This window comes from Flagellimonas iocasae, assembly GCF_042682725.1.
Taxonomy (GTDB): Bacteria; Bacteroidota; Bacteroidia; order Flavobacteriales; family Flavobacteriaceae; genus Flagellimonas; species Flagellimonas iocasae.
The window spans coordinates 1-230,686 of record NZ_JBHUHU010000003.1; the positions used below are offsets into that span (position 1 = coordinate 1).

The window sequence follows — 230,686 nt, forward strand, 5'->3', positions numbered from 1 at the left end:
AATTGGCCTCGTCGACCAAATCACTCCCTGAAAACGCCCTGCCTTATCAGCTAAGCGGGTGCAAATATAAGAAGGTTATTTCTTCTCCGCAAAATGTTTTGGCTTATTTTTTTCGAAAAAAATGCAGAAAATTATAAGTGACTGTTTATCAAGTACAATTTAATTCCTCCTATGAAAAGAAATTCCAAACCAGCCCAAAACGAATCACAAAATCCCTGTAAGGATAGTTAGGTGCCGAATAATAATTCGGTTCCATAAAAATAGAATTTAGATGTTCCGCCTTCAAATAAATCCGTGTTTGCCTAACCTTGGCATTGATAAAAAGATCAAGCAACGGATAGCCTCCCAATTCTTCATTGTTTTGAATGTAGAATTCACCCAACAAAGGATTATAGGCATTCATATTATAGGAGGTGAAATATTTAAAAGTAACCCCTGTCTGCAAGAACATGGCTTTTTTAAACACATCACTTGAAAAATACAAGGTATTCCTAGTTACCACCTGTGGCAGATTCAACACTTGGTTGTCTTGGGTAACATCTTGGTAAAGGACCGTGTTCATCAATGCCCATTTACGCCATTTGAACTCCTTTGTATATTTTGCCCTTAAATGGTTGATGGTATTTGCTTCTTGGAACGGTTTCACAAAAGCGGTTTCCTGGGCAGCATCAATCTGCTCTTGGGTGGCCGTGGATGCAAAATAGGTATAATTGTCCAAGGCACTATACTCCGCCTCTATCCGTCCGAGCCATTTTGAATCGAGCCCAAATTTTATGGTCTGGGTCTGCTGCTTTTCAAAAGTATCCAGATTGTACCAGTTAAAATTGCGATAGTCACTTTGATACAGCAGGTAATTGAAATCTGGCATACGGGATGAGATGTGGATTCCTCCCAACACGGAAATGTTGTCATTTATGCGATAGTTGGCCGTAGCATTCAACACATTCCCGGTCAGGTCACCTGAAATGGTATAGTTGATATTGCCTTTTAAGGACAAGCGCCCAAAATTGTTGGAACACTCCCCTCCCACCGTAATCTCTTCGCCTTCCAATTTATTTGGAATGGTGCCCTCATCCGTTATAAGAATACTGTTGAAAAAATAATTATAGGTATAGAGGCCAACACTTCCCGTCACCTTTCCCAAGGTTCTATTTGAAAATTGAACACTTCCCTTGTTGAACATCGTCTTTAATCTCGCCCTATCTTCAATGGGCACCAAAAAGGGTTCATCCCCAAAGGCATTATTCTGTCTGGTTTGCGTAAAATCATAGAACTTGGTCTCATAGCTGAACTCATGACCTATCGCCAGTGAGGTTGGATTCAAATCTGTTGAGTCCCTTTTATGGTTGACCAGTTTATAGAGGTGGTCCAAATAGTAGCGTTTGCCCAATATTCTATTGTTGGCATCAGTATATCGAACATCAATCTTGGAGCGATCTTGAAAATCTGGCAAGTCCCCTTCAAATTGCTCACGGTCCAATAGCCCCCCATTTTCTTGCCCTTCTATATCCTGCGCCGCAATATGGCCCCTAAGACTATACCTTCCATTTTCCGTGCTATAATTCATGGTGGTACTGAAGATACCCGACTGCGCTTGCTCAAACCGATATTTCCCCAATGACCTAAAACCATTATAGGCCACCGACACATTGAATCGCTTTGATAGATTGAATGTCAACAAGGCATCCAAAAATTGTCCTTGCTCCATAGAGGTCTTGAACATCAACTCCGTGATGGGAGTGGGCACATTATAATATTTGATGTCCTCCACCTCAAAATACCTGGGATGCTTCGCAGTGGCACCGATTCGAGGATAATAGGAGTTTTTTGAAAATGTTTTTCCCAACTCATTGTATGGCTGTCCCATGTTCGCAAAGGGCATCAGCTCAAAATCATCTTTACGGAGATAATTGTATTTGTATTCCTTAAAAATGGTGAGGGTGGTATCTAAAAAAGTGGTGTCCCTTGCATAGGAGACAATTTTATAGTCTTCAATGAAAACAGAATCTACAACCTCTACTTTTTTTTGGCTTCTAATAAATCTCTTGTCGGCTTTTGGGATAGTATCTTGGGAAAGGGAGTCCTTTTGCATGGTCTGCACGGAATCCTTTTTTACAACATTTAAGGAGTCCTTTTGTTTGATTCTCACGGAATCCAAGGTCTCCACCTTCATTGAATCCACTTCTTTCTGGGGAGGCAAAGAGTCTTGTTGTGCAAATAAAAATTGACCCAGCAAAAACAGCAGGGTAAACAGTATCAATCTCATTCCATGGTATTGCTGGGGCAAAGGTATACGTTTTGTTTTTAAACAAATGTGAAAACTTTCCCATCAAAAAACCTACCAAATCTTGAAAACCTTGGCACATATTTGGCCTTCAAAAGAGCAGGTCTTATCTTTCAGTCCATCTAGGACAATATGCTTAAGGACCTTTACAAATATCCAAATGAGGCTGGGACCGATGAAGCCGGAAGGGGCTGCTTGGCGGGACCTGTTACCGCCGCGGCCATCATTCTTCCGGAGGGTTTCACCAATGGCATATTGAACGATTCCAAACAATTGTCCGAATTAAAACGAGAAGGCCTTCGGCCCATCTTGGAGAAAGAGGCCGTCTGCTTTTCCGTATGCCATGTCTTTCAGGATGAAATTGACGAGATCAACATTTTAAACGCCTCTTTTTTGGCCATGCACCGCGCATTGGATGCCATGGAAAAAGTTCCGAGTTTTATTTTGGTGGATGGAAACCGTTTTAAGCCTTACCCGTCCATTGCTCATGAATGTATTATTAAAGGTGATGGCAAGTATATGAGCATTGCAGCCGCTTCAATATTGGCAAAGACCTATCGGGATGAATACATGGCGAAAATACATGAGGAATTCCCCATGTATAACTGGAAAAAAAACAAAGGATACCCCACCAAGGAGCACAGGGAAGCCATTAAGGAGTTCGGTCTTACCAAATACCACCGAAAAAGCTTCAGACAGCTACCGGAACAGTTAACGTTGGATATTTAAAAACCCTAACTTTGTGTCAAACTTCAACCATGAGATATAAGGTACTGTTCTGCTTGCTTGCACTTTTTATCCTTTCCTGTGAAACTGAGGTCAAAACCAAAGACTCCCTGTTGGAGCACCTCCCACCCAATCCGGCACTGGTGATTAAAATTACCAACCTGCCTAATTTTAAGAGCGAGCTCAAAAACAATGCTTTCTTGACAAAGACAAAAGGCTTTCCAGTTTATAAAGAGGTCTTGGACAAGTTGGATGACTTGAGTTATCTTTCTACCGACGCCACCTGTGTTTTGGGACTTTATGAAGTGGGCAAGGGAAACTATGATTTTATCCTTGTCGCCAAAAAAAAACCGGAAATCTTTAACGTGGAAGAGGTCAGCAATAAGACGGTAGAAACGCTTCAATACGAAGACGCTACTATCACCAAATATACTTTGGATGGCAATGAGGTTTTTCAAATGCCGGGCGAGAAGGAAATCATTTTGACCTCCTCTAGATTGTTGATGGAAAATATGGTTCGAACCAAAGAAAGCACTGCGGTGGACCCCACTTTGGAGAAACTGTACGAGACCACAGCGGCCAATAAATCGGGTACTGTCTTCATGAATTTGGGCAGCAATGCATCCTTGCTCTCCTTAAAGGAGGAAACCGATACGGACAAACCATTCTCCGAATGGATTTCCTTGGATTTTACCGCTAATTCTGATGAAGTAAGTCTCAATGGAATTGCCATAGCCTCGGATTCCACCAAAAATTTTGTCAATCTTTTCAAAGGGACATCACCCTTGACCAACAAAACACCTGCACTTGCCCCACTGAATGCACAAGCGGTGATTTCTTATACTTTTGATGATTACCAAGTCTTTGCAAAGAATCAAAATACCTATTTTGACCGCATAAAACCGGTAGACTCCCTTTTCAATACCATTGAGGAAGTGGGTGTCATCTACCTGAACAATCAAAAGGTAGTTTTGCTCAATTCCTACGGGACCGATAGTCTCTTTGATTTTCTAGACAGTAGCAAGGCTTCTTCGGAGAGCTATCAGGGCAGCGAAATAATGGAGTTACAGAACAAGAATTTCCTAAATGAAGGGTTTGCTCCATTGATTTCGGGATTTGAATCGAACTTTTGTGTGATCTTGGAAAACAGCTTTGTCTTTTCGGAGGATAAAGAGTCGCTTCAGACCATCATAAGTAATCATAACGGTACTTCTTCGTTCAGCAACAGTCCCCTTTACCAAACGGCTAAAGCTCCTTTGGCCAGTGAATCCAGTATGCTATTTGTGGCAAATGATACAGGGATTGACCTTTTCGCCGAAAAGGAATTGGCCCCAGACCTCTTTGAATCCATCAAAGATGCCGATTTGGAGGATTATACTTTTGCAGGTCAACTGGTGGGCGACACCGATTTTGCACACCTTAATCTATTGGTCTCCAAAATTGGAAAAACGGTAGAGAACAACACAGTAACTCCATTGTTCACTTTGGAACTGGACACCGATTTGGCGATAGACCCGCTGTTTGTCAAAAATCACAGGACCAACAAACAAGAAATTGTAGTCCAGGACAAGAACAATGTGCTTTATCTTATCTCAACAGAAGGCAAGGTTTTATGGACAAAACAGTTGGAAGGTCGCATACAAGCCCCTATTCAACAAGTGGATATTTATAGGAATGGCCGACTTCAATTGGCGTTTTGTACCAACAATCAATTTATGATTGTGGACCGCAACGGTGATGATGTCCCCCCATTTAAAATTGATTTTGAGGGTGGGAACCTTAACCCATTGGCCGTATTTGACTATGATGGCAACAAGGATTATCGATTTGTGATCACCCAAGGTAAGAAAGTCTTTATGTACAACAACAAGGCTAAAATTGTCAGCGGGTTCAAATTTACCGAAGCATCAAGTCCTATTCTGGGCATTCCCCAACACTTTAGAGTGGGGAATCGGGATTATTTGGTGTTTCGATTGGAAGACAATACCATTAAAATTTTACATCGGGTAGGAAATGACCGAATTAAGGTTGCTGAAAAAATAGATTTCTCTTCCAATGAGGCATTCCTGTACAAAAACAAGATTACGGTGACTAACAAAACAGGGGTATTACATCAGATTGATACCAACGGAAAGCTCACGGCCACCAATTTCAACCTGAACAAAGACCACGGTATGTATGCCACAAGCAATACCTTGGTATTGATGGACGACAATGTGCTGAGCATTAAAGGAAAGAAAGTGGAGCTGGATTTGGGCGTTTATACCAAGCCTAAAATATTTTATATCTACGATAAGATCTATGTAAGCGTCACGGATATCCAAAACCAGAAGATTTATCTGTACGACAGTCAGGCTGAGCCCATTTCCAATTTCCCCGTTTATGGAAGTTCCTTAATTGACCTCACGGACATGGACAACGATAAGAAACTGGAGTTGGTGGCCAAGGATCAAGATAATTCTATTATTGTCTACAAGATAAATTAAAGCTTCCTCTTTGCGGCTTATACAATGGTTTAAACGAGTTACACATTTTTAAGTGTGCTTAGGAAGGTTTTTGGGTAATTTAGATAGAATTGCTTTTAAAAACCTAAACTATAGAACACTATAATGAAAACCTCAAGTAAGACCTTCATCAGTTTTATCATTGCACTTATGGTCGGTTCCACGATGAATGCACAATTCTTGAAAAAGTTGGCCAAAAAGGCCGAAAGAGCTGCAGAGCGAACTGTTGAAAGAAGGGTGGAGAACGAAACCAGCAAAAAAACAGACCAAGCCCTGGATAGTATTTTGGAACCCGGTTCCGGTGGTAACCAATCGCCAAACACGGGAAATCCCGGAGATGACAACCCGAACAACACAAGCGCCAATTCTGGAGGAAACTCAAATTCAAATACTCCAAGTGCTTCCGCAGAAAAAACCATAACCGTTTACAGTAAGTTCGACTACGTTCCTGGCGATAAACTTCTATTCTTTGATGATTTTGCCAACGATTTTATCGGTGATTTCCCCTCTAAATGGAACACCAATGGTAGTGGAGAGGTAGTTACCATAGACAATTCGCCCCAACGCTGGATGGAGTTGATTCCCGGTTACGGGATACATTATGTTCCCAACATGCCAGATTTGCCCGAGGAATATACTATAGAGTTCGACCTGTTCGCCTATGGTGTGGATAAACAGACTTCATCAACAGCCGGAATCGAGGTTATGCTTTCCGATGACAAAAACTTTGATGATGGCGACCATTATGCCAAAAGTTGGATTCCTGTTGGGCAATATGCCGTGTTCAGCATACACAATAGAAACTATGCTCGCGGAGAAGGATCAACCATTAACAGTGGCGTTAAGGCGGATATCCGAAATGCAGTCCTTAATCAACCACATATTTCCATTGCCGTGAACAAGACAAGGTTCCGGCTTTGGGTAAACGAGGAAAAATATGTGGACATTCCACAGATGGTTCCTGCAGGCAAACTGAGCACCCTTAAGTTCAATGTAAATGGTTTAAAGGACGGCAAGGAAAAAATATTCATATCTAACCTTAAAGTGGCCGAAGGCGGTGTTGATTTGCGGAGAAAGTTACTTGCCGAAGGAAAAGTGTCCACTAACGGGATTCTTTTTGATGTAGGTTCAGCCAATCTTCAACCACAATCCATGGGTGTTATTCTTCAAATTTCACAAGTATTGGCCCAAGAACCTTCCATGAAACTCAAAATTGTTGGCCATACCGATGCCGATGGTTCTGATGAAAACAATCTAAAACTATCTAAAAGTCGTGCGGAATCCGTTAAAAATGCACTTGTGTCTGTATATGGAGTTTCCGCCGATAGATTATCATCGGAAGGAAAGGGTGAAAGTGAACCTGTAGCCGACAACGGAACGCCTGATGGCAAGGCACAAAACCGACGCGTAGAATTCATAAAACAATAATAACATAACCATTTTTAATCAATCTCATGAAATACTATTTTCTTTTACTTATAATACTATTTTTTTCAGTCAATACCGCTAAGGCACAGACCAGTTGTAGCCAATATTATACTATGGTGGAAGGTGCCAGCTTTCAATACACCAACTATAACAAAAAAGGAAAGGAAGACGGCAAACTGACCTATAAAGTGACCAATGTTAATGGTTCCGGCGATAACATTTCTGCCACAATGGTCATGGATATGGAAGACCAAAAAGGCAATACCTATTCTTCTGAATATGATGTAGCTTGTGATGGCAATGTGGTCAAGGTAGATTTTAAATCCTTGATGAACGAACAGATGTTGGCTCAAATGGGTGATGTTGAAATGGATATTTCTGGAACGGATGTAGAATGGCCCAATGATTTGAATGTAGGCCAGGAACTCCCCGATGGAAATGTAAACGTCAAAATGAAAATGAGCGGTGTAATGAATATGAACATGAACGTGGAGACCATCAACCGAAAAGTGGAAAAAAAAGAAAGTGTGACCACCCCTGCCGGAACGTTTGACTGCTTTGTGATCTATAGCGAAACCAAGAGCAAAATGATGATGGCCAACCAGACCTTTCCGTCGCGCGTATGGTTAGCCGAGGGAATAGGTATGGTAAAACAGGAATCCTATAACAAAAGAGGAGATTTAACGAACAGTTCCGTATTGACCGCGTTCAGTAAATAAAAAAAGGTTTTACATTCGTTCCACTACTTCTTTTCCTAGGATAGAAGAAGATGTTATCAACTCTTTATATAGGGCACTTCCATTGTCACCATTGGTAAAAATAACTATGCCACTTTCTGACTTGGGAAACAGAATAATAATAGTATGTATGCCCGGATTACTCCCTGTATGTATCTGGGCATATTCATCATTATCCAAGTCTTTTATAAGCAACCATCCCAACCCAAATTCATTTTTATTCTCAAAACGATATTGAGGTTTTACCATTTCTTCGGCTATATCACTTTTTAATCCGAAGGAGTGCAGCACTCCAATAGCGAACCGACAATAATCTGTTATGGTAGTAAGCACCAAATTGGATGCATTGGCAGCATTCCATGTTTCCAATGGATAAGGTGCTCCATCTTCTTTATGCCTATTGGCATACAGTTTTGAATTCATGTTTTCATCCCAATAAAACCGTGTATCGTTCATCTGCAAAGGTTCAAAGAGAAGACTGTCGGCCAATTGTTCGATAGGTTGTTTAAATTTGTGCTCCAAAGCTTCTCTGAGATATTCAAAACCTTCGCCTGAATATTTCCATTGAGTTCCCGGTTCAAAGGCAAATGTCAATTTACCCTCTGGTTCATGCCCCCTCCAATTGGGCAATCCTGTGGTATGATCAAGCACAATCCTTGTGGTAAGCTTTTTATGATAGGGGCTTGACACCACATCTGGATCTACCCAGTATGGGTATAATGGGCTGTCAAGATTCCATACACCATTGCTTACGAGTTGCAACGTAAGTTGCGTAACCAACGGCTTGGTGAGCGATGCAATATTAAAAAGTGTATGTATCGATGCTTCTGAATTGTCATCCATAGTTCCATACACATTCGCCGACTGTATCTCTCCTTCCTCTATAATTCCAATCCCAACCGTTGGAACATGATATTTTTTCATCAAGGCCTTTACTGTATTCTCATCTGGAATGCTAATTTGTTGAGCAAAAGTGATGTATAAACACATTACTGCCAGTGCGAAGGAGAATGTAACTTTTCTGTTCATTCTTAGCTTTTTATCAAAGAGAGGAGCAAAATAAAATTGTTACACTGAGAAGGTATAAATGGAATAGCTTGAGATTGGTAAATATTCAAAACCCTTCCAAACCATCCATGCCTATTTCCCAAATGGAGGTTCTGTACCACTGATTTTTATAGTACAATCCAATAATGGAGCTCTCGCTGACAAGACTTTCATCTCCCTCGTCTGATAAATGGTCATGAATTGTTTCATTGTACATCAAAACTTCAAGTTGACCATCGCCATTAAAATCCAAGCCAATACAATAACGTGTACCTGACATATCCTCCGAACCAGAAACTACGGTTTCTCTATGCACTTTAGCTTCATTAAGGTCGATGTGATTCATGAAAGTTGATGACACCAGCAGCACAGGAGAATGTTCATCAAACTCATTTTCTTGTTGAAAAATGATGGGAACGCCGTGCTTGTCTGGAACATCCAATTCCCCATGAGGATAATAAGTGGCGTATTGCACCCCAACCAAGGTGTCTATCGAAAATTGCTCCAATTTACCCCCTTTGATGGCCAAAAAAGTCAAGGATTTGCTTAAAGTCAATGTTTGGACTTGCTTTCCAAATCGGTTTTCCCAATGTTCGGGTTTTGAAATGGGTCCAGTCTTGGTTTTGATTTTGATTCCATCCAGTTCCATAAAATAGTTCAATTCATTCCGATTGAGGATAATTTTATCAGTGCCCTGGGTAGATTTTGGAAGTACATGTTCCCACAGGCCATCACTAAGACAGGAAATGGAGGTTGCACCAAAGTCCCAACGTTCAATGGTGCTTTGGTCGAGGACCTCTAACTTGAGTCGTTTTTCAAAACTATCCTCTTGTGCCATTGTGCTTAAAATACCACATAGCACCATCAACCCTGTACATACACTTTTCATAATTTTTCATTAAGGTATGGGATGAAGGTAGCAGAGCTGTCACCAAAAAAACTGGGTCAATTGATCTATGGGTGGTTTAGATTGATGGATAGTCATCTTTATTTTTATTGTAGCAGGTTTTCTATCCTGTGGTAAAAACAATATCCTTTAAGTCATCGGTCTGAAAAAACATCCCTCTTTCTCCGTCCCTAAACGCAATTGAACTTCTAGCGGAGGTTACAAAGCCATTGATTTGATAAAGAAGTTCTATTTCCTCCGACATTTTTTTGGGATAACATTCGGTTTGGCTCCAATGGGGGTACCCGAACAATTTATCTTCAGAGCTACAGTGCTTATTTTCAATTTTTTCCAATACCTCCAAATTCTCCCACAGAAAATCCAATGCATCTTCACCAATATAAGCAGTCAAGTATTCCATTTTTGCATTAACATCAACAAGGCTGGGATAATCATCAAAAGGTTGCCATCCCACAATTTTATGTTCTAGGGATATCTTTTTAAGCATTAGCTTGGAAAACGAATCTTCCACGCTAAAGAGTGAACTAAAATCTACGGGGACTTGAATCGGTGGTACAGTGATTTTTACTTTTCTGACCAAAGAACTGTTGTTTTTGGGATAACCCAACTCGCATGTGGAACCGGCCAAATCTCTAGTGACGCACTCAAAATACTGAATTAGGGCATTTTCTGGCCTTATACTTGGGATTTCCGATAGGTTAAGCTGAAAAACCAGCGGCATTAAATTGCCGCACATAGTGCATAATGGCCAATCAGTTGGACTTTGCAGATAGGGATATCCATTGTATTTTGAATGTATGGAGAAGCGGGGTCGACAATCCATTTTGTCAAGTATTGGCCTATAGGCCATTTTTTTTAACGACCCCCATACGCGTTGAATTTCAACTTCCTCCACTTTTTAGATAATAATGGTATAATTTTTCAGCGTTTAATTCTGCCTATACATTCCTGACACTGTTGAATGGACAGAACCGCTATGCGAGATTAACTTTTTTTGAAATAATAAATCCAGGTCAATTGATCTATGGGTGGTTTAGATTGATGGATGGAGTTAAATATGTAGGAGGTTGGGGTGTTACACGTATCGTTATAAGATATGAATCGGTTTTAATGATTTATATCGCCCGATACTGAAACAAGTTCAGCACAGATACCTGCCTATCGGCAGACAGGCATGAAGTTAGAATTTTTCAAGGGAAAAATCCAGCCAGAATTGATGGGTTCCTATTAAGGATTGATGAATGGAAAAAATTTAAACTTCGGTCTTCTCCCGAACCAACTCGGCTTCAAAAAGTACTTGAAAATGCTTGAGCAGTTTCGCTTTCACCTCTTCTACATCCACCTGTTTTTGGCCCAGTTCCACATTCAATGAGGTAACGGCTTTGTCCTTGATACCACAGGGAATCATCAGGTCAAAATAGCCCAAATCAGTGTTTACGTTCAGGGCAAAACCATGCATGGTCACCCAACGGCTGGCACGTACACCCATGGCACAGATTTTTCGGGCAAAGGGTGTGCCCACATCCAACCAAACGCCGGTTTCTCCTTCGGAGCGTTCGCCTTTTAAGCCATATTCGGCCAACGTGCGAATCACCATTTCTTCCAAAAAACGAAGGTATTTATGGATATCGGTAAAGAAGTTGTCCAAATCCAAAATGGGATAGCCCACCACCTGTCCAGGGCCGTGGTAGGTAATGTCGCCCCCGCGATTGATTTTATAAAAAGTCGCTCCCTTTTGTTCGAGAGCCTTGTCATCCACCAATAAATTATTGATGTCCCCGCTTTTTCCCAAGGTGTAGACATGGGGGTGTTCCACAAACAAAAAGTGATTGGAGGTTTCAGTGTGGGTCCCTTCCCTCCTGTTCTTGATTTTGGTGTCAATGATTTCTTGGAACAACAATTCCTGGTAATCCCAAGTTTCCTTGAAATGTTTGTGTCCCAAATCCTGTAGATCAACCTTTTTGTTCATGCTACAAAGATACGAAGCTTGCGGCTCACAAACTATTCTTCCAATTCCACCTCAATATCCAAAAGTTTGGGGTCTTTCATCATTTCCAAAAAGGAGACCTCATAAATCATGGTTTTTCCATCTGCACTAAAAGTGGCTTCTTCGACGGTGGTGGATTTCACTTTTCTCGGAAAATGATATTTTAAGGTGTACGTGGACCCGGAAAGAAACATTTCGGTTCCCTGAAGACTATCTATATTTTGTTGGAATAATTCCTGGTCTACGATTTTGGCCGTCCTTGAAAAGGTATTTTTGCTGAAGGCATAGGTAACCTCCGTGGATTGCTCGGACATGGGCACGGGTGTAGCTTGTTCGGGCTGACTTTTTGGGCCCATCAGGCTTGCTTCCCTGAAGGTGTTGAAGGCATCGTTTACCTCATTCACATCCTTGAATTCGCTGAACAGGTCAAACTTCATCACCTTGTCCTCGGGATTCATGATCATATGCAAATAGAACGGCTCCAATTTTTTCAATTTTGCCTGTTCTTCGGGTGAAAGCTCCGCGATACTATCGTGTTTTTCTTCCAACAACTTCTTAAAAGAAATGATGGAATCAATCGGTTTTTCGTTTTCCTTCATCATTTGATCCCCGGCCATTTCCATCAGTTCAGAACCATCAAAATTTATGGAGAGCTTCCCGGAACCATCTTCCTGTAAATGAATCTCTTCCGTAAAATTGCAGGAATAGGTAAACACAGCTATAAGTGCTAGGGCTAAGATTTGGATTTTTTTCATAAAAACAGTTTTAGATTGATTGCACCCGCATTTAGCGGGTAATTGCAAAGCGCTAAAAATACCATAATGCGCAAACAACCACAACTTTTGCCAAAATTTAGTAACGCTAATCCCGGGTTTTCTCTTTAGAGAATCATTCGTTGAACGAAAACCGGCCGCTGATTACCATAAAAACCCCTTGGTTCCGTTATATTTAATGCTTTAAGAACCTCAAAATCAATAGCACCCCATGAAAACCTCAAAATTTTTATTCTGCCTTTTCACCCTATTTATACTCTCCTGTAGTTCCGATGATGATGCGGGTCCAGACCTTACTCCCTTGGAACTATTGATGGGAAAATGGTACTTGACCGCAGGAACAAATAATGGTTCAGAGGTAAATTTAGAGGATTGCCAAAGTGATTCTTTTCTAGAGTTCCTGACCTCGGATGATCTACAGTTGGAATGGTATGAAAGCAATTGCACCACCGATGGGTTGGCCACCAGAACATACACTTTTATTGAAGCAACGGCCACCACTTCAGCTGGTCTACAAGTTGGCGGTGATGGGATTTTGGGAATTGGTAGTTTTGAAATTGGAAAACTTACCCAAACCGAGCTCATTTTAATGTATTCAAGCGGCTCCACCAGTGGCTCAATAATCTGGGAAAAAGAATAATCTGGCCTAATTTGGATTGTTGAGGATAACCAGAGCGGCGATTACGCCTGGCACCCATCCACAAAAAGTCAGCAATAACACAATAAGAAAAGACCCACAACCCTTTCCGATTACGGAGAGGGGAGGGAAAATAATAGCCAAAAGGACTCTCCAAAAACTCATGGTACTAATTTTGATTGATGATACTTATTAGTACCTTAATCCACGTTTTTGTTACACCAGACCCGTATTTTCAAAACAAAATGATTTTATGATGCGGTTTTTTGTCCTTTTTTCGCTTTTACTGACCCATGCCGGGCTTTTTGCGCAATATCATTTTTCGGGTGAGGTATCGGAAATCAATTCAGGCAACACCATTTACCTTTCTTTGGTTGAGGATTATCGCAAATCTTCAAGAATTTATCTGGATCAGATTGTGAAGAAAACCCAAGTGGATTCTTTGGGCCATTTTCAGTTTGAAGGAAACAATCTCCCGTTGCAAAACCGAATCTACCGCATTCATTTGGATGGTTGCTCCGATACTTCCGAAGCAAACCACTTTTTAGGCCAGTGCAACAACAGCAAAAGCGTTTTGTTTATTGCCAACAATACGGACACCGTTGATTTTCCCACCTCTTTTGAAGACCAATCGCTCTGCTCCATTGCTTCCACCAACGCAAAATCGGACGCGCTCTTGCAAGTTGAATTCTTAAAAGACGAAATGGCCTACGATTTTATGGAATTCCCCAGTGAGGCCAGTAGAAAACTCAATACCAAAAAATGGTTTTCCACTTTGCAGGATTTTGGAAAAGCTTCTAAAGAACCTTTGGTGGAACTTTATATTTATGATTTCCTATCGGATAAACGGAACGAGACCTATTCCTATTACCTTCAAGATGTCTCGAACAATTCCTATTACGATGAGCTCTTTCATCGTTTGAATGAGGCCTACGCCAACGCAAGTTTCACCCAAGAATACAACGCCGAAATTGCCACCGATAAGGAGCTGGCCTCCTTTCATTCCCCAAAAACGAGCTACTTCAACTATTTCTTGATTGGCCTTTTGATCATTTCCTTACTGGTCAACATGTATTTGGTGGCTTCCCGCAAAATGAACGTCAGGCTTCGGGCCAAATCGTTGTGGTCCAAACTCACTCCGCAAGAACAAAAAATAGTTGACCATATCCTTCAGGAAAAGAGCAACAAAGAAATCGCAACGGAACTTTTTGTAAGCCTCAGCACGGTGAAAACCCATATCAATAATCTCTACAAAAAATTGGAAGTTTCCTCTCGCGAAGAGATTGTGGTGCTCTTTAAAAAGTAAAAATCAACCGGGGGTCTAGTCCCCATTTCCATCCCTAAACTTTGTTTCCACGCCCCATTTTTAGTGAATTTTCGGTTCAAATCTTAAAATCGAAAAATCATGAAACACCTATGTACAATTCTATTGGTGCTTTGCACGGCACTGGTCTTTTCCCAAGAATTCAACCAAGAAATTGTTCAAGAAGATGGCCGAAAATTCATGGTGGGCAAAATCAATTTGGATGGCCTCCATACTGAACCTTACCAGCAGTGGTTTCATCAGGGAATGAAAACCTACGCTGTGGATAAAACACTTGTGGAGTTATTCAAAAAAGACTTGGCTCAATACAACATCAAGTTGTTTTTAGGCACTTGGTGCGGCGACAGCAAACGGGAAACACCTCGGTTCATCAAAATCTTGGAAGCTGCCGATTATCCCATGGAACAACTGGAAATCATCGCACTGGACCGCAGAGCAGCGCAGTACAAAAAAAGTCCAACTGGCGAAGAAAAAGGATTGAACATCATTAAAGTTCCAACCATGATTTTCTATAAAAATGGAAAGGAAGTCAACCGAATTGTGGAACGTCCTATTGCATCTTTGGAGGAAGACATCGCCCAAATAGTGCAAAACCGACCTTACAAACCCAATTACGCACAATAAAACCGACTGGGGAAGGGAATTAAAGCGCAAAAGTGTAATTTTGCGCTTTAATTTTTTTACAGCTATGCAACTATCGGAACAAGAGATCGTTCGAAGAGAAAAATTGACCAAATTAAGGGAAATGGGCATTGACCCCTATCCGGCTGCTTTGTACCCCGTTGACGCTACTTCCAAGAGCATCAAGGGCAATTTTGAAGAAGGAAAGAAGGTGGTCATTTCCGGTAGATTGATGTCGCGCCGAATCCAAGGAAAAGCTTCCTTTGCTGAGTTGCAGGACAGTGAAGGTAAAATACAGGTGTATTTTAATCGGGATGAAATCTGTACTGGTGAAGACAAAACCCTGTACAACGAAGTCTACAAAAAGTTGTTGGACATCGGGGATATTATCGGTATTGAAGGGGAATTGTTCAAAACGCAAGTAGGGGAAATGACCGTGATGGTCAAGAACTTCTCGCTTTTAAGCAAAGCATTAAGACCCCTTCCCCTACCTAAGGTAGATGACGAAGGAAAAGTGTACGATGCCTTTAACGACCCAGAATTGCGCTACCGTCAGCGGTACGTGGATTTGGTGGTAAACCCACAGGTGAAGGAAACCTTCATCAAACGGACAAAAATCACCAATAGCATCCGTGAGTTTTACAATGAGCGTGGTTATCTGGAAGTAGAAACTCCCATTTTACAGCCAATCCCGGGAGGAGCGGCTGCACGTCCCTTTTTGACCCATCACAATGCCTTGAACATTCCGTTGTATTTGCGGATTGCAAATGAGCTTTACCTAAAACGATTAATCGTTGGCGGTTTTGATGGTGTATATGAATTCTCGAAGGATTTCCGTAACGAAGGAATGGACCGCACCCACAACCCAGAGTTTACCGTAATGGAATTGTATGTGGCGTACAAGGACTACAATTGGATGATGGAAACCACCGAAAAACTATTGGAAAAAGTTGCGGTTGATGCTACTGGAAGTTCCAAAGTAAAAGTAGGCAACCATGAGATTGAGTTCAAAGCGCCTTACCCTAGGGTTCCCATTTTGGAGGCCATCAAGATTCATACAGGCTATGATGTGGCCGATATGGATGAGGACCAACTCCGGGAAACCGCCCAAAAGCTGAACATTGAAGTGGATGAAACCATGGGTGTCGGTAAATTGATTGATGAGATTTTTGGTGAAAAATGTGAGCACCATTACATCCAGCCCACATTCATTACGGATTATCCCAAAGAAATGAGTCCATTGACCAAGGAACATCGTTCCAATCCAAAACTTACCGAACGTTTTGAGTTGATGGTGAACGGAAAAGAGTTGGCCAATGCCTATTCGGAGTTGAACGACCCTATTGATCAGCGGGAACGTTTTGAAGAGCAATTAAAGCTTTCAGAAAAAGGAGACGATGAGGCCATGTTCATTGACCAAGACTTTTTGCGAGCTTTGGAATACGGAATGCCTCCCACCTCAGGAATTGGTATTGGAATAGACCGTTTGGTGATGCTGATGACGAACAATTCATCCATTCAAGAAGTGTTGTTCTTCCCGCAAATGCGTCCTGAAAAGAAAAAAGTGGAGCTTACCGAAGAGGAAAAAGCCATTGTTGATATCCTAAAACCCGCAGGAGAAATGTCCCTGTCAGATTTAAAGGAAAAAGCAGGCCTCAGCGGTAAAAAATGGGACAAAAGCACCAAAAGTCTATCCAAACATGGACTTTTAAAAGTGGAAAAAACCGAGGATGCACTCTTGGCCAAATACACGGGCTGAGACAAACCTATTTTCATTTAAATAAGTACAGACCCCTGTTTTTCAATTGAAAAGCAGGGGTTTTCGTTTTTAAAAAAAGTCCTATCTTGCCCCAACCCCTTTTTTATAAAAAGGGAAAATTCCAGCAGCATACCCCCCTAATCTTACTTAAACCTATTTATATGAAAAGAATGAAACTAACATTCCTTTTTGTGCTGTTGGTATGTTTTGCTGCCGTGGCACAAGAGGTAACCGGAACCGTTTATGATGACCAAAATGTGCCGTTGCCTGGAGCATCTGTCTTGGTAAAAGGAACCACAACGGGCGTCATCACCGATTTTGATGGCAATTACAGCATCCAAGCCAATACAGGAGATATTTTGGTGTTTTCCTATGTGGGCTTCAATTCCCAAGAAGCCACCGTAACCGGAAATACTCTTGACGTTACCCTACAAGCGGGACTAGCACTCGAAAATGTGGTGGTCGTGGGCTCCAGAAATGCCAACCGTACAGCAACGGACACGCCGGTACCCGTTGATGTGCTGGATGTTGCCGAGTTGGTGCAATCCGCGCCGCAGGTAACCGTTACCGAGATCCTGAACTATGCCGCACCCTCTTTCACATCGAACCCACAGACTATTTCTGATGGTACGGACCACATCGCCCCCCGCTTCATTGCGAGGTCTGGGGCCAGACCAAGTTTTGGTGCTCATCAATGGAAAACGGAGGCACAAAACCGGATTGGTCAATGTAAATGGAACTTTTGGCCGTGGTAGCGTGGGTACGGATATGACTACTATCCCATCCAACTCCATTTCCAGAATTGAAATTTTAAGGGACGGTGCAGCAGCGCAATATGGTTCCGATGCCATCGCAGGGGTCATCAACATTGTTCTGAAAAAGAACGTTAACGAACTCCAAGTGGACATTAATTCTGGGGCCAATTTTACCAGTGAACACAGTCCCACCAGAAAAGTGGATGGAGAAAAAGTGAGTTTGGGCTTAAACTACGGTCTACCTATTGGAAAAGATGGTGGGTTTATCAACTTTACGGGGAATTTCAATTTCCGTGGATGGACCAATCGTATGCAAGCCTGGGAAGGAGAGATTTTTCATGCTGCCAATGCCATAGAGCGCGTCGCGAATGCTTCAGGTTATGATATATCAAAGCTGTTGGATAGCGATATTTCTGATGTGCAGCAGTATGCTGCTCAGGTAGATTACTTTAGCCAAGAGACCTAAATGCAATAAACAATGCCACAACATTCGAGGAAATCTTTGGAATAAACGATGGGATTAATTCCCAAGCTGGAATATTATCATCACTAACTTTCAATAGTGATAACGAAGTGATAGGGATTGCCGGAAATGATGTAACCCAACAAGAACTTTTGGCCAGAGGATTGAAGCGAAGCGATTTCAACATGCGTGTGGGCCAATCGGAATTAAGAGGCGCTCAGTTTTTTGCCAATCTTTCCATTCCACTGGATGAAAACTTGGAACTTTATGGCTTTGGAGGGTTGAGTTTTAAAAACGGAAATGCCGCAGGTTTCTATCGTTTGCCCAATCAATCTAGAAGCTATACCCCAGCCTACCTGAATGGTTTTTTACCTGAAATCAATTCCAATATTGTTGACAAATCAGCGGCATTTGGCATTAAGGGAATGCTCGGGGATTGGAATGTGGATTTTAGCAATTCCTACGGAAAAAACGAATTCTTGTACCATGTTACCAATTCCAACAATGCCTCTTTGGTCAATTCTACCCCATTTGAAGCCAATTCTGGTGGTTTTAATTACAGCGAAAACACCTCCAATTTTGATTTGAATCGCTTTTTTGAAGATACCATGGCTGGGCTGAATATTGCCTTTGGTGCGGAGTATCGGGTAGAAAACTATGCCATTGTGGCGGGAGAAGAAGCCTCCTACACCCAATACAACACTTTGGGCAATCCGCATGATCCCACAGATATGAATTCGACGGTACCTACCGACTTTTTTGGCAATTCAAGGCCAGGTGGTATTCAGGTTTTTCCTGGATTTAAGCCGGATAACGAAGTGAATGCTTTCAGAAATACCGTTGCAGGTTATGTTGATGTAGAAGCAGATTTCACGGAATCTATTCTGGTGAGCGGTGCCGCTCGGTACGAGAATTTCTCTGATTTTGGGGGAACCTTGAACTTTAAAGTAGCCACTCGTTTAAAAATTTCAGAAAACTTCAACCTTCGCGGTGGTGGGCAAACCGGGTTTAGGGCACCTTCACTCCATCAAATCCATTACAGTTCAACATCCACCCTTTTTGTGGATGGAATTCCCAATGAGGTTGGAATTTTCCCGAATACCTCTAGAGTAGCAAGACTTTTGGGTATTGAACCGCTGAAGGAAGAAACTTCCATTGGTGCAACCGCTGGATTTACCACAAGAGTACCCAGTGCCAATCTTAAATTCACGCTGGATGGGTATCTCATCAATATTGATGACCGTGTAATTCTCACTGGTCAGTTTGATGATAATGGAAATGCTGAATTGGCCAATCTGTTTCAGCAAGCCAATGCCACCCAAGCGGCCTTTTTTGCCAATTCCGTGGATACACAAACCAAAGGTTTGGATTTTGTGGTAGATCATAAGGCCCATATTTCGGACAAGGTTTCTTTGACCAATACCTTGGCATTCACCCTGTCTGAAACCACGGTTGAAAAAGTGAAAGTTCCACAGGCTATTGCCAATGCTGGCCTAAGCGACACTTATTTTGACCCCACAAGCCGGATTTATTTGGAATCCGCGGTTCCCACAACCAAGGGAAATCTCTCACATAATTTAAAAATTGGTGACCATTTGAACTTCTTTGTACGTAACGGTTACTTTGGGGAAGTGCAAGAGGCCACTAACGAAGACGACCCCACTATCGACTATACATTTGGTGCCAAAATCATCACTGATTTTACCGTTGGATACAGTTTTTCGGATAATGTTACCCTAACTGTGGGTGCAAACAATCTTTTGGATGTGTATCCGGATGAGAACGATCCCGCTTTTAGGTCCGATGGTCGATTCATCTATTCCAGAAGGTCGGTTCAATTTGGCCAAAATGGACGTTATGTTTTTGGTAGATTGACATTTAAGATAAAATAATCGACATTTTTCTTGATTATTTGATGGTGGAGCCCCGTGATGGGGCTTCATTATTTTTGTTATTTCATAAAAAAGCATAGCTTAGGATCTCAAATGGAACTAAGCAAAAAAATCGGGCTGATTCTTGGGCCCATCGCCTTTCTTATTCTTGTAAATTTACCTTTTGAACTGGTTTCCGAAAAAGGGGATCCTGTGATTTCTGTTGCAGTTTGGATGTTGATTTGGTGGATTACCGAAGCGGTATCTATCTCAGTGACCGCACTTTTACCCCTTTTATTACTGCCAATCCTTAAGATTTTGCCCATTGCTGAAGTGGGAGCCAATTACGGAAGTCCCATTGTATTTCTGTTCTTCGGAGGCTTTGTAATGGCCCTAGCTTTGGAAAAAGTAAATCTACACAGGAGAATAGCGCTGAACATCATCAGGTTAACAGGAACCACACCCAACAAAGTGATTTTGGGATTTATGATTGCCACAGCTTCGTTGAGCATGTGGATCAGCAATACAGCAACTACGGTGGTAATGCTGCCCATTGCCCTATCAGTAATCGGTCTTTTGGTCAATGATGAGGATGGTTTCACCAAGGACGACCAAAATTTTGCCTTGAGCGTAATGTTGGGAATTGCCTTCTCCGCCAATGCCGGAGGTATTGCCACAGTAATCGGTACACCTCCCAACTCGGTCTTGATCGGACTTTTGGAAAACGAGTATAATACAGAAATTTCCTTTTTAAAATGGATGACATTGGGACTGCCTTTTTCCATCATCATGATTGCGATTTGTTATTGGGTGTTGGTAAAATGGATGTTCCCCAACCGGAATTTGAAGTTCAATGCTTCAAAAGAGGTGATTCAGTCGGAACTGGAAAAACTCGGACCCACTTCTGGAAAGGAAAAAATGGTCCTTGCCATTTTTGGAGTTACGGTATTCCTTTGGATTTTCAGAACATTGATCAATGCCGTATTCCCGTCGTTGGGGCTTACGGATACCATGATCAGTATTTTTGCAGCTATTGCCTTATTCTCCATTCCATACAATATGAAAACAGGTGATTTCATTATTGAGTGGAAGGATACCTCCAAACTGGCTTGGGGTATATTGATTTTATTCGGCGGTGGTTTGGCCCTGGCCGAAGGAATGTCTACCAGTGGTATCGTGGATATGGTGGCTGATGCCATCGCCCAAAGTGAAATCAGCATCTTGTTTACAGCTACGTTATTGATTTTCTTGATGCTTTTTATGACCGAATTGATGAGCAATGTGGCCTTGGTTGCCGTCTTGGCCCCAGTGGTGGCAGGTATTGCCCTTGGGTTGGACATCCCCATCCTCTATTTGCTCATCCCTGTGACCATTGCCAGTAGCTGTGCTTTTATGCTCCCTATGGCAACGCCACCCAATGCCATTGTCTTTGCCAGTGGGTATGTGAAAATTGCCCAGATGGCACGAGTAGGTATAATTTTAAACCTAATTGCCGTTGTTTTGCTGGTCTTGGTTTTTCAGTTTGTGATACCATTATTGTTCTAAAAAATGAATGGCGCCTCCAATTGGAGGCGCCATTGACAAACTAACTAACTCAAAAAAATAGTAAGAAACTAACTCAACTCTATTCTTATATGCTTTTATACCACAAAGGTATGACCCTTTACAGTGAAGATTTTCACAATTAGATTTTTGTTAACGAACGACTTAGCATCGCCAAACCCAAACTTTTCAGTACTTTTTCAGATTCAGTGCAAAACTGATAACACTTACTTCCAAAACCTGTAAGATTGCTAGCGTTAATCAAATTTCTTTGCTTTTACGCCAAGTGGCTTTTCAGTGTTATTTTTTTGTTAACCAACACCTTACACTATTATCTAACGCAGAAAAATTGAGTTTCATATAAAAAACCCTCCAAAGGAGGGCTTTTCTAACTAACTAACTCAAAAATTTGTAAAATGAAAACTAAAACATCCTACTAGTATGACCTCGCGTAGGGGTCAAAACCTTCTGGGAGATACTTGGAAGTATCAAAACCCAACTCTATTTCTTCGTCTTCCATGTAGTTGATGGAAGTCACTTCAATTACATCGGTGTAAGGATCAAAACCTTCTGGCAACTCATAAGTGCTGTTCAGACCGAGTTTCAATTCCACTTCATCCTCAATATATTGAATGGCGTCTAGATCTACATAAACTTCATAGGGTGAGAATCCTTCTGGAAGGTAATCTTGGGTATTGAATCCCAAATCCATGTCCTCATCTTCCATGTAATTGATGCCATGTACATCCACCACTTGGGTGTAAGGATCAAAACCTTCTGGCAAATAGGGCTCGGTGTTAAATCCAAGCTCTTGTTCAACTTCGCTTTTGAGGTATATGATGGAATTCAAATCAAAATAGGTTTTATAAGGATCAAAATCCTCGGGAAGATAATCTGCGGTATCAAAACCAAGATCTACATCATCTTCTTCAATAAAAACTATTTCATCCAAATTCAGTTCATAAAAACCTTCACGATTTCCATCGGAGAAATTTGTTTCACTCCACTCAGCATTGATGTTCAACGCTGTAAATTGATTTTCTAAAGTACTTGTGGTCTCTGTTTCTGTGTCGGTAACCAGATTCCTTTGTTGGTCACTTGCTATGGCGGAACTACTTAAAAGTACACAACCATAAATTAATAATAACTTGTTCATTTTTTGATTGAATTTTGTGATTGATGATATGCTTATAAGACTAGCATGAATCTAAAATGTTACACTCTTTTAGATTTTTTTACGAAAATTGGATTCCCCTGAACCCCCATAAAACATAGCCTTACAGCGGAAAGTATCAATAAAACACAGGACTGCCGAAGTTTTGACCATTTTGTAAAAAAAGTTGTCTTTGGGAATTATTTAACAATCTGTTTTCATGATTTTTAGCCCAGAATGAAACCGTTAACCCTCAAACTTTACCCCAAAGAGCAGAACAATTGCAGAAATGAAGTTTTATATTTCGTGTTTGAAAAAGGGCAAAATCATTACCCACCCCTTCTACGGCAAAATATTCCTATACCATTGTAGGAAATTAATACCAGATTTGGTTTCACACTGTTAAACCTTACCGTTTATCGATTATACCATACATTTCGTCCTATTCACATCGAATTAGGAGCGTTTCGCAACATATCGTGCAGATTAATAGGGGGTTTGACTATTTTAGTAGTACCAAATCTCAAAAATCATGACCTACAAAGCAAAAAGCCTCATCTATTTTTCCTGTTTTGTACTTGCATCCCTCATCTATTATGGTGTGGAACAACAGGATGACTTCCAAGAACACATCAGTTCGGAAACAGTTGTTGAAACTCAATTTCACAACACCGAAGACCCGGAAAAGCCCCAAACCGATTTCCAGGAAGAACAACAATAAGTTCTTCGCTCCCCCGCTGTTAAAAGCTTCATAAATGTTGACTTAATGATTAAACTATTGGATTCTATTGATGTCCAAATACTAAATCATTAAAGTTTAAACATATGAAACGATTAGTAGTTGCAATGGCACTTTTGGTCTCCTTGGGTGCCCTAGCGCAAGAACAACAGGGTCATAGAATGCGAAAAGGTCCTAAAATGGACATGACCGCGGAACAGATGGCCACATTGCAGACCAAACAAATGACCTTGGCTCTGGATTTGACCAAAGCACAACAACAAAAGGTCATGACCATAAATTTGGATGTTGCACAGCAAAGAAAGGCCAAGTGGGAAGAAATGAAGGCCATGAGAGAAAGTGGCGAATGGAAAAGACCCACACCTGAAGAGCGATTTGATATGGAGAATGCACGATTGGATCATCAAATTGCACATCAAGAAAAAATGAAAGAGGTATTGAATGATGAGCAATACCAAACTTGGAAAAAACTACGATTCGCTAAAGCGCATCATGGCAAAAAGAAAATGCAGGAGAGCGGAAGAAGAGGATAGTGTTTTTTGTTGATTTTTTAGATGCCGCGCCTGCCATGGGCGCGGCTTCTTTTTTTGTGCTAGGAAAAGAATATCACATTAAATTATCTGCTTTTTTACAGATATTTGTATATATCTGCTTTTTTACAGATATTTGTATATATCTGCTGATTAACGGATATTTTTAATACGAATACATGGTTGCCATACTTACGGGAGACATCAAAAACTCATCAGCTCATAAAACCACCAAATGGTTGCCCCTATTAAAAGAGGCCTTGGGTAAATATGGGAAAGAACCCAAATCTTGGGAAATTTACCGAGGTGATAGTTTTCAATTGGAGACACATCCAGAAGATGCTTTGGAAGCTGCCGTATATATAAAAGCAGCTCTCAAGCAGATTCGTAATTTGGATGTACGGATAGCCATCGGAATTGGCGAGAAAACGTATGATGGCGAAAAAATAACGGAGTCCAATGGACCTGCTTTTGTATATTCAGGGGAATGTTTCGAAAATCTCAAAAAGCAACATCTGGGCCTAAAAACGGCTAACTCAGATTTTGACACAAACATTACCCTGATGTTGGAACTAGCCCTTCTTACCATGGACGATTGGACACCCGCCATTTCCAAAACGGTGAAAAGCGCTATTGAACATCCAAAAATGAACCAAAAACAACTGGCTGCCGAACTCCATAAATCCCAAGGGAATATCAGTGAGGAGTTGAACAAGGCTGGCTTTGATGAAGTCCAAAAAATGATTCAATTCTACAAATCGCAACTCACCCAATTATGATACTGGCCCTTAAACTTATCTTGGCACACTTTATAGGTGATTTTGTCCTGCAGCCCGGTCATTGGGTAGAGGATAAACTTCAAAACAAGTGGAAATCCAAATTTCTCTATTGGCATATTGGCGTACATCTGCTGACCCTACTGCTCATCTTGCAGTTTCAATATTTGGGTGCGGTAGCCATCATTGTGATTTCCCATTTCCTCATTGATATAGGTAAACTCAGCCTTACCAACGAGAAAAATTACCGCTGGCTTTTCGTGGTGGACCAAATCCTACATATTCTCGTCATCGCGGCCATGATCTACTGGATTTCACCTTTTGAAATTGATTTCACCGCCTTATTCGGCGAGAAGACGCTGCTGTTGGTTACTTTTTTGGTCTTTGTCACATACGTCTGCGGCATTTTTATGCGCATGCTGTTGGCTCCCTATATTGATGAAATTGCGAAGGATGATGAATCCACCGAAGGGGGTTCCCTAAAAAATGCCGGCACCTACATTGGTATGTTGGAACGCCTTTTTGTCTTCGGATTTATCTTGATTCAACAATGGGCCGCCATTGGATTATTGATTGCCGCCAAATCCGTCTTCCGGTTTGGAGACCTCAACAAAGGCAAAAACCGAAAACTTACCGAATACGTCCTTATTGGAACCCTTCTGAGTTTCGGATTTGCTATTCTATCGGGAGTAGCCTACAGTTATTTGACCTCACTCCTCTAAATAAAAACAGGCCCAAAGGGCCTGCTTCTTATTCAACTCGGTTATGAACTATACCTCAACCTCCTGATTCCAAATTCCGGTTGCAGCAGTTTCAGTAGCATATTCCGAAAAATCCTTGGGCTTTCTACCCAATACTTTTTCAATATCATGGGTGATGACCTCATTGGCCTTGTTCCCAAGCACTTCAGAAAATAGATAATTGATCAACCAAACATAATCTGCCGGCACACCGAAGTCCTCCATCATTTTGGTGTAGGCAGGAAGCGAAATAGGTGTAAATGCAATATCTCGTCCAGTTGCTTGCGCAATCTCATTCACAACTTGCTGAAAAGTCAAAAAGCGAGGACCTGTCAACTCATAGATTTCCCCATTATGTGCATCATTCATCAAGGCTTCCACCACCACATCCGCAATGTCATTCGTGTCCACATAGGGTACCTTGGCCTCGGCCTGGGGCAAGGCAACATGCCCGGCCAAAATGGGATCCAAAAAGAAACTTTCGCTAAAATTCTGATTAAACCAGCTTGCTCTTACAATGGTATGATCAATGCCTGAATTGATGATCACTTGCTCACACAGTTCGGCCTCCCGCTCTCCTTTTCCTGACAATAGCACCACTTTTTTGATTTGTTTCTGCTTTGCGATTTTGATAAATCCTTCAATGGCTTCCAAAGCGCCGGGAACCGCTAAATCGGGTTGAAAAGTAATGTACACCCTATCCATTCCTTCCAAAGCGTTGGCCCACGTTTCTGGATTTTCCCAATCAAAAGAGGGAGTTTCACTACGTGAACCGATACGTAAGTTTTGATTCAATTGTCTCAATCGCTCCACAACTTTACGTCCTGTTTTTCCTTTTCCACCAAGTACTAAATAATTTGCTTTCATGATTTTCTTGTTCTTGTTATTAGACTATTTATTTTGAATTGATTGTTTTCTGATTGCTTTGCTTTACTCTGAAATTCCAGAACAGCAGTGTGGTCAACACAAACTCCGCAGCGATTAACCAAAAGCTAGGCGCTGAAAAAAAACTATAATGGGTTTCTCCAAAAGGAGCCATTAGATAAGGGACCGTAATAAGTGCATCCATCAGTGCACTGGTAAGGAACAGCACGAATCCGACCAGTAGTCCATGGGTTGTAGTGTCATTCGTATAGTAGAACCATGAACCCATCCAAACCAGAGGAATCACGACTAGTGAGAGTACTAGATTAGCCTGAAAATCCAAATCGTCCATAACCGGCATAAAATAGGAGAGCAGAAAAATGCTAACTCCGAAAATCCAGATGATAAGTCCGATAAATATTGCTCTAAAGAATTTCATTTGATTTTTGCTTTAAGATTACAGGGCAAAATTGCGTCAAACGCGCTGGGTCTATTTGTTTGAAAAGCAGTAAGATTTGTTTGAAAAGGATAACTTTGGAAAATGTCCTTGGTTTTCATCAACAACCGCAGATGGCGGATAATCCGGTTTTATTGTATCGGTTGGACCCTTGCCTTTGTGTTCCTGAGCATTGTTCGTGGTGTGGGCACCACCGAGATGGGCAGCCTTAAATTTGATTTACTTTCCAGCCTACTGATTTCCATCACTCTGGGCCCCATTATGGGATTGATTTCTGGCTTTGCCCAAATTCTTACTGAAGAACGCATCCAAAAACACCGTTCCTTGCTCAGACTGCTTTTTTTCCGGTTAGTCTATGGTATTCTATTCCTGATTTTATTGATTTTGGGAGCCTACGGTGTGTACCAGTTCTATTTTGGCACGTCCATGGGCATTGTGGATTTTGCCATTGATGAGAGAAGCGCCGCCATATATTTCTATGTGCTGTCAGTAGATGGTTTTTTGACGCTGCTGAGGCAAATCAATCTAATGCTGGGGGAAGGGAATCTTAGAAAGCTCATTCAAGGAAAGTTTTACACCCCGCGGGAAGAAGAACGCATTTTTATGTTTTTGGACCTTCACTCCTCCACCCAACTTGCAGAACAATTGGGCCATGTAAACTATAGCTTGTTGATTCAGGATTGTTTTAACGACCTTGGAAATGCCATTGCCAACAACCGTGCTGAAGTTTACCAATATGTGGGTGATGAAGCTGTTCTTACTTGGACTTTGAAGAATGGTCTAAAAAATGAAAACTGCCTCAAGGCTTTCTACAATTTTAAATTGACCTTGGAGAAAAGGCGAAATTATTATGAGAAAAAATATGGAGTGCTTCCTTTCTTTAAGGCTGGAATGCATTCAGGCTTGGTCACCGTGACCGAAGTGGGAAAATACAAAAAGGAAATTGCCTACCACGGGGACACGCTTAACACCACTGCCCGAATCCAAGGACAGTGCAACATATTGAATAGTGAATTGCTGGTTTCTAAGACAATCGCCGATTATTTTGATTCAAGTAGTTATGCATTTAGCGCTTTGGGCAGCATTTCCCTAAAGGGAAAGGAAGAAAAAGTACCCCTTTATGCGGTCACTCAACTCTAAAATGGGCTATTGCCGAATCTCACTAGGGCGAAACCCAAACTTTTTTGCGAAGGCATTGGAAAAGGAACTCAAGCTATCGTACCCCACTTGCCAAGCAGCCTCTTGAACCGTAGCTTCATGATTTCGGAGCAGTTCGTGAGCCTTTTCCATCCGTTGGTTTTGAAGGTATTTGAACACCGGAACGCCGAAAACTTCCTTAAAATTCTTTTTCAATTTAAAACTGTTGAGCCCTATTTGCCGGGATAGTTCTGTTAGCGATGGGGGGTTGTCCAATTGCGCCGAAAGGATCTCTTTGGCCTGAACTAATTTTTCCCGTTCCGAGGCCTTGATGGCGGATTTATCCATGGAGGCCAATTGTCCAAAAAAGTGGGAGAGCAAGGTTGTCATCTGACTCCGAAAAAACATCATTTTCGTTTTTCCTTCATACGAATTATGAAACACCTGGTCCACCACGGATTGCATCTCCGGGGTCATAAAAAATTGAGGCCCTTCCACAAAGTGGTCGTTTGGATTCACGAGTTGATTGAGCATTTCAGCGAACAGTTCCCCTTCCGCATTGGGCAATTTTTCCAAATTTCGGGGAGAAGTGGCAATTACAATACATTCTAATGGCCTATTCGAGGCTACGGTATGCTCAAATACCACCTTTTCATCAGCATAAAAAGAGAGCGCCAAACCTTTGGTGTATTGAAAATTCTTTTGGGTCTCCCCATATTTTACCGCAAGGTCCACATTGCCTGAACCGTAGAACGCCACCGCAATCACAGGTTCATCGAACAAGCAGGCGTCTTGTGTTGGCACATCGGCCTGAGCCTCCTCCACCAAAACAGTGAAATCATTAATGTCGATGATATCCCGGGTCATACATTGAAATTATCCAAATTTAGCCAGAATAATCAACTTGAATGGGAAACAAAAAAGCCACCCTTACAGGTGGCCCAAGCGATTTTGACAACATTCCAATCACTCAAAAAAATTATGCTCCTGTAAAACCTTCATACTCAACAGTACATTACTCACGGCCAAGGTCATCGACTTTGCAGAGATTGTGGCTCCAGAAATCGCATCAATATCTTCGCCGTAGGCCAAACTTTCCCCAGATTTTTTACCAATGAACTGTTTAAGCCAGCGTTGACTTCCCACTTGGCGACCATAATCTTCACGGTAAATCAGAATTTTGGATTTTTTAATGCTCATATCTGGATTGAAAAGCACTACATAATCAAATACTTTTTTCATGCTGGGGGCCTCACCCAAGTATAGGTATCCCAAGGATTTGCCTTCCTTGACAATGTTGAACAGGTTTTCTCCACCTAGTTCCACTTGGGTTTTTTCATTCAATGTGACATCTAACGCAAGCCGCTCCAAGGTGAATTCCTCCACCTCAAAAGTCGTTTCAACGGCATTATCTATTTTCTCCTGAAGTTGGGGAGATATCTTTTGTGGCCTGAAACCAAAGAGGGAAAGGGCCGCCAAAAAGACGGCCAAACTTTGTACCTTAAACTTACTTTCCCTCAACATTTTTAATGGATTTTTTGTCGGTGATAAAGGTGTTGATCAATTCTGATATCTTGTCTTGGGTGGCATTGGCCTCTTCCAAGTTGTAGAAATGCATGAACAGCGGCGAGTTGTCCACTTGTTTAAGTAGGGTCAAATCGGTGCTTCTATCATAAACTTGGTCCCAAGAAGCTCTGGCTTTGGCCCAGAAATCCTTATGCTTGGTCCACCAGTCTTGGGCTATTTTGCAGTTGTCGTCAGCCACTTTGGTATAAATGTTCATTCCTTTTTCTTCGGCCAACAGTACATCAGGTGTATCGTCTTTACGGATAATCTTGTCATTGTCCTGCTCATGAACCCAGCCATACGAGGTGATTTCTTGGCGGTTGCCCCGTTTCATGACGTTGTAATCGCTTCGCTTGGAATATTCCCTTCGGGGCAGTGGGGAATCCGTCTCATTTTCCCAGTAATGTTTCCCATCATAATGTACCCAAGTGGCCGAACCCGAATAGCGGGGGCTGTCATCCACTTGGTACACCTTTTGGGTCCACTGTCCTTTCACAGCATCGGCGGGAAGCTTTTGGAAGGTCCAGTTGTTGTCCTTGTCGTAATAGAAAACATCCTGGTTTTCGTAGAGCCAATCCTGACGCCAATGCTTAATAACTACGGTATCATGGACCACCAACAAATGCTGTAGCGAAATTTTGTTCTCTTCATCCACAATGGGTAGGGCCAACTCCAAAGCTTTTGCGGTGTAATCCAGCTTTTTTTCATAGTCGATTTCAGGCGCGAAGGTCTCCGTGTACTGAAAGGTGATCTCAAAACAACCGCACATATCCTTTATGGCTCTACGGTCCAATTCTTTCTTTTCCTGGGCGTGCATTACCAATGCGATTCCAAGGGCAAGTGTTGTAATAATGATTGATTTCTTCATAATGGTATCTAGTTAGACTGCTCAAAAATTGATTTGATAAAAATATTAATATTATTTAGACTGAATTAAAATAACCTATATATTTGCGACAAATCTAACTAGAATGAGTCTAAATAAAAATAAGTTTTCCATTTATTTTTCATTTTTTTTCTGCGTCGTAGCAATGGCGCAAGAAGCTGAACCCGTGGAAAAAGACTCAATGGCCATGCAAAACTTGGAAGAGGTCGTACTCACAGGCCAAATCAATAAACAAAGCGTTGACAAGTCCGTTTTTGAAGTAAAGGTGATTCCTCGGGAGACTTTGGACCGACTTGCAGGAAATACACTGGCCGACGTACTCAACCAATCCTTAAACATCAGCATACAACCCAACCCATCTACCGGAAAGAGCAGTGTGGAGCTCTTCGGGTTGGATGGTCAATACTTCAAAATTCTGGTGGACAATATTCCCTTAATCAATGATGAAGGGTTTGGAAACAATGCCGACCTCACCCAAATCAATCTGGATGATATTGAGCAAGTGGAGCTGGTGGAAGGCTCCATGGGTGTACAGTACGGTTCCAACGCGGTTTCCGGCATCATTAATATCATCACGCGAAAAGATTCGAACTACGAATGGGAAATCACTCCTTACGTGCAGGAAGAAACCATTGGAAATGAATATGGCTTTTTTGATCAAGGAAGACATATTCAGTCCCTCACTTTGGGGCATCGCATCTCAGAAAAGTGGTACATCAATGGTAACGTAACCCATAACGACTTTACAGGGCACCTTAACAATCGTGAAGGCGAATACCATCCACTAAATGACGGCCGCAGAGGATACGAATGGCTCCCTAAAGTGCAATACTCGGGTAAGGGTTTGGTGAACTATTCTGGAAAAAACTTTAGGTCATTCTATAGAATGGAATATTTTAATGAACAGGTGCAGCGATACGACTCCGTGGTTCGGGAAAACTACAATCCTTCCACCCAAACCAGTAATCCTACGGCTACCGATTCTGAATTCACATCACACCGATTCTACAACCACCTGAATGTGGCGGGAATATTCCTGAAGGCCATCAACTACGATATTTCAACGTCCTATCAGCAGCAAAAAAGGGATGTTGAGCAGTACAGTTATCGTATTAACGCACGGGAAAAATTTGACGTGGATGCCCAAGAATATGAATCCAGAAAAGGTATTTACTCCCGAGGAACCTTCAACGATTTCTTTCAATCTGAAAAAGTTGGACTACAATTGGGCTACGAGTTGAGCAACATTTCAGGCTACTCCTCCCCTTTGGCAGGTACGTTTAGTGGTAACAGCATAGACCGCAGACTGGAGGCTTATGATGCGTTTGCAACAGCGGAAATTGAACTGGGCAAACGATTTTCATTTCGGCCAGGGACCCGCGCCATGTTCTCATCCCAATTTAAAACACAAATGGCCCATTCCTTGAGTGCCAAATATGCTTTTGACAACGGCTATCAGTTACGGGCGGTTTTGGGAACATCACCCCGAAATCCAAATTTTGATGAACTGTTCACCTATTTTGTGGATGTCAACCATGATGTTCGGGGAAATACCAATCTCAGTCCAGAACGTGGTATCTCTTCCTTTTTTCACCTTAAAAAGAACTTTTTCCCTGAAGACCTTTCATGGCAATTGAGCTCTAAAATCTCTGCATGGTACCTCAATGTGGATGACCGCATTGAACTCACCATTGTCAATGAAAGTCCGTTGGCTTTCCAATACAACAACATAGATGTGTACCGCAATTGGGGCGCTTCCTTTACCAACAAAGTCGTTTATGGTAATCTTCAGTTTGACCTTGGCCTATCCTTCTCTGGGGAGAGTAAAGTGTTGAACAGCGAAGAATCCTTCAATGATGACTATCTCTATGCCCTTCAGGTGAGTTCCAATGTGGGGTATCAAATTCCGAAGATAAATGCCATGGTCTCGCTGTTCTTTAAATACAACGGTCCTGAATATCAATTTGTGCTGGATACCAATCAGGATGACCCCAGCTTTATTCGGTCCAAACGCGAAGGCTACGGATGGATGGATGGCTCCATTAAAAAGTCCTTTATGAACAACAAACTGCACCTCACGTTGGGGGCCAGAAACCTATTGGACATTACCCGGATAAACACGTCAACGGTATCCAGCGGTGGAGTGCATTCTTCGCCCAACAATGGACTGCTATTGGGCTACGGCAGGTCCTTTTTTGTAAAGCTATTATATAACCTAAATATTTAATCTTAAAACCAATTTCATGAAAAATTACACACTATATGTACTATCCTTGACCTTTCTGTTGATGGGGGCCAGTTGCAGTGACGACGACGGTGGGAGCACTCCACAACAAGAATTTGTCGTTGCTTTTGAAAATCCTTCGCTGAGTTTTGATACGGTTGATACCGAAAAAGAGGTCAGCTTGGTATTTTCAACCACTGCACCAGAGGATGGTTCCGTAACGCTGACCTATACCACGGATAACGCCGAGTACGATACCGATTTCACCACGGACCCTGCAGGAGCTTCGGGTGAATTGACCGTAAATTTTTCGGGAGGGTCCACTGGAACATCGTTTACCTTCACTAAGCTTCAGGATGCGATTGAAGGCACTACCAAAGCCGTTAATTTCACCATTTCAGCCGTTAGTGTTGTCGATGCCACCATTCAAGGGAACACTCAATTGGCGGTTAGCTTTACTGAAACCGCTGCACCTTCGGGTAGTGTGGCTCCAGAAGTAGGTGGCCCCAATGAGGACAATCAAGTGTATGTGGATTTAAGCTCCCTTACCGAAACCACAGCCCTTCGTGATAGCTGGGACCTTGCGTTCTATAGTGGTGATGCCTTTAGGGTAAAAATCAACGGTTCCATTTTTATGGCGGCGACCGCTTTGGAGAGCACCGATATTGATGCCGTTACCCCTGCTGATGTGGAAACCCTGCAACCCCAAGTGGCCGTTGCCACATACGATCCTGCCAACATGGCGTATGTGGATGATGTAACGGGAAGCATTGATGGTACTGCCATCGCTGCTATTTCAGAAACTGATGGCGACAATCCCGTATATTTGGTAAACTTGGGTCTTGCCGTAGGAACCAATGAGCCTGAAGTAGGAGCCGAAGCCATTCGTGGTGAGGCCCGTGGATGGAAAAAGATTCGTATCCTTCGTGATGGGGATGACTACGTGTTGCAATACGCCGATTTGGATGCCACTACCCATGAAGAAGTGACCATTTCCAAAACATCGGGATATCATTTTACTTTTTTCAGTTTTGAAACAGAAGAAACCGTGGACGTTCAACCGGCTGCAGACCGTTGGGATATCAACTTTACGGCTTTCACCAACGAAATTGAAGGTTTTGGTTCATACGGCTATGCCGATTTTATCACCACCAATATTTTAAGCGGTGCGGCTGCCTATATGTTGGAAACCTCACCCATTGCTTATGCTGACTTCACTTTGGCCGATGTGGATGAGGAATTGTTCTTGGACGGCCAGCGCGGCATCGGAAGCAGTTGGAGAAATGGTGGAGGCCCAGGCACGCTTCCCTCCTTAAAATCAGATGTCTTCTTTGTCCTTCGGGATACTGACGGCAACCTCTATAAAATCAGGTTTACAGCTTTAACGGATGAAAGCGGGGTGCGAGGCTATCCTGCGTTTGAATTCGCTTTGCTGTAAGACGAAGATTCATTATTCGGAAGCTCACTACGATACCTTTTGTTATCAATTTTGGGGTAAGTTTTGAGTTAGTTTGTGTGAAAACCGGGGCATTTGCTCCGGTTTTTTTGCTAAAAAGCACCCTAAACGCTTTTACGACAGCAAATAAACGGATAGCGTCAACCCAAACGCAGTCCCTAGGGTATCTTTATGAAAAACAATAATTTGATGGATGACATGGGAGTAATCGCAACAGATAAACGGGAATTGAAGTTCTATTACAGTTCTGCTTCCTCCATAGGCAAGCAGACGTTGGGCTATGTAAAAGCTTCCGAAAAGAAAGTTTTGGAAATTGATGTGACCAAGACCAAGGTCACCGCCACGCAATGGTCTGAATTGGCCGATTTGCTGAACATTCCCATCAAGGAATTGATCAATACTGAGCATCCAGAATTTGTGTCAAAATATGGCGAAAATCCAGATATCAGTGATGAAAACGATTGGTTCAAGATTTTGGAAAAAAGTCCACAGGTTTTTCAAAACCCTATTGTGGTCAATGGAGATAAGGCCTTTCAGATTGAAACCCCATCAGATATAGCCCCAATGCTGGACGGGGAAGAAAACGAATCGTAAAACAATCTATGGTACATCGCAGAACGGTTAGAAAAAGAACTGTGGCCCTTTGGGCCATTTTTATCTTGGTGGTGCTTGGGGTCACGGCCCAACTGCTGTTTACCAACAAGGTGAAGTATGCCCTTGCCAAAAATGTACCGCCGCACCTGAATCTGGAATACGGTTCGCTGAGCACCAATATCCTATTGGGCAGCATCACTTTGGAAGACATCAGTCTGGATCACAACGCGCAATTGTTCAATCTTCAGGCGAGGCAAATTAAAGTTTCTGGTTTGGGCTATTGGGCCTTGTTGACCAAAGGAGATATTTCAGTTTCGGATTTTAGTTTGAATGAGCCCGTGATGGTCCTTCAGAAAACAAAGACCGACTCCACCAAAACGCCATCAAACGGCTCAAAAAAGAGTGATTCAACCCGTATTGCCATTGGAAATTTCAGCATCAACAATGGACAATTGGAGGTGGTTGAAAATCCATCGGATAGCACCCAACTGTCCATCCAAGACATTAATTTTTCCGTAAGCGATATTCATTTCGACCCGGAAACGGCCCAAAACAAAATTCCATTTACCTACGGTAACTATGAACTGCACACCCAAAAACTGTACTATGATATGGGGCCTTACGAATTTTTGCAGCTTGATGCATTGCAATTCACTCCCGAGGAAAGCCACATCACCAATTTCGTGCTTCAGTCCAAATACAGTCGGGACGAATTGTCCAAAAAATTGCGGGTAGAGCACGATCATTACGACCTTGCCATCAACGCCATGAGCCTAAAACAGTTTCAATTTGGGTTTGAGACGGAAGAACCACAACTCCACATCCAAGAAATTACCCTGCAAGAACCCCATTTTCAGGTGTATCGGGATAAACTCCTCCCTGACGACACCTCGCATAAAAAATTGTACAATCAAGCCCTACGGGATTTACCGCTAGACCTTCAGGTGGACACCATCGCCATTCAAAAAGGTACGCTCAGCTATGAGGAACGCTTGGAGCTGGATGTGGACCCCAACAGCCTCCGGTTTACAGAACTTACGGCCACCATCAATAACCTACACAGCAAAAAAGAAGGTAAAGTGCAGGTGAATGCCGAAGCACAATTGATGGGTGATGGTTTCCTCTCCCTCGACTGGTCGTTTGACCCCCAAAGCAAGTCCAATGATTTTTTGGCTTCGGGAACGCTATCCGATTTCAAGACCGAATCCATCAACCCATTTTTAAAGACAAATTTAAGGGCCGAGGTATCCGGAGATGTAAACCAGATGTACTTTACCATCAGTGGAAATGAGGTGAAATCCACCGGGGAAATGAAAATGAACTATGACGAATTTGAGTTTGTGGTGCTGAAAAAGGATCGCTTGGGTGTGAACAAACTGCTCACCGCCGTGGTGAACATTTTCGCCCGAAAAAACTCCGACACCGACCCCGAAGGCTATCGCTACGGCTATTTTGATGTGGAGCGAAACACGGACAAGTCCTTCTTCAATTATTTGTGGATCAACCTAAAAGCCGGACTGTTGGACACGGTGACCGGCAAGGGTAAAAAGAAAACTGACTGAGTATGGCCGCACAACGCAAACGCATGTACAAGAGAAAACGATTCCTGGTTCCGGCCATCATCATCGTGTTGTTGGTGGCATTTCGGTTGGTGCTGCCCTATATCGTAAAAAATTATGTGAACAAGGTCCTGGCCGATATTCCCGGGTATTACGGTCAGGTGGAGGATATTGACCTTTCCCTGATCACCGGGGCCTATACCATAGACCAACTGTATTTGAACAAGGTGAATGCCGATACGGAGATTCCCTTTCTCAATTTTGAACGGACGAACATTTCCATTGAGTGGTCTTCACTTTTTAAGGGTAAGATTGTGAGCGAAATCAACATGACCCGCCCTTCGCTGATTTATGTGTTCGAGGACCAACAAAAGGAAACCCCGGAAGATGCCGATATTGACGATTGGACCAAGGCGTTGACGGATTTGGTGCCCATAGACATCAACAAATTGGAAATCCATGACGGAAAAGTGGCTTTTGTACAGCTCACCGCCGACCCCAATATTGATTTGCACCTCAACCAGATTGAGCTCTACGCCACCAACCTGCGCAATGTGGAACGCACCGGGGAGCGACTCCCCTCCGACCTCGTGGCCGATGCCGTCTCCATTGGTGAGGGAAACCTGCATTTGGAAGGCAAAATGGACTTGGTAAAACAAATTCCCGATATGGATTTGGCCCTCTCGTTGGAAAACGCCAACGTTACCGCCCTCAATGATTTTACGGACCACTACGCGGGCATTGATTTTGACAAAGGCGAGTTTAATTTCTATGGCGAAATGGCCATTGCCGATGGCTATCTGCAAGGTTCCCTAAAACCCATTATAAAAGATGCCAAGCTCATTGGCAAGGACGATGCCTTTTTGGAAACGCTGTGGGAAGGATTTGTGGGCTTCTTTAAATTTATTTTGAAGAACCACAAAGAGAACACCCTCGCCACCAAAGTACCCATTGAAGGTGACCTTAACGATGTACGCACCAAAACATGGCCCACCGTCACCAACATTTTTAGGAATGCTTGGATCAAGGCGTTTAAGGGAATCATAGATGACGACATTGACTTTACCGATGTGCAAAAAACGGCCAAAGAAAAGGAGTCGAAGAATAAAAAGAAAGACAAGGACTAGCCTTTCAGACTTCAGATATCAGACCTCTAAACCACTGACTTCTGACCACTGACTTCTGACTTCTGACTTCTGACTTCTGACTTCTGACTTCTGACTTCTGAAATTTATTGTTCATTGTTCACTGTAAATTGTACAAAACCCCCAGTTTTTTTATGGTTTTTACACAATGCTAATTAACTGAATTTCGGTACTTTAACAGCTCAAAACTCCCCTCCCTCAAGTCTTAGTGGAACATTCTTTATGTAAATAAAGAGGACTGATTGTATCGGGTATGTCCTCTATTTAGGTGTATAGATATTTATTCTGTATTAGAATCAAAGAAGTTGAGCATAATTTGAACTAATGATTGAAGTTCACATTTTACATTTAGTTTTAGGAGTAATTCTATTCTTTTTAATCAATTGGATTGGAAGACATTCATATTCAGTTGGCTATATGCAAATTTCTATGTTTCTGAAAGTTGAAGAGGCTCCTGCATTTAACTTTCTTTTCCGAATAATTGGTCCAATTGTATATCTTTTTATTGTTTCGGCGATTCTTTATAAAATTAGGTTAGACAAATTTGTAATTAACATTTACTTTATCTCAATTTACTATGTCTTATTTAGATTATTATTTAACCTAGTCACAAATCGTGGACTTCTAATGAATTGGTATCGTCAAATTCTTTATTGGATATCTATAATTTCGATTTCATATTTTGCATATTCAGAAATTATTTTCAGGAAAGAAAATATACTTCCTGATTTCGAAACTATTTCAAATGAATTGTGGATAATTATTTTAATCTTTTTATTTCAAACTTTCAATCAGATTAGAGTTTCTTCAGATAAAACCATAAAAAGAAAAGAAAACTATTTAGAGAGTAGATATAAGAATTTCCATGAGAAGTATGGAAAATTCATAAATGAAAATATCAAAAACAACAAATTAAAATCCATTGTATATGCTTTAATGATCTATGAAGATTTTAATAGACCAAAAATTACACGAATTGCTGAAAACATAAGCTTTATATTGACAAAACAGAAGCATTCTCTTGGTTTAATGCAAGTTCAAACAGACAATCTCATCACTGATTTTGAAAGTGTCAAATTAGGAATTGATAAGGTGAAAACTGCTTATGAAAGAGCTTTAAAAGATAGAGGGCTAGAAAATATAAATAAAGAAGACTTTAATAATCGTGGAGTCCATCATTATGAATGGGATCTTAAACGTAGCATTATAAAAGATTATAATCCAGATGGACCATATATCTACGAAGTTTCTGAATTAAGTAATAATATATTCGACAAGTTTTTTTCCGAAAACAAGGACTATCTAACACCCTATTATAATGAATAGTAAATATTTGTAACAATTCACAAATCGAAGAAAAATAAAAATTATGCCCAGCTACCATGACCATAATAATGACTATGACCTTTGTTAAGAATCGATATTTATGATCAAGCAAAACCCTTTTTCCGTTTACGATTTTTTGGGCTATTTAATCCCAGGTTCTCTAGTAATATATGCCTACCTTATAGTGGATTATCTCAAGATAAATGAGTCTTTTGTCCCTTTAGACTTTATAAAAAACTTTTCGAACATTGAACTCGAAGGTTTTTTCTTTTTTGTAATAATATCATATACAATTGGGCACTTAATCAGTTTTTCTTCTTCTATAACAATAGAGAAATATGCTAATTGGAGATATAGCTACCCTTCAAAGTATTTACTTAACATGGAGCATAAAGGGTATTGGAAATCATGTGGTAATTGGAAGGATGTAGTGTGGAGAATTGTTATGATAATTGTTTTGTTTCCATGTGTGTTTTTTGACTGGATTTTTGGACAATTACTGGGATTTAAAAGATTCTATAAAAAATCATTGGATGAATTCTTACAAGAAATGATTGTGTCCAAAGCCAATAGGCTAATACATCAACTGGGCCTTGATAAATTAGAAAACCCAGAGAAATATGATAACGGAAAAGGAAATGATTTTGATTTTCATAGAATAATTACCCATTATGCTTATGAAAATAGTAAGCAACATCAAGCGAAAATGAGTAATTATGTCGCTCTGTATGGCTTCTTGAGAACATTGAGTCTCATTTTCAACATACTTGCAACTTACTTTTTTATTAGAGTTATTTGTTTCCTTGAGTTTAATCTAAAAAACGGATTAATCTTGTTCACATTGACTGGAATTTCATATTTGTCTTTTATGGCATTTATGAAATTTTATAGACGATATACTTTGGAGGGTTTAATGATTATAGCAATTGACAAAGAAATTTAAAACCAGTTTTCAATAATTGTTATAAGTAATTGTTTGCTCCCCAATCTATACTACCCAAAATATCCAATAAGTCTGAGTAACACTTTTCCGCTATTTGGAACAATGGCTCTCCCAAATAGGTAACAGGGTACTGAGCAGCTTTATCCAAATAACTGCCATAGATTTCTGTAAAGTTTTCCATGTGTTCAGGTGATACTTCCATCAATTGAGCCACAAGCGATATTAAATCCAAACTATACAATCCACCATCATCCAACCCTAAATTCCGTAGAGCTTCGGTGAGTTGGCTGTGTTTTAAATCTTGTTGTATCAGATGAATGATTTGGGACTTTTCAATCATATTGATTACTATTTTTTGATATTCAAATGTAAAACAAAATTACATTAATGCAAATTAAATATGCATTTCAAAATGTCATTTATGAAATGAAGATATTCATAAGTGTAAAACATACTTGCATTTTGTACATTTGGCTTAATGAGTGAGAAGTTCAATAGAATCAAAGAAATCTTGGTCAGGCAAGGTGTTAGTCAAAAAGACTTGGCACTACAACTTGATAAAAATGAGCACACAGTCTCAAACTGGTGCATCAACAAATCCCAGCCTCATTTGAAGGATTTATTTAAAATCGCTGAGATCTTAGAAGTGGATGTTTGTGAGTTGCTTGTATCTACCAAAAACTAACCCCTTTTAATCCCATGAAAAAAATAATAACAACCATCGTATTGGTATGGGCTACTTTTTTTGTTGCTCAAGCCCAAAATCTAGTTGTAGATCAGTTAAGTATTGAAGTACTAAAAACCAAGGGAGTTTCCCGAAAGTTCAACGTAAGGTCCTTAAATACCTCGGATTCCAAAAATCTTTCCAAAGCGCTCACAAGATGTAAAATAGAATCATTGGACCAAAGCCCCGTGGATGTAAATGCTTTTTCCTTATTGGATACAGTAAACAAAATCCGGTATAAAATAGGGGATTTTAAAGCATATCGTGCTGTGGGTGCCCAATCAAAAATGTTCTTGAACGAAGAAATTCTTAATGAAGACGGTGAGCCTTTCAAGGATTTACCAGAATTTGACCCAAATCATCAAGATAGTTTTTATACTTACATCTTTGAAGGTTATTCCAACATGGCGGTCCCAATCGATTTTGGCACAGGCTCTGGAATATTTTCAAAAAACAAAAAGTCAAGAATCCTTTTTGTACACTATGATTATGTCGACTACAATAAATTCACAGCCGAAATTTATTTTTACCTGTTCAAAAATCTGCCAAAACAGCCCTATTTTGAGCTTTATTATGGTAAAAGTTTGGTGAGTCAGATAGAATTTTAATCTCGCAAACACACGAGATTCGTGCCATAGTTTTAAAACACCTTCCCCTTTTTTCTGACCAAAAAATTACAGGTAGCTATCATGCTTCACCAAAGCATGGTTTTGTCGAAAAACCTTACATTATACAGACAAATTACAATGGTCTGCCCTACTTTTCGTTATTTTATGGCATAACCCAATCAAACCCCATTTTGCAAAACCATAACCTACCCAAATTTTCAATCCAAACTAGCATAGTAACATGGTTTGTGGTCCTGTTGTTTGGTTTGCCAAATTCCACTTTGGCCCAATCTTTTCAAAGATTAAATACCCAAAATTTTAAAGGAGGGTATCAGGGTTTCAGTTCTTTTGTGGATTACAATGGAGACGGGCATCTGGATATTTTTGTGACCGGGGTTGACTTTGACAATGGATTTAACCATGCCGTTTTTTACCAGAGCCATGGGGATATGAGCTTTTCCGAAAGTCCCATAAATACTATTCCCAGGGTAATTTACGGCGATCATGCTTGGGGGGATTTTGACAATAACGGCTCACCCGACCTACTCTACTCGGGTACCACCAGTGGTTTTTCTGAATATGGTATCACCAAAGTTTTCAGAAATTCAAACAATGGCTGTGAGTTTGTGGAATTGCCTTTGGCATTGCCAGGAATATCCAAAGGGTCCAGTGATTGGGTGGACATTGACAATGATGGCTTGCTCGATATTTTTTTGGCCGGTATGGACATCAACGATGAAATGTTGATCACAGCCTTTAAAAATGAAGGCGGAGACGTGTTTACAGAACAGACCTTGAACACCATTGACAATATTCCCGGTGGACGGGGCAATGGTACCATGTCAAGTGCCGAATGGGAAGATCTGGACGGGGATGGATTGCCCGATTTGGTACTGGCACTTTCCACCGATCAAGATTTTACCTTCGAAATCTATAAAAATCTCGGAGGCTTTCAGTTTGCCAAACAAACTACCGTATTGCCCAAATTGTCCTATGTGGCCATGGATATTGGTGATGTTAACAACGATAGCCTTCCTGATATTGTTTTTACTGGAAGTCCTAACTTGAATAACAATACTGGAGATGGAACCGGTGATTTTTATGTGTATACCAACAATGGAAACATGAACTTCACCAATACATTTAGAATTGCAGACGAGGGTGTTTTATTCAATGATATTGAGTTGGGCGACTTGGATAATGACGGGGACCTCGATGCCATTAATTACGGTACCGGTCCTTGGGGAACCTACCCAGAAAACACGAAAATTTATAGGAATAACGGGAATGGTGCCTTTTCCAATTTTTCGCATTCCTTGCCCCAATGTATGTTTGGAGGTGTTGAGCTTGGTGATTTTGATAATGATAATGATTTGGACATTCTTTATTTTGGAAGGAAAACAAACCCCACTGATGATGAAATCACCTATATCTATGAGAACAAACTGCTTAATGAAGAGGTGCCCACAGCAATATTGGCAAACCAAACCTGCGATTGTGACAACACCCTAAATTTTTCATTGAACAATGATTTTGATTCGGTTGATTGGAATTTTGGAGACCCCGTTACAGTAGGCCTGAACGTTTCCACGGAAAGAAAACCCGCCCACCTATTTTCAAATGAAGGCACTTATACGGTTTCCGCGACATTTACCCAAGGTGCCATTACCAATACATTGACCAAAGTTGTGACCATAAGTGGGCTCCCCGCCATTGCACAACCCGCCGATTTGGCTTCTTGCTCCAACAGCAATAATGTGGAATATGATTTTAATCAATTAAAAGATACCGAAATACTGAATGGAGCCTCTCCGAATGATTTTACGATCTTCTATTATACTTCGGTGGAAAATGCCGAAGCGGACAATTATAGGTTATCCATGCCCTACGCAGGTCAAGGGCTAGATGAAACTATTTATGCAAGGGTCCAAAGCACGGTTAATTCCAATTGCTACCTCATTACCGATTTTAAGATTATCAGTACTCCTGCCCCTATTGCTAATCCTCTCGACGATATTCTGATGTGTGATGAGGATTACGATGGTTATGCTGAATTTGATTTGACACCCTTGGAAATTATCATTATTGGAAGTCAATCCGGCATGACAGTTGAATTTTATGATCGTAACGGAGACCTAATCCCTACGGGTTCCCTAAGCGCCTATCAAAATACCCGTATGGACTCGGAAACCATCACCGTAAGGATTGTAGACACCCTTTCCAATTGCTATTCGGAAACTACCACAGATTTGATTGTAAATCCAATTCCAATGGTGGAGACTTCGTATGAACTGTTTGGTTGCGATGATACTAATGATGGTTTTTCAGAATACTTTGACACCTCCAACATATCCGAAACAATTATCGGAAACCAAACTAATATGGAATTGGTGTACACAGACCGTAATGGAGTCGAGTATATGGATTTACCCAACCCCTACACCAACACTGTCGCCTTCCAAGAAACAATGATTGTCACGATCACAAATATCTTAACGGGTTGTTCCACAGAAACCGATTTGATTTTTACCACCTCCAGTAAACCAGAACTGAACCAAATCGAAGACATTTTGGAATGTGGTGATAATGATGGATTTGCGTTTTTTGACACCTCGAACATAGAAACCCTACTTATAGGGAATCAAGCTGGCTTACGATTATCTTATTTTGATGAGGATGGTGCTCCGTTGATTGATTTTGTTTCGGACTCCTATAGAAATTCAACTCCTTTTGAACAAGAAATAGTAGTTAGAGCTGAATATGAATCAAACCCCACCTGTTATGCTGAAACTTCCTTTACCATAATTGTAAATACAATCCCAGAAGTCAATTTGCAGGAATCCTATTCGCTTTGTGACCTAGAGCCTTCTTTGGAGTTGGAAGTACCTGCAATATTTGATTCCTATGCATGGGTTTTTGAAGATGGAACGGTTTTATCAACCACATATAGCGTATCCATTACAACCGAAGGGAATTATTCGCTTGTAGTGGACAAGGCCGAAAATGGAATTGTTTGTGAAAATTCATATACCTTCTCGATGGTTCGGTCTGAGCTGCCCCACATTGCACAGGTAAATTTTCAAGAGTTGTCAGGGCAGAACTATATAGAGATCATAGCCTCTGGTGATGGGGATTTTGAATATTCCATTGATGGCATCAACTTTTTTGATGATGCTACCTTTAACGGAGTCATAGGTGGCGAATACACCGTCTATGTGAGAGATAAAAAAGGATGTGGTGAAGACTCTGAATCAGTAACCATAATAGACTACCCCAAGTTTTTTACACCCAATGGGGATAATGTCAATGATTATTGGCAGATTTTAGGAGCATCCGAATATCCCAACTCAGTAATAACCATATACGACAGGTACGGAAAACTTATTACTAATTTCTCCTCCTTGGACAATGGATGGGATGGAACTTTTTTAGGTAATCAAATGATTTCAAATGATTATTGGTTCAGTGCTGATCTTGGAAATGGCAGAGTTTTTAAGGGACATTTTACATTAAAAAGATAAAACTCGTGATTATTTCAGCAGATATGATCATGTTAAAACACCTTCCCCACTGCTTCAATCGTCCTATCCAAATCGGTATAGCTTAACGCATCATTTAAAAAGTAGCTTTCAAAGGCAGAGGGGGGTAAATACACCCCATTGTCCAACATGCCATGGAAATATTTTTTAAAGGTATCGTTGTTGCCCTTGGCCGAGGAGGCGAAATCCACCACCGGTTCGTCCGTAAAATACACGGAGATCATACTGCCATAGCGGTTAATCTGGTGGGTCACTCCTTTTTCGGTCAACACTTGGGCAATGCCATTGTGCAGGTATTCGGTTTTCTCGGAGAGACTCTTAAAAATTTCTGGACGGTTGTTCAGTTCGGTGAGCATGGCGAGTCCGGCACTCATGGCCAATGGGTTTCCGCTTAAGGTTCCCGCTTGGTACACCGGCCCCTCCGGGGCTAAATGGGCCATAATTTCGGCTCGGGCCGCAAAAGCACCCACGGGCAGTCCACCTCCGATCACTTTTCCAAACATCACCATATCGGCATCCACTCCCAAAGCTTCCTGTGCACCACCTTTCCCCAATCGGAAGCCGGTCATCACCTCATCAAAGAGCAATAGAATTCCTTCTTCGGTGCAGAGTTTGCGTAAACCATAGATAAATTCATCCGTGGGAATAATACACCCCATATTACCCGCCACAGGTTCCAAAATAATGGCTGCGATTTCGTCTTTATTGGCTTCCACCAGAGCTTTCACCCCTTCCAAATCGTTGTAATCCGCCAACAGGGTGTCCTTGGCAGTGCCCTGCGTCACCCCAGGACTATTGGGACTCCCAAAAGTCACGGCACCACTCCCCGCTTGTATCAAAAACGAGTCGGAATGACCATGGTAACAGCCTGCAAATTTGATGATCTTGTCCTTGCCCGTGTACCCGCGCGCGAGGCGCACCGCACTCATACAGGCTTCGGTACCACTGTTCACAAAGCGTATTTTGTCAATATTCGGCACCATGGAAACCGCCAATTGGGCCAGTTCGGTCTCAATTTCGGTGGGCATGCCAAACGAAGTGCCTTTTTTGGCCTTTTCAATCACGGCATTGATCACGGGTTCATACGCGTGACCCAAAATCAGTGGACCCCAAGAGGCAATGTAATCGATGAGTTGGTTGCCATCCACATCATAGAGGTAGGCACCCTTGGCCTCCTTTACAAAAATGGGGTCGCCCCCTACCGCTTTAAACGCCCGCACCGGGGAATTTACCCCTCCGGGGATGTATTTTTTCGCCTCAGCAAAGAGGGCACTGCTTCGTTGGTAGATCATATACTTTATGTCATTCCCGCGAAGGCGGGAATCTATATTTTATTTGTTCAGGTAATTCAAAATCTGTCATTGCGAGAAATACCCTTCGACTACGCTCAGGGTACAGTCCTTCTGAGATCCTTCGACTGCGCTCAGGATGAAAGTTGCAGCAAAGGTACATATCCTGCAACTTTCTTGGAAACGGAAATTGGTGGTTCAACACGGACAAAGTCCTAAATGTCACATCGAGCGCAGTCGAGATGTCATCTCGGAGAAAGTCGTTCTCGACTGCGCTCGAACTGACAGCTTTAGCCGTCATACTGAATTTCCTGCCCGTCCGGCAGGCGGGAGTTCAGGTTGACGATTGGTTTATTTTTATTTCGCTTTTTCTTTTCGGATGTTCAGTACCTGCCCTATAGAAATGTTGGTCCCGTTTAAATTGTTGAGCCGTTGAATCTCGTCCACCGAGATTTCGTATTTGCGGGAAATGGCATAAAGGGTATCGCCCTTTTCCACCACGTGGGTAAATACTTCATATTGCTTAGGCTCACGAACCGTGGATAAACCACCTTCAACAACAGCTTCATCGTATTGGTGCAAGTCGTACCGCTCAATTAAAGCAATCAACTTTTGTGGATAGTGTCGGTCCGTGGCATAACCCGCTTGTCGAAGACCGTGTGCCCATTTTTTGTAATCGTCCCGCCTGTAATTGAACAAAAAGGCATAGCGGGAACGTGAGGACAAAAAGATACTGTGATCCCGAAACGAGAACATGGGGTGGTTATACTTTCTAAAGCATTCTCCCTTAGCATCATCATCGTGATAATCGAATTCGCCCTGCCAACCCGTATGGCATTTAATACCAAAATGGTTGTTGGTCTTTAAGGTAAGTTCGCCTCGACCAGAGCCACTTTCCAAAATACCCTGTGCCAACGTTATACTGGCCGGAATGCCAAAGGCACGCATTTCGTACTGGGCCACTTCGGCAAAGGTCTTGATATATTCCTCGGTATCGGAAATAGGGAAACGCTCAAACCGCCCCGGGTCTGCTGGCATGGGATAAAGGTCCTTGGCCACCTCGGTTTCTGTGTCGGTAGTGGACTTGGTGGTAGGTTCCTCGTGTTTTATCACCACGGGAGCCCCATTTCTATGGGTCGTCCTTCTTTTTTTAGCACCACAACTGGTCAGCAAAAATGCAACCAACAGCACATATCCTATTCGCCTGATCATACGTCCAATAACGGTAATTTTTTTTGTTCCAACACCTGGTTCATGCCTTTTATACCTTGTATTCCCCCCGTGTGGATGGCCAAAATTTGGGTTCCCTTTGGGAAAAAATCCTGTTTTATGAGTTCAAAAATACCAAAAACCAACTTTCCCGTGTAAATGGGGTCCAAAGGAATTCCCGTTCCCTTTTTAAAATCATTGATGAATTGCACCAACTCCAGGGTCACTTTGGCATAGCCTCCAAAATGATAATCGGTAAGCAACTGCCAACGATCATTTTGCGCAAATGTACGGATATCCGCCTTCAAAAAATCACCCTTCAATGCGGGGAATCCCAAAACGGTCTGATGTGGTTGGGATGAATTGATAAGTCCCGCCACCGTGCCACCTGTACCCACACTGCAGCAGATATAATCGAAAGTGGAATCGTCTTCGGTCAGGATTTCGGCACAACCTTTCACGGCGAGTTCGTTTGTGCCGCCTTCGGGAAGGAGGTAAAATTCACCGAATGTATCTTCTACTTGTTGAATGAAATTGGATTCGGTCTTATTTCGGTAGGCACTTCGCGATACAAAATGAAACTGCATTCCATGATCATTTGCCAATTTCAACGTGGGATTATCTTCCCAATTCCCCTCCAATTCTTCACCGCGAATCACCCCAATGGTTTTGAATCCCTGTTCATGTCCGGCACAGGCCACCGATGCAATATGGTTGGAAAAGGCCCCACCAAAGGTGAGCAAGGTATCTTGATCCTGATTCTGGGCTTCCAACAGATTGTATTTGAGCTTGCGGTACTTGTTTCCCGAAATCAGGGGATGAATGGTATCTTCCCGTTTAATGTGAAGGGTCACCTCTTTTTCATCAAGAAAGGGCGACTCTATTTTTTGATTATGTGTTTTCAAATGAAATCCTTAACGCGTCAGGTAATTGACAAAGCCAAAGGCTTTTCGCTTGGAAAGATAGTCCATGTCCTTCTCATTGGCATAGGCCTCACGCTCAAAACTGATGTTTTGGTAGGCACGATAGCTATTCAAATAGAGTAATGTACGTAGCAACCATTCAGAAATATAAAGGATATAAAATGGCAAAATGAGCAGTTCGCGTTGTTGCTTCAGGTGGATGCGTTCATGGTTGATGAGCACCCCATCCATTTTGAGCGACCCTTCCTTTAGGAAGATGAAAGGCCACACCGATAGTCCGACGTAATTTTTGTAGAAAAAGTGTTTGAATACCAATATCACTTGAAAACTATCATGGTTTCCTACAAATATAACAGCAAAATGCAGTGCAAATTGGATGCAATCGATAATACCATTAACAATATCGGTGAACAACCCTGTTTTGGAAATCTTAAAACCCTAGGGGCTTTCCCGTGAAAATCGTAACTTTATGTAGCGAATTTGCGTTGTACGTATGAAGGAATACATTCCCTTGGAGGAGGGCGATTTTTACTTTTCGGAAGAGGGATACCGGGTATTCACGGAACAATATCTATTAAAAAGAGGATATTGTTGCGAAAGTGGATGCCGACATTGTCCGTATGGGTACAGTTCAAAAACAAACATGAGACGCTAAAATCGCATTCGGCATAATATTTGTGACGTATTTAGTAATCTCAACGAATTCAAAAACAGTACTATGAAAAATGTAAAATTCTTCACTTTGGCTGCGCTTGCACTTATTGTATTGGCTTCTTGCACCTCTGTCAGAGTGGTTTCCGACTACGATCAAAAGGCGGATTTCAACACCTATAAAAGCTACGCCTTTTACAAAACTGGTATCGATAAAGCCCAAATTTCCGATTTGGACAAAAAACGTATTCTTAGAGCCATTGAAACCGAACTGGGTTCACGAGGCTTCGTAAAATCTGAAAATCCTGATGTGCTTATCAGCATTTTTACCAAGGAACGCGAGCGCGTTGACGTCTATAACAACAACTTTGGTTGGGGTTATGGTGGGTTCTATAACCCCTGGGTCTGGGGTCCCGGTTGGGGCTGGGGTTGGGGCAACAACGTTAGCACCAGTACAGAAGGTTCCCTTTATATTGATGTCATCGATGCCAATAAAAAAGAATTGGTTTGGCAGGGTCGCGGCGTAGGCACCTTGAACAACACCAAAAATATTGAAAAGAAAGAGGAGCGCATCCGAGAGTTTGTCTCCCAAATTCTAGAGGAGTATCCGCCCAATGCCGCGGTTGCCTCCAACTAAAATTACAAGCCGCCCTTTGGGCGGTTTTTTATTTCCATTAAGCTGATGCCCAAGGTAGACCCATTTCGATTTTGTACCTTTAAGCAACCGAAAAAACGTTTATGAGCTACGAATCGAATCCCATATTGGACAAGTTGCCCAAACACCTCAAACAGTTTATAAAACCACAGCATTACGAGGCATATTCGCCTATTGACCAAGCGGTTTGGCGGTATGTGATGCGCAAAAATGTGGATTATCTGAGTCGGGTGGCACACAGTTCGTATGTGGATGGATTAAAGAAAACAGGGATTTCCATCGACCATATTCCGAACATGTACGGCATGAACCGCATTTTGAAGGAAATCGGGTGGGCCGCTGTTGCTGTGGATGGATTTATTCCGCCTTCGGCCTTTATGGAATTTCAGGCGTACAATGTTTTGGTGATTGCGTCGGATATTCGCCAACTGGAGAATATTGAATACACCCCGGCCCCGGATATCATCCATGAAGGGGCGGGCCACGCACCCATCATTGCCAATCCCGAGTATGCGGAATATTTACGTCGGTTTGGGGAAATTGGCTGCAAAGCGATTTCCAGTGCGAAAGATTACGAGCTATACCATGCGGTGCGGCATTTGTCCATCATCAAAGAGGCAGCCGGTACACCACAGGAAGAAATTGATGAAGCTGAAAAGCAGATAGAACACCTTCAAAATAATATGGGCACGCCCAGTGAAATGGCCCTCATCCGAAATTTACATTGGTGGACCGTGGAATATGGACTTATCGGCACGGTGGACAACCCAAAAATTTATGGGGCAGGTTTATTGTCTTCCATTGGTGAAAGTGCGTGGTGCATGACGGACCAAGTAAAAAAGATTCCCTATTCAATTGAAGCGGCCCATACCGAGTTTGACATCACCAAACCGCAACCACAACTCTTCGTTACGCCAGATTTTGCGTTTTTGAGTCAGGTTTTGGAAGATTTTGCCAATACCATGGCTTTGCGCAAAGGTGGACTTTCGGGGGTTCAAAAACTGATTGATTCCAAAGAATTGGGCACCATTGAGCTCAGTACTGGATTGCAGATATCCGGGAATTTTGATAAAGTGATGGAGCATGAAGGAAAACCCATCTACATCCAAACCAAAGGAGCAACCGCCTTAGCCTATCGCGAAAAAGAACTGGTAGGCCATAGCATAGCCCAACATGCGGATGGTTTTGGAACGCCCATCGGTAAATTGAAAGGCATCAACATTGCCATTGAAGATATGGGGCCACGGGATTTAAAGGCCTATAAAATTTATGAAGGGGAACAAGTCACTCTGGAATTTGAAGGTGGAGTCACCGTAAAAGGGAATATCATTACCGGAACCCGTAATCTTCGGGGTAAAATTATATTGATTACGTTCGAGGATTGCACCGTAACCTACAACGGGGAAGTACTTTTTCAACCCGATTGGGGACTTTACAACATGGCGGTAGGGCAAGATGTGGTCTCTGCCTTTAACGGTCCTGCGGATTTAGCCAGTTTTGACCTTATCACGCATGAGATTACCGAGACGACTATCAAACACCAAAAAAGTGCTGAACGCGTGCAGTTGGAACAGTACTATTTGCAGATTCGAGAGTTTCGCGAAGGAAAAAACACTACCACTTCCCGAAACAAGGTCTTCAAGGCACTAAAAGAAAATTATCCAACCGATTGGTTGCTGTCCGTGGAATTGTACGAATTAGCCGTGAAGGGCAACGATGAATCCTTTCAGCAAGAAATTTTGGATCATTTGGAAACCATCAAACAAAACAATCCCAAAGTTGGGCATTTAATTGATGATGGAATTCAGTTAATCGACCACAGTTTTTCCCAAGTCAAGTAGTTCCTCCGTAGAATTGATGGGTTCTTCTCCATAGACCAATGTCCAACCCAAGGAATTGGTCAAAATGTAAATGCGGGACAGTTCGCTGAGCAGTCGGTTTTCTGCATTGGACACCAACGTTGAGGCTTCAATCTTTTTTAGCAATGACTGATTTACATTTTTTTTAATCAGATTGTAATCCTCCGCTTTGAATGGGTTCAAGTAATCCGCGGTAACATCATAATATTCAAAATCCGGGTTGATTTTCACCTCGGGTTCAGGAATCTGGGTAATGGTAAGGGTCTTGTTGGCCTCATCCAGGTCATAAGAAATTTTGGAAAGATCATAGGCTATGGTGACTTCGGCATTCGCCACCACCAACGCTTTTTTATCTGCTGTGACCAAAGAACCGAACAACTCCCGCGAGTCTTTATAATTGTAGACTTCCACAAAATGACCTTCGGTCACGATGAGTTTGGAAACGTTTTTCAATTCCTGTTGAATGAGCATGGAACTTTCCTGCAATACAGTCTTGCGTTCGTGCTCATCGGCACAGGATTTATAAATCAATACAGAGGCCAACGCAATGATGGCCCCGACCAGTACTTTCTTCATTTTTTTAGAATTTCATGAAAGGATACCTCTCTTGAAGATACGTAATTTTTGAGCGGAGAGACGTTTCAAACTTTTGATGCGCCTCGGAATCTGGGTTAAAAGGTCGGTGCAAAAGCCCTTTTTGAATACCATCTACCTCATCCATAATTGAGTAACAGTCTTCATCAATCCAAACCGATTTTAACTTTTCCCAAATATAATCCACCGCCAATTCGTTGGGATGCACCATATCCTTTCCGTAAAAACGGTAATCCCGGAGTTCATCCATCATGATTTCATAGGCTGGAAAATAAGAGACATTGTGTCCTTTCACCACTTTATGAACTGCTGCAATAAGATGGGCCTTGCTCTGTTGATTTTCCACAAAACCATCTTTAAGGTGGCGCACCGGGGAAATTGTGAAAATTAACTGAGCCTCCGGATTTACCTCAGCAATCCTGTTGACCATGTTTTCCAGACTAGCTATGATAGCATCAATGGGCAACAATTCCTTGGAAAATTCCTTTTGCGGAACTTTATGGCAATTGGCCACCATTTTATGAGTCGTTTTATGTCGATATACCCAAGCTGTCCCTAAAGTAATAACGATATGGGAGGCATTCCGCAATCCCAATCGGGTTTCATGTAATTGTTGGTTGAGACGTTGGAGCAACGCCCGTTGGGAATTGGCCCGCACTTCAGAATGGGCATCAAAACAACACCAAATACCATCCTGCTCAAAGACCTCTGTCTCTTTATAACACCATTCCTCCAATGCACGTTGCACCAAATTTTCAATGGCCAGCGGATGAAAAAGGATTCCAAAAGGATTTTGCAATTGCTGAAACTTGAAATAGTCCAGCTTGTTTCCCATATTTTCAACAAAGCAGGAACCCATCAACAGTAATCTGCTCTGGTAATCAATAGGTTTGGTCGCTTTTTCTAATGGAACTATGGTTTGAAGCTTCATGGAAAGTAAGATACGTTATTTACAGTCATTGATGCTTGCGAGCAAATCCCTGTACTGTTCCTGCAGTTGATCCTCGAGTTGCTTCATTATTTCAAGCGTGCGCACCAAATCCTGCATGGACCTATTCCGCAAGGCTTCTGTGGCGTTGTTCAGTTCAATTTTGACCAAGTCTTGGGTGTTGTACAACTTCTGAAGATCATACAGGCAATCATACCCAAACTCATGGAAAATCCCAGTGGATTTAGACACTTCCCACGCAATGCTACTCAGGTCCGTAATCTCAAGGTTAATGAAGGTATCCAAACTATACTTGTAAAGCCCATTGCCGGCATCGGAAGAATCCACTTTTCTGACATAAGCGTCATACGTTTTGGTGAAAACCCGCATCTCTTCTGGAGTGGTTATAAGCGCACCTTCCTCATTTTTTAACCGATTGATTTCAGTAAAAAAAGAAGGTATTTTTTGATTAAGGACACTATTCGCCACCAACTCATCCAAATTGGCCTTGATTTCACCCTCAATTTTTTCGAGAGCGATTTCTTTATCCTTCTGAATGGTTTTGGAAGCATTCCAATCATTGAACCAAATGGCCAGATTGATGCCCACAAACAAAAGGAATATCTCCCCGAAGATATATTTCCAGTTGAACTCTTTTATATTGAAGAATCTCATCTTAGGTTGTTGCCAGAACAATCTCCTTGGCGTTGGCCAAGGCTGCTGGAATGCCATCAGGGTTTTTACCTCCAGCGGTCGCGAAGAACGGTTGTCCACCTCCACCACCTTGAATGTGCTTGCCCAGTTCCCGAACAATGTTTCCAGCGTTCAATCCTTTGTTGGACGCCAATTCTTTGGAAATGTAACAAGACAGCACTGCTTTTCCTTCATTTTCTGCAGCAAGCAACAAGAACAAATTGGTTACTTGTCCTCCCATTTCAAAAGCCAAATCCTTGATTCCACCTGCATCCAAATCCACTTTTTTAGCCAAAAATCGAATACCATTGATTTCTTCCAACTCGGCAATCAAATCATTTTTGAGACCTTTGGCTTTGTCTTTCAACAATTGCTCCACCTGCTTTTTTAGGGCATTGTTTTCTTCTTGCAAACTGGCCACCGCTTTCACAGGATCTTGGGAAGTATTTAATAGGCCTTTTATTTCAAACAACATTTGATTGTTCTTGAAGAAAAATTCCTTGGCCGCTTCCGAGGTGATTGCTTCAATCCTACGGATTCCCGCAGCCACAGCCCCTTCGGACACAATCTTAAAATGCCAAATATCCGCAGTATTCTTCACATGCGTTCCTCCGCAAAGTTCAATGGATTGACCAAAACGTACCGTGCGCACCGTATCTCCATATTTCTCACCAAAAAGCGCCATAGCTCCTTGCTCCATCGCTTGATTTATAGGAATATTTCGATGCTCCTCAAAAGGCAATTGGCCTTCAATTCGGGCATTGACAAAATTTTCCACTGCACTCAATTCCTCTGAAGTCATTTTGGAGAAATGGGAAAAGTCAAACCGTAAATGCTTGGCATGCACTGAGGACCCTTTTTGCTCCACATGAGTCCCCAAAATTTCCCGAAGCGCCTGATGCAATAAGTGCGTTGCCGTATGGTTGCATGCCGTATAAAAACGTTCCTCTTTGTCCACCACCGCTTTGAAAGTTTCCGAAACATCCTTAGGAAGTTCTTCGGCAAAATGTACAATCTCGTTGTTTTCTTTTTTGGTATCTACGATATACACCACATCGCCATTTGGGGCCTCCAAATAGCCTTTGTCGCCCACCTGACCACCACCTTCAGCATAAAAAGGCGTCAAATTAAAGACCAATTGATACTGGTCACCCTCCTTTTTACTGGTCACTTTGCGGTATTTCACCAATTTTACCTTGGCTTCCAAAGTATCATACCCCACAAATTCCTGCTCGGAATCTTGTTGTAACACGGTCCAGTCGTCTTTTGATACTTCCGACGCGGCTCTGGAACGGTCCTTTTGTGCTTTTAATGCTTTTTCAAACCCCTCAACATCCAGTTGATATCCTTTTTCTTCCAAAATGAGCGAAGTAAGGTCAATGGGAAACCCGAAAGTGTCATACAGTTCGAAGGCTTTTTCGCCAGCAATGGTTTTACTTTTTGATGATGCAATCACAGAATCCAACAACACCAATCCTTGTTCCAAGGTGCTCAAAAAAGAGTTTTCTTCTTCTTTGATGACATTCTCAATCAATTGATGGTTCTTGGGCAATTCGGGAAAGGCTTTTCCCATGCTTTCACTCAACACCTTGACCAACCGATAAATGAACGGCTGTTTGGTGTCCAAAAAGGTAAATCCATACCGAATAGCACGGCGCAATATCCTACGGATAACATACCCCGCCCCGGTGTTGCTCGGTAGTTGCCCGTCCGCAATGGCAAAAGATACCGCCCGGATATGGTCAGCAACCACCCGAATGGCAATATCAGTTTCCTCGTTTTTTCCGTATTTTTTTCCGGTGATGGTTTCCACCTCACGAATCAATGGCGTAAAAACATCGGTATCGTAATTGGATTTAACCCCTTGCAACGCCATACACAAACGCTCAAAGCCCATCCCGGTATCAATATGCTTTTCAGGAAGGTCTTCCAAGGAACCATTGGCTTTTCGGTTGTATTGGATAAATACCAAATTCCAGATTTCCACCACCAAAGGGTCATCTTGGTTGACCAATGATGCTCCGGGCACTTTGGCCTTCTCTTCTTTGGAACGAAGGTCTACATGGATTTCCGAACAGGGGCCACAGGGACCTTGATCGCCCATTTCCCAGAAATTGTCCTTCTTATTCCCCATGATGATGCGGTCCTCAGGAACAATGGCTTTCCATAGATCATACGCCTCTTGGTCCATTTCCAACTTATCATCATCACTACCTTCAAAGACGGAGACATACAGAATGTCCTTATCTATTTTATATACTTCAGTGAGTAATTCCCATGCCCACTGAATGGCTTCTTTTTTAAAGTAATCCCCAAAACTCCAGTTGCCCAGCATCTCAAACATGGTATGATGGTAGGTATCCTTGCCCACTTCTTCCAAATCGTTGTGCTTACCACTTACCCGGAGACATTTTTGGGTATCGGTCACCCGTTTGGACTTTGGAACCGAATTTCCCAAGAAAAACTCCTTAAACTGATTCATTCCCGCATTGGTAAACATCAATGTGGGGTCGTCCCGCATCACCATTGGCGCTGATGGGACTATGGTATGGTTCTTCTCTTTGAAAAAGTTTAAAAATTGGGTTCTAACTTCTTGGGATGTCATTGAATTCCTAGGGTTTTCTTAAATTTAACACTTTAAGCAAAACAATTTTTATATTTGCTTGTTTTGATTAAAAGAGCCTGTCTGCTGGCAGACAGGTGAGCAAAAATAGGATAAAATCCATTCATGTCTAAAGTTAAGTACTATTACGACCCGGATACACTTTCCTATCGGAAGATAGAGCCGAAGAAATCCAAAAAATATAGGAATCTCTTCCTGTTTTTGGTGGGATCGGCGTTGTTCGGTTTTCTTGGCCTAATCATTTTGCTGAATACACGATGGGTAAATACGCCCAAGGAGCTTTCCTTGGAACGTGAGGTTCGAAACTACGAACTCCAATATGATATCTTGAACCGCAAGATGGAGCAAATGGAGCAGGTGTTGGGCAATATTGAAGAACGCGACAATAATATCTACCGGTTATATTTTGAGGCAAATCCTATTCCAGAGGAACAGCGCAAAGCAGGTTTTGGTGGAGTGAACCGATACAAATCTTTGGAAGGCTTCAACAATTCCGAAATCATCATCAATGCCACAAAGCGACTGGATATCATTCAAAAGCAAATGGTGATTCAATCAAAATCCTTGGATGAGATTGCCAAATTGGCTGAGGAAAAAGAGAAGCTATTGGCTTCCATTCCGGCCATTCAACCCATAAGCAATGAAGACCTTACCCGAATGGCATCTGGATACGGATGGCGTTCCGACCCTTTTACCAAAGCGCGTAAAATGCACTGGGGAATGGACTTTACCGCCCCAAGAGGTACTCCTATTTATGCCTCTGGCGATGGAAAAGTGGTACGGGCGGACAATAGATCTTCCGGTTATGGAAAACACGTTCGTATAGATCATGACTACGGTTATATTTCACTTTATGGACACATGAGCAAATACAATGTTACGGTGGGCCAAAAAGTGAAACGCGGTGACCTTATCGGTTTTGTAGGAAGTACAGGGCGCTCCGAAGCTCCGCACTTGCACTATGAAATCTTTAAGGACGGTGAGCGCATCAACCCAATTAACTTCTATTATGGAAGTTTAACGGCAGAAGAGTTTGAAAACATGCTCAAATTTGCCAACCAAGAGAACCAATCACTGGATTAATGTACGTAGAGCTTCCCGAAAAACGGTATTATGGTATTGGCGAAGTGGCCAAGGCCTTTGGGGTGAACACTTCCCTGATTCGTTTTTGGGAGAAGGAGTTTGATGTGCTTCAGCCTAAAAAGAATGCAAAAGGCAACCGGAAATTTACCCCTCAGGACATCCAAAACCTGCAGTTGATTTACCATTTGGTGAAAGAACGCGGGTTTACGCTGGAAGGTGCCAAAACCCATCTGAAAGAAGAAAAACAAAAGACACTTTCCACCTTTGAGGTTGTCCAAAAGCTCCAAAAGGTACGGGCCGAACTGTTAAAAATCAAAGAACAACTATAACCATTTAATACCAAGAAAATGAAAAAAGGCATTATCGCCCTTATTGTACTCGTTGTACTGGGCGTATTGATTGGTGGCTGGTATATTAGAACCAACAACAGTCTTGTGAACATGAAAGGACAGGCCACAAAACAATGGGCCAACGTGGAGAGCTCCTATCAGCGTAGAAGTGATCTTATTGGGAATTTGGTGAAAACCGTTCAAGGCGCTGCCGATTTTGAACGTGAGACCCTCACCGAAGTTATTGAAGCCCGTGCAAAGGCAACATCTACAACGGTTGATGCAAACAACCTTACGGCAGAGCAATTGGCCGAATTCCAACAGGCACAAACTGGACTTTCTTCAGCCTTATCCAGACTTTTAGTGACCGTGGAACGCTATCCCGAACTTAAGGCCAACCAAAACTTTCTGGAACTGCAATCTCAATTGGAGGGCACCGAAAACCGCATCAATGTAGAGCGAAACCGATTCAACGACCTTGCTGGTGAATACAATATCAAAATCCAACAGATTCCAACAAATATTGTAGCCAGTCTTGGCAATTTTGATGCATTGGCATTGTTCGCATCCAACCCCGGTGCCGAAAACGCCCCTGATGTAAACTTTGAGTTCGATTAGGCATGTCGCACGTAGAGGAATTTTTAACGGCCGATGAAGAACAAGAAATCATCAATGCCATACTGGAGGCTGAAAAAAACACTTCCGGCGAAATCCGTGTCCACATTGAAGGAACTGCGAAAATAGACCATTTTAGCAGGGCCCAGCAGTTGTTCCATTTTTTAAAGATGGACAACACCAAGGAAGGCAACGGTGTGTTGATCTATGTTGCCGTGGATGACAAAAAATTTGTAATCTATGGCGATACGGGTATTGACCGCGTTGTTCCCAAGGGATTTTGGGATACCACCAAAGATGTAATGGCCTCCCATTTTAAGAAAGGACACTTTAAACAAGGTATTGTAGAAGGTATTTTAATGGCTGGAAAGGAACTGGAATCCCATTTTCCATGGGACCATAATGACACCAATGAATTGAGCGATGCAATATCCAAAGGCTAGCCTTTTTTTACTTACTTTTTTTTGCATTTCCATCGGTTGGGGACAGTTCACCATACCCGAAAAGCCCCAAAAGCAGACCAGCGTCTATGACTATGTAAATCTGCTCTCCGCCTCACAAGGCAACGCCCTGGAACAGAAACTGATTCGGTATTCTGACAGCACTTCAACCCAAATTGTAGTGGCTATCATAAGCTCCACCGAAGGTGAGAACATAAATTATTTGGGAGCGCAATGGGGTCAGAAATGGGGCATTGGACAAGCAGATAAAGACAACGGCGTTTTGGTTCTTCTGGCGAGGGACGACAGACGGATAGCCATTAATACCGGATATGGTGTGGAAGGTTCCTTGACCGATTTTATGTCCAAACGCATTATAGAATCCGTGATTATTCCCGAGTTTAAAAAAGGGGATTACTATGCCGGGCTGGACAAAGGTGCCGATGCCATATTTCAAGTTTTGAATGGGGAGTTTGCAGAAGACCGCACCTTTGGAAACGGGCAAGGATTCCCGCTAAAAGCTTTGCTTCCCTTTATTATTTTTATTGTCATTATGATCATTCTTTGGAGTAGAAAAAACAAAGGTGGTGGTAAAGGCGGTGGACGCAGGGGAAGAGGTTTGGATATTTGGGACATGATCATCTTGAGCAACATGGGCCGAAGCTCTGGCTCTTCCGGCGGATTTGGTGGAGGAGGCTTCAGCGGAGGTGGATTTGGCGGCGGCTTCGGCGGAGGGGGCTTTGGAGGAGGCGGTGCTTCTGGCGGCTGGTGATTCCCGGTCTATTTGCCTGAAAAGCAACCTTTTCACAAATTTCTATCTGGGTTTAAAAACGCTGCCATGACCCGAACCTTGCTGTATTTATTCCTCCTTTGCTGTATTATTTCCTGTGATTCCAAAAAGGAAATCGATTGTTCAGCTGTGCTTTGCGATGTTGCGAATAACAGTGTTTATATTCAATTCATTGATAGCGAAACAGATGAAAATCTGTTGGACAATGAGACCATCCTTGAAGAAACCATCGATGTAAAGGACATGGGTAATACAGAAGTGCCCTTTATTACTGCCGACCATCCCGATTATGGGAAAATCCTCCTGTTTTCTTTATCCCCAACGCCATATGGAAATAAATCATTCACCATCACTTTTGAAGGTGGCAGTCCATTTACCATAAGTTTTGCAACCTCTTATATTGAGGGCGGGTGCTGCGGTCCATTCACGGCAATAGATGATATAGAAATCAGCACCTATACCCATGAATATTCAGAAAGGGGATACCTCCCCCTGGAGGTGACCATTTTAGTGGATTGATTAAAATCTAATAAATCTTGGTCCTCCCCTACCTCCTTGGTTTGGCGCACCTTTTCCACCAAAAGAATCAAATTTGATGGTAAGGCTGCCCATAAAATAGCGTTTGAGCGCGGTTCCTTGAAAGTCTTGTACAAAATCCTGTCCTGTGGTTCTTCGTGTATTGATGTTTTGGTTGAGTAAATCGTAAGCTAACAACTTTAAGGTGGCTTTCTTCTTGAATAGTTGCACCCCAAGGCTCATGTTCCAAAAAATGGCATCCTTATCAAACCCAGCACCTAAATTTCCGTTATAGGAATAGGTGATATCGTTACCAAAAACTACGTTCTCCGGCCAGTAGGTTGTTGTTCTAAAGGACAAATTATGGGTGGTGAAATTAATATCCTCAACATTATCCAAATTATACCGCGTACTATTTATACCGTAGGTATATCTTGGTTCCAACTCAATTTTTTCCTTGTAATTAAAAAGAAAGTTTATTCTTGGGTACAGCGATAAATTTTTGGCTTCCAGCCTGCTTCCGTTGGTAAATCCAACCTGCTTACTGATATTGGCACTGGAACCGAAACCAAACTTGAACGTATACAGACTGTCCCTTTTAATTTGCTTGGAGTAGTCAAAACCCATCCAACCGCTGTAATTGCCATCTACATTCTGGTAAGTGGTGGTTCGGATAAAGTTCTCATCTGTAGTGGTGATGGTCGTAATTTGGTCTTTTTGGAAATTCATATTGGTGTATATGAACAACCCTGTCCGTTCCTGCCAATTGTAATTATTATAATTAACACTTACGCGATGCGAAATTTCCGGACTCAAATTCGGGTTCCCCACAATGATGTTCAACGGATTGTTCACATTGGGAACAGGCTGCAACTGGTTTACTGAAGGAACATCAAGATTGGTGTTATAATAAAGTCCTAAATTCTTGTTCTTCCCCAAAGAATAATTGACCCGGGAATTGAACAACAGTTTGGAAAAATCATTGGAGAAGGAAGTATCCTGAATAAAATCCTGATTATCCAACCCCACCTGCTCATAACGAGCACTTAGGTTGAACCTCAATTTTTGCCCATTAGAACCAATGGCCATTTCAGGAATATGCTTCTGGGTGTCAAAATCAAACTCGGAGCTCAAGGTTGAATTGAAAACGTATTCCCCTGAAACTTCATCAAAATCGGTTACCGTACGTTGGTTTTGCTGTTTATTGTTGGAATAACTATATCTGAAATCCAAATACAGGCCCTTATTCACTGGCTGACGATAAGAAGCCCCCAATTCATAAGAGTCATTTTTGTTGTCGATACTGGTTCGTTGGTCCAGCACCTGGGTGTTGGGATTATCGCCATAAACGTTCCGTTCAGAGTTTAATGTGGATTCGGTGGTGTTCAATCTATTGTTATTGTCGAAATAGACACGCACATATTTTCCAAGGGTATCCAACTTCTTCATGATTTCTACCCTGTTATCAAAATTTCGTTGCATGCCATCACTGGTGTTGATGGATGTATTTTCGTTGATAAGATTCCCGTCTTCATCGGTAGAAACCGTGTACTCCGCATCCGATGAATTGGTCCGGTTTACCGTAATATTGGGCCGTACCGTTATTCGAGTGGTCTTGTCCACATCAAACTCCAAATTACTTCGTCCTTGGTTGGAATTGGTGGTCCCCACAAAACTACTCTCCGTATCCGTGAAAAAGCTTCCAGTGGGCAAAATATTTTCCCTGGAAGTCCTTTCATCATTATAAGAATCACTGTACGAATAAAAATAGTTTCCATCTATCCGATATTTATCCTTTTCCTGATCCGCGTAGCTAATCCCCACCGTTGAAGATGTGGTGATTCCTTGACCAAATCCAAAAGAAAGGTTACCAATGGAAAATGACCCATTTCTACCAAAACTTCCACCTCCTCCTCTGGCATTTCCTACCATTTCATAAATCTCGTCATAAGAGAATCCTGAGTTGTTGATGTTGTTGCTACTACCCAAAACACTGATTCGTTTGGTGTCGTTAAAATAATTTAGGAGTCCATTGGCCTGATACCGGTCATCCGTACCATACCCTCCAGCTAAACGACCCATATACCCTCTATTCTTGTCCTCCTTGAGGGTTAAATTGATGGTTTTGGTCTCCCCGTTCCCCTGTTCACCGGTAAATTCCTGTTCACGGGTCTTGGTATCGGTAATTTGAATTTTGCTGATCAAATCTTTGGATAAGGTTTTTGTGGCCACAGTGGGGTCGGTGCTAAAAAATACTTGTCCGTTCACCAACACTTGATTCACCTCTTTTCCATTCACTGTAATGGTTCCGTCTGTATCCACCTCTACTCCGGGCAACTGTTTAAGGACGTCTTCCACGGTGGCATCGGGTCGAGTCTTGAAGGAATCAGAATTGAATTCCAAGGTATCCTGCTTAATGGTGATGGGCACACGTTCAGCAACCACATCAACCCCACTGAGCTGTTGCACTTGCTCCTCCATGATGACATTGTTGAGATTCACGGAAGGTTTGAGTTCTACCTCTACTGATTTGGATTTAAATCCGTTATACGAAAAATTGACCCGAGCCTTTTTTAAGGAGGTTCTTCCTTCTAGGGTAAAGTCCCCGTTCTGGTCGGTGATGGTATAGGTGATCAAAGTGCTATCCTGAACGGATTCTGCATAAATTGTAGCACCTTCCAAGGGACTGGCGTTTGCATCATCAACCACTTTTCCTTTTACTAAAAAGTCTTGTGCGGTTAAAGAAATTGTTGAAATGATGATTAGAATGAGAGTGGTGTAAAGTTCTTTCAAATGGCAGTTTGTTTTTTGAATGGATGTAAAATTCACACTTAAAGTATAGTATAAATCAAATGGTCGTTTCCAGTTTAACGTAACTTTGAGATAATTTGCCTTTAAATCATAAAGCTTTCCCAACGTTTAGGCCATTTCATGAACTTCATTCGTAAATCCTAACGTACCATCCGTAAAACAAAAAGCCCCTCCTACCTAATTTTAGCTATCTTGGCTTTGGCTAAGTTTATTGTGTAATTAATTCCCTTTTTAGCATGTCAAGGCTTTTTAAATTTTCCTTTGTTTTACTATTGATTTTTACTGTTTCCTGCAAGAAGAAGACAGATTCAAGCGCCACTGACAATCTCTTCAAATTCAAGGATTACATCAGTTACCACACCCATGGAAACCAGAGTATCTCTACACCTATAAAAATTGTTCTGGCCCAACAATTGACCCAATATGAATTGAGCCAAGAACTTCCTTCAGAGTACCTAAAAATTTCACCCAGTATTGAGGGGAAGCTCATCATAGAGAACGGTCGGGAACTCACCTTTCAACCCTCAGAATACTTAAAACCGGATACGGAGTATGTGGTCACCCTTTCGCTTAACAAACTTATGGAGGACATCGACAGTGATTTTAAAAAATACACCTTCAGTTTTAAGACCATCACCCCCAATTTTAAGATCAACTTGGGTAACCTTCAATCCTATAGCAAAGAGTGGCAGTATTTGACTGGTACGCTGGACGCCTCCGACATTTTGGATGCTTCCAAGATAAATTCTATCCTCTCCGTACAGCAGGGCACTAAAAAGATTCCCGTTAAGTGGGACAACACCAGTGAAAATGCCCAATATTTTAGCTTTAAGATTGACAGCATTGCCCGTGCCACAGATGATGGCGAGCTCACCATTAATTGGTCCGGAAAAGATTTAGGCATAGACAATGATGGTTCAGAAACCTATACCATCCCAGGACTGAATAAATTTGTGATTGTGGATGCCAAGACCACATCGGCACCCAACGCTGTTTTGACGCTGAATTTTTCGGAACCCTTAAAACAAGATCAAAACCTAAACGGACTCGTCACTGTTGAAAACGCAGAAAGCCTTCGCTATGAAATTGATGGAAACGTGTTAAAAGTGTACCCCTCCAACCGAATTTTGGGTGAAGTACGAGTCAATGCTTACGAGGGTATCAAAAGTGAGTATGGTTTCACGTTGAGCAAAACGTTTTCAGAACTGGTTTCCTTTGAGCAATTAAAGCCCAGTGTTCGGTTGGTTTCCAAAGGAACCATTTTACCCAATTCCGCATCCACCCCCATTTATTTTGAAACAGTGAATTTATCCGCTGTGGAAGTCCGGGTGATTCAGGTTTTTGAGAATAATATGCTGCAATACCTGCAGAACAATAATCTTACTGAAAACTACGACCCCGATTTGAGGCCCGTGGGACGCAGAGTGGCCTATAAAGTCATTCCACTATCTGAAGGTGAAGATGAAAACTCCAGCTATTGGAAAGCCCATGCACTGGACCTCTCCGAATTGATTAAAATTCATCCCGGGTCATTGTATCGGGTGGAGTTTAGCTTCAAAAAAGAACACACTACCTACGATTGTACCGGAATCCAAAATTCGGATGAAACATCCATCGACTACGCCTCTCAAAATTCCAATGATGAGGCTTTGGAAGAACGGTATTGGGACAACGAAATCTATTATTGGAGAAATTACGACTACAACTGGGAAGAGCGCGACAATCCTTGTCACAATGCCTATTACAATTATGATCGGGTTGCATCAACCAATTTATTGGGCAGTGATTTGGGTCTTATCGTTAAAAAAGGTAACAATCGTTCCTACCATTTTACAACGACCAATTTATTGACCACAAAACCAGAGGCCAATACCAAAATCAAACTCTATAATTATCAACAACAACAATTGGGTGAAGCCACCACTGACGCTTCTGGATTTGCAGTATTTGATAGTGATAAAACAATTGCCTTCGCAGTTGCGGAAAAGGACAACAACTTTGCCTATGCCAAATTGATGGACGGAAACGCCCTTTCCTTAAGCCAGTTTGATGTTTCTGGCGAGGAATTGCAAAGTGGTCTTCAAGGTTTTATGTATACCGAAAGAGGAGTGCATCGCCCTGGGGATGTGGCCCACCTAACTTTCGTTCTGGACGACTCGGCCAATCCATTACCTAAAGGTCATCCCGTTGCGTTGGAGGTCACAGATGCCCGCGGAAAACTGGTGCAACGCAATGTACTTACTGAAGGTACCATCCCTGTATCTGATGGTTTATACGCCAAAAGGGAAGAAAAATTCTATTATTTCCCCATTCCAACCCAACCCGATGCGCCAACAGGAAATTGGAATGCCAAAATTGTGGTGGGTGGGGCCCAATTCAACAAAAGTTTAAAGATAGCTACGGTAAAACCCAACCGGTTGAAGGTGGATTTTTCATTTGATGATGAAGTCTTGACCGCCAACTCCAATAACCGAGGCAAAGCTACTGTGCAATGGTTGCACGGCGCACCGGCCCGCAATCTTAAAATTGATATCAACGCCACGCTCAAACAAACATCCACCGCATTTCCAAAATTTAAGGACTACGTCTTTCAGGACCCTGCCCGTAGTTTCAACGAGACTGAATTGCAATGGATTTCGACCAAATTGGACGGAAATGGTGTTTTGGACATCAATAATAAAATCGATGTCAATGGCAATGCCCCTGGCATGTTACAGGCAACATTTACCACAAAAGTGTTTGAAGGTGGTGGTGACTTCTCCATTGATGTATTCTCGAAGAATCTGGCTCCATTTTCCCATTTTGTGGGATTAAAATCGCCAGAAGCCAAGCTATATGGTTCCTTTTTAACCGATGAAAAAACCACCTTTGATGTGGCAACCGTGGATGCCCAAGGAAATCCATCCGGTAACCGAAAGTTGAAAGTACAAGTGTTTAAAATTGAATGGCGTTGGTGGTGGAACCGAGGTTATGACAACCTTTCCCGGTACGAAAATGCCACAGTGCATCGCCCATTTAAGGAAATGAACATTACCACAGGTGCAGACGGAAAAGCCAACTTCAGCATCAATGTCCCTGATGAGGATGGAGGCCGATTCTTGATTCGGGTTATTGACGAAGCTTCAGGTCATGCTACGGGTCGTACTGCCTATTTTTATCGAAACTGGTGGAGAAGACCTGCTTTCAACGATGCTGAAAGTTCCAAAATCCTCATTTTTTCAGCCGATAAGGAAAAATACAAACTGGGAGAGCAAGCGAACATCACTTTCCCTTCAGACCGAGGAGGGCGTGCCCTTATCAGTATCGAAAATGGTACCGAAGTTTTATCACAACAATGGATTGAGACCTCGGCTAAAGAAACCAAAGCAGCTATTCCAATAACGGCTGAAATGGCGCCGAATGCCTACATTAATATTTCTTTGTTGCAGCCACATGGACAAGTAGCCAACGATTTGCCTATCCGTCTGTATGGAGTGGTGCCTCTTTTGGTGGAAGACCCTGCCACATTCTTGGAACCTCAACTCTCCATACCAGACGTTCTGGAGCCTGAAAAATCCTTTAAGGTCACCGTTTCCGAAGCCAACAAAAAACCCATGACCTATTCTTTGGCTGTGGTTGATGAGGGATTATTGGATTTGACCCGTTTTCAAACCCCGGACATCCACAGCTCCTTTTATGCAAGACAGGCTCTTGGGGTAAAAACCTTCGATATTTTTGATGATGTCATGGGCGCTTATTCCATTAGTGTGGATAACATTTACGCGATTGGTGGTGGTGGCATAGGGGCTGGTGCCAAAAATAGGAAAGCACAACGGTTTAAGCCTGTGGTTAGCTACTTGGGTCCATTCACACTAAAACCAGGTGAAAAAGCTTCGCATACTATAAATATGCCCAATTATGTGGGCTCAGTCCGTACTATGGTTGTGGCCGGAAACCTAAACAGTGCCTACGGCAATACCGAAAAAACCACGCCAGTACGCAAACCATTGATGGTGTTGACCTCCATTCCGAGGAAACTTTCACCCGGCGAAACCGTGACCATTCCCGTGACCGTTTTTGCCATGGAGCCGAAGGTGAAAAATGTCAAGGTGTCCATCAATGCCGGAAAAGCTTTGGAACCCATCGGAGAAACTTCTAAAAATATTACGTTCAATGCGGTTGGGGAGCAGATTGTGAATTTTGATTTCAAAGTCAATCCCGCAGCAGCATTTCAAACCATAAAAGTAACGGCTTCTGGAGCTGGTGAAAGTGCGAGTAGCGAAACTGAAATTGATGTCGAAAACCCGAATCCAATTACCACACGGAGTGAACTGTACACCATTGATGCCAACGGTTCACAGACCATACCGTTTGAAACGTTTGGCACTTCGGGAACCAATGAAGCTTTCATTGAATTTTCTACGCTGCCCCCAATGGATTTTTCAAAACGGATGGATTACCTGCTCCGCTATCCTCACGGATGTGTGGAACAGACCACCTCAGCAGCATTTCCACAATTGTTCTTGGCGGATGTACTTGACATCACTTTTGAACGAAAAAAAGACATCGAGAAAAATGTCAAAGCTGCTATCAATAGATTGGGTGATTTCCAAGCGCCAAGCGGTGGACTCACCTATTGGCCCGGTTATGGCAGTGCAGATGACTGGGGTACTTCCTACGTAGGTCATTTTATGTTGGAAGCCAAACAACAGGGCTATCAATTACCATTGACGTTCTTGAGCAACTGGCTGCGATATCAGAAAAATGCAGCCCGCCAATGGAGCAATGCGGCCACGAGTTACAACAATGATATTGCACAGGCATATCGTTTATACACCTTGGCACTGGCCCAACAACCCGAGCTAGCGGCCATGAACCGACTTCGGGAATCGAAAAACTTGAGCAATGAGGCTAAATGGCGTTTGGCAGCAGCCTATGCCCTCACTGGCAAGAAAGAAGTAGCCCAAGCTATTGCACAAAAAGCGAACATTAACTTTACCCCCAATAATTATGATTACCGAACCTATGGTTCCGTATTCCGAAACAGGGCCATGGCATTAGAAACCATGGTCATTTTGGGAGACAACCAGCAGCGGGAATTGGCAGTTTCGTTAGCGAAAAATCTATCATCGCAACGTTGGTACAGCACCCAAGAAACCGCCTTTGCCCTGCTGTCCATGGCTAAAATGGTGCAAAAAAATGGAGGTAAATCCATCGATTTGACCTTTACCAACAATGGCAAGGAAGTTTCTGTGAAAACAGATAGGGCGATTGCGCAACGTGGGATTACCATTTCATCGTTTAAGGAGGAAATTCAAGTCAAAAACAAACAAGGAAACACCATTTATGCCACCCTAACGCAGACTGGGAAATTACCTGTAGGCGAAGAATTGGCGCAGCAGCAGAATTTGAACCTTTCTGTAGCCTATTTGGATGCTATCGGGAATTCTATCAATGTGAATGAATTACGACAAGGCACCGAGTTACAAGCCCAAATTACGGTCTTCAATAGTTCCGAAGATTATGTGGACAACTTGGCCCTCACCCACATTGTTCCCAGTGGATGGGAGATAGTGGACACTTCCTTCGCCGATGGAGACAACCCCAACGCAGCTAAGGCTGATTATGTGGATACGCGTGATGACCGCACCCATCTTTATTTTGACCTTGGAGCCAGAAAATCCAAAACCTTTACCATCAAACTGAATGCTTCATTCTTGGGCGATTACTATCTGCCCGGAGCTCAGGTTGAAGCCATGTACGACAACAACTACCAAGCGCGGAATAAAGGAAATTGGATCAAAGTGGTGCAATGATGTGATAAGGTGTGAATGAAGGATTTTTGGTCGCCAGTAAAAAAGAAAGCAGCAAAACACAAAATCAAGCTGGGTGTATTGGGCATCCTCTTGGTTTTGTGGTTGTTCTGCCTGCCCAAAAATCTGTTCGGAGACCCTACCTCCACCGTAGTAAACGCTTCTGACGGCAGCTTGATTGGTGCTCGGATTGCCGATGACGGGCAGTGGCGGTTTCCCCAATTGGATTCCGTCCCCAACCGATTTGAGCAATGTATTTTGATGTTTGAGGATGAGTATTTTTACAAGCATCCCGGTTTCAACCCCATTTCCATCATCAAGGCCATTGGACATAATCTCACCAAAGAAACCCGAAGGGGTGGCAGTACCCTCACCCAACAGGTTATTCGCCTCAGTAGAAAAAACCAAAGTCGCACCTATTGGGAGAAATGTATTGAGATTTTCATGGCCACCCGACTGGAATTGCGCTACTCCAAAGAAAAGATTCTAAACCTTTACGCTTCCCATACGCCGTATGGTGGGAACGTGGTGGGATTGGAAACCGCCGCTTGGCGGTATTTTGGGATTCCGGCTCATGAACTCAGTTGGGGACAATCGGCAGCGCTTGCCGTATTGCCAAACGCACCCGCCTTGATTTTCCCTGGACGAAATGAACAAGAATTCCTCGAAAAGCGAAACCGACTATTGGAAAAGTTGCGGGAAAAAGGCATCATCGACCAAACGACATACGAGCTGGCGGTGGCCGAACCACTCCCTCAAAAACCTTTCCCGTTGCCTGATGTCGCTCCGCACCTCACCGAACGTATTCGGATTGAACATCCGGGCGAGCGGATAACCACTTCCATTCAAAGGCCATTGCAGCAACAACTCAATTTGTTGGCGGAACGGCATTATCAGCAGTTGAAAAGTAATGAAATCCACAACATGGCTATCTTGGTTTTGGATGTGGAATCCCGAAAAGTGCTTGGTTATGTGGGAAATTCCCCTTCGGGGAAAGCGCATGGGAATTATGTGGATATCATTACCAAGAATCGGAGTACAGGGAGCACGTTAAAGCCCTTTTTATTTGCCTCCTTGTTGGATGAAGGTGAGGTATTGCCCCATAGTTTGGTGGAGGATGTCCCCACTGTCATTAACGGTTATAATCCGCAAAATTTTGATAGAAAACATGTGGGTGCTGTACCTGTGAGTCGGGCACTCTCCCGCTCACTGAATGTTCCTGCGGTTCGATTGCTTCGTGAATATGGACTCCAAAAATTCTACAACAAGCTCCACAAAATGCAGTTGAAATCCTTGGATAGACCATCTTCTTATTACGGTCTCTCCTTGATTCTTGGCGGGGCGGAAAGTTCCCTTTGGGAAGTCACCCAGACCTATGCCGGAATGGCATCGACCTTGAACCATTTTGTGAGCAATAGTAGCACGTATTTTCCAAATGAATTTGTCGAACCCACCTATTTGGTACATGAATCCATTGGGTTTGGTTCGCAACAGTTTGACCCTCCTATTTTGGGAGCCGGAGCTATTTACAGCACGTTTCAATCCATGTATGAGGTCAATCGCCCCGAAGGAGATGAGAATTGGCACTTTTTTGATTCTTCCCAGCCCATTGCGTGGAAAACAGGTACCAGTTTTGGGTTCAAAGATGCTTGGGCCGTTGGGGTCACTCCAAAATATGCCATTGGCGTCTGGGCCGGAAATGCGGATGGTGAAGGAAGACCTGGGCTAACGGGAATCACTGCAGCGGCACCTCTCCTTTTTGATGTGTTGGATGCCTTGCCCCAAAGTGGTTGGTTCCAAGAACCTTTTGATGATTTGGTGGAAGTGGAGGTTTGTGCCGAAAGTGGGAATCGGGCTTCTGTGTATTGCGATACAACCAAAAAAGAATTCGTCCCCACACATGGCACCCGAAGTGGGCCTTGCCCCTATCATCAGCAATTGTTTTTGGATGCTTCGGAGCAGTTTCGGGTGAATTCTGATTGCTATCCACTGGAGAATATGGTGGCTAAAAACTGGTTTGTGCTGCCTCCGGTTTTGGAATACTATTATGCTTCCTCCAATCCTAATTACAAACCCTTACCACCGTATTTACAAGGATGTTCCTCGTTGGACAACCAGCGGATGGAATTCATCTATCCAAAGAAAAATGAAGCGGTGCTTCTTCCCAAGGATTTAGGTACTACCATTTCAGATGTGATTCTAAAACTGGCCCACCAACAATCTGATGCTACTGTCTATTGGTATTTGGATGAAACCTATGTGGGTAAAACCGAGAATTTTCATGAACTTCTTTTAGACATTCAACCCGGGGAATACACTTTGACGGTAGTGGACAGTGAAGGAAACCGTATGCAACAACAAATAGAAGTTCGACGGGCCTCTGAAAATTAACTGCTACTTCTTCCGCATAAAAATAGTAATGGGCACCCCGGTAAAATCAAAATGTTCCCGGAGTTTGTTCTCCAAAAAGCGCTTGTAGGGGTCACGAACATATTGCGGCAAATTGCAGAAAAAAGCAAACTGCGGATAGGGTGTCGGTAGTTGTGTACAAAACTTGATTTTCACATATTTTCCCTTGTAGGCCGGAGGTGGGGTATGCTCAATAATGGGAAGCATGATATCGTTCAGTTTTCGGGTTACGATTTTCTTTGAACGGTTTTTATAGACCTCCACTGCGGTTTCAATGGCCTTGAAAATACGTTGTTTGTTCAACACCGAAATAAAAAGAATGGGAACATCCTCAAAAGGCGAAATGGCCTCTTTGATCTTAGCGGTGTACTCCTTTACGGAATTGGTTTCCTTCTCCACCAAATCCCATTTATTGACCAGAATCACAATACCTTTATTGTTACGCTGGGCGAGCCAAAAAATGTTTTCCACTTGTCCGTCAAAACCACGGGTGGCATCCAACATCAAAATACAGACATCGCAATGCTCAATCGCCCTCACGGAACGCATTACGGAGTAAAATTCCAAATCTTCCTTCACCTTGGATTTCCGTCGGATACCTGCGGTATCCACCAAGTTGAACTCAAACCCAAACTGATTGTACTTGGTATCGATACTATCCCGCGTCGTACCTGCAATATCGGTCACAATGTATCTATCTTTCCCAATCAAGGCATTGATAAAGGACGATTTTCCAGCGTTGGGTCGCCCCACCACCGCAAAACGTGGGAGTTCACTCTCTTCTTCTGGCTTTTCAGGAAGTACTTTGACCAAATCATCCAACAAATCTCCCGTTCCACTTCCGTTAATGCTGGACAGGGTATAGTATTCCCCCAATCCCAAGGCATAAAACTCAACGGCATCCGCCATTCTTTGGGCATTGTCCACTTTATTGATGGCCAAGAAAACGGGTTTATCCACTTTTCGCAAAAGCTTGGCCACATCTTCATCCATTCCGGTGACTCCAGATTCCACATCCACCATAAAGATGATGGCATCGGCCTCATCTATGGCGAGCTCTACCTGCTTATCGATTTCCTTTTCAAAAACATCATCGCTCCCCAAAACATAGCCTCCAGTATCGATCAAGGAAAATTCCTTGCCGTTCCAGTCGCTTTTTCCATAGTGACGATCACGGGTAACACCGCTCACGGCATCCACGATGGCCTCACGGCGCTGAATCAATCGATTAAAAAATGTAGACTTTCCTACATTGGGTCTCCCCACAATGGCCACAATAGCTCCCATCTGCCTTAATTTTTGGCAAAAGTACCATTTATTATGAAGAAAAAATGATACCTTTTTTCATCTATTTCAATATGTTATGAGCGATTTCACCAACGAAATTGTATTACGGCCCCGATTTCAGGTCGCCTTAAAAACCGATATTGACCAAATAAAGGCTGCTTTTGACCAATCGGATGAAGAATCTTTTGTGGTCAAACGGTTGGATGAGCATATCTATATTAAGTTTAGGAACTCAGAAATTACATTTTGGTCGCCCCAGCTGCATTTGGAACTTACTTCGTTTGAAGAGGGAATCAGTGAAATCCATGGGGTTTTTGGTCCCAATCCAACGCTCTGGACGTTTTTTATGTTTCTGCATTTCGGCGTGGGCACCCTTTTTATCATCTTGGGTATTTTTGCCTACTCCAATCATTCGTTGGGAAAGGATGTCACCTTTTGGATGGTGGGCATGCTCTTTTTAGTAGTGATTTGGTTCGCGCTCTATGCTTTTGGTCGCATGGGAAGAGCCAAAGGGAAACCTCAAACAGAACAGTTAAAAACGTTTATCCGACAAAAAATTTCAGGGTTTCAGCGGAAATAGCAGGCTAACCGTTGTAGCCAAATCGACGAAGTTGTTGGGAATTGCTGCGCCAGTTTTTGTTGACTTTCACGTAGAGTTCGATGTGTACTTGTTTGTCAAAGAATTTTTCCAAATCCTTGCGTGCTTCAACCCCTACCCTTTTTAAAGCACTTCCTTTATGGCCGATGATGATTCCCTTTTGGGTATCGCGCTCCACCATGATCACTGACCGAATTCGGATAATGTCGTCATCTTCCAGAAATTCTTCGGTCTCCACCTCAACGGAATATGGAATTTCCTTTTTGTAGTGCAGTAAGATTTTCTCGCGGATGGTCTCATTTACAAAAAAACGCTCGGGTTTATCTGTCAACTGGTCTTTGGGATAGTAGGGAGGTGCTTCGGGCAATAATTCCAAAATACGATTGAACACCTCTTTTACACTAAAGTTCTCGAGTGCTGAAATGGGATGGATTTCGGCGTTGGGCAACAATGATTGCCAATGCTCCATTTGTGTTTCCAATGTTTCTTGGTCCGAAGTATCAATCTTATTCAATAGTAATAAAACCGGAATCTTACTATTCTGAATTTTTTTGAAAAACGCTTCGTCCTTGAGAGCCTTTTCTCCTATTTCCACCATGTAGAGCAGCACATCTGCATCCTCAAAAGCAGATTTCACAAAATCCATCATGGAGGTTTGAAGCTCATAGGCGGGTTTTATGATTCCAGGTGTATCGGAAAGAATTACCTGAAAATCATCCCCGTTGACAATTCCCAAAATGCGGTGACGGGTGGTCTGCGCCTTGGAGGTGATAATGGACAGTTTTTCGCCCACAAAAGCGTTCATCAAGGTAGATTTACCCACGTTGGGATTTCCAATAATATTTACAAAACCTGCTTTATGTGCCACCTTGTTTCAATTTTTGAAGGTATTTTTTTGAAGCTTCATTCACTTTGGGTGAAAGATACAGCACTGCAATCATGTTGGGAATAACCATAAGCGCGTACGAAAGGTCAATCAGATTCTTTACCAATTGCAGCGAAGCCACGGCTGCAAAAATAATCATGATTACGAAGAAAACATTGTACCATTTGCCAATTTTTGGGGTGGTCAAGAAAGAAAGACTCTTTACCCCATAATACGAATACGTAAATAGGGTGGAGAGTGCAAAAGCGGTAACAATGACCATCAACAGGGTATCGCCAAAGCCAAACAAGGTCTTCTCGAAAGCGGACATGGTCATGGTGATACCACTACCGTCCTCAAGATAGGCCCCGCTCAAAATAATGACCACTGCGGTAAATGTACAGACCATTATGGTATCGATAAAAGGTCCCAACATGGCCACCAATCCTTCCTTGGTGGGTTCATCATTTCTGGATTGACCGTGGTACATCGGTGCACTGCCCAGACCCGCTTCGTTGGAAAACATGGCCCTTCGTACCCCAATGATGACCAAGCCCCAAAATCCACCGGTAACAATAGTGTTAAAATTCCACGCTTCCACTAATATCATTTTTAGGGCAGGAAGCACTTCGGATGCGTTGTTGACCATCACAAATAAAACCGCGATGAGATAAACCCCTACCATAAACGGCACAATTGCGGATGCCACCTTCGCTATTTTTGAAAGTCCACCGAAAATCACAACAGAGGTAACGATGGCCAAAAAGAAACCGATGCCCAATTTCCAGTTATATTCGCTGGTTACAAACAAGGTTTCGTGCGGTTCCACAACACCCATAAAAGCTTCGGTGAATTGATTGGCGGTAAAGACACCCAAAAACCCAAAAAGTCCACAAATACTAAAAAATATGGCCATAGGTTTGGCCCATTTTCCCATTCCTTGGGTGATGTAAAACATGGGGCCTCCTTGAAGTTTACCATCTGAGTCCGTTGTGCGAAACATTATAGCCAAACTCCCGGAATAAAATTTTATCCCCATTCCCAATAGTGCTGTCATCCAAATCCAAAATACCACCCCTGGTCCCCCATCATGGATGGCAATGGCCACCCCAGAAATATTTCCCAATCCCACCGTTGCAGCAACCGCTGCGGAAAGGGCCTGGAAAGAACTTACATCACCTTTAGCATTCTTGTCGTCATATTTACCCGAAACCACGGCAATGGCATGGCCAAAATACCGAAAGGGCACAAATTTGGAGTAAAATGCAAGAAAAAGTCCCCCGCCAATGAGCAATATGAACATGGGCCACTCGGTGTAGGGTAGCATGGAGGATATGAATTCGTTAATGGCTTCCATAGGGTCAAAAAGCCGAATTTATGGATTTTAGGCTGGATTGGAACAACTGATTTTAGGAATATTGAATTTAGTTTGGAAATGACCCGAAAAGAGTTGTATATTTGCCGTCCACATCGCGGGATAGAGCAGTAGGTAGCTCGTCGGGCTCATAACCCGAAGGTCACTGGTTCGAGTCCAGTTCCCGCTACAAGGGCCCAAAGGCTAAGAATCAACGGATTGTGTACCAGCAATCCGTTTTTTTATGCCCAATGTTTCGCTATTTTTACAGACAGTACACGGTACCGTACACGTTTTTGACATGAAACGCGTCCTGACGATTCTGTTACTAATGAACCATTCCTATGGTTTTGAATCCGATTTTTTCCCCATGGCAAAAGAGGAGAAGATTGAAAAGCCCTTTGAGCCCGAACGGGTCAAGCTTAGGATCAATAGGCCCCCGATCCTATCTGACGGGGATGCCCTTGACTATCTGCTCAAAAATGTTTTTGGTTCCAAGGGAAACCAAAATAATCCAAAAGGGTTTTCATCACACAACCTGGACGTACTCTATCGTTTATTTAAACTTTGGTCTCAATTGTTGTGATGATGCCTTTCTTTATGTTGTCTCAATAAGTCTTTACCATAATCATTGCCGTTTGGGGTTCTTACCACCGTATGAATGTGGTTTCTTGATGGCTTCCCATCATCGGCATTGGGTACACCAACGACTCTTTGATGATCAAATTCAATCAATACCACCGGACTATGGATTCGATAGTAAAAAACGGCATTCTCAGAGATGTCTCCGACCCAAGAAAACCATGTGCCATCAATATGTTCCAGCACTTCCCTCATTTTTACCTTATCATGGCCCTCTCGAATATTACTGATGTACAAATAAATTAAGTCTATAAGTTTTTGCCTTTGTTCATCTGAAAACTTTGAGACTGGAATACCTTCATAATTGAGGGTTAAATTATCTTTATTGGCTTCAGCCAAATTGTTGTTGCCAGTTTTGAACTTTGTAATAGTGGCTTCTTTCTGGTGTTCTGGCTCTAAGGACTGCATCAGTGCCAATCCCATATTCTGTTCATCCTGAAAAATGGTATTTCCTTTGTACTTACCTGAAGTGGTAATTATGGGTTCACCACCCATAAATACAGGTGACATTACAACTTGGTCTCCTAATATAAAGTAGTTGATAACTAAATGGTGTCCATCCAATTGCCATCCCCAAGGCTCAGTACTTGAAGGTTTTCCCATTATGGTCAAGAAATATAATTCTTCATCAAAATCCAATGAACCATTATTGAGCTCTTTAAGTGTCTGGTCGGTCTTCATTATGTCCTTACTCAGTTGTAGCCCCTTTGCGCTTAAAGATTCCTGTATTAAACTTAAAGCATTTTTTTTCTGATTGTCCGTTAATTCCTTTAGGCTTACTCCTTGCCTGTCATAAATCCCATTGTCCACGTTGCACCATTTCCTCCATTCCTCATCATCAATAGTAAATGTGGTACGTTCTACTTGTGAAGCGGACAGGTTTTTTAAAAATATCTCAGCGGCTTGTTGAATCGGTAAAGTCGAAATCCCAGTGGGACGAATTTGAAATAATTTGGTCGAATCGCCTTTTTCGGTAAAAATACCAGAATACTGTTCTTTCAAGGCCTCTGCTTCCATTTTGGCGAAACGTTCTTTTACAGGATTTTCTTCCTCAAGACGTTCTGTGGTATTGTCATTTTCGTTTAAAATCCCTTTTTGCTTGCAACTGGACACAGTCAACAGTAGAAGTATTAAGAGTAAGTTTTTCATCATTTTTTACTTACTATGAATAAGTTATATCCACGTAAAATACAACTAAATATCGCCTATTCACAATAAAATTGATGCATTTGAAAATCTATTACGGCAATTGTTTAAACGGACTATTTTCCTTGACTTACCAAAACATCGATTGACCAAATAAGTCTTCTGCCATTTTTTGAATAGTCCAATGTTCAAGCCCAAAAAATTCATCATAAGATCCTTTAGTAAAATTTTTTTAACTTATTGGTATTCAATGATTATTGGATTCAACACCCGAAATGGTCTGCAGGGATAACATCTTCTTGCCCCAAGATATCCAATCGATTGAATCAAAAGGGCCTTTTATGAATAGGTCCTTACCTCAACAAAATATTATTTTATGGACTTGTATAAACTTCATGCCTCCAACCCCCATATTTTTCAGCAGTTTTCCGTTAAGGATATTCTCTTTTTGTATTACAAGTGTCCTCAAAAGGAAAAAATTCTTCAGCTGTACTCCTCATACAACCAGTTCGTATTTTCATTGAAGGGAGGCAAGATATTCCATCAGGGTGATAGGAGGTACAAAGTGGACAAGGATTCCAGCTATCTTTTTAGAAGGGCCGGTTTCCTTCAAGAAATGAGTGATGATACCCAAGGCTGGGAGCTACTGGCATTTTATCTAAAGGACGATTATCTCAAAAAGATATTCGATGATTTTAGAAGGCATTTACCCTTGAACGAACTGCCTGTCACTCCAAAAGAAATGATGGTCCGGATAAGTATCAATGACCGCATACGTGAATGTTACCTGAGCATCATACCCTATTTTAACCAAAGAGAGTCACTTCCAGAAGAAATAATTGAAATCAAACTAAAGGAATTGTTGTATAACATTTTTGTAAATCCTGAAAATCGAAATATCCTTTCCTATATCAATAGTCTGGCAGATGGTTACCAAACCCCCGTTTGGCAGGTAATGGAGTCCAATTACATGTACAATCTAAAATTATCGGAATATGCGCATCTTGCCAACAGGAGTTTGTCTGCCTTTAAACGGGACTTCATGGAATATTATGGTGTCACCCCGGGCAGATGGCTTGCATCGAAAAGATTGAAACGTGCCAAAACATTGATAGAAACCACACAAAAGACCATAGGTGAAATTGCCTTCGAAAATGGTTTTAGCAACCTTTCCCACTTCTGTAGGGTATTCAAGGATAAATATGGAATCACACCCACTGAATGCCGTAATTGATTGAAGCATGGTACTTTGCATCAACCGTACAGCAAAAGGATTGAACGTTTTAGAAAAACCATGGATGTGCGTAACATCTAAATTTGAGGACAATCAAATAAAAACCTCTAAACGTTTAATCATGAAAATTACATTATTAGTCTTTTCCTTAATCCTTTTCTGTATGTCCACTTCCTTTGCCCAAATGGGTCATAATGAAGATGGAAGTGGGTCGGTCTTGGTCGATAACGAGAAAGTTGAGGTGGTCGAGTATGTGGGCGAACCCAATAAGGATGTATGTGGTATAGGCAACCACCATCATGACGCCCACCTAACCGTGGCATTAACGGATGCAAAGGTTTTGATCACTCCCGAAGAGGGCGAACAAACTTCAGCTGAAATTCCAGCGGGAGCTGCCATTTGGTTCAAAGAAGGTACCCATTCAGCCACAAATGACGGGGACAAACCCACTAAATTTTTACTGGTCTATTTAAAGAATCAATAGGTTAGGTCCCTTGTTGATTTTGCATCCAAAGCGGTCAACAAATGTATCCTACTTAATGGTACCGCTGTTCCCTAAGGGCCAATAATAGGTATCCTTGAATAAACGGTATCATCAAGGCCTTTTTGAGCAAATCACTGGATTCCATTCGGTCTGTGCATTGGTTTTCCAATTGCTAACATCGACCGAAACTGGTTGGTTGAATCCGATAAACCAATCTAAATAGTTGATAATGTGCAATATAAGTTGTAATTTATAAGGACTTGACTTTTCCCTGTTATACCTATTGGCAATGTAGGGACAAAGTCATAGATGTAGAATCAAAAGTTTATGTAATGGAAAAACTACTGACTTTATGTTCAATTTTTTTGCTGGGTTTGAACCTTTATCCGCAAGATAAACCAAAGGAACAGCTGCCGATTATAGATATGCACATGCACACGGGCCTTCCCCATGAAATGCCCGTTGGGACTATGTCGTTATGCCGACCTGCTCCTTGTATGGGAGATAGCAAATCGGTAAATCCCTCGGAACTAAAAGAACAGACACTCAGGGCCATGGAACGCCATAATATCGTCAAGGCCTTTCTCAGCGGTGTTGACCTATCCGCAGTGCTACAATGGTCAAATGATGCACCGGGACGTTTCATTGCTTCACCGTTCATTATGGAACCCACAGAAGCAAATTTCAAAGAATTGGAGCAAAGATATATGGATAGGAAGTTTAAGGGCATGGGGGAAATCGGGACCCAATTGAATGGCATACCTCCAAATGACTCACGTCTGGAACCTTATTTTCAGCTTGCGGAGGAATTGGACCTTCCCGTGCTCATCCACACCTTGGGGATTGGTCCATATATGCCCAATTTCAGGACCGCCGCTGGCAGCCCCTTACTTCTGGAAGAAGTGCTTCTGAAGCATCCAAAGCTTCGTCTTTTTGTCGAAAATGCCGGGTTTCCCTTTAAAGATGACATGATTGCGATGATGTATCAATACCCCCAACTCTATGCGGATTTATCCACAATAACCTGGGTGATACCTCGCAGCGCATTTTATGATTACCTTGAAACACTTATAAATGCCGGTCTGGGGAAACGATTGATGTTCGGTTCTGACCAAATGGTATGGCCTGACAAGATAGGGGAAGCGGTGGAAGCGATCAAGAATGCTCCTTTTTTGACCCAAGAACAAAAGAGGGATATTTTATATAACAATGCTGCACGTTTTCTTCGGCTTAAGGATTCTTAAGGAGGATAGGTATTGATGTTGAGCCTCCACGCCAATTAAGCAAAAAACATTAAAAATTTAGATTGTTTATTGGAACTTTTGAAGATGCCAATTATTCATTTAATTTAATCAATCTGAGACTCAATCGATTTAATTATATCAGCTATTTTGGATCTCAGGGGCAAATAAAAAGACCGCTTTAAATGTTCTGATGCCACAATGAATAAATAGAGTTGGCTTTCAAATTCTTCATTTTCAAGGAATTTAAAGTCATTGTCTTTAAAACGACTTGGTTTGGCATCCAGTAAGGGGTCGTTGATGATATTGAGGTGCCTTCTGAAATTCCCCTCCTTTAAAAAGAATTCATGCCCCAAATCCCTTCTTTCCACTACATAGTCTTCTTGCCTTTTGACACTTTCCAATGTAGATTGCCAATCTGATAAGGCTTTGCGCAATTTTGCATCCGACAATACAGAGAGTTTACCTGAATTGATGATTTCCATCACTGTGCCTTGTGAGGGCGTAAATCTGGGTTCAATTTTAAAGATGCCCACCATTAATTCAGAGAGTTCCTTTTCATTGAAATCTGGGAGTGAAGGCCCGGTATATCTGCCTAAACTAACACTGCTTTTTATATTGGAATCATTGAACTTTATAACCTGGTCCAAGTTGACCAAATTGGTTTCGAATTCTATTAGCAATGCCTTGAGAAGCTGTTGTTCAAGCAGATTGTTCTTACGGTTTTCGTTCCAATTATTAATCTGAAGGGCTATCAAAATCCCGATAACAACAAGAATTATCTCTCCTATAGCATATTTCAAATACTTTCCCGTTTTGCCTTCTGAAAGCAAGTTTTGACGGATTTTTCGAAAGAACTTGAGCATTGGAGGTTGGTTTCTCTAAAGATATGGTTTTTATACAATTAGGTTAACACTTTGAACAGTTATGTTGATGTGATTTGCAATCTTTTATTTGAATTTTATGACAATAATTGCAACTACCAAAATGACAACAAAAATTGCCGCCGCGATATAACTGGCTTCAGTATCACTTCGGAAAAACTCTGCTATTAATTCCAGTAAATGTTCCAACATCGTTTATTTTAACTGGTTCATCAATCCTTTTTAGTTAAATAACTCTTCCAATTTTGCATCGAGTCTTTCTCCTCGAATATTACGTTCTATTATGATACCGTTTTGGTCTATCAAGAAATTGTCTGGGATAAAACTTATCCCATAAATCAAACAAGCGGAATTATCCCTACCCTTTAAATCGCTGACCTGTGTCCATGGCAATTGGTCATCTTCAATGGCCTTTAACCAACTTTTACGTTTTGTGTCCTGCGATACGGCAAAAATCTCAAATCCTTTGGGCTTATATTTTTCATAGGTTTTGACCAAATTTGGATTTTCCTGTCTGCAGGGGAGACAACCGGAAGCCCAAAACTCCAATAAGACCAATTTGCCATCAAAATCGGATAACTTTCTTTGTTTACCTTCTGGGTCCTCCATTTCAAAGTCGACATAACTTTCCCCGACACTGGGATTCTTGTTCAGCTCAATATAGCTCGCAATACTTTTTCCATAATCCGTATTCTTGTTTTCTTGGGAAAAACCATTAAATAGTTCTTGGGACTTTTCCTTTCCCCAGGTCGATGAATATACCGAGAGCACATACGCACTATGAATACTATTGGGATGGTCCTTTACAAACTGCTGCTCCATTTTTGTTCTTTCATCTCTGGAAAGTGACTCGCTTTCACGACTAAGTCCTTGGCTTAAAATTTCTTCGGATGAGCCCGTTACATCAGCTGACATAAAATCACCCTGGGTTGCATCAAAGGTCATAGAGTTATCTTCCAACCATAAAAATCTGTAGTTTGTAAAATCCTTTGTTCTTAAAATGACCTGCAAGGGTGATTCTGAAAGTTTTGTTTTAAAATTGAAACTATCGTTATCCACAATTGCAGAATCTATAACTGTCTCAGACTTGGTATCCTCAAGATAAAGAACCGTGCCGTTTTCAACACCCTGTGTTTTTCCAGCCATCGAGAACTCCTCCTTTGCTTTTGGGCCACAGGAGAAGACCAATGTGACTATGATTGCGAATACAAGATTTTGTGAGAAGAGAGTTTTCATGGCGCCAATTTGCTTAAGGACTTTAAATTAAGAATTTTCTTGCTATTCAAAGAAAGTAACACCTGAGAGCACAAAGCCATTTGGAATTCATCCACTAGGTAAAATTATAGGAGATCATCCAATATTGATATGATATTGCTCCTTTGAAGTTCCACGTAAAATAGTACCATACAGAATAGGTATCTTTAAAACTTATGGAGAATCTCATTCAAATTGATGCGGCTTTTATTGAGCAAAACACCCATTTCCCTGATTTGATCAACGCTTTGGAAGTCGCTTTTGCACAGAAAGCAGCTTTGGTTCCAATGCGCCATCACCACGATTTCCCGAACCCTCCCGTTGGCAAAGAATCCACTTTATTGTTGATGCCCGCATGGAATCCAGGAAAAGAGGCAGGGGTTAAGATAGCAACGGTTAGTCCTGCAAATGGACAGTTCAATTTGCCAGCAATTCAGGGAATATATATTTATTTGGATGCGTTAAAGGGCAGTATCAATGCGCTGTTGGAAGCCAAAAGTTTGACTGTGAAACGAACCGCCGCGGCCTCCGCACTTGCATCCAAGTTTTTAAGTCGGGCCAATTCCAAAACCATGCTCATGATTGGCACTGGTGCCTTGTCCCCAAATTTAATCCGGGCCCATGCCAGCATTCGGCCCATTGAACAAGTTTATGTCTGGGGTAGGGATTTTAAGAAGGCAGAGCGCATTTGTTCCATTTTAAAAGATGAGAAATTCTCCATTACACCAATTAAGCAGATTGAAGACAAAATTGGCCAAGTCGATGTGATTTCTTCAGCTACGCTATCCAGCACTTCGCTTGTATTGGGTAAATATCTAAAACCTGGACAACATTTGGACCTGGTCGGAGCCTATAGAACGGATATGCGCGAGGCGGATGATGAGGCAATTTTGAAATCGGAAGTGTTTGTAGATACGTTTGAAGGGGGCCTTAAAGAAGGTGGTGATATCGTTATTCCCCTGAAAAATGGGGTAATTCAGAAAGCAGATGTAAAGTCCGATTTGTTTGAAATGACTGCTAAAAAACACATCGGTAGGGAAAATGATGATCAAATCACATTTTTTAAATCCGTGGGTCACGCGCTCGAAGATTTAACCGCCGCCACCTATTATTACAATTTATTCAAGAATAAGGGACAATAATAAGGCCTACCAATTAGGTACAAAGAGATTCTTTTCTCTTTTTGCGTTTCTCTGCTTTTTGAGCGTATAAAATAGCGATTCCAATACAAGCACCAGTAAAAGCCAAAATGGCCCCAACCACACTTGCATAGGTTACTGGAAGTCCAACAATCATGGGCAGACCTCCCAAATAAGCCCCTGATGCATTTGCCATGTTAAAGGCACTTTGATTCATGGAGGAACCTAACTTTTCAGCTCCTTTTGCGGCTTTGATAATCGATATTTGAATTGGGGCAGCCAAGGAAAAAGTAATAACACCAACAATAAAACTCACTATAAAAACAGCAATGTTATTACTGGCTAAAAGTGAATTCACCAAAAGAATGGTAGTCATGCTCAATAAACTAATGACAATGGATTTTTGAGCTGAAAACAGTTCCACCATCCGAGCTCCTAAAAAATTTCCGAAGAACATTCCCAATCCTGCAACAATCATAACGTAACCTACATAGGCTTCGGGTAATTGGGTAACATTAATGACCAACGGTGCTATGTAGCTGTACCACGCGAAGAAACCTCCTGTTCCAATGGTGGTCAAGGCAATTAAAGCCCATAGTTTTTTACTTCGTATTCCAGAAGGAGCTTCACCCCCTTCATTGGTTTCGGAATCTGATTCTTCCAGCGACTGTTTTGGCATCCAATAGTAAAGACTGGCCAAGGTGGCAATCCCTGCAATTCCCACCAAAATAAAAGAAAAACTCCAGTGCCACTCTTGTCCAATATAGGTTCCAAGAGGTACGCCGACTACGTTGGCCACCGTAAGTCCAGAAAACATGATGGCCATGGCTTGGGCAGCCTTTCCGGGTTTGGCCAAATAGCCAGATACCACGGCCCCTATACCAAAAAATGCACCATGGGGCATTCCTGATAAAAATCGGAACAGCAGCATGACCCAATAGTTGCCAGAAAATGCGGAAAGTGTGTTGAAAACCGTGAACCATATCATCAAAAACAACAAGGATTTTTTGGGCGATAGTTTTCCGGTCAGCTTGGCCATAAAAGGGGCTCCTATCACTACACCGAGGGCGTAGATTGCGATAAAATGTCCAGCTTTAGGTATGGAAATGCCCATAGAATCCGCAATATTGGGTAAGATTCCCATGATCACGAATTCGGTTAGACCAATCCCAAAACCTCCAACGGCAAGGGACAATAAGGCTTTTGTATTTGTTGAATTTGAAGTTTGACTCAAGTGTGCGTCTTTAATTTCTAAAATTATTATGGGACAAAGGTACGTGGTAATGCGTGATGTGGTTGCAAGTATTTTTACATAATTCTATTTGTATTTATCCATCGTTGGATATCCAAACAAATCATTGCACCAAAACACTTGTTCCTAGGATTTGATAAAAAGAAGAAGTGGTTGCCACCCCTGACAACCACTTAATATAATATAGGGAATAATCATCCACCCCATCCCCTATTCAACTGCTCACATGATAAAAACAGTACTGTTCATCTCGGCAGGCGTTATTAAAGTGGCCTCCGTCCCGAAATAATATTATATAAAACAGCAATAATTGCGATGACTAAAAGTATATGTATTAGGCTGCTTGTTCCAATTCCGGCTACAATGCCAAAAAATCCCAAAACCCATACAATAATGCAAATCACTGCTATAAGCCAAAGTATTCCTCTCATAATTTCTAGGTTTTTCAATTATATAGGATAAAAGTACATTACCTAAATCCAGCAGATTGATTGGATACATGTAATTATTAACTCAAAAAGGCAAGGTTGCTCAGCCTTGCCTTTTTAGTTTTTTATGCAAATTCAAAGATTAATAGTCAAACCGCTTTCTTCGCAACAAGACTTTAGCGTAGTTCCGCGCCATCTTTTCATCATAATCTTGATAGGAACGTTGCGCCCATTCCAAAGCAAGGTCCGTGTTCCCCAATACCTCATGGGCCACGGCGATGTTGTAAGCGGCCCTTCCAGCTGATTTGCTGGATGGATTATTGGCAATCTCAGTCCAGATATCGATTGCCTCTTTCCAATTGGCCACCTCGGTTCTTCTCCAGCCCGCATCAAAAAGGCGTTTATCTCGACCTTTACCTTTCTTGTACATATCACGTCTTACCCGATAAAAACTTGGGAAGAATCGACTGGAGTATTGAAGTCCGGCATCATAGGCCGTTTCGGGCAGTGCCGTAAAAGGAAGCGTTCCATTCATCAAATCATAATCCATAAGATGGGTTTGCTGAAACTGGTCAATAATCGTTTTGCTTGCTGGATCGTAAAGTCTCCAATAACTTCTGACATTGACTCGGGCCCGTCTTGGAATTCGTCCACTGGCCTTTCCCGTTTGAAGCACGGAAGACACCTGCTCCATTGCAGTATTGAATACAAAGTCCGAATTGGAATCGAAAGTTTCCAGCACTAAAAGGACATCGGCTTCGGATTCATCACAGATGACATTTACGGTGTCCCAGTCCAAAATTTCAGGGGTAAGTCTAGTACCTGTACCATACAATCTGGTTTCGGACGGAATCACCACTCTGTAATGACCCCTGTTCTGTATCCCATCAAAAATCCCTTTAATGGCTTCATCTGATGCCAATTTATCCGAACCGGCAATTTCACCCGTGGCTATGGATTCCAACGTTTTATTGGATGCATCTTCTTCCTTGGTCAATGAACGGTTGACCACGGCAATGTCATCAATATCTTCAGGTAAAATCAATTGGGGATCTTGGGGATAGTCCAAATAAACATATCCAGAACTGGCGCATGAAGCCATTCCAATGCAAAGCAACAAATATGCGAAGTGTAGAGGTTTTTTCATAATAGTAAGAATTTGAGAATGAGTGTAAAACAACAAACATGCCAAAAAACATGTTTTCCCATCTCCCATACTCTTGAACGTTTATGAAAGCCTTTTATTTTTAAGGGGTTACGTGAGATTTAAAACAGTGCGTCTCTTTCGCCCAATTATGGATTCTTAAATTGCAACCGAGCAAAAACAGGTAAGTGATCCGACGGATACCTACACTCTTTTGAATCGCTTAAAATAGCACTCTTTTGGACCTCAATGGTGTTTGGGGAAACAAAGATGTAGTCGATTCTCCCCTTCACTGGTTTATTGAATTCAAATCCGTTGAAAGTTCCATCAGGGCCAAAAGCATTTTTTCCTGCAGCGATATGGGCATCTTCCATTTCGGTTAGGATAACCTGCACTCCAGGACTGTCGCTTTCCAGGTTAAAATCGCCCGTTACCACAACCGGAAGCCCGTCCGTGTTCCATTCCTTTATTTTTTGAAGAATCAATTTGGAGCTTTCTTCCCTGGCCTTTACCCCAACATGGTCAAAATGGGTGTTAAAGACCATAAATTTGTTGCCGTCTTGCCTATTTTCAAAAATTCCATAGGTACAAATACGGGGTAAAGCTGCATCCCATCCTTTGGATGGAACCTCTGGCGTTTCGGACAGCCAAAATGTATTCTGTTCCAAAACATTGAACTTTTCTGTATTGTAGAAAATAGCCGTAAACTCACCACGGTCATCACCATGGTCACGTCCAATTCCAAAATAGGTATAATTGGCCAAGCCCTCATCAATAGCTTTTAACTGATGCACGAGCCCTTCTTGGGTCCCAAAAACATCTGGAGTATAAAAATTGAGCTGTCCAATGAGAAAATCTTTCCGACTGTCCCAGTCATTAGGTTTGTCATTGGGATTATCATAGCGAATGTTATACGAAATTACATCAATGGTTTGCCCATGAGCAACCAACATTGCACCTATAAGGCATAAAATCAGCGTGATTTTTTTCATTGTTTGGTATTGGTATTTCTATTTTTTCCAATGGTTGAAGGACCACAAAATCGTTTGATAAAAGGCCTGCAAGCTATTCAAATTTTGGCGCGGCAACGTTATCATATCTTTATTTTCCTGATGGATTGCCGCATTTTCAATTAAAAGTCAAAATAGCCAACATTTCCCAAATAAATTGTATTTTTCCAGCTGTAAAATACCTAAACGCCCTTAGGTATTTTATTCCAGAGCAACGATATAAAGGGCTATGCGAATAAGAATTTATAATTCTTACAAACAATGTATGCACGTTACTCTGAGACCTATTTTTCTTTATTTACAATTTTTACCCTTCTATTCTTAGCCGGATGTACTTCCGAAAAAACCGAAAATCCACATAACACTTGGACCCATTACGGTGGCTCTCCCGGTCAATCCAGATATTTTGAAGCTTCCCAAATCACCAAAGAAAATGTTGGCGAGTTGGAAGTTGCCTGGGTCTATCCCACAGGAGAGGATTTTAACTTCTTCAGCCCTATTGTAGCTGATTCCACGATGTATGTGCTTGGAAAAAACAGTTCCCTGATTGCCTTAAATGCCAGAACTGGCGAGGAAATCTGGATTCATGCCAATCTTAAGGGAATCACCCGAAGAGGAATTAATTATTGGGAAAGTGAGGATAAAAAAGACAAACGGTTGATCTTCACCTTAAACAGTTCCCTTCAGGCCATAGATGCCACGACCGGAAAATCCATTATGGATTTTGGAACCGACGGTTATGTAGATCTGAGGGCAGATTTAGGTCGAGACCCATCAACCATCGTGCGGATTCAGTCCATGATGCCCGGCGTACTTTACGAAGATCTGCTCATTTTAGGGTCCTCCACTGGGGAAACCTATTTTTCCCCTCCTGGACATATCAGGGCGTACAATGTGGTGACCGGAGCGTTGGAATGGACTTTTCATACCATTCCACAACCTGGGGAATTTGGATATGATACGTGGCCCAAAGATGCCTATAAATATGTTGGGGGCACCAATGCATGGAGTGAAATATCGGTGGATGCGGAGCGAGGTATCGCCTTTTTACCCCTTGGTTCGCCTACCTACGATTATTATGGTGCCGACCGATTGGGGAGCAATCTTTTTGCAAACTCATTGGTTGCCTTGGATGCACGGACCGGAGAACGTCTTTGGCATTTTCAAACCATTCATCACGATCTATGGGATTATGATCTTGCCAGTGCGCCTCAATTGATCACAGTGCAACGGGATGGCAAGTCCATTGACGCCGTATCCATCGCTACGAAACATGGCTTTGTGTTTGTATTTGATCGCGTAACCGGGGAACCCGTCTTCCCCATCGAAGAAAAACCGTTCCCACCAAGCAACATGCCGGGTGAACAAGCATGGCCAACGCAACCCATATCATCGCTACCCGATTTTACCAGACATGAGGTTAATTTGGAGAATCTTAATCCTTACTTTCCGGATAGCATCAAACAAGCTTGGGTAAAACGACTGGATTCCACAAAGTCGCAACTGTATCTACCTCCATCCGACCAATATGAGATAGTAGCGATGCCAGGGGCACTTGGCGGGGTTAATTTTGGAAATACCGCCAGTAACCCTTCCAAAGGAATCATGTACATCATGACCCAAGAGTATGCTTCAACCTACCGATTGAACAAGGTTGAACCCCCTAAAGAGGATTTGTCCCAAAATGATGTGGAGCGCGTTAAAAATCTATACAGTTCTACATGCATTGCTTGCCACGGACAAAATATGGAGGGCGGTGCCGGACCGTCGTTATTGAATATTGGACACCACATGCCTTATGATGATTTTAAAGAAATCGTTACCAACGGTCGTGGGCAAATGCCCGGTCTGGTCCATGTAGATGAAGAATCCCTGAAAGCGCTGTTCAAGTTTTTAGGTGGTGAGCCGGTCAGTAATCCATTCAGAAGAGGAAATACAGAAGAAACCATACCCGAAGGGCCTGTAGTGGCTTCGGGTGGAGCTCCTATAAAACCCGATGCACAACGAGGGGCTCCCATGAGAACTTATCCCGAAGGGACAGAACACCCCGATGTGCAGTACACCACAGATTATGGATTGGATTGGCCTGCACTGATTGACCCACCTTGGTCGTCCGTCATTGCATATGACCTCAATGAGGGTACCATTAAATGGCGTAGACCGGTTGGAATTGATTCCCTTTATGCCAAAGGCGACCCGAGCAAAGGTGCTCCACAAGGAACCCAGCGAAAAGGGTTGGTCGTAACTTCAACTGGATTGGTCTTTGCAACCGCCAAAGGCGCCAAATTATATGCTTTTGACCAAGAAACCGGAGAAACACTTTGGGAGACCACCATGAACCACGAATCCAATGCGCAACCTAGTATGTATACCTTAAATGGCAAACAATACTTAGTGGTGAATGCAAATTCCAATTTTTTCCGTGGCACCTACGATCAATCGAAAAAGCCTGGCGCTTTGCCAAGAGGGTATGTCGTTTATGCTTTACCAGAAAAATAGCCCAGGATTCAACCAAAAACAATCAAGCAACAATACATCTTTAATAGTAAACCAAAATAGTTCAACATCATGAGAGCACTAATTGCCATCATTTTAATCATAGTCACAGGCGGTCTTTCGGCACAATCGATACAGGGCCGTATCATCCACAACGATCCAGCAACCTATAGAGACTTGACTTCGGTACATGCCGGGGCGGGGAGTATGGGTTTCACCCAACTTATTGGTCGAGATGACCTTTCCTCCAATTTTCTATATCTACATACTGGTACGATAGCTGGAAAATCAGGAATTGGCCATCATTTTCACCACGATATTGAAGAAATGTATGTGCTTCTTTCTGGGGAAGCAGAATTTACCATCAATGGAAGAACCTCAACCATCAAAGCTCCTGCCCTTGTTCCATGCAAAATGGGTGATTCACATGCCATTTATAATGATACGGACCAACCTGTACAATGGCTCAATTTTGCGGTAAGTACAGTCAAAGGACGTGGCGGTGCTTTTGATTTGGGCGATGACCGAGTGGGAGCCACCCAAGATCCAATACCTGCTTTTGTTTCAGGGAAATTGGATAAAGCATTGCTAAAAACAGAACGAACGCCTTACACTGGAAAAGGGGTATCCTATAGAAGAATACTAGGGCCTGACGTTTTCTCCACAAATTGGAACGCTGTGGACCATTTGACCATCCCCACGGGCACCAAAACCGACCCTTTGCAGCTTGAAGGTAAGGAAGCCGTTTATTATGTCATCAATGGCTCCGGAACGGTAACCGCAGATGGCAAATCAGGTTCATTTGGAAAGGACGATGCTTTCTTTGGAAGGGTTGGTGAGCACATCACCCTAAACAACACCGGTACAGAAACAGTGGAATTGCTGATCATAGAAATCTCCACTTCAAAGAAATGGGACATTAAAAAGCCTTTAAAAGAACCTAAGGCCATGGTTTTGGAAATGGACTTTGTGGTCGACAAGAAAAATGCCCAAGCCTTTGAAGAAATGTACTATTCCATTTATGTTCCTGCCATGATTGTTCAAGATGGGTATTTAAGCTCAAAATTGCTACGCCTGTACTCCGTAGATCAAGCTAAAGAGATTGAAGCGGAACCCACCACCTTCAATTATCAAATCCTTATCTCATTTGAGACAGAGGAAAAACGACGTAAATGGGTAGCGAGTGACCAGCATCAAATTGCGTGGCCCGCTGCAACCGCCTTGGCCAAGGAGTTCAAGTGGCGCGGCTATCATGTCATGGGTGATGATGACCAATAACCGCGCTTTAAAATTAAGGTATAGGATATGCCCAATATGGGTAGCTTATAAATAGTTCACAAAGCCTTGCATATTGGTACGTATTTGATATACTTTATCATAACTCACCATGTAAAGGGTCTTCATATCCTCACCACCAAAACAAAGGCTGACAGGAAAACTGGGCAGGTTAATCATCCCTAGGTAATTTCCTTCGGAATTAAAGATTTGCACTCCGTAGTACGTGGCCACATAAATATTACCCATGGTATCGATGGCCATTCCGTCTGCGCTTGATGATTTCCCTTTGCGTTCCAAAACGGGTGCGGTAAGGAACAATTGGGCAAATTTGCGTCCATTGGCAATGGTACCATCCTCATTTACATCGTAGGCCCAGATAAAATTCTCCTTTTCGCTATTCACAGGATACCACTCCTCGTCATCATAACAATTGTTGATATAAAGCGTTTTTCCATCAGGGGATAACAAGATGCCATTGGGCATGGCAAATTCATTGGGTTCCACCAATCGTTTTACCTCCCCTTTTGGAGTGATGTAATACACCGCTCTTCCCGGCTGAAACTTCTCGGCTTCCATGGTAAATTGTGGGTCCGTGAAATAAATTCCACCCTTGGCATCGGTGATAATGTCATTAGGGCCATCAATGGGCTTCCCATCATACGAATCCGCAATAACACGAACCACTTTACCTTCTGTGGTCATTTCCACTACACGATGCCCCATCATATCGCAAACCACCAAATTTCCATTTTTGTAGGGGTACAATCCATTGGCCTGCATCTTGCCTTCGGTAATATTGCGATAGGAACCATCGGGGTCCAACTCCACAATGGAGCTTTGTGCGGGGTCACCATTCCAATTTTGGTCAAAATACATATTGGAAAAATATACTTTGCCGTTCAACCATTTTGGACCCTCACTGAAAGTAAGGTGCGGTTCTGTCTTGGAGCCATCCACCAACAATTCGGGCTTGGCATCTTCTGGAATGATTTTGTGATACGCCTCCAAGGAAGCCTTGTTCTTTTCCAAATAATCGGTACGTGCCGGCCAGAAAATATCCAAAACATCAGAGCCAAGCTGCCCTACCGAAGCACTGTGCACCATATTGCCCGGTACTAGAAGGGCATCCATGACATCCATCGCAACAGGGGTGTCCATAGCTTTTTCCGACAGGTTTCCGCGTAGCACATAAGTAATTTGTTCCTGTGGATGAATATGGGCAGGAGAACCTCCAAGAGGGTCCATACTTACAAAACTGAGTTGCATGTTCCTTCCGGAAATGATACGGGCATGTGCTCCTTCCCCAATTTTTGTGAATTGGATATCATAAAAATCATACACCTGCCCGGTTGAGATATTGGGCGGATACATTTCATTTAAATCCTCCATGGCTGAAGGTAAATTTTCAACACCTACTTTTTCAAGGTAATCCAAGCGATAGGGACTATACACCTCCATGATTTTGGCTCCATCCGCCCCAGCTTTAATTGCATTTGAGGTTCCTTTTTCCAGATACACAAAATCTGTTCTAGCCGTACCGCTATGAGTACCATCTGGGTCTTCCCTCTTTCTTGAAATCATGGTAACGAACTCCCCGTTGACCAGTTGCTCAATGGATCCATCCAACACAAAAAGAAAACGGTCTGCAGGCAATTCTTCCTCTTCTACAACCGCATTGGCCTCAAGGTCCAAAACACTTGTCAGGGTTCCTTCCGACCAAAAAATCTTGCCACTGACACCAGGTTGAATTTCAATCAGGTCTAGACTGTTAAGGTTGACCGCTTCTCCAACTTTAAGATTGGGAGCAATGCCATTTTCTGGTAAATCTGTTAAAGTTTTGACTTCCAACTGATGTTGCGAAATCAATTCCTGATTTTTTTCGAACCACTCAGGGGTATTCGAATTTTTGCACGCTGAAAGTAATGTCAGCGCAGTCACGGGCACCAACAAAGCATGCAAATTCTTTGCAAATAAGCTTTTCATTGTATTCTGATTTTGATTTTGATTTTAACTATGCTTGTGAAATTAAGCATTTTATCAGAACTCTGAAGCACCTATTCCAACTCTCGGATTTTTGATTTTGGAAACGGTTTAACTTAAAAAACACCTTGTCGGATGAGCGTATGGTTCAGATTGATGTAAAGGCCTATTTTTAGTGGGTTTAGCCTGAACTTTATCGAATTTTAGCACACTTTGTCGCCTGAGGTTTAGTTTATTATCCAATACATATACTATATTATCCTCAAAATTGCACGTATGGAAAAATGTTAGTACTTTTTTACAAAGTAATTGCAAAAATCCTCCAGACATGAAAATTCTACCCTTCAAAATTCCAAAACCAGAACAAGAAGCCCTGGTCTATCAGGAAGATTCTGGCATCCTTTTTTACGACAAACTTCATCAGCATGAAGAAATTCAGATAAGCTATATTGTTTCTGGCGAAGGATCCATTGTGGTAGGTGACACCATAAGTGATTTTAAAGCCAACGATATTCTTGTTATCGGAGAAAATGTCCCTCATGTCTTTAGAAGTGACTCCCAGAATTCCACCAAATCCGTGATGTATACCTTATTCTTTACCAAGGAATCTTTTGGGAAGGAATTTTTTGCACTTTCTGATATGACAAGACTGCAGAAATTCTTTGAAGAATCTGGATATGGTATGAAAATATTGTCCGAGAACGAACGACTTACCCATCTTTTTGAGAATTTAAAAAATCAAAGTCGTATTCAACGTATTGCTACTCTTTTGAATATGTTGGACATCATGATTTCTTCGGACAAACAACCACTGTCCACCTTCGTATATCGTAAAAAATATACTGAGGATGAAGGTAACCGCATGAACAATGTCATCGATTATGCCTTGAGTAATTTCCACGAGCCGTTTTCTTTGGAAGAGGTAGCCGAGAAGGCCAACATGAGCAAGAATGCCTTTTGTCGTTATTTTAAAAAGAGAACCAACAAGACCTTTTTCCAATTTTTGATTGAAATTAGGATTGAGCATGCATGCCGTTTGCTATTTAAAGACAACGACCTGCCCATTTCAGAAGTTTCCGAACAGTGCGGTTTCTTGAACATTGCCAATTTTAATCGAAAATTCAAGGAGCTCAAAGGTGTTACCCCTACCCAATACCGAAAGTTTACGATAGAAAAATGGAGGGATAAATATTCCAAGTCTGCCTAGGAACAAATCCATTTTTTCCAAAAATTCTCCCTGACGCACCAGCGGAGCCGATATTTTTATATTGTTACACCACAACTTTTCGGACAATATTTGCTCAATAGAAGCCATAAAAAAAGTACCTACATTGCTGTAGATACTTTATGGATAACACTTAATTATAGAAACTAAACTCTCTTTTTTCTTACTTAAAAACCGTTTTGCTCACCTTCAATAACAGGTTTGGCAATGTTGAGGCCATTGTGTTTGTACTCGGCGGCTTCTCCATCTGCTGGAATGGCATCCTTTATAAATTCTCTAAGGTCCTCATTTGAAGTGACCAGATCCTCGCTGCGCAAGTACATCATGTGACCGCTTCGGTAGCCTCTCCAGCGCATGCGATCCATAAGCTTTCCCGTTTTATCAATCTGCCACATATTGTATTTTGCATTGAAGTAATCGCAGGCACCATCATAATACCCTGACTGCACCATTACATGCAAGTATGGGTTCTCGGACATGGCTCTTCCCAAATCTTCTCCGGTGTGATCATCACTCCGGTCCCAAGGTCTGGTTTGCCCTGCGATATAATACGTTAAATCCGTATTGTAGTTCAAATAATTTTTGAGGTAGTAGTTGATGGCCGGAGTAAAGGTGTGTTGCCAAGAGGTATTCTCTGGGGAGTAATCTGGGCGTTCTCCCGCGTCTTGTGTATCTATTCCCAAATAACGGGAATCCAATCTTCCTACGGTATATCCTTCCTCCCGCAACAATTCCTTCCAAAAAAATCTTGTGGGAATCCTGAGGTTATGCTCCATGATCACTTTTTCTGATATTCCAGAATAGCGTGCCATCTGTGCGGCTATATTCTTCTTTTCCGCGAGAGGTAGAAGTCCACCTTTGGTCAAAGCAGGAATCAATTCATTGATGGTGAAGGTCTCCACCTCTGGAAGCATTTCCGTTAAATCCTTTTGCTGTAAATCAGAAGGTTGCTGTTTATGAAACCATGCCGTAGCCGCATAGTATGGCAACATACTGGCATCATCCACTGGTCCGTCCCTGCGAATTCCCAATGTTGTGGGGGAAACAAGAACCACACCATTTAGATACATCCATTGCCGCTCTTGCAATTCTCTGGCCAAACCAGATACACGGGTTGTACCGTAACTTTCCCCAACCAAGAATTTTGGAGAAGGCCAACGATCTTGTCTAGTTACGAAACCACTGATCCATCGAGCCAAATATTTTACATCTGCATTTACACCAAAGAATGTTTTTGCCACGTCTTCTTTACTCATTCCATCCACAGGACGAGACAATCCAGTATTTACGGGTTCTACGAACACGATGTCCGCTACGTCCAAAATGGAATTGTGGTTTTCTTCAACCCCATAAGGCTGCACTGGATATCCTTCTTCACTGATTTTAATCCGCTGTGGACCGGTGTATCCTAAATGCATCCAAACGGAAGCAGCACCTGGTCCTCCATTAAAAGAGAACACCAATGGCCTTTTGGAGGTGTCCTTAATGTCCGACCTTTTGTAGAATACGTAAAAAAGTCCGGCAATGGCGTTGCCATCTTCATCCCAAACCGGCATTTTACCGGCTGTTGCAGTATAGGGCACCTGTTTTCCCTTAATGGTAACCGACCCTTTTGTGGTTACCGCAGAATCAATGTTCACTGGAATCTTTTGGGCGTCCAAAACCCCTATCGCAAGGCTACAAACCATGCAAAACGTAAGTAACTTTCTCATTGTTGAATTGCGTTAATGTATATTCTTGACAAGTGTTCTGGGGGAACAGAACACGGTGTGACTATTCCCCCAGACAACTGTTAGTCATAAAATTTCCATTGGGTCTTAAAATCCTTGTTCAATTTTTGGCCTGTAATGATGGCTCGCACCATTTCCATAGGCATGGCATTCAACCTGATGGCCTTATCATGGAATTCCTTTATTCCCATTTTTCCACTGTCCACCATTTCCTTTTTCAAGGCGTAGAATTGACGACCTCCGGTCAAGTAACCCACTTGATACAACGGATTACTATTACTGGACAAAGGTCCACGAATTTCACTTTCAGCATTTTTGTACTCATGACCTACTTTTTCCACTAAAAAGTCTATACACTCTTGTGGTGTCCATTCCCCCATATGGAAATTGAAGGAGAAAATAATTCGAGCACAACGGTGCATATGCCAGAAAAGCATTCCTATTTTTTCTTCTGGTGTGGTTGGAAAATCCATGTCCCATAACAAAAGCTCCCAGTACAATGCCCATCCTTCCATCCAAAATGGCGTTCCGAAATTACGATAGGTTCGGTAACGTGCATTCATGAAATACTGCATGTTATGTCCGGGAATCAACTCATGGTGTACGGTAGCAAATGAGAAGTTTGGGTTGTTCCCGCGCATACTCATCATCTTGAACTCATGGTCCATAGTGTTCGTAGGGTACGAAATGGTAATATTGGTTCCTCCTGTAAAAAACGCATTGGTGCGTTGTCTCTCAGGTGACATCATATACATTCCCCAAACCTCTTCTTCCAAAGGTGGAATGGTAACTAAATCATTCTTTTTCAAGAACGCCACGGATTTTTCATATAAATCCAGAATGGCCTCGGGCTGCTTACCAGGGGGCACATACGTTTCCTTCACATGCTCCAGGGCAGCTTTCCAATCGTTACCATATCCCAATTCTTGGGATGCCTTCAGCATTTCCTTTTCACACCACGCAAACTCCTCGTTGGCTATTTTGGTAAGCTCCTCTGGCGTGTAGGGAACCATTTGATATTGAAGCAGACCAATCAATTCCTCGCGACCTACAGGTTTACGTGAAACAATACCGTTTTTGTCCGGTGTCTGCTTTTTCTTGAACAACTCAGTGTACTCCTTCAGGGAAGCATCCAAATCCTCATAGGTTTTTGATGTCCACCACGTGAACATGGGATCATACCCATTGTAGAAGCCATGAACGTCGGCCAAGGCTTGTTGCAAGCCATTACCAACATCGGTTGCTTTTCTGATGACCAATACACTTAGGTCATCTGATTCCTTTAGAATCGTTTTTAGTGAATCAACCTGATCGAAGATTCCGGACCATTCCTTTGCCACTTGTTGTGCATCGGGCTGAATTCCTCTTCTTCTCAATTTGAACAAGTCATATACCGTTTTGGTAAAAGGGAACCATTTGGCCACACTATCCAACTCGCGTCGCTCCACTTGGGATTGTCGCAAGTTTTCATTTAAATCTCTTTTAAAAAGGATATAATCCACCTGACATTCTTGGGACAATCCATCAAAGTCCAGAGCACTCAGCTTGTCCAAATATTGTTTGTACAAGCGGTCCATGCGGTCCAATTTTTCTGGGTATGATGCTGATGGACCCCTTCTTCCGAAGCCGTAGAACGACCCTGTGGAAGGGCTATAAAAATTATCCAATACTCTGGAATCTGCCTGAAAATTTTCCATGAGATAGGGCATCTCCTGGCAGGGAACAAAATCTGCTTCTTGGGCAAAGCCCGTAGCTATAGTTACAAGACCTAAAAGTCCTCCAATAAAAGTGTTTCGCATTTTTATTGTTTTGGTGGATCGTAGAATTTCCATTTGGCCTTGTAGTTTTTGCTAATTTTCTGATCGGTCATAATGGCCTTAATCATCTCAACTGGCATTGCATTCATGGTAATGATCCTATCATGGAATTCCTTGTTGGTCATTTTACCGCTATCCACAAGCTCTTTGTGCAAAGCGTAGAACTGACGACCTCCTGTTAAGTAGGCCAATTGATACAATGGAGGGTAGTTACCTACAAAAGAACGTCTTACCTCACCCTCGGCATTGGCTCGCTCGTGACCTACACGATCAACCAAAAAGTCGATACATTCCTGAGGTGTCCATTTGCCCAAATGATAGTTCAAAGAGAAAATGATACGGGCGCAACGGTGCATGTGCCAGAACAACATACCGATTCGGTCTTCTGGCCCTTGTGGGAAACCTTTGTCCCACAATAAAAGCTCCCAGTACAACGCCCATCCTTCGGTCCAGAATGGTGTACCAAAGTTACGGTAAGTACGGTGTCGACTGTTCATGAATCCTTGCAGGTTGTGCCCCGCAATCAATTCATGGTGTACTGTGGCCATGGAGAAATGAGGGTTGTTACCTCTCATACTCATCATACGTTGTTCATACGTCATGGCATCAGTGGGGTAGGAAATGCTGATCGAGGAGCCTCCGGTAAAGAATGGATTTACCAATTGACGCTCAGGTGACATCATGCCCATACCCCAAACTTCTTCAGCCAATGGGGGAACTGTAATTAAATCGTTCTTTTTAAGGAAATCAACGGCCTCGTTGTAGAGACGCAATATCAACTCTGGTTGTTTTCCAGGCTCTACATAAGCGTTCTTTACTTTTTCTTGGGCTGCTTTCCAATCATTGCCAAATCCCATTTCTTGGGATGCCTTTAATAGTTCAGCATCACACCAAGCGAATTCTTCATTGGCTAATTTTATCAATTCTTCGGGAGTATAGTCAATCATTTCATACTCCAATTGCTTCATTAATTCTTCTCTACCTACAGGGTTTCCTACAATACCGCTTTCATCAACAGGCTTTCCTTTGGCAACCTTATTTTTGAACGCTTCTGAGTAGGCATCAAAACCTTTGCCCATCTCTTCATAAATGGTAGGCATCCACCAAGTGACCATTGGGTCGTACCCATTGTAGAATGAGTATACATTTTCAGCAGAGTTTTTAAGGTCGGTAATGACACGCAGTGCTTCTTCAACTTCATCCTTACCCAAGGTTGTAGTACCTTCAAGCTCTTTCTTTAGCGTGGACATTTGCTCTACAACATCGTTCCATTCTTTTGCCATTTTGGTGGCATCAGGTTGGTGGCCTCTTCTTCGTAATTCTAGATAAGAGTAGATGTTATCGGAAAACGGAAACCACTTTTTAATGTTTTGATACACTGCCTCTTGCTCTTTAGCTTCAGCATTTTCCTTTTCTAAATCCCTTTTGAACAACACATAGTCTGCCTTACATTCTTGTGGAAGTGAATTGAAGTCCAATGCTGCCAATTTTGCCAAATAGTCGTTTCTCAATTTGGTCATTCTGGTCCTTCGCTCTGGAGAACCTCCTGGGTCATTTGTTCTTCCCCAAAAACCGCGGGCACCTGGCGCGTAAAAACGAACCAACGAGCTGTAATCCGCGTTGTATTTGGTCATTAAATCTGGCATTTCCTCGCATGGCACATACAAAGCTTCTTGTTTTGCCTGTGCATTCAAGGACATTGAAATTGACCCCATCATAAGAATAGAGGAGGCAATCCATAAAATTCTTTTATTTCTCATTTAGATAGTTAGTTTGATTTGAAAATTATGCAACACCATGTAAAGATGACCTCTTCCCTACCATTGGATTGAGGCCTTTTTTGGGCATTGTGGATAACTTACATTGAATTAAAACACTTTAAAGGTATTGTACATTTAGGCCGACCCATAATAGCATATTAACTGTAATTGATATTATGTTCTCTAATGTGGGGTATTAGGGCATATATTTGGGATTGAACGGTTTAGACAAGGTTTGTGGGATTTATGCCAAAAGTTTTGGAACCTGTATAAAAATCCTAGGGCCATCAAAAATCTGATGGCCCTAGGACACTAACTCAAACAACTAAAAACAAATTCTATTTATCGTAAAACTTCCAAGAAGTTTTATAATTTTTACTCAAGGGTTGATTTGTAAGAATAGCTCTTACCATTTCAACAGGCATGCTGTTTTCTCTCAATACGGCATCGTGGAATTCTTTGTAGGTCATTTTTCCAGAATCCACCAATTCTTTTTTCAGGGCATAGAACTGCATTCCTCCGGTCATGTATGCTAACTGATATAAAGGCCCGTACCTTGCTGTAAATGAACGTCTTACCTCGCCTTCGGCATTAGCTCTTTCATGTCCGACCCTATCCACTAGATAATCGATACACTCTTGAGGGGTCCATTTACCTAAATGATAATTGAGGGAGAATATAATCCGTGCACAACGGTGCATTCTCCAGAACAACATTCCAATACGGTCTTCGGGAGATCTTGGAAAATCCATATCCCATAGGATAAGTTCCCAGTACAACGCCCATCCTTCGGTCCAGAATGGAGTCCTAAAACTTCTATAGGTCTTGTACCTTCTATTCATAAAGCCTTGTAAATGGTGACCCGCAATCAATTCATGGTGCACAGTGGCTCTTGAGAAGTGTGGGTTATTGCCCCGCATACTCATCATTTTATCATCATGATCCATGGTGTTGGTTGGGTATGAGATCATCAAGGTCTCACCGCCAAGGAAGAAGGGTGCTATTTTTTGTCTTTCTGGACTCATCATGCGCATTCTCCAGGTTTCCTCGGCCACAGGAGGAATGGACAACAAGTCATTTTTCTTAAGAAAATCGATAGATTGATTGTAAAGGTCCAACATCGCTTCGGGCTGTTGACCTTCTGGCACGTAGGATTGCTTTACTTTTTCTTGGGCGGCTTTCCAATTATCGCCGAATCCCATTTCGCGGGATGCTTTCAATAATTCTTTATCACACCAAGCAAATTCCTTGTTGGCAATCTCCACTAATTCTTCTGCAGAGTAGGGGATAAAGGCATCTTCCAATAGATTTTTTAGTTCTTTGGCACCTACTGGGCTACCGATAATGCCACTTCCGTCGTCTTTGGGAAGGGTGCTTTGATCTACCTTGGTCATGATGAGCTCTCCGTAGGTCTTTAGCTCTTCCATCAATTTTGCGTATGGTTTTTCCATCCACCATGTAAAGTCTGGATCATAGCCATTGTAGAATTCATAAATGCTTTCAAGTGCGGTTTGATGGCCTTTGACAACGTCCTTTCCTCTTTCTGCCAGACTACGATCAAATGAAGGTGGTTCTTTTGTAAGTTCCGCTGACAAGGTTTTGAGTACTCCGCTAATTTCGTTCAATTGGGCAGCGACTTTGGATGATTCCAAATGAATGCCCCTTCTGCGTAATTTTTCAGTTTCGTATATAGGACCGGCATAGGATACCCATTTTTCAATTTGGGCGTATTCCTCACCTTCAGCCTCTAGATTTCTTAAGCTTCTATTAATGTCACTTTTTACCAAAAGGTAGTCTACCCTGCCATTTACCGACAATTGATTAAATGTGAATTCTTCCAATCGGGATAGGTAGCTTTCATAGAATTCTTTGAAGCGCTCCCTTCTTTCTGGGGAACTCTCCACAATATAAAATCTACTAAGGCTTCCATAATCGGCAGACATCTCATTCATCAACTGATACAGTTCACTTACAGGAGCTGTTTCGCCACCATTTTGGGCAAAGCCGGACACTGCCACAAACAATGTCAGAAAAAGTGAGGCCGCATATTTTTTAATTTGTATTCTCATTGTTGTTCTCAAAAAATTACATCAGAACTAATTATTACTATGGTTTTGATAAAAAGACGGGGCCATTTAATATGACCCCGCTTTAAATCTATTCTTACTACTTATTATCCCAAGTAGTACCCTTGGCGAACCAGTCTGGTTGACCAACGGCTGCAACATTTGGGTTTCTTTCCACTTCGTTGAGTGGGTAAGGGAACCTTCTTGGGAAGGTTTCCGTATTAAATACGTTCAACAACATATAATCGAAATCGAACTCAGGATATCCAGTTCTCACGAAATCAAAATAAGACTCATGGGTTCTAAATACGTTTGCAATGTACTTTTGATCAATAATCAAGTTTTGCGCATCTTCAATGTTGGTTGGCATAGTCAAAGACGCCTGAGCCAAATAGGCATCAATTTCCGTCTGCTCCACTCCAACGAACTGCATGTCTGCCTCAATACCATCTTTCATGGCTTGTTCTGCAAGTGCCCATTGACCATTGAATGCATAAGCTTCAGCTCTAAGGAATTCAGATTCAGCATACATCATGATCTGTGCCGGATAAGACATGGTAATGTATGAATATCTCCAGTGGCTAGGGGTTTGTCCTGGCTGAACTACAGCACCAGACTGCAAGCCTACAAATCCATCAGGAAACTCTTCTGAATAGGTGAACATGATCGGTCTTCTAGGATCGTTATACGAATTCATAAGATCAATTAAGAAGTTACCGGGGGTCAATCCAAGACCACCAGAATACGCTCTGTTCATGTAGGTGAACAATGGGTTGGCGTTGTTCAATTCATCCAAGTGTCTCCACATTACATTATCTTCATTTGAATTCATACCATCTTCAAGATAGGTCAAAGCCAAACTTGCTTGCGCTGCTGGAGTAGTTCCAGGAGCATAAGACAAACGTAGTGCTTGTCTTGCTTTCATTGAGTAAGCAAATCTGATCCATTTGTCGGTATCTCCATCTAGAAGGTAATCATCGTTTCCAGGAACGCGTTCTCCTTGATTTGCAGCCCCAAGAAGTGCAATGGCTTCATCCAACAATCCGTTGGCATGCGCATACAATTCTGCTTGGGTGGCCAAGGTAGGTTGCAGTGCATCAAGACCTTGCATAGCATCTTCCAAAGGTGCTTGATCGTAAACATCAGCAATGTAGAACCAATGAAAGGCAGCAATTATCCCGGCTATACCTTGATAATGCGTGTTTCCATTCTCTTCGGCCTTATCATAAAGCTCAACGGCATGTTTCAAAGAGTTTGAATATGAATTCCAAACTTCGTTACCGTAACCGGCATTGATATCCATTGATCTAGAGGTTGAACCTTCAATGGAGTGATAAGACAACCATTGGGCAAAACCACCCCATGTATCCAACTGGTTGGTAGCCAACGCTGCCCATTCAGATTCAATACCGATCAACATTACATCCTCAGTAATTAGTGGACCATCCTCAATAGTATTGGGGTTCCTGTCCACGTCTATCCAGCTATCACAACCTATCAACAGGGTCACCATTGCAACCAAAATAGCGTAGTGTTTTATATGTATTCTTTTCATAGTCATCGTATTAAAATTTGGCGGTTAAGGTAAGTGTATATGTCTTGGTAGCAGGCATGCTATAACCCAAGTATGCATTACCATTGGTAATACCATCGGTATTAACTTCAGGATCCGCACCTTCAAAACCATCCTTGAATTTTCTCCAAAGGTTTCTTCCAGAAAGAGAGACATCAAGAGCGGTCAATCCAATGTTCGACAACAAATTTTGAGGAACTTGGTAAGAAAGGTTTACTTCTCTCAATTTAATGTAGTCTCTTGGCATAATGTTATCCTCCCAAACACCTTGGGCAACAGTTTGCCAGTACAAATCGTAACGGGTAGGCTCAGGAGTCTCGCTGGTCACAACTACTTCTCCATTCTCAACGTGACCCATTACACCATCAAAGGTGATCATGTTATCCTCTGGTCTATTTTCTTGGTGCTTGGCCATACCATAATACGTAAGGTAGTGGTCGTTCAAGCTGTATAGATATCCTCCAACGCTTACATCCAACAAACCTGACAGGGTTAGGTTTTTGTATTTGAAGGTTGTTCTAAAACTTCCCATCCAATCTGGAACGGTTTGGCCCAAGATTTGGTTTGTGGAGTTATCAGCCAATGGACGTCCATATCCGCTTCCGGCAGCATCGCTCAATACCAATCTACCTTGGTCATCTCTTAAGAAACCAGGACCATAAATTACTGGGTAAGGTTGACCTACAACGGCCGATCCATAAGAACCAACACCGATTGGTTCATCATTGGTTCCCAAATTATCCACAGTAGGATTATCCTTAGAGAAGTTAATGTTTACATCCCAGCTAAAGTCGTTGGTTTGAATTGGTGTAGCATATACCGCAAGTTCCACCCCTTTGTGGGTAATACCTCCAATGTTTACGTTACCAAAGGTATATCCTGTAGAAGCTAAGAACTGCTCACTCAAAATCTGGTTTTCACTCCAGTTATGGTAGTAGGAGAAATCTATTCCCAAACGGTTTTGGAAGAATTTCAATTCAGTACCCAATTCCACTTCGCTCTTGAACTCATTGCTCAACCCTACGTTAGGCAACTGTGTGTTGGATAAGAAACTTCCCTGACCATTAAAAGGCCATTGTACACCATCACTAGCAGGATTTCCCAAAACAACATTACGGGCATACGCATTTGCAGGAGAACCTACTTTTGCATAACTGGCCCTTAATTTACCGTAATTGAACACATCAGATTTTGGCAACAACTCACTGAATACGAAACCTAAACTATGGCTAGGATAGAAAAAGCTTTCAGCCACACTGGATGCCCAGTCATTTCTTCCTGTTACCGTATAGTACAACCAGTTCTTGTATCCAACCATGGCCTGTGCGAAGTAAGAATATGATCTGAAAAGGGTTCTGGTCTCATACGCATTGAAGCCACTTACGTTCGCGGTATTATAGATGCCAGGCAATACCAATCCAGTACCTTCAAAGGCATTAAAACGAGTTCTGCTTTCTGAAATGTTATGTCCAACCAAAGCCATTAAGCTGATATCTCCAAAATCATTGTCATAGGTCAACGTTTCTGTGGACTCTATGTTTCGATCAAATTGTTCTGAAGTATCATAACTTCCTTGTACGGATGCATATCCGCCTTTGTTATAATGAGAGTCTCTATGCTGACTAGAAGTACTGATACCTGTTATAGACCTAAAGCTCAGTTTTGGTACAATCTGGTATTCTATGGTAACGGTACTGTTAAAACGATCTCTTTCGTTATTGTTCCCAACATTGTCCAACAACCAAGTGTAAGGGTCTCTGGAACCACCCCGGTAAGATCGTAAACGACCAGTCTCATCATAAACAGGATAAGGGTTCCAAGTATTTGGAGCCGCTACAACAGTATTCATGAACGCACTGTTAGAGCTGTTCTCATCCAAACGTGAGTTCTTTTGAGTTGAATAGAAAATGGAAGAAGAAACTGTAAGTTTTGGTGTAAACTTAAACGTAGTGTTTGCGTTGATAGAGTTTCTTCTAAACTTCAACGGCTCTAGGATACCATCGTTCATCAAGTTACTGTAGCTCACAAAGTAAGATGCCTTTGAAGTACCTCCCATAGCACTAATGGTGCTTTCATTGGTAACAGCTGTCTTAAATACATCCCATCTGTCATAGTACTGTGCACCCGGCACATCAGAAATTCTTGGCCCCCAGCTAGTAGATGTAAAAGCTGTTTCACCATCAACATAGCTCCAATCTGTACCATCATAGAATCCTTGTGACCATTTTTTCTGCAATGGAATTTCATAAATTCTGTCAAAGCTGGTAGAGTTAGAGATCGTGATGACCGGTTTGGATTCGAATTCTCCAGATTTAGTGGTAATCAATAGTACACCATTTGCAGCTCTACTACCATAAAGGGCAGCGGCCGAGGCTCCTTTAAGAACACTTAAGCTCTCAATGGCATTTGGGTCAATATCCCCAAGACCTGATGATGTACTGGAGTTGGCTGCATCGAAGGGAACGCCGTTAACTACAATCAAAGGTTGGTTGTTTCCAGTAATGGAAGAACCACCCCTAATTACAATACGGGTACCACTACCAGGCTGGCTAGAAGTACTTGAAATCTGTACCCCAGCAACCTTACCGCTCAAGGAGTTCACAAAGTTGTTGGTTGCTTTAACCCCACTAATGTCGTCTCCTCCAACTTGGGCAGTAGCGTATCCCAGTGCTCTTTTGTCACTCTTAATACCCAAAGCGGTCACCACAACCTCCTGAAGTGCTTGCGCATTCTCTTCAAGGGTCACTGATAGACTGGTTTGTCCATTTACAGCGATTTGTTTGGTAACATATCCAATGTAAGAAATCTCCAAAGTGGCACTTGCACTAGAGAGTTGGATTGAGAAATTACCATCAAAATCGGTTTGGGTACCATTCATGGTACCACTTTCTACAACACTGGCTCCTGGGAGCGGCGTACCGTTTACGTCTACAACAGTACCGCTTACCGTTAACTGCGGAGCATTGCTGTTGTCTGTGTTGAATTCTTCAGCAAGAAATTCGGTCTCCGTTTCTTTTTCCCCAAGAAATGGGAACTCGTCCACCAACATATTGGTTTCAGCAGCCCATGAGGAACAATAAAACACCCATATGCTAATCATCAATAGTTTGTTTAGCATACTAACGGGCAACTTTATCAATTTTTTCATAATTCTAAGTTAGTTGTAATAGTTTCTGGTTTCTTTTTATCTTATACTATCCATACCATACTGATAGTTGGTTATTTAAATTTCGGGGGTTCACTTCATTCTCTCTTTTTTATTGATTAAACGTTTTTGCTATCTGAAATCCGATTACTTTTCGAGTAGTAAATCCGATTTTAAGTCTCTCCATGGTCGTGTTAAAAAACAGCAAACCGTGTGTGTCAAATTCTGTTATCAGTATTGTCCATTTTTTAATCTTCAGTAGATTCAACAATACCATAATTTTTATCCAACCAAAACCTCAATTCCTTGCTATAATTTCAAAGGAATTAACGTTTTGATTACCGAAACTTAAAAAAAGAATTTAGGAGATAAATCGTGTGGGATAATATAATACTGGTAAAAGCTAATATGTTACACATCTTGGGATTTTTTGGAATAATCCCCCTACTTATTAGGCTATTTTTGATCGGGAAATCAACTTGTTAGTACCCTGTAATACCCCGCTTGAAGCAACTGATTTTTAACAAAAACACAGGTTAAAAATCACCTTTAAAGTGTATAAATCAATTCCAAAAGATGTTGGAATCTTTGCAGAAACTTAAGCACAAAGTTAAGGTTCATTTTTGACTCAAAAAATCATTTTATTGACCCAATTCACGAACTTCAAAAATTGTCAGTTCTTGATTTTCAAAACGGGCCGTAATTTCAATAGGATTACAGCACACTTCGCAATCTTCAACATAGGTTTGGTCGTAGACGGAACTGTCCAAAAGAAACGATATCTCTTCCCAACAATAAGGGCATTGAAAAAAATGTTCGTACATATCTGATTTTTAAATCGTTAAAAATCCACATTGAGCAGTTGCCCACTGATCTGCAACATTTGCAATTCGGCCAGCTTGGCATTGTACTTCGCCTGACTTTTCGCCAATTCAGCATTTAACAAATTCAACTGGGCCTGTCTGAACTCAATGGAGGTCACCTGACCCAATTGGTAACGCTCATCCGTCCGGTTAAAGTTATTTTGGTTGGTCTGAAGGTTCTTTTCCTGTACTTCCAGTACATAAAGGGCATTATTGTAGCTATCCCAAGCATTGCGGATATCACGTTCCACCTCCAATGCTATCTGCTTTTTGAACAGTTCTTGATTTTCATAGGTAATCTTGGCATTCTTAATACCTGTTATCGACCTGCCGCCATCAAATAGGTTCCAAGTTAGATTTATGGCCCCTGTAACACCTGTCGAAGTATTTTGAAGCGAGAATGCCAGTGGACTATTGTTGTTGGATTCATTCCAGCCATAGGTTCCCGTGAGTCCAATTGTGGGCAGAAAATTGCTTCGAGCCACTTTTACATTATAATTGCTGATGGTAATGTCCTTTTCAACAATTTGAAGCCGAACATTGTTTATTTTGGCCTCATTGTGCATACTTTCCATCTCCAAACCTGGTACAAAATTAACCGTGGTGTCAATGGCAAATCCGGTTGAAAGCTCACGGTTTAGAATCAAATTTAAATCCCGCATGGTATTTCTTAACTGCTGTCTAGAGTTCAGCAGGTTAATACTATCCGTATTGATGTCCACCTCAGCGTTCAGCACATCCAAACCAGTATTTTGGCCATATTCAAACTGATAGCGCGCCCTCGTAAGCCTGTCTTTTGAAATTTCCAAGGCCTGCTCCAAATTATTGGTATTTTCGGTTAATCGGGCCACCTCATAATACACCGTAAAAAGCTGTAAAATGGTAGTTTCAATGGTTTGCTTTACTTCCAATTCCGATTGTTGGGAGCGCTCCTTGAAGCTTTTGTAGTTGTAATAGCGCCCCAGACCATCAAACAAGGTGTAGTTCACATTTAAGGCAGCGTTGTACCTTCGGGTTTCAGCCCCTTCGGCCTTACGAGTCTCTCCATTGGCCAATACCCCTTCAGTGTTTTGCCGGTCTATCGTACCCCCACCATTTGCAGTTACAGTGGGTAAATATCCCGAGTTAAGGATACTTGCATTATTATCATCAATTCTTTTGGTATTTCGGGCCACCTGAATCCCCAAGTTGTTCTCCAATACCAAATCTATGGCCTCTTCTTTGGAAAGCGTTTCCTCTTGAGCGTGTGCTGCGTAACCAAAAAACAATAAAATAAAGGGTAGCGTATAAAAAATGCTTCTCATTATGTCGTTTCTTCTAAAACTTTTGAAGTTTTTTCTTGTGACCCATCATCATTTGAGTCTTCATTCTGGCTGTTTCCACCTTCTTCAATCATTAAATCTTCTTCTTGTTGCTCCCTAATGGCACGTTCCACCTCTTCTTGCGATACTTTTTCCCCAGTCCACAAGCGCTTGGACCACACTTTTATAGTATTTCCGAAGGAAAGGAACAACGGTAACATTAAGAGAGTAAGAATGGTGGCAAACGCAATACCATAAGCAATTGAAATGGCCATCGGTTTTAAAAATTGTGCCTGTCTACTTTTTTCAAGTAAGAGAGGCGCCAAACCGGCAATGGTAGTTACCGATGTTAAAAATATGGCCCTAAAACGAGAGCGCCCAGCTTCGTAAAGTGCCTCATCAAACTTTAACCCATTGCGTAAATTGATATTGAATTTGCCAATTAATACAAGTCCATCGTTCACCATGATACCAATGAGTGCAATAATCCCTAGCATGGACAGAATGTTTATGGGGAATCCGTGAATCCAATGTCCCCATGCCACGGCCGTTAAACTAAAGGGCACCAAAAGAAGCAACAACAAGGGTTGACTAAAGCTTCTAAACGTAAAAGCTATGGTAATATAGATAAGAAATAACACGACCAACCCTACGAACCGCAACGAGTTGACAAATTTATTGGCTTCCCGGTTCTGACCTTCATAAGAAGGGGTAATGGTGGGATATTTTGATACAATATCCGGCATCACTTCAGTACGAATCCAACTCATGGCATCGGTTCCACTGGTGGTCTCGGGGTTGCTCAAATCTGCCGATACCTGAATTTCACGCTGACCATCCAAGTGATTAATGGCCACATCCCCTCGTTCAATGGTGTATGAAGCTATTTCTTTAAGTGGAATCCGTTCGCCGTTGGGAGCCAAAATCCGCATTTCATCCAAATCGGTGATGGAAGACCTGTCTGCACGATCGTAGCGCACCCAAACCCTAATTTCATCTTGTCCTCTTTGAAAACGCTGTGCTTGGGCCCCAAAAAAACCGGCACGTACCTGGTTCATCACGGAACGAAGGTCCAATCCCAATAAATAGGCATTTTGTTTTAATTGCAATCGAATTTCCTTGATTCCCGCTGGGTCGTTATCGGTGACATCTTTAAGGTTTCCATTGTTGAGCATGGCGCTTTTCAACTCCTCCTTGGCGGCTTTGAGCTCCGTAATATTGTTTCCCAGAAGGGATACGGATACAGGAGAACCTCCAAAATTACCTCCAGAACCATAAATCAGACTTTCCACGCCTATTACCGGACCAACCAATTCCCTGAGTCGTGAAGTGACCATATCGGCCCTGATTTCATCTGGGCGCTCTTCTCCTGGCAGTAGATTGATTTCCAAAGTAGCCGCGGAAGAACCAGGACCCACATTTTTTATCATGTTCACAAAAAGATCTTGGCCAGTGCCTTTCAGATATTGGTCTGTAAGTTCCTCGTCAACAATATGTGCTTTTTCTTGAATGAGACTGATGATGGAATCCGTGACCTTCTCATTGGTTCCGTTGGGCATTCGTAATTGAATGGAAATCTGGTCACTCGCAATCATTGGGAAGAAAGCTGTTCTGATGACCCCTCCTCCAATGGATCCAAACGTCAACACCAACGCCATAAAAAATATGGCAAAGGTCAAAAATTTGTAGTCCAGTGCAAACTTCAATGCGGGGCTGTACAATTTATCACGCATCCAGGCCATCATGCTGTCCCCAATCTTATTGATAACCCTCAACTTGGCAAAGACCTTGGCGATACCGGTTTTGGGACCTTCTTTCTGGGGATGGAGTGCTTTTGAATGGGCCAAGTGAGCGGGTAGAATGATCAAAGCCTCGATAAGTGAAATGATCAATGTTAAAATAACAATGACCGAAACCTCACCAAAAAACTCACCGATTCGGCCGTCCAAAAACAGGATGACGGAAAATGCCAATACCGTTGTGATAATTGCTGAAATAATCGGGGGAAGCACTTCCATGGTTCCATCAACTGCAGCGCGTACAGGAGGTTTTCCTTTTTCATAATGTTGATAGATGTTCTCGGCGATTACAATACCGTCATCCACCAAAATACCTATGACGATGATCATCCCAAAAAGGGACAGTACATTAATGGTAACGTTTAGCAATGGTGCAAAAACGAACATTCCCAAAAAGGCAATGGGTAATCCGAAGGCTACCCAGAATGCCAAACGTGTGTTCAAGAAGAGGGAAAGGAAAATCAACACCAAAATCATTCCCACAACTGCATTTTCGGTAAGCAATTGTGTACGTTGCGTCAATATCTTTGAGCGATCGTCAATGACCTGCAATTGTACATTGTCGTGCGTAGCATTATACTTCTTTATGTATTCCTTGATTTTCTCGGCAGAGCCAATCAAATCTTCAGTATTGGTACTGGTAACGGTAATGTTTACTGCCAAATTTTCATTAAAATAGGATGCATTGGGCGTTTCGGAAAAACGATCCCGGATTATGGCCACATCCTTTAAACGAACGGTATGACCAGCTGCATCGGAACGAACAACAATATTTGAAAGCTCATCTCCGTAGTAGGAACGATTTTTGGCCCTGATCAAATATTCTTCTGTTACGGTCTTGATATTACCCCCTGTCACCAAAATATTGGCATTGGCCACGGCTTCGGCCACTTCAGTAAAGGAAAGGTTGTAGGCCAAAAGACTGTTCTCGTTGACGGCAATCTCAATTTCCTCATCGGGATATCCTGAAGGTTCAATCTGGGAAATACCATCTATGGCCCTAAGATCATTTTCAATTTGACGCCCAATTTGTTTTAAAGTGGCCAATGGAACACCATTACCATTTACGGCAAAACTTATGGTTGGGCGAACGGGCTCTTGCTTGGAAACAATTAAAGGTTCCATTCCTCCTGGAAAGGTGGGAACGCGATCTACAGCATTCTTAACTTCCAACAGCATGAAATCGATATCACGTCCTTTTTCAATTTCAACATTGATGGACCCACTATTTTCGCTAGACGTGGAGGTAACACGTTCTACCCCCTGCAATCCTTTTAGGTTGTCCTCTATTTTTAGGGTAATCCCCTCCTCTATTTCTTGTGGAGAGGCACCGGGATACGTAATATTGATCATGATGTTCCTAGACTCCGAAAGTGGAAAAAAAGAGGATTTTAAGGTAAGCATCCCCACTATCCCGAAAACCAAAAATGCTACAACAATAACATTTACGGCGACGTGGTACCTAATAAAATAAGAGATTAAATTCCTCACAGTCCTGCACTTTTGGATTCATTCTCGTTAAACACCTTCACCAACATTCCGGCATAGGCACCAGATAAAGGTTTGGCCACAATGACCTCACCATTGGGAATATTTTTTAGCACTACTTTCTTATCGGTAAAGTAAACTGGATTTACGTCAATCAAATCTAAAATGGAGTCCCTGACCACAAAGATTTGGTTGTTCTCCAACAACAGGGAACGGTTGATCTCTATGGCATCGGTTTCTTCCTTGGCCTCTAAATTGGCTTCAAGATATTGGCCTTCTTTGAGGTTGTCGCCGCTTACTTCAATAAAAACGGTTATCGTCTGCGAGTTTTGGTCAACCCTACCATTAACGCGGGTAACCTCACCTTCGTAAGATTGGGTTTTATCCAAATTGGAAAGCTCAACTTTTCTTCCAACCCGAAGGAAATCACCATAGGTCTTTCCTACTGAAACTTCCAATTCATAAATGCCTGTATTGATGAACTCGCCCAACTTTTGGCCTGATCTAATTAGTGTTCCCTCGGTGACCAAAGCTTCGGTCAATACGCCACTGAATGGAGCGGTAATTGTATATTTTGACAACCGTTGCTCCATGTTCTTTACATTGTAGTAATTGGAAATTATACCTCTTCCAGTAATGAAGAACTTTTCTTTTTCTGTGGACAACTCGGGTAATTCAGGAGTGGTTTTTGTTAAATCGAAACCATTTAAATATTGCTGCCACTTTGGATATATTTCGGGGTAGTCCAACCGAAGGTCCGGCATAATTGAGGTAAGCAAATTGTACAGGTTGCTCTTGGCCGATTGCACGCTGGCGTAGTACTCATTGGCATCAATGCGAATCAAAGTTTGCCCAGCACTGTATTCCTGACCCGTTCTGAACAATTTACTTCCTTGCCTGAAAACGCCTTGGACTTCTGAATAAAGTTCAACTCTTTTTTTGGCCCTAAGGTTACCATTGGCAGGAACCATAATGGGGACGGTGACATTTTTTACGGTATCTACAAAAACCGTTTTGGCCATTTTGGGCGATTCTGGCCTTCCAGTATCCTTACTATTGGCAATAAGTCCTGCAAAATACAGCGACCCAAATATGATGATACCGCCTACAATGGCGGAAATAATCAGTTTTCGCATGCGTAGAGTTTGAATTAGTCGCTACAAAACTATTCCCTAGACCTTTGTTGAAGGGTTAAATATTTCATAATTATTGATAAAAAAAGGGGATACACGCCTGTATCCCCAAACCAAACAAACTAAAGTATTAACTAACTACTCGTTTTCGTTCTCGTCTTCGAATTTTGTATCCGCCATTCGGGTGCGTTCAAAATGAATTTCATTGAATCGCGGTGCTAGGTCTTTATTATCTGAATCAAATACCAAAAATTGTTTGGCATCCATGGCTTGAAGTCCTGTATATGAATCAAATCTGTTGTTCTGAAGTTGAAGAATCTGTAAGCTTGTCAATTGCCCAAATTCTGCAGGGATTTCCCCACCTAATTGGTTGTTGGCCAATACCAATTCCTTAAGATTTCCAAGATTCCCAATCTCCTGCGGAATAGTGCCTTCAAGATTGTTCTCAAAGAGTCCCAATGTTTCCAATTGGGTCAAGTTGCCAATAGCTTTGGGTATGATTCCCTTTAAATTATTGCTGGATAAGTTGAGTTCTTTTAAGTTTTTGAGTTCCCCGAAAGATTCAGGTATAGGCCCGGTCAAAAAGTTATTGAACATGGAAAAAACTTCCAGTTCGCTAAGTCTTCCAATACCTTCAGGAAGCGAACCCTTAATTCGGTTCATTTCTAATCGTATTTCTTTGAGATTTTCAAGCTTCACAATATCCTTGGGCAATACCCCGGTAATACTATTAAAAGCCAAATTGAGATTAGTAAGGTATTTTAATCTCCCTATACTTTCTGGAAGTGTCCCATCCAAGTTGTTCATAAACAACTTGATTCCTACAACGTGTCCATCCTTAACCTCCACTCCTTTCCAAGTCTGGACAGGTGCCTCCAAATCCCAAGAGGTGCTCCATTGGCTCCCATTGGTGCTGTTATACAAATCAATAAGAGCATCTTTCTCCTTCTCGGAAACTTCCGCATTGGCAGAAACTTGACCTAGGGGGGACATCAAGAATATGAAAAAAATGGCCAATCGAATCATTGAATACTTATTTATGGCAAAGAATTTACCTACAAAGTACGGAGAATACGTAAAACCCTACAAATATAATCGGCGAAATGACAGTAATTTGTTGTGTATGAGCGTAAAAATGTGGTGATAATTACCGACTTGGTGTCAATCCAACAATTCCAGTTCGTGGGAAAGTTGCTCCCAATCTGACATAAGGGTTTCCAGGTTTTTCTTTTTCTTTTGATAGTTATCAAAAAAGTTGGGCTTGGATATGGTTTTGTCGTAATCCATCAGCAGCTCATGGTCTATTTTGCCAATCTCCTTTTCCAACTCAGAAATTCGCTTTTCTACCCCGCTAAGCCGGTTTTTCAGGGATTTTAGCTTTTTCTGGGTGTGATAATCGGTTTCCTTGTCTTCAACCTCAACCTTTTGCACAACCTTTTTATCGCCTTTCTCAATTTTTCTGAAATCATCTGCTTTACGCTGTTCCAGGTAAAAATCGATATCCCCCAAATACTCCTTGATGCCCCCTTCCTTGAATTCATACACACGATCTGTAAGTCCTTGTAGGAAATCCCGATCGTGGGAAACCAAGATTAAGGTTCCCTCAAAATTTTGAAGTGCCTGTTTCAACACATTCTTGGATTTAATGTCCAAGTGGTTGGTAGGCTCATCCATGATCAACACATTGAACGGCTGCAATAACATCTTGGCTAAGGCCAAACGGTTCCGTTCACCTCCTGAAAGCACCTTTACATACTTTTCCACCTCATCCCCACGGAACAAAAAGGAGCCGAGAATATCCCGTACCTTGCTTCGGTTGCCTTCGTTGGCGGCATCGGTCATGGTATCTAAAATGGTCTTCTTTCTATCCAAGTATTCAGCTTGATTCTGGGCAAAATAACCCAGTTGCACATTGTGACCGATTTTCACATCTCCGGTATGGTCCAACTCACCTACTATGATTTTGGCTAAGGTGGTTTTTCCTTGTCCATTCTGACCTACAAAAGCGGTCTTACTGCCACGCTCCACCAGCAAATCAATATCACGGAGCACTTCTTTTTTGCCGTAGCTTTTTGAAAGATTTTCCAGTTCGACCACTACTTTCCCTGGATTGACGGAGACCGGGAAGCGGACATTCATGACGCTGTTGTCCTCTTCATCGACCTCAATACGCTCCATTTTGTCCAACTTTTTAATCAGCGATTGCGCCATACTGGCCTTGCTGGACTTTGCCCGGAACTTTTCAATCAGTCTTTCGGTTTGTGCGATCTGTTTTTCCTGATTTTTCTGGGCACTGAGCTGTTGCTCCTTCATCTCCTTTCGCAATTCCAAGAACTTGGTATACGGTTTTGGGTAGTCATAGATTCGACCCAAGGAAATTTCAATGGTGCGGTTCGTGACATTGTCCAGAAACATTTTATCGTGGGAAACGATTACCACCGCTCCAGAATAGCTTTTCAGGAATTGCTCCAACCAAATTATGGATTCAATATCCAAGTGGTTGGTCGGCTCATCCAGTAGCAATACATCATTATTTTGGAGTAAAAGCTTGGCCAACTCAATCCGCATACGCCAGCCGCCTGAAAACGTATCGGTCAACTTGTCGAAATCAGCACGTTTAAAACCAAGTCCCAACAATACTTTTTCGGTATCCCCTTGGTAATTGTATCCGCCTAAAATTTCATAATGGTGGGTGACATCATTCAAATCTACCATCAATTGGTGGTAGGAATCACTTTCATAATCGGTCCGTTCTGCCAGTGCGGTGTTGATTTCCTCCAACTTGGCCTCCAAGGATTTGATTTCAGCAAAAGCCTGGTAGGATTCCTCCAAAACAGTTCTACCTTGCTCAAAATCAATATCTTGCTTTAAAAATCCAATCTTTACATCCTTTTCCATGGCGATGGTGCCTTCATCCGGAGCCATTTCCTTGGACAATAATTTGAGAAGCGTGGATTTTCCGGCCCCGTTTTTTCCGATAAGACCAACCCGGTCCCCTCCGTTTAAACGAAACGCGATTTCCTCAAAAAGATATTCGCCCCCAAAGGCTACTGAAAGATTGTGAATATTTAGCATTTATTGTGACTTGAATTACATAGCAAAACTCGGTGAATCCGTATTTTTGCATCAAAATCGGTGCAAATGTTAAAAAAAGGAACCAAACTCTACAGTATTTTAACAGGAAGTTGTCCCAAATGCCATGAGGAGAGCATGTATGAAAACACCAACCCTTATGCGCTTTCCCAAATATTCAAGATGCACGAACGCTGTTCGCACTGTGGTACAAAGTACAAGATTGAGCCTTCGTTCTTTTACGGTTCCATGTATGTGAGCTATGGGGTGGGAATTGCTTTTGCAGTGGCCGCTTTTGTGATTTCGTATTTGTTTTTGGGAACATCCTTGAAGACCGCCTTTATTGCCATTGTAGGCACCATGGTGGTATTTATGCCGGTGATTGTGCGATTATCACGAAATATTTGGATCAATTTCTTCATCAAATATGATCCCAACGCGGTTAATCATCATCAGCCGGTAAAAGGTTAATTGCCGAAATATTTTTTGGTGAATCGTTGAATATCAATTTCGGAATCCAGCGATTCATGGTTTTCAATGTAATTGAATAGCTGCGCAGAAGCGTAAGGAGCTATGAGCACCCCTCTTGAACCAAATCCGTTGAGTACATACACGTTTTTGTGTTCTGGATGCTGCCCAACCAAAGGTCTTCGGTCCGAAACAGTGGGACGAATGCCGGCCACATGGTCCACGACCTTAAAATCGCACTTTAGAAAGGTTTTCAATTTTTCCAGCAATTCGTTTTTGGACTCCTCGGTAGGTTCATTGGTCTTGTCTTTCCATTTGTAGGTGGCCCCGATTCGGTATAGGTCATTGCCCAACGGAATGCTGAACACGGAGGATTTAATGACACTATCCTCTTTGTAATCAGGTGCTTTTATGGTCAGTAGTTCTCCTTTGGTGCCATTGAGGGGCAGATAGTTGAAAAATGGGTTGTTTTTAAGCCCATAACCGCATGAAAACACAATTTGCTTGGCTTGTATGGATTTGTATGAAATATGCTCTGAATGGCACTCAAAATTTGAAAAATCAAAGGTTTCCGTTATCAGAAGGTCTCTTTCGCTTAAATAAGCTGCGTAGGATTCCACCAAAGTGGCCGTATCTATCCGTCCGGTGTATTTTACTTCGCCAAAACCGAAAGGGGCATCAATACTATTGTTTTTATTTTGAATTATCGTAGTGGATAGAAAATAATCAAGACCGGGTTTGTCGGAAGCCTCAAACCACACATTTTGCTCTTCAATGGAAGCAAATCTGCGAAGTACGGGAACTTTGTAGTCCAACTTCCTCCCTAATTTTTGCTCCAAATGGGCATAGAAGGGTTGAGCCAGTTCCATCTGTTCCTTGGCCTTCCACGCCAAAGTGAAACGTTTTAAAATGACGGGGTTGTAGAGCCCTCCGGCCACTTGCGAGGCCTGTTGGGAATCATCTGTAACCACGGTAAAGGTTTTGCCTTCTTTTTCCAGCACCTCGCAGAAGGAGATTCCCGCCAAACCCAAGCCTACTACCAAATAATCATACATGGTGCAAAAGTAGGCATCTTGGATAGATGTTGAATGTAGTATGTTGGTCTATTTACGGGTTGACACGAAGTACACCCATTGTCGCGAGTGTTGGGTTGAAGGTGATGGGTTATGGGTGAAAGGTGTAGGTGCTTTTGTTGGGTTGCCGCATCGCTTTTTTGATGCTAAAATGTGCTAAGAAAAAGGGGGTGGCACATATCGGTTTGGCTATGCGCAGTGCCCGGCAGGGCATTGCGTATAGGTGTTGTTGTGGGCAGTTTTTTATTTTTCTGCGGCTGTTTTCAAATCCATTAGATTTTGATTTACACCATTATCTAAATTTTTTTGGAAGTATCCCTTGAACATCCTGGGGAAAACACCTTGCAGACTCTCTTCAACGCGAACTATAGTCTTATCGTCATCATCTGAGAAGAACCAATTATGAATTGCACTTGCTCCAAAAGTTTTTCCTGTCCAGCCAAATTTCTTTTTTGAGTCCATTGTATGGATTTGAGATGTAAAAGATAATCCACCAGCCTTCCATTTAAACTCAACCCCTTCTGATACGACTTCTTTCAAAGTAGATTCAGTAACTTCTTTTTGCCATGCAGGCCAGTCGTTGATGTTTGTCAATATTTGCCAAACCTTTTCTATTGGTGCATCTATGATAATTTCAGATTGTGATATCACGGGTGCATCTTTATTAATTGGAATATTCATTTCGTCAGGCGTATTTATATTTTGAGAGGATGTATAGTTTTTGAACTGATTGCTTTCATGAATGAAAAAAACTGTTGTTAAAACAACAATGAGAAGCAGGATATAAAAAATCATCTTTTTCATTCTGTCATAATTTGATTTTCAAATTGCACACAACGTTAAAAGATATGAATCCTTTTTAATAATTTATATCGACCGATACCTGCCTGTCGGCAGACAGGCGTGAAGTTAGGATTTTTAACCTAAAAATCCAGCCAGAATTGCCGGATCACTGTTGAAGATAGCTGTCAAATTTTATTTTGATTTCTCGCTTTGTCTTCGACTCCGCTCATACTGACAGCTCGGAATGAGAATTTGTTAAATAAAAAAACGCCGCACTTTCGTGCGGCGTAATTTGTATTGAATTGGAAATTGTTTGTGGTTTAATATGCCCACATATCTTGCTCTCTGTCCCTGATATGCTCTTTGATTCGTTGAGCTTCCAAGAGCTGGAACAAGGCATTGTCAAAAATGTAATCGTCTATTTCACGGTCTTCGTGAACATTTTCCTCTTTGTAGATCACCCCGTTGAAACGACGTGCGTTCAACAACATGTCAAAAGAAATGGGTCTTGCCGAATTCTGCTGATTGTACACTTTGGCTTCATGCAGAATTTGCCGTGCTGCAGGATACCATACCCAGAACAATTCAACTTTGTTCTGGCCTGGGTCAACAGATTCATCATCGATGAAGTTAACGTCAGGTGCAACAGGTGCAATTCCCAATAAACGATACTTAAGCTCTCCTTGGCGCTTATCGAAATACCAGATTCCTTTAATTCGGTACTCTTCAATATCTGCGGCGGTAAGATCTCTTTTGTTAATGAACTCAGGAGAAATTTGCTCGCCGGCATTGTATTGCTCGTACCCTAGGTCTGTGGTATCGATTTTACTCAAGGTTGCCGATAGGTCTGATAATTTTCTCTTTTCAGTAAAGTAAGAGTCGGTATAGACCTCGGTCAATTTTCCATTTTTGATGTTTTTCATCAAAACATGGTAGAGCGACCTTCTATCTTTTCCAATACCAATGGTATCGGTAGGATAATAGAGTGGAAAGTTTACTCTCTCGTCAAGATCGATGATTTCCCAAACGGTTTTGGACCAAAGGATATCCCTGTCATCCACATAACCATATGCTAGGGGTTCATCGGCATCCTGCTCTATTTGAGCCTGGGTTTTTTTACCAATATCTTCGGGCATTTTGGCATTCAAAATGTTTGCCTGTCCCATCATTGATACGGGCAAAATACCCAACAATCCGATTACTAATGCATTTTTCCAATTCATGATCACTTGTATACTTTTATACTTTATTAGTTTGTAAGCTCAACCACTACAGGAGATACTTTCTTCAACTTGTAGCTCTTGTTGTTGGTGATGTAAGCTTGGATATCGAAAATCTGAACGGCATCACCTCTACCAGCTCTTCTAAGAGCAGATTTGGCCTGTGCATTCAATTTGTTTCCGCTAACCACTACGGTAGGTTGACCAGGAACTTTGAACTTGAACTCGCTAACAGCAAGGTTCAAATCGAAATCGAAGTCTTCCAACATAGCGCTTACTGTTGAAATTTCAAGGTTGTTCCTTGGCATTTTGATGCTACCAGCTTCACCACGAACGGTACCGCTAGGTCTTGGAATATCCTTGATACGGAACTCAGACTTGGTGGAGATACCTTTACCATCAGGCAACGTACCTGAAGCAGTAATGGTTACACTTCTACCAGTACCTGGATTCATAACGTAGTTGCTACCACTTCTTCTGCTCAAACCAGCAGCAGACGCAGTTACTTTGTTATCAGGAATACCAGGGATGGAGATGGTCATTGGGTTGGCCACACCACGGTACACTACGTTCATTTTATCTGCAGAAATTACAGCAGCATTAGGCATAGAAATGGTTGCGAAAGTGTTGTTCACTTCAACAGGTACTTCTTTACCATCTTGCATAAAGACCATAGTTCCTTTGATTGTGTGGTCTCCAGGAGTACCAGCACCGATCAACATTTTGATCCCACCAGCTTCCAACTCGTAATCTTTACCTTCGGCCAACTGTCTGCCGTCCAAAGTCAACTCAGCTTTCACTGGAGTGGAAGTTTTATCGGTTTTACTTACAATGATTTTACCATCGTATTTTTCACCAGAGTAGTATGCTGTTTTAGGAGCAGACAAAGAACTGGCAAAATTGGTCAAGGAAACAGCAGCGGTCAAGTTACCTTCCAAAAGGTTTTTCAACACTTCTTGCTCGGTAGTCTTGATGTCTGCCTGCAATTGGGTCAACTTGGTCAAAGAGGCCACCAATGGGAACCCTTCGTAGTGATAGTTGATCCAATCTTGACGTGTACCGTCTCTTTTCGTTACTTTACCATCTTCATCACCAGTTGCAAAACGGGTCTTAACCGCTTCTTTCACTGAAGTGAATTTACCTTCTGGCAACGTATTGATAACGCCTTCACGATACTCATTGATTTGTTTCATGAACTCTTTTCCTTCTGGACCCAAGTTATCTCCTTGGAAGAATTTTTGGTCCAAATAGTCAGACTTGTCCATTACTACATAATCCTTAGGATCCTCAAGATCCGCAGTCATTTCCTTTTTCAATCCTTCCAAATAGGCATAATAACTATCTGAAAGTTCTTTGATTTTCTGTGCATCTTGGTAAAGTTCACCGTATTCTTCTTCGTTTTCAGAAGCTTTGGTTTCTAAATTTCCCAAGAAAGCCAGGTTGTTTTCTGTTGTTTTAGCATTGGAAGTTTCCAACTTTTCGTTCATTAGTCCGAAAGCTGCAAGTACTTCCTTGCTCATATTAAGGGCCAACATCGCGATGAAGATCAAGTACATAAGGTTGATCATCTTCTGACGTGGTGTTTGTTTTCCTCCTGCCATGTTTTTCTAATTAGATTTAAATATTAATTTGATCTGGGTTTGGTTGTACTAATCTGTTTCTAATTAGTTTTTGCTACCCATGGCGGAAAGCATACCACCGTAAACTCCGTTCAAAGAAGAAAGGTTGGTTGCCAAAGATTCCATTTGATCTTTCAAAGCACCGGCGTTCTGTACAACTTCCTCGTTGATAGAGGCTTGACGACTAGCACTTTCCAATTGAACTTTGTACAAGCTGTTCAAAGATTCCATTTGGGCAGCGGCATGAGACAACTCCTCAGAGTATTTTTTGGTGTGCTGGATTGCATCTGTAGTAGGAGCAATATTTTTGGCAGCACCTTCAAAACTCTTGATACTTTCACCCAAGCTTGAGAAAAGCTCAGAATCAATGTTTGCCTCTTTAAGAAGTTCATCCAATTTTCTGGAAAGGATTCCTTCAGCTTCCTTAGCGTCTTTAGCATCTTGCTTTTTGGAAGCAGATTGTTGACCACCGGCCAATTCTGGGTAAACCAAAGACCAATCGTACTCGTCGTCTACTGGTTCAAATGCGCTGATCGCAAAGATCAATGCTTCGGTAATAAGACCAACCGCAAGAAGAAGTCCACCTGTAAGTGGTCCAAACTCCCAGTGAAGGATCTTGAACAATGCACCAATAATTACTACTGATGCTCCAAGCCCGTAGGCCATGTTAAACAATTTTTTTGTTGATTTTGACTGTGCCATAATTCTAGTTTTAATTAAGTTATATAAATAAGTATTTGGTTACTGGTTTATTTATATAGTGTTCTGTTCTTTTATTATAATCCGCTTCGTGCTCCGTTGGTAGAGTCTTCCTCTCCCATATAATCCTGTACGGTTCTGAACCCGATATAGCTTCTTGCTGAATCTTGGTATTCATAATCACGGGTACTTACCTGAAGGAAGTAGGCCACGTCTTTCCAAGATCCACCGCGGATCACTTTTCGCTTGTTGTTCTGCGAACCAATGTTAGGGTTCATAGTGGACAAGTATTCGTAAGCCCCTGCATCAAAGCTTGAGTTGGTCCATTCCGATACGTTACCGGCCATGTTGTACAAGTTGTAATCGTTGGGTTCAAAAGACTTGGCTTCCACGGTATAAAGCGCAGCATCGGCTGCATAATCACCACGTTGCGGCTTAAAGTTGGCCATAAAGCATCCCGTATCACTGATTACGTACGGTCCACCCCATGGGTATGTTCCTCCTTCAATTCCACCTCTAGCGGCGTATTCCCATTCGGCTTCGGTAGGCAATCTAAATTGGTTCACGAATTGCTTTCCTCTGCTTTTTTGGTCATCGTTCTTAAACTTGGTTCTCCAGTTACAAAATGCCTTGGCCTGCATCCAGTTAACACCCACTACAGGGTAATCGCTGTATGCATCATGCCAAAAATAGTCATTGTGCATGGGTTCATTATAGGAATACTCAAAATCCCTGATCCATACCGTAGTATCTGGATAGATTCCCAATTCTTCTTGTTTGATGAAGTCTTTTCTGCTTCCGGTTCGAGCGCGGGCTGCGGCCTCAATGTCCATCCAGCTATACTTGTACTTCAATTTTGTTACGTCTATGGATCTTAGCCCATTGTAGCTTTCTTCTTCAGGAAGGTAAATGGAATCCATAACCTCAGCATAGTACTCATCAGGATAATCTGAAGTATCCCATACCAAGTCAACATCCATGTTCAATGCTCTTCCTTCATATCCTGTCTCTCCAAGACCGGCATAATTATCGAGCATGTACTTGTCATAAACGGAAAGTTCGGTGGTATCGGTATCTTTAAAAGCATACTCCCCAATACCTTCATCTTCTGGGCTTATACCCAATTCATCGGCCAAGATGGCCAATCTGGTTCTAACAATGGAATCTTTTACCCACTCTACAAACTGACGGTACTCACTGTTGGTGATTTCCGTATCATCCATGTAAAAAGAACGTACGGTAACCGTTCTTGTAGGGGCGTTCAAAACTTTTGCTTGGTCCTCATCGGCTTTTCCCATTACGAAGGCGCCTCGAGGAATCAGTTCCATTCCATACGGTTTCTCTGGATGCCATTGTTTTCCAGGGGCCCCAACTAACTCACCTTTTGACCTTGATTTTGACCCACAACTCGTAAGTAAAAAAACAAGTGCTATAGATGATAAGAATAGCTTTCTCATACTTTAGGTTAAATTATTCGATTCAAGATTATAAACTGCTCTACACAAATTCATTACTCTCAAAACTACTTTTTGAATGAATTATTGTGTAAAACCAATTAATGCTCAAAAATTAATTTGTTTAGTTAAAGCCCTTTCTGTAGGCCTTGAACCACCTTTCTGGAATGTTTTGGTTGCAAGCATCCAAATAGTCCCCTTCGGTGCAAGGTAATAACGCAACCGAATTTGTTTTAGTATGTTCAGGTAAAATTGATGGGACTTCTACCCACCAGCGTTCGGTGACGTGGCTTTTGTAGAACACCAGTTCCTCAGTATCTGTGGGAACGGTGAATTTGGTAAAGTCCTCGCTTTTAGAGGTTGGGGTTTCTTTGACCCTAAAACTCAAGCCTTCTATGAAGTACCAAATGATCTGTGCTATCATTTGAAAAGCTTGATGGGAATTCTCCCCTTCGTAGATACCAAACAAGGATACACGGTCACTAATTCCAGCATATCTTGCAATGGTGCATATTTCCCTACCGGTAAAACCGTTGGGGGAAAAGTTTTTGGACAGTCCCATTTCGCAAGCGCGAATGGCACGTAGATCTAAACTGACGATGTCGGTGCTTCGGAGCACTGGTTCAGTCAATTCGAGATTGGCTGCGATATCTCCCAAACGATAGGCATCAAAAAAAAGACGCTCCATTAGATCGATTTCTTCCTGGGCATTAAAATAGCTCTGGTAGCCAATATTGGAAAAATTGAAAAGATTGTTGGGTTTATCGGTTATGATCCTACTCATATAGGAATGCGAGGAAATCAACTCATCATCCTCACCAAAGTCGAATCGGCTATCAATGGAAACCAGATTGACCATTTCCTTGATCTTGTCAAAAGCGCGATAGGTAGGAAATGTAATGTCTTGGGTGCATCCTATTATAATAGGAATGATGTTTTCCTCCAGAAGTCCGGCCACAATTTCCTTCACCACAAAATAAGTGTCCTCCACCGTATCCCCTTCTTCCACATCCCCTATATCGATGATGGTGGAGTTCCAGTTGCCCATCATAAGGCGATAAAGTTGAATACGGATTTCATCCACATCCAACAATTCGGTCTTTTTTTCAAATGCATTTCTGGATTCCAACACGCCAAAAATGGCTACATCGGCGTGGGCAAAGACAGGTAGACCGTCCTTTTCGGTGTGTACATAGATGTTCTTGCCTATTGATTGCTGTGGCAAAAACTCTGAAAATGCCAACACTTTGTCCTTCACAGGAACCAAAAAATCGAATGCCATATTATTTTTTCGCTTTTGACGTGGCTTTTTTCTTGGGTGTCTTTTTTTCCAAAAGGGCTTTGGCCTCTTCCAAAGAAACCTTGCTAGCATCCACATCTTTGGACAATTCCACTTTTACCCTACCTTTTATTATGGTATGACGGCCCCATCTGGCTTTTTCAATGCGTATTTTCTCTTCGGGCCATTCCTGCACTACCTTTTCAGCTTCCTTTTTCTTTTTGTCCTCGATGAGCTCCTCGATATCAGACTGGGAAAGGTTATCAAAATCGTATTTTTTATTCACATTGATGAACATTCCATCCCACTTGATGAACGGTCCAAATCGACCTTTGCCTTTAGTGACTTCTTTGCCTTCATAGCTGGCGATGGGCGCATCGGCCTTTTCCTTTTCCTTGATCAATTCAATGGCCCTGTCCAAATCTACATCAAAAGCACTTTCATCGTTCCCCAAGGAAATGAATTTTTTCCCAAATCGCACATAAGGACCATACCTACCTACATTGGCTTCCACTTCCTCTCCTTTATATACGCCAAGCTTTCTGGGCAGTTGGAAAAGCTCCATGGCTTCCTCAAAAGTGATGGTATTGATGGACTGATCGGGCAATAAACTGGCAAACTGGGGCTTTTCCTCTTCATCCACGGTTCCAATTTGGACCATCGGCCCAAATCGACCCAATCTAGCAGCCACTTGACGACCTGATTTTGGATCTACACCCAAAACGCGTTCACCGCTGGCACGCTCCGCATTTTCTTCAACCTCAATTACATTCGGATGAAACTCCTTGTAAAAGGACTTCATCATGTGTTGCCAATCTTCATCGCCGGAAGCGATTTCATCAAAATCCTCCTCAACCTGGGCGGTGAAATTATAATCCAAAATTTTCGTGAAGTGACTCACCAAAAAGTCGTTCACGATCATTCCGATATCTGTAGGAACCAACTTTCCTTTGTCGGACCCCACCATTTCGGATAGTTTCTTCTCCGCAAGTTTGCCTTCCTCCAAAATCAATTGAAGGTAATTGCGCTCCGTACCTTCCACACTGCCTTTTTCCACATACCCTCTATTTTGGATGGTGGAAATGGTCGGTGCGTAGGTAGATGGTCTCCCTATGCCCAATTCTTCCAATTTTTTCACCAAAGATGCTTCCGTATATCGATACGGAGGTCGTGTAAAGCGCTCGGTAGCGGAAATGTAGACATTTTGCAATGCCTCACCCACTTTCATGGCGGGAAGCATTCCTTCTTGTTCCTCCGCATTGTCCTCATCATCGGTGCCTTCCAAATACACTTTTAGGAAACCATCAAACTTGACCACTTCTCCATTGGCGGTAAACTCTTCGTCATGGGTATTGGCCATGATCTTCACATTGGCACGCTCTAATTCAGCATCACTCATTTGTGAAGCAAGGGTACGTTTCCAGATGAGTTCGTATAGTTTGGACTGGTCCCGCTCCAAGGAAGGAGACTGTAATTTCATATCGGTTGGGCGAATGGCTTCGTGGGCCTCTTGCGCTCCCTTGGTTTTTCCGGTAAAATTCCGCATCTGACTGTAATCATCCCCATAATTTTCCAAGATGGCTTCTTTGGCCGCGGCCAATGCTTCGTTGGACAGGTTTACACTATCCGTCCTCATATAGGTAATGAGACCCGCCTCGTACAAACGCTGGGCCACTTGCATGGTGCGGCTCACCGAAAAATACAATTTACGGGAAGCCTCTTGTTGCAAGGTGGAGGTGGTAAATGGTGGTGCAGGTGATTTCTTGGCCGGCTTTTTGTCCAAATTGGCCACTGAGAAATCAGCACCTATATTTTGTTTCAGGAAAACTTCTGCAGTTTCTTTGCTTGGAAAAGTCTTATTGAGTTTTGCTGAAAAAACACTGCCTTCCTCTGTTCTAAAATCAGCCTTGATTCGGAATGAGGCCTCTGGAGTGAATGCATCAATCTCCCGTTCGCGCTCCACAATCAATCGTACGGCCACGGATTGTACCCTACCTGCCGAAAGTCCTGGTTTTATTTTTTTCCAAAGTACGGGTGAGAGTTCATACCCCACCAAACGGTCCAACACTCTTCGCGCCTGTTGGGCGTTCACCAAGTTATAGTTGATTTCCCTTGGGTTTTCTATCGCCTTTTGAATCGCGGATTTGGTAATGGAGTTGAACACAATACGTTTCACCTTGCTCTTGTCCAACTTTAGCTCTTCGGCCAAGTGCCAAGAAATGGCTTCTCCCTCTCGGTCCTCATCACTGGCCAACCAGATGGTATCGGCCTTTTGGGCGAGGTCCTTAAGTTTTTTTACCAAGGCTTTTTTCTCCTTGTCTACCGTATATTTTGGCTTAAAATCGTTTTCTACATCAACCCCAAGTTCTTTGGACGGAAGGTCCACAATATGTCCAAAACTGGATTCAACTTGGTACTCTTTTCCTAGAAATCGTTCTATGGTCTTTGCCTTTGCGGGGGACTCAACAATAACTAAATTCTTTGGCATGCACTAGGTTTTGTGGTAACAAAAGTATATCAAAAATTCGATTTTCGATTTTTTACAAAACCCTCATCAAAAAAATATCCCGCTAAAAACGGGATATTTACGATTGATGTTGCGCTTTTTAGTTGAGTCCAATCTGGCTGATGAGCCTAATATCATTGTCCAAATACTCATATTGATAGAGCACGCCATCACCCACCATGATCAAATTATTTTCCAACGGAATTACATCAAACGTAACAATATTTTCAAAGTGGTTTAACTCTACTAAGTCATTGATATCCGTTTTATCATAGACTTTTAACCCCGATTCCCCGTCGCAGACAAACAGCTTTTCGTCCTTGATACCCAGACCATAAGGCCCATCCATGGGGTATTGGGCGGCCAATTCCGGGTTTTCAATCATTGAAATATCCACAATGAAAAGTCCACTTTCCGTGGCCCCACAGAAGTTCCCACCCCGTAGGGTAACATAGGCATAATCTCCATCAACCACAACGGGATCACAGGCAGTTCCGTGTTCAAATTCCGAAATCAAGGAAGGTGCAGCCGGGTCGGTGATATCATAAATGTACATCCCGCGCATACTGCCCAAGAAAAGATACGTGCCGTTGTAGAAAATAGTCTCTATATCGAATCCGGCGTAAACATCATCCAGATTCTGCGGATTTTCCAAATCGGAAATATTGAACACGTTAATATTATGACTGTCCACCGCGTAGAGATAATCGTTCACAATCTTAAAACGTGCCAAAGAACCACCTTGCCCAGTACCGCCCGAAGCATCATTGGCAAGCGCAAAGTCTTCCATAAAAACACCTCCGCCATTTCGTCCCTCGACTTCAGATTTAAGTCGACGTTCAGTGGTGGTTTCCCAACCAATGATCATTTCAGCATCGTAATCAACCCCTTCGGTATCCACCAAATCGGCTTCAAAAGGAAAGAAAATATTGGTGTAGAGCACATTCTCCAATCGGTTCACCAAGGATATGTCGCTGATATTGGAAATATCTAGCACCACCAAATCCATCAAACTATCCGCATATAAATAATTGTCCTTTACCGAAATGTCCACGTTTCCGGGAATGGTGATGAAAGCAATTTTTACAGGCTGGGCCGGATTACTGTTATCAATCACATGGATACCTTGGTACATATCATTGATGAAAATATAATCTTGATAGGTGTAGACCTTTCCAGACTGATGAATAGGTCGGGGTGCAATGATATCGACGCTTGTTGCAAATTCTGCCTTACTGATCACCAGCGGTCTCGCCACAAGGTAATCTGCATATTCGCCATTGGAATCATCGTTGTCGCAGGAGACAAAGAAAAGTGTGGTCAAGGAAAGTAGAAATAGGATTTTCGTTTTCATGTGCGTTTGTTTTTTCTGATTGAAACTGTGGTTATTAGATATTTTGAAGCTAAAAAAGTTGCGTTGCATTTTGGTTAAATTTTAACTGCCAAATTGTCACTAAAATGGAATAAGCACTATCTTTGCAGCCCATTGCACGAATATGATCAAGGACGAAAGCGTAGAAAAAATAATAGACGAAAGCCAACAAGGGAGCCCTTTGGCATTGGAGAATAACGATAAGAACACCCGTAAACTCTATATCGAAAGTTATGGGTGCCAGATGAATTTTTCCGATAGTGAAATCGTTGCCTCTATTTTGGCCAACGAAGGATTCAACACCACCCAAATATTGGAGGAAGCCGATTTGGTCCTGGTGAACACTTGTTCCATCCGTGAAAAGGCAGAGCAGACCGTTCGGAAGCGTTTGGAAAAATTCAATGCAGTCAAAAAAACCAATCCCGGCATGAAGGTGGGGGTGTTGGGCTGTATGGCAGAGCGGTTGAAAAGCAAATTCTTAGAAGAGGAAAAAATTGTGGACATGGTCGTGGGGCCCGATGCCTATAAAGACCTGCCCAACCTTATCCAAGAAATTGATGAAGGTCGCAATGCCGTAAACGTCATCCTTTCCAAAGACGAAACGTATGGTGATGTGGCTCCAGTGCGATTGAATTCCAATGGCATAACGGCATTTGTGTCCATCACCCGTGGTTGTGACAACATGTGTACCTTCTGTGTCGTTCCGTTTACCCGCGGTCGGGAGCGTAGTCGTGACCCGCAATCCATTTTGGAGGAAGTGAACGACCTTTGGGAACGGGGCTTTAAGGAAGTGACTCTTTTGGGGCAAAATGTGGACAGTTACCTTTGGTATGGCGGCGGATTGAAGAAGGATTTTGAAAAAGCTTCGGACATGCAAAAAGCCACTTCGGTAAACTTTGCCAAATTGTTGGAACTGGTGGCCGAGGCCCAACCCAAAATGCGCATCCGTTTTTCCACTTCCAATCCCCAAGACATGACCTTGGATGTCATCGAATCCATGGCCAAGTATGAAAATATTTGCAACTACATCCATTTGCCCGTGCAAAGTGGAAGCAATCGCATTTTAAAGGCCATGAACCGCCTGCATACCCGTGAGGAATATTTTGAGCTGATTGATAACATAAAAAAAATAATTCCCGATTGTGCCATCAGTCAGGATATGATTTCTGGTTTCCCAACCGAGACTGAGGAAGACCATCAAGACACCTTAAGTTTGATGGAATACGTGAAGTACGACTTCGGTTTCATGTTTGCCTATTCCGAGCGGCCTGGAACTTTGGCCGAACGAAAAATGGACGATGACATTCCTGACGAAACCAAAAAGAGACGTTTGCAGGAAATCATCGAACTACAACAAAAACACAGTCTTTATCGTACCCAACAACATGTCGGAAAAACGGAAGAAGTCCTCATTGAAGGAACTTCCAAAAAATCCGATACGCATTGGATGGGGCGCAATTCGCAAAACACCGTAGTAGTATTTCCCAAAGAACACTACAAAGTAGGCGATTTTGTAAATGTAAAGATCAATGAATGTACCTCTGCCACTTTGCTAGGCGAGGCCATTGCATATTCAAAGAACAACTAATTTATGGAGAGTATTCAATCCATTAAACAACGGTTTGAGCTAATCGGCAACGACGTTAAGCTCAATCGTGCCATAGAAAAGGCCATGCAAGTGGCCCCAACGGACATATCGGTTTTGGTGACAGGGGAAAGTGGGGTCGGTAAGGAGGCCATTCCCAAGATTATCCATTCCCTGTCTCATCGCAAACACGCCAAATATATTGCGGTTAACTGTGGTGCCATTCCCGAAGGAACCATTGACAGTGAATTGTTCGGTCACGAAAAAGGGGCTTTTACAGGAGCTACCCAGACCCGCAGTGGCTATTTTGAAGTGGCCGATGGCGGGACCATTTTTTTGGACGAAGTCGGGGAACTTCCCTTAACGACCCAAGTGCGATTGCTTCGGGTTTTGGAAAATGGTGAATTTTTAAAAGTGGGATCTTCCCAAGTACAAAAGACCAATGTTCGTATTGTAGCGGCCACCAATATCAATATGTTCGAAGCCATTAAAAACGAAAAGTTTCGGGAAGATCTGTACTACCGATTGAGCACGGTGGAAATCAATATTCCCCCACTGCGTGACCGCCAGGAAGACATTCACCTGCTGTTCCGAAAGTTTGCTTCGGATTTTGGTCAGAAATACAAAATGCCCACCATTCGGTTGGAAGATGATGCGGTTGGATTATTGACGCGTTATCGTTGGCCCGGAAACATCAGACAACTTCGGAACATTGCCGAGCAGATTTCGGTGCTTGAGGAAAACAGAACCATTTCGGCCAGCACTTTAAACAGCTACCTGCCCAATGCCAGCACCTCCAATTTACCAGCAGTGGTCGGTCAAACCAAAAAAGAAAGTGATTTTAGCAACGAAAGGGAGATTTTGTACAAGGTCCTTTTTGATATGAAAAGCGACCTCAACGATTTAAAAAAGCTCACTTTGGAATTGTTAAAACATGATAATTCGGAAAAGGTTCAGGAGGAAAATGAAACCCTGATCCGAAAAATTTACGGAAACAAAGAGGAAGAGGACATAGAAGAAGAAACTACTATGACCGAAGTCTTGCATTTGCCGGAGCCTGTGATTGAAAAACCCATGAACGTGGCACAGCCTCAAGAAGATCGTTATCACTTTGCTGAGGAGATTGAAGAGGAAGAAACCCTATCTTTACAGGAAAAGGAAATTGAATTGATTAAAAAATCACTGGAGCGTAACCGTGGCAAACGAAAGGCTGCCGCTGCCGAACTGGGAATTTCAGAACGGACCCTCTACAGAAAAATAAAACAGTACGATTTGTAAATTACCAACTTTACGACACGAAATGATAATGAAGAGAAAAAATGGTTTTAAGGTTGGACTGCTTGCACTGGTTCTAAGTTTTTACAGTTGCGGAGTGTATAATTTTTCTGGTGCGGATATTGGAACAGCCACAACGTTTCAGGTGAATTTCTTTCAGAATTATGCGGATCAAACACCTGGTTCCACCATTGTCCCTGGTTTGGATAGAGATTTTACGCTGGCTTTGCAGGATATGATTAATAACCTTACAAGTCTTTCACTAACGGGAAGCAATGGAGATTTGGTCTACGAAGGTGAAATTGTGGAATACAAAGTGGTCCCCATGACGGCCACCGCCGACCAGCGAACAGCACAAAACCGGCTTACCATGGCCGTGAATGTGCGGTTTTTCAATACCACGAAAGAAGATGCGGACTTTGAGCGTCGCTTTTCCTTCTTTTATGATTTTGATGCAGCAGCTTCCCTGACATCGATTCAGGCTGTAGCGCACGAAGAAATTTTTGAACGGCTCACCCAAGACATTTTTAATGCCTCTTTGGGAAATTGGTAGTTATGAACGTATCGGATTTTATACAGATTCTACAAAACTCAAATACCATCCTGTCCCCAAAACAGACTCGGGAACTGGAAGATATCATTGAGGAATACCCCTATTTTCAGGCTGCACGTGCTTTACATTTGAAGGGGCTGAAAAATCTCGATAGCTACAAATACAACAACGCCTTAAAAATTACTGCGGCCCATACCGCGGACAGGGATGTGCTTTTTGATTACATCACCTCACAGGAATTTGTTCAAAACAACATTGCGGATACCATCGCAGGTCGACGATCAAAATTGGAGGACCAAAATGCCATTTCCGAAGAGATTGAACCCAGCGAAAATGTGAATGCCATGTTGGTGGACGCCGAAGAAGTGGCACTCCCCCAAAACATTCAGGATGCGGAACAGATTTTGAACCCTGCCTTGTTCAAATCCAAAAGTCCCGAAAAATCCAAAGAAGAAAAGCAGGTCAAAATCGAAGAACCTACCAAGACCGAAGAAAAATCCACTGCTGACACCGACTTACAACTTGGCAAACCCATTCCCTTCACCAAAAAGGAAAAACACTCTTTTACCGAATGGTTGCAATTGACTTCCAAAACTTCAGAGCAAGAACCCGAAGCGGATGTCATGGAGGAATTGGAGAAGAAGAAAAAATTCGACCTTCTGGATAAGTTCATCGAAAACAATCCCAAGATTGTTCCACAGGAAAACACCAATCCCAAAGTCGACATTAAATCATCTACAAAGTTCGACAAAAACGAACTGATGACGGAGACATTGGCCAAGGTGTATCTCGAACAAAAAAAGTACAAAAAGGCCATTCAAGCCTTTAAAATATTGAGTTTGAAATATCCAGAAAAAAGTGGTTTCTTTGCAGACCAAATTCGGGCGGTGAAGACACTGCAGAAAGAAAAAGAATAAAATAAGAAATGAGCACGTTTACAATTTTTTTGATTTTGATCATTATCGTGTGCCTTTTGTTGGTCTTGGTCATTATGGTCCAAAACCCTAAAGGTGGTGGGTTGTCCTCGTCTTTTGGAGGCGGTGGAAACCAAGTTGTGGGAGGTGTAAAAAAGACCGGTGACTTTTTGGATAAAAGTACTTGGACCCTTGCCACATTATTAATTGTATTGATTCTTTTGTCCAATGTTTCCCTAAAAGGAAACTACAGCCAAGCGGATTCAAAATTGTTGCAGGGCGATGATACGGAGACCACTGTTCCAGAAACAGTGCCTGAAGAAGTACCTGAACAACTTCCAACTGGCAGTACCGACCCAACGGACACCATCAATTAACAGTGACAACACATACAAAAATGCCAGCTTGAGTGACAAGCTGGCATTTTTGTTTTCCATAATGTCAGTTTTTGAGCATTGGCATAATTTCTGCCCCAATGTTTCGAGAATTTTTAAAACAAATACCTAAAAATTAAAAATATGGCTAAAGTTAATATCAAACCATTGGCAGACCGTGTTCTGATCGAGCCGCTACAGGCCGAGACCAAAACTGCCTCCGGTATCATCATCCCGGACAACGCTAAGGAAAAACCTCAAAAAGGCAACGTAGTTGCTGTTGGCCCTGGAACCAAAGATGAAAAAATGACCGTTAAAGTAGGTGATACCGTATTATATGGAAAATATGCCGGCACCGAGCTCAAATTGGAAGGTACCGACTATTTGATGATGCGCGAGAGCGATATTTTGGCAATAGTGTAACCAATATGTCATTCCCGCAAAAGCGGGAATCCATCTAAAAACTAAAACGTATAACCCAAAGATTCCTGCCTTCGCAGGAATGACAAAATAAAGTATAAAATGGCAAAAGATATTAAGTTTGAGATAGATGCACGTGACGGCCTTAAAAGAGGTGTTGACAAATTGGCCGAAGCTGTAAAAGTAACCTTGGGACCCAAGGGAAGAAACGTGATCATCAGCAAATCCTTTGGTGCCCCTCAGGTAACCAAGGATGGTGTCTCTGTAGCAAAAGAAATTGAATTGGAAGACCCACTAGAGGATATGGGTGCTCAAATGGTGAAGGAAGTTGCTTCCAAAACCAATGACCAGGCCGGTGACGGTACCACTACCGCAACCGTATTGGCACAGGCCATCGTAAAAGAAGGTCTTAAAAACGTTGCCGCGGGTGCCAACCCAATGGACTTGAAAAGAGGTATCGACAAAGCGGTTGAGGCTTTGGTGGTAGACTTGGAAAAACAAGCCAAAAAAGTAGGTAACGATTCAGATAAAATCAAGCAAGTTGCTTCCATCTCCGCTAATAATGATGAAGCTATTGGTGATCTTATCGCAAAAGCATTTGGTAAGGTTGGTAAAGAAGGTGTAATCACTGTTGAAGAAGCCAAAGGTACCGATACTTACGTTGATGTTGTTGAAGGTATGCAGTTTGACAGAGGATACCTTTCCCCTTACTTTGTAACGGATACCGATAAGATGGTTGCCGATTTGGACAATCCTTATATCCTTCTTTTCGATAAGAAAATCTCCAATCTACAGGAAATCCTTCCAATCCTTGAGCCCGTTGCACAATCTGGAAGACCTCTTTTGATCATTTCTGAAGATGTTGAAGGTCAAGCTTTGGCTACTTTGGTCGTGAACAAATTGAGAGGTGGTCTTAAAATTGCCGCTGTAAAAGCTCCTGGATTCGGAGATAGAAGAAAAGCTATGTTGGAAGACATCGCCATCTTGACTGGTGGTACTGTGATCTCCGAAGAAAGAGGTTTCTCTTTGGAAAATGCTTCTTTGGATATGTTGGGTACTGCTGAGACCGTAACTATCGACAAAGACAACACTACAATCGTGAACGGTTCTGGTAAAGCCTCTGACATTAAAGCCAGAGTAAACCAAATCAAATCTCAGATTGAAACCACTACTTCTGATTACGACAAGGAAAAATTGCAAGAACGTTTGGCCAAATTGGCTGGCGGGGTTGCCGTTTTGTATGTAGGTGCCGCTTCAGAAGTTGAAATGAAAGAGAAAAAAGACCGTGTGGATGATGCCTTGCACGCTACCCGTGCCGCTGTTGAAGAAGGTATCGTTGCCGGTGGTGGTGTAGCTTTGGTTCGAGCCAAAAAAGTGCTTGAAAAATTGACTACTGATTCTTTGGATGAAACTACAGGGGTTCAAATCGTGGCTAAGGCCATTGAGTCTCCTTTGCGTACCATTGTTGAAAACGCTGGTGGTGAAGGTTCCGTAGTAATCTCCAAAGTTCTTGAAGGCAAGAAAGACTTCGGATATGATGCAAAATCTGACAAGTATGTAGATATGCTTCAAGCAGGCATCATCGATCCTAAAAAAGTAACCCGTATCGCTTTGGAAAATGCCGCTTCTGTAGCCGGTATGATCCTAACCACGGAGTGTGCCTTGACAGACATCAAAGAAGATGCTCCGGCTGGACCTCCAATGGGTGGTGGTATGCCAGGAATGATGTAAGATCATCCCCTTCGGATTATAAAATAGGAACGCCCCGATTTGCATCGGGGCGTTTTCTTTTTTTATCTCGTTGTGGAGCTCCCCACGGGAACCCAATAACCCAATTACTTCTTCTTACCAGAAGCTTGGGTAGTCTTCTTTGCAGCAGGCTTAACAGCTTTTGCAGGAGATGACTTTCCAGTTGACTTTGCTTGTTTCATCAGTCAAAAAATTTAAAACTGAAATAAATGTATGCCAGATTTGAATTAAAAATATTTTATTGGCTAAATATTAACTAAAGCATCGTTGAACCGTATTCGAATCATCATTTTTGTTGTCGGTATTACTGAAACTGTTCTTGGTCTAAAACTTTCTGATTTTCTAAGTCCATTGAATTATCTTCTGAAAATCAAAACAATATGAAATGAAACATCTTCGTTCCGCCATTCTTTTGCTTCTGTATGGATTGATTACCGCTTTTGCGGTTCTTACCAAGCATCCAGATGCCAAAGAACCCTCGATGGCGGTAATGGCCTATTATGTACCAGAGAAAGATTATAAACCCGAGGAACTTCCGTTACACCAATTGACCCACATCATTTTTTCCTTTACCCATATCATTGATGGAAAAATGCAGTTCAGGAATGAAGAAGACGGAAAAAAATTGGAACAATTGGTGGAACAGCGAAAAAATCATCCCAACCTTAAAGTGATGATTGCTTGCGGCGGATGGGGTGCCGACGGTTTTTCGGATATGTCCCATACTGCTGAAAACCGGCAACAATTTGTGGAAAGTGTGGTGGAGTTCAATCAAAAATATCAACTGGATGGGTTGGACATTGATTGGGAATACCCAGCCATTCCAGCAGCAGGAACAGGAGCACGCCCCGAAGACAAAGAGAATTTCACCCTGTTGATGAAAGAATTACGGGAAGCTCTCGATACACTGGAACGGAAACAGACCTTAACTTTTGCTTCAGCAGGTTGGAAGCCTTACTACGACAATATTGAACTGGAAAAAGTGATGGGCTATGTGGACTATATGAACATCATGACCTATGATCAAGTTGGAGGCAATTCCCCCTACACCGGCCATCATACCCCTCTGGGTTATATTAAAGAACAGGACCTTGAAGGTACTCCGGCAGCAGAATTCATAGCTAATTGGAAAAAAGAACGTGGGGATGACCGTGATTACGGGCCAAGGTCAGCTGAAAAAATAGTGGAATACTGTCTGGAACAAGGTGTTAAACCCGAACAAATGGTCATTGGTTCCGCTTTTTACGGGAGAGCTTGGAAAGGTGTTCCCCTTGAAAATAATGGACTTTACCAATCCAACTCTGGGCCATATATTGGATGGGCAGCCTACTATAATATTCGAAGTGAATTTGAAAAAAATCCTGATTATAAACGCTATTGGGATTCCATTGCCAAGGCTCCATACCTATACAACGCCAAGGACAGTATTTTTATCAGCTATGATGATACGGTTTCTGTCCGCATGAAAAGTGAATATGCACTGAAAAAGAAATTGGGCGGCATCATGTTCTGGCAATTGGGCAACGACACCAAAGAAAAGAACAGTCTGTTAAAGTCCATGTTCGATGGGGCCACCCAAAACTAAATAAGCAAACTTACCACGTATGCACAATGCTCCCACAGGTAAGCATGTCTTCGCCATAATACGGATTTTTGATTTCCTTTTCAGCACTTAACCAATTGGCTCCTTTCTCGTTATTGGCCATTGGGCAATGCTGCACATAGAGTTTTTGGTCCAATCCTTTCATTTGATTGGCAACCAGAATCATATTCTCAGACAAAAACACAAAATGGCTACGCTGTTCTTCAATGGATTTTTCTCCTGAGATATTGGAAAGGTATTCTTCAATTTTTTTTATATGGGTCATCCCCATATCATCCATTTCCATGGTTTTTAGGTGCTGTACTTTTTGTGATGCTTCGCGGGCCCACTTTTTTGCCTCATTGGTATTGGAATCCACCAAAGCATTCTTTAGCTTAAGATAAGAGTCAATGACCGCATTAAATCCACTTTCAAAATCTTCAGAAAATGTCATCTTCATTCCATGCCCTTCATGCCCGGTCATAGTTGCCCCACCACTTTTATTCATCATGGATTTTTTACCTTGTAATTGAGCGGCGGCATCCACGGTAAAGGTTCCTTTGGCCACAACTTCTTCCCCGGATTCAAGACCTGAAATCACCGCGTAGCTTCCATTACTTAGATTTCCCAGAGCCACTTCGCGCATCTCAAAAACAGCTTCAGATAGGTTTGGCTGCACATATACAACCGAACGTTCTCCTGTCCATAACACCGCACTTTCTGGAATGGTCAAAACAGTCTCCGAAGACTTTGTGTCCATCTTAATTTCACCCACTACAAACATTCCCGGTTTCAACAGCCCTTTTTTGTTGTCCAAATCCGCTCGAACTTCCAAAGTCCTGGTCGAGTTGTTCAGCAAGGGGTCCACAAATGAAATGGTGGCCTGAAACGTTTCATTGGGATAGGACTTCGTAGATACCTCCAGCGTTTGTCCTTTTTTGAACAGCGCCAACTGGTTTTCATAGGCATCAAAAATGGCCCAAACTGAATTCAAATTAGCCACTTTCACCAAAGGTGAACCGGTTTTCACATAATCACCTTCCTCCACCATAATGGAAGAAACCACTCCGGAAACATTGGCGTACACCGGAAAATTTTCAACAACTTTCCCCGAGGTCTCAATTTGATTGATTTGGCTCTCAGACAACTTCCACAGTTTCAATTTGTTCCGCACTGCGGTGTACAAAGCTGGTTGGGTGGATTTTAGTTTCAGTGCCGTAATCAATTCTTGTTGTGCCGATACCAATTCAGGGGAATAAATAGTAGCCAATTGCTGCCCTCTTTTCACCTCTTCGCCCTCATAATTGATGTTCAAGCGTTCTATTCTCCCATTAAAATAGGCGGATTGAACAGCATCTGATTCTTGGTTGACGGCAACCTTTCCTGAAAGTTTTACATTCCCCGCATCGGTGTTTCCAACACCAACAGTTACCGTCTCCACACCAGCCAAAGTCAAAGCATTTGGCGTCATACTAATCTGAGAATACGCCAATCCCTCCCCTGTAGCATCAGCTGGAATTAAATCCATACCACAAATGGGGCAAGATCCCGGTTCTGGCTGCATAATCTGTGGATGCATTGAACAGGTCCACATTTCGCCTGAAGCCATCTCCGTACTGTGGTCATGTTCTTGCTCTTTCATTGCAGTGTCGGAGCTACCTCCAAAAATGAGGTATCCGGCCAGTAGGCCCACTATAACTGCGATACCGATATAAATGATATTTTCCTTTTTCATGCTATTATTTTTTTCGTTTTACAACTTTCCGCATCGTTGGCGATGAGGTAAACCAGAGCAAAAATCCGCTCAATACAGTAATCAATCCCATAAGGGAAAAGGCACGAAGAACGGTGGTATTAAAATCGTCCCTGCTTTCATAATCCATCGTATGGGTCATCCACAGAAAATCGAACCAACGCCAATTCCGGTGTCGAACGGTTTGAAAAGAACCATCCTCCACCGAAACATAGGCCTTGATGTCTTCAGGGGACTCATATGAAATCACATAAGCTGGCAATTTCCGCTCCCGATACTCGTGGTGCTTGTCCGTTTCTTGAATCACCACAACCTCCTTCACCTTTAACTCAGGTGACATCTGTTTCTGGGCAACCGCCAGTGCTTCCTGTTCCGAAATACCATTTTTCAGACTTCCGTCCCTAGCATCGACCAAAAATTCATTATTAATCCAATAGTAAGGTTTCCCTCCTATTTCCTTTAAGCGCAACGAACTTATTTTAGCGGGTAGATTGATTTGTGAAAGTCCAATGAGACCATCAAAAGCCTCAGGTTCATAATCCATATTCCTGAAATGATCCCCATGGATTTCATCAATGTCGGTCCAACTGAAATAGAGGCCGCTGGCCGTCCACATGATGAATTGAATCCCCAAAAACAGCCCCAAATATCGGTGGGCCTTTCTAATCTTAACCGCTGTTGTTCGTTTTACCATTTTAGTTTTAGTCGATTGATTTAGTTCGTAGTCGCAATGCATTGGCTATCACCGATACTGAACTGAAGCTCATGGCCAAGGCAGCAATCATGGGTGAGAGCAAAATCCCAAAGAAGGGATAGAGCACCCCTGCCGCCACCGGCACACCGACGGTGTTATAGATCAATGCAAAAAATAGGTTTTGTTTTATGTTTTTCATGACGGCCTCACTAAGATTCCGTGCTTTGACAATGCCATGAAGGTCTCCTTTTACCAAAGTGATCATAGCACTTTCAATAGCTACATCCGTTCCAGTGCCCATGGCAATGCCCAAATCGCTCTTGGCCAGTGCTGGAGCATCGTTGATGCCATCCCCGGCCATGGCCACTACCTTTCCTTCGTTTTGCAAGCGCTCCACCTCTTTCATCTTATCTTCGGGTAAGGTTTCGGCCTTAAAATCATCCAAATGTAATTCACTGGCAACCGCTTTTGCCGTGTTGGCATTATCCCCGGTGAGCATAATCACAGAAATTCCCTTCTCCTGAATAGCCTTGATCGCTTTGGCACTGGTTTCTTTTATTTTGTCTCCAATGGCCACATAGCCATGACACTTTCCATTTATGGCCAAATAAGAAACGGTTTTCCCTTTTTCTTGTGCTTTTTTGACCTTTTCCTTCATGTCTTCGGAAATTTCCACCTCAGCTTTCTCCATCAATTTGAGGTTGCCCAAATGGATTTTAGCATCTTTTATCTTCCCTTCAACCCCCATTCCCGTGACGGCATTGAAGGACTCCATTTTTAGAGTCTTGACATCTTTTTCCTTACCATAATTTACGGTAGCCTGCGCCAAAGGGTGTTCACTATTGGCATTTACCGAGACAACGTATTGCAACAAATCTCTATCTGAATAGTCATCTGAAAAGGCTTCCAAATGGTCAAACGTGGGTTTACCTTCGGTAATGGTTCCCGTTTTATCTATGATCAAGGTGTCAACATCAGCCATTTTCTCCAAGGCTTCTGCATTTTTAATAAGCACCCCATTTTGGGCGCCCTTACCCACACCGACCATCACCGACATTGGTGTTGCGAGCCCCAAAGCACAAGGACAGGCGATGATTAAAACAGCAATTGCATTGATCAATGCGTAAACATAGGCAGGTTGAGGCCCCCAAATGGCCCAAACTGCAAATGTGATGATGGAAATAATCACCACTGTGGGAACAAAATATGCTGATACCTTATCCGCCAAATTCTGAATGGGTGCCCGGCTTCGACTGGCTTGATTTACCATATCAATGATTTGTGAGAGCAATGTATCGCTACCCACTTTTTCAGCTTTCATCAAAAAAGATTGATTTCCATTAATGGTGCCGCTGCTGACCTTGTCATCGACTCCTTTTTCAACGGGAATGGGTTCCCCTGTGATCATGGATTCATCCACAGAAGTTTCCCCTTCAGTGATAATGCCATCTACAGGAATTTTTTCTCCCGGTTTTACCCGGAGGATATCCCCTTTTTCAATGTCATCGATACTGACCTCAACCTCCTCGCCATCCACAATTTTGACGGCTTTGTTGGGGGCCAATTTCAACAATTCCTTTACAGCATTATTGGTTTTGCTGTGCGCTCTGGCTTCCAACAATTGACCTAAAAGCACCAGCGTAAGGATAACAGTTGCTGCTTCAAAATATACATGAACCGCCCCAGATTCGGTCTTGAATTGGTCTGGGAAAAACCCGGGAAACAACAGTCCCAATATACTGAACACAAATGCCACACCGGCACCGATTCCAATTAAGGTGAACATGTTCAGGTTCCATGTTTTGATACTTCGGTAGGCTCTCTCAAAAAACATCCAAGTAGCGTAAAAGACCACGGGGATTGATAGCCCAAACTGTACCCAGTTCCAATACCTGGGTGTCATTAGTTTGTACAATGGGTTGTTGGGTATCATCTCACTCATGGCTATCAGGAAAATAGGAAGCGTAAACCCTACCGCAATCCAAAACTTTTTGAGCAGTTTTTTATAGGTTTTCTCCTCTGCACTAGCTTCTGGTTTCATCGGAACCAAATCCATTCCGCAAATGGGGCAGGAACCAGGGCCATCTTCCACCACTTCGGGGTGCATGGGGCAGGTCCATTGTTGTTTGGAACTTGTAGCCGTGTTCTGTTCCTCTACTAAATCCATACCACATACCGGGCAGTCTCCTGGTTCGTCGTAGGTTTTGTCCCCTTCGCATCGCATGGGGCAATAAAAGGTGCCATTCCCGTTTGAAACCGTTTTTTTTTCTTCTCTCTTTGGTGGATGATGGTGGTGACCACGCGCATGAATAGTATATCCGCCTCCATCGTTCTTCAGTGCTTCCTCGAAGGTTTCAATGGGAATATGTTCCTTCATTTCGATTGAGGCCTCAGCCTTCTCCAAACTGACTTCAACCCCGGTAACCCCATCAACTTTTGATAGGGTTTCTTGTACATGGTTTCTACAACCATTACAGCTCATTCCGTGTATGTGATAGGTATGTTTCATGTGCTTGTTTTTATTGTTTTTCAATGGTCACATGTAACCTTAGATGACCTAAATAATCATTGTTTGCCGTATTTAAAGATTATTTAGATCATATCGGTTTCATCTTTTTTGTTTTTTATTCAAAACTAGCTGAATACCAGTCGGAAGGTTTTTACAATTCTGGGTTTCTTTTATACAATTTGGTCCAACGGCCTCCTGTTCCACTCTTGCACCTTTTTATAGTCACTCATCGACATCCCAGTTACTGATTTAAACTGTTTGGCCAAGTGACTACTGCTCTTGTAGTTTAAATCGTAGGCTATTTCTGAGAATGTTTTGGTTCCCATTTGAACCTCTTCTTTTACCTTCTCCATTTTGAGCAGGATAAAATACTTTTCAATGGTCAACCCCTCTTTCGCACTAAACATTTTACTGAGTGCCGAATAGTCTCTATTCAGTTTTTTGGCCAAGTATTCTGAGAGATTTTGGTCGGAACGGTTCTCCAAAGCATTGATCAAGTGTTTCTTGATATCCACGATGTACGTCTGATTCACATCCTCAATCAATTCAAAACCATTCTTGGTCAAAATCTCCCGAATACGCTCTATTTGGCCGATAGCCGAATCCTTGAATTCAACTTCGCCCAAGTCAATTTGTACCACTTCAATGCCACTATGCCGAAATTCGTTCTTCAGGACACCTTTGCATCTTTCGCACACCATATTTTTGACTTTAATACGCATAGTGGTACAATTTGAACGTTGCAATTCTACTTAATTATGGGTATGACCGTCTGCCGTGTGTTCCTCATTCAACACATAAGCCATACCACAAACAGGACATTTTCCCTCTTCATCACTTCCACTGCCCTCACAATGCATTACGCAAACATATTTTGAGGTGTACTCCTTACCTTCCATTTTAGCAGTCTCCATACCCTCCATATCATGGCCTTTATGATTCATGTTATCCATGTCGTGACCTTCATGTTCCATGGTCGCCTCCGTGGATGTTTCCTTGGCTTCCTCTGTTTTTCCTTTGCAGGATACAATAAGTACCAAGGCTGATGCAAATGCAATTCCGATAATTGTTCTGATGTTTGTTCTCATTTTTAATAAAATTAAATTACTTGTTGATTAAATAATTGATGATGGCAGATTGCAAATAATACAACTGCACAGATTGTATTTGATTGGTCTGAAATTTTAATTGTAGCTCTTGAATATCCAATACATCGTTGAAATTGATGGTGCCCGTCTCATAATTCTTGATCAAGATTTCTTCGGCGTCCTTCGCCTGATTTAGGTTTTTTGCTTGGGTTTGATGGGCGATACGTGCCTGATTCCGTTGAGAAATAGCATTGGCATAAGCATTCTCCAAAACATTCAATCGCTCCTCTTTTTGAAATTCAATTTCCTTTTGACGAAGCTCGTTCTGTTTGGTGACCGACTTGAATTTGTTATTGAAAACGGGAATGGAAAACGTGACCATGGGCATCACAATATCCTTACCATTATCACTGAACACCATATCCTCCCGTTCCGAAACAGGAATGTAGTCCAACCCAATCCCAAAGCTTGGGGCATTCTCCTTTTGATTCAGCAATTCTGATTGGGCAACCGACTCATACAATTGGTCGTATTTGAGCAACTCTGGATTTAAGCTTAAATCGTCCTTGTTCAGCATGGGGTCGTCCTCCGGAATTTCCATTTCCTCCACAATCTCCACAGCAATGCTTTCTTCACGATTCAGCAAATTGTTGAAAACAGCCTGTTCTGCCAAGTAGGATTGTTCCAATACCTCCTTCTGCTGTTGCAATTCGTTTTGGCGAATTTGAAGTTTTAAAATATCTACCGCCGAAGCTTTTCCCACCTCAACTGAAGTCAGCGCCAAGGTTTCATAAGTTTTGAGCAGTTCTATATTTTCCTGAAGCACCTTTTGCTTGGCCTGAATCCCATAGAGATTATAATAGGATTGCGCCAATGACAACGCCAGTTTTCGCTTGGCGATAACAATTTCGGCATATTCCGTCTCCGCCATGGAACTGGCATAATTCTCCCGTGCCGTGATGGTTCCAAACCAAGGCAACATTTGCGATACCGAAAATCTAGCCCGTTGTGCCCCGGTTCTGGTCTCTGGTTCACTCACAAAATATCCAGCAGCAACGGTGGTGTTGGGCAAGGTGTTCATTTCATTCACCTTTTCTTTGGCAATGTTGTAGCGTAGCTCCAAAGCTTGGATCATGGGACTGTTCTGCGCTGCTTCCTGAAGATAGAACTCCAACGATTGGGCATTTACCCCAAAGGCTGCGAGCGTAAAAACTATATATAGGATTCTCTTTTTCATCGGTTTTGCATTTTAAGTTGCAATTCACTTTTCCAACTGAATAATACAGGCACTACAAATAAGGTAATCAGGGCAATCAACATTCCTCCAAAGCTTGGAATGGCCATCGGAATCATGATATCACTTCCTCTTCCAGTACTAGTAAGGACAGGTAAAAGTGCCAAAATAGTGGTCGCTGTGGTCATCAAACATGGACGGATTCGTTTTTCTCCCGCTTCCAATACCGAAGCTCGAATTTGTTTCAAGTTGTCCGGTTTGTTCTTGTCAAAAGTTTGGGTGAGATAGGTAGCCATCACCACCCCATCATCCGTTGCGATTCCGAAAAGGGCAATAAATCCAACCCACACCGCCACACTCAAGTTAATGGTGTGCATTTGAAAAAGGTCGCGGAGGTTCTCGCCCATAAAACTGAAATTGAGGAACCAATCCTGACCGTAGAACCAAATCATTAAAAAGCCCCCTGCAAAGGCCACCAAAATCCCAGAAAATACCATAAAGGAGGTCGCTACAGACCTGAATTGGAAGTACAGAATCAAGAAGATGATCAATAACGCCAGTGGAACCACCACGGATAAGGTTTTCTTGGCCCGCAGCTGGTTCTCATAAGTACCTGTGAATCGGTAGCTAATACCTTTGGGCACCACCAATTCCCCGCTATCAATCTGTTCTTGAATCTTGGCTTGGGCATTTTCCACCACGTCCACTTCGGCATAGCCATCAAGCTTATCAAAAAGTACATAACCCACTAAAAAGGTATCCTCGCTCTTTATGGCCTGGGGTCCTTGTTCGTAACGAATAGTCACCAATTCACTTAAGGGAATAGGGCTTCCTTTTTGTACAGGAACATATATGTTTTCCAAATCGGAGGGGTTTTCCCGAAGTTCCCTGGGGTAGCGCACCCGGATTCCATAACGTTCTCTACCCTCCACAGTTTGGGTCAGCGTCATCCCCCCAATGGCCACTTCCAATACTTGCTGTACATCTTCGATTACTAAACCATAGCGAACCAGTTTTTCACGGTCAATATCGATAAGGAGATAAGGCTTACCCACGATTCGGTCTGCAAAAACCGCTTCATCCTTGACCCCGGTCGCTTCTTTCAAAATGGGCTCCAATTGTAGGCCAAAATTTTCGATTTCTTTCAAATCCTGACCTTTAACTTTAATCCCCATGGGTGCCCGCATCCCAGTTTGAAGCATCACCAAACGCGTCTCGATGGGCTGTAGTTTAGGTGCCGAAGTGACTCCAGGCAATTTAGAGACTTTCACTATTTCGTTCCAGATGTCATCTGGACTTTGGATTTCGGGACGCCAGTTTCGGAAATATTCCCCGTCACTATCAGGAATCAACAAATTCCTATCGATACGTAACGGCTCACTAACATGATTTTGAGCATACTTTTCTTCATTGCTCACCTCCAAATTTGGATTGGCCAACACTTTTCCGTTGCGCAATTCAAAATAACCATCAGAATTCACCTTGAACCGTTGCGGACTCCCTGCTTCATTTTTTTGGTACTCGGACCGATATTGAATGATGTTCTCGTACATGGAAAGTGGGGCAGGGTCCAAAGCAGATTCCGTTCTTCCGGCCTTACCTACGACTGTTTGAATCTCGGGAATGGTGGCAACGGCCATATCCAATTGCTGAACCACCCTTTTGTTCTCTTCAACCCCAGCATGTGGCAATGAAGTCGGCATCAATAGAAATGAGCCTTCATTCAGGGATGGCATAAATTCCTGACCCGTATTCCGCATGATCAAAAATCCAAATACAACGATTACGGTAGGGATGGAAAGAAACATCAATTTATGTTCCAAAGCCCATTTTAGAATTCGGCTATAGTATTGTCTGAACAAGTAAAACACTCCCAACAATACACTGCAAATCAATCCTACAAAAATCAGGTTGATGGCAATGCTACGATCAAACCCAAGTGGTCTCCAATAGGTTGCCAATAAGAAGGCAATAGTGCCCACGCAGATACCCACATTGAGCATACTGGCTTGTTTTCCGTCCAGCGTTTGACGTACTCCTAGGATACCGGAAACACCAAAGGCGATTAAGGCCAAGCCCAACCAATATCCGAAAGCGATGGCCACCAATCCTAGGGCAATCAAAATACCATTCCAAACATAAGCGAAGATGGGCGTTCGATTTTTCTTTTTAAATATGATGGCCGCAAATGGCGGAATGAGAAACAGCGCCACAATAATGGATGCCGTTAATGCCATGGTTTTTGTAAAAGCGAGCGGCCTAAAAAGTTTTCCTTCAGCGCCCACCATGGTGAAAACTGGAATAAAGCTGATAATCGTAGTCAACACAGCGGTTAATATGGCACCCGAAACCTCAGCTGTGGCATTATACACCACCTCATTGATGGATAAGTTTTGGTCATTTACATCCATGTGCCGGATGATGTTCTCGGAGAGAATCACCCCTACGTCTACCATGGTTCCAATGGCAATGGCGATACCTGAAAGCGCCACAATGTTGGCATCCACACCAAATAGTTTCATAGAGATGAACACCATGAGCACAGCAACCGGCAAGAGTCCCGAAATCAAAATGGAGGCTCTAAGATTAAACACCATGACCACAATCACCAAAATGGTGATAAGAATTTCGAGCGTCAACGCCTCATTCAAAGTACCCAAAGTTTCTTGGATAAGTTCCGTTCTGTCATAAAAGGGAACGATGGTGAGTTGCGAAGTGGTTCCATCTTTCAGTTGTTTGGATGGAAGTCCGGCACTAAGTTCTCCTATCTTTTCCTTTACATTGTTTATGACCTCCAAGGGGTTTGCGCCATATCGGGCCACAACTACCCCACCGACCACTTCGGCACCTTCTTTGTCCAAAATACCACGACGCACAGCCGGGCCCAAGGAGACATGGGCCACATCCTTAATTCTTATGGCGGTGTAATCAGTTGATGAGACTACGGCATTTTTAATGTCATCCAAGGATTTGATATAGCCCAAGCCACGCACCAAATATTCCGCTTTGTTGATTTCCAACGTTTGTGCTCCAATATCCCTATTACTTTGCTTTACTGCTTTTACCACTTGGTCCAAGCCCACATTGTACTGCTTCATCAGCTCAGGGTCTACATCCACCTGGTATTCCTGCACAAAGCCGCCAATAGAGGCCACTTCGGAAACTCCAGATGCAGACGAAAGGGCATACTTTACGTAGTAATCCTGTACGCTTCGCAGTTCTTGCAAATCCCAACCACCAGTTACATTTCCATCTTTATCACGGCCTTCCAAGGTATACCAGAAAATCTGCCCTAAAGCAGTGGCATCAGGCCCTAAAGCTGGGTTCACACCATCGGGCAATAAATTGTTGGGTAGGGAATTGAGTTTTTCCAGAATCCGGCTTCGGCTCCAGTAAAATTCCACATCCTCTTCAAAAATGATATAGATGCTCGAGAAACCGAACATGGAGGAACTCCGAATGGTTTTCACCCCGGGTATGCCCAACAAAGAGGTCGTTAATGGATATGTAATTTGGTCCTCGATATCTTGAGGGGACCGTCCGGGCCATTTGGTGAAAACAATCTGTTGGTTTTCCCCGATATCTGGGATGGCATCCACCGCAACCGGATTACTCGGCAGAAAACCAGTGTCCCAATTAAAGGGTGTGCTGACCGTACCCCAGCCTATAAAAAATAGCAGGAGGAGGATGGCCACCAACTTGTTATCTATTAAAAATTTAATGCTTTTGTTCAGCATATGGGTTTGATTTAGACATTAGATTGATACAAAAACACGTGTAAACACGTTAGCCCAACCTATTCGGTCGGGTTCATTCAATCTATGCTAAATCAAATAAGGAAGGTCTGGTCCAGAACCTGCACGTCCCGTATCAATGGGGGCGGGTTATATTCATTGAATAAGTTGGACTCCTCGGAATCAATTTCAAAAAGTTGAAAATAGGTTTGGACAAAGCTTACCAGAAAGACCTGTTGGTCCAAACTGAAATCATCAAAAGTCACTTTAAGGTTATCTTGACCTTTAATGGTGAAGGATTCATCATCACAACAAGATTTTTCCATGTCTTGTGACATGCCGCAATCATCCGCATGTGAGAAAAGGGAAATATCCATCACCCGGCCCATGCAAAGGTGCTTGTCTACCGTCCAGGAAACGGTAGAAGCCAAGACCAAAAGAGCCATTACTGTGGATACTATTTGATGAAAAATCTGCTTCATTTGACTACAAAACTACAAAATATATCAATTTATTGCTTTGTTTAACAGAAGATTAAACCTTGGACACTTGTAAGTTTCAGTTTGTATGTCGTACAAAATCACGATTCAATACATTTGCAAAAAAAAATTATGTTCACCTCTCTTCAACCTAAAATACTATCCATTGTTTCCGATAAGTCCAAATCCGTGGACACGCGCTTAGGTGAAATCTGCGAGCTTTTAAAAAATAATATTCCTCATTATGATTGGGTAGGATTCTATTTTAAAAATGGTGACAAACCCGAACTGAAATTAGGCCCTTATGCCGGAGCGCCCACTGACCACACCATTATCCCCTTTGGAAAAGGTATCTGCGGTCAGGTTGCCGTGAGCAATCAAAATTTTGTGGTCCCCGATGTTGCAGCCCAAGACAATTATATTGCTTGCAGCATTACCGTGAAGGCTGAAATTGTGGTTCCCCTATTTGTGAATGGGGAAAATGTAGGTCAAATCGATATTGATTCCAACACTCCTGACCCTTTTACGGAGGAAGATGAACGTTTTTTGGAATTCATCAACCAAGAAGTGGCCAAAATTCTGTAAAACTATTGCCATTTTGTTGATAAACCGTTTCACTTTTTAGGTTCAAAAGGGGTAATTTTGTGCGCTTATAAAATTGATTTCCAAAACCTAGAAGATGACTGCCAAAAAAGCCTCTGCTGCACTAATTTCTGTATTTCATAAAGATGGTCTGGAACCCATCGTAAAAAAATTGGACGAACTCGGCGTAACCCTTTATTCCACAGGAGGAACCGAAAAATTTATCCGCGATTTGGGCATCAATGTGGTACCCGTTGAAGATGTGACCAGTTACCCCTCAATTTTAGGAGGTCGTGTTAAGACCTTACACCCCAAGGTTTTTGGCGGTATTTTAAACCGTCAGGATAATGAAAGTGATGTGGCTCAAATGCAGGAATTTGACATTCCGCAGTTGGATATCGTCATCGTGGATTTGTATCCTTTTGAAAAAACGGTTGCCAGCGGTGCATCGGAACAAGATATTATTGAAAAAATTGATATTGGTGGTATTTCCCTGATCAGGGCTGCTGCCAAAAACTTCAAGGATGTGCTTTGCGTTTCATCCATGGAGGATTACGCCGACTTTTTGAACGTGATTACCGAAGGAAATGGCACGACTTCTTTGGAAGACCGCAAACGTTTTGCGACCAAAGCGTTCAATGTTTCATCTCATTACGATACGGCAATTTTTAACTACTTCAACCAAAATGGGGAAGAAACCGTGTTGAAAATTAGCGAGACTCAAGGTCAAGTATTGCGTTATGGAGAAAACCCCCACCAAAAAGGTTATTTCTTTGGTGATTTTGATGCCATGTTCACCAAATTGCACGGCAAGGAGCTATCCTACAACAACTTATTGGATGTGGATGCTGCAGTAAACTTAATGCAGGAATTCAAAAATGATGACCCCACCTTTGCCATCTTAAAACATAACAATGCCTGTGGATTGGCCACTCGAAGCTCAATCAAACAAGCGTATGTGGATGCACTGGCCGGGGACCCGGTTTCCGCTTTTGGTGGCATTTTGATATCGAACAAGGAAATTGATGCTCCAACTGCTGAGGAAATTCACAATTTGTTCTGCGAGGTGGTCATCGCTCCAAGTTACTCTGATGAGGCTTTGGAAATCTTGAAAGGCAAAAAGAACCGAATCATTCTGATTCAAAATGAAATTGAATTACCGGAAACTTTGGTTCGAACTTGTTTGAATGGTGTTCTGGTTCAGGATAAAGATTCCAAGACCGATTCAAAAGAAGATTTGAACCCAGTTACTGAAAAACAACCAACCCCATCCGAAATTGAAGACTTGATTTTCGCTTCCAAATTGTGCAAGCATACGAAGAGCAACACCATTGTTTTGGCCAAAAACAAGCAATTATGTGCGAGTGGTACAGGGCAGACCTCACGTGTGGATGCTTTGAATCAGGCCATCCACAAAGCGCAGTCCTTCAATTTTAATTTGGAAGGTGCAGTAATGGCCAGCGATGCCTTTTTCCCATTTCCCGATTGTGTGGAGATTGCGGACAATGCCGGAATTAAAAGTGTGATTCAACCTGGAGGGTCCATCAAAGACCAATTGAGCATTGATTATTGCAATGAAAATGGAATGGCGATGGTGATGACCGGCACACGGCATTTTAAACATTAATTTTAGTACATTAGCCGATAATTTTTACCGTTAATCCGAAAATAGACGCTTTTTATGGGATTTTTTGATTTCATGACCGAGGAAATTGCCATTGACCTTGGTACTGCAAATACCCTGATCATCCACTTGGACAAAGTGGTGGTTGACAGTCCTTCCATTGTAGCGCGGGACCGCGTTTCAGGAAAAATAATCGCGGTGGGGCGCGAGGCCAACATGATGCAGGGGAAAACCCATGAAAACATCAAAACCATACGACCGTTAAAGGATGGGGTAATCGCAGACTTTGATGCTTCGGAAAAGATGATCAATATGTTCATCAAGAATATTCCAGCATTAAAGAAAAAATGGTTTCCACCCGCTTTGCGAATGGTTATTTGTATCCCATCGGGAATTACGGAAGTTGAAATGCGCGCGGTACGCGAATCCGCGGAACGTGTAAACGGTAAAGAAGTGTATCTGATCCACGAACCTATGGCGGCTGCCATTGGTATTGGGTTGGACATTATGCAGCCCAAAGGAAACATGATTGTGGACATCGGTGGGGGTACCACTGAGATTGCCGTGATTGCCTTGGGTGGCATTGTGTGTGACAAATCAGTGAAAATTGCGGGTGACGTGTTCACCAACGATATCATTTATTATATGCGAACCCAGCATAACCTGTACGTGGGTGAAAGCACTGCTGAGGCCATTAAAATTGAAATTGGTTCTGCGACTGAGGATTTAAAGTCTCCACCGGATGACAAATCTATCCAAGGGCGTGATCTTTTGACCGGAAAACCAAAACAGGTGCAGGTCTCTTATCGTGAAATTGCAAAGGCGCTTGACAAAAGTATTCTTCGGGTTGAGGATGCGGTAATGGAAACCTTGTCGCAAACCCCACCCGAACTTGCTGCCGATATTTACAATACTGGAATTTATTTGGCCGGGGGTGGCTCTATGTTGAGGGGATTGGATAGAAGATTGTCCCAAAAGACCGATTTGCCAGTTTATATTGCGGAGGATCCCTTAAGAGCGGTTGTGCGCGGAACAGGGATTGCGCTTAAAAATTTGGAACGTTACAAGAGCATCTTGATCAAGTAAAATTGGAACTTTGTTCCTTTCCCGCTTGAAGCGTTCAAACCTTCTTAACGATACGATTGCATGCAACGGATCATCAACTTTATCCTTCGTAATAGAAATGCGTTCCTCTACTGCTTTCTTGCGCTCATTTCGTTGGTGATTACGGTTCGGTCACATTCCTATCATCAGTCCAGATTTTTTAATTCTTCCAAATGGCTCACCGGCAATGTGTATGGCACCGCTTCGGATGTATCCTCTTATTTCAACTTACGTGAAGAAAATACCCGATTGGTAGAAGAAAATGAACGGTTGCGAAGAATGCTTTTCAATGCAGAAAATGCCGTAATTGAACCTTTGGATTCATCCTTAGTGGAATATGAAGTTCTAAGCGCCCGATTGGTGAAGAACAGTTTTACATCACCCCGAAACTATATCACTATAGACAAAGGCAAGAATCAAGGTGTTAAACAAGATATGGGTGTGATTACCACCAAGGGAATTTTAGGTATTGTTGAGAACGTTTCCAATAATTTTGCCACGGTGCAGAGTGTGTTGAACACCAAATCCAACATCAATGCAAAAATCAAGCATTCCAATTATTTTGGTTCTTTGGTTTGGGATGCAAAGGATTACACCACGGCACAGTTGGTGGACATTCCCAGATTGGTGCCCTTGGTTGTGGGCGATACCATTGTTACAGGAGGAATGTCCAGCATTTTTCCGGAGGAAATTCCAGTTGGGGTCATTAAAAAGTATGATCTCAATGATTCCAAAAGCTTTTACAATATTGATGTTGAACTGTTCAACGACATGGTCAATATTAAGAACGTATACCTAATTGAAAACAAGAACCGAGAGGAAATAAAGGCCCTGGAGTCGACCACAGCAAATGAATAATTCCGTATTCCTAAATACCGTTCGTTTTGTGCTATTGGTGCTTACCCAAGTGTTGATTTTCAACAATCTTCACTTTATGGGATACATAAACCCTATGGTCTACGTGATATTTTTCTATTGGTATCCCATAAAAGCGAACCGAGCGCTCTTCATGGTCATTTCCTTTTTTCTGGGATTTATGATCGATATCTTTTCGGATACACTGGCACTCCACTCCATTGCCTCATTGACGGTGGCCTATGCAAGACCAGTGGTCATGCGTTTTTGCTTCGGTGTGAACTACGAATTTCAAAATTTCACTTTCAAGAATACCACAAAAGTGCAGCGGGTCACTTTTTTGGCCTTACTTATTTTGATTCATCAAATGGTATTCTTTTCGCTAGAAATTTTAAGTTTTTCCCACATCCTATTAATTTTGAAAAAGGTTTTAACCACAGGTGTTGTAACTTTGATACTCTGTACACTCTTTAGTTCACTTTTTAGTCCTAAAAACGAATAAAACAACCATTGTTACGTTGGAATACTGGAGGACTTCAGGTTTACACAAAGGTCTTATATGAAAAAGCTGCTCTTATCTTCCATAATTGTTATCATAGGGTTCACCTTTATTGGTAGACTTTCCTATTTGCAGTTGTTTCGTTTTTCTCCCGATCAAATTCTGGAAGACCCGGCCATCAAAAAAATATATGACTATCCCGAACGTGGTTATATCTACGATCGCGATGGAAAATTAATGGTAGGAAATCAGCCTGCTTATGATGTCATGGTGATTCCGCGGGAAGTGCAACCCCTAGATACGTTGGAATTCTGCGGACTTTTGGGAATCGATAAGGCCACTTTCATTTCCAAAATGGAAAAGGCCCGAATCTATTCTCCACGGCTTCCTTCGGTTTTGGTACCTCAGCTCTCCAAAGAAGATTATGCCACACTTCAGGAAAAAATGCGTCACTATGTTGGGTTCTATATCCAAAAAAGGTCGCTCCGTTATTACACCACCAATAGTGCCGCCAACGTGTTGGGCTATATCAGTGAGGTAAATGAGTGGGACCTACAGAACAATCCATATTATGTGGCGGGTGAACTAAAAGGTCGTACCGGAATCGAGAAGCAGTATGAAGAAGTTCTTAGAGGCCGAAAAGGGGTGAAGCATATTCAAAAAGACCGTTTCAATAGGGATATAGGCCCCTATAAAGAGGGTAAGTTGGACACACTTCCCAAACAGGGCACCGAAATCCATATCACTTTGGATAAGGAACTCCAAGAGTATGGTGAAAAACTGATGCACGGTAAAAGAGGCGGTATTGTAGCCATTGAACCCAAATCAGGTGAAATTTTAGCCATGATCTCTGGGCCTACTTACGACCCGGCACTATTAGTGGGCAGGGAACGTTCCAAAAATTACAGTAAACTTCATTACGATACCATTGCCAAACCAACGTGGGACCGCTCTATTTTGGCGCAGCCTTCACCCGGCTCTCCTTTCAAGACACTCAATGCCCTGATTGCTTTGCAAGAAGGGGTGGTCACTCCAGAAACCACGTTCAGGTGCTATCATGGTTTTTATGTGGGAAATACACTGAGAGGATGCCATTGTGGAGGTGGAGTACGTGACATGAACTCAGGAATTTACCAATCGTGCAATGCCTATTTTGCAGGGGTATTCCGAAAAATCTATGACAAATACCCAACAACAGACGAAGGAATGGATGCTTGGGAAAAGCACATGAAAAGTTTTGGCCTAGGCGGGTATTTGGGAACCGACCTTCCCACTGGGGCCCCCGGCAGGATTCCGAACAAAGCGTATTATGATAAATGGTATGGGGATGGTAGATGGGCCGCTTCCACTATCATTTCAAACTCCATAGGACAAGGAGAAGTTGCCGCTACACCGCTACAATTAGCCAATATGACCGCCGCGATTGCCAACAGAGGCTACTTTTATACGCCACATGTTATAAAAAGTATGGGTAGTTCAGGGGCGATTGACCCTCTTTATACCGAACCCCATTACACCACCATTGATCGAAAATATTTTGATCCCGTAATTAAAGGAATGGCCAATGTGTATAAGTACGGAACGGCAAGATGGGTTCAGATTCCCGATATTGAAATAGCCGGTAAAACGGGTACGGTGGAAAACTATGTGCGGGTTGATGGTGAACGGATGCAGCTTACCGACCACTCTGTGTTTGTGGCCTTTGCCCCTGTTGAAAATCCGCAGATTGCCATAGCTGTTTATATTGAAAATGGATATTTCGGTTCACGCTATGCAGGGCATATTGCCTCTCTTCTCATTGAAAAATATATTAAGGGCGAAATCACCCGAAAGGATTTGGAGAAACGCATGTTGGAGAAAACTTTGGAGCACGAATATGCCAAACCTTATAGCGGTGAACCTTTCAAGATAAATGAATATGTCTGGTAGAGGGCTTTTTGGAAGGATAGACTGGATTACTATTTTTCTCTATGCCCTTTTGGTCTTCATTGGATGGCTCAATATTTATTCTACCTCATTGGTAGACCCCAGCACTTCAATTTTCGACTTTTCCACCCTCTACGGAAAGCAGCTCTTTTTTATTGGACTTGCAATCTTGGGTGTTATTTTGGTTCTTTTTGTTGAATCGAATTTCTTTGAACGCTTTGCCTCTATTTTTTATGTCGTATCCATTGTTTTATTGCTCGGGCTTTTTGTGTTTGGGAAAACCATTGCAGGAGCAACCTCATGGTATAACCTTGGGTTTTTTAATCTTCAACCATCAGAGCTGGCAAAGGTGGCTACGGCACTTGCGCTAGCCAAGTTTTTAAGTGACATCCAAACCGATATTAAAACAGGTAGGCACCAAATGTATGCCTTGGCCATTATTCTGCTGCCAGCGATTTTAATTTTGCCACAGCCAGACCCTGGAAGTGCCTTGATTTACTTTTCTTTCTTTTTTGTGTTGTTTCGTGAAGGATTTCCCTTGTATTATCTTGGCATTCTATTGTTCATGGTGATATTATTTGCCACCACCTTGATGTTTGGCACCGTATGGATTGCCATCGGACTGGTAATTTTAACCATCTTGATCTATACCTTTAAAAGAGCTTCGTTAAAAATTCCTTTTCTTCCGGTTGCTGGGGTCATTGTGCTTTCCATTTTGTTTTCCATGTCTGTGGACTTTGTGTATCAAAATGTATTTGAACAGCGGCATCGCGATAGGATTGCCTTATGGCTGAGTCTGGAGAAGGATGAAAAAAAGTTGGAGGAAATCCGAAAGACCATCGGTTACAACACCTATCAGTCTGAAAAGGCCATTGAATCCGGAGGCTTTTTTGGTAAAGGATTTTTGGAAGGCACGCGAACCAAAGGAGATTTTGTTCCCGAGCAGCACACGGATTACATTTTTAGCTCTGTGGGTGAGGAATGGGGTTTCATGGGCACGGTTACAGTAATCTTGCTGTTCTCGGTTTTCTTTTTACGATTGATCCATATCGCGGAGCGGCAAAAAAGTGATTTTAGTAGAATGTACGGTTACGGGGTCATTTCCATTTTAGTGGTCCACTACTTCATCAATATTGGAATGGTAATCGGGTTATTGCCCACTATTGGGGTTCCGCTTCCGTTTTTTAGTTATGGCGGTTCGGGGCTTATCTTTTTTACGATGCTGCTCTTTATTTTCCTAAAACTGGATTCCAACCGATTAAAGGACGGTATTTAAAATTTCCAACCAGAAACATCTACTCTGCTTTCCACTTCCTGCTGCCATTCGGTGGTCTGTCGTTGAAAAAAGTCTATCCCAGTTAGCTCTTCAATGGAATCGATGGGGACCAAAAATTTACTCAACGGTTCTTGACTTTCGGTATTGGGCATTAAAAAGGCCACCGCCTTATTGCTGCTTTTCTGAAGAACAATCTTGTAAAAAGTCTTCGGAACATCCACATCTTCATCTCCAATTTCCTCCAAACCTTCTTCAAGAACTCCTCCGGTAATCACAATCAAATCCCCATAGGTTTTGCACCAACGACGCACTTGCTGTTCCAATCGGTTCCAAATCCCGGCATTAAAATCCCTATCCTGTGGACTGATGTTGCTCGTGTAAAATGTCTCGCTATAGGCGTACTCAGAAAACCGGCGGTCCCCAGCAGGGCAAAGGTGGCCACGGTCATACCCCGAACCTCGATAATTTCGCCAATCCGCGGATTTAGTCCTCACCTCTGGGTCCTCGATAAAGTAAGGTCGTTTTCTATCGTCATAGGTAAGATGGCTTTTTTTGAGCTCATAGAAAACCCACTCGGCCTGCTCAAAAGGTTCGCTGTACGAAAGCATGTAATGCTCATGCCGAACAATATCCCCGGTAGTGGAACTGGGTAAAAAAACTTCGGAAACAGAAGCTTCATTTGAACTTTCAGGGTTGGAATAGGTATCGGGAGTATAAAAGTTTCGGATAATCCAAAAGCCTATCAAACAAAGGGCAAAAAGGATACTGTAAATGGTTTTGTTCTTCAACCCTTCTAATTCATTTTAATCCTAACAAAACTAAGGAACTTTATAAAATAAAAAACCGACCTTTTGGGTCGGTTTCATTTTTATTGTTGTTTCTAATATTAGTCTTTATTGGAACTAGCCAATTTTCGTTCCGTGCTTTTGATATTGTTCATCTGCAAATCTTTAAGCACGTTAACGGCTTCTTCGACATAAATGTCTTTTGCCAAATCTTTGTGCCATCTATCTCTTTTCTCCCGAAGTACAGAATCTTGGGTGAACAATTCAGTTTCATATTGTAGCGATCCAAAGGTCAGTTTGGAATCATAATCCCGTAGGCTTTTGAACTTGTCAGACAGTTTTTTTGCCTCAGTTTCCTTTGTCACAAATTTGTCGTAGTTAAGGGATACAACCGTTTCATCTTGCTGTTCCTTGATCCATCTGGCATTTTCCTCAATCAATTTGATTTGCGGATTGTTCGCCATACGTTTTTTACTGTTTTCAACGGTTGCTTCAAGATCAATATATCCATCCCAAACTTTGTAATCGGCAGGGGTTATTTTATCCCAACCCAATGGATTCTCTTGATCGCGCTCTCCCAAATCGATGTAACTATATCGGTCTGGAACCACGATGTCACTTTTAACGCCTTCCAATTGAGTAGAACCTCCATTGATGCGGTAAAACTTTTGGGTAGTCAATTTAATAGCTCCCAAATCACCGTGCTCATTGCTTCGAACAATGTTATCCAAAGGAATCACATTTTGAACCGTTCCCTTACCGAAGGTTTGCTTACTACCAATAATCACAGCTCGTTTATAGTCCTGCATGGCAGCTGCCAAAATTTCGGAAGCTGAAGCTGAAAGCTCATTCACCATGATCACTAATGGTCCATCCCATTGAATACGCTCGTCTTTATCTTCGTGGACTTCTTTACGCTGTCCAGAAGAACGAACTTGAACTATAGGGCCATCCTTGATGAAAAGACCGGCCATTTCAACAACGGTTTTTAAGGAACCACCTCCATTATCCCTAAGGTCAAGGATGATACCTTCAACACCATCTTCTTTAAGACGATCCACTTCTTTAGCGACATCCGTTGCTGCATTTCTTTCGGTATAATCTTCAAAATCCACATAGAATTTAGGAAGATTGATAATTCCATATTCGTGGTCATCACTTTTTATAGTGGCTGATTTTGCATAGGATTCTTCCAACTCGACCACATCACGGGTGATGGATACCTTTTCAACAGTCCCATCCACTTTTCTAACGGTAAGGTCCACGATGGTCCCTTTGGGTCCTTTAATGAGTTTAATAGCATCATCCAAACGCATTCCAACAATATCGATGGGTTCCTCGCCTTCTTGACCAACTTTTAGAATTTCATCACCAACTTCCAAGGTTTGGTCTCTCCAAACGGGGCCTCCGGAAATAATTTCCACGATTTTGGCTCCTTCGGGTCTTTTTTGCAAACGGGCTCCGATACCTTCAAACTTACCGGACATGCCAATATCAAATCGTTCTTTCTCCTCTGGAGCAAAATAGAACGTATGGGGATCAAACTCATCCACAATGGTGTTGATGTATTGCACAAACCAATCCTTGCGTTCCAAATCATCCACAAAATCAAAATACTCGTCCAAATTCTCCTTCACATTCCCGCGAGCTTCTTCCTCCGTAACCGTTTTGTCCACGGAACTTGGAAAATCATTAAAGGCAATGACCGCATCAGCTGATACCTCACCATCCCCATTTTGAATCATTTCAGAAATTCTGTTATCCACTTTGTTCTCAAAAATGGATAGCGCATTATATTTTAATTGTTTTCTCCAACGCTCTCGAAGTTGTTTCTTGTTGGCCGCAAATTCTTGCTCACTGTAGTCAATGTCAATACTTTCATCCAACGTAAAGTCAAAAGGCTCGGCAAGTACTTCTTTGTAAATTTCCTTGGCTTCGTTCATCCGAACCATCAATCGTTGGTAAACGATATTGAAAAATGTGATATCTGTATTCTTGATCTCATCATCGATCATGAATCGATATTTTTCAAACTCCCGAACATCACTTTCCAAGAAATAGCGTTTGGTGGGATCTAAAATATCGATGAAATCGTCAAAAACACTTGAACTGAAGCTGTCGTCCAAATTTTTAGGCTCGTAGTGTCCTCTTTCCAGCACGTAGGTAATCAAATCCAGTAGCAGCTTATCCTTGTCATCGTTATCAAAAGACTTGTTTGTGAAACTGCAGGAGGCTACTGCAACAAGAATTACCAGAAGTGCCAAAATAAAATTCTTCTTCATAAATCTATTTTTTTCGGAGTGTTGGAATCTGATTTTTCCACCACTTCATCCGTCATTTCTACTCGTATGAATTATCTAAGATACTGAAAAAACCATGCCAGTTTGGGCATTGCCATTTAATTTTTTGTTAAACAGCAACGACTTCATATCCTTATGAAAAACGTATTTTTATGCCATTAATTATCCAAAATGAAAAAACCACTGATACTGGTCACCAATGATGATGGAATTACGGCTCCTGGTTTACGGGCGTTGATACGGACCATGAAGCAATTGGGTGATGTGGTGGTTGTGGCCCCAGACAGCCCCCAGTCGGGCATGGGACATGCCATTACGGTAGATAGCACGCTGTTTTCTAAAAAGGTGGTGGTGGACCATGAAGAAGGGGCTCCAAACGAATATAGCTGCAGTGGAACACCTGCCGATTGTGTAAAATTGGCCCTTCGGGTTTTGTTGGACCGCACACCGGATATTTGTGTGAGTGGCATTAATCATGGCTCCAATTCCTCTATTAATGTGATTTATTCCGGAACCATGAGCGCTGCCATTGAGGCAGGTATCGAGGGTATCCCTGCCATCGGTTTTTCGTTGTGCGACTATTCTTGGAATGCCAATTTTGAGCCTGCATTGGAATCCATCAAAAATATTGTTGCGGAAGCTTTGACCAATGGAATACCCAAAGGTACCGTCCTTAATGTGAACATTCCCAAAACAGAAAATGCCCCAAAAGGGATTAAAGTTTGTCGGCAGGCCCGGGGGAACTGGAAAGAAAAGTTTGATGCAAGAACAAGCCCTTCGGGCAAAGATTATTATTGGCTCACCGGGGAATTTGAACTTTTGGACAAAGGAGAAGACACGGATGAATGGGCCCTGTCCCAAGGGTACATCTCCGTGGTACCTACGCAATTCGACCTGACGGCACATCATGCCATACCTCAAATAAACAACTGGAATTTAAATGAACATAAATAAGGAAATTATAATCGGTTTTGCCGTAGGAATCATTGCCAACGTGTTTGGCACACTGCTCTATATTTTGATGTTTTCCGACCTGGGCATAGTGGATACCTTTAACGCCGCCATGGATCAAGGACATATGGGAAGCTTGTTGGCCTTAGGCGCCATTTTAAACTTAGTGGCTTTTTTCGGGTTCCTTCGGATAAAAAGAGATCTTAGGGCCAGGGGGGTAATGATCGCCACACTGGTCACCGCAATAATTATCTTGTTTTATAAAGTGTTTGTTTAAAAAAGGTACAGGTTCAAACTTAAAATGAAACTTGAACTTGTTCTTGAACTTGAACTTTACTCATGAAATACTACATCATCGCCGGCGAAGCCTCTGGAGACCTACATGGCTCCAACCTCATAAAGGGCCTTAAAAAAGAGGATCCCTCGGCTGAAATACGTTGTTGGGGAGGGGATTTGATGCAGCAGGCTGGTGGTCAATTGGTCAAGCATTACAAGGATATGGCCTTTATGGGTTTTTTAGAGGTGCTCATGAACATTCCCACTATCTTCAAGAATATTTCATTTTGCAAGGAGGATATCAAAAAGTTTAATCCTGATGTCGTTATTTTTATTGATTTTTCGGGGTTCAACCTCCGGATTGCCAAGTGGGCCAAGGAAAACGGATTCAAGACCAATTACTACATTTCCCCACAGATTTGGGCGTCGCGGGAAGGTCGGATTGAAAAAATAAAACGGGATATTGATACGATGTTCGTTATCCTTCCCTTTGAAAAGGAGTTTTACGAGAAAAAACACGGTTTTCCGGTTCACTTTGTGGGACATCCACTTATTGACGCTATTGAAAACACACCTATTGTTGACGATATTACCTTCCGAAAAGAAAACAATTTAGACCCTGAAAAACCTATCATTGCCTTGCTCCCCGGAAGCCGTAGACAAGAAGTGCAAAAAATGTTGGATGTGATGCTTTCCATAAAAGGGGATTTTCCAGACTATCAATTTGTCATTGCAGGTGCTCCAAGTCTTCCCGATGAATTTTACACCCCTTTTTTAAAAGGGGATAAAGTGGGATACGTTTCGAACAAAACCTATTCACTTTTAAAACATTCCCACGCTGCATTGGTCACCAGCGGAACGGCCACTTTGGAGACAGCCCTGTTTGAAATCCCTCAAGTGGTCTGCTACAAAGGCAATTGGATATCCTATCAAATTGCGAAGCGAATTATTACGCTGGATTTTATTTCCCTTGTCAACCTTATCATGAAAAGAGAGGTTGTTAAAGAATTGATTCAGAATGAATTGACATCAAAAAACCTTAAAAAAGAGCTCTCCAAAATTGTTTCTGGGGCTGAACGTGAACGCATCTTGGAAGACTACAAAATCCTTAAAGAAAAATTGGGTGGAAAAGGTGCCAGTCAATTGGCCGCCCGATTAATCGTTGAAAATGCTTAGATTTAGCGTCCAAGAAAGTAATAGTATTTCTTGGATGTTACGTAAAACCATAATCTTACTGCTTTTTTTTGCCGTGGTAGCCTGCGGTCCAGGCAAGAGAAAGCGAACCTACAGCAAGACCCGAACCGTTACGGTAGAGGGGTCAACCGAAGACACTATCCCCAAGGAAACCAGAAAAGAAGAACGGACCAATGTCAAGGCAGAGGCCATTATTTCCACCGCTATGGGCTTTTCTGGAACACGATACAAGTATGGGGGCACCACCGAAAAAGGCATGGATTGTTCTGGATTGGTCTATGTTTCCCTTCGGGAAAATGACATTCTTTTTCCAAGGGTTTCTTATCAAATGGCCGAGGAAGGACAACGCATTCGAGTGGATGATGTACAAAAAGGAGATCTCCTTTATTTTAAGACCAGCAAAAGTGGAAAACGCATCAACCATGTAGGCTTGGTGGTGGAAGTAGATGGTGACGACATTAAATTTATACATGCCACTACTTCCAGGGGCGTTTTGGTATCCTCATTACGGGAAGGATATTGGAACTACGCCTTTGTGAAGGCCATGCGTATCCTTTAGTGCGTTTGTTCAACTTTGTGTCCGTCAAGCTTTGTTTGTGCTTGATTACGGGCATTATTTTGGGTTTCTATTTTGGGGTCGCTCCGCTTTTCCCGTTGCTGGCGATGCTCATCTTTTTTCCACTGCTGTTTTGGTTTCACAAAAAACAGTCCCGAGAAGGATTTCCTTTTTTTGAAGTTTCAATGGTTCTCACCACCATTTTATTGGGAATGTTTGTGGTTGCCATGGCGATGGGCAACACTCTGGAAAATCATTATTCTAACCGTGATTTAAACAAAGAAAAGGTGTGGCACCTTAAGGTGAGGGAGGCACTAAAACCGAATCCCTATTCCCAACGATATGTTGCTCAAGTTATTACATTGGATGAAGAGGCATCCACAGGAAAAATCCTATTGAGCCTCCCAGTTGATTCCATTGACTCAAAGTTAAAAGTGGATGATGAAATTTTTGTGTTTTCCTCGGTAGAAGCTATTCGACCTCCGCTAAATCCACATCAATTTAATTATAAGGATTATTTACGGAAGCAGGCAATCTATCACCAGATTCGTGTTTCGAACGATGCTTTTTCAATAGATAAAAATCAGTCAACAACACTTCTGGGATTGGCTGCAAAAGCACGCGAACACATTATCTCAAAATTGAAAAAGGAACGATTCGGACCAGAGGAACTCAGTGTGATTCAGGCTTTATTGCTGGGACAACGGGATGATATTTCCGAAAGCACCTATAATGACTACAAAAATGCGGGAGCGGTGCATATTTTGGCGGTATCTGGACTTCATGTGGGCATTCTGTTGCTCTTACTTCAGTTTCTGTTGTCTCCCTTGGAGCGCTTCTCAAAGGGAAAAACTGTAAAACTTCTGATGGTGGTACTCCTACTTTGGGGGTACGCTTTTGTAGCCGGATTATCCCCGTCCATTGTCCGAGCCGTGACCATGTTTACGTTTTTGGCCTATGCCATGTATTTGAATCGACCCACCAATTCGTTCAACATCATTGCACTATCCATGTTATTTATCCTTTTGATAAAGCCATTGTTCTTGTTTCAGGTTGGGTTTCAAATGAGTTATGCAGCGGTTTTTGCCATTGTTTGGATCTACCCGAAACTCCAAAAGTTCTGGTTTCCCAACAATATCATCGTTCGAAAAACTTGGCAATTGTTATCCGTCAGCATTGCGGCACAGTTGGGTGTTTTGCCTATTAGTTTGTTTTATTTTCATCAATTTCCCGCCCTGTTTTTTATCTCCAATCTTTTGATCATTCCATTTTTGGGATTGATTTTAGGAATAGGCATCTTAATTATCGTTTTATCCCTCATAAATCAACTTCCCATATTCCTTGTTGATAGCTATGATTGGGTCATTGGAGTTATGAATGCAGTGGTAAGTTGGGTGGCGCGGCAAGAAGGGTTTATTATCAAAGACATTCCTTTTGATTCCGTTCAACTGGTTTTAGGATACTTCACCATTATTTTAATTGTGGGGTTCCTATCCCGACCCAAACGGAAAACCGCTTTGGTATTATTTGCTGGAATTGTTGCGCTACAAGGCTGGGCCATTTGGAAGCAGTTTCAACTCAAAAACAAGGAAAGCCTAATCTTAGCCCACAAGTCCAGAAACACCATACTATTGCATCAAACAGGAAATGTATTGAACGTGTTTGCACAAGACACTTCCAATGTGGACAGAATCGCGAATGATTATTCAGTTGCCGAACATGTCAAAGCACTGACCAAAAATCAAATTCAGAATAGCTATAACATCAATCAAAAGAAGTTGTATGTGATGGACAGTTTAGGTTTCTATCCCATTGAACAGGATTTGGATTTTCTGCTGCTCACCCAATCGCCAAAAATTAATTTTGAGCGATTGTTGGATTCCGTCCGCCCTAAAATGGTATTGGCAGATGGCAGTAGTTACAAAAGTTATGTGGAACGTTGGAAAGTGACTTGTGCCCAAAAAGAAATCCCTTTCCACTATACGGGCGAAAAGGGATATTATGATTTCAGTGAATTAATTAGGTGACATCTCCCATCCACTTTTTAATAAATGGACTTGCAGCAAAGAAAATCAATCCTGCACCAATGGAAACCCAAACAACGTTCAGGAATATATTTGGCATTTCAAGAACATTCTGTGGATCAAATTCTCCTCCGATAAGTCCCGCAATCAAATTTCCAAGGGCAGCACCCACAAACCAGATACCCATCATCTGGCCCAGATATTTTTTTGGCGACAGTTTACTAGTTGCACTAAGCCCCACTGGACTGATGGTCAATTCACCAATGGAATGTAAAAAATAAGTTAGTATCAATGCGAACATGCCAGCTTTGGCTCCACTAGCTGCAACATGGGCAGCCTCAACCATGACCCAGAATCCCAATCCCAACAAAATAAGTCCAATGGCAAATTTAAAGGGGGTGCGCACATGTATGTTTCTTGTGGCCAACTTCACCCAAATGGCCCCAACTATCGGCGCAAAAATAATGATGAAACCAGAGTTGAACGATTGTAGCATTCCCGCTGGCATTTCCCAGGCACCAACAAATCTATCCGTAAAATCCCTTGCAAATAAATTTAAAGAAGATGCAGCTTGTTCAAAACCGGACCAAAAAATAGCTATCCCTACAAAAAGGATAAAAATGACCGATACTTTTTTCTTTTCAATCACTGATAACCCCCCGTTGAAAAGGATATTGAGAAAATACCCCATGGTAATGACCACAATAATAACGCCCAATGCCTGTGCAATCCCGGTTGCCGTAGTGACATCGATATAGCCTGCAAACTGTAGAGCCACCAATAGGACCAGAACAAAACCGATTATGCCATAAGTGACCAATTTATTTGATTTTTCCGTTTTCTCCATTTGTTTAACCTTAGGCTCAATGCCAATATCACCAAGATATTTAGGCGCAAAAAACCGATAGGCTATCAGTCCAAAAAGCATCCCAACCGCAGCTAGTCCAAATCCTAAGTGCCAATTGTATGCAGCAAGCAAAGGCACCAGAATCTGCCCTATGAAAGACCCCAAGTTAATCCCCATGTAGAAAATGGAGAATCCAGCATCCCGCATGGCACCGTCTTTTCCTTCATATAGCTCCCCTACCAAGGTGCTTATATTTCCTTTGAGGAGTCCTGTACCCAAAGCCACAAAGGCCAAACCTGAGAAAAATATTGCTGGTGAGCCCGGTATGGCAAGAATTAGGTGACCTATCATAATTAGTACCCCTCCATAAAAAACGGCCTTTCGCTGTCCAAAAATGTTATCTGCCAACCATCCTCCTGGTAAGGTCATCAAGTAAACAGAGGCCGTATAAAGGCCATAAACAGCCCCGGCGGTTTCCGTTGTTAAGCCAAGACCTTCTTGTGCGGCATCCGTGGTCATAAACAAAATGAGGATGGCACGCATCCCATAATAGGAAAAGCGTTCCCACATTTCGGCTGAAAACAATACATAAAGTCCTTTGGGGTGTCTGAACTTATCTTTTTCCCCTTTATATTTTACAACTTCCGACATATTTTTCTGGTTAGTTTGGTTATAAATTTTCTTTGACGAAATTGGTCAATTTCGTGAACAAATGTAGTCTTGTATTGCCCCCATAAATCCCGTGGTTTTTATCGGGGTAGATGGCCCAATCAAATTGTTTGTTGGCCTGCACCAAGGCCTCAATCATGCGCATGGTGTTCTGCACATGGACATTGTCATCCCCAGAACCATGCACCAATAAATACTTCCCTTTCAACAATTCTGGATAATTAAAAGGGGAGTTTTCATCATACCCACTGGCATTTTCCTGTGGGGTCTGCATGTATCGTTCTGTATAAATGGTGTCGTAAAATCGCCATGAGGTGACCGGAGCCACAGCAATGGCCATTTCAAAAGTATCATTGCCTTTTAGAATGCAGTTGGTGGACATAAATCCGCCATAACTCCATCCCCAAATACCGGTACGATCTTCATCGATATAGGAAAGTTCACTCAATTTTTTGGCGGCAGCAATTTGGTCTTCCACTTCGTACTTGCCCAACTCCTTTTGGGTCAATTTTTTAAAATCGCGGCCTTTTAAACCTGTTCCCCTGCCATCAACACAGGCTACAATGTACCCTTCTGATGCCAGTAGTTGATGCCAGTAATCATTGCTCCCCAACCAGGAATTGGCCACGGATTGAGAACCTGGCCCACTGTATTGGAACATGAATAGCGGATATTTTTTGTTAGGGTCGAAATTGGCTGGTTTGATCATCCACATGTTTAGGTCGTAGCCATTAATGTTGATGATTGAAAATTCCTTCGGAACAAATTCGTATTGCCGCAACTTGGTCAGCAAGGCAGAATTATCCTTGATGGCTTTTACCAGTTTCCCATCCGAAGCTTTGTGCAAGGTAAACTCATATGGTGTAACGGCATTGGAAAATGTATTGATATAATAGGTATAATCGGCGCTAAAATCTGCAGCATTGGTACCCTCCTTTGTGGAAAGACGCTTTTTCTTTTTTCCTTTTGTTGAGATGCTATAAATATCCCGATTGATAGACCCATTCTCCACAGACTGATAATAAATTCGGTCATGGGATGCATCGTACCCATAATATCTGGTCACCTCCCAAGGTCCCTCGGTAATCTGGTTTTTCAGCTTGCCGTCCTTCCCATATAAATATAAATGGTTGAATCCGTCGCTTTCACTGGTCCAGATAAAACTGTCATCTGCTAAAAAAGTGAGGTCGTCATCGATATCCACATAAGCCTTGTCGGTTTCTTCGAGCAGGACGGATGCTGAATTGTCTTGTGCATTGACATCCAACAATTTTAAATCGTTCTGGTGACGATTCAAGGTCTGTACGCTCAAATGGTCAGGATTGTTCATCCATTTGATTCTTGGAATGTAGTACGGTTCGCCCAAATTTACAGGAGTGATTGCCCCCGAGGCCACATCCAATAGATGCAAAGTGACTTTGGAGTTGGCTTCACCAGCCTTCGGATACTTAAATTCATATTGATAGGGATACAGATTTGTACCATAAACATCCATGGAAAAATGTGGCACGTCAGTTTCATCAAATTGAAGGAAGGCTATTTTGGTGCCGCTGCTGTTCCATTCAAAAGCACGGACAAAGCCAAATTCCTCTTCATACACCCAATCCGTAACTCCATTGATGATGGTTCCTTTATTGCCATCAGTCGTCAATTGCTTGGTGGATTTTGTGGCCACATCAAACAAATACATATTATTATCCAACACATAGGCAACTTTTAAGCCATCAGGGGAAAGCGTGGGCTCTTGAATTTTGGTGTTGGAAATTTTAGTAAGATTTTTTGAAGCAATGTCATATACATAATAAATGCCAAGTGTAGAATGCCGGAATATAGGCTCCACCTCTGTGGCCAACAACACTTTGGATTCATCATCACTGAATGTATAGGAGGTGAAATAAGGCACACTGCCTGTTGACGACACAATGGTCTCTACCCTTTCCAAAGTTTCATAGTTGTATTTGTCCAAACTACTGCTCTGTGGTGACCGTGAAAAATTAAGGATGGTGTATTGATTCCCATTTTTTAGGGAACGAAGCACATCCATTTGTTCGGTTTGGAATTCACCTCCCCAAATTTCCTCTAGGGTGATTTTTTTCTTCTGTGCGGTGGAAACGGTAAGAAACCCAATAACAGAAAAGAACAGGAGGAACTGTTTTCTCATGTGTAAAAATTGATTAAAAACTCCCAAGTTTACTAATATTTATCGAAAAAATAAACTTTGGTGTTGTATTTACAACAAGTTTAGGAGTCCTAAAGAAGGTTTGTTCCCTTCATGTAATTCAATGTATGAGCCAAAGTTCTATTATATTTATATTTGAAGCCTTTAACCAAACACTATGAACACTCCTCTTGAAGGATTCTCGAAACTCTCCAAAGCCGACAAAATAGATTGGATCGCCAAACATTACACCAAAGATGTAGAGGCAACCAAATCCATTTTGGAAAAATACTGGAACACAGACCCTAAGGTTCAGAAACTGCATGATGAGTTCATAGAAAATACCATTTCCAACTACTATCTGCCCTTTGCGGTGGCTCCCAACTTTTTGATCAATGGCAAGCTCTATGCCATTCCTATGACCATTGAGGAGAGTTCCGTTGTAGCTGCAGCGAGTAAAGCGGCAAAGTTTTGGTTGACCCGAGGCGGATTTAAAACAGAAATCCTTGGCACTGAAAAGGTGGGACAGGTACATTTCATCTATAAGGGAGATACAGAAAAACTTCAATCTTTTTTTGAGGAAATAGAGCCAGAGCTGCGAAAAAGTGTCTCGGACATTACCCTTAATATGGAAAAGCGAGGTGGTGGTATCACCAAAATCCAACTTAGGGACCTCAGCGACCAGATGGAAGGCTATTACCAACTGCATTGCACATTTGAAACCTTGGATGCCATGGGTGCCAACTTCATCAACTCCTGTTTGGAGCAATTTGCAAAGACATTGGAGGCCAAAGCGCAATCTTTTGATGGTTTTTCAGATGAGGAGAAAAATTTGGAGGTGGTCATGAGTATTCTCTCCAATTATGTGCCCAATTGTTTGGTAAGGGCAGAAGTAAGTTGCGCTATTTCGGAACTTAATGCCGGTGGAATGTCTGGTGAAGAGTTTGCCCAAAAATTCGTGCAGGCTATTGCCATTGCCAAAATTGAACCCTATCGCGCTGTGACGCACAACAAAGGCATCATGAACGGTATCGATGCTGTGGTTTTGGCCACTGGAAATGATTTTAGGGCTGTGGAAGCTGGAGTTCATGCCTATGCTGCGAAAGATGGAACCTATTCCAGCTTAACACATGCCACAATTGATGGCGACACCTTCAAATTTTGGATTGAGATTCCCTTGGCTCTCGGTACCGTTGGGGGCTTGACTTCCTTGCATCCTTTGGTGAAGCTTGCTTTGGAAATTCTTCAAAATCCATCCGCCAAAAAACTGATGGAAATTGTGGCTGTAGCCGGTCTGGCCCAGAATTTTGCCGCGGTGCGGTCCTTGGTCACCACCGGAATCCAAAATGGACATATGAAAATGCATTTGCTCAACATGCTCAATCAACTAGGGGCAACAGAAGCAGAAAAAATGCAGCTTGTGGAGCATTTTAAGCATCACGTTGTGACGAATGCTTCGGTTAAGGAAGCTTTGGAAAAGATTCAATCCCAATAATGCAGAAGGAGTTTTACAGCAACGGAAAACTGTTACTCTCGGGAGAGTACGCCATTTTAGATGGTGCACTTGGCCTTGCTGTCCCTACTAAATATGGTCAGTCGTTACAAGTTTCTGATTCAGATTCAGATAACTTACTTTGGATGAGTTTTGATGAGGAAAAGAAAATTTGGTTTCAAGCTGAAATTGAAACGGAAAATCTCAAAATTGAAACAACATCGGACGAATCAACCGCCCAAACCCTTGTAAAACTTCTTGTCGAAGCGCGAAGGCAAAACCCAAATTTTCTTTCCGAAAATAAAGGAGTTGATGTTGAAACCCATTTAGGATTTCCTCGTTCTTGGGGCCTCGGAACTTCATCCACCCTAATCAACAACATAGCGCAATGGGCCAAAGTGGACGCTTACCAACTATTATGGAATGCTTTTGGTGGAAGTGGGTACGACATTGGCTGTGCGCAACATAATACTCCGATAACCTACCAATTGCATAAAGGAAGACCTCATGTCAATCAAGTTCAGTTTGACCCAACGTTTAAAGAATTCCTCTATTTTGTGCATCTCAACCAAAAACAAAGTAGTAAAGAAGCCATTACCGCTTATCGGAAGCAATTATTCAATAAAGAAGAGCTCATTCAAGCGATTTCCTTACTAACCCAGCAAATGGTCAACGCTTCTTCTCTTGACGAATTTCAGTTACTAATGGAGCAGCATGAAGCCATCATGTCCAAGGTACTCCAAATTCCAACCGTAAAGTCACAACTTTTTATGGATTACTCAGGTGCTATTAAAAGTCTGGGGGCATGGGGCGGGGATTTTGTTTTGGTCGCAGGGGATGGGCAAACGTTGGATTATTTCAGTTCTAAAGGTTTTGACACGGTAATCCCTTTTTTAAGAATGGTGTTGTAATCGTAATGATATCCTGCTCTTGGTTCTACGAGAAAAGCTTCCACCTCTATTTATTGTCATTGAAAATGTAATAAATGCCAAACCCAATCCATAGATTCATATAGGGGTTTCATCAATTTAAGGGTATAATTTATCCATATACGCTCTATGTTTGGTTCTAAGATCAATTCGGAGCCATGTCATCCCAAAGTAAAGCCATATACCTTCAAGCATCCATTCTAGCGTTTACGTTGGCCAGTTTAAACTGCAATGCCCAGCTCGGTCAACAAAACAATAACAGACTGCAGCGTTTTTTGGAAGAGAGCTCCATTGTCAATTTTGAGGAAATCAAATCTGATGCCGTTGGTCAAATTCTAAAACACAACGTGTATTATATCACTCGAAAAACAAAGAACACTTTTGATACCTCCAAGACCCACGAGGATAAATTCATTGTTTTGGATACTGGTGAAACTATTGTTCACTTTGAGTGTCTGAATGACAATACCCTACTCCCAAAATTCTTATCCTTAATTCGGGATGATTTCATACTTGACCCGCAAACTGCACCTCTTTTTGAAGATTTACTCGACATTATTTACCCCATTGAGGAATGGAAAATCGACAAAAGGGAGATTGTTCAAAAAAATGGAAAATGGTATTTTCTAAGAGATGCCTACTTTAGAAGCAAACAAGGGTTTGAGGTAACTCTGGATTCGGATGGAAAAATCATTGCCATTTGCTACAAAATGAAATGGGATGAGCCCGATGGTTCATAGTAGATTAAAATCAATCCACAATACGCAGAATTTAATAGGGTATTTGTAGCTTAGTGACCAAATCTTTGTTGCCTTACGTAATGGCAAAGGGAGAAAAGCAATCTACCATGCGAATTTGTATCACGCGCTCCGAAAAATATGCCTATTCCGAAACTTTTGTAAGAGATCAAATTGCAGGTTTCTCTAAGCTGGCCGAAGTATTCCCAATACACAGTGGACGTTACCCTGAACGAGAGGAAAACGACGCAACTTTGAGTCCAAAGCCATTTTGGCTAATGCACAAAGTGGTGAAAACATTTTTAGGGAGAAACAATCTCTTTAGTGACTATGGTGTAAAAAAATACTTCAAGGAGCACAAAATTGAAGTAGTATTGGCCAATTATGGAATGTCTGCCTCACACATGGTCCCGCCTTGCAGGGCTTTGGGAATTCCTCTGCTTGTTATCTTTCATGGCCATGATGCTACGGACAAAAAGCTGCTTCAAAAATACCATGAAAAATATCAAAGGTTGTTCGGCTATGCCTCATTCATTATTGTGGTTTCCAACGAAATGAAAATGGGATTGATACATCTGGGAGCTCCTCCAGAGAAAGTTCGGGTGGTGCCCTGCGGTGTGGATACTCAAAAGTTCACTCCAAATACCAATCCATCTACTACTAGACATTTTATAGCCGTTGGTCGATTTACAGCAAAGAAGGGTCCGCTTTACACCATCAGAGCCTTTAATCAAGTCCTGAAAAAATTCCCTGATGCCAAGCTCACCATGGTTGGGAAAAAAGCTGGATTATACGACTCTTGCCAACAATTGGTGAACGAACTCAATATCCAAAAATCCGTAATATTTACAGGAGTATTGGAGCAGGACAAAATCTCGGATTTGATGAAGACATCCCTTGCGTTTGTGCAGCACTCCATCACTGCGCCAAATGGTGATATGGAGGGCACTCCCGTGAGTATTATGGAGGCCTGTGCCTCTGGGCTGCCAGTGGTAAGCACGTTACACGGCGGAATAAAGGATGCTGTAATCCATGGTAAAACTGGTTTTTTGGTCGAAGAAACCAATGAAAATGATATGGCCAAATATATGATTGAGCTTTGTGAAAACGCCGAGCTTGCCAAAGAAATGGGGCTGAAAGGGCGGACTCATATTCAGCAGGATTACGAGCAACAAAATCAGATTAAAAAGCTATATGATCTTGCCAAAGAGGCTATAGCATAGCGTGTAGCAAAAAAAAGCCTCCCAGATGGAGGCTTTTCTTATTCATTAGAGTTGAACTTTTTAATAAAAAGTAGCTCTTTTATCTTCAATTTCAGCTTTGTCTTTTAACGCGTTGTATACAGCACCATTTACACGGTTGGCTGCTGAAGTACGCAAGCTATTGGCATAGGTAGAGAAATTATCAACACCGGGGGCGGCTTCCTTTTTGATTACCTTAACCATAAACACTCCAGTAACACCTTCAATAAGACCAGAAGTTTGATCTTGGTCCAAAGTAAAGGCTCTACCAACCACAAGAGGCTCTCTACCAGCACCGGGAATGGTTGGAGCTTTAATGCTCAATGCAGTGGCACTGCTTATACTTACATTATTATCCGAAGCAAAAGCATCCATGGCTTTTCCTTGGTTGGCCAATTTAATTTGTTCTGCCTTGCGCTCTTTCCTTATTTCTGGCAATGCGGTTGCAGAAGCATCCTCCGGCGTCATAAGGCCTTTTTTGTATTTTTTGGTCAACTGCACAATGGCGTATCCGTTATTTACATTAAAACGTCTGATATCACCCACACTGGTCTCATCATTGAAGGCCCACTGTACAATGCTTCGCTGTGACCCTAAACCTGGAAGGTTCTCTTCCATTTCCTTGATTTTGTTTACAGGTCTCACGGTGTAGCTGCTCTCCCTAGCAATGTCTCCAAAATTCTCTGGCTCAGCATCTAAAGTGGACATTTCAAATTTGGTGGCATCAGTGAATAAGGTATTTATGGTTTCTTCGGAAGGCTCAATTTCCCGTGAAAGCGTAGCTACCTGAACAACATCTTGCTTGTCATCAATTTTAATGACATGGTATCCGAATTGGGTCTCAATCAAACCAATGGTTCCTGTTGGGTTACCAAAACAAAAATCGTTGAACTCATCAGCCATGACACCTTCTTGGAAATATCCCAAATCTCCACCTCTTGGTGCAGAAGGTCCATCTGAGTTGTCACGGGCCAATGTGGTAAAAACGGCTCCTTCCTTTTTGGCATCGGCCAAAAGTTCTTTGGCTCTTGCCTCGGCTTCATCCTTGGTTCTGGTAATGCTTGGGTTGGCGCGCTCAGCTCCTTCCCACGTAATGAGTATATGGCTGGCTTTTACGCTTCCATTGATTTTCTTGTCCATGATTTTGGATACGCGGTAGAAATCGCCATCCTTATAAGGACCATAGATTTCACCTACGCCCATGCTCATCAAGGTGTCAGCTGCTACAGACGGTAAATCATTTTTTGCTTTATAAATGGTATCAAACTTGGTATCGGAGTTTCGATCCAAGAATATGGCCATTTCTTTGGTGTTCCTAAATCCAGGAATGGTATCGGTGGCATCCTTTTCTTCAGAATACTCCACTGTATCACTCAACAATGCAGTGATGGCATCCTTCACCGCTGTTTCATCTTCCGAAGAAGCTTTTTCCTCAAAATAAACAAAGCGAACATCTCTTGCTTTTTCCTGTTGGAACTGATCTTGATGTTTGCTGATGTATGATTGAATCTCGTCTTTGGAAACTTGAACAGTACTATCAGGAATTGAAGTGTAAGGCACTCGAACGTACTGAATATCCACTTTTTTGTTGGCCAGTTCGTAATCGAATTTACCTTCAGCCAATGTAGCCCCTACGCCACCTTTGATCAAGTTAAAGTACATGCGTTCTTTGGCCGCTTGGATGATGGATTTCTCATCTTGCAACCATGCATCATAACGCAATGGGTCATTAGCTCTCCAATCTGCAATGGCACTTTTGAAGACTTCCTCGTTGAAGATTCCGTTTTCATCCAAAAAATCAGGAATTTGGGCATACCCAGAAGTTTTTACAAACTCGATAATCTGGTCGCTCTCCACATCAATCCCTAAATCCTCAAATTGTTGGTTAAGGATGGCTTTACGTACTTCTTGATCGTAAACGGTGTTCACCAATTGTGTTGAAGAGAAATTTGGACCGTACCTTCTTGAGGCAGTTTCCACTTCTTTTCTAAACTCATCAATGGAAATACTCTCCCCATTAATCTCAGCCACTTCGGAGCCCATTTTGCCCCCAGCAAAGTTATTGCTGGAAAAGACCCCTGATATTACAAATGCGAACAACGCCAGACCAATGATCAAGATCAAAATGGTTGTCCGTTTTCTAATATTCTCTAATATTGCCATTTTACTGCTTGTTTACTTTAATTTCAGTGGGCGAAAATACCACTTTCTTTTCAAATAGGAAAGGGTAAAAAACGCTGGAAATTGTTAATCCTCAGTGATAACACGCACGCTCACCAAATCGATTTTTGTGTTGGATACTTCTAAAATGTGAAAGACGAAATTTTCAATCTTAACTTCTGAATTCTGCTCTGGAATTTCTCCTGTCTCATTCATGATCAATCCGCCCAGGGTTTCATATTCCTCACTTTCGGGAAGTTCCAATTTGTAGGTTTCATTGATGTAGTCCACCTCTAATCGGGCGGAAAATTTGTACTCATTCTCGCTGATTTGCTCTTCATGCAAATCGGTGGTGTCATGTTCATCCTCTATTTCGCCAAAAAGCTCTTCTATAATGTCTTCTACGGTTAGTATTCCAGAGGTTCCCCCGTATTCATCCAGCACCACCGCCACACTTTTCCGTTTTTTGGTGAGTACGTTCAAAATATCTTGAATGAGCATGGTCTCGGGCACAAATTCCACCGGAAGTAGAATACTTTTTATGGTCTTTGGTTTTTTAAAGAGTTCATAAGAATGGACATAGCCAATGATTTCGTCAATGCTGTCCTTGAACACCAATATTTTGGAATAGCCTGTTTCGGTAAATAGTTTGGTGAGGTTTTTTGGCGTTTCATCCAATTCCACAGCCGTAATTTCGGTTCTGGGCACCATAACCTCACGTGCTTTGACTGTTGAGAACTGCAGGGCATTTTGGAAAATCTGGATTTCTGAATCGACCTCGTCCTCTTCTTCAACGGTCTCCATTTGTTCGGTAATGTAATCGCCCAATTCCAGTTTGGTAAAAGACAATTGCACCTCATCCCCATCAATCTTGAAAAATAGTTTAAGGATAAAGTCTGACACCTTAATGACAAACCAAGAAATAAATGAAAATAGGAGATAAAAGAAATACGCGGGAACGGCAAAGAACTTTAAAAGTGTATTGGAGTAAATCTGAAAAAGCACTTTGGGCAAAAATTCCGCGGTTAGCAGAATAATGAGGGTGGAAATTACGGTCTGCGTGACGAGGCTAAAATCCGTAAGCAATGCATTTAGAAAATCGTACTCGGTTGGCAACAATCCCTGAAACCAGTTCATCAGCAAATCCCCCATGAACATACCATAAATTACCAGTGCTATGTTATTGCCGATAAGCATGGTGGCAATAAATTTTGAGGGCTTTTCGGTTAGCCGCGTCAGCATTTTGGCCAAAAGTCCCTCTTGCTTCTTTTCAATTTCTATATGGATGCGATTGGCAGAGATAAAAGCAATCTCCATTCCTGAAAAGAAAGCTGAAAACAGTAATGATAGGAGTATGATGATTACCGAAGTATCCAAGGCTATTGCTGATTATCCTTTTTATGCTGTTCAAAGCGTTTGCGATATTTTCTTCTGAAGATGAACATCGCAATTGAAACCACCGCAAAAAATATGAAAATGTAGGTTTCTTTAGGCGCTACACTCCATAGGGTGGCAATCTTATAAATGGAAATGGCGGCTACGGCCAAGTACAGGTATTCCGTATATCGTAAAAATTTGATCATACTATTCGTCTTCTTTTATGGTCATAAGACCATAGGTTTTGTGGGCCTTGAAAAAACTAAAATCCCTATTGAAATCCATTCCTTCACCATCCATGACGGTTCCGTCTTCTGGATTGGTATAGGTAAAGGCCTCTTCAGTGAAAATCCAGTTATTTTTTCTGTCGTAGAACAATTGTGGTGTTTCCAGCTTTTTCCCATCATGACTCTCGATGACCACGTTGCCGCGTAAATCAATCAAGTTGGTCTGTGAGTATACGATTCCGTAGTCTGCGGTAATCACACTCTTTTGACTTTTTTCATCAAAAAAATCAACCTTAAGTCCTTCAGGAAAGGTACGGAATTTAAAGCTTTGGTTGTCAAAATCCTCAGATAATGGGCTCGACAGAATTGCAATGACTCTCGACTCGGAAGAATCTTGGGTGCTCAACTCTTCAATACTTTCCGTGTAGGTAAGTGTGAAATTTTGTGCAACCCCCTGTGGAAAAATGGGTTTGACTGCTTCCTCTCCCACCCTTTGGTAGTTGTCACCGCAGGACATAAAAAGGATTGCCACGGTAAAAACCGTGGCAAAACACTTAAATATATTTTTAGATGTTTGTCTCACCTTATAGATTCGGCACTGTAACGCTACCTCCTACCCAACAGTTGAAGGTAATGGTTTTTCCAGCCATCCCGCTGCTGAAAATCATTTCTTTGGTAGGGGCTTTTGCATCATAGCTAGCCGCCGTTTGACTTGCATGGCTACCCAAAGATGGATCTACACGTCCTGCCTTTCTTGCCATATCTGCAGCTTTCCAATAGATGGCTCTTTTTTCAAACGCAGATTCTCCACAGTCATTGGCACTACCGGCATAAAGGTTTGCAATCAACAAGTATGCTTTACCATTGGCGGGATTTGCATCAATCGCCTTCAGGGCATAGCTTCTAGCCTGAGACTTGCTGGTTCTGCGCACGGTAGTCGCAATTTTGTATAGGATATCAGATTTTTTATAGGAATCTGTTTCCAATTCCACCGCTTTGTTGAAATCAGCGATAGCACCATTGGTATCTCCAGATTTTTGCTTTAATGCACCACCGTAAAGATATGCACTTGCTGATGGTTCCAAGGCCAATTGGGCCTCGAACAACTTTCTAAACATGGGATCGTCCGTACAATCTTTGGAGAACATTCTTCCCACTGCTCTTTTTACCCAAGCAACATCACCTTTTTTCTCCTCATAACTTTTCTCATAAAGAGGGATAAGGTTGTCACAATCTGCCAAAGCACCCAATTTGGAATCGATACTGGCTCCTACCTTACCGTAGGACTCAGAGTTTGTACTGGCAACCCTTAGCATGCTTTTTTCTTTGGATGTAAGTGTCCCCAATGAATCCTTAGGAAGCAATTTGGTGATGACATCAGTCAACTTTTGGTTTTCTGCTTCAACTTTTTCGGTTACATCATCATAGGTATCAAATACATCTTGAAGGTCTTTTTTACCTGCTCCGTGCAAATCTACCAAGCTAGAGAAATATAGGTACAAAGCCTTAGGGTTGGTGAAATTCTCCCTATCCTCTTTAAAGGCTTTATCCAACATTTTAAAGATTTCCTCATCAGAAGCCATTTTATTGTCATAAAGCAAAAGGGCTTTGTCTATTCCAACATCGGCTGGTTTATAATTCTGAGGGAAATATTTTATGCTGTTGTCATACAATGACAACAATTCTTGGATGTAGCCATCTTTATCCGCGCCGGTGGAATTTGCAATCTTGTGGTCCAAGATTCGCTCCCCGTACGAAAAATTAGCCTTGTTGATGTCTGGACAGCTTTCATAAACCATTTTCCATGGTTCATAAGCAGCATCGTAATTTTTTACCTTAGCGTGTTCTGCGTAAATGGAAAGATTGGTCATGCACTCTGGGTTTTGTGCCTGAGCCATACTTAATCCCGTCGACATAATGACCGCTATCATCGTTAAGTAGTGTTTCTTCTTCATCTTACTGATTTTTAAAGTGGTTAAAGTACAAATTTTCATTAAAAAATCCTCCTACAAGGATTCATATGGTCGGTTAATTATGATTTTTTTAAAAAAAGGCCTTATCAATTTATTTTTCTTTTTTCAAACCACCTAGCATTTAATGATAATCCCACATTGACTTTAAAATAACTTTCTTCAATCAATGCAGCATCAGTGGTTCCTCTTCTTCCCAACTCAAATCCGAGGTTCAAATTTGAGAAGGCTGATTGATACGTAATACCTCCAATCGGTAATCCTAATCCAAAAGTTATGCCAAAATTGTTTATCTCTTTATTGTTGACCTCTAAACCACTTACATCATAGCGTAATCCAGCTCTGTATGTAACTCTTTTAAAATAGCTTGAAAGGGAGCGATGGTCCGGCACCCAATAGCCCCCGAAGGCATAGGTGCTCGCATCATTATAGGTAACATTCTCCAATCCAAGGAAGGTGTTCTCAAAATCGCTGAACTGCTGAAAGCTATATTCAGCCCCCATAAACCAGCGTTTATCTTCACCAAATCCCAAACCAACAGTGGTGCGGGTGGGCATCTTTAGTTCGGTGTTTCTTCTGTTGGTGGCATCGAGGTTCACATCAATGACCTCAATATCGCTTCCTGTTACCAGAGAAAACGACCCCAATCGCTGTGAATTTTTGGAGACCAGATTCCCTTGCGTGTTCACCCGAACGGAGGTAAACAGGGTGTATTTATCTTTAATGGTAGGGGTATAGTTTAAACTGTAGTTAAAGTCATACCCATTAATTCTTGACTCCCGGTTGTCCAACGTTCCAAACTGGACATTTTCCACACTCTGGATACGTTGATAGGTAAGGGTTCCGAAGTTATAATTGGCCGTGACACCCAAACTTAGGTTCTTAATTGGTTCAAAACCGAACGAAACGTAGATACGGTTCAAACCCCCTTCGCCTGAATAAATATTGGTGACCATGGAACCGGAACCAGTTGTGGTCTCATCCCTAAGGCTATATCCAACGGAAGAAAGCGGCATCAATCCAAAACCCATCCCAACTTTGTCAGCTATTGGGAATCCGATGGACAAATAATCCAAATTGGTGGAAGATATGCGTTGTTCCTCGGTCCAATCCTTTAAACGGTATTCGGTATGGCCAATTCCCGCAGTATAGGTGGTAAGCCGTAATTTGGAATAGGCCGCCGGGTTTTGAAGGTTAACGTGGATACTATCCGCATACATCCCCATTCCGCCCATCATTTGGTTTTCCACCGTACCGGAATTTCTAAGATCTCCTATCCCAAAATATGAATATGGTGATATGGTACCGTTTTGCGCAAAAAGGCCCTGTGCGGCCACGCAAAAAATTGCAATCAAAAATTTCTTAACCATCTAACGTTTGTTGTATTCCAGCAAGCAATTGAGCCCCTCCAGGAGAAATTTAGAATTCGCAAATATGGTGTTTTTTAGCCTTTTCGCAAAAAAATGGGCGTCGCCCCCTGTTAAAATAACTGTTAAATGTTGAAAACGACCACGATACTGCTCAATCACCCCATCCACTTCTTTCGAAACCCCATTGATCACCCCACTGTGCATGCTGGTTGCGGTGGAATTCCCAATAAAATCAATAATATCCTCCGGTTCCAGCAGCGGGAGTGCCGCAGTTTGGTTGTGCATGGCCTTGTACCGCATGCGTATGCCCGGTGAAATGGCCCCACCTACATATTCCCCAAAATTGTTCACCATATCATAAGTTATGCAGGTTCCGGCATCAATGACCAAGGTATTTCCGCGGGGGTTGTGATAAAATGCTGCGGTGGCCAAGGCCACTCGGTCCATACCTAAGGTATGGGGCGTGGCGTAGCTGTTCTTGAACGGCACTTTGGAATCATGCGTGAGCACGTGCACCTTGCAGAACAGAGCCACAATATCGCGCTCCTTTCGGTCCAGTTTGCCTACGGAGGAGATAAGGGCATTGTTAATTTTGGGGTACTGCTCAAACAATTCCTTGACCTTGGAGAGAAACAGGCCCGACTCCGAACTTTGGTCATAAATAAGCTTGCCATTTTCAAAAACGGCATATTTAATAAGGGTGTTGCCAATGTCTATGACCAGATTCATGCTGCAAAGATCGAGAATTGCAAAAAAAGGAATGCCTTTTTTATGGTTTTTGTTTGTATATCCTAATTTTGAAATTATATTTGCACCCGCCTTCGCGAAACGAAGTTCCGCTGCGGCGGGCAAGCCCGCCTGATGTAAGGCATAATTGAAATACTGGTACCTTAGCTCAGTTGGTAGAGCAACGGACTGAAAATCCGTGTGTCCCTGGTTCGATTCCTGGAGGTACCACACAAATTCAAACCCTTAACTATTGAATATCAACTAGTTAGGGGTTTTTTAATTCCGCAAAACACTCTTTGGGTACCAAATTGGGTACTAAAATTCACCTTTTTTTCGTATATTGTATAGAGAAATCAGAGGTTGAAATGGGGTTATATCCACGGTTAGACTACAAAAAGAGTAAAAAAGATACCACCAAAGATGATGAAGTGAGGGTGGTTATCGATTACTACTATAACGGGGAGAGAACAAAAATCACCACAGGGGTTTCTTGTTTGGTTAAGGATTGGGATGAAAATTGGAGAAAAAAACCTTCCAAGAAACCGATAAGGACAACGGATAGGGAACACCGAGGAAAAAACTTATTGATTCAAAATAAGTTGGATGAAATAAATGGGGTGGTACTTACCATACAAAAACAAGATAAGGAACCCGTTGTACCACTCGTAAAGAGTTATTTAAGGAAGGAACGGAAGGAAAGAAAGGAAGGTACACAAAGGGAAATACACTTCTTACCCTTGCTGGTGGAGTATGAAAATTACATCAAAAGTGAACATTACGAGAATAGGGAAAGTACAAGGAGATGGGTACTCTCTTGTATAAAACAGATTATAGAATACACCACTTATTATCAGAATAAAAACAATACACTTCTTTTCCCCGATGAACTTGATAGGGATTGGGTATATGGGTTCATCAAATGGAGTTTTGATTCCAAAGGGTTAAAACCCTCCACGATAAAGAAAAGGGTAAAGGTACTCTCCCACTTTTCAAATTGGAGTAAAGAGAAGTACAACACCACATTCCAAATCAGAAAACCGAAAAAGGTGTTTTTGGGAACTGATGAAAACCTTGATATAGTTTTTCTTACCAGGGACGAGGTGGTGAAACTGTACAAGTATAAGGGGTTTGATGAAGAAAACCCCGAACACGTAAAGATACTTACCAAGGAAAAAAGACTTACCTATATGGAAGATAGGTGGGTACACTCCAAAGAAGGGGAGAAAAGTAGAACCTACACCACTTTTGAGGTGTATAAGGATATGTTGGTTTTTCTTGTGAACGTGGGTTGCAGATGGGGGGATTTGGTGGATATGAAGGTGGGGGATTTGGTATATGATAAGGTAGTTGATAAAGAACAGGGATTTACGGTTGGGTACTTTTCGTATTATATGGGAAAGATTAAAAACCAAAGAAATATGGTTAAAGTACCAAGGAACAAGATAACGTTTGAGATATATAAGAAATACTCCACGGGTAAAAACTTGGAACACCATATTTTTCCACGTACCAGATATGGAAATAGTATAACGAACCAAAAATTCAACAACTACATAAAAGAGGTTTGCAGGATAGTTGGATTAAACCGAAAGGTTAAAAAAACGGAGTGGAACCTGAACGGTGAAGAAATTAAGGATAGTACCGAATATCTCTCTTTACACGAGGTAGTTTCTTCCCACATCGGTAGAAAAACGTTCATTAGAACACACATCCAAAAAGGAACCCCGATTAGAACGATTATGAAAATGACCGGACACAAGAGTAGAAAGGTGTTTGATGGTTATTATGAGATACTTGACGAGGATATTAAGTACAAGAACGATGATTTGTTTAGTGAGATGATAGTGGAGGAAAACAAATCCTTGAAAACCCAAAAGGTGAAACCTCAGCAGAAAACAACTTCCCCATTTTCCAAAGAAAAGGAACAAGAGATAGAAAAACTTAAATATTCCCTTGATAAGGAATGGATTACACAGGAAAAGTACGATGAACTTTTCCAAAAAATGATTATCGGTGAATAAGATACCCTCCAAGAAAAGAAGAAAGGAACTCCGTAGAGAATACGAAAGAATACAAGGGTTGAGGTACCTGCAAGAATTGGATAACCAACCAGATATCACGTGGTTTGATTGGGTAGGTTATATGTTGAGGTACAATTAGAACTTCTTTTTTTCTTAAAAACGTTAAAGTTTCCACTTTTTTCCAAAAAACCTTACGTTTTTCTTTTTTCCACATACTTATAGTTGAACACCTTTTAGTACGAGAGTACGAGGTTAAAAATTGATGGAACCGATTAGGGTATATGGGTACTTTATACCCAGTAACCAACTATAAGTGATATGGATAAAGTTATATGTACGATACGAAAATGGGATTACAGAGGGAACAAAAGGTACAATCCAAGTATAAAGAACCTCAACAAACAGATACACACCCTCCACAAGAAGTTAAAAAAGAAGGATACGGTATATACCACCTACACCATTGAAAGGGATGAAGGAAGGAACGGGTACCACGTACACTCCCTTTTCCAGTACAAGGATAAAGAGAACCTCCACGAAAACCTGCAAAAGTTCGTTGGTGGTGATATAAATAAAAAAGGAAGTTTTGATACTTGTTTTGGAAAGTGGGGAACCATATTTATAGATGATGTCAGAGATGAAAACCAATACAATAGATACATGAACAAATTTGTGAACAGAACAAGTAAAACACTTGTATAAAAAGGAGTAACTATGATAGATGGAATAAAAAACAAAGATATACTCACCGAGGAACAACAGAGATTACGGAATATGGAACTTATCGGAATGGAACTTGACGAGAACCAAGTGGATAAATTAAAGAAGTACGTGGAAGATAAGTTTGATATGGTTGATTTGGAAGAATTTATCTGGGAGTTTGAGTTGGAGAACGGTTATGATGAAAAAGGTAGTGATGAACTTGAACTCAATAAGATTATGGATGAAATATGGGGTGATGAACTGAATGGATTGCAGTTGGAGAACCTTGAAATAAATGATGGGAATGAATACGAGATAGGATATAAGAACCCCTACGGAAAATACGGTGGAATGATAAAAAAGTTTGATGGTGAAAACCACTTCCAGAATTGGTACAACTTTATGGATGGTAAAGGATATAAATTGATTACAGTAAATAAATTATGATGGAAAGATATACAATGGATGAACTGACGGAAAGGTACAACGTCAGTACAAGGACGATATACAATTGGATAAAGGAAAAAGGATTACCCATCACACAGATTACACCTCAACAGAGATGGGTATATAAAGAGGATTTGGAAGAATGGGAAAACTCATTTAGAGAACCCGTCAGAGGTTAAAAGAAATTATATGAATGTTTGATATACTAATATGATGAACCTCCACACAGAACCCCCAGCAATAACCTTGACGGGGGTTCTTCTTTTGTAAGGAATAAAACACACCTTTATTGAAACCTTAAATATTTAAGGTTTTGGAAAGTAAGGATGGTGGTATTATAAATTAATGATAATATTGAATCAACCTATCTTCAATGTCTGAAGGTAAATTATCCGAAGACAACGTTGTACATCTAACATAGTTATGTTGATTATCATAGATATAATTTTTCGATATAGAATATCCTCCCAAAAACTCACCATCCAAATTGTATGATTCAGAAAAAATAGAAACTTCATTATTCCAATTATCGTATTCTTTTTCTACTATCTCTTTGACCTTTAAAAAACCAGAAAGATTAATAAACTCTGAATAAATTATGTTATCCGAGAAATCATATTTATACTGCACACTTGAGGTTAAACTTGAATAATCATAAACGTCTGATTTCACTATTCTTCCCTTATAATCATAACTCTTTACATATTTATTTGAAACTTCCCCACCTTGATAGAATGTCTTTAGAATCTCATTACCATTATCGTCATATACATGAGTAACCTTAAACACACCTATAGAATTGTTATATTCTTCACTTATGACTTTTCCTTGATTGTTGAATTGGTATTGGTGTAAGGGTGATTTCTCTAAAATTTTCCCATTTCCGTCAAGGGTTGTTTTACGTTTCATAAATCCTTCATCATCAAGTTCATATATTTCTTTTGATGTTATATTTCCACTTCTGTTGAGGTTTAAAATCTCTATGAGATTCCCTTCTCCATTATACTTCATTTTTTTCCATGATTCAATCCTTTCACTTGAGTCGTATTGAACCATCTCTATTATTAATCCTTGAAAATTGAACTTAATTAATTCAGAAGATATGGGATTCATCTTTGAGTTGTCAACTCGATAATTCTTTGTTTTCAAGGACTTAACATTACCTCTCAAATTGTAAAAACTTAAATCATCCTTGTTAGTCTTTATTTTTTCTCCGTATGACCTTTGACTATACAAAGGAGATACAACTAGAATACTAATAAAAAAGATTATCACATTTTTCATAATAATTGGTGTAAAATACTACTCTCTAATTTAACCCTTAATCAATATAGAAACTTCGTTTTGGTTTGATATTTACGTTTTGATTAGGTCTTTCAAATTATTCAATTAAAAGTTATTACCCCAATCTTTTATAATTTCTTGTAAAAGTACCCCCACCCCCCTTGTTTAAATACCGTAAAACACCAGTTTATATATCGGAACTGGTTTTTTTGCATATAGGAACTTTTTCTTACCCACCATCATATTTATAGTTGGAACGAATTATTATGAACCTAAATGAAAAAATATGAAGAATATAGTACCAAGTTTTGAATTGGATGGATTGAAAAAACTACTTGAAGAAAGTGGAATACAGGGTGTGATGAAGTACACGGACGTCATTGTCTTGAACCACCTGATAGAAAGGGGTGTTATCCCTTACCAAAGGGATAAAATGATAAGTACCCTTAAAGAAGATACCGATATGGATTATTCCAAGATTATGGATTTAGTGAACAAATACGATAAATGGAAAAAGTACCTACCCTCTTACTCCTTGCAACTGAACCAAAAACTGGATATGATAAATACAAAGATGGATACCGTTGTACCCTTCAGAAAAATAAATGAAAGTATGATTGGGTTTGTACCCGATACGAAGGATAGGGATAAGATAAAGGTTATGAACGGTTCGAGGAACCACCTGATTATATTGGGTACCGTTGATAAAAGGGATTGGAGTATAAACTGGAACGAGAACTGGATTATACAACCAGAGGTGAACAGATATGTTATCGGTGAGATAAAGAGGTTGAAAAAAGAAAATTGGGTATAAAATGGAAAATTATTTTGAGGAAAAAATAAAAGGGTTGGATGAATACCGATGGATTACCGTGGAAGATTGTAGTGAGAAATTGGGAATATCCACAAGAACAGTATTCCAGTACTTGAAGGATGGGAAAATCAAAGGTGTAAAATGGAAGAAAAGAAGATTGATAGATACCGTTTCAATAATGGGGTTCTTAATCAGAGAAGGGGTTATGGATAAACCATAACATAGTACCCCACCAAAAAATCAAACTGGTACCCCGAATATTTTGATTGCACCCTATAGGTACTTAAATTAGCACCCACGGGTACCAACAAAATATGATAAAGTCAATGAATATAGGGTGTTTCAGAGTTGTTCTAGTACTGGAGGTACCACGAAGTGGCAACTACAAAAAGCCCATCCAATTTGGATGGGCTTTTGTTTTGGAACAAAACGGAATCGAAGTTTATGCTGAGCAAAAAACATAATTTTTTGCCGAAGTAATACCCTGGAGGTACCACAAAAAACCCGGCAACTTTGCCGGGTTTTTTGTTTGGAAACTTTCTCTGTTAAAACCACAAGATATTACTGCCGATTGCGAAGAAAAACTGTCTACCGAAAGGCAAACCTTATTTATAGCCATTGGTAGCCGCTGGCATTTATTCATTCGTTAAGGTTTCGGGATGGGTTCAACAGTCAATTTATGTCCTTTTTTATCGAGATAGGTCACTGTCATTTCAATCATATGGGTGGTCCATTTTTCAACTCCGGCGTCTGCTGCTTGTTTGCAAAATGTTGGATAATCCGTTTGTCCTTGTTGATGAATGGAGATGGCGTGTTTTAAACGGTCCGAAGAGCTACTGTCATTCACCTGCATTTCAGGATATTTTGATGCCCCGTAAAGCGTAAAATCATTTTCTCCATAATAGGTTGTCCGGCCATCCGAAACGAAATTATCGTAGTGGGTTACCCCTATCCCTTTTAGGTCTTGGACAAATTTGGGAAAGTCGGCACCACTCTTAACTTTTGCAAATGCTTCGTGAATTTTTTCAAGGGTAAACATAGGTTGTGATCTTAAGGCTATTTCAAGTTTTCAATGGGTTCAGCTTGCAGGTAACTTGTTTGTTGAAAAGTAAAACACATCCCCACACCCTAAAATAAGAATAAAACCGATGACTGGTGTTGTTTTTTGTTTAGCGCTTTTTGCCACACCACAAGATACAATCTTGCGGGAGCGGAGGCTTATTTTGATTTTCCAATTAAGAATTCTCTGGCTTCAATCATTAATGGGTGTTTCTCGATTTCTTGCTCCGTCAAACTTTGCTTTTCCTGAATTTTAAAGTCGATAGTATCTATAAAACAAATACCAATATCATAAATATGCTCAGGGAGTCTGTCAACAAGAAATTGTAGCGAGTTGGAAACAGCCACACAAGAATTTAAAGCATAGGAACCTTGTTCGTCACTTCCAAAGTCGTCCATATCTGGTGTAACATCATCTATTTGGTTAAGCATTTGGTCAATTTCACTTTTGTTCACGTCTTTATTTTTAGACTGCTCCAAAATTGCTATTGCATCCATCAAGATGTCTTTATCGCCCCATTGATACTTCTCTGAAAACTCAACATAGTCAAAATAGAGTTTTTTGCAAACCTCAATCGCCAAAGCCAATTGTTTATCAAAATCAATAGAAAATACTTGTTTTTTAAACTTGGTTTCAAACTCGGCGTAGTTCATGATGATTATTTGGAATAGTATCAATTAAAATTTTTGTGGCATAAAACCACAAGATGCAATCTTGCGGGTGCGAGAACAATATGTGTTTATTATTTTTCTAGCTCTGTTATTCCTTCATTTAGTCTTCTCAAAACTTGTTCGTAAACTTCATCTCCAAGAATTTTTCTTAAAACAGACTCTATATTCAGGTCCAAATCATTTAATCGATATAATTCATTTCCCAAAAATGGATTTTTTATGAGTAAAAAATTATCATTTTCTGATTTTGCAATTCCGTGAAATTGGTTTTTTTTAGAAATATTTTCAAAATCTACTTTTGTCAGTTGATGCTTTTTTAAAAGAAGGTCAATAAATGTTTTAAATTCATCTGAGGCTTGATTGATTTGTATCCTATTCTTCTTTGTTAAAATCCCAAATTCTTGCGTTAAATCCCCCAAGTCATGGATTTCAAACAGTTCAAAATTGTCTTGAATTAATAGGGTCTTATTTAAACACTCTAAATCGAAAATAGAATTAAATATTTGGCCTTTCAACCATGGTAATATTTCGAGGAAATTTTGATGTGAAAATGTAATAACCGTAAAGTATTTCCCAGTCCTTTCATTTTTTAGATGTAAATCAAAAAATCCTGATTTATTTCCATATGAAATTGTATGGTGGTGATTTTGACTTTTTTTAGAGTGTCCAAATATTAGTTTATTGCCTAAAACAGTAAACCATAAATTGTCATTTATTTTAATTTTATTTGTCAAGGTGAGTTTTGAGTCTTACTTGTTTATAGAACTATAAGATACATTGCTTTACTTTAAAGCAAGAATAAATCAATCCCCAAACTCAAAAAGCTTGGAAATATCCACTTCCATTGCCAAGGCCAAAGTCACCAATGTTTTCAAAGTAATATTGGTTCTTCCATTCTCTATTCTTGATATGGTGGTCTTATCATAATCACAAATAGAGGCGACATCCAATTGAGATAATTCTTTGCTCTCTCTAATCTCTTTAATGCGTTGACCCAATTTCTTTTGGTAGGCGATTAATATTTCTTCGGTTATTGACATACATGTCAATATTAGTTTCTATATTCGCTGACGGAGTAAACATATATGTCAACTAGCATTATGGAGCATTCAGAAATTGCATCTAACAAATGGGGCAAGCCAAATCCAAACCCTATACAAACAATTACCAACTTCCTCCACCAAAGTTCCCAAACCCAATTGCAGATTACCTTTGCCTCCCTAGAAATTTGCAACCACCAAAACGGGCAACTGTTGCACTGCGTGCAGCGGCCCCAGAGCCGTCTTATCCTTCAAAAAATGCCAAAAAAAGGGCTGGCGAAGATGACTTTGCTGGATAATCTGGTCTTTAGCTTCTCCTTTCAATTTCAGATTGCCAAGACCCAAAAGTTCCATGAGGTAAAAATGTTGGCTCTGCCACGCCCTTTAGATCAAGGTAGATTGTTCGTAGATGAAGAAAGATTGCAACTCTCTTTTCAGATAGATTCCCCAGACCCCACCCTACGGGTGGAAGTAACGCATTTGTACCAAGGCATCCTAAAATTGGAACGCCATTGCACGCCGCTGTGTGCCCATTAACTATTACGGTGCTATTCAAAAACCAATAAAGAATCCCGGTTTTGGGTCACCACATACAGCGTTTTACCAGCTGCCGTCTTCACTTGCCCCATGGCCTTGGCATCGCCAGGGGCGGTAAACCCACTTTTATAATTGGGCACGGTAGTAAAACTGCCTTTGCCATCACCTTGGAGCAGCAGCCCGTTCAGCGCATCCAAACGGCCAATAAAGGTTTCGTTGCCATAATCGTTGCCAACTAACAACACATCCAGATGGTCATCGTGGTCCACATCGGTAATGAGCATATCGTTGATGGGTGCCAGTTGGGCCTCATTGGGCAATGGAATCAGTTTAAATTTTCCGTTCCCCAGATTTTCCACGTAGCTGCTCTTATCCTGGTTCCCGATGAGTTTTAGGGCGCCTTCGCGTTCGGCTTCGGTAAAGATATCAGCTTGGGTGGCCATACCATATTCCTTATAAAAATTGAATTTCCCTCTAAAAATGGGACTCTGTTGGAACATATCACCCCAAAAATTCACCGGAAAGGACTCCAACGCACCCTCGTTGTTCTTAAAATAGGCAAACACGATGGGGTCCATGCTGCCGTTACCATCAAAATCCTTCCCCAAAACGGTGACGGGATTTTCCTTGCTGGGTTGGTAGAAATTATTGGCGCCAATGTTGCCCACGATAAAATCGGTATCGCCATCGCCATCAAAATCGGCCCCGGCAATACTTTCCCACCAGCCCAGTTCGTCTTCCAATCCAGTTTCCAGAAGCGGGGTAAGACCACGACCGTTATTTTTAAAAATGGTGATGGGCATGTACTCGCCAACCACCATCAAATCCAAACGACCATCCGAATCGACATCGTTCCAAAGGGCATCGGTAACCATACCCACTTTAGATAAGCCCGGAGCCCATTGTTCGGTGACATCGACCAGCTTTCCGTTCTCATTTTTCAGCAAAAAGCTTTTATCGGGATAGGGATAGGAACCCATGGGACTGCGTCCCCCTACAAAAAGGTCGGTGAAGCCATCGCCGTCAAAATCTGTGGTCACCACCGCGGAGCCACTGGCATTGATCTCGGGCAAAAGTTCTGTTGCCAAAGTGAAGTTTCCTTCGCCATCATTCACGAAAAGCCTATCCGTATGCTTGTTGCCCACCGGCATAAACTCATTACTCCCCGAAACGAGGTATAAATCCAAATCCCCATCATTTTCCAAATCGAAAAGGGCAATACCTTCTTCTTCATAGGCCCAATCTTGCGGTTCGCTGAACAGCTGTCGTTGCACAAAAGTGCCATCGGGGCTTTGAAAAAATACCATGGGCGAGTAGCCACTGGAACTTCCCACCAAAAAATCATCGGTGCCGTTGCCGTCGATATCCCCAATGGCCAAGCAAGGTCCATTTTGGGTGAGTTTATGCGGTAGTGTGCGCTGCAGATTATAATCGATGACGTCTTGTTCTTCATGCACAAAGTCAAGTCCATCAATATCTGTTTTCTGGGTAAGCAAGGTCTTTGTTTTTGGCGGCGAAAATGGAAAGGCAAGGTGTCCATCCTCCGAAACTTTGGCATTGGTATAGTTGATGGTCTGCACTTCGTCAACCTTTACATTTGACAGTTTTTCCAGCTTTCCATCGGGCCAAAGCACCTCAATAGATGCCACTTTATCTTGATTTCCCAACCCGAAGTGCATCACCGGCTCCACCGAGGACATATAGCCACGGGTGGTATAATTTTCAGCGTATTGCATGCTGTCATCAGAAAACCGAACCACCACTTTAGCCCCAATCCCCAAAGGATTCTTCTTGGGCCCCTGCAATTGAAGTCGTAGAAAATGCTTGTCGGGTTGCGGTTCCAAGGTGTTTTCAAAAACAAAGGCTTCTTCGTTGATGTTGTTCACCACATAATCCAAATCGCCATCATTGTCCAAATCGGCATAGGCTGCGCCATTGGAAAACGAGGGAATACTGAGTCCCCATTTTTCACTGACATCCTCAAAAGTGAGGTCACCCTTATTTTTATAGGCATAGTTGGCAATCTTCACCACGGGAATGGAATCCAAAATTTGGGAGGGACTGGTAAACGGACCCACTTTCAGTCGGAAATCCCCAAAGTCCCGGTCGGTAATGTCGCGAGGAAACCCGTTGGTGATCAACAAATCCCGATTTCCATCATTATCAAAATCCACCACCAAAGGTGACCAGCTCCAATCGGTTTTGTAAATGCCTGCCATGAGTCCAATTTCGCTAAACGGTGCATCTGGTCCGTTGCCCAAATGAACCATGTTTCGGATGTATTGGTACTCGTAATCCCAACGCTTGTTGAGCGTATAATAAATGTAATTGTGCTCGCCGATGGTGGTCTTTATCCTCAGGTTGCTATCCCCGAGCATATCCAACGTAAAAATGTCCAGAAAGCCATCGTTGTTGAAATCAGAAATGTCCGACCCCATGGAAAAGCGGCTCTGGTGCTTTACGTGTTTTTCAATATCGTTGCGAAAAGTGCCATCTTTTTGGTTGATGTAGAGAATATCGTTGGTCATGTAATCATTGCTGATGTAGACATCGGGCCACCCGTCCATGTTGATGTCACTCACGGCCAAACCGAGTCCAAAACCTTCGATGGTGATGCCGGCTTCCATGGTAACATCGGAAAAGGAACCATCACCATTGTTCCGATAGAAACGGTCATTGCTCAAGGCGCTACCATCCAAAACCCTTGGCCGATAGTTGGTGGGAATGGCATTCCCCATCTCGTCAATAATGACGTTGTTGAGGATATAGAGGTCCAAATCGCCATCCAAATCATAATCAAAGAAAGTGGCAGCGGTGCAGTTTCCTGTATCGGCAATGCCGTAGTCTTGGGCCATTTCCTTGAACTTGGGTACGCCTTCGGCATTTACCCCCTGATTGACAAAGAGCATATTCGCCCCCGTTTTTACGGAGGCACAAACATAAAGGTCTAGTAGTCCATCGTTGTTGATATCGACAATTACCGCCCCAGTGCTCCATTTATCTACAGCTTCCACCCCAGCTTCAACAGAAATATCAGTAAACTTGAAATTACCTTGGTTAAGGTATAATTTGTTGGCCACTTTGGAGCCTGAAAAAAACACATCGGGTTTTCCATCCGCATTGAAATCGCCTACGGCGACCCCGGCACCATTATAAATAAGTTCCTCGGTAAGGATGTTGAAGGTCTCGGTTTCTTCAATAACATTATTGAAAGTAATCCCGGTTTCCGAGGAGGGTTTTAACACAAAAAGTGTTTGCACATCCTCTGTGCAGGAAGTCAAAACAAGTGTGGTCCATGTGCAAACCGCAATAAAAATCCCCGAAAAATGAAAGCGCATGGTTGGTGGTTTAGGTCATTAATATATCAATCTCCTATCTATAACAGGGCATTTTTGCCAAAAAGAGACCAAAAAACTGCACAACTTCTGGGATACGCATCACGATTAACTTTTTTTGAGTCAAGCCAATATGGAATTTAACCCGTACTTGCACCCATATTATTTGATATTATGATTTACAAACTTTCCAATGCAGTAGAAAGGGCAGCGATTGAGGAGGAGTTTGGAGTACATTTCAAATATCCCCATTTATATACCCCAAATACCATCATTGATGGTTTTAAGGAGACCAATGTATGTGTTGTTACCGCTCAGGAAAACCATAAAGTCTCTTACGCCATTTGGGGTCTGATGCCCCAAAATTTTAAAGAGGATTGGTACATTTTTCAAAACAATGCCAATACCTTGAATGTACAACTTCAGGATTTAGAACGTGTGGAATGGATGAAGGAGTCCTTTGTAAAACGAAGGTGTCTCGTCATCGTTTCCGGTTTTTACACCCATTTGCTGAAAAATGGAAAAACGTATACCTATTATGTTACCCAGAAAAATGGAAAGCCCTTCTATTTGGCGGGAGTTTACAATGTTCTGGAAGATGGTTTTCAATGTTGCGCCCTAGTAACGTCCAAAACCAATGCATTTGTTTCCAGTTATCACGACATAAGCAGCCAGGCGCCCATCATCATTCCAAAAGATTATGCGGAATCTTGGCTGGCCCATAATTTTGATGGCAATTCCTTAGCGGAAATCATTAATAATCCACCGGAAGTTGAACTCAAGGCCAATCTTATGCACGATGAGTTCTTTAAAAGCCTGAGGCCCACGGATTACATTTTGCATCCCAATTTTTTGGAAAAATAGTCTACCTATTGGCCAAATAATCCCTGATTTTTGACTCAATCCCCTGATTATATTGACTTTATCGCGTTTGGGTCAATTTCAAAATTGATAGGAGCAAGGTTTGCCTCTTGATTCATGCAAATTTGTAGTGTACTGATTAAGAGTTAGTCAGACAGCAACCAAAAAAATACAGATATGTTACGTTGGACAGTCACCTTTATAATTTTAGCCATCATTGCCGGAATTTTCGGTTTTGGAGGAATTGCCGCCGGTGCGGCGAGTATTGCCAAAATCCTATTCTTCATTTTTATCGTGTTATTCATTATTTCACTGATAACCGGAAGAAAACGACTTTAAAAATTACAATTATTAATCAATAAAAAATACAGATATGAGACGATCAATGAGTTTATTAATGCTACTAATTGCCTTTGCAACCAGCGCGAGTTTGACCAGTTGCAGAGAGACCGAAAAAACAAAGGCTGAAGAGGCCGTTGAAGATGTAAAAGATGGTGTGGAAGAAGTAGGCGACGATATTGAAGACGCCGCAGATGATGTAGGAGATGAAATTGAAGACATGACGGATGACCATTAATCATCTACTTTCCTATACCCTAAAAACTCTGGACAGTTGTCCAGAGTTTTTTTATGCACCTACCCAAAACCATTGCGTATTGTTGTTTTGTGCAGTAGCTTAGAATGCAATTAATTATGAACCTTCTGTTTTGAAGACCTTTTTCATCATTGTTCACGTTGCACTTTCAATATGGTGCATCGGTTCCATAATTTACCATGGTAGGCGGCCTTCCCGCTCTATTGGTTGGGTCCTTGCCATTATTGGACTGCCCTTTGTCGGTGCCATCCTCTATTATCTTTTTGGTGTAAACAGGCGTAAGCTTAAATTTTTCAATACGAAGGATTTTGAACGTCGCAGGCGGTTTTCCTACGGAAATGCCCCATCATCAGATAAATTCCACGCCAATTTTGACTCGGACATCAGGAAAAAGCGGTTGAACCAGCTCACCTATGCCAATTCCAATACGTTGGCCACGAGTGGCAATGCTATTACAGTGCTTCAAGATGGTGGTGAAACCTTCAACACCCTGTTCAAGGCCATGGAAAAGGCCGAAAAATTCATTCATGTGCAATATTACATTCTGGAACGTGGGGGACTATTGGATAAAATGTTGGAACTGTTCAAACGGAAAATCGCCGAAGGGGTGGAAGTCCGCATCATCTATGATTCTTTTGGAAGCTACAGCCTGCGCGGGCGACCCAAAAAACGATTTCAGGACATTGGGGTGAAAATTCATCCCATTATGCCCATTCGGGTAAAAAACCTACTGTTTTATCTCAACTTTAGAAATCATCGCAAGATTCTGGTCATTGATAACAAAGTTGCCTTTACGGGCGGGGTGAACATTTCGGATAAATACATAAAAAATAAAGGGGAGTTGGGTAAATGGAAGGACACCCATTTAAAGCTGGAGGGACCCATCGTGAACGACCTTCACCTCGTTTTTCTGAAGGACTACTTCTTTGCGAGCAACAAAGAGGAATTTAAAATGGAGGATTTCCTTTTTGAACAGTCAAAATGCGGTGAGGTCAATGCCCAAGTAGTGGCCGGTGGCCCGGATTCCAATCACCCCACCATTATGCAGCAATATCTTGGGATGATCAATCAGGCGCAAAAATCTATCCGTATTGCCAATCCCTATTTTTTACCGGGTGAGGCCTTTTACCAAAACCTCATCGTGGTTGCTCTTCAAGGGATTGATGTCCGTCTTTTAGTGCCCAAAAAATCGGATTCCCGCGCGGCCATGTACGCCATGTTCTCACAGTTTGAGGAACTCTTGGACGCTGGGATAAAAATTTACCTTCGGGATGATTTCTCCCATAGCAAAGCAATGCTTGTTGATGATGATTTGGTCTCCATCGGCTCTGGCAATTTTGATATCCGGAGCTTTGAGCTGAACTACGAGGCCAACATCCTTATTTACGACCAAGGCATCAGCAAAGAAATGACGGACGAGTTTGATGCACTTTGCGAAAAAGCGGAGCAGATCTCACTAGAGGAATTCAAAAATCGCCCCCATTGGATGAAATTAATGGAAGGACTCGCGAAATTCTTCAAACCGCTGTTATAAAATCCGTCCAATTACCTTTTAGGGCAAACATTGATTTTTTTGAGGCAACCCAAAATAACAGCCGCCCTAACTTTGCAGCAAAACATTATAATTATGAAAACTATTTTAAGTATTCTTTTTTTACTGACAGCGGTAACCATGAGTGCGCAAAGCATTTCTAAAAATGCACTGGGTATCCGTGTGGGAGACAATGACGGCTTTGGAGGTGAGATTTCATACCAACGATATCTACATGAAAACAACCGATTGGAGTTTGACCTAGGTTGGAGAGACTCTAATAATGTTGACGCCTTTAAATTGGTAGGACTTTACCAATGGGTAATGCCAATAGATGGTGGTTTTCACTGGTACGTAGGTGCTGGTGGTGGAATCGGTTCTTTTGATGCCGGAGAAAATGACGGTACCTTTGCATTGATTGCTGGTGACTTGGGTATTGAGTATGATTTTGACATACCTCTAATCATCTCCCTAGATATGCGACCAGAACTTGGATTTAATGACAGTTATTCTGATGACCTAGATTTGGACATAGCCCTGGGTCTCCGATACCAGTTTTAATAAACACTAATCACATAAAAAGGGCAACTAAGTTTGCCCTTTTTTTATCTCCAAAAAGTTTTGAAAGTTAGAGTAAAGCAGTTATTCTCATTTTTCTTGCTATTATTTATAATGTATTTGGTTTTGAGTGAGCCTAAAAAAACAATTCCGGAAATTATTAGACCCGAAGTGGAAATTGCCCTAACGCACTTTCCAGAACTTGAGGATGTTCCCATTGAATTCAAGTTTAAAAAGAACATCAAAAAATCTGTAATGCAGGCGCAACCCACCTTGCAAGGAATTTTTAGTTCCAAGGAAAACAGGAGTTACCGCATATTGATCAGTGAAAAATTCAAAATAACGGGTCAAGAATATCAAACCACGAATGTTCCCCAAGATGTTCTTATTGGTTGGATAGGGCATGAACTGGGTCATGTAATGGACTACCAAAATAGAAGTGGCATCAACCTGGTTGCCTTTGGCTTCCGGTATGCTTTTTTAAAGGATTATGTAAAAAAGGCCGAGCGTGCAGCCGATTCTTTTGCTGTGTTAAGGGGCATGTCCAATTATATCATCAAAACCAAACGATTCATTTTGGAAAACGCTGATATTGACCCGCTCTACAAAGAACGCATCAAAGAGTACTACTTGTCACCTGACGAAATCATGGAAATGGTCGAAGCAACCGAAGAAAAGACCAAAAACTAGATACTATTTGGCCTTTTGGGATACAAAATCCTCCCATTCGGCAAATTTCTCCTCACCCATAACCCGCTCCATTTTTACCTGACCACCTTTCTTTTTATTGGCACCGCTCCACTCGGCAAAGATGTTCTGGGGTACAAAATGCACCTTTACACCTTCCAAAGCTTTGCTTCGGGCCACTTTGTAATTCTTATTGGCCCCTTTCAGGTAGGTATCCAAAACCTCAGCCGTTTTATTGGAATCCACTTTGCTATCCGAGCCCAAATACCAGGTATGGTAAAAGCCGTCATCGAATCGCTTCGCACAAAGGGTGTATTCGGGGATTTTAATATCCAGTTCATCTTCCAAATGCTTCACGGCGTCGTTTAACTTGTTTACCGAAAGTTGGGAACCCACCGTATTCAAAAAGAACTTTGTTCTTCCAGTGATTTTTATCTCTGCACGTTTTACATCTGTGAATTTGATGGTATCGCCAATGATGTAGCGCCACGCACCCGAAACTGTGGAAATGATCAATACATAATCCTGATCTTCTTCAACCTCATCCAAGGTCAAGGAGGGGGCATCATCAGTAAGAGAGCCATCTTGATTGACATATTCCGGATTAAAGGGAACAAACTCAAAATAGACTCCATTATCGGTGATCAAACGCATCGCAGAGGTGTCTGGCCTATCCTGAAAAGCCAAAAATCCCTCCGAAGCCAAATAAGTGTCAATAATTTGAATGGGATGACCTAATAGGGCATTGAAACTTTTCTCGTAAGGATCAAATGCCACCCCGCCAGAGGTATAAACCTGAAGATTGGGCCAGATTTCGTGGATATGCTCAACTTCATTGTATTCGATGACCTTTTTGAGCATGAGTTCCATCCAAGAAGGGATTCCACTCAAGGCACCGATGTCCCAATTCTTTGCTTCTTTCGCAATCTTTAGGACCCGATGGTCCCAATCGTCAATTTGGGCAATCTCATCACCGGGCTTGTAGAATTTCTTGAACCAAAAGGGGATGTTGCTGGCACTGATTCCACTGATTTCCCCCTCCTTGTGCCCGTTGCGTTCCTCCAGGTCGGTGGAACTTCCCAGCATCATAATTTCCTTTTCAAAAAATTCAGCGGGCATATCAAAATTACTGAGTGCATAAATCTGCTTGATTCCCGCACTTTTTATGGAAGACAGCATATCTTCAGTAACGGGTATCCTCTTGGATTCCTTCCCGGTTGTCCCAGAACTCAGAGCAAAAAAATCTGGTCTTCCCGGCCAGGCAACATCTGGTTCACCATCAACAACCTTGCTCCACCATTCGTTGGAAATCTTGTTGTAGTCGTAATAAGGAATGGATTTAGCAAACGCCTTTCCTATATCGTCCGAAGCCATAATGGATTCAAAATCGAAATGTTTTCCAAACTGGGTGTTCTTTGCATGGGTGAGCAAATCTTTTAGTTCCGCTTGCTGCTCCTCCACCGGATTTCGTTCTTGACTCAATGAATCCCTTGCCTCTATAAAACCTTTTATGATGTTTCCTATGATTGCCATTGTATTTCAACTTTACAGTTACTGACCTAAAAATACATCGGTCGGTTTTTCAAGCTTTACTCAATTCAATTTTTGATTAATCGAAATGAACAAATTGTAAAAACTTAGGAAATACTGGAAAACACAAAGGCAGTTGAAACGAGTTCTTCTTAATGTTTTCATAAATATGAAAATCGAATCGTTCCATAGGCATAAAATATGGAACTAACCTTTATATTTAAGCAATCCAGATTAATTTTAAACAAAAATGACTCAAGATTTACTTGCCCACGCAGAAGAGTTTGAAAACAGACCATTGAGCCACATGTCCACCAGCGACAGGGTTGAGGCTTCTAGAGAAGCTAAAAAGCTTATTCTTTCCATCAATGAGATTTATAAAAAGACCAAAGATTCCAAATTAATGGACATCATGAAGAGTCTTACTGAAAAAAAGCGCAAAATTGAAAAGCGCTTGAAGGGAACTCCCCTGGTTTAATTCGTAATTACCTGATTTACAGGTAAAAAATACATTTAATTTTCAGGTTTTACAGGATTCCTTCGTTTCAATTCCTGATTTCCAAAAAGGCCATTTTCCATTTACAAAGTAATTATTACCAATTATGTCCTATTTCTTGCCATGGATATAATTGTGATTTGTAGGCCCAGTGTTTTGTGTAATTTCGGAGAGTAGAAATAATTTTTCAACGCTAAGTAACACTCAACTAAAATGAACACTGTAGAAGCAAAATTAGGTTACCTTTTCTGGTATTTTGTAATTGCTATCTCTGTTTTCTCCCTCATTAACAGTCTATACCTTTACATCAATTAAAGCTACACTAACACTATCCATTAATTAACCCATTAGTAGTAAACCAGTCTCTTTTAAGGGGCATCTGAAACCCAGGTGCCTCTTTTTTTGTTTTAGTTTAAGATGGCATCAAAGCCATTCCATTTTGGGCAACATCACCTCCTTTTTTTCATGTGAGGTCTCCATGTTGGAAAGAATATCATCCAATAGTTGGATGGCTTCATTGATGTGCGGCCCTTTGTTGAGCATAACACATTCTGCCTGAATGGAAGAAGTAATATCTGTAATCTCTGACCGCGAAGGCACGCCTTTTTTTGCCAAGCCTTCCAAGACTTGGGTGGCCCAGACCACTGGAATATGGGCTGCACTGGAAAAGGATAGGATTCCCTCCTGTACCATACCCATTTTCTTCCAACCAACTTCCAACGCAAGGTCTCCGCGGGCAATCATAACCCCTAAAAGTTTGGTCTGCATTGCGGCAAGTAAGATACCAATCAAGTTTTTGTAGGCCGTATTGGTCTCTATCTTTAAAATTATCCCCAAACTATCCTTGACCCCAAGAGCCTCCAATTCATTCAGTAGGCCGATTACATCCTCTTCTGTATTCACGTAGGAGCAATTGACAATGTCTGCATGCTTGGCCACGAATTTCAAATCTTGTTTGTCCTTTGCGGTAAGTCCATCCATCCCCAAATCCAAAGTTGGCAAATTAATACCCTTTTCAGCCTTCAATAATGAGCCTCCTTCCTTGGCTTTGGTAATTTTAACCTCAAAAAAATCATCCGCTATGCTTTTTATCACCCCTTCAATCTTGCCATCGTCAAATAGGATGGGAGCACCCATCTTGGCTTTGGAAACGATATGGGACGGAATACAAGGAATCCTTGCGGGTACCATCAGCTTCTTGTTTGAGTCAAATTTTGGTAAAACTCCTTCCGCTTCATTTCCTGAAACTATGAGTGTATCCCCAACCCGAAGAAGTATGCCTTTCTGGATTCTGGGAAGTTCGCCCACTTTGGCCACTCCAATGTCTGGATGTTCCAAGACTGTTCCCATTTCTACATAAAGAGTTTTATTGCAGTTTAGCGCAACCTTGTCTTCCTGGGTATGGACTATTTTTAACTTTCTGTCCTTGCCCCGAATATCTTTTGTGCGAAGTCTGTCACCTACAACCAGTTTTTTCAACCAGTGAGCATCTACGGGGATTTGACTTTCGGTCAAAAATTCTTTTGATTTCGGAACCAATTCTATTTTTGCAGCGGCCGTCACTTTCCCAAACTCATCTCGTTTGGGTTTAAACTTCTTCACTTTGGGTCCAGATTGAATGGCCCCAGTCCTCACTTTCGGACCTGCCAAATCCATGGCAATTTTAACCTCGGTACCGCACTCTTTAGCAGCTTTTCTAACATTTTTGATGATGGCTTCCCACACTTCAGGGCCGTCATGCGCACAATTCACCCGCGCGCAATCCATGCCATTTTGCACCATCGCCAACACCTTTTCATAGTCGTAGGCAGATTCTGTGGGCTGGGTTACCATAATGTGAACGCGCCTGCCCTTTTTGTTATCCCCGAGTAACTGGGCTGTGTGCTTTTTCAGCAATTGCTTTCCTTCACCAATGGATAAAACACCTTCACCCTCCAGTTCCAAAGGAGTCCCTTGAAGGCTGTTCACCACCTTTTTTAGATTGATAAGGCTCCCCAAAATATTACCCTCCGCATTGGCCAAACGCGTAAACCCCAATCGTTTGAGTCCCTTTTGCATTTCCCTGGCATCAAAACTTCGGAAAGCAGCATAATGCAACAAATTTTGGGCACTTTCCCTGTAGGTGGGATATACCTTGTGCAATAATGGCACATTTTCCTTTTCATGCTGCGCAACCCTATCCAAAATCTCATCTATCTGGACGGCTATTTTAGTAAGCTGATCAGGAGTTGTGGCCATGACTTATGGTTTATTTTCCAAAGATCACACTGAAATGAATTTTAAAAACTGACAAAAATCAGATAGGGCAAATTCACCATGCAGATTCCATATGTTTTATGGATTGAAGTCGTATTTCTGATGTTCCGCTTTCATTTTGGATGATTAGGGAATTGTAGGGTTCGTTGGGGAATACCTGGTCCGTCATCACATAAATTCCACCATCTATAAATAGCTCAATGGATGACCAATCCAATAGGATTTTTATATCGAAGATTTCGGTTTCTGTCAACGCAACGGGCATAAAATGCTTTTTGTTCCCGAATTCAGGTTGAAAATCAACCTTTCCAGATTTCATCCGATTTAGTATAAATGCCTCACTCTTTGCATCCAAAGTCAACTCCAATGTTTCTCCCATATCATTTTTGAAAATGAGGGTAAAATCCTTGGACACGGTTTTCAATTCAAGTTGGGATTGATTCAACCCATCAATCCGCAAAGTGTCCGAAGCATGTGGTTCAACCAGAACATTTTCCGCCAAAACCATGGAAACCAATGCCTCCGATTGTTTCACAGGATAACTTTTCAACCTATAATCCTCCGCAACTTTGTGGAGCGAAAGTTCCCGTGGCAAGGTCATGGCACTTCGCCATTTCTGGGTAGGAGTATCGCGTGCATAATCCCAGTTGCTCATCCAACCAATAAAAATTCGCTTGCCGTTCGGTGTATTGTTATAAGTAACCCCGGCATAATTATCCGTACCGTAATCCACCCATTTAGGTTCTATTTGGTCGGATGTGAATTTTTCCCCATCAAAATCCCCAATAAAATATTGGGTACCACTACCTCCATTGGGAGCTCCGGGGTTTATGCTAATAATCAACACCCATTTTTGTTCATTAGAACCTTCAACCGAAAGCGGAAAAAGGTCTGGACACTCCCAAACTCCTCCGTGGGCGCCCTGTGTTTTTCCAAAATCACTTAAATGCTTCCACTCCTTTAAATTTTTGGAAGCATAAAACTTGGCATGGTCACCGGCCACAAGCGTCAAAATCCATTGTTGGGACTCCTCGTGCCAAAACACTTTGGGATCTCTAAAATCCCGTATACCTTCATTGCCAATTACTGGATTGCCTTCGTACTTGGTCCAGGTGTCTCCATTGTCCAAACTATAGGCAATACCCTGTGTTTGAAAATCATTGCTACCCGCTTTTTCGTCCTCCATCAAATGATAGGTAAAAATGGCCACTAGTGGAGTTTCACCACTTTTCGCAAAACCGGAAGTATTGTTCTTATCCACCACTGCACTTCCCGAAAAAATAAGCCCATGCTCATCTGGATAAAGGGCGATTGGCTTGTGCTCCCAATGCATCAGGTCCTTACTTGTGGCGTGCCCCCAATGCATGGGCCCCCACACAATATCCTCTGGATAGTATTGGTAAAAAAGGTGGTAGATTCCTTGGTTATAGACCAATCCGTTGGGGTCGTTCATCCATTTTTCAGGAGGGGAAAAATGAAATTGAGGTCTGTATTGCTCCGTGTAAATCCGTTCCTCGGCCACTTGCTCTGGCTTTTTATTTTGTTTTTCCTTGCACCCTGCCAGCATAGCTGTCACTATAAAAAAAACGACTTTTATCTTCATGTTTTTCAAGCTTCTGACGTAAAAGATAATCATAATATTCCATCAAAAATTTATTGAATTATCTTTGATTTAGATTCCAAATAAATGCGTTTTTTTATACCCATATTTCTCTTTTTAATGTTGAGCATTTCGTCTTGCGCACAACAATCCATTCCCAAGGCTTTAAAACAACTCAATGATGATACTGTTGATTACATATCGGTGGAGGAGTTGCATGAAATGGAGACGCCCCTTGTTTTGGATGCACGGGAAAAAGAGGAATTTCAGGTGAGCCATTTAAAGGACGCCGTTTGGGTTGGTTATGAGGATTTTGATTTGGACCAAGTGATGCAACAGGTGCCCAGCAAGGAAAATCCCATTGTAGTTTATTGTTCCATTGGGGTGCGTTCCGAAGATATTGGAGAACGTCTAAAAAATGCCGGTTACACCAATGTGAAAAACTTGTATGGAGGCATTTTTGAATGGAAAAACAAGGGATATCCCGTATATGATGAACAGCAGCAGGAAACCAAAAAAGTTCATGCCTTCAACACCTATTGGGGACGTTTTTTAACCAATGCGGATAAGGTCTACAACAAATAAGAATTCCTATTCCTGAACAATCATCGAATAATAGGAGTTGAACACAATTTTTTCACAAAATAGGTGTTAACTGTTTGCAATGTTGTTGTTTTTTCCTACAATAACTCTTACAAATTTGAATTTTGACAGAATTGTAGATGAATAATTGAGCTCTTACTAGAGCATTGGTATGCCGCTGATATCTTTAAAAAAAGAGTTGATACTTCCCGTGGTGGTCTTTGTTGTATTCATGACCACAGTGTCCGTGCTATGGAACAATTCATTGAAGACACAAAAATCATCCTTCATTCAAGAAATCCACAATACTGGCAATCTTCGGGCACAGGAATTCTTCTCTTCGGTTAAGTACAACATCAAATCCCTTGAAAATTTAAAGCAGCGTATTGAAATGACCGACGGGGCCTACTTTCAATATTGGGAGCGGGATGCCAACCTTATTTTAGAGCAAAATCCATCCTTCAAATTTGTAGAGTGGGTAGACAGCTTAATGATTATTCAAGTAGTCACTCCGTTGAAGGGAAACGAGGCTGCCATTGGTCTTGACCTTTCCTCCCATCCCAGAATTGATGAATGGAAAAAGCATATGGGCAATTCATCCACCAATATTTCATCGTGGACAAAATTATTTCAAGGAGGAAGCGCCTTTTTGGTTGATGTACCTGTTTTCTTTGGAGGTAGGTTCCAAGGGTCAATTACAGCTGGGATGGATTTTACAAATCCCTTTAACGAACTGGCCTCTAGTTTGGACATGTACGCCATTGAAATAAAGGATGAGAATGGTACCATCTTTTACAACAAAAACAATCCGGATGAAGCTGCTATTGCAGAAGAATATGTGTTCACCACAGCTTTGGAGATAGATCCTCTTGACAAACGGGAATGGACATTTACCTTAATGCCTTCGGACACCGATTTTATGGTCGCAAGACAGAAGGACACGTATATCCTATTGATTTTTGGAACATTGGTGGCCCTACTGACCAGCTCGCTCATTTATTTTTATCAATCCTCCCGGAAAAAGAACATTCGCCTGAGTTATGCCAATGACAAACTCAAGGAACTCAACAAATCGTTGGAAAAAGAACGGTTGAAGGCTGAAAAATCTTCCTTGGCCAAAACTGAGTTCATTTCCAATATGAGCCATGAAATACGGACCCCACTGAACGCCATCATTGGGTTTATTGAAGTATTGAAACTTTCCAAGCTACACAGTTCATTACAGGAGTACCTTTCATTGATGGATATTTCATCAAAAAAACTGCTTCTTTTGGTGAACGACATTTTGGAAATTGACAAAATTGAATCTGGGAAAATCAACTTTAGGGATGAAATTTTTTCCCCAGTGGAAGAGTTGGAAAACATTATTAGTATTTACCGCCCCAATGCCGAGGAAAAAGGACTGTATATAAAACTTGAATCAACTCCAGAAAGCGAACATTATGTAAAGGCCGATGTTGGTAAATACGGTCAAATCCTCACCAATATTCTTAGAAATTCCCTCAAATTCACTGAGAATGGCGGGATACAGGTTTCCATCAAAGAAACTGCAAAAGAAGAAACTTTGCTCATTGAAATTAATTTCAAGGATTCAGGAATCGGAATTCCTAAAAATAAGCTGAAGACCATATTTGATCGTTTCACCCAAATAGATGCCGGTAAAGCAAAACGGCATGAAGGCAGCGGGCTTGGACTTTACATCACCCGAAGACTGGTAGAACTTTTTGGGGGCAACATCACCGTTGAAAGCGAGGTAAACGTTGGTACCGAATTCCACCTCACCCTAGAGCTTCCAATTTCCGAAGCAAAACCAGATGCCAACTTGCCAAGCCCAGAGCAACTAGACCTCAGCGGTTGCAAAGTTCTGATTGTGGATGACAATCGCGTCAATGTCATCGTGCTAAAAATGAGCTTGGAAAAATTGGGCATCCAGTCGGATTCTGTATGCAATGGACTCCAGGCCGTTGAAGCCGTGGCCAAAAACGACTACGATTTGGTTTTTATGGATGTGCACATGCCCAATATGGACGGTTTCCAAGCTACCGAGGAAATTAGAAAATTCAATAAAGACATCGCCATTATAGGTCTTTCGGCTGATGTAACCAAAGAAGCCATTGATGAGGCCAAAGGTGTGGGCATGAACGATTACCTCACCAAGCCCATTTCATTTGACAAGCTCCGGAATATTCTGCCTGTTTATCTTATAAAAGTCTCCTAAATCCGCCTGCTGGTCTAAAAATAAAAAGTGGATTTTTCCACTCCTAGATGCTTTATGGTATCTTTGAAGGTATGGATCAAAACCTACTTATCATCCTAACCCGAAATCCAGAATTGGGTAAATGTAAAACCCGATTGGCAGCCAAAGTAGGTGACGAAACTGCTCTGGAAATCTATAAATTCTTGTTGGACAAAACGGTTTCTTTCACCAAAAACCTAAAAGTGGAAAAATGGGTTTTCTATTCAGAAACCATTTGGCAAGATGATATTTGGGACGAAGATACCTATCAAAAAAAACTTCAGGTTGGGGCCGATTTGGGCCAACGGATGTTGAACGCCTTTCAAGAAGGATTCCATTCAGGTTTTGAAAAAATCATTATTATTGGAAGTGATATGTACCACCTCTCCCAAGCTGATATGGAAGAGGCTTTTTTACGACTGAATGACCACGATTATGTTGTAGGTCCGGCGGAAGATGGTGGGTATTACCTCTTGGGCATGAAATCCTTAAAAAAGGAAGTGTTCCAACATAAGGATTGGGGCACTGATTCGGTGCTATCCGATACGTTACGGGATTTAGAGTCCGGGAGTATTTTTATGCTTCCAGAGAAGAATGACGTTGATTACTACGAAGACATTAAAGATATTGAGGCTTTTCAGCCTTTTTTAAAACATATAAAAGAATGACGCAAGTACAACTTGATGAATCCGTCGAATATTTAAAAAGGAGAGGTTTTGACACCCCTGAAATTGGTATCGTTCTGGGTACCGGGCTTGGGCAATTGGTTGATGACATTGAAGACTCCATCGAAGCACATTACAACCATATTCCCCATTTTCCACTCGCAACGGTGGAATTTCATTCTGGAAAGTTGATTTATGGAACCATTGCCGGCAAAAAAGCTGTCGTGATGCAAGGGCGTTTCCACTTGTACGAAGGGTACGATTTCTTGGACATCACATACCCCATCCGAGTAATGCACCAGTTGGGCATTCAAAAATTGTTTGTGTCCAATGCCGCCGGTGCCATCAACCTCAACTTTAAAAAAGGGGATATCATGTTGATTGAAGACCACATCAACCTTCAAGGGGGTTCCCCGCTGGCCTTCAGAAATGTATCCGAATTCGGGAACCGATTTGTGGATATGAGCGAACCGTATGACTTGGATATGCGGCAAAAAATTGAAGCCATCGCCGAAAAAGAGGGAATATCGCTCCAAAAAGGGGTTTATGCTTCCGTAGTGGGGCCACAACTCGAAACCAAGGCAGAATACCGCATGCTGAAAACCCTTGGTGCCGATGCTGTTGGAATGAGTACCGTACCCGAAGTAATTGTTGCTAATCATTTACGACTACCCATTATGGCCGTATCCGTTTTAACCGATGAGTGCGATCCTGATAACCTGGAGCCGGTGAATATTGAAGAAATATTGGCCATTGCCAACAAGACCGAGCCCAAAATGATACAATTGTTCAAAGAATTAATCAAACAACTATGAGCTATTTAGATGCCACCCAAGACCTCTACAAAGAGGCTGCCCTTACCCCAGATGTTGGGCTTTGCTGCACCACTACCCCCATTTGGCAATTCCCAGGGCTTTCCATTCCCAAAATCATGCAAGAAATGAATTATGGATGCGGAAGTACGGTCTCCGCACAGGATTTGGTGAATGACCCTAAAATTCTTTACGTGGGCGTTGGAGGTGGAATGGAGTTATTGCAATTTGCCTATTTCTCCAGACAAAAAGGTGGTGTTACCGGAGTTGATTCTGTTGATGAAATGTTGGAGGCCTCCCGAAAAAACTTTAAAGTGGCCGAAGAAGAAAACGATTGGTTCAAAAGTGATTATGTGAATTTGGTGAAAGGCGATGCACTTAATCTTCCCGTTGCGGATGAATCTATCGATGTGGCTGCCCAAAACTGCCTCTTCAACATCTTTAAAATGGAAGATTTGAAGAAAGCCGTTTCCGAAATGTACCGCGTATTGAAACCTCATGGTCGATTGGTAATGAGTGATCCTATTTGCGAGCAACCCATGAATGAAACGCTTCGCAATGATGACCGACTTCGTGCGCAGTGTCTAAGCGGAAGTATTCCGCTTAAGGATTACGTCAAAGTCCTGACCGATGCTGGTTTTGGTACCATTGAAATACGAGGTAGACGGTCATATCGCGTGTTGTCACCCAACCATTATCCAACAGATGAGCTTATCTATATTGAATCCATTGAAATTGCGGCCATAAAAGACCCCATGCCAGAGGACGGACCTTGTATGTTCACCGGAAAAACAGCTATTTATTATGGGGATGAGGAATATTTTGATGACGGAAAAGGCCATGTCATGTACCAAAACCAACCTTTGGCGGTATGTGATAAAACTGCAGCGGCTTTGGCAAAAGCCTCAGACCAAATCCATGTTAGCGAAAGCACTTGGCATTACAATGGTGGTGGTTGCTGCTAAAAACAAGGGCAATTTTAAACACAGTCACATGAACATCGTTCTACATCTATTGCTTGGTGTATTTCTTCTTTCCTGCGGTGGGAAAAAGGAAAAGACGGTCGTTCAACATGCGTTTTCTACTTCCAAACCTTCACACATGGTTTGGGACACCATTTTGAATCGTTATGTAGATGGTGACGGAAACGTAAATTATGCAGGATTAAAGGAAGATTCAACCCAACTTGACGCCTATTTGGACCATTTGGGGCAACACCCTCCCTCTCAAACATGGTCAAAAGAAGATTCATTGGCCTATTTTATCAATCTGTACAATGCCGCGACTGTAAAACTCATTGTAGATCATTACCCAGTACAGAGCATCAAGGACATTCCAAATCGATGGGGCAAAAAATGGATTCAGGTTGGAAACAACATCCTTTCCTTGGATAGAATTGAGCATGACATTTTGCGCAAAATGGATGAACCTCGAATTCATTTCGCCATAAATTGTGCCTCCTATTCCTGTCCCAAATTATGGAACCAAGCTTTTATTCCTGAAAAAATGGAGCAACAGCTCGACCAAGTGGCCCATGATTTTGTGAATGATCCTACAAAAAATCGATTTGAAAATAATGAGGCTAAGCTCTCCGAAATATTTAAATGGTACAAAAGAGATTTCACAAAGGGCACTTCGCTTTTGGAGTACATAAATCAATTTTTGAAGAATCCCATTGATGCGGATGCCGATATCGACTATTTGGATTACGATTGGAGTTTGAACGATGCCAAATAAGAACCGTTCCATCAGCATCATTATTCCTGTGCTCAATGAAGAATTGTGTCTTGGTGAATTATTGCATCACCTTGCACATACCTCAACCCCAACCCATATTCGGGAGATTATTTGTGTGGATGGTGGAAGCACGGATAAAACCCTAAAAATTGCTGCGCAACATGGGGCAAAAGTGGTTTCATCAGAAAGAGGAAGGGCCAAACAAATGAATTTAGGGGCAGAACTTGCCGAAGGTGAAATCCTTTATTTTTTGCATGCGGATACGTTTCCCCCTAAAAATTTTGACCAATCCATCTTGAAGGCAGTGGAAGGTGGTTTTATGGCCGGTTGTTTCCGGATGAAGTTTGATACCAAAAACCTATTTCTACGGTTTTTTGCATGGTTTTCCAGAGTGAACCTTCTTTTGTGTCGCGGTGGCGACCAATCTTTATTTGTGGAAAAGCAACTTTTTGAAAAAACCAATGGATTCAATGAAGCCTATCACATTTACGAAGACACGGAGTTTATTGGCCGATTGTACAAGAATGCAAAGTTTAAAGTTCTTCCTGACTACGTCATCACTTCAGCTAGAAAATATCGGGAAATAGGGGTGTTGAAACTTCAATTTCATTTTGCGGTAATCCATCTCAAAAAATACCTCGGAGCCGGTCCAGAAGAATTATATCGATATTATCGGAAGAATATTTGATCCAATCAAAAATACAAACATCACCCATTTACCCGTCTACAAATGGATGATGGGCATGCTTGGGTTCAAACCTACTTGGCAGTAACGATTTTTGAAGATTCATAATCCAAAAGGATTCCCTCAGAGATCCATTTGGCCAAAGCTTGTCTGTTATCTGGATCTAGGATACGGCGCTGGTCCGTTTTACTCCTTATGTTCCCAATCTCAATATAAGCCATGGCAGGCAGTGTGTTCTTGACCATATATAGACTACTGCGCTCCATAAACGTACCATGATATTCTCTATTGGGTTGGAATTTCTTGTATTTCTCCAAAAAAGTTTGATGAATGCTCTCGGCAAGCCTTTTACCATTGTTGCTCTTTTCATGATGGTAAAAGAACACATCAATATTGGTTCCTTTGCTTCGACTATCCACATGGGTAACCAAAAGACGCTGGTACTTCCCCCTATTTTTCATGTATAGATCGTTTACGGCCTCAGTGCGTTGTTTCAAACGTGCCAATTGTCCCAAGGGTATGGGATTGGAAAGTATGGTTTCGTCTGTGTCAAGTTCTAGGATTCTTTCGTCCCTAATTCCATCATTTTCATCCTGTACAATAATGTGCACCTCTGCACCATGCGACAGAAGTTCCCGGGCCAACCTGAGGGTGACATCATAGGCGTATTCATCTTCCGAAATCAACTTGTCATTGTACTTTTCCACTGCGCCAGGATCAGGACCACCGTGACCCGAAATAAGATAGTAAACCGTATCGTCAAGGCGGTTGCTCACGGAATCAATCTTGGCCAAATCCTTGCCAAAAATGGGGTAAACGGTCCGCGTATCAATTTCTTCAACTTTTTTAAGGGCTGTGGTATCGGGCAATAAGTAGGAACGGCCGATGTAAAGGGACTCGCTTTCACCGAGATTCGCGGCGTTCAGTTCCACAAATCTGTTGTAATATTTTGTTGGGCTGACCCCATTTCTGCGGAGAAGAGAATAGATTCCATCCCCTTTTTCAGCCATAACACTTTGCAATGATTCTTGGGCCTCACCAATTCCAGGAAACAGAAAACAGCACAGGAAACAGTACAAAAAAGTGAAACTCGATAACTTCATTTATTCCTCAATTTCCAAATCAGCAAAATCGTTCATGATGCCATTGGTTAGCATGTTGGCCAGCAACTTTTTATCGGGCCGAACAGAAATTTTTTCTTCGCCCGCTTTTGGCGATGCATTTTCCATGGTGAGCAAACTGATTGCCGGAAGAACATTTCGAGCCAAATATAGACTGGCCTGATCCTCAAAAATCATATTGATGTCCTTGTAAGCATGATTTGAAACACTGTTCTTTTTAAAGACATTTTGAATGTTCGCAGCCAATCGCTGACCTTCCTCGCTTTTGTTGTAATGATACACGGCGATATTCATATTGCCCTTTCCTGTGAGCTCATTGGCCCTTATGATCAGGACTCTTTGGTACTTGCCCGTATTTTGAATGTAGCGCTTGTTTATCGCTTCAATATAATTGCCCATTTTTTGGGTTGGCGTCAATACACTGTCATTTACAGTTAAAACCTCTGACTTTTCATTGCCAAGAATGTAGACCTGAGCACCATTGACCATTAATTCGGCCGCAAGATTTTGGGTGATTTCCGGTAAAAAATCATTGGCCTGTGCACCATCATTATCCACAATCAAATAATACACGGCATCCTTAAGTTTTTCACTTTTTAAGGACATACTGCCCAACTCCCGGTCAAAAATCGGTTCTTCCACCCCATTTGTAGCGGATACGGTTACCCCTGTTTTCTTGAAGGAATCCGTTGCTTGTGGAATTTGGTACTCAACCCCCACCTGCAAAAAGCTACCGTCCTTTATCTTTCCTTCATTGAGTTTTAAAAATTCCTCATAATGTTTTACGGGGTCCAACCCTTGCTTTCTGAGAATGGAAAAGATACCGTCCCCTTGCTTCGCAACAACCATATTAAGGTTATTTTGAGCCCATAAAAGTGAGCAAGTGCATACCCAAAATAATAGGGATGACAAGATTTTCATAGTTGTATTTTATCGAAAGAGGGGTGTACTACAAAGATGGTAAAAAATACCTTCGGGCAACACTTGAAGCACTTAAAACTTTGAACAATTAGTATTGATAACCTTAAAGTTTGGATTTCTTAACTTGAGCGTAGTGTTCACGAATCACAGATTCGGCAGGTTTATTTTGAGGTGTAAATCGATTATCAGCATAACCGCCAGCCTTATCATGATGAATGAACCATTTCCAAACAAAGCCTCCGGCAAACCAATCTTCATCCCAAAACTCATCAAAAATGACCTGGGTAGCGTCTGCTTGTGCTTTAAGGTTTACATTTTCTTGGATTCTATCTACCAGCCAGGGTTTCTTTCCTGTGTAATCCATACTCCGATAGCCAAACTCGGTGAACAAAATTGGTTTTTTTAGGTCTTCGGAAATCTGTTTTAGCTTGGTTTTCCATGGCTGCCAACCAGCGGTCAAGGTTTCCACGGTAGGGGTTTGTTTTTCACACAACGGAAAATAGGCGTTCACACCCACATAATCCAACTGATCCCAAAAAGGCGTTCGGCCGTATTCGTCCCAATTGGCGGCATAGGTCAGCTTTCCTTTAAAGACTTGCCGTACTTTTCCAATAAGGTCATTCCAAAATTCAGGTCGATGCTTTATGAATTCGTCCAACTCCGTACCGATGCAATACACACTGCATTGGGTTTCTTCGGCTAGCTTTGCATAGGTGAGAATAAAGTCTTCATACGATTTTTCAAAAGTACTCCAATCGTCATCCGTTGGCATGATCATATCCCCAGTGAAAGCACCTCGCCAAATCCAGATTTGGGGCTTCAGCATAACCTGCACCCCATTTTTGTGCAATACATCAATATATTGTCGGGCACCTCGGGCAGTTTCGCCATACCATTGGTGGTCGGTGTTGAATGTAAGTTCGGGATGTTCGGGGTTGCGCATAAAACCAAAAGGCATCACCGCAGCATAATTGGCATGTATTTTTAAAACCGGGTCTATGTGCGCTTGTGTCACTTCTTCACGAGATCCCACAAAGCTGACACCATTTATTTTATCCTGACTTTGACCTCCACACGAAATCAAAATCAAACCAAAGAAGAAACAAACCAATCTCATACGTTATCACCTTGCCCCTAAAATTAATGGATTAAAGTGTAGGTCGTTGCAAAAAATATGTGCCATCCTAAATTATATTCTTTCTAAATTAACAGACTGGGTTAAGTTCCTAGAATTAAGTTCGACACATTAGCAACAATCAATCAGGCCACATGGAACACATCGTCATCATTGGAAACGGTATTGCGGGGGTCACCGCAGCACGGCACATTCGAAAACTTTCCGATAAACGAATCACCATTATCTCTGCGGAGACCGATTATTTCTTTTCGCGCACGGCACTGATGTATGTCTACATGGGGCACATGAAATTTGAACACACCCAACCTTATGAAAAGGGGTTTTGGAAAAAAAACCGAATTGATTTGGTTAAAGGGTATGTCACTGCGGTAGTTCCGGCAGAGAAAAAACTTCAGCTTGATGGCGCTGAATTCATTTCCTATGATAAATTGATCATTGCCACAGGTTCCAAACCCAATAAATTTGGATGGCCAGGCCAAGACTTGGATGGCGTTCAGGGGTTGTATTCCAAACAAGATTTGGACATGTTGGAAGTAAATGCGCCCAACAAACAGGCCTGCAAGCGTGCCGTAATCGTTGGTGGGGGATTGATTGGCATTGAATTGGCCGAAATGCTCCGGACACGTGACATCCCAGTAACCTTTTTGGTGCGGGAGGACAGTTTTTGGAACGGGATTTTGCCCAGTGGCGAATCGCAAATGATCAATGAGCACATTTTGGAGCACCATATCGATTTACGATTGGGGTCTTCCCTGAAAGAAATTGTTTCGGATGAAAATGGAAGGGTAAAATCCATCATTGTGGAGGAAACCGGCGAGGAGATTCAATGTGATTTGGTCGGGCTCACAGCCGGGGTCACTCCCAATATCGATTTTTTGAAAGATTCTGGCATTGAACTGGGTCGAGGGGTCAAAGTGAATCGATTTTTAGAGACAAATATTGGAGACATCTACGCTATTGGTGATTGTGCCGAACAGCATGAAGCCATAGGAAACCGACGGCCCATTGAAGCGGTTTGGTATACGGGCCGCATGATGGGTGAAACCGTTGCACAGTCCATTTGCGACAACAAAATGGAGTATAATCCTGGGCATTGGTTCAATTCTGCTAAGTTTTTGGACATTGAATACCAAACCTATGGTTGGGTGTTTTCGGAACGAAGAAAAAAAGCCGAAGAAGTCCATTTCCACTGGAGGCATCCTAAAGACAAGCTTTGCATCACCATCGCCTTCCATAAAGATTCAGAAGAACTTTTGGGCATCAATACCTTTGGTATTCGTTTGCGGCATGAAATTTTTGACCGATGGCTCACCGAGAAAAAAAACATCAACTACGTTTTGGAGCATCTGGCTGATGCCAACTTTGACCCAGAATTCTATCGAACGTATGAAAAAGATATTGTGGAAAAATTCAATTCCGATTTTGGAAAATCCATCCACTCTAAAAAGAAAAGTCTAAAGCGCATCTTCCAATTTGCCTAATCCAACAACAATGAGCACATACGATAGAAGCATGGCCCTCACCGGGCAACCCCCAAAAAGTTTGAGCACCAACCAAAAGCTGGCCACACTTACCGGTGTTGCTGGATTGGCAATCATGTTATTGGCCATTTTCAATGTTTCATTTCCCAATAAAACCTTGTGGCTTTCCATTTCTCTTTTGGCACTTTTTGCAGGTATCCTTTGGTTTTCATGGGATGCCTATTCCCAGAAACTTCCGGGGATAAAAAATGATGGGGTTTGGTTCAAGTCCATTTCCAGTCGCGGATTTTGGGCTTGGGTGGCTGGGATTGCGTTGACTGGATTCTATATCATCCTCTATTTCTATCCCGAATATTTGGGATTGGTGAGTGATAGGGAAAACAAAGGCATAATTGCGCTTTTTGACCCGTTGAGCAAAGCACTTAGCGGAAATCCAGCAAGTCAATGGTTTGTGTATGGAACCCTTTACACTGTGGCCATTTTGGCCTTTGGAATAAAGTTTTTGTGGAAGTACCGCCATAACCGCTACGAACGATTGAGAACGTTTAGCGTGATGTTCTTTCAAACCGCATTTGCCTTCATCATTCCTGAAGTGATGGCCCGCTTGAATGGTGACAAGATTTTGAATGGCGGCAGTTTACCCTATTATGACCTAAAAAATGTTTGGCCGCTCAACTATTACAATTTTGAAAGCTACCGCATAAAAGGATTCTTAAGTTCCGGTGATATTGGTTTTGCACTATTGATTTTTGGAATTCTCTCCATTTTTGTCATTACACCAATTCTTACCTATAAATATGGAAAGCGATGGTATTGTTCGTGGGTTTGCGGTTGCGGCGCTTTGGCTGAGACTGCTGGAGATTCCTTCAGACAATTAAGTGATAAATCCACTTTTGCATGGAAAGTGGAACGTTGGGTGGTGCATAGCGTTGTGGTTTTTGTCACCTTGATGACCACCGCGGTGGTATACTCCTATTTGGGAACCGATACCAGCAAATATTGGTTGACTAAAAGCTCATTTTTGATTGGAGTTGCGGTACTGTTGACCCTCGTTTTTGGGTGGGTGATGTTATTTAAACGCGACCAACTTCAAAAAGATGCACAATACGGAGCCATAGGTTATTTTATAATCATCATGGCACTCCTAGGCATGCACTTTTTTAGTGGTGATGGGAACGTTTTTCTGTTTAAATCGGAAACGCTTCGCAAATCCTATTCCTTTTTGATTGGCAGCATTTTTTCAGGAGTGATAGGCACCGGGTTTTATCCCATTTTTGGAAGCAGGGTCTGGTGTAGGTTCGGGTGTCCCATGGCAGCTATCCTAGGCTTTCAACAGCGTTTGTTCTCTAGATTCCGAATTACAACGAACGGTGGTCAATGTATTTCCTGCGGAAACTGCTCCACTTATTGCGAAATGGGCATCGATGTGCGTGCCTATGCCCAAAAAGGTGAGAATATTGTCCGTGCCAGCTGTGTGGGCTGTGGTATTTGCTCAGCCGTGTGCCCAAGAGGCGTCTTGAAATTGGAAAATGGTCCGTTGGAAGGAAGAATAGACAGTAACCAAGTTTTATTGGGCAACGATGTGGACCTAATGACTTTGGTCAATCAAAAATAACCAAGGCATTTCACCATCAAACTGGAAGAAAACAGGTCAAAAACGCATGGAATACCGTAGTTTTGGCTACTTCAATGCAAAACAAATTCCATAGGTAGCCCATGGCGGATATCAAGGTTATCATTCCTGCGATCAATGAAGGAGATTCCATAGGAAAAGTGATCTCTGAACTCCCCAAGCATGTCTCCGAAATTATTGTAGTGGACAATGGTTCTACCGACAATACGATGGAAAATGCAAAAAAAGCCGGCGCCACCGTACTCACCGAAACCCGCACCGGATATGGATCTGCCTGTTTGTGTGGAATAAATTATGTAGGGCAGCAATCCAAAGCGCCAGACATTATCGTATTTATCGACGGAGACTACTCGGATTATCCAGAGGAACTGGATAAGGTGGTCGCTCCCATTTTGGAAAATGACATAGATTTTGTGGTGGGCGCCCGAAAAAAGTCGCTCAGGGAACCCGGTTCCATGACTCCACAACAGGTTTTTGGCAACAAATTGGCCACATTTTTAATGAAAATCCTGTTTGGGGCAAGATTTACGGATTTGGGACCTTTTAGAGCCATAAAATATGAAAAACTCAAAAAATTGGAGATGCAGGACACGACTTATGGGTGGACGGTGGAAATGCAGCTCAAAGTACTGAGAAAAAACATGTCATATACCGAGATACCAGTCCGTTATAAACGAAGAATTGGGGTCTCAAAAGTGTCAGGTACGGTAAAAGGTACTATATTTGCTGGCATAAAAATTATGGGTTGGATTTTTAAATACAGTTTAAAATAATATGGGACTCACAATTGCTCTTATCATCATCGCTATTTATAGCACAGCCTTAATTTTGATCTTCTTTTATAGTCTTGCACAATTAAATTTGTTGATCAATTATTTGGGTTACAAAAAGCGAATTGATGAAGCTCCCAAATTCAACCTATTAGATCCCAAGGAAATACCAGTTATCACCATACAACTTCCCATCTACAACGAAGAGTATGTGATGGAGCGATTGTTGGATAATATCTCCAAAATAGAATACCCTAAAAGCAAGCTGGAAATCCAGGTGTTGGACGACTCAACCGATGACTCCGTTATTGAAACGGCCAGAAGAATCGAAGAGTTGCAAAAAGATGGGCTTGACATTCAACACATCCGAAGGGAAAACAGAAAAGGCTACAAAGCTGGCGCGCTTAAAGAAGGCCTGGCGATTGCAAAAGGAGAGTTCATCGCCATTTTTGATGCAGACTTCCTTCCCGAAAGCGATTGGTTAAAAAAGACGGTTCCTTATTTTAAAGATGAGGAAATCGGTGTGGTGCAGACCCGCTGGGGACACATCAACCGCGATTATTCCACCCTTACCCGTATTCAAGCTTTTGCTTTGGATGCCCACTTTACGTTGGAGCAGGTAGGACGTAATTCAAAAGGACACTTTATCAATTTCAACGGAACTGCCGGTATTTGGAGAAAAGAATGCATTTTGGACGCTGGCAACTGGGAAGGCGATACACTAACAGAGGATTTGGATTTGAGCTACCGCGCCCAATTGAAAAACTGGAAATTCAAGTATTTGGAAGATGTGGAAACTCCAGCTGAACTTCCTGTGGTAATCAGTGCAGCGCGCTCACAGCAATTCCGTTGGAACAAAGGGGGTGCTGAAAACTTTAGAAAAACCGTTTGGAGCGTTATCACAGCCAAGAATATTCCATTCAAGACCAAGTTTCATGGTGTAATGCACCTATTGAACAGTTCCATGTTCCTTTGTGTATTCATCGTGGCTTTGTTGAGCATTCCAATGCTATACATCAAAAATACGTACGGTCATTTAGGCTGGATATTCCAAGTAACCAGTTTCTTTATCGTGAGCACCATTATCCTGTTCATCTGCTACTGGTTTACCTATAAAAGCATACAGGGAAGCAGTTTTGATAATTTTGTGGACTACATCAAACTCTTCTTCACCTTCTTTTCAGTGGCACTTGGTTTCTCGTTGCACAACACTGTGGCCGTTTTGGAAGGGCATTTGGGCAAGCGTAGCGAATTTGTTCGCACCCCCAAGTTCAACATCAACAACATTACAGACTCTTGGAAAGGCAATAAATATTTGGCCAAGAAATTGTCACCCAATATGATTTTGGAATTTGCCTTGATGATCTACTTCCTTTTTGGAATGTACAGTGCTGTTCCTTTGAATGACTACGGATTGTTTCCTTTCCATTTGATGTTATTCCTTGGTTTCGGTTTTGTTTTCTTTAAATCACTGACCTCCAAGGCCTAAAAACCATGCTTTCTTACTGGCGCTTGCACAAATACCCGATACTCTTTGTTGTCGGTAGTATTTTGTTCTATGCTAGCTTTGGATACGATTTGGTTCGTACCGATTTTATAAAGCTCATCATGCTATTTGGTGGGCTGTTCTTTTTTATGACCAAACTCATGCAGTTTGAGAAGTGGAACTTTAAGTTCCTGCTTGTGGCCGGAATTCTATTTCGATTGGTCTTTTTGATTGCCGAGCCTAACCTTTCCCAAGATTTTTATCGGTTTATTTGGGATGGTGAACTCATCAAAAATGGTCTCAACCCTTACCTCCATACCCCTAACGATTTAATCAATCAATCTGATTTGGCGATTGCCAATGCACAGGAGCTACACACCAAAATGGGAACCCTCCACGCCAGACATTACAGTAATTATCCCCCGGTAAATCAACTGTTATTTGCTTTGTCGGCTATTTTGGGTGGTGGCAGCATTTTAGGTTCCATTATAGTAATGCGGTTGACTTTGATTTTGGCCGATATTGGAGTGTTGTACTTTGGGAGAAAATTGCTGCAAAACCTCAATCAATCCAATCATATGGCCTTTTGGTATTTTTTGAATCCGTTGGCCATTATTGAATTGACAGGCAATCTCCATTTTGAAGGAGTCATGCTGTTCTTTTTGATTTGGGCCTTGTACCTCATCTCAAAAAACAAATGGGCACTGGCCGCACCGATGTATTCGTTGTCCATCATGGTAAAGCTGATGCCCTTGCTATTTCTTCCCCTATTTTTAAAATACTTCCGGTTCAAAAAAAGCGCATTGTTCTATGGACTGGTTGGGGCAGGATTTATAGTGTTGCTGCTCCCTTTTTATGCTCCATCCTTCATCGAGAATTATTCCGAAACATTGAAACTATGGTTCTCCAACTTTGAATTTAATGCAAGCCTCTACAACATTATCAAAAAAATTGCAGTAACCCAGTATGAGGCCAAACCCTGGGAACTGATTGAATCCTATGGAAAGATCATCACAAAAGTAATATTGGTCATTACCTTGCTCATTGCATTCCTTCGCAAAAACCACAATCTTGAAAGCGTAATTACCTCAATGGTCTTAGTGCTGTCTTGCTATTATTTTTTGTCCAGTACCGTTCATCCTTGGTACGTTGTTTTTTTGATGGGTCTCTCCCTTTTCACAAAATACCGTTTCCCACTGGTATGGTCATTGGCCATTGTGCTTAGCTATCAGGCCTATTCCAATCCAGATAACAGGGAAAACCTTTGGTTATTGGCCTTAGAATACATTCTGGTATTCGGCTTCTTTATTTATGAAATAATAGGTAGGGGTTCAAAAAAGTTATATTTCTTCAAAAAATAAATCAATCTTTAGTTCAATTGGAATTAATTTGTACTTTTATCCCATAATGAAAGGACAAAATCACATATTTCTAACATTGAGCAATCCAGCTCCGGTTCGTCCATTTTCTCCCCGTCGTCGCCCGTAAGGGTGCTGCATTATCTATGGAAATAGGTGAGTCCATTTCCGCAAAAATCAACAAAATTTTCTTTATTAATTTTATCTGCTTAATCGCTTGCAATGGAAATTGTTATTGCTAACGAATCACATTTTAAATACGCCCAGATTATCTGCGATACCATAGCGGAATCCGCTAAGGTGCGCGGCACTGGAATTGCCAAACGTACCCCCGAGTATATCATGAAACGTCTACAAAACGGTAATGCCATCATTGCCTTGGACGGTGATAAGTTTGCGGGCTTTTGCTACATTGAAGTTTGGGGCAACAAGGACTTTGTGGCCAACTCCGGGCTTATTGTACATCCTGATTATAGAAATCAGGGATTGGCTACGAAAATCAAAAAAGCGGTCTTTGACCTATCGCGAAAGAAATTCCCCGATGCCAAAATTTTTGGAATCACCACAGGATTGGCCGTAATGAAAATGAACTACGAGCTTGGGTACAGGCCCGTGACATTTTCGGAACTTACCAACGACCCTGAATTCTGGAAAGGATGTCAAACCTGTAAGAACTTTGATATTCTTACCCGTACCGAACAAAAAATGTGCCTGTGCACCGGTATGTTGTACGACCCCAGTGAAAAAAAGATTGAACCCAGAAAATTAAATGGAAAAGCCTTTCAGCGGTTAAAGGAGATGAAGGAAAACCTTTTCCTTAAGAAAAAAGAAAAATAATTTTTACATGTCCCCTTGAGGGGACCTTAGGGGTGTAAAACACAACTATTGATAAAACAAGGATTCCCGCTTTTGGGAGAAAAAATAAATTTGAATGAAAAAATTAGTATTAGCCTACAGTGGTGGGTTGGACACCTCGTATTGTGCCAAATATTTGTCCAAAGAAGAAGGATTTGAAGTACATGCCGTTAGCGTCAACACGGGTGGTTTCAGCAAAGCTGAAATTCAACAGATTGAGCAAAAAGCGCTTGCCTTGGGGGCAACATCCTATACCTCCATCGATGCCATTTCTAATTTTTATGAAAAAGTGGTGAAATACCTCATTTTTGGAAATGTGCTTCGGAACAACACCTATCCCCTTTCTGTGAGTGCGGAGCGGATTGTTCAGGCTATTGAAATCGTAAATCACGCCAAAAAAATTGGCGCACAATATATCGCCCATGGTAGCACCGGGGCGGGAAATGACCAAGTTCGATTTGATATGATCTTTCAAATCTTGGCACCAGAAATTGAAATCATCACCCCAATTCGAGATAAACGATTGGCTCGCGAGGAAGAAATCAATTACCTACAGCAAAACGGTATTGATTATTCTTGGGAAAAAGCCAAGTATTCCATCAACAGAGGACTGTGGGGAACATCGGTGGGTGGTTCAGAAACCTTGACATCGCATCTTTCCTTACCCGAAACAGCCTACCCAAGCCAATTGGAAAAAGAATTGCCCAAAGAATTAAAACTGACCTTTGAAAAAGGGGAACTCGTTGCTTTGGATGGCGAACAGGATACGCCTGTGGCCAATATTGAAAAACTGGCGGCCATTGCCTCCAAATATGCCATTGGAAGGGATATCCACGTTGGTGATACCATTATCGGAATTAAAGGAAGAGTAGGTTTTGAGGCCGCTGCACCTTTGATCATCATCAAGGCGCATCATTTATTGGAAAAACACACCTTGAGCAAGTGGCAACAGTACCAAAAAGAGCAAATGGCCAATTTTTATGGTATGCTATTGCACGAAGGAAATTATCTGGACGAGGTGATGCGAAACATCGAAGCCTTTTTGGCCGATACACAGAAAAACGTTTCCGGGGAGGTTTTTGTAACCCTTCACCCATACCGATTTGAATTGAACGGAATTGCATCAGACCATGATTTGATGAATGCTTCCTTCGGAAGTTATGGGGAAATGAACAAAGGTTGGACCACCGATGATGCCAAAGGTTTCATCAAAATTCTGTCCAATTCAGGGAAAATTGCAAACCACGTAAACCAAGAGCAAAAATAATATTAGGTCGAGTCACCCTGAGCGGAGTCGAAGGGCGAGAAGTAACTGGATAAGATTCCCGCCTTCGCGGGAATGACAAAAAGAAAATATATGATAAAAGCGGGAATCATAGGCGGTTCTGGGTATACAGGAGGGGAACTTATTCGATTGTTATTGAACCATCCTGAAACCGAAATCGACTTTGTGTACAGCACAACAAGGGCAGGAAAACCAATCACCTCAGCCCACCAAGATTTATTGGGATTGACCGATTTGGCTTTTTCGGGACAAATCAATCCAAACGTGGATGTCGTTTTTCTTTGTTTGGGGCATGGCAATTCCACATCCTTTTTAACGGAAAATACCTTTTCCAACAACACCAAGATCATCGATTTGAGCAACGACTTCAGACTAAAAGATGATGCCACTTTTGATGGAAAGCATTTTGTGTATGGATTGCCAGAATTGAATAAGGAGGAGATTCAATCCGCCGACGCCATCGCCAATCCAGGTTGTTTTGCCACTGCCATTCAGCTGGCATTGTTGCCTTTAGCTAAGGCTGACTTACTTAGTAACGATGTCCACATCAACGCGGTGACCGGAAGTACGGGTGCAGGGGTTGGATTGTCATCAACTTCACATTTTAGCTGGAGGAACAACAACTTTTCGTGGTACAAACCTTTTACCCACCAACATTTGGGAGAAATAGGCGAAAGTTTGGATTCCTACGGAAATGCGGTTGGAAAATTATTGTTTTTGCCTACACGTGGGAATTTCACTAGAGGAATTTTGGCTACGGCCTATACTTCTTTTGAAGGTTCGTTGGAAGAAGCCAAAAAGCTCCATAAAGATTTTTATGCTGATGCTGTCTTTACCCATGTTTCTGATGAGGAAATCCATTTGAAGCAAGTGGTGAACACCAATCAATGTCACATTCATTTGCACAAACATGAAGATTTGATTTTGGTCACCTCAGCCATTGATAATTTATTGAAGGGAGCCTCGGGGCAAGCCGTACAAAATATGAATTTGATGTTTGGTTTCCCTGAAACCGAAGGTCTATTGTTAAAAGCAGGAGTTTTTTAAGTGAATGTACCCTGAGCGAAGTCGAAGGGTAAAACTAAATTAGATTCCTGCCTATACAGGAATGACAAACAAAACGACATATGAAAATAGCAATCATAGGAGCAGGAAACTTGGGTATGGCCATTGCAAAAGGAATTTTGCACAGCAACGGTGCCACCACCATGTACCTCACCAAGCGAAACACCAAATCCATTCAGGATTTTGAAAAATACGGGAATGTTACGGTCACTTCGGATAACGAAGAGGCGGTGAAAAACTCCGACATTCTCATTTTTGCAGTGCAGCCGGGGCATTTTACCTCCATTTTGGAGAAAACAAAGGACTTGCTCACCGAAAAACACGTCATCATCAGTACCATTACCGGTTTTGGTATTCCAAGAATCGAAGGCATTATCGGTTCCGATAAGTTCATCATTCGCAGTATGCCCAACACCGCCATTTCGGTAGGGAAATCCATGACCTGCATCTGCAGCAATGAACTCGGCAAAAAACGAATCGATTTGGCCAAGGCTATTTTTAACCGAATGGGTCACACCATGGAGATTCCTGAGGAACAAATGCAAGCGGCCACCGTTATCTGCGCCAGTGGAATTGCCTTTTGGATGCGTTTGATTCGTGCCACAACACAAGGAGCCATTCAATTGGGTTTTGATGCCAAGGAAGCCCAGGAATTGGCCATGCACACCTGTAATGGGGCGGCCAGTCTTCTCATTGAATCCGGTAGTCACCCTGAGGAAGAAATTGATAGGGTGACCACTCCCAAAGGTTGTACCATCGAGGGATTGAATGAAATGGAACACCAAGGATTGAGCTCCTCGCTTATTCGAGGTATTGTGAGCTCATTTGAAAAAATCAGCCAAATCAAAAAAGGATAAACCTAAAATGTCCCCTTGAGGGGACTTTAGGGGTGTAAAAAATAAAAAAATGAAATTATTTGATGTATATCCGCTTTATGATGTCACTCCTGTGTCTGCAAAAGGCATTGAGGTTTGGGATGATAAAGGACAAAAATATTGGGATTTTTATGGCGGTCATGCCGTGATTTCCATTGGGCATACCCATCCACATTATGTAAAACGAATCAAGGACCAACTGGACAAGATTGCCTTTTACAGCAACTCCATCCAAAATCCGATTCAAGAGGCATTGGCCGAAAAGTTGGGCCAGCTATCCAGTTGTGAGGAATATGACCTTTTTATGTGCAATTCGGGTGCGGAAGCCAATGAAAATGCATTGAAAATGGCATCCTTCCACACGGGAAAATCCAAGGTCATTGCGTTTAACAACAGTTTCCACGGAAGGACATCGGCCGCGGTTGCCGCTACGGACAATCCAAGCATCAATGCACCCATCAACAAGCAGCAGGCGGTTACATTTCTACCATTGAATGATTTTGAGGCTTTTGAAAAAGCCATTGCTTCGGATGCGTATTGTGCCGTGATTTTGGAAGCTATTCAAGGTGTGGGTGGATTGGATGAGCCTACCACAGAGTTTTATCAATTCATTGCAGAAAAATGTAAGAAGCATCAAGTTGTTTTGATTGCAGATGAAGTTCAATCTGGGTATGGAAGAAGCGGAAAATTCTTTGCGTTTCAGCACCATGGAATTCAACCCGATATCATTTCCATTGCAAAAGGAATGGGCAACGGCTTTCCGGTTGGCGGTGTGTTGATTCATGAGACCTTTAAACCATCCTATGGTCTTTTGGGAACCACTTTTGGAGGAAACCACTTGGCCTGCGCAGCAAGTTTGGCAGTTTTGGAAGTACTGGAAAGTGAAGGACTCACTAAAAATGCGGATGAATTGGGAGCCTATTTTAGGGAAAAGGCCCAAGACATTCCAGAAATCAAGAACGTAAAAGGTCGCGGATTGATGATTGGCCTTGAATTTGATTTTGAAGTGGCCGACCTCAGAAAAAAACTGATATATGACCAACATATTTTTACCGGCAGTGCCAAAAACAAGAAGTTATTGCGGTTTTTACCTGCATTGAACATCACTAAGGAACATGTAGACCTATTTTTTGACGCCCTGCAAAACGCATTAAAATGAAGCATTTTTTAACTGTTAACGATATTGAGTCCCTCCCCGATTGGGTGGACGAAGCAATTACCTTAAAACAAAACCCCTATCAATTTGAAGATTTGGGGAAACATAAAACGGTGTGCCTGTTGTTTTTCAACAATAGTTTACGGACGCGTTTGAGCACGCAAAAGGCCGCCATGAACTTGGGAATGGAAGTGATGATCATGAATTTTGGCAATGAAGGCTGGATTTTGGAATACCAGGACGGTGCCATCATGGATCAAGGTACTTCCGAACACATTAAGGAAGCTGCCCAGGTGGTTTCCCAATATTGTGATATTGTCGCTATCCGTGCTTTTCCCGATTTAAAGGACAAAGCAAAAGATGAAGCTGAGGAAGTTTTGAACGGTTTCGCAAAATATGCATCAGTTCCTGTGGTAAATATGGAAAGTTCTACTGGTCATCCTTTGCAGGCCTTGGCAGATGCCATAACTTTAGCAGAGCACAACAAAAAATCACGACCCAAAGTCGTTTTGTCCTGGGCGCCCCACCCCAAAGCTTTGCCTCATGCTGTGGCCAATTCATTCACACAAATGATGAAGTTACAGGATGCAGAATTTATCATCACCCACCCCAAAGGGTACGAACTCAACCCCAACATCACCAAAGGCTGCCAAATTGAGTATGATCAAGATAAAGCGCTAAAGGATGCCGATTTTGTTTATGTAAAAAACTGGAGCAATTACAATGATTATGGTAAGGTGCTCAATCAAGACCTAAACTGGACCATGACACAACAAAAATTGGGACAAGCCAAGTTTATGCACTGCCTTCCGGTGCGGAGAAATGTTGTTGTGGAAGATGCCGTTTTGGATGGAAATCAATCGTTGGTGATCAACCAAGCACAGAATAGAACCTTTTCAGCACAAATTGTCCTGAAAAAAATATTGGAATCGTTATGAAACAAAAACTGTCCATCGTAAAAGTAGGGAGCAACCTCATTGAAGACGACAAGGGGTTCATCCGAATTTTAGAGCTTTTTTCCAAAATGCCCGGAAACAAAATCATGGTACATGGAGGAGGCAAAAAAGCAACACAGATTGGCAACAAACTTGGCATTGAGGCCAAAATGATCAATGGCCGAAGGATTACCGATGAAAAAAGTTTGGAAATCGCCATTATGGTGTACGGTGGATTGGTAAGTAAGCAAATCGTAGCGCAACTTCAGGCCTTCGGAACCAACGCCATTGGCATGAGCGGGGCTGATGCCAATGCCATAATCGCACACAAAAGACCCGTTACCAAAGTGGATTTTGGCTACGTTGGTGATGTAGACAAAGTAAACGCCTACGGTATTTTCAAACTGCTACAAGCTGGCTTTACACCCATATTTTGTGCCCTGACACACAATGGAAAGGGACAATTGTTCAATACAAATGCCGATACCATCGCCGCCGAAGTGGCCATCGCCATGTCCGATCAGTTCGACACAACCCTATATTATTGTTTCGAGAAGAAAGGAGTGCTTGAAAATGTAGATGATGATGATTCGCTGATTACCCATATCAATTCCAAAACCTATGAGGAACTTCTAGCCTATGGCATTATTTCGGATGGAATGCTGCCCAAAATGCACAATTGCTTCTACGCCTTGAGAAATCAAGTAAGCAAGGTATGCATTGGAGATATTAGCATGCTGGAAGAAGGGAACCCAAATTTTACCACATTGACTTTATGAAAATTGACCAAAACATATTGACCGAAAAAGCTATTGAACTCTTAAAGGAACTGATTTCCATCCCTTCCTTTTCGGGTGAAGAGGACAAAACAGGAGATGCCATTGCTTCTTTTTTGGAGGGATTTGGGATAAAAACGGAACGGCAATACAACAACATTTATGCCTTCAACAAACATTTTGATGTCTCCAAACCAACCCTTTTACTGAATTCACACCACGATACCGTCAAACCGAACAGTGCCTATACCAAAGACCCTTTTCATCCCCATATTGAGGATGGCAAATTGTATGGACTGGGCAGTAATGATGCTGGCGGATGTTTGGTATCGCTTTTGGCCACTTTTGTCCATTTTTATGACATGGAAGGACTGACCCATAATATTATTATGGCCGCTACCGGTGAGGAAGAAGATGCCGGTGAAAAAAGCATTCGTTCTTTGTTGCCCATTCTTCCTGAAATACATGTTGCCGTGGTGGGCGAACCCACGTTGATGGACTTGGCCATTGCCGAAAAAGGCTTGGTGGTCTTTGATGCCGTTGTGGAAGGAACACCTTCGCATGCGGCCCACCCCAATGACAACAATTCCATATACAATACTATTGAAGTGTTGCAGTGGTTCAAGGATTACACGTTTGATAAAGTCTCTGAGGCTCTAGGTGAGGTAAAATTGACCGTAACACAAATCAATGCGGGAAAACAACACAATGTGGTTCCCGCGCAAGTGGATTTGGTGGTGGATGTTCGGGTGAACGACTGTTATACCAATCAAGAAATTTCAGATTTGCTGCAAAAGGAAGCACCCTGTAAAATGACGCCACGCTCCCTGCGACTCAACTCATCCTGCATTAGCCCTGACCACGCTTTGGTGAAAAGTGGTTTGGCCTTAGGTCGAAAAACCTATGGTTCACCAACACTATCGGACCAAGCGGCGTTAAGCTGTCAATCCGTGAAATTGGGCCCTGGGGACAGCACCCGTTCGCACTCGGCCAATGAATTTATTTTTGTAAACGAAATTGAAGAAGGCATAGACCTTTATATTAAAATCCTTTCAGGATTTTTAAAAAAGAATTTATAAGGAGTTCGAGCGGAGTCGAGAACCCGATAACAGATTTCCGCCTTCGCGGGAATGACAATTATAAACTATGAAACTCTGGGACAAAGGTTTTAGTACCGATAAAAAGATAGACCATTTTACCGTTGGAAATGACCGCGAACTGGATTTGGTCTTGGCGAAATATGATGTCATTGCCTCCACCGCTCATGCCAAAATGCTGGGCAAGGTGGGCTTGCTTTCAGAAGAAGAATCCGAAAACTTGGTGAAAGCTTTAGGAACCATTGGCAAGGATATCGAAAAAGGGAAATTTACCATTGAGGATGATTTTGAGGACATGCACTCCAAAATTGAATTTCTCCTCACTGAAAAATTGGGTGATACCGGTAAAAAAATCCATTCCGCCCGTTCTCGGAACGACCAAGTTTTGGTGGCGATGCAATTGTATTTAAAAGATGAATTGAGCGAAATCAAAAATCAAATAAAAACACTTTTTAACTTGTTGATGGATTTGGCCGACAAGCACAAAAATGTATTGTTGCCCGGCTACACCCATTTGCAGATTGCCATGCCTTCCTCATTCGGACTTTGGTTTTCAGCCTATGCGGAAAGTTTGGTGGATGACCTGTACTTTGTACAGGCTGCCCATAAAGTGGCGGACCAAAATCCGTTGGGGAGTGCCGCCGGATATGGTAGCTCCTTCCCCATTGACCGCAGTTTCACAACTGCAGAAATGGGCTTCGACACCCTAAAATACAATGTGGTTGCTGCCCAAATGGGTCGCGGTAAAGTGGAAAAAGCCGCCGCCTTTGGAATTTCAAGTGTCGCTGCTACCCTATCTAAAATGGCTATGGACATTTGTCTGTACATGAGCCAGAATTTTGATTTTATCTCCTTCCCCAATGAATTGACCACCGGAAGTAGCATCATGCCGCACAAAAAGAATCCAGATGTTTTTGAGCTGATTCGAGCCAAGTGCAATAAAATCCAAGCCGTTCCCAACCAATTGACACTGATCGTCAACAACCTACCCAGTGGCTATCACCGAGATCTACAATTGGTGAAGGAAGTCATAGTGCCTGCATTGCAGGACATGCAGGCGTGTTTGGAGTTGATGACGTTTAGCTTAAAGGAAATCAAGGTGAACCCAAGCATTTTGGAAGATCCCAAATACGATTACCTCTTTAGTGTGGACACCTTGAATGAACTCGTAAAAAGTGGAATGCCTTTCCGGGATGCCTACAAAACCATGGGCAAGGCCATTGAAAATGGCAATTTTAAACCGAAACGAGACATTGAACATTCGCACGAAGGTAGTTTAGGGAATTTATGTTTGGAGGAAATCAAACAGAAGATGGAAAAGGCACTGGATTCCTAAAAACTCGTCTTTCTTTTAGCTAGTTATCAATTCAAAGTGAACATCTGTCAATTGAGGCTGTATATTAAAGGCGAAAATGGTAGCTTCACTCCTAGCTTGCAATAACGGAGTAAAATTTCCATTAAAAATTGAAAACACAAAAAATTGTAATCATTGTTGGGGTTATACTGGTTATAGCCATTGTAGGTTTACTTGTTTATCTTTTTGCACTTTCTTCTGCGTACACGCTGAATAAGCCCTACAAAAGACCTTTTTATATAGTCACTGAACCCATAGTCGTAAAAAAAATCTTGTTGCCAAAAGGGACCAAAATAATTTATGAGAAACAATACTTTTGGGAAAAACAGGAACAAAAAAAACCACGCAATGAAAAAGATATCATTCAGATTTCTTTTAGGGAGGGAACGACTATAAACTGGGGAGGAGTGCCAATTACATCAATGGTAAGGTTTTATAATTCAGAAATGAAGGGATTTACGGTCTATCCTGATTTCGATACCCTAAATAAAGAAACCCGATTCTCTGCGCTTTGGCAAAATTGTGATGACGGTCTGGGAATAACCATAGCGGATGAAGATGATTGGTCATGCAATAAAGAAAATATTTTGGATGTTGAATCTTGCGGCGTGAATTACCAAAGGTATTTTAAGGAAGATGACAATCAACAAAAGTACCTTGATGATTTGTACCATGAATTGATGCTAATCAAAGACCAGAACTTATAAACACCTCTTTCCAATCTTTCAGTTCCGCATAAAAAATTACTGACCCTCTTCACCAAAATTGTATCTTGAGCCAGTAACTGTTTAGTCAATCCTCCATGCAAAAAAGAGTAGTACCTTTCTTTCTGGCCTTTGCTTTAATTTGTTTTATTGGAAATGCCCAAGATCAATATCCCAAAAACGAAAATGTTGATGTGCAACACTATGTGTTTGGTCTGTCCCTAAACGATGCCTCCAACGAAATTCAGGGTGAAACCCAGGTAACGGTCAACTTCAAAGAGAAGGCAGTTCCGTTTGCCTTGGATTTGGTTTCAAAGTCAGGGGAATTTGGAATGGAAATCACGGAGGTTTTGGAAGACAGTCTCAAAGCAAATTATACGTATGCCCAGAACAAAATCAATATTGTTCCCAAAACCCAAGCAAAAACCCATACGTTTACCGTAAAATATCACGGCATTCCCGAAAGAGGTCTCGTCATTGACACCACCAAATTTGGTAAACGTTCCTTTTTTGGAGACAATTGGCCCAACTTGGCGCGGCACTGGCTTGCTTCCGTGGATCACCCGTATGATAAGGCAAGTGTGGAATTCCAAATTACAGCCCCAGACCAGTACGATGTGGTGGCTACTGGCGAAAAAATAGAAGAGAGCAATCTTGAAAATGGATACAAGCTAACTATTTATCTAGAACCAGCCCCCGTTGCCACCAAGGTCATGACCATCGGGGTGACTGAATTTGCCAGTCGGCTGGTGGATGAAGTACAGGACATTCCCGTTACGGCCTGGGTATATCCGCAAAACAGATTGGAAGGCTTCAATGATTACACCGTTGCGGGAAAGGTGTTGGAATACTTTATCGGGGCCATTGGCCCATATTCTTATGCAAAATTGGCCAATATGCAGGCCAAGACCCAGTGGGGTGGACTGGAAAATGCAGGCACCATCGCTTATTTTGAAAATTCAGTCACAGGAAACAACGAGGTTGAACCCCTGATTGCTCATGAAATTGCCCACCAATGGTTTGGCAATTCGGCCACAGAGAAAAGTTGGAACCACGTGTGGCTTAGTGAAGGTTTTGCCACGTATTTCTGCATTCTTTATCTGGAAAATGTGTATGGAGATGACCGTAGAAAAGAAGAATTGGCCATTGACCGAAATGAAATTATTTCCTATTATAAAACCAATCCCTCACCTATTGTAGACTTAACCATTACGGATCCCATGCGGGTGCTCAGCACCAATACCTACCAAAAAGGTGGATGGGTGTTGAACATGCTTCGGTATAAATTGGGCGATGACTTATTTTGGAAAGGGATTCAAAAATATTATGCTATCTACCGCAACAGCAATGCCCTTACAGATGATTTCCGGCATGTCATGGAAGCAGTTTCCGGGGAAAAGCTGGACGACTTTTTTCAGCAATGGTTGTTTACGAAGGGACATCCGCAGCTCAAATGGAATTGGGAATACAAAAAAGGGAAAGTCGTTCTTAATCTGGAGCAATTGCAATCGCATCATGTATTCCAGTTTCCGTTGGAAATTGGTTTGGTAAAAGATGGCAAGACCACTCTAGAAACCATTCAAGTGAATGAACGCACTGGAAATTTTGAGTTAAAAACCAATACACGTCCAGACAGTGTGGTCCTCGACCCCAATCAATGGACTCTTTTTGAAGAGATGACAACTAAAAAATAATGTCATTTTAAATGTGACACACTGACATCCAGAGTGTTAAATATTTTTGCATTGCACCCCTTCCACTCTTAAAAATGTATTAACGGTCGCTTTTTTGGTTACGAAAAATTCGCTTTGGTATTTATTTTGCGGTCTGACAGGATAGTGTTTTGAGTGGTTTCGCTCTAGAAACCCCAAAACCAGAACTGATGTATAATTTTAAAACAGAGCGATATGAAACGTACGCTATTAATGCTACCGACCTTGCTCTTGATTGTCAGTTGTCACGGCCAAGAGCACCAAAAAGAACAAATAAAGGAATCCACGGACAAGATGGCCCAAGAAGAACCTGAAGGAACTTGGAAAGTGAACCGGGAATTCGATGAGGATGGCAACCTTATCCGGTACGATTCCATTTATTCTTGGTCTTCTTCCAACTATGACAAGAACTTGGCCAAAATTGACCGGGACAGCTTGCTGCAGTCTTTTACTTCCCGTTTTTCAAATGGGCGTTCTCCATTTGACGAAGAAGGTTTCAACAATTTTTTTGCTGATGATTCCCTTTTTACCCAACACTTCTTTTCAGATGACTTTTTTGAAAGCAAATTGGGAAAAGATTTTATGGACTTGAACCAGATGCAAAAACACATGGAAGCCATGCAGCACCAATTTATGAAACGCTACGGACCAGAATCCGAGCAATCCAAAAAAGAACACATGTAAAACCTAGTTCGTTCAAAAAGCAAGGACTCCCCTCAC

The 230,686-nt window shown here is 42.0% G+C and carries 196 protein-coding genes and 2 tRNA genes; 112 read left to right on the forward strand and 86 right to left on the reverse strand.

Annotated elements, in window-relative coordinates; translation table 11 throughout:
* Positions 1–169 precede the first annotated feature (169 nt).
* Complete coding sequence (locus ACFSJE_RS07350; protein WP_379830339.1) at positions 170–2,266, reverse strand: putative porin; 2,097 nt, start codon at positions 2,264–2,266, stop codon at positions 170–172.
* A gap of 150 nt (positions 2,267–2,416) precedes the next feature.
* Between ACFSJE_RS07350 and ACFSJE_RS07355 the strand changes: the two genes are divergently transcribed.
* From ACFSJE_RS07355 to ACFSJE_RS07370, 4 genes are all read left to right on the forward strand, one after another.
* Positions 2,417–3,013, forward strand: coding sequence for a ribonuclease HII (locus tag ACFSJE_RS07355; RefSeq protein WP_379830340.1), 597 nt, complete (start codon positions 2,417–2,419; stop codon positions 3,011–3,013).
* Between the two features lie 29 nt (positions 3,014–3,042).
* Positions 3,043–5,496 carry a ribonuclease HII gene (locus ACFSJE_RS07360; RefSeq protein ID WP_379830341.1) on the forward strand — a complete coding sequence of 818 codons (2,454 nt, stop codon included), beginning with the start codon at positions 3,043–3,045 and terminating at the stop codon, positions 5,494–5,496.
* A gap of 123 nt (positions 5,497–5,619) precedes the next feature.
* Positions 5,620–6,942, forward strand: coding sequence for an OmpA family protein (locus ACFSJE_RS07365; RefSeq protein ID WP_379830342.1), 1,323 nt, complete (start codon positions 5,620–5,622; stop codon positions 6,940–6,942).
* 26 nt (positions 6,943–6,968) lie between these two features.
* Positions 6,969–7,661, forward strand: coding sequence for a TapB family protein (locus ACFSJE_RS07370; RefSeq protein WP_379830343.1), 693 nt, complete (start codon positions 6,969–6,971; stop codon positions 7,659–7,661).
* A 9-nt stretch (positions 7,662–7,670) separates the two neighbouring features.
* Here ACFSJE_RS07370 and ACFSJE_RS07375 read toward each other — a convergent pair whose 3' ends face one another.
* The 5 genes from ACFSJE_RS07375 to ACFSJE_RS07395 all read right to left on the reverse strand — a co-directional run bounded on the left by ACFSJE_RS07375 (position 7,671) and on the right by ACFSJE_RS07395 (position 12,375).
* Positions 7,671–8,708, reverse strand: a complete 1,038-nt coding sequence (locus ACFSJE_RS07375) for a serine hydrolase domain-containing protein (protein ID WP_379830344.1) — start codon at positions 8,706–8,708, stop codon at positions 7,671–7,673.
* A gap of 85 nt (positions 8,709–8,793) precedes the next feature.
* Complete coding sequence (locus tag ACFSJE_RS07380) at positions 8,794–9,615, reverse strand: hypothetical protein (RefSeq protein WP_379830345.1); 822 nt, start codon at positions 9,613–9,615, stop codon at positions 8,794–8,796.
* A 121-nt stretch (positions 9,616–9,736) separates the two neighbouring features.
* The gene (locus tag ACFSJE_RS07385; RefSeq protein ID WP_379830346.1) at positions 9,737–10,456 is read right to left on the reverse strand and encodes a DUF1963 domain-containing protein; all 720 of its coding nucleotides are present in this window, start codon (positions 10,454–10,456) and stop codon (positions 9,737–9,739) included.
* 429 nt (positions 10,457–10,885) lie between these two features.
* Positions 10,886–11,602, reverse strand: a complete 717-nt coding sequence (gene lipB, locus ACFSJE_RS07390) for a lipoyl(octanoyl) transferase LipB (protein WP_379830347.1) — start codon at positions 11,600–11,602, stop codon at positions 10,886–10,888.
* Positions 11,603–11,634: 32 nt separating this feature from the next.
* The gene (locus ACFSJE_RS07395; RefSeq protein ID WP_379830348.1) at positions 11,635–12,375 is read right to left on the reverse strand and encodes a hypothetical protein; all 741 of its coding nucleotides are present in this window, start codon (positions 12,373–12,375) and stop codon (positions 11,635–11,637) included.
* 229 nt (positions 12,376–12,604) lie between these two features.
* Here ACFSJE_RS07395 and ACFSJE_RS07400 point away from each other — a divergent pair, with 229 nt between their 5' ends.
* The gene (locus tag ACFSJE_RS07400; protein WP_379830349.1) at positions 12,605–13,033 is read left to right on the forward strand and encodes a lipocalin family protein; all 429 of its coding nucleotides are present in this window, start codon (positions 12,605–12,607) and stop codon (positions 13,031–13,033) included.
* 6 nt (positions 13,034–13,039) lie between these two features.
* Here ACFSJE_RS07400 and ACFSJE_RS07405 read toward each other — a convergent pair whose 3' ends face one another.
* Entirely contained in the window at positions 13,040–13,195 is a 156-nt protein-coding gene (locus ACFSJE_RS07405; RefSeq protein WP_379830350.1) for a YqaE/Pmp3 family membrane protein, read from the reverse strand.
* An 88-nt stretch (positions 13,196–13,283) separates the two neighbouring features.
* Here ACFSJE_RS07405 and ACFSJE_RS07410 point away from each other — a divergent pair, with 88 nt between their 5' ends.
* The 7 genes from ACFSJE_RS07410 (at position 13,284) to ACFSJE_RS07430 (ending at position 21,368) form a co-directional block, all read left to right on the forward strand.
* Positions 13,284–14,336 carry a response regulator transcription factor gene (locus ACFSJE_RS07410; RefSeq protein ID WP_379830351.1) on the forward strand — a complete coding sequence of 351 codons (1,053 nt, stop codon included), beginning with the start codon at positions 13,284–13,286 and terminating at the stop codon, positions 14,334–14,336.
* Positions 14,337–14,435: 99 nt separating this feature from the next.
* Positions 14,436–14,978, forward strand: a complete 543-nt coding sequence (locus ACFSJE_RS07415) for a thioredoxin family protein (protein WP_379830352.1) — start codon at positions 14,436–14,438, stop codon at positions 14,976–14,978.
* 64 nt (positions 14,979–15,042) lie between these two features.
* Positions 15,043–16,734: a lysine--tRNA ligase gene (gene lysS, locus ACFSJE_RS07420; RefSeq protein ID WP_379830353.1), complete on the forward strand. Its 1,692-nt coding sequence runs from the start codon at positions 15,043–15,045 to the stop codon at positions 16,732–16,734.
* Between the two features lie 161 nt (positions 16,735–16,895).
* Complete coding sequence (locus tag ACFSJE_RS18690) at positions 16,896–17,489, forward strand: carboxypeptidase-like regulatory domain-containing protein (RefSeq protein WP_417398485.1); 594 nt, start codon at positions 16,896–16,898, stop codon at positions 17,487–17,489.
* Positions 17,419–17,955 (forward strand): TonB-dependent receptor plug domain-containing protein, encoded by a 537-nt coding sequence (locus tag ACFSJE_RS18695; protein ID WP_417398487.1) that lies wholly within the window; start codon positions 17,419–17,421, stop codon positions 17,953–17,955. Before ACFSJE_RS18690 ends, ACFSJE_RS18695 begins: the two co-directional genes overlap by 71 nt.
* 107 nt (positions 17,956–18,062) lie before the next feature.
* Entirely contained in the window at positions 18,063–19,844 is a 1,782-nt protein-coding gene (locus ACFSJE_RS18700) for a TonB-dependent receptor plug domain-containing protein (RefSeq protein ID WP_417398486.1), read from the forward strand.
* Positions 19,845–19,937: 93 nt separating this feature from the next.
* Positions 19,938–21,368 (forward strand): SLC13 family permease, encoded by a 1,431-nt coding sequence (locus ACFSJE_RS07430; RefSeq protein ID WP_379830354.1) that lies wholly within the window; start codon positions 19,938–19,940, stop codon positions 21,366–21,368.
* Positions 21,369–21,801: 433 nt separating this feature from the next.
* Here ACFSJE_RS07430 and ACFSJE_RS07435 read toward each other — a convergent pair whose 3' ends face one another.
* Entirely contained in the window at positions 21,802–22,521 is a 720-nt protein-coding gene (locus ACFSJE_RS07435; RefSeq protein WP_379830355.1) for a hypothetical protein, read from the reverse strand.
* Between the two features lie 529 nt (positions 22,522–23,050).
* Between ACFSJE_RS07435 and ACFSJE_RS07440 the strand changes: the two genes are divergently transcribed.
* The 4 genes from ACFSJE_RS07440 to ACFSJE_RS07455 all read left to right on the forward strand — a co-directional run bounded on the left by ACFSJE_RS07440 (position 23,051) and on the right by ACFSJE_RS07455 (position 25,285).
* Entirely contained in the window at positions 23,051–23,239 is a 189-nt protein-coding gene (locus tag ACFSJE_RS07440) for a hypothetical protein (RefSeq protein WP_379830356.1), read from the forward strand.
* A 104-nt stretch (positions 23,240–23,343) separates the two neighbouring features.
* On the forward strand, positions 23,344–23,790 hold the full coding sequence (locus ACFSJE_RS07445; RefSeq protein WP_379830357.1) for a hypothetical protein: 447 nt from the start codon (positions 23,344–23,346) through the stop codon (positions 23,788–23,790).
* 176 nt (positions 23,791–23,966) lie between these two features.
* The gene (locus ACFSJE_RS07450) at positions 23,967–24,566 is read left to right on the forward strand and encodes a transcriptional regulator (RefSeq protein WP_379830358.1); all 600 of its coding nucleotides are present in this window, start codon (positions 23,967–23,969) and stop codon (positions 24,564–24,566) included.
* On the forward strand, positions 24,563–25,285 hold the full coding sequence (locus ACFSJE_RS07455; protein ID WP_379830359.1) for a DUF3307 domain-containing protein: 723 nt from the start codon (positions 24,563–24,565) through the stop codon (positions 25,283–25,285). The genes ACFSJE_RS07450 and ACFSJE_RS07455 overlap by 4 nt, the downstream gene beginning before the upstream one ends.
* A 48-nt stretch (positions 25,286–25,333) precedes the next feature.
* Here the strand turns inward: ACFSJE_RS07455 and ACFSJE_RS07460 are convergent, their stop codons facing one another.
* Positions 25,334–26,170 (reverse strand): NAD(P)H-binding protein, encoded by an 837-nt coding sequence (locus ACFSJE_RS07460; protein ID WP_379830360.1) that lies wholly within the window; start codon positions 26,168–26,170, stop codon positions 25,334–25,336.
* 28 nt (positions 26,171–26,198) lie between these two features.
* Positions 26,199–26,606, reverse strand: coding sequence for a DUF5367 family protein (locus ACFSJE_RS07465; RefSeq protein WP_379830361.1), 408 nt, complete (start codon positions 26,604–26,606; stop codon positions 26,199–26,201).
* Positions 26,607–26,708: 102 nt separating this feature from the next.
* On the opposite strand from ACFSJE_RS07465, the gene ACFSJE_RS07470 reads away from it, so the two are divergent.
* Complete coding sequence (locus tag ACFSJE_RS07470; RefSeq protein WP_379830362.1) at positions 26,709–27,764, forward strand: adenylate/guanylate cyclase domain-containing protein; 1,056 nt, start codon at positions 26,709–26,711, stop codon at positions 27,762–27,764.
* A 6-nt stretch (positions 27,765–27,770) separates the two neighbouring features.
* On the opposite strand, the gene ACFSJE_RS07475 is transcribed toward ACFSJE_RS07470, so the two are convergent.
* From ACFSJE_RS07475 to ACFSJE_RS07485, 3 genes are all read right to left on the reverse strand, one after another.
* Positions 27,771–28,628 (reverse strand): helix-turn-helix domain-containing protein, encoded by an 858-nt coding sequence (locus ACFSJE_RS07475; protein WP_379830363.1) that lies wholly within the window; start codon positions 28,626–28,628, stop codon positions 27,771–27,773.
* A gap of 99 nt (positions 28,629–28,727) precedes the next feature.
* Positions 28,728–29,285 carry an FMN-binding protein gene (locus tag ACFSJE_RS07480; RefSeq protein WP_379830364.1) on the reverse strand — a complete coding sequence of 186 codons (558 nt, stop codon included), beginning with the start codon at positions 29,283–29,285 and terminating at the stop codon, positions 28,728–28,730.
* Positions 29,269–30,195, reverse strand: coding sequence for a DUF6607 family protein (locus ACFSJE_RS07485; protein WP_379830365.1), 927 nt, complete (start codon positions 30,193–30,195; stop codon positions 29,269–29,271). Before ACFSJE_RS07485 ends, ACFSJE_RS07480 begins: the two co-directional genes overlap by 17 nt.
* Before the next feature lie 103 nt (positions 30,196–30,298).
* Between ACFSJE_RS07485 and ACFSJE_RS07490 the strand changes: the two genes are divergently transcribed.
* The 7 genes from ACFSJE_RS07490 to ACFSJE_RS07520 all read left to right on the forward strand — a co-directional run bounded on the left by ACFSJE_RS07490 (position 30,299) and on the right by ACFSJE_RS07520 (position 39,460).
* Positions 30,299–32,440, forward strand: coding sequence for a TonB-dependent receptor plug domain-containing protein (locus ACFSJE_RS07490; protein ID WP_379830366.1), 2,142 nt, complete (start codon positions 30,299–30,301; stop codon positions 32,438–32,440).
* Positions 32,441–32,456: 16 nt separating this feature from the next.
* On the forward strand, positions 32,457–33,875 hold the full coding sequence (locus ACFSJE_RS07495) for an HmuY family protein (protein WP_379830367.1): 1,419 nt from the start codon (positions 32,457–32,459) through the stop codon (positions 33,873–33,875).
* Between the two features lie 189 nt (positions 33,876–34,064).
* On the forward strand, positions 34,065–34,487 hold the full coding sequence (locus ACFSJE_RS07500; protein WP_379830368.1) for an arsenate reductase family protein: 423 nt from the start codon (positions 34,065–34,067) through the stop codon (positions 34,485–34,487).
* A gap of 8 nt (positions 34,488–34,495) precedes the next feature.
* Positions 34,496–36,049, forward strand: a complete 1,554-nt coding sequence (locus ACFSJE_RS07505; RefSeq protein WP_379830369.1) for an AsmA family protein — start codon at positions 34,496–34,498, stop codon at positions 36,047–36,049.
* A 2-nt stretch (positions 36,050–36,051) separates the two neighbouring features.
* Entirely contained in the window at positions 36,052–37,173 is a 1,122-nt protein-coding gene (locus ACFSJE_RS07510; protein WP_379830370.1) for a DUF748 domain-containing protein, read from the forward strand.
* A 342-nt stretch (positions 37,174–37,515) separates the two neighbouring features.
* On the forward strand, positions 37,516–38,517 hold the full coding sequence (locus ACFSJE_RS07515) for a hypothetical protein (protein WP_379830371.1): 1,002 nt from the start codon (positions 37,516–37,518) through the stop codon (positions 38,515–38,517).
* A gap of 100 nt (positions 38,518–38,617) precedes the next feature.
* Entirely contained in the window at positions 38,618–39,460 is an 843-nt protein-coding gene (locus ACFSJE_RS07520) for a hypothetical protein (RefSeq protein ID WP_379830372.1), read from the forward strand.
* A 19-nt stretch (positions 39,461–39,479) separates the two neighbouring features.
* On the opposite strand, the gene ACFSJE_RS07525 is transcribed toward ACFSJE_RS07520, so the two are convergent.
* On the reverse strand, positions 39,480–39,800 hold the full coding sequence (locus ACFSJE_RS07525; RefSeq protein WP_379830373.1) for a hypothetical protein: 321 nt from the start codon (positions 39,798–39,800) through the stop codon (positions 39,480–39,482).
* Between the two features lie 138 nt (positions 39,801–39,938).
* Between ACFSJE_RS07525 and ACFSJE_RS07530 the strand changes: the two genes are divergently transcribed.
* The 3 genes from ACFSJE_RS07530 (at position 39,939) to ACFSJE_RS07540 (ending at position 44,313) form a co-directional block, all read left to right on the forward strand.
* Positions 39,939–40,145: a helix-turn-helix transcriptional regulator gene (locus ACFSJE_RS07530; RefSeq protein WP_379830374.1), complete on the forward strand. Its 207-nt coding sequence runs from the start codon at positions 39,939–39,941 to the stop codon at positions 40,143–40,145.
* 14 nt (positions 40,146–40,159) lie between these two features.
* Positions 40,160–40,792, forward strand: coding sequence for a hypothetical protein (locus ACFSJE_RS07535; protein WP_379830375.1), 633 nt, complete (start codon positions 40,160–40,162; stop codon positions 40,790–40,792).
* A 281-nt stretch (positions 40,793–41,073) separates the two neighbouring features.
* Positions 41,074–44,313, forward strand: a complete 3,240-nt coding sequence (locus ACFSJE_RS07540; RefSeq protein WP_379830376.1) for an FG-GAP-like repeat-containing protein — start codon at positions 41,074–41,076, stop codon at positions 44,311–44,313.
* Between the two features lie 32 nt (positions 44,314–44,345).
* Here the strand turns inward: ACFSJE_RS07540 and hemL are convergent, their stop codons facing one another.
* From hemL to ACFSJE_RS07560, 4 genes are all read right to left on the reverse strand, one after another.
* Complete coding sequence (hemL, locus tag ACFSJE_RS07545; RefSeq protein WP_379830377.1) at positions 44,346–45,623, reverse strand: glutamate-1-semialdehyde 2,1-aminomutase; 1,278 nt, start codon at positions 45,621–45,623, stop codon at positions 44,346–44,348.
* Between the two features lie 354 nt (positions 45,624–45,977).
* Positions 45,978–46,832, reverse strand: coding sequence for a glucosaminidase domain-containing protein (locus tag ACFSJE_RS07550; RefSeq protein ID WP_379830378.1), 855 nt, complete (start codon positions 46,830–46,832; stop codon positions 45,978–45,980).
* Positions 46,829–47,734, reverse strand: a complete 906-nt coding sequence (locus ACFSJE_RS07555; protein ID WP_379830379.1) for a 1-aminocyclopropane-1-carboxylate deaminase/D-cysteine desulfhydrase — start codon at positions 47,732–47,734, stop codon at positions 46,829–46,831. Before ACFSJE_RS07555 ends, ACFSJE_RS07550 begins: the two co-directional genes overlap by 4 nt.
* 9 nt (positions 47,735–47,743) lie before the next feature.
* Positions 47,744–48,073 (reverse strand): hypothetical protein, encoded by a 330-nt coding sequence (locus ACFSJE_RS07560; protein ID WP_379830380.1) that lies wholly within the window; start codon positions 48,071–48,073, stop codon positions 47,744–47,746.
* Positions 48,074–48,245: 172 nt separating this feature from the next.
* Here ACFSJE_RS07560 and ACFSJE_RS07565 point away from each other — a divergent pair, with 172 nt between their 5' ends.
* The 3 genes from ACFSJE_RS07565 (at position 48,246) to ACFSJE_RS07575 (ending at position 50,899) form a co-directional block, all read left to right on the forward strand.
* Positions 48,246–48,407 carry a DUF5522 domain-containing protein gene (locus ACFSJE_RS07565; protein ID WP_379830381.1) on the forward strand — a complete coding sequence of 54 codons (162 nt, stop codon included), beginning with the start codon at positions 48,246–48,248 and terminating at the stop codon, positions 48,405–48,407.
* Positions 48,408–48,470: 63 nt separating this feature from the next.
* Entirely contained in the window at positions 48,471–49,040 is a 570-nt protein-coding gene (locus tag ACFSJE_RS07570; RefSeq protein WP_379830382.1) for a DUF4136 domain-containing protein, read from the forward strand.
* Positions 49,041–49,141: 101 nt separating this feature from the next.
* Positions 49,142–50,899 carry an aromatic amino acid hydroxylase gene (locus ACFSJE_RS07575; RefSeq protein WP_379830383.1) on the forward strand — a complete coding sequence of 586 codons (1,758 nt, stop codon included), beginning with the start codon at positions 49,142–49,144 and terminating at the stop codon, positions 50,897–50,899.
* On the opposite strand, the gene ACFSJE_RS07580 is transcribed toward ACFSJE_RS07575, so the two are convergent.
* The 4 genes from ACFSJE_RS07580 to alaS are packed head-to-tail and all read right to left on the reverse strand — an operon-like array spanning position 50,867 to position 55,737.
* A complete protein-coding gene (locus ACFSJE_RS07580) occupies positions 50,867–51,493 on the reverse strand; it encodes a DUF4230 domain-containing protein (RefSeq protein ID WP_379830384.1) in 627 nt (208 codons plus the stop codon). The two genes, ACFSJE_RS07575 and ACFSJE_RS07580, sit on opposite strands and share 33 nt — an antisense overlap.
* 4 nt (positions 51,494–51,497) lie before the next feature.
* Positions 51,498–52,442 (reverse strand): GSCFA domain-containing protein, encoded by a 945-nt coding sequence (locus ACFSJE_RS07585; RefSeq protein WP_379830385.1) that lies wholly within the window; start codon positions 52,440–52,442, stop codon positions 51,498–51,500.
* 15 nt (positions 52,443–52,457) lie between these two features.
* Positions 52,458–53,114, reverse strand: a complete 657-nt coding sequence (locus ACFSJE_RS07590) for a hypothetical protein (protein ID WP_379830386.1) — start codon at positions 53,112–53,114, stop codon at positions 52,458–52,460.
* 1 nt (position 53,115) lies between these two features.
* The gene (gene alaS / locus ACFSJE_RS07595) at positions 53,116–55,737 is read right to left on the reverse strand and encodes an alanine--tRNA ligase (protein WP_379830387.1); all 2,622 of its coding nucleotides are present in this window, start codon (positions 55,735–55,737) and stop codon (positions 53,116–53,118) included.
* A 123-nt stretch (positions 55,738–55,860) separates the two neighbouring features.
* On the opposite strand from alaS, the gene ACFSJE_RS07600 reads away from it, so the two are divergent.
* From ACFSJE_RS07600 to ACFSJE_RS07625, 6 genes are all read left to right on the forward strand, one after another.
* Positions 55,861–56,838, forward strand: a complete 978-nt coding sequence (locus ACFSJE_RS07600) for a M23 family metallopeptidase (protein ID WP_379830388.1) — start codon at positions 55,861–55,863, stop codon at positions 56,836–56,838.
* A complete protein-coding gene (locus ACFSJE_RS07605) occupies positions 56,838–57,167 on the forward strand; it encodes a MerR family transcriptional regulator (RefSeq protein ID WP_379830389.1) in 330 nt (109 codons plus the stop codon). The genes ACFSJE_RS07600 and ACFSJE_RS07605 overlap by 1 nt, the downstream gene beginning before the upstream one ends.
* A gap of 18 nt (positions 57,168–57,185) precedes the next feature.
* Positions 57,186–57,785, forward strand: coding sequence for a LemA family protein (locus ACFSJE_RS07610; RefSeq protein ID WP_379830390.1), 600 nt, complete (start codon positions 57,186–57,188; stop codon positions 57,783–57,785).
* Positions 57,786–57,787: 2 nt separating this feature from the next.
* Positions 57,788–58,225 carry a TPM domain-containing protein gene (locus ACFSJE_RS07615; protein ID WP_379830391.1) on the forward strand — a complete coding sequence of 146 codons (438 nt, stop codon included), beginning with the start codon at positions 57,788–57,790 and terminating at the stop codon, positions 58,223–58,225.
* Positions 58,206–58,994, forward strand: a complete 789-nt coding sequence (locus tag ACFSJE_RS07620) for a TPM domain-containing protein (RefSeq protein ID WP_379830392.1) — start codon at positions 58,206–58,208, stop codon at positions 58,992–58,994. The genes ACFSJE_RS07615 and ACFSJE_RS07620 overlap by 20 nt, the downstream gene beginning before the upstream one ends.
* Before the next feature lie 66 nt (positions 58,995–59,060).
* Positions 59,061–59,531 carry a hypothetical protein gene (locus ACFSJE_RS07625; protein WP_379830393.1) on the forward strand — a complete coding sequence of 157 codons (471 nt, stop codon included), beginning with the start codon at positions 59,061–59,063 and terminating at the stop codon, positions 59,529–59,531.
* On the opposite strand, the gene ACFSJE_RS07630 is transcribed toward ACFSJE_RS07625, so the two are convergent.
* Positions 59,532–62,321, reverse strand: a complete 2,790-nt coding sequence (locus ACFSJE_RS07630; protein WP_379830394.1) for an outer membrane beta-barrel protein — start codon at positions 62,319–62,321, stop codon at positions 59,532–59,534. It abuts the gene before it with no gap.
* 254 nt (positions 62,322–62,575) lie between these two features.
* Between ACFSJE_RS07630 and ACFSJE_RS07635 the strand changes: the two genes are divergently transcribed.
* Positions 62,576–68,134 carry an alpha-2-macroglobulin family protein gene (locus tag ACFSJE_RS07635; RefSeq protein WP_379830395.1) on the forward strand — a complete coding sequence of 1,853 codons (5,559 nt, stop codon included), beginning with the start codon at positions 62,576–62,578 and terminating at the stop codon, positions 68,132–68,134.
* Positions 68,135–68,149: 15 nt separating this feature from the next.
* Complete coding sequence (pbpC, locus tag ACFSJE_RS07640; RefSeq protein ID WP_379830396.1) at positions 68,150–70,522, forward strand: penicillin-binding protein 1C; 2,373 nt, start codon at positions 68,150–68,152, stop codon at positions 70,520–70,522.
* Between the two features lie 3 nt (positions 70,523–70,525).
* On the opposite strand, the gene der is transcribed toward pbpC, so the two are convergent.
* On the reverse strand, positions 70,526–71,827 hold the full coding sequence (gene der / locus ACFSJE_RS07645) for a ribosome biogenesis GTPase Der (RefSeq protein WP_379830397.1): 1,302 nt from the start codon (positions 71,825–71,827) through the stop codon (positions 70,526–70,528).
* A 76-nt stretch (positions 71,828–71,903) separates the two neighbouring features.
* Between der and ACFSJE_RS07650 the strand changes: the two genes are divergently transcribed.
* On the forward strand, positions 71,904–72,407 hold the full coding sequence (locus tag ACFSJE_RS07650; RefSeq protein ID WP_379830398.1) for a GTP-binding protein: 504 nt from the start codon (positions 71,904–71,906) through the stop codon (positions 72,405–72,407).
* Between the two features lie 4 nt (positions 72,408–72,411).
* Here ACFSJE_RS07650 and era read toward each other — a convergent pair whose 3' ends face one another.
* Positions 72,412–73,293, reverse strand: coding sequence for a GTPase Era (gene era, locus ACFSJE_RS07655; RefSeq protein ID WP_379830399.1), 882 nt, complete (start codon positions 73,291–73,293; stop codon positions 72,412–72,414).
* Positions 73,283–74,647, reverse strand: a complete 1,365-nt coding sequence (locus ACFSJE_RS07660) for an alanine/glycine:cation symporter family protein (RefSeq protein WP_379830400.1) — start codon at positions 74,645–74,647, stop codon at positions 73,283–73,285. Before ACFSJE_RS07660 ends, era begins: the two co-directional genes overlap by 11 nt.
* Positions 74,648–74,761: 114 nt before the next feature.
* Between ACFSJE_RS07660 and ACFSJE_RS07665 the strand changes: the two genes are divergently transcribed.
* Positions 74,762–74,834, forward strand: a tRNA-Met gene (locus tag ACFSJE_RS07665).
* Between the two features lie 54 nt (positions 74,835–74,888).
* The gene (locus ACFSJE_RS07670) at positions 74,889–75,230 is read left to right on the forward strand and encodes a hypothetical protein (RefSeq protein ID WP_379830401.1); all 342 of its coding nucleotides are present in this window, start codon (positions 74,889–74,891) and stop codon (positions 75,228–75,230) included.
* Here the strand turns inward: ACFSJE_RS07670 and ACFSJE_RS07675 are convergent.
* Entirely contained in the window at positions 75,218–76,438 is a 1,221-nt protein-coding gene (locus ACFSJE_RS07675) for a DUF3500 domain-containing protein (protein ID WP_379830402.1), read from the reverse strand. The two genes, ACFSJE_RS07670 and ACFSJE_RS07675, sit on opposite strands and share 13 nt — an antisense overlap.
* A gap of 370 nt (positions 76,439–76,808) precedes the next feature.
* On the opposite strand from ACFSJE_RS07675, the gene ACFSJE_RS07680 reads away from it, so the two are divergent.
* The 3 genes from ACFSJE_RS07680 to ACFSJE_RS07690 all read left to right on the forward strand — a co-directional run bounded on the left by ACFSJE_RS07680 (position 76,809) and on the right by ACFSJE_RS07690 (position 79,394).
* Complete coding sequence (locus tag ACFSJE_RS07680) at positions 76,809–77,666, forward strand: helix-turn-helix domain-containing protein (protein ID WP_379830403.1); 858 nt, start codon at positions 76,809–76,811, stop codon at positions 77,664–77,666.
* A 121-nt stretch (positions 77,667–77,787) separates the two neighbouring features.
* Positions 77,788–78,150 (forward strand): cupin domain-containing protein, encoded by a 363-nt coding sequence (locus tag ACFSJE_RS07685; RefSeq protein ID WP_379830404.1) that lies wholly within the window; start codon positions 77,788–77,790, stop codon positions 78,148–78,150.
* Between the two features lie 332 nt (positions 78,151–78,482).
* The gene (locus ACFSJE_RS07690) at positions 78,483–79,394 is read left to right on the forward strand and encodes an amidohydrolase family protein (RefSeq protein ID WP_379830405.1); all 912 of its coding nucleotides are present in this window, start codon (positions 78,483–78,485) and stop codon (positions 79,392–79,394) included.
* Between the two features lie 104 nt (positions 79,395–79,498).
* Here the strand turns inward: ACFSJE_RS07690 and ACFSJE_RS07695 are convergent, their stop codons facing one another.
* Both ACFSJE_RS07695 and ACFSJE_RS07700 read right to left on the reverse strand, forming a co-directional pair.
* Positions 79,499–80,257: a DUF6090 family protein gene (locus ACFSJE_RS07695; RefSeq protein WP_379830406.1), complete on the reverse strand. Its 759-nt coding sequence runs from the start codon at positions 80,255–80,257 to the stop codon at positions 79,499–79,501.
* Positions 80,258–80,497: 240 nt separating this feature from the next.
* On the reverse strand, positions 80,498–81,511 hold the full coding sequence (locus ACFSJE_RS07700; protein WP_379830407.1) for a redoxin domain-containing protein: 1,014 nt from the start codon (positions 81,509–81,511) through the stop codon (positions 80,498–80,500).
* Between the two features lie 194 nt (positions 81,512–81,705).
* On the opposite strand from ACFSJE_RS07700, the gene lhpI reads away from it, so the two are divergent.
* Positions 81,706–82,671: a bifunctional Delta(1)-pyrroline-2-carboxylate/Delta(1)-piperideine-2-carboxylate reductase gene (gene lhpI, locus ACFSJE_RS07705; protein WP_379830408.1), complete on the forward strand. Its 966-nt coding sequence runs from the start codon at positions 81,706–81,708 to the stop codon at positions 82,669–82,671.
* A 13-nt stretch (positions 82,672–82,684) separates the two neighbouring features.
* Here the strand turns inward: lhpI and ACFSJE_RS07710 are convergent, their stop codons facing one another.
* The 4 genes from ACFSJE_RS07710 to ACFSJE_RS07725 all read right to left on the reverse strand — a co-directional run bounded on the left by ACFSJE_RS07710 (position 82,685) and on the right by ACFSJE_RS07725 (position 86,484).
* Positions 82,685–83,902 (reverse strand): MFS transporter, encoded by a 1,218-nt coding sequence (locus ACFSJE_RS07710; protein WP_379830409.1) that lies wholly within the window; start codon positions 83,900–83,902, stop codon positions 82,685–82,687.
* A gap of 281 nt (positions 83,903–84,183) precedes the next feature.
* The gene (locus ACFSJE_RS07715) at positions 84,184–84,351 is read right to left on the reverse strand and encodes a lmo0937 family membrane protein (RefSeq protein ID WP_379830410.1); all 168 of its coding nucleotides are present in this window, start codon (positions 84,349–84,351) and stop codon (positions 84,184–84,186) included.
* Positions 84,352–84,490: 139 nt separating this feature from the next.
* Positions 84,491–85,495: a DUF6340 family protein gene (locus tag ACFSJE_RS07720; protein ID WP_379830411.1), complete on the reverse strand. Its 1,005-nt coding sequence runs from the start codon at positions 85,493–85,495 to the stop codon at positions 84,491–84,493.
* A gap of 146 nt (positions 85,496–85,641) precedes the next feature.
* Positions 85,642–86,484 (reverse strand): endonuclease/exonuclease/phosphatase family protein, encoded by an 843-nt coding sequence (locus ACFSJE_RS07725; RefSeq protein WP_379830412.1) that lies wholly within the window; start codon positions 86,482–86,484, stop codon positions 85,642–85,644.
* 279 nt (positions 86,485–86,763) lie between these two features.
* Between ACFSJE_RS07725 and ACFSJE_RS07730 the strand changes: the two genes are divergently transcribed.
* Entirely contained in the window at positions 86,764–89,001 is a 2,238-nt protein-coding gene (locus ACFSJE_RS07730; RefSeq protein WP_379830413.1) for an outer membrane protein assembly factor BamB family protein, read from the forward strand.
* Between the two features lie 69 nt (positions 89,002–89,070).
* Positions 89,071–90,276, forward strand: a complete 1,206-nt coding sequence (locus ACFSJE_RS07735; protein WP_379830414.1) for a cupin domain-containing protein — start codon at positions 89,071–89,073, stop codon at positions 90,274–90,276.
* A 45-nt stretch (positions 90,277–90,321) separates the two neighbouring features.
* Here ACFSJE_RS07735 and ACFSJE_RS07740 read toward each other — a convergent pair whose 3' ends face one another.
* Positions 90,322–92,259 carry an SMP-30/gluconolactonase/LRE family protein gene (locus ACFSJE_RS07740; RefSeq protein ID WP_379830415.1) on the reverse strand — a complete coding sequence of 646 codons (1,938 nt, stop codon included), beginning with the start codon at positions 92,257–92,259 and terminating at the stop codon, positions 90,322–90,324.
* Positions 92,260–92,584: 325 nt separating this feature from the next.
* On the opposite strand from ACFSJE_RS07740, the gene ACFSJE_RS07745 reads away from it, so the two are divergent.
* Positions 92,585–93,463 (forward strand): AraC family transcriptional regulator, encoded by an 879-nt coding sequence (locus ACFSJE_RS07745; RefSeq protein WP_379830416.1) that lies wholly within the window; start codon positions 92,585–92,587, stop codon positions 93,461–93,463.
* A 185-nt stretch (positions 93,464–93,648) separates the two neighbouring features.
* Here ACFSJE_RS07745 and ACFSJE_RS07750 read toward each other — a convergent pair whose 3' ends face one another.
* From ACFSJE_RS07750 to abc-f, 12 genes are all read right to left on the reverse strand, one after another.
* Positions 93,649–95,193, reverse strand: coding sequence for a S10 family peptidase (locus ACFSJE_RS07750; protein ID WP_379830417.1), 1,545 nt, complete (start codon positions 95,191–95,193; stop codon positions 93,649–93,651).
* Between the two features lie 80 nt (positions 95,194–95,273).
* Positions 95,274–97,010 carry a DUF885 family protein gene (locus ACFSJE_RS07755; protein ID WP_379830418.1) on the reverse strand — a complete coding sequence of 579 codons (1,737 nt, stop codon included), beginning with the start codon at positions 97,008–97,010 and terminating at the stop codon, positions 95,274–95,276.
* Positions 97,011–97,012: 2 nt separating this feature from the next.
* Positions 97,013–98,788: a DUF885 family protein gene (locus ACFSJE_RS07760; RefSeq protein WP_379830419.1), complete on the reverse strand. Its 1,776-nt coding sequence runs from the start codon at positions 98,786–98,788 to the stop codon at positions 97,013–97,015.
* A gap of 338 nt (positions 98,789–99,126) precedes the next feature.
* Complete coding sequence (locus tag ACFSJE_RS07765) at positions 99,127–100,857, reverse strand: DUF885 family protein (RefSeq protein WP_379830420.1); 1,731 nt, start codon at positions 100,855–100,857, stop codon at positions 99,127–99,129.
* Positions 100,858–100,954: 97 nt separating this feature from the next.
* On the reverse strand, positions 100,955–102,409 hold the full coding sequence (locus tag ACFSJE_RS07770) for a SusD/RagB family nutrient-binding outer membrane lipoprotein (RefSeq protein WP_379830421.1): 1,455 nt from the start codon (positions 102,407–102,409) through the stop codon (positions 100,955–100,957).
* Positions 102,410–102,419: 10 nt separating this feature from the next.
* On the reverse strand, positions 102,420–105,575 hold the full coding sequence (locus tag ACFSJE_RS07775) for a SusC/RagA family TonB-linked outer membrane protein (protein ID WP_379830422.1): 3,156 nt from the start codon (positions 105,573–105,575) through the stop codon (positions 102,420–102,422).
* 638 nt (positions 105,576–106,213) lie between these two features.
* Positions 106,214–106,396 (reverse strand): CPXCG motif-containing cysteine-rich protein, encoded by a 183-nt coding sequence (locus ACFSJE_RS07780; protein WP_379830423.1) that lies wholly within the window; start codon positions 106,394–106,396, stop codon positions 106,214–106,216.
* A 17-nt stretch (positions 106,397–106,413) separates the two neighbouring features.
* Entirely contained in the window at positions 106,414–107,739 is a 1,326-nt protein-coding gene (locus ACFSJE_RS07785) for a TolC family protein (protein ID WP_379830424.1), read from the reverse strand.
* On the reverse strand, positions 107,739–111,026 hold the full coding sequence (locus ACFSJE_RS07790; protein ID WP_379830425.1) for an efflux RND transporter permease subunit: 3,288 nt from the start codon (positions 111,024–111,026) through the stop codon (positions 107,739–107,741). The genes ACFSJE_RS07785 and ACFSJE_RS07790 overlap by 1 nt, the downstream gene beginning before the upstream one ends.
* Positions 111,023–112,159, reverse strand: coding sequence for an efflux RND transporter periplasmic adaptor subunit (locus ACFSJE_RS07795; RefSeq protein ID WP_379830426.1), 1,137 nt, complete (start codon positions 112,157–112,159; stop codon positions 111,023–111,025). Before ACFSJE_RS07795 ends, ACFSJE_RS07790 begins: the two co-directional genes overlap by 4 nt.
* A gap of 135 nt (positions 112,160–112,294) precedes the next feature.
* Complete coding sequence (locus ACFSJE_RS07800; protein WP_379830427.1) at positions 112,295–113,182, reverse strand: leucine-rich repeat domain-containing protein; 888 nt, start codon at positions 113,180–113,182, stop codon at positions 112,295–112,297.
* Between the two features lie 135 nt (positions 113,183–113,317).
* The gene (gene abc-f / locus ACFSJE_RS07805; RefSeq protein WP_379830428.1) at positions 113,318–115,231 is read right to left on the reverse strand and encodes a ribosomal protection-like ABC-F family protein; all 1,914 of its coding nucleotides are present in this window, start codon (positions 115,229–115,231) and stop codon (positions 113,318–113,320) included.
* 66 nt (positions 115,232–115,297) lie between these two features.
* On the opposite strand from abc-f, the gene ACFSJE_RS07810 reads away from it, so the two are divergent.
* Positions 115,298–115,699: a DUF983 domain-containing protein gene (locus ACFSJE_RS07810; RefSeq protein WP_379830429.1), complete on the forward strand. Its 402-nt coding sequence runs from the start codon at positions 115,298–115,300 to the stop codon at positions 115,697–115,699.
* Here ACFSJE_RS07810 and ACFSJE_RS07815 read toward each other — a convergent pair.
* From ACFSJE_RS07815 to ACFSJE_RS07855, 9 genes are all read right to left on the reverse strand, one after another.
* The gene (locus ACFSJE_RS07815; RefSeq protein ID WP_379830430.1) at positions 115,696–116,751 is read right to left on the reverse strand and encodes an NAD(P)/FAD-dependent oxidoreductase; all 1,056 of its coding nucleotides are present in this window, start codon (positions 116,749–116,751) and stop codon (positions 115,696–115,698) included. The genes ACFSJE_RS07810 and ACFSJE_RS07815 overlap by 4 nt on opposite strands.
* A gap of 261 nt (positions 116,752–117,012) precedes the next feature.
* On the reverse strand, positions 117,013–117,573 hold the full coding sequence (locus ACFSJE_RS07820) for an SRPBCC family protein (protein ID WP_379830431.1): 561 nt from the start codon (positions 117,571–117,573) through the stop codon (positions 117,013–117,015).
* A gap of 299 nt (positions 117,574–117,872) precedes the next feature.
* Positions 117,873–118,775: a type IX secretion system ring subunit PorN/GldN gene (gene porN / locus ACFSJE_RS07825; RefSeq protein WP_379830432.1), complete on the reverse strand. Its 903-nt coding sequence runs from the start codon at positions 118,773–118,775 to the stop codon at positions 117,873–117,875.
* Between the two features lie 26 nt (positions 118,776–118,801).
* Entirely contained in the window at positions 118,802–120,373 is a 1,572-nt protein-coding gene (gene porM, locus ACFSJE_RS07830) for a type IX secretion system motor protein PorM/GldM (protein ID WP_379830433.1), read from the reverse strand.
* A 63-nt stretch (positions 120,374–120,436) separates the two neighbouring features.
* A complete protein-coding gene (gene porL / locus ACFSJE_RS07835; RefSeq protein ID WP_379830434.1) occupies positions 120,437–121,093 on the reverse strand; it encodes a type IX secretion system motor protein PorL/GldL in 657 nt (218 codons plus the stop codon).
* Between the two features lie 74 nt (positions 121,094–121,167).
* Positions 121,168–122,547 carry a T9SS ring complex lipoprotein PorK/GldK gene (gene porK / locus ACFSJE_RS07840; protein WP_379830435.1) on the reverse strand — a complete coding sequence of 460 codons (1,380 nt, stop codon included), beginning with the start codon at positions 122,545–122,547 and terminating at the stop codon, positions 121,168–121,170.
* A gap of 121 nt (positions 122,548–122,668) precedes the next feature.
* Positions 122,669–123,826: a formimidoylglutamase gene (locus tag ACFSJE_RS07845; protein WP_379830436.1), complete on the reverse strand. Its 1,158-nt coding sequence runs from the start codon at positions 123,824–123,826 to the stop codon at positions 122,669–122,671.
* Position 123,827: 1 nt separating this feature from the next.
* Positions 123,828–126,311: a type I DNA topoisomerase gene (gene topA / locus ACFSJE_RS07850; protein ID WP_379830437.1), complete on the reverse strand. Its 2,484-nt coding sequence runs from the start codon at positions 126,309–126,311 to the stop codon at positions 123,828–123,830.
* A 118-nt stretch (positions 126,312–126,429) separates the two neighbouring features.
* Positions 126,430–127,683: an LVIVD repeat-containing protein gene (locus ACFSJE_RS07855; RefSeq protein WP_379830438.1), complete on the reverse strand. Its 1,254-nt coding sequence runs from the start codon at positions 127,681–127,683 to the stop codon at positions 126,430–126,432.
* Between the two features lie 142 nt (positions 127,684–127,825).
* On the opposite strand from ACFSJE_RS07855, the gene miaB reads away from it, so the two are divergent.
* The 8 genes from miaB (at position 127,826) to ACFSJE_RS07895 (ending at position 136,156) form a co-directional block, all read left to right on the forward strand.
* Positions 127,826–129,289, forward strand: a complete 1,464-nt coding sequence (gene miaB / locus ACFSJE_RS07860; protein ID WP_379830439.1) for a tRNA (N6-isopentenyl adenosine(37)-C2)-methylthiotransferase MiaB — start codon at positions 127,826–127,828, stop codon at positions 129,287–129,289.
* A gap of 3 nt (positions 129,290–129,292) precedes the next feature.
* The gene (locus ACFSJE_RS07865) at positions 129,293–130,564 is read left to right on the forward strand and encodes a sigma-54 interaction domain-containing protein (RefSeq protein WP_379830440.1); all 1,272 of its coding nucleotides are present in this window, start codon (positions 129,293–129,295) and stop codon (positions 130,562–130,564) included.
* A 28-nt stretch (positions 130,565–130,592) separates the two neighbouring features.
* Positions 130,593–131,114, forward strand: a complete 522-nt coding sequence (locus ACFSJE_RS07870) for an LptE family protein (protein WP_379830441.1) — start codon at positions 130,593–130,595, stop codon at positions 131,112–131,114.
* Positions 131,115–131,116: 2 nt separating this feature from the next.
* Positions 131,117–132,031 (forward strand): hypothetical protein, encoded by a 915-nt coding sequence (locus ACFSJE_RS07875; RefSeq protein ID WP_379830442.1) that lies wholly within the window; start codon positions 131,117–131,119, stop codon positions 132,029–132,031.
* Positions 132,032–132,039: 8 nt separating this feature from the next.
* Positions 132,040–132,405 (forward strand): preprotein translocase subunit SecG, encoded by a 366-nt coding sequence (gene secG, locus ACFSJE_RS07880; protein ID WP_379830443.1) that lies wholly within the window; start codon positions 132,040–132,042, stop codon positions 132,403–132,405.
* Between the two features lie 141 nt (positions 132,406–132,546).
* Complete coding sequence (locus ACFSJE_RS07885) at positions 132,547–132,825, forward strand: co-chaperone GroES (RefSeq protein WP_379830444.1); 279 nt, start codon at positions 132,547–132,549, stop codon at positions 132,823–132,825.
* Positions 132,826–132,924: 99 nt separating this feature from the next.
* Positions 132,925–134,553, forward strand: a complete 1,629-nt coding sequence (groL, locus tag ACFSJE_RS07890; RefSeq protein ID WP_379830445.1) for a chaperonin GroEL — start codon at positions 132,925–132,927, stop codon at positions 134,551–134,553.
* A 403-nt stretch (positions 134,554–134,956) separates the two neighbouring features.
* Positions 134,957–136,156 (forward strand): glycoside hydrolase family 18 protein, encoded by a 1,200-nt coding sequence (locus tag ACFSJE_RS07895; protein WP_379830446.1) that lies wholly within the window; start codon positions 134,957–134,959, stop codon positions 136,154–136,156.
* 10 nt (positions 136,157–136,166) lie between these two features.
* Here the strand turns inward: ACFSJE_RS07895 and ACFSJE_RS07900 are convergent, their stop codons facing one another.
* From ACFSJE_RS07900 to ACFSJE_RS07935, 8 genes are all read right to left on the reverse strand, one after another.
* Positions 136,167–137,888 carry an efflux RND transporter periplasmic adaptor subunit gene (locus tag ACFSJE_RS07900; RefSeq protein ID WP_379830447.1) on the reverse strand — a complete coding sequence of 574 codons (1,722 nt, stop codon included), beginning with the start codon at positions 137,886–137,888 and terminating at the stop codon, positions 136,167–136,169.
* Between the two features lie 4 nt (positions 137,889–137,892).
* Positions 137,893–138,600: a hypothetical protein gene (locus tag ACFSJE_RS07905; RefSeq protein WP_379830448.1), complete on the reverse strand. Its 708-nt coding sequence runs from the start codon at positions 138,598–138,600 to the stop codon at positions 137,893–137,895.
* A gap of 7 nt (positions 138,601–138,607) precedes the next feature.
* Complete coding sequence (locus tag ACFSJE_RS07910) at positions 138,608–141,109, reverse strand: heavy metal translocating P-type ATPase (RefSeq protein WP_379830449.1); 2,502 nt, start codon at positions 141,107–141,109, stop codon at positions 138,608–138,610.
* 170 nt (positions 141,110–141,279) lie between these two features.
* Positions 141,280–141,831 (reverse strand): helix-turn-helix domain-containing protein, encoded by a 552-nt coding sequence (locus ACFSJE_RS07915; protein WP_379830450.1) that lies wholly within the window; start codon positions 141,829–141,831, stop codon positions 141,280–141,282.
* Between the two features lie 30 nt (positions 141,832–141,861).
* A complete protein-coding gene (locus tag ACFSJE_RS07920; RefSeq protein WP_379830451.1) occupies positions 141,862–142,197 on the reverse strand; it encodes a heavy metal-binding domain-containing protein in 336 nt (111 codons plus the stop codon).
* A 16-nt stretch (positions 142,198–142,213) separates the two neighbouring features.
* On the reverse strand, positions 142,214–143,434 hold the full coding sequence (locus ACFSJE_RS07925) for a TolC family protein (RefSeq protein WP_379830452.1): 1,221 nt from the start codon (positions 143,432–143,434) through the stop codon (positions 142,214–142,216).
* Positions 143,431–147,168 (reverse strand): efflux RND transporter permease subunit, encoded by a 3,738-nt coding sequence (locus ACFSJE_RS07930; protein WP_379830453.1) that lies wholly within the window; start codon positions 147,166–147,168, stop codon positions 143,431–143,433. Before ACFSJE_RS07930 ends, ACFSJE_RS07925 begins: the two co-directional genes overlap by 4 nt.
* Before the next feature lie 92 nt (positions 147,169–147,260).
* Complete coding sequence (locus ACFSJE_RS07935; protein ID WP_379830454.1) at positions 147,261–147,647, reverse strand: HYC_CC_PP family protein; 387 nt, start codon at positions 147,645–147,647, stop codon at positions 147,261–147,263.
* 129 nt (positions 147,648–147,776) lie between these two features.
* On the opposite strand from ACFSJE_RS07935, the gene ACFSJE_RS07940 reads away from it, so the two are divergent.
* From ACFSJE_RS07940 to rodA, 7 genes are all read left to right on the forward strand, one after another.
* Positions 147,777–148,229 carry a GAF domain-containing protein gene (locus ACFSJE_RS07940; protein WP_379830455.1) on the forward strand — a complete coding sequence of 151 codons (453 nt, stop codon included), beginning with the start codon at positions 147,777–147,779 and terminating at the stop codon, positions 148,227–148,229.
* 94 nt (positions 148,230–148,323) lie between these two features.
* Positions 148,324–149,853, forward strand: coding sequence for a bifunctional phosphoribosylaminoimidazolecarboxamide formyltransferase/IMP cyclohydrolase (gene purH / locus ACFSJE_RS07945; protein WP_379830456.1), 1,530 nt, complete (start codon positions 148,324–148,326; stop codon positions 149,851–149,853).
* 54 nt (positions 149,854–149,907) lie between these two features.
* Positions 149,908–150,936, forward strand: a complete 1,029-nt coding sequence (locus ACFSJE_RS07950; RefSeq protein ID WP_036380166.1) for a rod shape-determining protein — start codon at positions 149,908–149,910, stop codon at positions 150,934–150,936.
* A gap of 60 nt (positions 150,937–150,996) precedes the next feature.
* Positions 150,997–151,812: a rod shape-determining protein MreC gene (gene mreC, locus ACFSJE_RS07955; protein WP_379830457.1), complete on the forward strand. Its 816-nt coding sequence runs from the start codon at positions 150,997–150,999 to the stop codon at positions 151,810–151,812.
* Positions 151,805–152,311 carry a rod shape-determining protein MreD gene (locus ACFSJE_RS07960; protein WP_379830458.1) on the forward strand — a complete coding sequence of 169 codons (507 nt, stop codon included), beginning with the start codon at positions 151,805–151,807 and terminating at the stop codon, positions 152,309–152,311. The genes mreC and ACFSJE_RS07960 overlap by 8 nt, the downstream gene beginning before the upstream one ends.
* 57 nt (positions 152,312–152,368) lie before the next feature.
* Positions 152,369–154,237, forward strand: a complete 1,869-nt coding sequence (locus tag ACFSJE_RS07965; protein ID WP_379830459.1) for a peptidoglycan D,D-transpeptidase FtsI family protein — start codon at positions 152,369–152,371, stop codon at positions 154,235–154,237.
* Positions 154,227–155,510: a rod shape-determining protein RodA gene (gene rodA / locus ACFSJE_RS07970; protein WP_379830460.1), complete on the forward strand. Its 1,284-nt coding sequence runs from the start codon at positions 154,227–154,229 to the stop codon at positions 155,508–155,510. Before ACFSJE_RS07965 ends, rodA begins: the two co-directional genes overlap by 11 nt.
* Here the strand turns inward: rodA and ACFSJE_RS07975 are convergent.
* Both ACFSJE_RS07975 and ACFSJE_RS07980 read right to left on the reverse strand, forming a co-directional pair.
* Positions 155,507–156,298 carry a DNA/RNA non-specific endonuclease gene (locus ACFSJE_RS07975; protein ID WP_379830461.1) on the reverse strand — a complete coding sequence of 264 codons (792 nt, stop codon included), beginning with the start codon at positions 156,296–156,298 and terminating at the stop codon, positions 155,507–155,509. The two genes, rodA and ACFSJE_RS07975, sit on opposite strands and share 4 nt — an antisense overlap.
* A 98-nt stretch (positions 156,299–156,396) precedes the next feature.
* Positions 156,397–158,577 (reverse strand): carboxy terminal-processing peptidase, encoded by a 2,181-nt coding sequence (locus ACFSJE_RS07980; protein ID WP_379830462.1) that lies wholly within the window; start codon positions 158,575–158,577, stop codon positions 156,397–156,399.
* Positions 158,578–158,766: 189 nt separating this feature from the next.
* Here ACFSJE_RS07980 and surE point away from each other — a divergent pair, with 189 nt between their 5' ends.
* The 5 genes from surE to ACFSJE_RS08005 all read left to right on the forward strand — a co-directional run bounded on the left by surE (position 158,767) and on the right by ACFSJE_RS08005 (position 163,599).
* Positions 158,767–159,549 (forward strand): 5'/3'-nucleotidase SurE, encoded by a 783-nt coding sequence (surE, locus tag ACFSJE_RS07985; RefSeq protein WP_379830463.1) that lies wholly within the window; start codon positions 158,767–158,769, stop codon positions 159,547–159,549.
* Positions 159,536–159,823, forward strand: coding sequence for a hypothetical protein (locus ACFSJE_RS07990; protein WP_379830464.1), 288 nt, complete (start codon positions 159,536–159,538; stop codon positions 159,821–159,823). Before surE ends, ACFSJE_RS07990 begins: the two co-directional genes overlap by 14 nt.
* Positions 159,824–159,885: 62 nt before the next feature.
* On the forward strand, positions 159,886–160,998 hold the full coding sequence (lpxB, locus tag ACFSJE_RS07995) for a lipid-A-disaccharide synthase (RefSeq protein ID WP_379830465.1): 1,113 nt from the start codon (positions 159,886–159,888) through the stop codon (positions 160,996–160,998).
* Between the two features lie 34 nt (positions 160,999–161,032).
* Positions 161,033–161,575, forward strand: a complete 543-nt coding sequence (locus tag ACFSJE_RS08000; RefSeq protein WP_379831545.1) for a C40 family peptidase — start codon at positions 161,033–161,035, stop codon at positions 161,573–161,575.
* A complete protein-coding gene (locus ACFSJE_RS08005) occupies positions 161,536–163,599 on the forward strand; it encodes a ComEC/Rec2 family competence protein (protein ID WP_379830466.1) in 2,064 nt (687 codons plus the stop codon). Before ACFSJE_RS08000 ends, ACFSJE_RS08005 begins: the two co-directional genes overlap by 40 nt.
* Here ACFSJE_RS08005 and ACFSJE_RS08010 read toward each other — a convergent pair.
* Positions 163,592–165,094, reverse strand: a complete 1,503-nt coding sequence (locus tag ACFSJE_RS08010) for a peptide MFS transporter (protein WP_379830467.1) — start codon at positions 165,092–165,094, stop codon at positions 163,592–163,594. The two genes, ACFSJE_RS08005 and ACFSJE_RS08010, sit on opposite strands and share 8 nt — an antisense overlap.
* Positions 165,095–165,113: 19 nt before the next feature.
* Positions 165,114–167,273, reverse strand: coding sequence for a S9 family peptidase (locus tag ACFSJE_RS08015; RefSeq protein WP_379830468.1), 2,160 nt, complete (start codon positions 167,271–167,273; stop codon positions 165,114–165,116).
* A gap of 175 nt (positions 167,274–167,448) precedes the next feature.
* Between ACFSJE_RS08015 and ACFSJE_RS08020 the strand changes: the two genes are divergently transcribed.
* The 4 genes from ACFSJE_RS08020 to ACFSJE_RS08035 all read left to right on the forward strand — a co-directional run bounded on the left by ACFSJE_RS08020 (position 167,449) and on the right by ACFSJE_RS08035 (position 171,651).
* Positions 167,449–168,765, forward strand: coding sequence for a hydroxymethylglutaryl-CoA reductase, degradative (locus ACFSJE_RS08020; protein WP_379830469.1), 1,317 nt, complete (start codon positions 167,449–167,451; stop codon positions 168,763–168,765).
* Positions 168,765–169,673 (forward strand): GYDIA family GHMP kinase, encoded by a 909-nt coding sequence (locus tag ACFSJE_RS08025; protein ID WP_379830470.1) that lies wholly within the window; start codon positions 168,765–168,767, stop codon positions 169,671–169,673. The genes ACFSJE_RS08020 and ACFSJE_RS08025 overlap by 1 nt, the downstream gene beginning before the upstream one ends.
* A 176-nt stretch (positions 169,674–169,849) precedes the next feature.
* Positions 169,850–170,431: a hypothetical protein gene (locus ACFSJE_RS08030; protein WP_379830471.1), complete on the forward strand. Its 582-nt coding sequence runs from the start codon at positions 169,850–169,852 to the stop codon at positions 170,429–170,431.
* 107 nt (positions 170,432–170,538) lie between these two features.
* Entirely contained in the window at positions 170,539–171,651 is a 1,113-nt protein-coding gene (locus ACFSJE_RS08035; protein ID WP_379830472.1) for a glycosyltransferase family 4 protein, read from the forward strand.
* 60 nt (positions 171,652–171,711) lie between these two features.
* Here the strand turns inward: ACFSJE_RS08035 and ACFSJE_RS08040 are convergent, their stop codons facing one another.
* The 7 genes from ACFSJE_RS08040 to ACFSJE_RS08070 form a co-directional block, all read right to left on the reverse strand.
* Positions 171,712–173,832, reverse strand: coding sequence for a peptidylprolyl isomerase (locus tag ACFSJE_RS08040; protein ID WP_379830473.1), 2,121 nt, complete (start codon positions 173,830–173,832; stop codon positions 171,712–171,714).
* Between the two features lie 84 nt (positions 173,833–173,916).
* Positions 173,917–175,206, reverse strand: a complete 1,290-nt coding sequence (locus ACFSJE_RS08045; RefSeq protein ID WP_379830474.1) for a hemolysin family protein — start codon at positions 175,204–175,206, stop codon at positions 173,917–173,919.
* A gap of 2 nt (positions 175,207–175,208) precedes the next feature.
* Positions 175,209–175,412 carry a hypothetical protein gene (locus ACFSJE_RS08050; protein ID WP_379830475.1) on the reverse strand — a complete coding sequence of 68 codons (204 nt, stop codon included), beginning with the start codon at positions 175,410–175,412 and terminating at the stop codon, positions 175,209–175,211.
* Position 175,413: 1 nt separating this feature from the next.
* The gene (lptC, locus tag ACFSJE_RS08055; protein WP_379830476.1) at positions 175,414–176,016 is read right to left on the reverse strand and encodes an LPS export ABC transporter periplasmic protein LptC; all 603 of its coding nucleotides are present in this window, start codon (positions 176,014–176,016) and stop codon (positions 175,414–175,416) included.
* A 1-nt stretch (position 176,017) separates the two neighbouring features.
* A complete protein-coding gene (locus tag ACFSJE_RS08060) occupies positions 176,018–177,388 on the reverse strand; it encodes a hypothetical protein (protein ID WP_379830477.1) in 1,371 nt (456 codons plus the stop codon).
* Positions 177,389–177,492: 104 nt separating this feature from the next.
* On the reverse strand, positions 177,493–178,773 hold the full coding sequence (locus ACFSJE_RS08065) for a hypothetical protein (protein WP_379830478.1): 1,281 nt from the start codon (positions 178,771–178,773) through the stop codon (positions 177,493–177,495).
* On the reverse strand, positions 178,774–179,502 hold the full coding sequence (locus tag ACFSJE_RS08070; protein ID WP_379830479.1) for a type III pantothenate kinase: 729 nt from the start codon (positions 179,500–179,502) through the stop codon (positions 178,774–178,776). It lies immediately after the preceding gene.
* Positions 179,503–179,657: 155 nt separating this feature from the next.
* On the opposite strand from ACFSJE_RS08070, the gene ACFSJE_RS08075 reads away from it, so the two are divergent.
* The 5 genes from ACFSJE_RS08075 (at position 179,658) to ACFSJE_RS08095 (ending at position 182,851) form a co-directional block, all read left to right on the forward strand.
* A tRNA-Phe gene (locus ACFSJE_RS08075) sits at positions 179,658–179,730 on the forward strand.
* A gap of 137 nt (positions 179,731–179,867) precedes the next feature.
* Positions 179,868–181,523, forward strand: a complete 1,656-nt coding sequence (locus ACFSJE_RS08080) for a tyrosine-type recombinase/integrase (protein WP_379830480.1) — start codon at positions 179,868–179,870, stop codon at positions 181,521–181,523.
* 318 nt (positions 181,524–181,841) lie between these two features.
* A complete protein-coding gene (locus ACFSJE_RS08085) occupies positions 181,842–182,225 on the forward strand; it encodes a hypothetical protein (RefSeq protein ID WP_379830481.1) in 384 nt (127 codons plus the stop codon).
* A 12-nt stretch (positions 182,226–182,237) separates the two neighbouring features.
* Positions 182,238–182,672, forward strand: a complete 435-nt coding sequence (locus ACFSJE_RS08090; RefSeq protein ID WP_379830482.1) for a hypothetical protein — start codon at positions 182,238–182,240, stop codon at positions 182,670–182,672.
* Entirely contained in the window at positions 182,672–182,851 is a 180-nt protein-coding gene (locus ACFSJE_RS08095) for a helix-turn-helix domain-containing protein (RefSeq protein WP_379830483.1), read from the forward strand. The genes ACFSJE_RS08090 and ACFSJE_RS08095 overlap by 1 nt, the downstream gene beginning before the upstream one ends.
* Positions 182,852–183,014: 163 nt before the next feature.
* Here ACFSJE_RS08095 and ACFSJE_RS08100 read toward each other — a convergent pair whose 3' ends face one another.
* Entirely contained in the window at positions 183,015–183,956 is a 942-nt protein-coding gene (locus ACFSJE_RS08100; protein WP_379830484.1) for a hypothetical protein, read from the reverse strand.
* Between the two features lie 286 nt (positions 183,957–184,242).
* On the opposite strand from ACFSJE_RS08100, the gene ACFSJE_RS08105 reads away from it, so the two are divergent.
* Together ACFSJE_RS08105 and ACFSJE_RS08110 are read left to right on the forward strand one after the other, a co-directional pair.
* On the forward strand, positions 184,243–184,770 hold the full coding sequence (locus ACFSJE_RS08105) for a hypothetical protein (RefSeq protein WP_379830485.1): 528 nt from the start codon (positions 184,243–184,245) through the stop codon (positions 184,768–184,770).
* Position 184,771: 1 nt separating this feature from the next.
* Entirely contained in the window at positions 184,772–184,990 is a 219-nt protein-coding gene (locus tag ACFSJE_RS08110; RefSeq protein ID WP_379830486.1) for a helix-turn-helix domain-containing protein, read from the forward strand.
* Between the two features lie 426 nt (positions 184,991–185,416).
* Here ACFSJE_RS08110 and ACFSJE_RS08115 read toward each other — a convergent pair whose 3' ends face one another.
* From ACFSJE_RS08115 to ACFSJE_RS08130, 4 genes are all read right to left on the reverse strand, one after another.
* Positions 185,417–185,809, reverse strand: a complete 393-nt coding sequence (locus ACFSJE_RS08115; protein WP_379830487.1) for a DUF1398 domain-containing protein — start codon at positions 185,807–185,809, stop codon at positions 185,417–185,419.
* A gap of 179 nt (positions 185,810–185,988) precedes the next feature.
* Complete coding sequence (locus tag ACFSJE_RS08120; RefSeq protein ID WP_379830488.1) at positions 185,989–186,483, reverse strand: DUF416 family protein; 495 nt, start codon at positions 186,481–186,483, stop codon at positions 185,989–185,991.
* 89 nt (positions 186,484–186,572) lie between these two features.
* A complete protein-coding gene (locus ACFSJE_RS08125; protein ID WP_379830489.1) occupies positions 186,573–187,235 on the reverse strand; it encodes a hypothetical protein in 663 nt (220 codons plus the stop codon).
* Between the two features lie 69 nt (positions 187,236–187,304).
* Positions 187,305–187,541, reverse strand: a complete 237-nt coding sequence (locus tag ACFSJE_RS08130) for a helix-turn-helix domain-containing protein (protein ID WP_379830490.1) — start codon at positions 187,539–187,541, stop codon at positions 187,305–187,307.
* 45 nt (positions 187,542–187,586) lie between these two features.
* Between ACFSJE_RS08130 and ACFSJE_RS08135 the strand changes: the two genes are divergently transcribed.
* A complete protein-coding gene (locus ACFSJE_RS08135) occupies positions 187,587–188,078 on the forward strand; it encodes a hypothetical protein (RefSeq protein WP_379830491.1) in 492 nt (163 codons plus the stop codon).
* 11 nt (positions 188,079–188,089) lie between these two features.
* On the opposite strand, the gene ACFSJE_RS08140 is transcribed toward ACFSJE_RS08135, so the two are convergent.
* The gene (locus ACFSJE_RS08140; protein ID WP_379830492.1) at positions 188,090–191,416 is read right to left on the reverse strand and encodes a VCBS repeat-containing protein; all 3,327 of its coding nucleotides are present in this window, start codon (positions 191,414–191,416) and stop codon (positions 188,090–188,092) included.
* 171 nt (positions 191,417–191,587) lie between these two features.
* Here ACFSJE_RS08140 and ACFSJE_RS08145 point away from each other — a divergent pair, with 171 nt between their 5' ends.
* The 6 genes from ACFSJE_RS08145 (at position 191,588) to ACFSJE_RS08170 (ending at position 195,648) form a co-directional block, all read left to right on the forward strand.
* The gene (locus ACFSJE_RS08145) at positions 191,588–192,277 is read left to right on the forward strand and encodes an SOS response-associated peptidase (RefSeq protein WP_379830493.1); all 690 of its coding nucleotides are present in this window, start codon (positions 191,588–191,590) and stop codon (positions 192,275–192,277) included.
* Positions 192,278–192,451: 174 nt separating this feature from the next.
* Positions 192,452–192,613 carry a DUF1328 family protein gene (locus ACFSJE_RS08150; protein WP_067034370.1) on the forward strand — a complete coding sequence of 54 codons (162 nt, stop codon included), beginning with the start codon at positions 192,452–192,454 and terminating at the stop codon, positions 192,611–192,613.
* A gap of 34 nt (positions 192,614–192,647) precedes the next feature.
* Positions 192,648–192,851 (forward strand): hypothetical protein, encoded by a 204-nt coding sequence (locus ACFSJE_RS08155; RefSeq protein ID WP_379830494.1) that lies wholly within the window; start codon positions 192,648–192,650, stop codon positions 192,849–192,851.
* Positions 192,852–192,981: 130 nt separating this feature from the next.
* A complete protein-coding gene (cls, locus tag ACFSJE_RS08160; RefSeq protein ID WP_379830495.1) occupies positions 192,982–194,403 on the forward strand; it encodes a cardiolipin synthase in 1,422 nt (473 codons plus the stop codon).
* 93 nt (positions 194,404–194,496) lie between these two features.
* On the forward strand, positions 194,497–194,961 hold the full coding sequence (locus ACFSJE_RS08165) for a hypothetical protein (RefSeq protein WP_379830496.1): 465 nt from the start codon (positions 194,497–194,499) through the stop codon (positions 194,959–194,961).
* Positions 194,962–195,084: 123 nt separating this feature from the next.
* A complete protein-coding gene (locus ACFSJE_RS08170; protein ID WP_379830497.1) occupies positions 195,085–195,648 on the forward strand; it encodes a hypothetical protein in 564 nt (187 codons plus the stop codon).
* Positions 195,649–195,651: 3 nt separating this feature from the next.
* On the opposite strand, the gene ACFSJE_RS08175 is transcribed toward ACFSJE_RS08170, so the two are convergent.
* Positions 195,652–197,178 (reverse strand): GH3 family acyl-acid amido synthetase, encoded by a 1,527-nt coding sequence (locus ACFSJE_RS08175; RefSeq protein WP_379830498.1) that lies wholly within the window; start codon positions 197,176–197,178, stop codon positions 195,652–195,654.
* Between the two features lie 247 nt (positions 197,179–197,425).
* On the opposite strand from ACFSJE_RS08175, the gene ACFSJE_RS08180 reads away from it, so the two are divergent.
* Positions 197,426–197,653 carry a hypothetical protein gene (locus ACFSJE_RS08180; RefSeq protein ID WP_379830499.1) on the forward strand — a complete coding sequence of 76 codons (228 nt, stop codon included), beginning with the start codon at positions 197,426–197,428 and terminating at the stop codon, positions 197,651–197,653.
* A 441-nt stretch (positions 197,654–198,094) separates the two neighbouring features.
* Here ACFSJE_RS08180 and ACFSJE_RS08185 read toward each other — a convergent pair whose 3' ends face one another.
* A complete protein-coding gene (locus ACFSJE_RS08185) occupies positions 198,095–199,909 on the reverse strand; it encodes a pyruvate kinase (protein WP_379830500.1) in 1,815 nt (604 codons plus the stop codon).
* Between the two features lie 73 nt (positions 199,910–199,982).
* The gene (locus ACFSJE_RS08190) at positions 199,983–201,530 is read right to left on the reverse strand and encodes a glycoside hydrolase family 32 protein (protein WP_379830501.1); all 1,548 of its coding nucleotides are present in this window, start codon (positions 201,528–201,530) and stop codon (positions 199,983–199,985) included.
* 84 nt (positions 201,531–201,614) lie between these two features.
* Here ACFSJE_RS08190 and ACFSJE_RS08195 point away from each other — a divergent pair, with 84 nt between their 5' ends.
* From ACFSJE_RS08195 to ACFSJE_RS08225, 7 genes are all read left to right on the forward strand, one after another.
* Entirely contained in the window at positions 201,615–202,112 is a 498-nt protein-coding gene (locus ACFSJE_RS08195) for a rhodanese-like domain-containing protein (protein ID WP_379830502.1), read from the forward strand.
* 169 nt (positions 202,113–202,281) lie between these two features.
* Complete coding sequence (locus ACFSJE_RS08200) at positions 202,282–204,327, forward strand: response regulator (protein WP_379830503.1); 2,046 nt, start codon at positions 202,282–202,284, stop codon at positions 204,325–204,327.
* Between the two features lie 71 nt (positions 204,328–204,398).
* A complete protein-coding gene (locus ACFSJE_RS08205) occupies positions 204,399–205,013 on the forward strand; it encodes a TIGR04282 family arsenosugar biosynthesis glycosyltransferase (protein ID WP_379830504.1) in 615 nt (204 codons plus the stop codon).
* Positions 205,010–205,825: a purine-nucleoside phosphorylase gene (locus tag ACFSJE_RS08210; RefSeq protein ID WP_379830505.1), complete on the forward strand. Its 816-nt coding sequence runs from the start codon at positions 205,010–205,012 to the stop codon at positions 205,823–205,825. Before ACFSJE_RS08205 ends, ACFSJE_RS08210 begins: the two co-directional genes overlap by 4 nt.
* Positions 205,822–206,787 carry an arsenosugar biosynthesis arsenite methyltransferase ArsM gene (gene arsM, locus ACFSJE_RS08215; protein WP_379830506.1) on the forward strand — a complete coding sequence of 322 codons (966 nt, stop codon included), beginning with the start codon at positions 205,822–205,824 and terminating at the stop codon, positions 206,785–206,787. The genes ACFSJE_RS08210 and arsM overlap by 4 nt, the downstream gene beginning before the upstream one ends.
* Positions 206,788–206,815: 28 nt before the next feature.
* Positions 206,816–207,559: a DUF547 domain-containing protein gene (locus ACFSJE_RS08220; protein ID WP_379830507.1), complete on the forward strand. Its 744-nt coding sequence runs from the start codon at positions 206,816–206,818 to the stop codon at positions 207,557–207,559.
* Positions 207,549–208,247, forward strand: a complete 699-nt coding sequence (locus tag ACFSJE_RS08225) for a TIGR04283 family arsenosugar biosynthesis glycosyltransferase (protein WP_379830508.1) — start codon at positions 207,549–207,551, stop codon at positions 208,245–208,247. The genes ACFSJE_RS08220 and ACFSJE_RS08225 overlap by 11 nt, the downstream gene beginning before the upstream one ends.
* A gap of 71 nt (positions 208,248–208,318) precedes the next feature.
* Here the strand turns inward: ACFSJE_RS08225 and ACFSJE_RS08230 are convergent, their stop codons facing one another.
* The 3 genes from ACFSJE_RS08230 to ACFSJE_RS08240 all read right to left on the reverse strand — a co-directional run bounded on the left by ACFSJE_RS08230 (position 208,319) and on the right by ACFSJE_RS08240 (position 211,403).
* Positions 208,319–209,347: an N-acetylmuramoyl-L-alanine amidase family protein gene (locus ACFSJE_RS08230; RefSeq protein WP_379830509.1), complete on the reverse strand. Its 1,029-nt coding sequence runs from the start codon at positions 209,345–209,347 to the stop codon at positions 208,319–208,321.
* Positions 209,348–210,214, reverse strand: a complete 867-nt coding sequence (locus tag ACFSJE_RS08235) for a hypothetical protein (protein WP_379830510.1) — start codon at positions 210,212–210,214, stop codon at positions 209,348–209,350. It abuts the gene before it with no gap.
* Positions 210,215–210,389: 175 nt separating this feature from the next.
* On the reverse strand, positions 210,390–211,403 hold the full coding sequence (locus ACFSJE_RS08240) for a glycoside hydrolase family 113 (RefSeq protein ID WP_379830511.1): 1,014 nt from the start codon (positions 211,401–211,403) through the stop codon (positions 210,390–210,392).
* Between the two features lie 152 nt (positions 211,404–211,555).
* On the opposite strand from ACFSJE_RS08240, the gene ACFSJE_RS08245 reads away from it, so the two are divergent.
* From ACFSJE_RS08245 to ACFSJE_RS08325, 17 genes are all read left to right on the forward strand, one after another.
* The gene (locus ACFSJE_RS08245) at positions 211,556–212,905 is read left to right on the forward strand and encodes an NAD(P)/FAD-dependent oxidoreductase (RefSeq protein ID WP_379830512.1); all 1,350 of its coding nucleotides are present in this window, start codon (positions 211,556–211,558) and stop codon (positions 212,903–212,905) included.
* A 10-nt stretch (positions 212,906–212,915) separates the two neighbouring features.
* Positions 212,916–214,520, forward strand: a complete 1,605-nt coding sequence (locus ACFSJE_RS08250; protein WP_379830513.1) for a 4Fe-4S binding protein — start codon at positions 212,916–212,918, stop codon at positions 214,518–214,520.
* 101 nt (positions 214,521–214,621) lie between these two features.
* On the forward strand, positions 214,622–215,311 hold the full coding sequence (locus ACFSJE_RS08255) for a glycosyltransferase family 2 protein (protein ID WP_379830514.1): 690 nt from the start codon (positions 214,622–214,624) through the stop codon (positions 215,309–215,311).
* Between the two features lies 1 nt (position 215,312).
* Positions 215,313–216,797 carry a cellulose synthase family protein gene (locus ACFSJE_RS08260; protein ID WP_379830515.1) on the forward strand — a complete coding sequence of 495 codons (1,485 nt, stop codon included), beginning with the start codon at positions 215,313–215,315 and terminating at the stop codon, positions 216,795–216,797.
* Between the two features lie 5 nt (positions 216,798–216,802).
* A complete protein-coding gene (gene mptB, locus ACFSJE_RS08265; RefSeq protein ID WP_379830516.1) occupies positions 216,803–218,155 on the forward strand; it encodes a polyprenol phosphomannose-dependent alpha 1,6 mannosyltransferase MptB in 1,353 nt (450 codons plus the stop codon).
* 219 nt (positions 218,156–218,374) lie between these two features.
* A complete protein-coding gene (locus tag ACFSJE_RS08270; RefSeq protein ID WP_379830517.1) occupies positions 218,375–218,989 on the forward strand; it encodes a GNAT family N-acetyltransferase in 615 nt (204 codons plus the stop codon).
* Between the two features lie 94 nt (positions 218,990–219,083).
* On the forward strand, positions 219,084–220,274 hold the full coding sequence (gene argG, locus ACFSJE_RS08275) for an argininosuccinate synthase (protein ID WP_379830518.1): 1,191 nt from the start codon (positions 219,084–219,086) through the stop codon (positions 220,272–220,274).
* A gap of 90 nt (positions 220,275–220,364) precedes the next feature.
* The gene (gene argC / locus ACFSJE_RS08280; protein WP_379830519.1) at positions 220,365–221,339 is read left to right on the forward strand and encodes an N-acetyl-gamma-glutamyl-phosphate reductase; all 975 of its coding nucleotides are present in this window, start codon (positions 220,365–220,367) and stop codon (positions 221,337–221,339) included.
* An 80-nt stretch (positions 221,340–221,419) separates the two neighbouring features.
* Positions 221,420–222,214 carry a pyrroline-5-carboxylate reductase gene (gene proC, locus ACFSJE_RS08285; RefSeq protein ID WP_379830520.1) on the forward strand — a complete coding sequence of 265 codons (795 nt, stop codon included), beginning with the start codon at positions 221,420–221,422 and terminating at the stop codon, positions 222,212–222,214.
* Between the two features lie 49 nt (positions 222,215–222,263).
* Positions 222,264–223,391, forward strand: coding sequence for an aspartate aminotransferase family protein (locus ACFSJE_RS08290; protein ID WP_379830521.1), 1,128 nt, complete (start codon positions 222,264–222,266; stop codon positions 223,389–223,391).
* On the forward strand, positions 223,388–224,326 hold the full coding sequence (locus tag ACFSJE_RS08295; RefSeq protein WP_379830522.1) for a Rossmann-fold NAD(P)-binding domain-containing protein: 939 nt from the start codon (positions 223,388–223,390) through the stop codon (positions 224,324–224,326). Before ACFSJE_RS08290 ends, ACFSJE_RS08295 begins: the two co-directional genes overlap by 4 nt.
* Positions 224,323–225,102 (forward strand): acetylglutamate kinase, encoded by a 780-nt coding sequence (argB, locus tag ACFSJE_RS08300; protein ID WP_379830523.1) that lies wholly within the window; start codon positions 224,323–224,325, stop codon positions 225,100–225,102. Before ACFSJE_RS08295 ends, argB begins: the two co-directional genes overlap by 4 nt.
* Complete coding sequence (locus tag ACFSJE_RS08305; RefSeq protein WP_379830524.1) at positions 225,099–226,178, forward strand: M20 family metallo-hydrolase; 1,080 nt, start codon at positions 225,099–225,101, stop codon at positions 226,176–226,178. Before argB ends, ACFSJE_RS08305 begins: the two co-directional genes overlap by 4 nt.
* Before the next feature lie 67 nt (positions 226,179–226,245).
* Positions 226,246–227,532 (forward strand): argininosuccinate lyase, encoded by a 1,287-nt coding sequence (gene argH / locus ACFSJE_RS08310; protein ID WP_379830525.1) that lies wholly within the window; start codon positions 226,246–226,248, stop codon positions 227,530–227,532.
* 128 nt (positions 227,533–227,660) lie between these two features.
* Positions 227,661–228,257 carry a hypothetical protein gene (locus ACFSJE_RS08315; protein WP_379830526.1) on the forward strand — a complete coding sequence of 199 codons (597 nt, stop codon included), beginning with the start codon at positions 227,661–227,663 and terminating at the stop codon, positions 228,255–228,257.
* Positions 228,258–228,352: 95 nt separating this feature from the next.
* Complete coding sequence (locus tag ACFSJE_RS08320) at positions 228,353–229,948, forward strand: M1 family metallopeptidase (protein ID WP_379830527.1); 1,596 nt, start codon at positions 228,353–228,355, stop codon at positions 229,946–229,948.
* Between the two features lie 213 nt (positions 229,949–230,161).
* Entirely contained in the window at positions 230,162–230,650 is a 489-nt protein-coding gene (locus ACFSJE_RS08325) for a hypothetical protein (RefSeq protein ID WP_379830528.1), read from the forward strand.
* Positions 230,651–230,686 lie beyond the last annotated feature (36 nt).

What these genes read in the sequence shown, in the direction of transcription:
- ACFSJE_RS07525 (WP_379830373.1), bottom strand. Translation starts at nt 39,800, where the DNA reads ATGATTGAAAAGTCCCAAATCATTCATCTGATACAACAAGATTTAAAA.
- ACFSJE_RS08165 (WP_379830496.1), top strand. Translation starts at nt 194,497, where the DNA reads ATGAAAACTATTTTAAGTATTCTTTTTTTACTGACAGCGGTAACCATG.
- ACFSJE_RS08180 (WP_379830499.1), top strand. Translation starts at nt 197,426, where the DNA reads ATGACTCAAGATTTACTTGCCCACGCAGAAGAGTTTGAAAACAGACCA.
- hemL (WP_379830377.1), bottom strand. Translation starts at nt 45,623, where the DNA reads ATGATCTACCAACGAAGCAGTGCCCTCTTTGCTGAGGCGAAAAAATAC.
- der (WP_379830397.1), bottom strand. Translation starts at nt 71,827, where the DNA reads ATGGGAGCTATTGTGGCCATTGTGGGGAGACCCAATGTAGGAAAGTCT.
- ACFSJE_RS07480 (WP_379830364.1), bottom strand. Translation starts at nt 29,285, where the DNA reads ATGTTGAGGGAAAGTAAGTTTAAGGTACAAAGTTTGGCCGTCTTTTTG.
- ACFSJE_RS07450 (WP_379830358.1), top strand. Translation starts at nt 23,967, where the DNA reads ATGGTTGCCATACTTACGGGAGACATCAAAAACTCATCAGCTCATAAA.
- ACFSJE_RS07360 (WP_379830341.1), top strand. Translation starts at nt 3,043, where the DNA reads ATGAGATATAAGGTACTGTTCTGCTTGCTTGCACTTTTTATCCTTTCC.
- ACFSJE_RS08090 (WP_379830482.1), top strand. Translation starts at nt 182,238, where the DNA reads ATGATAGATGGAATAAAAAACAAAGATATACTCACCGAGGAACAACAG.
- ACFSJE_RS07720 (WP_379830411.1), bottom strand. Translation starts at nt 85,495, where the DNA reads ATGAAAAAACCTCTACACTTCGCATATTTGTTGCTTTGCATTGGAATG.
- ACFSJE_RS07435 (WP_379830355.1), bottom strand. Translation starts at nt 22,521, where the DNA reads ATGAACAAGTTATTATTAATTTATGGTTGTGTACTTTTAAGTAGTTCC.
- ACFSJE_RS07680 (WP_379830403.1), top strand. Translation starts at nt 76,809, where the DNA reads ATGGACTTGTATAAACTTCATGCCTCCAACCCCCATATTTTTCAGCAG.
- ACFSJE_RS07915 (WP_379830450.1), bottom strand. Translation starts at nt 141,831, where the DNA reads ATGCGTATTAAAGTCAAAAATATGGTGTGCGAAAGATGCAAAGGTGTC.
- ACFSJE_RS08145 (WP_379830493.1), top strand. Translation starts at nt 191,588, where the DNA reads ATGATTTACAAACTTTCCAATGCAGTAGAAAGGGCAGCGATTGAGGAG.
- ACFSJE_RS07920 (WP_379830451.1), bottom strand. Translation starts at nt 142,197, where the DNA reads ATGAGAACAAACATCAGAACAATTATCGGAATTGCATTTGCATCAGCC.
- ACFSJE_RS07900 (WP_379830447.1), bottom strand. Translation starts at nt 137,888, where the DNA reads ATGAAAAAGGAAAATATCATTTATATCGGTATCGCAGTTATAGTGGGC.
- ACFSJE_RS07770 (WP_379830421.1), bottom strand. Translation starts at nt 102,409, where the DNA reads ATGAAAAGAATACATATAAAACACTACGCTATTTTGGTTGCAATGGTG.
- ACFSJE_RS08050 (WP_379830475.1), bottom strand. Translation starts at nt 175,412, where the DNA reads ATGATCAAATTTTTACGATATACGGAATACCTGTACTTGGCCGTAGCC.
- ACFSJE_RS08030 (WP_379830471.1), top strand. Translation starts at nt 169,850, where the DNA reads ATGTCATCCCAAAGTAAAGCCATATACCTTCAAGCATCCATTCTAGCG.
- ACFSJE_RS07515 (WP_379830371.1), top strand. Translation starts at nt 37,516, where the DNA reads ATGATTGAAGTTCACATTTTACATTTAGTTTTAGGAGTAATTCTATTC.
- argG (WP_379830518.1), top strand. Translation starts at nt 219,084, where the DNA reads ATGAAAAAATTAGTATTAGCCTACAGTGGTGGGTTGGACACCTCGTAT.
- ACFSJE_RS07925 (WP_379830452.1), bottom strand. Translation starts at nt 143,434, where the DNA reads ATGAAAAAGAGAATCCTATATATAGTTTTTACGCTCGCAGCCTTTGGG.
- ACFSJE_RS07935 (WP_379830454.1), bottom strand. Translation starts at nt 147,647, where the DNA reads ATGAAGCAGATTTTTCATCAAATAGTATCCACAGTAATGGCTCTTTTG.
- ACFSJE_RS07695 (WP_379830406.1), bottom strand. Translation starts at nt 80,257, where the DNA reads ATGCTCAAGTTCTTTCGAAAAATCCGTCAAAACTTGCTTTCAGAAGGC.
- ACFSJE_RS07385 (WP_379830346.1), bottom strand. Translation starts at nt 10,456, where the DNA reads ATGGATTGTCGACCCCGCTTCTCCATACATTCAAAATACAATGGATAT.
- ACFSJE_RS07810 (WP_379830429.1), top strand. Translation starts at nt 115,298, where the DNA reads ATGTTAAAAAAAGGAACCAAACTCTACAGTATTTTAACAGGAAGTTGT.
- lysS (WP_379830353.1), top strand. Translation starts at nt 15,043, where the DNA reads ATGCAACTATCGGAACAAGAGATCGTTCGAAGAGAAAAATTGACCAAA.
- ACFSJE_RS08110 (WP_379830486.1), top strand. Translation starts at nt 184,772, where the DNA reads ATGGAAAATTATTTTGAGGAAAAAATAAAAGGGTTGGATGAATACCGA.
- ACFSJE_RS08025 (WP_379830470.1), top strand. Translation starts at nt 168,765, where the DNA reads ATGCAGAAGGAGTTTTACAGCAACGGAAAACTGTTACTCTCGGGAGAG.
- ACFSJE_RS07445 (WP_379830357.1), top strand. Translation starts at nt 23,344, where the DNA reads ATGAAACGATTAGTAGTTGCAATGGCACTTTTGGTCTCCTTGGGTGCC.
- pbpC (WP_379830396.1), top strand. Translation starts at nt 68,150, where the DNA reads ATGAAGGATTTTTGGTCGCCAGTAAAAAAGAAAGCAGCAAAACACAAA.
- ACFSJE_RS08320 (WP_379830527.1), top strand. Translation starts at nt 228,353, where the DNA reads ATGCAAAAAAGAGTAGTACCTTTCTTTCTGGCCTTTGCTTTAATTTGT.
- mptB (WP_379830516.1), top strand. Translation starts at nt 216,803, where the DNA reads ATGCTTTCTTACTGGCGCTTGCACAAATACCCGATACTCTTTGTTGTC.
- ACFSJE_RS07410 (WP_379830351.1), top strand. Translation starts at nt 13,284, where the DNA reads ATGATGCGGTTTTTTGTCCTTTTTTCGCTTTTACTGACCCATGCCGGG.
- ACFSJE_RS08195 (WP_379830502.1), top strand. Translation starts at nt 201,615, where the DNA reads ATGCGTTTTTTTATACCCATATTTCTCTTTTTAATGTTGAGCATTTCG.
- ACFSJE_RS07855 (WP_379830438.1), bottom strand. Translation starts at nt 127,683, where the DNA reads ATGAAAACGAAAATCCTATTTCTACTTTCCTTGACCACACTTTTCTTT.
- proC (WP_379830520.1), top strand. Translation starts at nt 221,420, where the DNA reads ATGAAAATAGCAATCATAGGAGCAGGAAACTTGGGTATGGCCATTGCA.
- surE (WP_379830463.1), top strand. Translation starts at nt 158,767, where the DNA reads ATGAAAAAACCACTGATACTGGTCACCAATGATGATGGAATTACGGCT.
- ACFSJE_RS08070 (WP_379830479.1), bottom strand. Translation starts at nt 179,502, where the DNA reads ATGAATCTGGTCATAGACATTGGCAACACCCTTATTAAATATGCCGTT.
- ACFSJE_RS08135 (WP_379830491.1), top strand. Translation starts at nt 187,587, where the DNA reads ATGTCAACTAGCATTATGGAGCATTCAGAAATTGCATCTAACAAATGG.
- ACFSJE_RS08065 (WP_379830478.1), bottom strand. Translation starts at nt 178,773, where the DNA reads ATGGTTAAGAAATTTTTGATTGCAATTTTTTGCGTGGCCGCACAGGGC.
- ACFSJE_RS07565 (WP_379830381.1), top strand. Translation starts at nt 48,246, where the DNA reads ATGAAGGAATACATTCCCTTGGAGGAGGGCGATTTTTACTTTTCGGAA.
- lhpI (WP_379830408.1), top strand. Translation starts at nt 81,706, where the DNA reads ATGGAGAATCTCATTCAAATTGATGCGGCTTTTATTGAGCAAAACACC.
- arsM (WP_379830506.1), top strand. Translation starts at nt 205,822, where the DNA reads ATGAGCTATTTAGATGCCACCCAAGACCTCTACAAAGAGGCTGCCCTT.
- ACFSJE_RS08150 (WP_067034370.1), top strand. Translation starts at nt 192,452, where the DNA reads ATGTTACGTTGGACAGTCACCTTTATAATTTTAGCCATCATTGCCGGA.
- ACFSJE_RS07550 (WP_379830378.1), bottom strand. Translation starts at nt 46,832, where the DNA reads ATGATCAGGCGAATAGGATATGTGCTGTTGGTTGCATTTTTGCTGACC.
- ACFSJE_RS07430 (WP_379830354.1), top strand. Translation starts at nt 19,938, where the DNA reads ATGGAACTAAGCAAAAAAATCGGGCTGATTCTTGGGCCCATCGCCTTT.
- ACFSJE_RS07355 (WP_379830340.1), top strand. Translation starts at nt 2,417, where the DNA reads ATGCTTAAGGACCTTTACAAATATCCAAATGAGGCTGGGACCGATGAA.
- ACFSJE_RS07930 (WP_379830453.1), bottom strand. Translation starts at nt 147,168, where the DNA reads ATGCTGAACAAAAGCATTAAATTTTTAATAGATAACAAGTTGGTGGCC.
- ACFSJE_RS07465 (WP_379830361.1), bottom strand. Translation starts at nt 26,606, where the DNA reads ATGAAATTCTTTAGAGCAATATTTATCGGACTTATCATCTGGATTTTC.
- ACFSJE_RS07375 (WP_379830344.1), bottom strand. Translation starts at nt 8,708, where the DNA reads ATGAACAGAAAAGTTACATTCTCCTTCGCACTGGCAGTAATGTGTTTA.
- ACFSJE_RS08015 (WP_379830468.1), bottom strand. Translation starts at nt 167,273, where the DNA reads ATGAGAAAACAGTTCCTCCTGTTCTTTTCTGTTATTGGGTTTCTTACC.
- argC (WP_379830519.1), top strand. Translation starts at nt 220,365, where the DNA reads ATGATAAAAGCGGGAATCATAGGCGGTTCTGGGTATACAGGAGGGGAA.
- rodA (WP_379830460.1), top strand. Translation starts at nt 154,227, where the DNA reads ATGTCTGGTAGAGGGCTTTTTGGAAGGATAGACTGGATTACTATTTTT.
- ACFSJE_RS07350 (WP_379830339.1), bottom strand. Translation starts at nt 2,266, where the DNA reads ATGAGATTGATACTGTTTACCCTGCTGTTTTTGCTGGGTCAATTTTTA.
- ACFSJE_RS07485 (WP_379830365.1), bottom strand. Translation starts at nt 30,195, where the DNA reads ATGAAGAAATCAATCATTATTACAACACTTGCCCTTGGAATCGCATTG.
- ACFSJE_RS07960 (WP_379830458.1), top strand. Translation starts at nt 151,805, where the DNA reads ATGAATAATTCCGTATTCCTAAATACCGTTCGTTTTGTGCTATTGGTG.
- ACFSJE_RS08120 (WP_379830488.1), bottom strand. Translation starts at nt 186,483, where the DNA reads ATGAACTACGCCGAGTTTGAAACCAAGTTTAAAAAACAAGTATTTTCT.
- ACFSJE_RS08245 (WP_379830512.1), top strand. Translation starts at nt 211,556, where the DNA reads ATGGAACACATCGTCATCATTGGAAACGGTATTGCGGGGGTCACCGCA.
- porL (WP_379830434.1), bottom strand. Translation starts at nt 121,093, where the DNA reads ATGGCACAGTCAAAATCAACAAAAAAATTGTTTAACATGGCCTACGGG.
- ACFSJE_RS07740 (WP_379830415.1), bottom strand. Translation starts at nt 92,259, where the DNA reads ATGAAAAGCTTATTTGCAAAGAATTTGCATGCTTTGTTGGTGCCCGTG.
- groL (WP_379830445.1), top strand. Translation starts at nt 132,925, where the DNA reads ATGGCAAAAGATATTAAGTTTGAGATAGATGCACGTGACGGCCTTAAA.
- ACFSJE_RS08205 (WP_379830504.1), top strand. Translation starts at nt 204,399, where the DNA reads ATGGATCAAAACCTACTTATCATCCTAACCCGAAATCCAGAATTGGGT.
- mreC (WP_379830457.1), top strand. Translation starts at nt 150,997, where the DNA reads ATGCAACGGATCATCAACTTTATCCTTCGTAATAGAAATGCGTTCCTC.
- ACFSJE_RS07725 (WP_379830412.1), bottom strand. Translation starts at nt 86,484, where the DNA reads ATGAAAAAAATCACGCTGATTTTATGCCTTATAGGTGCAATGTTGGTT.
- ACFSJE_RS08210 (WP_379830505.1), top strand. Translation starts at nt 205,010, where the DNA reads ATGACGCAAGTACAACTTGATGAATCCGTCGAATATTTAAAAAGGAGA.
- ACFSJE_RS08305 (WP_379830524.1), top strand. Translation starts at nt 225,099, where the DNA reads ATGAAAATTGACCAAAACATATTGACCGAAAAAGCTATTGAACTCTTA.
- ACFSJE_RS07760 (WP_379830419.1), bottom strand. Translation starts at nt 98,788, where the DNA reads ATGAGAAATAAAAGAATTTTATGGATTGCCTCCTCTATTCTTATGATG.
- ACFSJE_RS07365 (WP_379830342.1), top strand. Translation starts at nt 5,620, where the DNA reads ATGAAAACCTCAAGTAAGACCTTCATCAGTTTTATCATTGCACTTATG.
- ACFSJE_RS07590 (WP_379830386.1), bottom strand. Translation starts at nt 53,114, where the DNA reads ATGAGATTCTTCAATATAAAAGAGTTCAACTGGAAATATATCTTCGGG.
- ACFSJE_RS07940 (WP_379830455.1), top strand. Translation starts at nt 147,777, where the DNA reads ATGTTCACCTCTCTTCAACCTAAAATACTATCCATTGTTTCCGATAAG.
- ACFSJE_RS07785 (WP_379830424.1), bottom strand. Translation starts at nt 107,739, where the DNA reads ATGAGAAGCATTTTTTATACGCTACCCTTTATTTTATTGTTTTTTGGT.
- secG (WP_379830443.1), top strand. Translation starts at nt 132,040, where the DNA reads ATGAGCACGTTTACAATTTTTTTGATTTTGATCATTATCGTGTGCCTT.
- ACFSJE_RS07715 (WP_379830410.1), bottom strand. Translation starts at nt 84,351, where the DNA reads ATGAGAGGAATACTTTGGCTTATAGCAGTGATTTGCATTATTGTATGG.
- ACFSJE_RS07875 (WP_379830442.1), top strand. Translation starts at nt 131,117, where the DNA reads ATGAACGTATCGGATTTTATACAGATTCTACAAAACTCAAATACCATC.
- topA (WP_379830437.1), bottom strand. Translation starts at nt 126,311, where the DNA reads ATGCCAAAGAATTTAGTTATTGTTGAGTCCCCCGCAAAGGCAAAGACC.
- ACFSJE_RS07585 (WP_379830385.1), bottom strand. Translation starts at nt 52,442, where the DNA reads ATGAAGCTTCAAACCATAGTTCCATTAGAAAAAGCGACCAAACCTATT.
- ACFSJE_RS08095 (WP_379830483.1), top strand. Translation starts at nt 182,672, where the DNA reads ATGGAAAGATATACAATGGATGAACTGACGGAAAGGTACAACGTCAGT.
- ACFSJE_RS07775 (WP_379830422.1), bottom strand. Translation starts at nt 105,575, where the DNA reads ATGAAAAAATTGATAAAGTTGCCCGTTAGTATGCTAAACAAACTATTG.
- ACFSJE_RS07570 (WP_379830382.1), top strand. Translation starts at nt 48,471, where the DNA reads ATGAAAAATGTAAAATTCTTCACTTTGGCTGCGCTTGCACTTATTGTA.
- ACFSJE_RS07865 (WP_379830440.1), top strand. Translation starts at nt 129,293, where the DNA reads ATGGAGAGTATTCAATCCATTAAACAACGGTTTGAGCTAATCGGCAAC.
- ACFSJE_RS07530 (WP_379830374.1), top strand. Translation starts at nt 39,939, where the DNA reads ATGAGTGAGAAGTTCAATAGAATCAAAGAAATCTTGGTCAGGCAAGGT.
- ACFSJE_RS07690 (WP_379830405.1), top strand. Translation starts at nt 78,483, where the DNA reads ATGGAAAAACTACTGACTTTATGTTCAATTTTTTTGCTGGGTTTGAAC.
- argB (WP_379830523.1), top strand. Translation starts at nt 224,323, where the DNA reads ATGAAACAAAAACTGTCCATCGTAAAAGTAGGGAGCAACCTCATTGAA.
- ACFSJE_RS07950 (WP_036380166.1), top strand. Translation starts at nt 149,908, where the DNA reads ATGGGATTTTTTGATTTCATGACCGAGGAAATTGCCATTGACCTTGGT.
- ACFSJE_RS07405 (WP_379830350.1), bottom strand. Translation starts at nt 13,195, where the DNA reads ATGAGTTTTTGGAGAGTCCTTTTGGCTATTATTTTCCCTCCCCTCTCC.
- lipB (WP_379830347.1), bottom strand. Translation starts at nt 11,602, where the DNA reads ATGAACAAAAAGGTTGATCTACAGGATTTGGGACACAAACATTTCAAG.
- ACFSJE_RS07415 (WP_379830352.1), top strand. Translation starts at nt 14,436, where the DNA reads ATGAAACACCTATGTACAATTCTATTGGTGCTTTGCACGGCACTGGTC.
- ACFSJE_RS08155 (WP_379830494.1), top strand. Translation starts at nt 192,648, where the DNA reads ATGAGACGATCAATGAGTTTATTAATGCTACTAATTGCCTTTGCAACC.
- ACFSJE_RS08230 (WP_379830509.1), bottom strand. Translation starts at nt 209,347, where the DNA reads ATGAAGTTATCGAGTTTCACTTTTTTGTACTGTTTCCTGTGCTGTTTT.
- ACFSJE_RS07495 (WP_379830367.1), top strand. Translation starts at nt 32,457, where the DNA reads ATGAAAAATTACACACTATATGTACTATCCTTGACCTTTCTGTTGATG.
- ACFSJE_RS07750 (WP_379830417.1), bottom strand. Translation starts at nt 95,193, where the DNA reads ATGAGAAAGTTACTTACGTTTTGCATGGTTTGTAGCCTTGCGATAGGG.
- ACFSJE_RS07670 (WP_379830401.1), top strand. Translation starts at nt 74,889, where the DNA reads ATGCCCAATGTTTCGCTATTTTTACAGACAGTACACGGTACCGTACAC.
- ACFSJE_RS08040 (WP_379830473.1), bottom strand. Translation starts at nt 173,832, where the DNA reads ATGGCAATATTAGAGAATATTAGAAAACGGACAACCATTTTGATCTTG.
- ACFSJE_RS08220 (WP_379830507.1), top strand. Translation starts at nt 206,816, where the DNA reads ATGAACATCGTTCTACATCTATTGCTTGGTGTATTTCTTCTTTCCTGC.
- ACFSJE_RS07765 (WP_379830420.1), bottom strand. Translation starts at nt 100,857, where the DNA reads ATGAGAATACAAATTAAAAAATATGCGGCCTCACTTTTTCTGACATTG.
- ACFSJE_RS07500 (WP_379830368.1), top strand. Translation starts at nt 34,065, where the DNA reads ATGAAAAACAATAATTTGATGGATGACATGGGAGTAATCGCAACAGAT.
- ACFSJE_RS08295 (WP_379830522.1), top strand. Translation starts at nt 223,388, where the DNA reads ATGAAGCATTTTTTAACTGTTAACGATATTGAGTCCCTCCCCGATTGG.
- ACFSJE_RS07615 (WP_379830391.1), top strand. Translation starts at nt 57,788, where the DNA reads ATGTCGCACGTAGAGGAATTTTTAACGGCCGATGAAGAACAAGAAATC.
- ACFSJE_RS07380 (WP_379830345.1), bottom strand. Translation starts at nt 9,615, where the DNA reads ATGAAAAGTGTATGTACAGGGTTGATGGTGCTATGTGGTATTTTAAGC.
- ACFSJE_RS08105 (WP_379830485.1), top strand. Translation starts at nt 184,243, where the DNA reads ATGAAGAATATAGTACCAAGTTTTGAATTGGATGGATTGAAAAAACTA.
- ACFSJE_RS07490 (WP_379830366.1), top strand. Translation starts at nt 30,299, where the DNA reads ATGAGTCTAAATAAAAATAAGTTTTCCATTTATTTTTCATTTTTTTTC.
- ACFSJE_RS07460 (WP_379830360.1), bottom strand. Translation starts at nt 26,170, where the DNA reads ATGAAAGCAAATTATTTAGTACTTGGTGGAAAAGGAAAAACAGGACGT.
- ACFSJE_RS08250 (WP_379830513.1), top strand. Translation starts at nt 212,916, where the DNA reads ATGAGCACATACGATAGAAGCATGGCCCTCACCGGGCAACCCCCAAAA.
- ACFSJE_RS07895 (WP_379830446.1), top strand. Translation starts at nt 134,957, where the DNA reads ATGAAACATCTTCGTTCCGCCATTCTTTTGCTTCTGTATGGATTGATT.
- ACFSJE_RS08235 (WP_379830510.1), bottom strand. Translation starts at nt 210,214, where the DNA reads ATGGTTGTTGCGAAGCAAGGGGACGGTATCTTTTCCATTCTCAGAAAG.
- ACFSJE_RS08270 (WP_379830517.1), top strand. Translation starts at nt 218,375, where the DNA reads ATGGAAATTGTTATTGCTAACGAATCACATTTTAAATACGCCCAGATT.
- ACFSJE_RS07730 (WP_379830413.1), top strand. Translation starts at nt 86,764, where the DNA reads ATGTATGCACGTTACTCTGAGACCTATTTTTCTTTATTTACAATTTTT.
- ACFSJE_RS07650 (WP_379830398.1), top strand. Translation starts at nt 71,904, where the DNA reads ATGAGCGATTTCACCAACGAAATTGTATTACGGCCCCGATTTCAGGTC.
- ACFSJE_RS07400 (WP_379830349.1), top strand. Translation starts at nt 12,605, where the DNA reads ATGAAAACCTCAAAATTTTTATTCTGCCTTTTCACCCTATTTATACTC.
- porM (WP_379830433.1), bottom strand. Translation starts at nt 120,373, where the DNA reads ATGGCAGGAGGAAAACAAACACCACGTCAGAAGATGATCAACCTTATG.
- ACFSJE_RS07905 (WP_379830448.1), bottom strand. Translation starts at nt 138,600, where the DNA reads ATGGTAAAACGAACAACAGCGGTTAAGATTAGAAAGGCCCACCGATAT.
- ACFSJE_RS08140 (WP_379830492.1), bottom strand. Translation starts at nt 191,416, where the DNA reads ATGCGCTTTCATTTTTCGGGGATTTTTATTGCGGTTTGCACATGGACC.
- miaB (WP_379830439.1), top strand. Translation starts at nt 127,826, where the DNA reads ATGATCAAGGACGAAAGCGTAGAAAAAATAATAGACGAAAGCCAACAA.
- ACFSJE_RS08080 (WP_379830480.1), top strand. Translation starts at nt 179,868, where the DNA reads ATGGGGTTATATCCACGGTTAGACTACAAAAAGAGTAAAAAAGATACC.
- ACFSJE_RS07660 (WP_379830400.1), bottom strand. Translation starts at nt 74,647, where the DNA reads ATGGAAGCCATTAACGAATTCATATCCTCCATGCTACCCTACACCGAG.
- ACFSJE_RS07965 (WP_379830459.1), top strand. Translation starts at nt 152,369, where the DNA reads ATGAAAAAGCTGCTCTTATCTTCCATAATTGTTATCATAGGGTTCACC.
- ACFSJE_RS07735 (WP_379830414.1), top strand. Translation starts at nt 89,071, where the DNA reads ATGAGAGCACTAATTGCCATCATTTTAATCATAGTCACAGGCGGTCTT.
- ACFSJE_RS07520 (WP_379830372.1), top strand. Translation starts at nt 38,618, where the DNA reads ATGATCAAGCAAAACCCTTTTTCCGTTTACGATTTTTTGGGCTATTTA.
- ACFSJE_RS08225 (WP_379830508.1), top strand. Translation starts at nt 207,549, where the DNA reads ATGCCAAATAAGAACCGTTCCATCAGCATCATTATTCCTGTGCTCAAT.
- purH (WP_379830456.1), top strand. Translation starts at nt 148,324, where the DNA reads ATGACTGCCAAAAAAGCCTCTGCTGCACTAATTTCTGTATTTCATAAA.
- ACFSJE_RS08240 (WP_379830511.1), bottom strand. Translation starts at nt 211,403, where the DNA reads ATGAGATTGGTTTGTTTCTTCTTTGGTTTGATTTTGATTTCGTGTGGA.
- ACFSJE_RS07620 (WP_379830392.1), top strand. Translation starts at nt 58,206, where the DNA reads ATGCAATATCCAAAGGCTAGCCTTTTTTTACTTACTTTTTTTTGCATT.
- ACFSJE_RS07605 (WP_379830389.1), top strand. Translation starts at nt 56,838, where the DNA reads ATGTACGTAGAGCTTCCCGAAAAACGGTATTATGGTATTGGCGAAGTG.
- ACFSJE_RS07685 (WP_379830404.1), top strand. Translation starts at nt 77,788, where the DNA reads ATGAAAATTACATTATTAGTCTTTTCCTTAATCCTTTTCTGTATGTCC.
- ACFSJE_RS08000 (WP_379831545.1), top strand. Translation starts at nt 161,033, where the DNA reads ATGTTACGTAAAACCATAATCTTACTGCTTTTTTTTGCCGTGGTAGCC.
- porK (WP_379830435.1), bottom strand. Translation starts at nt 122,547, where the DNA reads ATGAGAAAGCTATTCTTATCATCTATAGCACTTGTTTTTTTACTTACG.
- ACFSJE_RS08175 (WP_379830498.1), bottom strand. Translation starts at nt 197,178, where the DNA reads ATGGCAATCATAGGAAACATCATAAAAGGTTTTATAGAGGCAAGGGAT.
- porN (WP_379830432.1), bottom strand. Translation starts at nt 118,775, where the DNA reads ATGAATTGGAAAAATGCATTAGTAATCGGATTGTTGGGTATTTTGCCC.
- ACFSJE_RS07505 (WP_379830369.1), top strand. Translation starts at nt 34,496, where the DNA reads ATGGTACATCGCAGAACGGTTAGAAAAAGAACTGTGGCCCTTTGGGCC.
- ACFSJE_RS07635 (WP_379830395.1), top strand. Translation starts at nt 62,576, where the DNA reads ATGTCAAGGCTTTTTAAATTTTCCTTTGTTTTACTATTGATTTTTACT.
- ACFSJE_RS07800 (WP_379830427.1), bottom strand. Translation starts at nt 113,182, where the DNA reads ATGATTCGATTGGCCATTTTTTTCATATTCTTGATGTCCCCCCTAGGT.
- ACFSJE_RS07815 (WP_379830430.1), bottom strand. Translation starts at nt 116,751, where the DNA reads ATGTATGATTATTTGGTAGTAGGCTTGGGTTTGGCGGGAATCTCCTTC.
- ACFSJE_RS07845 (WP_379830436.1), bottom strand. Translation starts at nt 123,826, where the DNA reads ATGGCATTCGATTTTTTGGTTCCTGTGAAGGACAAAGTGTTGGCATTT.
- ACFSJE_RS07575 (WP_379830383.1), top strand. Translation starts at nt 49,142, where the DNA reads ATGAGCTACGAATCGAATCCCATATTGGACAAGTTGCCCAAACACCTC.
- ACFSJE_RS08325 (WP_379830528.1), top strand. Translation starts at nt 230,162, where the DNA reads ATGAAACGTACGCTATTAATGCTACCGACCTTGCTCTTGATTGTCAGT.
- ACFSJE_RS08085 (WP_379830481.1), top strand. Translation starts at nt 181,842, where the DNA reads ATGGATAAAGTTATATGTACGATACGAAAATGGGATTACAGAGGGAAC.
- ACFSJE_RS18690 (WP_417398485.1), top strand. Translation starts at nt 16,896, where the DNA reads ATGAAAAGAATGAAACTAACATTCCTTTTTGTGCTGTTGGTATGTTTT.
- ACFSJE_RS07470 (WP_379830362.1), top strand. Translation starts at nt 26,709, where the DNA reads ATGTCCTTGGTTTTCATCAACAACCGCAGATGGCGGATAATCCGGTTT.
- ACFSJE_RS07625 (WP_379830393.1), top strand. Translation starts at nt 59,061, where the DNA reads ATGACCCGAACCTTGCTGTATTTATTCCTCCTTTGCTGTATTATTTCC.
- ACFSJE_RS07780 (WP_379830423.1), bottom strand. Translation starts at nt 106,396, where the DNA reads ATGTACGAACATTTTTTTCAATGCCCTTATTGTTGGGAAGAGATATCG.
- ACFSJE_RS08290 (WP_379830521.1), top strand. Translation starts at nt 222,264, where the DNA reads ATGAAATTATTTGATGTATATCCGCTTTATGATGTCACTCCTGTGTCT.
- ACFSJE_RS07580 (WP_379830384.1), bottom strand. Translation starts at nt 51,493, where the DNA reads ATGAAGAAAGTACTGGTCGGGGCCATCATTGCGTTGGCCTCTGTATTG.
- ACFSJE_RS08010 (WP_379830467.1), bottom strand. Translation starts at nt 165,094, where the DNA reads ATGTCGGAAGTTGTAAAATATAAAGGGGAAAAAGATAAGTTCAGACAC.
- ACFSJE_RS07675 (WP_379830402.1), bottom strand. Translation starts at nt 76,438, where the DNA reads ATGATGAAAAACTTACTCTTAATACTTCTACTGTTGACTGTGTCCAGT.
- ACFSJE_RS08020 (WP_379830469.1), top strand. Translation starts at nt 167,449, where the DNA reads ATGAACACTCCTCTTGAAGGATTCTCGAAACTCTCCAAAGCCGACAAA.
- ACFSJE_RS08035 (WP_379830472.1), top strand. Translation starts at nt 170,539, where the DNA reads ATGCGAATTTGTATCACGCGCTCCGAAAAATATGCCTATTCCGAAACT.
- ACFSJE_RS08060 (WP_379830477.1), bottom strand. Translation starts at nt 177,388, where the DNA reads ATGAAGAAGAAACACTACTTAACGATGATAGCGGTCATTATGTCGACG.
- ACFSJE_RS07885 (WP_379830444.1), top strand. Translation starts at nt 132,547, where the DNA reads ATGGCTAAAGTTAATATCAAACCATTGGCAGACCGTGTTCTGATCGAG.
- ACFSJE_RS07745 (WP_379830416.1), top strand. Translation starts at nt 92,585, where the DNA reads ATGAAAATTCTACCCTTCAAAATTCCAAAACCAGAACAAGAAGCCCTG.
- ACFSJE_RS07370 (WP_379830343.1), top strand. Translation starts at nt 6,969, where the DNA reads ATGAAATACTATTTTCTTTTACTTATAATACTATTTTTTTCAGTCAAT.
- ACFSJE_RS07395 (WP_379830348.1), bottom strand. Translation starts at nt 12,375, where the DNA reads ATGAAAAAAATCCAAATCTTAGCCCTAGCACTTATAGCTGTGTTTACC.
- ACFSJE_RS07440 (WP_379830356.1), top strand. Translation starts at nt 23,051, where the DNA reads ATGACCTACAAAGCAAAAAGCCTCATCTATTTTTCCTGTTTTGTACTT.
- ACFSJE_RS07910 (WP_379830449.1), bottom strand. Translation starts at nt 141,109, where the DNA reads ATGAAACATACCTATCACATACACGGAATGAGCTGTAATGGTTGTAGA.
- ACFSJE_RS07600 (WP_379830388.1), top strand. Translation starts at nt 55,861, where the DNA reads ATGTCTAAAGTTAAGTACTATTACGACCCGGATACACTTTCCTATCGG.
- ACFSJE_RS08185 (WP_379830500.1), bottom strand. Translation starts at nt 199,909, where the DNA reads ATGGCCACAACTCCTGATCAGCTTACTAAAATAGCCGTCCAGATAGAT.
- argH (WP_379830525.1), top strand. Translation starts at nt 226,246, where the DNA reads ATGAAACTCTGGGACAAAGGTTTTAGTACCGATAAAAAGATAGACCAT.
- ACFSJE_RS07820 (WP_379830431.1), bottom strand. Translation starts at nt 117,573, where the DNA reads ATGAAAAAGATGATTTTTTATATCCTGCTTCTCATTGTTGTTTTAACA.
- ACFSJE_RS08255 (WP_379830514.1), top strand. Translation starts at nt 214,622, where the DNA reads ATGGCGGATATCAAGGTTATCATTCCTGCGATCAATGAAGGAGATTCC.
- ACFSJE_RS07475 (WP_379830363.1), bottom strand. Translation starts at nt 28,628, where the DNA reads ATGACCCGGGATATCATCGACATTAATGATTTCACTGTTTTGGTGGAG.
- ACFSJE_RS07990 (WP_379830464.1), top strand. Translation starts at nt 159,536, where the DNA reads ATGAACATAAATAAGGAAATTATAATCGGTTTTGCCGTAGGAATCATT.
- ACFSJE_RS07510 (WP_379830370.1), top strand. Translation starts at nt 36,052, where the DNA reads ATGGCCGCACAACGCAAACGCATGTACAAGAGAAAACGATTCCTGGTT.
- ACFSJE_RS07795 (WP_379830426.1), bottom strand. Translation starts at nt 112,159, where the DNA reads ATGCGAAAACTGATTATTTCCGCCATTGTAGGCGGTATCATCATATTT.
- lpxB (WP_379830465.1), top strand. Translation starts at nt 159,886, where the DNA reads ATGAAATACTACATCATCGCCGGCGAAGCCTCTGGAGACCTACATGGC.
- ACFSJE_RS08115 (WP_379830487.1), bottom strand. Translation starts at nt 185,809, where the DNA reads ATGTTTACCCTTGAAAAAATTCACGAAGCATTTGCAAAAGTTAAGAGT.
- ACFSJE_RS07980 (WP_379830462.1), bottom strand. Translation starts at nt 158,577, where the DNA reads ATGAAGAAGAATTTTATTTTGGCACTTCTGGTAATTCTTGTTGCAGTA.
- ACFSJE_RS07870 (WP_379830441.1), top strand. Translation starts at nt 130,593, where the DNA reads ATGAAGAGAAAAAATGGTTTTAAGGTTGGACTGCTTGCACTGGTTCTA.
- ACFSJE_RS08100 (WP_379830484.1), bottom strand. Translation starts at nt 183,956, where the DNA reads ATGAAAAATGTGATAATCTTTTTTATTAGTATTCTAGTTGTATCTCCT.
- ACFSJE_RS07610 (WP_379830390.1), top strand. Translation starts at nt 57,186, where the DNA reads ATGAAAAAAGGCATTATCGCCCTTATTGTACTCGTTGTACTGGGCGTA.
- ACFSJE_RS07755 (WP_379830418.1), bottom strand. Translation starts at nt 97,010, where the DNA reads ATGCGAAACACTTTTATTGGAGGACTTTTAGGTCTTGTAACTATAGCT.
- ACFSJE_RS07700 (WP_379830407.1), bottom strand. Translation starts at nt 81,511, where the DNA reads ATGAAAACTCTCTTCTCACAAAATCTTGTATTCGCAATCATAGTCACA.
- abc-f (WP_379830428.1), bottom strand. Translation starts at nt 115,231, where the DNA reads ATGCTAAATATTCACAATCTTTCAGTAGCCTTTGGGGGCGAATATCTT.
- ACFSJE_RS08190 (WP_379830501.1), bottom strand. Translation starts at nt 201,530, where the DNA reads ATGAAGATAAAAGTCGTTTTTTTTATAGTGACAGCTATGCTGGCAGGG.
- ACFSJE_RS08260 (WP_379830515.1), top strand. Translation starts at nt 215,313, where the DNA reads ATGGGACTCACAATTGCTCTTATCATCATCGCTATTTATAGCACAGCC.
- ACFSJE_RS08130 (WP_379830490.1), bottom strand. Translation starts at nt 187,541, where the DNA reads ATGTCAATAACCGAAGAAATATTAATCGCCTACCAAAAGAAATTGGGT.
- ACFSJE_RS07455 (WP_379830359.1), top strand. Translation starts at nt 24,563, where the DNA reads ATGATACTGGCCCTTAAACTTATCTTGGCACACTTTATAGGTGATTTT.
- alaS (WP_379830387.1), bottom strand. Translation starts at nt 55,737, where the DNA reads ATGACATCCCAAGAAGTTAGAACCCAATTTTTAAACTTTTTCAAAGAG.
- ACFSJE_RS08200 (WP_379830503.1), top strand. Translation starts at nt 202,282, where the DNA reads ATGCCGCTGATATCTTTAAAAAAAGAGTTGATACTTCCCGTGGTGGTC.
- ACFSJE_RS07535 (WP_379830375.1), top strand. Translation starts at nt 40,160, where the DNA reads ATGAAAAAAATAATAACAACCATCGTATTGGTATGGGCTACTTTTTTT.